The sequence below is a fragment of the Thermostilla marina genome (assembly GCF_054657455.1).
Map to the genome: position 1 here is coordinate 3,285,023 of NZ_BAAHYR010000001.1, position 230,686 is coordinate 3,515,708.

A 230,686-nucleotide genomic window follows, 5' to 3' on the forward strand; every position below is an offset into this window, starting at 1 on the left:
CCCCTATCAGAAACTCGCCTTCGAATTGATCACAGCTCCCGAGTCGTTCCGTAAGCCGCCCGAGAACGGGCCTTCACCTCGTTCTCGTCCGGGCGGGTCAAGCGGCTACGGCAGCAGTATGCCGCCCGAATACGCCCTCGAAGAAAGCGAAGAAGAATACTATCCCGAAGAGGAGGAATACGGCAGCGCACCCGGCGGTGGTTACGGGGGCAATCCGTACGGCCGTTCGCAAAACAATCGCAATCGCCCCGGCGGACCGATTACTGCAAGCGAGCTCCAACGGCTGACCTTTGAACTCGTCGCCCCGAAGGCCGATGAGAACATGCGCATGAAGTTGCTCGCTCACCTCATGCAACCGTCGACTCCGGCTTCGCATCGGGAGCTGATCGGCCCCTTCCTCTTGGCCCCCGATCCGAAGAACTTGCCGATTCATCTATCGCTCTTGGCTCAGGCGTCTCCGCAAGATCCGCTTGCCAAGCAGGTGTTACGTTATGTCACCGAGTTTAGTGCCGCAACGTTCCGAAGCATTATCGGGGCCTTCGAACGTCAAGCCGCCCTAGGCAATTTGGCCGGTCCCAGCGAAGCCGGTGGAGCCGGATCAGCCGAACCGCAAGGCGGATTGAGCTTGTCGAATTTGTTCGGCGCCGGAAGCAACGGCGGACAGCGACGTCCCGGGACCGCGCGCGGATCGCACGGTTATCCTTCGTCGGAGGAAGAGTATTACGCCCAAGAGGAAGAATACAGCAGCGAAGAAGAATACGAAGAATCTTACGGCGAGGAAGCTTACGAACAGGCCGGTTATGGAAGCTACGGCTCCGGTTCAGGACGTACCGCCACCAAGCCGAAAGCTCGTGAGTTGGAAATTCAGTCGATTCCACAGGATGTTGCGTTCTCGCTTGCGCCACGAATTTGGGGAGCACCGGCTGTAAATCTGGTTCAGGCGCGTCTTTCGAATGCCGGCACATTGGAAGCCTCGGCACCCGACATTCTGCTGGCAGGCACCTATCCCTTCGATAGCGTGCGAGCGAAATTGTTCGCCGTCATGAAGGCCAATTGGGAAGAAGGGCCCCAAGCCTTGATCGCAGAAGGCATGGGAAACGGTTTGTCACTAGAACCAGGTTTCCTGGCCTGCATCAAGAAGATGCCGCGAGAAGATCACCAGGCGGCCGTGCCGGTCCGTCCTCCGGTTCGGCGTCCCGGTGTCGGGCTACGACCACCTGTGCGTCAACCGTATCGCGGCGGGGCGCCGGGCTCCGGTGAATACGAAGGAGGCGAAGAATACTACGGTGAAGGTGAAGGTCCCGGCCCCAGCGGACGCAATTCGACGGGAGCCACGTCGCCGAAGGAAGCCTGGCAACAGGCAACCATCGCCGTAATTCGTGAGATGTGTAAAACGTGCAAAGTAGCAGCCGACTACCACGCCACGGCGTCGCCGCAGAGCACGGAACAGTTCGCGCAAGCAAGACCGTTGAACTTGCACCCGGACGCTTGGGTCACTGCCGAATATCACCTCAACTGGCCCAACGCCGAACTCAAAGAGAAACTGCCGGACATCGAATTCGACCCGATGATTCTGCACTACGTGCGGATCGAAGAAAAAAACAAGCCGATCTCGGTTCTCGGTTTTTACCGCAGACAATTTCGGAATGCCGAACAACACCCGTTGCCCGAGGGCGGTTGGCTCGAAGAGTTTCGGTTCGTCCGCGACGCACATCCGCGACTGCGGTCGATCGACATCGTATTCACTCTCGCCAAACAGCCGACGAATCCGCAAGAGGAAGTCGATATGGTTGTCGAAATCCTGTGTCTCGAAGTCCACAGCCCCGACCCGGCCGATACCGTCGAGCCCAATCAACAGGCCTTACAATAAGAGCGGACCGGATTTCTGCATCGTGAAAAACAACCTGAAGAAGCAACACCACCACAATCGATGGTGTCGGCGGTCGACGTTCGCGTGGTTGCACGAAGGCAATCACTCGCCGGTTACGTGAGTCATCGGTGTTTCGATCGGAGCGTGTCGTCGGAGATAGCGCCATAGCCGCTCGAATGATTCACGTTCTGTCTTGTCGGGCGGAATATCTTCGTGGTGTGTGTACACGACCAACGAATATACGTGCCCGATCGTCTTGAGTTCCTGTTCGATCTGCGGAAACCGGCCGCCCAAGCGGCGCGCGTATTCCTTGGGAGTTTCTCCCTGTGCCCGCGGGCAACCGTGCCCTGTTCCCCAACTTTCCAACGCAGCGAACAAGTAGGCCGCCATCCGATCACGCGAAGCGAGCAACACATCGTCGGCAAACGGATCTCCGTAGGCCGAAAACGGGGTTTGCGTCCGCCGGCGACGAGCTTCCGCCGATTCCTCCGTCGCAACATCGCCTGCCCCCTGTTTCTTGCGGGCAAAGAGCGCTGTCCACCATTCTCGCAGTACTTCGAACACTGCCGCGCGATGACGAATCACGAACCACGCGATTACCCCTAGAAAGATCAGCCAGACAAGGACACGAAAGACGCCCGTCAACTGGAAGGTAGGCATTTTCGGGAGCGGTGGGAACTTCCGCCGTTCGACCGACTTCTCCGACGGGCCGGCATCTCGGGCCGGTTCGCGCTGTTGACCTGTCGAACGTTGAGCCGATCGTCCGTTCCTCCTTTGTCGGCTTTCGTGCCGATTCGATGCTTCATTCGCGGGGAATCGATCTCCGGTGCGCGTCGACTTCGCTGCCTCTTCACGTGAGGCCGACACCGCCGATTTGGAGGATTCGCGGGCACGGTCCTTTGTGCTTTCGCGGCTCCGGTCGGCTGAATCGGCGTCGTGAGATGTGGGTGTATCGGATGCGTTGGAATCCGATCCATTCTCGCGCGAGCGCGTTTCCGCCGTTCTTGCCTCATCGCCGCCGTGGGCAGCCGGCGGCGACCGATGCCGCGAAGCGTTCCCTACCTCCTCCGGCGATCCTTCGACGTCGTGGGAACCGGCGTTTTGCTCGCGTACTTCGTCCGTCGAATCCGCATCGTGACTCGAAGTACTTTGAAAATCCTCTTCCGATCGTTCTTCGCCTTCTCCGGGTGATGCTTGCTGCCACGACTCGCCTTTTACCCCTTCCGATCCCCATCCGAAACGGTTCGCCGTCAACTCACGCGTCGTTGCGAGAATGTCACCCCCGTAGCGTATTTCTTCCGGTCGCGGAAGGATCCAAGCTCCCCCCAGCACGACGACGACGAATCCGACCGCGGTTGCCAGTCGCCGCAGCGTCACGTCGCGGGGTAATTGAAATCGGCGATACCGCAAATAAGCACGTTGCTCCAAAAGGCTTGTGGTCGCCAGCAATAGAAGGGCTGCTGCCAAGTATACGGCCAAGAACCGCAACGCCGTCGGGGATCCGCGTCCGAACGATTGTCCGATTCCGAACAACGGCACGGCGGCAATCGAAAACCACACGACGGTTCGGCCGCGACGTCCGCCGCTGCGTTTGATTGCCAGCCATTCTTCCACACGATGCAAAAAAACGCTCACAGCAATCGGCGACACTCGTTTTTCGCCGTTTTTCTCCAGCAACCCTTTTCCCTCTTGGTCGACATCGTCGTCCAGCACGACGCAATCGAACGTCAGTCGGGCGGCCGACCACCACGTTACAGCCAAGACGAGCGCATTGACCATGAACGAGAACGACATCAGCACGCCGGAGAATTGCACGAATCGTTGAAGCGCAATCCATGTCGCCACCGCCAAAGGGACAGCAAATAACGATGCGCGTTCTCTGCCTGATTCGATGGCGATTTCAGAGGTCAATACGACAGCAAACACAAATAGCCCGACGATCCAGTGCAGCCGCCCCGAGTACCTTCCTTGGTAGAAGACTTCAAGCAAGAAAAATGCCAGACTCCCGACCAAGAGCATCACGAGCCCCAGGTTGAGCAGGGTCAACATCCAATCGATCTCCGTCCGCCGAGGTCGCATGGCGAGTCACCTCCACACGTACCGCCGACACAGTGACGCGACGTCTTCCGGTGCCGTCAGCACGCGCAAATCAACCCCCGTCCGGCCGAGGTAGGCGGCGGCCCTCGCGAAAGCTTCCTCGCGATGGTTGTTGATTATCAACGTCACCGGAATTCCTCGACGATGGAGCATCTCGACCGCAACAAGGTGTTCCTCGCTGACCGTCGAAAGCAACACGACTGTGGCCGTGTTCTGCGGAATATGCTGAATCGTTTCGTGGACCAACTCTCGGAACGGCAAGCCTTCGCTCAGCTCCAACCGTGCAAGCATTTCAAGAATCCGTTGAAACTGGTCGATCCCGCGTCGAGTGGGTACAACGATCGGTGCTAAACGATCGACGCTTTCGGCCGCCTCGGCAGAGCGACGTGCCGCGAGCCGACTCGAAGGATCCGGGTCCCACCCTTCCAATCGGGCCAAGTCGACGGCGTCCCACCCGTTGCTTATGAACCCGATTTGCTCGTTCATCTGCGCCAAGGCATGGGCCAGTGAGGCCGTCATCCGAACAGCCAACTCCGGCCGTACGGGCACTTCCCCCTCCGAGAAGGTTTCTTTGTGAAAGTCGAGTAGAATCGTCGCCCCTGCAATGACGGACGGTTCGAACAGCTTGCTGTGCAGGGTGCCGGTGCGAGCCGTCGCCCGCCAATGAATTCGATTCAATGGATCTCCGGCTTGGTATTCGCGAACACCCGAAATACGTGTCGGATCTTCAAACAGCCGATGTGATAAACGCACCTCGCCCACCGGCTTGCGGGTTGCAATGTCCCATTCCTCCAACGTGACCACTCGAGGATACACAAGCAAGAAATGGGGTTCGGTCACAATGCGATAGCGCCGCTCCAGTCCGAAGGGATCGCCGACCTCGACGATCAAGGGGCCGAGTTGATAAAACCCACGTTCCAAGCATTCGACCTGGTACACTGCGGTGACCGCCCGTCCGGGGCCGATCGAGACGGCAGCCATCGGCTTTCCTGTTACCTTGAGCCGGGGCGGACGTCCGCGAATCGCCCGCACGGGCAGGATATCTTCGAGCAACGACCATGGAATCGGCAACCGCGAACGATTCACAACGCGAACGAGAACGGTAACGCGATCACCGATACTCGCCGAGTAGATGTTGCATCGCCGTTCGGCGGCCACCGACGTTGCCCAATGTCGCACGGCAATTCGGCACAGCACGGCGGTCGCCAGCAACACGTAGGTTGCAATCGCCAAGGCCGACGACTGGACCAACAGTGAGATACACCACAACACCCCGCCGAGCACAACCCAGCGGACGATCCGTTGGTCGATTATGCCCGCGTTGACGCGTCGTTGCGTTTCGTTATGCGATGTTTCTCGGACGGTCATGCACGTTTCATCTCGGCGTGCGGGCTATTCGGCGGCAAACCCGGGGGCTTCGACGACAGGAACACGCACTGCGTCGGTCACCTCCTCCAACACGCGTTCGATCGTCATCTTTCGCAAGCGGCTTTCCGGTTTCAAAATCAATCGGTGATTCAAGATTGGAAAGAGCAATCGCTTGACGTCGTCGGGCAACACGTAGTTGCGTCCGAGGATCGCCGCCAGGGCTTGAGAGGCACGAAACAATGCAATGCTCGCCCGCGGACTTCCTCCCAGCGCAAGATCCTCGTGTTCTCTCGTAGCGTTGACGATATCGACGATGTATTGCCGCACTTTTTCGTCGACGTAGACAGAGCGGATCCGTCGTTGAACCTCGACGATCTCCTGGGGCGATACGACCGGTTCGACATTTTCAATCGGATGCCGTTTCTCCAACAGCGACAACATTTGCAACTCTTCCGCAGGCGCTGGATACCCGATCGCGTATTTCATCAAGAATCGATCGCACTGCGCCTCCGGCAGCGGAAAAGTGCCTTCGTGCTCGACCGGGTTTTGTGTCGCAATCACGATGAACGGCGATTCGAGAACGTGCGTCGTTCCATCGACGGTCACTCGGCTTTCGGCCATTGCTTCCAACAATGCCGATTGTGTTCGCGGCGTCGCACGATTGATCTCGTCGGCCAACACGATTTGGGCAAAAATAGGACCGGGTCGAAATTCAAACTCGGTCGTCTTGGGATGAAACACCGAGGCCCCCGTCACATCATTGGGCAACAGATCGGGGGTGCACTGAATCCGTTTGAACGTGCACCCCGTGCTTTGCGCCAACGCGCGGGCGAGCATCGTCTTGGCGACTCCGGGTACATCTTCCAACAAGATGTGTCCTTCGGAAAACATCGCCACCAGGGCATAAACGATCTGTTGTCGCTTGCCCACGATGACCTTCTCGACGTTGGCGATGACCTTGCGGGCAATCGCGTGAACTTCGTTCATGGCTATTTTCCGATCCCGGCGGCCGAATCACGAAAAGAACGGCTCTGGGCGTCTCACGCTCCGAGAAGAGTACGGGTTCAATACGGTGAATTGCCCCTGCCGTTTGCAATTGCTTCCGGCCATGCATTCCACTCCTACCATACAAACCCGACGCGATTCTCGCGAGGCAACGCCGCAAATTGCGACTTCGCGATCCCGATGTTTAGAAGAGTAAACACGATTTATCCGATGGTGTCGACCGCCTGCGGCAACGACTCAAGCGGCCAGTGTTCTTGCCCGTCGGGCTTCGTTTCACGAACAGCGTTGGGACGACACACGACGTCGGCTCGCCGAACAAGGCTTCGGGGCACGCATACAGCCGGAGTACAAACTACCAGCACGCGACAATCTGCCGAACGGACGGCAAACCGTCGTCGCGATGGAAACAGCAATATTTCGACCTCGACACGTCGCTCGGTCGTCGACGTCGAATCGAGCAAACCGTGGCACGCAAGGCCCGCCTTCTGTAGCAGTTCGCCGACGGCCGGATACACCGACACCTCACCGGTGACCAGGACGTTCAGGTCACTGTTCCGGCGCTTCGTGAGCCCGTTCCGGCAGCACGCCAACCGGCCTCGCCGAACAAGGTAATCGATGTTCTGCCCCTGAGAGATCTTTTCCGGCGCACTTTCCACCCGCGGATGCCACAAATGGGTCGCCACGGCATCTCCGGCAATGGACCGAGGCCGCACGCCTATTCTGCGCAACCGAACGCCGAAGTCGTCATCTTCTCCTCCCCAGCCGTGAAAACTTTCGTCGAACCCGTTGACGGCCAAAAAATCGTCTCGCCAAACGCCGATATTGCCGCCCAAGACCCGCGGTTTCGTCGGATGCCGAAGCCGATAATAGAGTTCTTGTTTCCAATGATGCCGTCGCATGCGACGATTCAATTCGTCGGAAATCATCTGCAAATCACGCAGCGAGCAAATCGTTTCGCGATTGATCTCGGCCGAGATCGCTTCCGACAACCGATACGCGGGTGCAGAGAATACGTTTCCTCTTCGCCGTCGCTCGAAATGCCTCCGCACGAACCAAGGTGGAGGCACGCAATCGCCGTCCAAGAACAGCACGTACTCGGCGCGCGTGGCGGCAAAGCCTGCATTTCGGCAATACCCCGGTTGAAAACCGTCGTGCTCGTGGGTCAAGAAACGAATCGGAAACGGCATTTCCTCGGCGAGCCGCTTCACCAACTCGGGGGTTTCGTCGCGCGAACCGTCGTCCGACACAATAACCTCAAAGGTGCCCGTGAAATCTTGGCGACTCAGGCCGGCCAGCACGCAATCGAGATGTCGCGGGCGTTCATATGTCGTGACGACGATAGAAACGTCCGGGGCAACGGCAGACATCGCCAATTCCAAAAGCAACGAAACTAGAACACGAAAGAGCTACATAATCCCCCCTGACAGTGCACCACTCTTTGGGCGTAACCCTATTGTGCGAGAGAGTGGCATTCGACGTCCAGCCCGATTATCATGGGAAATGCAATCTTTCGACTCTCGTCCGCTCTACCGGTCATTCCTCAGCGGAGGGAAATGCCCGGCAGAGCACAACCCTCTTGGGGGAGAAAAATGGCGCGACGCACGGTTAGTCGGCTTGCCAAACGGGCTGAAGCCGAGGCAGCAGCCAAAAAGCAGGCCACCAAAAAGAAAGAGTCGGGCAAGAAGCTGAAGACCGTTGCAACCAAGAAAAAAGCCGCCAAGAAAAAGTCTCGCTCTACCACCGCAAAAGAGGTCCGACTCAAGGCCTATTGGGGCGTGTTCAATCAAAGCATGCAGCAAGTCGAACTCTTTGAATACGCCGAGCGCAAAAAAGCCGACAAGTGCGCGAAGGAACTCACCAAGAAAAAGGGAACTCCACACTTCGTCCAAATCGTGAAAACGGTTCTCGAAGAATAGGCAATCGACAATCCGGCTTGCGGACGCTTCCGCAACCGTTTCGAGAGAAACCACGACGTCGTGCCGACGGTAACGGCGTCATCGGGTCAAACTCGTACGCAAAACCTATCTGCCGGAACAGAAATTTCGATCCACGAAGAGGTCCATCATGACGGAACGCCTCCTGTCGATTGGTGCTTGGGGCGGCATCCTGCTGGCAAGCGTTGTCGTCGGGTGCAGCAATCAAACGTCCCCGGCCGATTCCGCGAAATCGCAAGAGACAGCCATTCCCGACAGCGCAGCCGGGCCTTTGCCTGAACTGGGGGAATATCTGCCTCCGCTGGACGAAGGACGTCTCGAAACGGCCCCGCCCGCCGATTGGATAGTACCGCCGCGAAGTAACAAATACCTCGTCCGCTACCAAGGCGATCCGGTGGCTCCGTATCCATCGATCATCTTCACCGTCGAAGAAGAATCGGAAATTGACAATGTCGATGCGACGAATATCGGGAAGTTTCTCGAAATCACCGCGAACCGCCTGAAAGCGGCAGGACGCTCGGCAACGGTCGAAGCGATCCGCTGCGGCGACCATTACGGTGCCACTTACCGCCGCCGCGCCACCGTGAAGGGTTCAAACGAAGTTCTCGAACGCCTGTTCATCGAAACAGTCGTCGACGGCAGGCGGTACATCATCGAACTCCGAACAGACATGGGCCGCTTGGATATCGACCGACTGGCCTTGCTCGCCGTCTTCAACGGTTTACGGTTCCCGCTGCACGCCGAATCGTTCGACGAAATCGACGAATCGGAAGAACCTGCTGCGGAACCGGAGTCCCCAAAACAACCGAAAAAGCCTCGTGCGAAAGATCGGCAACCGAAGAGTCCGACAAATGGTGAACCGTCGGGCAAAGCCCCGTCGGAGCAGGAGAAGCCGGCGGAACCGCCAAAGACGGCAGATGACAGCGGCACATCGGAAGAATCAAGCACGAAACCAAAACCGGCTTCCGAGGGCGAAACTCCTTCAAAGCCGGAGGCAGAAAAGCCGGCGGAACCTGTCGAAAACAACGGTGAGGAATCACCGGAGAAGCCTGAAAAGAAAGGATCCGACGACGTTCTCGACGACATCGAATCGTTGCTGAAGTGATAAGTCGCGAACCGGGTTTCGATTCCTCTGCACAGGTTCGTGGGAATCATTGCGTTCGGTGTTCTACCGTTGCGTTTTCCCCACGGGGCAACTAACGTATAGTCCCGGTGAGGGAGATTTCCCTCGCCAGGAAAAGCGGTATTGCGTTCGCCGCTTTTGTTGCGAGAGATCGAACGAAACGGTCCCGTCCGATTGCCGGATGGTGGCAGGGGATTATTGCGACGCTTATCATAAGGGCTGACAATGTGTGCCCGTGAGCATGCCGGCGGAAGTCCGTGGGCCGGACTTCCGCACCGGGCAAGCCGGCTTCGAAACCGGCAGCGCGGATAGTCGAGCCGGCGCGTTATCTTTTCCACACGTGATTGGGATTTCTGGTCTGACAACACATCTGCGGGAACAATCACTATGCACTTCGAGCCTGGTCATACCGTCGGAATCGACTTGGGAACGACCTTCTCGGCCATCGCCATTCTCGATGACGAAGGTAACCCGAAGCCGTTGCCCAACGACGACGGCGACATCGAAACGGCAAGCCTGATTCTGTTGGCTGAGAGCGGCCACGTAATCGTCGGCCCGAATCGGATGCGGGCGGCGATGGAAGACCCGGAAAACGTGATCGAGCGGATCAAGCGGTACATGGGGGCGACTGAATTCAAGCGGACGTTCGACAACCGTGAAATCACCCCCGAATTCATCTCCGCTTTGATCCTCAAGAAACTCCGTCAGGATGCAGAAAAGCAAATCGGCAAGGTCGCCAACGCGGTCATCACCGTGCCGTATTACTTCAACGATTCCCGGCGCAAGGCGACTGAGGATGCGGGGCGCATCGCAGGCTTGAACGTCATCGACATCATCAACGAACCGACTGCCGCAACGCTCACTTACGCGTGGCACCGCGGCATTCTTGGTCGGCCCGAAAGCGGCGATCACAAACCGCGAAAAGCCTTGGTGTACGACCTGGGCGGCGGAACCTTCGACGTTACGGTGGTCGAATACACACCGACTCATTTCAAGGTGCTGGCGACCGATGGTGACGTGCAGCTGGGCGGCGTCGATTGGAACGATCGTCTTTTGGACTACGTCGCCGACAACTTCAAAGAGAAACACGGCATCGATCCACGGGAATCGGCTCAAACGATCCAAATCCTGCGCAACGATTGTGATCTGGCCAAGATCGAGCTTACCGAAAAGGAAGAAACCGTCATTACCTGCCGGCACGCAGGCAAATCGCTGAACGTGCCCGTCACGCGGCAGTTGTTCGAAGAACTCACCGCAGACCTCCTTCAGCGGACGGCCGACACAACCGAACTGGTGATGGACGAAGCCGGGGTCACCGCCGACGATCTCGAAGCCATCGTGTTGGTCGGCGGCTCCACGTTGATGCCGCAGGTCCGCCGCATGCTCAAGGACCTGACCGGGCGCGAACCGTACACTGAAATCTCGCCGCATACGGCCGTGGCCCAAGGAGCCGCCATTCATGCCGCCATCTTGGAGGCCAAATATCGTGGCCCGGATTCCAAGTTGGCCGACATCATTCGACGTCGCCTGGAATTAGTCAAAGAAGAAAACGTCAACTCGCACGGCCTGGGAATCGTGGCGTTGGATCCGAAGACCAACAAGATGGTCAACCACATCATGATCCCGCGAAACAGCCGCATTCCGATCGAAGTGCGCCGTGTTTTCAAAACCAGCAAAGAGAATCAGGAACGCGTTACGGTTCAGGTTTTGGAAGGCGATGCTCCTGATCCCATGGCCTGCTCGCTGCTGGGCAAATGCCGCATTACCGACCTGCCGGACAATCTCCCCAAGGGATCGCCGGTGGAGGTCACATACGCCTTCAATGCTGCCGGTCGCGTGATTGTGACGGCTCGCGACAAGACCAGCGGCCGTGAAGCCCGAATCGAAATCGAACGCCGTGGGACCCTCAAGGACGAAGACGTCGACGCCCTCAAACGGCTGGCCGACGATTACGTGGTGGAGTAGCCGACGATGGCCAAAAAGCGGGAGATCGATGTTTATCGCGAGTGGCTGGGAATCACCGATGAAACCCGGCCGCTCGACTACTACACTTTGTTGCGATTGAAGAAATTCGAGGATGACGTCCAAGTCATCCGTCGCAATTATCGCAAACTCAACGCACACGTCCGAAAGTATGCAACCGGCGACTACGCGGACGAGTCGCAACAACTTCTCAACGAGTTGGCTCGCGCCATGCTGTGCCTGACGGACGCACAGCGCAAGCGTGAATACGACGCGACCCTCGGCCGGAAGGTCGAAGAACCCTGGCGTCGCCGCACGCTCGAAGAAATCCTCTTGGCAAACAAGGTGGCGACCCCGGAACAAATCGAGAAGGCGCGTCGCTTCGCCGACGCCGTCGGGATCGAAATGCGGGACGCCGTCGTTCAACAGAAGCTGGCGGAACCCGAAGTCGTCATGCAGGCCTACGCCGAATCGGTCGGCATGCCGTACATCGACTTGCGCGAAACCCAAATCGATACCGAGTTGATCCCCAAGATTCCGGCTCGCGTGGCCAAGCAGCATTCATGTATTCCGGTGATGATCGACGACGGACAACTTCTCGTCGCCTCGCCGAACCCGATCAATCCCGAGACGGAAGAAGAGTTGCGACTTCGCTACGATATGCCGGTGCGAAGTGTGTTATGCACGCCCGCCAGCATCAACCTGGCACTTCAGCACTACTTCTCACAGCACTCTCAGCAAGAGCAAGCGAGCCCCGCCGCATCGCACTCGACGGCTGCCTCGGCTCCGCGCGCCGCCCGGCCGACAAGCACTCTGTCGGCCGAAGAAGCCTCGAAACTCGGCATCAAGTACGGCCTGGTGGGCTTCAACTTCACCGTGATGGCCTTGATGGTCGTCCAGTACTTGCTGCACGTGCCGGGTAGTTTGGGTGAGGTTTTCGGAATGTTCGTCCGAGCCGTAATTCCGGCCGTCTTGGTCGGCGGCGGCATCTACGGCTACTATTTCTGGAAGCAATAGCCGGCACGCGGCTCTCCCTTCCCTTAGAAACAATCTCGGCCGGGCGAAGCCAGCCTCGCCCGGCCGTTTTCGTGCTGAATCGCTTCTCCCGACGAAACCGATAGATTATTCCTCTCCCGGTACGACGCTGATCACTTCGCAGTCGGGCAATGCCGCGCGAAGGCGATTTGCAGCCTCCTCCGTAACCGCCGTCCTCGTGACATGCACGGTCTTGAGCGATTTCATCGTCGCCAACGTCTCGATCGCGGCGTCGGTGATCTTGCTCCGACCGAGATGCAGGAACTCGAGGTTCGGCAGTTTCGCAAGCTCGGCAACGGCCGCATCAGAAACGACGGTGTTATCCAAGTTCAACCATTTCAATTGCGTCATCCCGGCCAACACGGGAGCAGCAGCATCGGTTACTTTCGCCGTCCACAAATTCAAACGTACCAGCGAAGGTAGTTTCGCCAGGGATTCGACGCCGGCATCGCCGATGTTCGTCTCGCTCAGATCGAGGTCCTCCAAAGCCGAAAGCCCTTCGAGTTTTGCCAAGCCGGCGTCGGTAATCGCGGTGCCACGCAGACGCAACCGTCGCAACTTCGGATGCTTCGCAATCGATTCCGCAGCCGCATCATCGATCGGAGTGCGGGTCAAAAAGAGCTCCTCGAGTCGATCCAGCCCGTCCAATGCCGCAACGCCCGCGTTGCCGACTTGTGTATCATCCAGGCCCACACTCTTTAGTGCCGTCAATTCGGCGAGTACCTCCATTCCTTTATCGGTTACGGGACAACCGGTCAGCTTGACCGCCCGCAAATACCTCGCGTCCGCCAGCATCGCCAGCTTTTCGTCGTCCAGCTTTCCGCCGGAAGCATCGACGAGAATCAACCGACCGGCATCGTCCAATCGACAAGTAACTCCCAGCTCTTCCAACTTTGTTGCGAGCTCGCGGTCGTCGACAGAAGTCGGCGATTCCTCCGCGCTTTGTTCGGCCACTTGGTCTTGCCCACCATCTTTCGGCGACGACTCCGGCGAGTTGCAAGCCGAGGCCCAAAACAACAGCGGTCCGGCCATGCCCAGCACAGCCCACGGCATTACGTATCGCGGCATTCGTAGCATGTGACCATCTCCCCCCCGTCATGGGGTCGTGCAGATTCTCAACCGAATTTTGTACTCAAAAAACCGCCCGCACGGCGGTCCGTCGGCCTATAATGGGGCGAACTCTCTGAAAATGCAACGGGCGGAATCGTATTCCGTCTGTGATCTTCGGCAGATATGTTTGGCCTGGATGTCCCATCTTCATCGTGGCAAGGAGATTACGTGATGGCGAAGTTGTCGCGTCGTAGTTTTCTGGCGGGAATATCGGCGACGGCCGCCGCCGGCATGTTCGGCTCGGGTGCCGTCGACGCTCATCCCCACAAACCGCAACTGAAAAGCGGAACAGACCTCGTCACCCTCGGTCGCTCGGGAATCAAGACCTCCGTCCTCGGTATCGGGACAGGTACCCGCGGCGGAAGCGAACAGTTCGGAATGGGCCAACAGGCGTTCACGAAGATGGTTCGCTACGCGCTCGATCGTGGCGTGCGATACATCGATACCGCCGACATGTACCGGACGCACATCTTTGTCGGCCTGGCACTGAAAGGTGTCCCGCGGGAAAACTACTTCTTGCAAACGAAAACACGAGCGAAGCACCCCGAAGTCGCCAAGGCCGACATCGATCGCTTCCGTCGCGAATTGCAGGTCGATTACATCGACTCGCTGCTCATGCACTGCATGACACAAGGTTCCTGGCCGACCGACATGCGCCCCGTGATGGACGTGCTTTACGAAGCCAAGGAAAAAGGCCGCGTGCGGGCCGTCGGTGTCTCGTGCCACGGCTGGGATCCCCTGGCAGCTTCGGTCGACGTCGATTGGTGCGATGTACAGCTCGCCCGCATCAATCCGTTCGGCATGAAAATGGACGGCGACCCCAAAGACGTCTCGGCTGTCCTCCAAAAAATGCACGACGCCGGCCGGGGCATCATCGGCATGAAAATTTATGGTGAAAGCGGCTATGAAACGCGAGAAAAGCGACTCGAGTCGCTCAAGTACGTTCTCAACCTGAAGTGCGTCGATTGCTTCACAATCGGCTTCAGCAAAACCGAACAGATCGACGAGACGTTGGAACTGATCGAAGAAGCGCTGGCCTCTTGAACGCTTTTCGACGTGCAAACAACAAAAAGAACCGAAATGGGCCGTTCCGTACCTTCCGGGACGGCTCATTGCCTTTCTTGCCGGTGTCGCTTACGACGCGAGACACATGACAAGAAAGCTCGTCTCACGCGACGCAAAATGTCCCCGTACAAAAGTGTCTTCGTTCTGCCCAATGCGGATCACCCCCGATTCGAGCGACGAAATCGTTTGCTTGTTCCGCGAGGATGATCGCGTTGATTTTTGGGTAGGGCGCGAATCGAAATATCCCCCTCTCTCCGGTTGCCCCCGTCCGATAGAGAATTTCACGACGTCTCGATTCACAACCACGATCGATCCTCAAATTCCAGTATTGACGCACCAATAAGCCAAATAGATCGAAACGCAGAAACGTCTTGCGAGCTTCCGTTTTCCAGCTTCCCATTCTCAAGGGGGAGCGCTACAATAAGTCTTCAATTCGATTGTCTTGCAAGAACCGTGCGAGGGTGATCTATTGTCGCGCGGCGGATTTCGCCGATAGCTCGATAGTCACCGATTCCTGGATGATTCGACGCTCGTGAAGCAAGCCTCGCCATTGGGCCGGAACATGCAGAAATTCCTCTTGCCGCAGTGGGTGGACCGGGCACGGCCCTTGTTCGGCCTGCTTTTGTTCGGTGCGCCCGTCTACATTTTGGGCGTTGCCTGGTTTGCCGCCGACCCCCAAACGGTCGACGTCGGTTACTCACCGGAACAACCGGTTCCGTTCAGCCATGCCCTGCACGCCGGTGAATTGGGAATGGATTGTCGCTACTGCCATACGACGGTGGAGAAAGGGGCCGCGGCGGCCATCCCCTCCACCGAAATCTGCATGAACTGCCACTCGCTCATTGCCACCGACAGCCCGAAGCTCGCTCCCATCCGCGAAAGCTTTGCCTCCGGCAAACCGGTCCCGTGGGTTCGCGTGCACAGCCTGCCTGACTTTGTTTATTTCGACCACAGTGCCCATGTCACACGAGGTGTGAGCTGCGTCGAATGTCACGATCGAGTCGACCGCATGGATCGCGTGTATCAAGCCAAAACGCTCCGGATGGGATGGTGCCTCGAGTGCCATCGTAATCCGGATTCCCATCTGCGTCCGCAGGAACATATCACCGATCTCGGCTGGTCGCCCGGCAGCGAGGAGGAAAAACTTCTCATCGGCCGCGAGATTCGTCGTAAGAACAACATCAATCCGTCAACCGATTGCTCGACATGTCATCGCTAAATCGACCTTCGACATCCGACCGTACCGGGCCTGAAGCAGCGGCATCCGTCACCGGGCGCCAAGCGCACTGGCGTACGCTTGAAGAACTCGCCGCTACTCCCGCGTTTTACGAACGGATCGCCAACGAATTTCCTCACGGCGTTGCGCCGGACGACTTTCGCACGAATGCCGTCAGTCGTCGGCGGTGGCTCCAGTTGATGGGTGCGTCGATGGCACTGGCCGGTATCGCCGGGTGTCGGTGGGAAGTTGAAGAAATCGCCCCCTTCGTCCACCGGCCGCTGGGGCGCGTGCCCGGCAAACCGGAACGCTATGCCACTGCGATACAGATGGGCAGACGGGTTCAAGGTTTGTTGGCCACTTGCTACGACGGCCGGCCGATCAAACTGGAAGGCAATCCCGAACACGGCCTCAATGCGGGCGCAACGGATCTGTTTGCCCAAGCCGCGATCCTTGAACTCTACGATCCGGATCGCAGTCGCGACGTCGTTTGTCGTGCGGATGGACGGCGCAACGTCTCGTCGTGGGAAGCATTCGATGCGGCTTGGATCAAGACGCTCTCCGCTTCCCAAGGCGCGGGCGACAATCTGGCGGTCGTATCGGGCCTCATCAATTCACCCACGCTTGCCCACCTCAAGACGCAGGTGTTGGAAGTCTTCCCCAAGGCAAAATGGGTCGAATACGAACCTTTGGAAAGCGCCGAGCCAAGCCGCGGGGTGCAGCAGGTGCTCGGCCGGCCCGGTCGGGCTGTTCTCGAAATCCCGCAAACCGCTGTTTCTCCCGTCATCTTGAGCATCGATTGCGACTTCCTGATCGAAGGTCCTGAAGCGATCGCGGTAGCAAGAGCTTATGCCGCCAATCGCACCGACACCCAAAAGGCGGGCCGTCTTTACGTAGTCGAAAGTCGTTTCACCAACACCGGGGCCGCCGCCGACCATCGGTTGGCATTGCCGGTATCGAAAATGCCCGCATTCGTGCAACTTTTGGAACACGTCGTCGCCGAGGGATCAGACGTGTTGCCGTCGGCCGCCGATTCAAATGAGGCACACTACCTGCGAGAATTCCTTGCGGCCCTGCGAGACGATGCCGATCGTTTGGTGGTCGTCGCAGGAGAGCACTTGCCTGCGGAGGTCCATGCATCCGTCGTCCGCATCAACGCGCATTTGGCCGAACACAGTTCGGTTCCACCGTTGGAACGCGCCCGCGTCGTTTACGTCGAAGATTCTGCGGCCACCGGTGGCGTCGACGCCCTCGCCGATCTCGTCGACGCGATACAGGCGGGAAAGATCGAGCATCTTCTCGTCCTGGGAGGCAACCCGGTCTACGATGCACCGGCGGATCTCAAATTTGCCGAAGCGTTCGAGAAGGTTCCGTTTTCGGCACACTTGAGTCTTTACGACAACGAAACGTCGCGTCAGAGCACATGGCATTTGCCCGAGTCGCACTTCCTCGAGGCCTGGAGCGATGCTCTTGATCCCCAAGGCATATATGTGATCGGGCAACCAACAATCGCCCCGCTTTACGCGACGCGTTCGGCGATCGAATTAATCGCACAAGGTTTGGCGAAGCTGAACGTCGTCTCGCGCGAAGAAGGCCATCCTCGAACTCTCGTTCGGCGCACTTTCGGGAAACTCGCCGGCGACACCTCCGATGTGCGTTGGCAGCAACTACTAAATAAGGGGGTTGCTTGGCTCGAAAGCCATCGTCCGAAAGCCATTTCCCCGGCAAATATCGGGATTTCGCCTTCCGGATCGCCCTCAGAATTGTTCGCCGGTCTCCTCGAAGAATCACAAGTGTATGAATTGTTGTTCACCGGTGATAGCCGCATCTACGACGGTCGCTTCGCCAACAGCGGCTGGCTGCAAGAGTTGCCCGATCCGATGACTCGCCTCACTTGGGGAAATGCAATCGTCATGGGCACGACGACAGCCGAATCCCTGGGCGTGCAAGACGGTGATGTCATTCGTATCAGCGCGGGTGAGCGAAGTGTCGAAGGACCGGCGTGTGTGTTACCCGGCGTGGCCCGTAACACGCTTGTCGTCGCTTTGGGATACGGCCGCACTGCGGCCGGCCATGTCGGCGGCGACGCGGCAGAGGATATACCGCCGGTGGGATTCGATGCGTACAAATTGCGGACTCGGCAGTCGCTCTGGCACGTCTCCAGTGTCACCGTTGAAAAGCTGGGAAAGCGAGAGCCTATGGCGTCGGTCCAGGATCACTACTTGATCGACCCTGTCGGCCGGGCCGGCCACGAACAGCGATTGGGCCAATTGGTGCGCGAAACGACGGCGGCGAAATTGCACGATAAGAAACATCCGTATCGTGCGGAAGACGTTGTCCACCATCCGCCGCTGATTTCGTTGTGGCAAGAGCATGAATATAAAGGCCACCGTTGGGGAATGTCGGTCGATTTGACCTCGTGCATCGGTTGTGGCGCCTGTGTGGTCGCCTGTCAAGCAGAAAACAACATTCCCGTCGTCGGCCCGGAACGTGTCCGACAAGGCCGTGAAATGCACTGGCTGCGGATCGACCGGTACTTCCGCGGGTCACCCGAAAACCCACAGGCTGTTCACCAGCCGGTCATGTGCCACCATTGCGAGATGGCCCCTTGTGAGCAAGTGTGCCCGGTGGCGGCCACTGTCCACAGCAGCGAAGGCCTCAACGACATGGTGTACAACCGCTGCGTGGGCACTCGTTATTGCGCGAACAACTGTCCGTACAAGGTCCGCCGATTCAATTATTTCTATTATCACAAGGACCTGGACTCCCCCGACGGCGAAGTCAAGAAGATGGCGTTCAACCCGGAGGTCACCGTCCGCAGTCGGGGTGTCATGGAAAAGTGCACGTACTGCGTCCACCGCATTCAGGCGGCCAAGATCGAGCACAAGAACCGAGGCGAAACACATATTCCCGACGGGGAAATTCAAACCGCCTGCCAGCAGGTTTGCCCGACCAAAGCGATTCGCTTCGGCGACTTGGGCGATCCCGAGTCCGAAGTGGCGCGTCGGTACTACGATCCTCGATCGTACGGCATGTTGGCCGAATTGAACGTAAAGCCGCGGACACGCTATCTCGCCCGTGTCCGAAACCCGCATCCTCGCTTGGAAGCCCTGGAAAACGCCGATCACGATGAGCACGATCACCACGGTTGACAATACGACTTCCGATCCGCGACGTCGCGCCCCGTTGGTATTGGGTGATGCCACGATGCGCAACGTGACCGAGACGGTCGCGAGGATCGCCGAACGTCCGAAAACACCTCTGGCGTGGTACATCGCGTTTGCGGTGGCGTCGAGCGCCACGGTGATGTTTTTCGGGTTGATCGGTTACCTGTTCGTAACCGGTGTCGGCGTTTGGGGAAACAACTCGCCCGAGTTCTGGGGCTTTCCGATCGTCAACTTTGTGTTCTGGGTCGGAATCGGTCACGCCGGGACGTTGATCTCAGCGATTTTGTTTCTCTTTCGCCAACATTGGCGCACGAGCATCAACCGTTTCGCCGAGGCGATGACCATCTTTGCCGTCGCTTGCGCGGGGATCTTTCCGGCGATCCACGTGGGGCGTGTATGGCTCGTCTACTGGCTGGCACCGTATCCGAACCCGATGGGGTTGTGGCCGAACTTCCGCAGCCCACTGCTGTGGGACGTGTTCGCCGTCAGCACCTATGCGACCGTGTCGTTGTTGTTTTGGTATCTTGGGATGATCCCCGATTTGGCCACATTGCGGGATCGGGCAACGACGCCCATCCGACGCCTCGCATACGGTATTTTCGCCCTTGGTTGGCGTGGTTCGGCGCGACAGTGGTATCGCTACGAACGGGCCTATTTGTTCCTGGCCGCGTTGGCAACCCCTTTGGTTCTCAGTGTGCATTCGGTGGTGAGCTTCGACTTCGCAGTCGCCCAGTTGCCCGGTTGGCACACGACGATCTTCCCGCCGTACTTCGTAGCCGGGGCCATCTTCAGCGGCTTTGCGATGGTCGTGACCCTGATGGTTCCCGCCCGCGAGTTCTTCGGCCTGAAGAACCTGGTAACAATGCGGCACTTGGACAACATGAACAAGATCATCCTGGCCACCAGCTGCATGGTCGGATACGCCTACGCCGTCGAATTTTTTACGGCGTGGTATAGCGGTAGCATTTACGAGCAATTCGTGTTCATCAACCGGGCGGCGGGGCCCTATGCCTGGGCATACTGGATCATGGTGAGCTGCAATGTGATCTTTCCGCAGTTGCTATGGTTCAAGAAGTGCCGAACCACGCCGTGGATCATGTGGATCATCGCGATTCTGGTGAACGTGGGGATGTGGTTCGAGCGATTCGTGATCATCGTAACATCGCTCAGTCGCGACTTCTTGCCGTCCAGTTGGGGTATGTTCAAGCCGACGTGGGTCGACATCCTCATGTTGTTGGGCAGTTTCGGTTTGTTTTTCACGTTATTCCTTCTGTTCTGCCGCTTCCTACCTATGGTCGCCATGGCCGAGGTGAAGGCCGTGCTCCCCGGCGCTCACCCGCACCATGAACACGGCGAGTCACATAGCGAAGCATAACCGACCATCCAATCGACGGTCTCGTAACCTTACCGCCATCGGACCTGAACGGTCGAAACGAAGCGATATGAGCGACAAACCATTGTCGGAACAAGAAACGACGGAAGTCATTGCAGGAATCGTCGCCCGATTCGACGGCCCGGCTGAATTGAAAAAAGCCGCCGTTGCCGTGCGGAAGGAAGGATTTCGGCGTTGGGATTGCCACAGTCCCTATCCCGTCCACGGATTGGAAAAAGCGATGGGCGTTCCGCGTACCATCTTGCCGTGGCTGGTGGCCGGCGCCGGTTTTACGGGAGCAGCGGCCGCGCTGCTGTTGCAATGGTGGACGAATGCCGTCGATTATCCGTACCTGATCAGCGGCAAGCCCTTTTTCAGTTTACCGGCCAACATTCCCGTCACGTTCGAGTTGATCGTCCTGTTTGCGGCGCTGACATCGTTTTTCGGGGTTCTCGGGTTGAATATGTTGCCCCACTTCACCCACCCCGTGTTCGCAGCCAAAAACTTCGTTCGCGCGACCGACGACGGGTTCTTCGTATCGGTCGAGGCGAGCGATCCGAAGTTCGATCCGGTGGCGACCGAATCGTTCTTACGATCGATCGGGGCCGTTGAAATCGAATTGTGTCGTGTGCCGACGGCCGATCGGCGATTTCCCAAGGGTTTGTATTGGGCCGTTGCCGTCCTCGCCTGCTTGGCACTGCTTCCGCCTTTGTTCGTGGCATTGGCCCGACAACACACTCCCAGCCGGCCGCAGACCAAACCGCGAATCCACATCATCAAAGACATGGACTTCCAACCGAAGTTCAAAACACAAACTCCCAACCCGCTGTTCGCCGACGGCCGTACGATGCGTCCGCCGGTGGAAGGCACGTTGCCTTTCGGTGCCCTCGATGCACTTCCCAAAGATGCCGACGGCAAGCCGATTCCCAAACCGTTGTGGGAGGATGGCCGGCTTGGAGATGATTTCGCGACGCAATTTCCGATCCCGGTCGATGAAAAACTCATGCAACGTGGACGCGAGCGGTACGACGTGTACTGTGCCACCTGTCACGGTATCACCGGCGAGGGTGCCCCCTACGACGGCATGACGTCGCGTCGCGCGCGGGAACGCGGCGAGCCGGCTTGGGTTCCTCCCGCCAATCTGACCGGTAACGCCGTCGCCTCACAACCGGTCGGCAAACTCGTAAACACCATCGCCAATGGGGTAATTCGTCAAGGCAAACACACGATGCCGGGATACGCGGCGCAGATCCCACCGGAGGATCGATGGGCGATCGTGCTCTACCTGCGGGCACTCCAACGCACCGTTCATCCCGAACCCAAGACCGATGCACAGTAATCGCCCGGAATCGTGGGCCTCATGGGACGACTCATGAACGACCATCAACAATCGAAACAAACGAAAGCGTCTGCGGGGACAACCCAGGAACCTCGCACAAACGGCCGTTTGGCCCCGCTCTTGGCGTTGGGCGGGTTGGCCGCCGTCGTCGCAGCGTTCTTCGTCGGCTTGACGTATCGCGACAACCTCGCCTACTTCTTCCACTCGTATTTGACGCAGTTCGCGTTCTTTTTGAGCCTGTCATTGGGCGGGTTGGCCTTCGTTTTGATCCAACACGTTTCTCGCGCGGGCTGGAGCGTCACGGCCAGACGGGCTGCCGAGATAACAGCGGCTAACATGCCGATTTTGGCTATCTTGTTTCTGCCGATCATCGTTCCGGTCTTGCTGGGAAGCACGTCTCTGTTTCCGTGGACCGATCCCGAACGCGTCGCCGAAAGTCATCTGCTGGAGCACAAGCAACCGTATCTCAACGTCCCGTTTTTTGCAGTGCGCGCCGTCGTTTGCCTGGCCGCGTGGTGGCTGATCGCCCGGTTTTATTTCCGTACGAGCGTCGAACAAGATCGATTGGCCGATTCGGCATTGACATCGCGAATGGAACGTTTCAGCGGTCCCGCGATTCTCGTCTTTGCAGCAACGGTCACCATTGCCGCGATTGATTGGCTGATGTCGTTGTCGCCGGAATGGTTCAGCACGATCTTCGGCTTGTACTATTTCTCCGGGGCTATCGTGGGCGGTATCGCCTTCCAAATTCTCGTTTTGTTCTTGTGGCAGCGGCGAGGGTTGATCGGCAACGAAGTGACCGTCGAACATTACCACGATCTCGGTAAGCTGCTTTTCGGGTTCGTCATCTTTTGGGGGTACATCGCATTTTCACAGTACATGCTGATCTGGTACGCCAACATCCCCGAAGAAACACAGTGGTACCTACCGCGTCAATCGGGCCCCTGGGTGTGGGTATCCCTTGCGCTACTGTTTGGACACCTGATCTTACCGTTTTTGGGGCTGCTCGCGCGAGCTCCGAAACGTATCCCTGCCGTGCTGGCGGCTTGGGCTGTTTGGCTTTTGGTATTCCACTGGCTCGATGTGTACTACCTGGTCATGCCCAGTTTGGAGTATCCGACGTTGCCGTTCGGCATTGTCGATGTGCTGTTGATTCTCGGACTCGGAGCCATTTACGTGGCGGGACTAATCCGCATTGCCTCCGGCATCGCCCCCGTACCGCAAGGTGATCCGCGAACCGAAGAGGCTTTGGCTTTCGAAAACATTTGACGCGACGAAACACCCCGTGACGAGGTTGTTTCGCGATGAAGGCAGCTAGCGATCAGCTAGCCGTACCATAAAGATGCAAAACGAGATTCGATCGACCGTATCCGATATGAATGACGAACAAAGCACAGTCCAACCTTCGACCGATCTGAACACCTCGACGATCGCCTTGCTGGGATTCGTCGGTGCGATCTTGATTTTCGCAATCATCGTCGCATTGATGGTGCTTTACTATCACGACATGCAAAAGTACGATCAGCGCAAGATGACGGCCCCGGCCGAGGAATGGTCGACCGTCAAAGCCGAACAGGAAACTCGTTTGCGTACGGCGTTGCCTCCCGGACCGGACTTACCGGACGGCCGCCTTTCGATCGAAGAAGCGATACGGAAAACGCTCGATGCCGGTGATGCCGCCGCACCGCTGGTACCGCCGCCCCCCGTGGAAACCGCGATGCCGGACGACGATGCCGCCGAAAAGCCGGCTGCGGACTCGGCCGGCGGTGATGTCCCACGAACCGCAGAGTGACGCAATGACCGGAACGCCATACCTCCGACCTGACCGAACGATCGGCTATCGCAACACGGTATTCCGCGCCGTCACGTGGATGGCGGGGGGCTTATTGTGTTGGTTTGCCGTCCAACCGGTCCTTGCGGAAAACGCACAACGAGCCGAATCGGCGCCCGATGTATTAAAAGACGTCACCGTTGTCGAGCATTTGAACGTCACGTTGCCCGGCGATCTCGAGTTTACCGACACCCACGGCCGTCGCGTGAAACTTTCGCAGTATTTCGACGGCCGGCGTCCGGTGATCCTGACGATGAACTACTCGAATTGCCCAAAGCTGTGCCATCTTCAGCTCAACGGGCTTTTCGAGGGCCTGGAAACACTGGGTTGGCAGATGGGCGATCGCTACCGGATGGTGACGGTGAGCATCAATCCGGAGGAACCGTACACACGGGCGGCCGATACGAAACAAAAGTACATCGAAACGTACAACCGGCCCGATGCTGAAGACGGCTGGGCGTTCTTGACCGGTTCTGAAGAAAACATTCGTCGGCTCGCCGACGTGATCGGTTTTGGGTACGCCTACGATCCGGTAGGAAAGCAGTACGTCCACGCTGCGGTCATCATGGTGTGTACCCCCGACGGACGCGTCTCACGCTATTTGTACGGAATTGAATACCCTGCACAAGACTTGCGTCTGGCACTGCTGGAAGCCAGCGACGGCAAGATCGGCACGACCACCGATCGGATATTGATGTTTTGCTTCCATTACGATGCATCTCGCGGAAAATACGGCTTGGCAGCCTTTCGCTTGATGCAAGCGGCGGGAGCCGCCACGGTGGTCGTTTTGGGCGCCTTCCTGGGAACGTATTGGCTTCGCGAACGGCGCAAATCGGCCCGGCAAAAGGATTCCGCAAGCGAAGGTACCGAAGGTTCTCCACCGTTTGAGGCGCCGGAAACGTTGCCGTCGACGGTATCCGAGAAAAAACCGGCAGGCGATACCGAATCGCATTGAAACCGTCGATGACACTCGCATTTTCCCGCATATGAAGGTGGCGAGGATGTGGAATTTCCCCATTGCACAAACCGGCGGCGTGTTTTGGCTTCCGCCTCCGGATTCGACGACCGCCCCACTCGTCGATTACGTTTTCAATTTCCTGTTCGGCGTCTCGATATTCTTTTTCGCGCTGATCGTGTTTTTGATGACGCTGTTCGTCATCCGGTATCGGCGCCGTCCCGGTCGCGAATCGCCGGAAAAGGCTCCGAGCCACAGCACGGCCTTGGAGATTTTCTGGTCGGTGATTCCGCTATGTATCGTCGTCTACGTTTTCGTCGTCGGCTATCGTGGATACATCGAAATGCGGGAGCCGCCCCCGAATTGCTATGAGATTCGGGTCACGGCTCAAAAATGGAAATGGTTTTTTACCTATCCGAACGGTTACGTCGACGAAAACCTGCACGTGCCGGTCGATCGGCCGATTCGGCTGGTCATGACCAGCCGTGACGTGATTCACAGCCTTTTCATCCCGGCGTTCCGCGTCAAAATGGACGCCGTCCCCGGGCGTTACACGAGCACGTGGTTCCAATCGGTCAAACCCTCGGAATACGACCTGCTGTGTGCCGAGTATTGCGGCGACGGCCACTCGGCCATGCTGGCCAAGGTGATCGTCCACAAACCCGGCGAATTCGAGAAGTGGCTGGAAGAATCGGCCAACGTCCTGAAAAACAAATCGCCGGTAGAGGCGGGAGAATACTACTACAACCGCATGGGCTGCGTTCAGTGCCACTCGATCGACGGTTCCCGCAAGGTCGGTCCCAGCTTTCTCGGCATTTGGGGGGAAACAGTTCAATTCACCGACGGCACCTCGGCCGTTGTGGACGAAAACTATGTTCGCGAGTCGATTCTCGATCCTTCGGCGAAGGTCGTCGCGGGTTACCCGGATCAAATGTCGGCCTACAAGGGAATCATCACCGAAGACCAGATCTACGTGATCATTGAATACATCAAATCACTCAAGCACGAGTAGGTCGGCACGGATTCAGTCGCTCCGCGCTCGTCCCGAAACATTTTGACGTTTACGATCCACGGCAAGAGATACACATGGCACAGGATCATTCGACAACCCAATCGTCCCAAGACAACTATTTGACGCATACCCGCGGATTTCTGTCCTGGGCGTTCACCCTCGATCATAAACGGATCGGGGTTATGTACCTGGTCGGTATTCTCGCCTCGTTGTTCCTCGGCGGCCTGTTCGCCCTGGTCATACGAACACATCTGGCCGAGCCCGCTCTCAAGTTCTCCCCCCAGGCAAGCGTGGGCGTCGAGGATAGCACGGAATCCACGCCCGGTACGGCGGACGATGCCGGTGCCGACCAAGAATCGGCGGCATCCGCTTCCGCAAGCACCTCAGATGTGACCGACAACGCGGCGGGCACGGATTCGGACGACTCCGCCCAAGCCGGCAAATCGACCGACGAAGACGCGGCGCGCGATCTATCGACGGACGTGACCGCGCCGGCGGCTGCTACGTTGGGCCAAGACCGCTCACACGAAGATGAGTATTTCATCACCGCCCGCCAGTACAACCACGTGTTCACATTGCACGGGGCCGTGATGATCTTTCTGTTCATCATCCCGGGAATTCCGGCTGCCTTGGGCAACTTTGTCATTCCCTTGATGCTCGGCGCCAAAGATGTCGCGTTCCCGCGTCTAAACCTTGCCAGCTTCCACCTGTGGGTGTTCGGCTTGATCTTTTTCGTCGTCGTTTTGGCGACCGGCGGCTTGGAAACCGGCTGGACCTTTTACACACCGTACAGCACGACGACGAATTCCGCGGTGCTGACGGCGGCGTTGGGCGCATTTATCCTGGGGTTCAGCTCAATCTTTACCGGCATCAACTTCATCACCACGATCCATACCCTGCGCCCTAAGGGAATGACGTGGTTCAAGATGCCGCTCACCTTGTGGGCGTTGTACGCCACGGCCATCATTCAGGTGTTGGCCACGCCGGTGTTGGGCATCACGCTGCTACTGGTCGGTGCCGAGAAGCTTCTGGGCCTGGGAATCTTCGATCCGGAACTCGGCGGCGATCCGATCTTGTTTCAACACTTCTTCTGGTTCTATTCACACCCCGCCGTGTACATCATGATCCTGCCCGGCATGGGCGTGATCAGCGAATTGGTGTCTACCTTCAGCCGCAAACATATTTTCGGGTACAAGTTCATCGCGTACTCGAGTGTGGCCATCGCGCTGTTGGGTTTCTTCGTTTGGGGGCACCACATGTTCACCAGCGGACAGTCGGTGCTGGCGAGCATCATTTTTAGCGCCCTGACGTTCAGTGTGTCGATTCCATCGGCAATCAAAGTATTCAACTGGTTGGCCACGATGTACAAAGGGGCGATTCACCTTGCCACCCCGATGTGCTACGCCTTGATGTTCATCTTTCTGTTCGGCATCGGCGGTCTGACGGGCTTGTTCCTGGGGACGTTGGCAACCGACGTTCATCTCCACGATACGTACTTCGTCGTCGCTCACTTTCACTATGTGATGTTCGGCGGCACGTTGGTCGCTTTCTTAGGCGGCCTGCACTACTGGTGGCCGAAAATGACCGGCAAGATGTTCAACGACACGGCCGGTCGGATCGCCGCTCTGTGCGTTTTCGTCGGAATCAACCTCACGTTCTTTCCCCAGTTTTTGTTGGGCACCCGAGGAATGCCCCGGCGCTATTACGACTACGCCGAGCTGCTGAAAACCCATCCGGAATACGCTCCGCTCAACATTATGTCGACGATCGGAGCATATTTGACGGCCATCGGCCTGCTGTTGACGCTGCTCTACCTGTTGCACTCCTTATGGAAAGGCAAGCAAGCCCCGGCCAACCCCTGGGGAAGCAACTCGCTGGAATGGCACTGCCCGTCGCCTCCGCCGCACGACAACTTTCCGAAGCCGCCGGAATTGCCTGAAGATTTCGATCCGTACGACTATTCGAAGCTCGAGTACGATCCTGCAATCGGCGGTTACGTGGAAAAGACAGGGTAATCGAGACGACACCTCGCCGACACGATTTTGAACAAATCGTCACACCTCAATCGAGTGGCCTATGATGACCGAAAGCTCATCGACTTCCGTTTGTGATGCTACCGCCGATCACGAAACGCATCCCGCGTTCCTGGCACATCATTTCGAATCGCCGCGGCAGCAATTCGAGGCCGGGAAGCTCGGAACGTGGATCTTTCTGATCAGCGAGATCCTCTTTTTCAGCGGGTTGTTTTGCGCGTACACCGTCTATCGGTCGAATCATCCCGAGATTTTCATCTATGCTCATCAGTTTCTCGACAAGAATCTCGGGGCGCTCAATACCGTGGTGCTGATCTTCAGCAGCTTCACGATGGCCTTGGCGGTTCGCTACGCGCAACTGGGAAAACAAAAAGCCTTGGTAACGTGTTTGGCGATCACCTTGGCGTGCGCATTCGTTTTCCTGGGCGTGAAGTACGTCGAATACCAGCAGAAATGGAAGCACGGCTTGCTGTGGGCGAGCCGGTACCATCCTACGGTGCACGCGGATGAAGGTCACGACGACGCTTCCGAAGGTGCCCACGCGCCCGCCTCCGACACCCCGGAAGAGAAAAGCGGTCAGACCGGTGATAACTCACCCGAAGCTGAAATGGGCGGCGACGAAGGTCCTCGGAACGCCGGTATCTTCTTCAGCATCTACTTTGTCATGACCGGGCTACACGGGCTACACGTGCTCGGCGGAATGGGCGCCATCGCGTGGTTGCTCGTGCGGGCATCCAAAGGCGTGTTCGGGCCGCAGTATTTCGGACCGGTCGACTACGTCGGCCTGTATTGGCACTTAGTCGATCTGATTTGGATCTTCCTGTTCCCCTTGCTCTACTTGATCCATTGATACCGCAGCCTCCCACCGGTGGAGTTCGATGATGATGCAACCCCAATCCCACGACGAACACGGCAACGGAATCGGCCACGTCGTTCCGCTCAAAGTGCTTGTAGGCGTGTTTTTGGCACTCCTCGTGTTGACCTTTCTCACGTTGGCTGCAACGTGGGTCGATTTGGGCGAACTGAATTTGCTCGTAGCATTGGGAATTGCCACGGCAAAAGCGGCCTTGGTCGCTCTGTTCTTCATGCATCTACGATACGACCACCCGTTCAACGCAGTGCTGTTCGTAGCAGGATTGATCTTCCTTACCGCTTTTCTGGCAATCACGACGCTCGATACGCACCAGTATCAACCCGATGTCGAGGCTGCCGTCGAAAATCCGTTGTAAACGCGTCCGGCCACACGTGCACGGTCGCTCACCATTCCGGCGAGCGACCGTGGAGTGCCTTCTCCTTCTTTCCTGCAACAACCATCAGCGTGTCAGCCGAGCAGTGAGAACTCAACTCAGCGGTCCTTTCCGACGCGCAAGATCATCCACTGCGGATACGGTAACCAGTGAAAACTCGCCTCGTCGAGTTGCTGCATGTCGTCGTCGGTTAGTTCCAGTTCGGCAGCCGCCAAGTTTTGTTTCAACTGGTCCATACGCCGGGCCCCTACAATCACCGACGTCACGCGCGGTTTCCGCAACAACCAGGCCAAAGCCACAGCGGCCATCGGAACGTCGTGTCGCCCGGCCACTTCTTCGAGCGTCGCCAAGATCGTCGCGAGGCGTTTTTCATCGACCGGCAGAAAGCCTCCCATCGGTCCGCTCAACCGCGAATCGCTCGGCGGTTCGGCGCCCGGCCGATGCTTGCCGGTGAGCAGTCCACCGGCCAGCGGACTCCACGCGAGAATCGACAAGTTCCGGTCGTCGCACATGGGAACGATCTCGGTTTCGATATCACGGTGCAACAGGTTGTACAAGCCCTGGTAAGACTGGAACGCGACATAATGGTGCTTGTCGGATATCCACAGGGCTTTCATCATGTGCCACGCGGCATAGTTGGAAGCCCCGATGTATCGCACTTTTCCCCAACGCACCAGGTCGTCGAGCGCCCGCAGCGTTTCTTCGAGCGGCGTGAGGTGGTCCCATAGATGGACTTGGTAGAGGTCGATGTAGTCCGTCTTGAGACGCCGCAGCGACGCATCGACCGAATTCAGGATATGATGTCGACTCAAGCCGACGTGATTCGGATCGCCGCTCATCCGCATGCGTACTTTGGTCGCTAAGATCACGTCCTTGCGGCGACTTCCCAAAGCTTTTCCTAACAACTCTTCGGATTGCCCGTACGCATAAACGTCGGCGGTATCGAAGAAGTTGATTCCGGCATCCAACGCGGCGTGCACCATTTCGGTCACCTCGCGTTCGCCGAGGTTTCCGACCCCCCACTGGTTGTCGCCGAAGGTCATGGTCCCCAGGCACAATTTGGAAACGTACACGCCCGTGTTACCCAATAGACGCATTTCCATGGATTCTTGCTCCTCGATCGGTCATGGCCGAATTCGGTTTCCCTCTTGACACTCCAATGTTCGTTGCTCGCGTGTTCCCCTCTTTCCGGGAGGGCATTTCGTATTGTGGCGGGACCGGTACGAGTGTCAACCGACCGCACGCCGCACGACGCCGTGCCGACGGCCGGCTCGATAACATTCGTGGACGCCGTGTTTTGCTTGACCGTCGACGATGTAAAGTGTTATATTCAGGGCACTTACCGTGCTCGGCACCTTCGAGAAATCGCATGGAGCGAAAGGCCTGTCTCAGGCAACGGAGGGTAGCCGCATGTTGGACACACTCGGAATCGTGGACGTGTGTTTCGAGTCGAACGCCGAGCTCTCGCGGGTTACGCGACAGGTAGGGGGGAAATCTGTTCTCGAATGGGTCGTCCGCCGCGCAACAGAGGCCCAGCAATTCGACGGGGTTATCGTTCTCGCCCGCAATGCTGCGCAGAAAGAACACCTAAAGCGCCATGTGCCGTTGGACGTACCGCTATACGCGGCTACCGCCGACGACGTCTTAAGCTGTTGGGCAGAAACCTTGGCCGAGTTTCCGTGCCGCGCTGCAGTCCGAATTCCGCCGTTCTCGCCGTTGATCGATCCCACACTGTTGGACCGTCTCGTCGTCGAAGCTTCCTCCCGCCGATCGGAAAAGCCCGACTACATCGGGTTCATGCTGAAATGTGGAAAACCGGCAACTTTTTCGGCCTCACCGGTCTTCGGCGAGTGGTTTCTCCCCAGGGCAATTCACAAGGCGGCACGTTCGGCGAAAGGAAAATATCGCCATGATCCCACGCTCTACATCATTTCGCGTCCCAAGCAGTTTCGGCTCGAATGGCTGCCCTGCCCGACGGAGATCGACCGCGACGACGTCCGCCTGACACTGGAGGGTGACGAGGATCGCGAACACATCGAGGTCATCTTCGATGTGCTGGGCCCCGATTGCGATTGGCATCGAATCATCGAGTTGCTCGACTGCTCGCCGAGCTTGCGCAAAAAAATGGCCCAGTTAAACCACAAGAAGGCCGCCGAGAACCTCGTTGAACGCTAGGCAAAGTTTTTCTCGGCCCACGCGTACGGCAATTCAGTGCGCCGCAGCCGGCGACGGCAGCCAACGCGTATGCACGAAATGCGTGATAACGCGCGCTCCGTCATAAAGACCAAACTGCTTGTCGACATGCCCCTCGACGAAGGCAACCTTATTCATACCGTACACGTCGGAGGAAGCCTCGTCTTGCCCCAAGACGTAACCGCCGGCCGCCCGGATCGCGCCGCAACCATCGGCACCGTCACGCCCCATTCCGGTCATAATCACGCCCAGAGTATTTCGTCCGAACACGGCAGCCGCCGACTTCATGAGCACGTCGGCCGATGGTTTGTGTCCGGAAACGGGCTCCGAGTTCGATAGTCTCACGCGGGCGGAACCGGGACGCCCTCGCACAAGCATATGGTAGGCCCCGGGTGCGATGTAGACATGATTCGGCTTGAGGACATCCCCCTCGGCCCCTTCGCGAATCGTCAATTGCGATCGCGAGTCAAGACGCCATGCCAAGGGCTTGGTAAATTGGGCGGGCATGTGCTGCACGACGAGAATCGGCGGCATCGGCGGTTTGAGGGCTTCGAACAACACGCCCAAGGCCGGCGGACCACCGGTCGAGATTCCCAACGCAATACATTTGTCGGCAAGAAGCCGCTCTGCCTCACCTGACGGGGTTGAACGAGCCGGTGTGGTCGGCGTCCCCCCCGCCCGAGCAGGCGCCGCCGTCGGTCGATTGCGACGACGTTTTCGGATTTCCAGAATTCGTCGCACATTCGACCCGGCTGCCAAACGCACTTTCCGGACCAATTCGTCGCCCAACACGCGCTCGGCCGCAGCCCCTCGATCCGGCTTGGCAACGTAGTCGACCGCACCGCGATCCAGAGCATCCATCGTGATCGTCGCGCCGGCGTGCGTCAACGAGCTGACCATGACCACCGGTGTCGGCTTTTTGGCCAGCAACTCGTCAAGCGTTTGCAACCCGTCCATGCCGGGCATTTGTATGTCGAGCGTGATCACGTCGGGCGACAATGCCAAACACGCCGCGATGGCCTTCCGTCCGTCGGCTGCCGTTCCGACAACTTCGATATCCGGTGCCTTGGCCAGGTAATCCGAGATCATCTGGCGCATGACCATCGAATCGTCGACGACCAATACCCGGATCTTCCGTCGCGTCCTCACGAGTCGACTCCTTGCGAAGCGATCAAGCAGATGACAGAGCGGCCGCTTCCGCGAGCGAATGCGGCAAGATGCTCCCGCCGGGCGATCCCCCGGCCGCCAATCTCAGGTGGGCTGATCAAGTGTAGCTTGCGGCCAAAGGTCGCATTGGCAACAATGGCATCCTTCGCATTCTCCGCGCATCCCCCCAACAGCAGGACGGAACGATTCTATCGGTCAAGCCGGGGGGAGAACGACACTCTTCGGCACGTGACACCCCACTGTCAAGGGGCTCTAGTCACGTCGTTCCGGAACCGAATCGCCCGCAAGTCGCCATATTCGCTCGCATTCACCTCGGGAGAACACCCGAATCAACGGTACCTCGTCAAGTCCGAGCGCCTTAGCGCCCGTCGCACCCAATCGTTTTTCCCAAGCGGCTCGCCCCTGAAAGAACAATACGCGGTCCAACCGACTCCACGCGCTGGGGCGATGCTGAACGACGTACCACTGAGTATCGTCCCGCATTCCCAACACCGGCTCGAAATTGAAACGCCCCCAATTGCGAAGTAGTCGCAGGTTGTCCGGCGGCGCCGCGGCGAAACCGACCGTCGCGTCGGTCGGCGTGTGGGCGTCGAGCCACTCGAATGTTCGGTCATCAAGCGAATCCCAATAATATGTCGGCTCCATCCCGCACCTCGTTGCCCCCGGCAATCCGCCGATAAGCAAGTTGTAGTGCGACAGCCACGAAGGTGCATATACGATCATCGGCACCATGCCCCCGGCAAGCATCGCCACCATGCCGAGTCGGAAGAGTCGCCGCTGCCGAAACCGTCCCGCTGTAGACCAAATTGCATCGAAGCCGACACCGGCCAGAAGTGCCGCAAAGATGAAGCTCGGCAGAAAGAGGCGAATTCCGTCGTGGGGCGGAACACCGGGAATCGCGCGAATCACGACCAATATCCCCCAATTCGCAACAAGAACGGCAATCAACTCGTTCTTGACCAGGCCCGGCAAATCTCGGCCGCTTTCGGTGGCTCTCTCGGCATACCGCCGCAACCGGCCGAACGCCCATGTGCCCCATTGCGCGACGGCCCACCCGAAACACACCAACGTGCCCGCCGGTAGGGCAATCGCCGTCCACACGAGTCCGTTATACCACGGCAACGGATAATCCAAGTTGTACAAACGCCCGAAGAACATCGTCGAAATGTTGAGTCCTCCGAGATCTCTTCGGTGTGAATTCATCCACAAGAATCGCCCAATCCCATCCATCGGCGAAAACCAAATAGGCGGATTCACGGCGACAAACACCAGCAGGGCCGTCGCCACACCGAACAAATAGCGCCCCCAAAGCTTTCTTTCGTACGTAAGTGCGACGAACGCGAACGCCGCGGGAGCCACCCACCCCGTGGCTTTACAGCTCATCGTCAGCCCCAAGAACACGCCCCAGCCACCCCATTTGATCCATTCAGGCGAGCGATGAGGAAAAGCGCACCATGCCAGCAACCAACATGCCGTCAATGGCCCGTCGAACGAAGCAAAATGGGCGTGGGCAAACATTCGCGGAAAGAGAACAATGGCCGCCGTCGCCGCACATGCGGCTCGGCTACCAAATCGTTTGTCCATTTTTCGAAACGCCCATCCGACCGCAATCGCGAAAAGCAACATCGGTCCCCAGCGCCAACGTGTCAACGGGTCGAACGTGGACGGCGCGACAAGGTGGCCGAGCGCGATGACAAGTCCGTAGAACGCAGGATGGCCCTCCCGCTGAATCGTATAAGGCCAATGTTGCAGGACGGTTTCGCGAGAAAACGCCTGAGAAAGCGGCACACCGGCGGCCACCGATCGAAGCCACGATTCGACGGCCGCGGCCCTGTCGATGGCATTTCCTTCGTCCCAGGCCATCGGCAACATGCGCGACGTAGCGATGAGCGTTCCGAAAACGGCGACCGCAACGAGCCAGGGAATCAGCTGCCGTCGAAGTGCTGCCGAAAACCGAACGCACCGGACCGTCTTTCGCTTGTCGCTTACTTCCCGGATCATGGCCCTATTATAGATCGGGCCGGATCCTCCGGGCGACGGGGGCGAGCAGAGACCGTTTCGCCTCTAGTCCGCGGCAACGGTCGTCAACTCTTCATGTACGGCCCGCACGAGCGAGGCGGTAAGCGACGTTTTTTGCTCGGCATAGCCGATCAACAACGCCAAGTCGCACAGTCGATTGATCACTCGCGGCACACCGTGTGTGAGCGAGTAAACCGTCTCGAGTGCATCATCGTCGAACGGAATTTGCGGACATCCCGCGGCCTTCAAACGATGGACGACGTACTCGCGGGTTTCTGCAGGTTGAAGAGGGCGGAGCAGACATTTCACCCCGAACAGTTGCTCCCAATGCGGGTGGCGTTCGAAAAACGGAAGCAGGGCTGGTTGTCCCACGATAAGCAGCGTAAGCGGCGGTTTCCCGTCTGCATGGAAATTCAGCAACAATCGAAGCGTGTCCCACGCGCGGAGGTCGTCGATCAAGTGGGCTTCGTCGAGCACCAGGACGGCGTGCCGCCCCTCCTTGGCGTTTTCCTGCAAGAACTCTTGAATTCGATGCACGACTTTTGCCGGTCGTGCCCCCGCCTCGTCTTCAGAGATCGCCCCCAACTCGATGGCCAAATAAGCCAAGAGTTCTTCGGCAGGCAATTGCGGAAATCCCACGTGCAACACCGGCACGGCAGGCTCTCGAAGATTCGATCGGATCAAATCGGCGATCAAGGTCTTACCCGTGCCGCCTGCGCCCGTCAACAATGCCGCCCCGTGTCGGCTTTCGACCGCATACCGTAGTTTGAGCAATGCAGCCTGATGCGAGGCACTTGGAAAATAGAAACGCCCGTCCGTGCCGTTCTCGAAGGCCTTGCAGTCGAGTTGCCAATATGCCTCGTACATGGTCAGATTCCGATCCTGGTCGCTGCGTTCAACCGGCAAGGCGTTCCACCGTGGACCGGCGGGCGAAATTCTCGATGACTCCCAAAATCGGAGGCGAAGCCTCGCCGGGCGCACTGTCGAGCGTCGTCGAAACCCGTCCCGATCGCTGCACTCGAATCACGCCGTCCACTTCCGATGTCGCTTTTTCTACGTTCGCTCGGCTACCCAAGTCCACGACGACCAAATCGTAGCGACTTCGCAACCGGTTTACTAAAGCCTCGCGCAGACGACCGGCAACTCGGCTCGTTTCACTCCGCACGGCGGGCAACAAGACGATTCGATCGGCGAGCGACTCGATCGCACAATCCGCCATCGTTTCGATCGACTCGCATCGGTTCCATCCGAAATCAGTTTTCACCCGCAATATTCCCGCCAAAGCTGCGGTTTTCGTGTCGCCGTCGATCAGTAAGACGCGACATCCCAATCGCGAGCAGCAAAAAGCAAGTGCGACCGCAATAGTCGACGCGCCGACTTTCGCCGTTTCGCCCTCGATGCCGATGACAGGCGTTTCGCCCGTTGCGTGGGCGTGCTTGACAAGCCGCCGCGCCAATCGAGACAACCCCGACTCGGCAAGACGTACGACTTCGCCCGGTCGACGAAAGCCGTCGACTTGGTAACTTGGACGCCATCGATGGGGATCGAACGTCTCCGCTTCCTCCGATCGCTCTTCGATCGCTGCCGTGTCCTTTGCCTCTGCTTGAAGGTCTTCGATGGCCTCCGCATCGTCTTCGTGCAATTCATCTTCGGCGTCGTTCGTCTCGCCGGCATCGTCACCGCGACGAGGGCTTTCCGCCCCATGGTCGACCGAAGAAGCGAGGATGTCCTTCGCGTCCGTCTCCGAATTGCAACATACCGCATCCGTTTGTGGTTCAACGGCCGGATCATCCTCGCCGTGCGCGGTACTCTTGTCGATCGGGCGACACGACCCGTCAGCCGGTTCCTGCACGTCGGTTACTTGAGGTCGACTTATCGGAGCGCCGTCGATCTCCGGCTCGGTGCCCGCGTTCTCTTTCGAAACAATCGCGTTCTCTTTCGAGGCACCGGTCATGGAACCGGCTACCGACATCGATGTCGCAAACAGCTCTTCGCATCGAGCGGCCGGCGCCACGACAAACTCGGAAACGGCCGTGTTCGGAGCGTCCTCCGTGAGCTCGCGCGGCACGTCGGCGGAAGGCTGAGACTCGGAACACGATATCTCGTCTTCTTGGGACAAGCGAATTCGCAGCGGCACGTCGGCCTTCGCCGTCTCGTCCCGATCGCTCGCTGCCGCGGGAAAGCCGCCGGCCGGAGTTTTGACATCGCTGGTTTCACCGGCGTCGGCCTCCGCATCCAACTCGAGCAACAACTCGTCGAGAGCGATCGTCCCACGGGCCGCGGCCTCCGACACACCCGATCGTTGCCGATGCATGTAGGCTTTAATAAAGGCCTGGTCGAGTGGCGTCATAGCGGTTCGTTCCCGGATAAGAGGCAGGAGTTCCTTGCTGCGAACCGGGGTAGCCGTTGTACTCGCCGCTCGGCGGATACGCCCCGGCCCCGTAACCCGCACTCGTTTGCGGCGTGTAGCCGTAGCCGCCGACAGGCGTTTGATACGCCGGTGCCGACGGAATGTACGGCGTCACACTTGCGTTCGGTGAAGACGCCCCTGTCGCCGCCGGATAAACCACTTGCGGGGTCGTCGGTTGAGCGATCGGATCGGCCGGATATCCCGTACTGGGAATCGACCGCTGCGGCGAGACTGACGCCCCGTAACTATTTCCATTGCTCGGCCGCATCCCCACCCGGTAAGCGGGCTGATCGTACGTTGCCGCGCCCGTCATCCCACTCGGCGACGACTGGGGGTAGACCGGCTGTGCTGCCGTGTCCGCACTCCAAGTTTGCGATGCGGACGCGGGCGTTTGCCCGTAGCCGCCTGTTGTCGACGGATACCCGTAACTCCCTTGCGAATACGTGACACCTTGCGGGTTGGCAACGGCCGGTCCGTTTCCGGTAGCGGGATAACTTGGCGCAATATCAGGGGCTTGCGGCGAATAGCTCGCAGGATTCTGCGCAAGCGTGGGCTGCGCCGGATAGAATCCGGCGGAAGCGTCCGTCCGCGGATATTGCACGCTCGGCTCGGGAGCGAACCCGGTGCCGGATGCGTCGGGAGCGGGATAACCCACGGGCCCCTGTCCGCCCATCGACGGATCACTCCAAGCGGCTGGGCCGCCGACAGGACTCGGAACCCGAGCTCCGACCGCCTCGTTTACCGGAGCGGGTGTCAATTCGTTCCCCGGCCCTTGAATCGCAGCGGTCGGCGGCACCGTCCCGACGCCGGAATTCTCGTTTGAGCTTCCCCACGAATTACCGGGCGGCAAGTCGTAGCCGAACATTGATTTCGTGGGACCTTGGTAACCTTCCGCAGTCGCCTCGGTGCTCTGCTGCGCGTCCCAAGCAAAGCCCAAACTTTCGGGCGATTCCGCTTGGGTAGTCGCCGGCACTTGTGCTGCCTCCGGATTCCACAAAGGCGCTTCGGGAGCATCGGGGGCAGGGTTTTCGGGCATCCACGCTTGATCGCCCTTATCGCCCTTCCAGCCGCTGGACAACGCCACCCACACAGCCAGCACGAGCACCCCACCGACGACAACCGACCCAGCGATTTTTACCCAATTCGTCGAACTACCGTTCATTTTTGCCCAGGCTCCTGTTGATTCTTCCGCCTGCAGCTCGTCTTCCGGCTCATTGAGATCCGGCAACCGGACCAAGACCCGATCACTCGATCGGTGAACCTCATCCCTCACAGTGGGGCGTTCCCGACCGACCTCGCGTTCACGACCGTCAAATTGACCCATAGGATTCCCCCTTATTTTGCGGGGATGCACACGAACCCGGGGTTTACCCCGAGACAGATGTCCCGACTGTTGCCCTCTAGATCGGCACCGGTTGTGCGAATCTTGAGGATCGTTTGGATTGGGCAAGATTTTCAGGTCAGGCAACCAAGAAAGGCACTACGTCGACAAAACCAAATTCTGCGAAACTCAGGCTTGCAGAATTGCGCAAGTACGATATATTGCAACTACGCAAACAAGCACTTCAATTCGTCAATGCAGGTACTTTGCAATGCTCAATGACCGTGAATGTGAATTGCTCGCGGGGTTTTTCTCCCTGTTTGCCAATCGCACGAGGCTGCGAATTCTCTGCGTGCTCAAAGAAAAACCTGCAACGGTATCCGAGTTGGCCGAGCAAGCGGGCGTAACGCTGCAAAACGTGTCGCAACACTTACGCCTGATGCGAGAAAAGGGGGTCGTTTCCCCTCAACGAGCCGGACAGCACGTGGTGTATCGGCTCGCCGACCCGCGCATCGTCCAAGCTGCCGCGTTGTTACGAGAAGCGGTCGCCGACCTCTTGAAAAAGCGGTACTTGGCGGTCGAAGCCGACAACGCCCCATTTTCGGACGCACCTGTTACCTAAAACGCCTTTCCCGCATCGAACGCATTGATAGCGATCCCACGCACACCGACTTTTGGGATGGACGGGTCCTCATGTTCCGCAAACCTGTTTTATGGCTGACCCCGTTGGCTGTTTCCGTGCTTGTCGGAATTGCCGGCGGCGCGTTGTACGTCACGCGTCCGCCCCGCAAGGCGCCGGCCGACGATCCTTGGACGAGAATGCCTCCCCCAAAACCGCACACCGACCACAGCAACCTAATCACCGGCGAATTGAATACCGGACCTGACGTCACCCGTAAGTGCCTGGAATGTCATCCGGACGCCGCCAAAGAGGTCATGAAAACGGAACACTGGACATGGCTCGGCGACGAAGCCGTGTTACCCGACGGTCGCGTCGTTCCGATCGGAAAGCGAAACGTGATCAACAACTTCTGTATCCACGCGCTCCCCAACATCGGCGAGTGTTCTTCGTGCCACGCCGGATACGGCTGGGAAGACGAGCATTACACGTTCGACGAGGAAACGAACGTCGATTGCCTCGTTTGCCACGACCACTCGAATACGTACGCCAAGGGTGAAGCAGGGCTTCCGTTGCCGGATGTCGATCTGGTCGCCGCGGCGAAAAGCGTGGGACGTCCGACTCGCGTGAATTGCGGCGGCTGCCATTTTTCGGGCGCGGGCGGCGACGGCGTCAAACACGGCGACCTGGATAGTTCGCTCTACGAACCGACGGAACGAATCGACGTCCATATGGGGCGTCTCGATTTCGCCTGTGTCACGTGCCATCGCACCGAGCACCACCAAATCGCCGGTTGCTCGATGTCGGTCTCAACCGGCCGACGGCCTCGCGTCGAGTGCACGGACTGCCACGCCGAGCGCCCGCACAACGACGACCGATTGGACGGTCATACGCGCAGCGTCGCCTGCCAAACGTGCCATATTCCTCGCATGGCAATCGATGTGCCGACGCAAATGTACTGGGATTGGTCACAGGCCGGTGAGGATCGCGGCATCGAAAGTCGGTTCGTCTACCTGAAGAAAAAGGGCGCCTTCGAGTACGCCCAGAACATACCGCCGGAATACTACTGGTACAACGGGCGATCCGAGCGTTACATCACCGGCCAAATGATCGACCCGAACGGGCCGGTGTATATCAACCGTCCTTTGGGCGGGCCCGACGATCCCGAGGCAAAGATTTGGCCCTTCAAGGTACACCACCAAAAGCAGCCTTACGATACCGAGAATCTGGTTTTGCTGACGCCCAAAACTTGGGGCCCTGGTGGATACTGGACGGAATTCGATTGGGACAAGGCGCTACGTTTGGGATCCGAGGTTACGGGCGTCCCCTACAGTGGACGATTCGACTTCATCGAAACGGTCATGTACTGGCCGCTGTCCCATATGGTCCAACCCAAAGAACGGGCATTGCAATGCACCGACTGCCACGGCGCCGGCGGCCGCATGGATTGGGAACGACTCGGCTTCGACGGCGATCCGGCCTTTCGAGGCGATCGTCGCCAAATGAGTTTGCTTCGCACCGGTATCCGATCGAACACCAAGTGATCCTCGGGAAATCACGATGCCCAAGACTTTGCTATCGTTCCGAATTCGACAATCGTTTTCCCAGGCGAGACGGTGCCTCGGTTCGTCGGCCTTCCTTATCGCGATGCCGGTCGCCGTGATGATTGCCTGCATGGTCGATCCATACTATGCCTCGGCCGATACGAAATCGTCGCCGCCGTCCGTCGAAAGCGAGGCGACCGTCGGGCCAACACGTCTGCATCCGCCGATCACGTTGTTGGATCGCGACGGCAATAACGTGCTCGAATCGCAGGCTCCGGTTTCTCCCATGCGTACCTGCGGTGCCTGCCACGACACGGCGTACATTTCCGATCATTGCTACCATGCTTGGTTGGGATTGGACCCAAAGTCGCTCGAAGCCGGCACCGTCTCGGGGCATTCCTGGGATGCCGGCGAAGGCGGTTGGGGGCGTTGGAATCCCTTGCTGTATCGGCAGCTTACTCTGCCGGGCGACTCCCAGCTCGACTTGGGAATCGCCGACTGGATTCGCATCTTCGGCTGGCGTCATCCCGGCGGCGGTCCGGCCGTCACAGGGTTCGGCAAGACACCATTGGATCGGGCCGACGCCGAATCGTCTCCCCCCCAGAACGGTGTCGATCCGAATCGTCAGGTGCTCGACACGTCGACCCGAAAACCGATTGCGTGGGATTGGCAAGCTTCCGGCGTCGTCGAGCTCAATTGTTTCCTTTGCCACACGAAGCATCCCGACAATGAAGCGCGGGTCGCCGAACTTGGTGCAGGCCGTTTCGCCTGGGCGGCCACGGCTACACTTGCAGGCTCCGGTGTCGTATCGCGTTCATCGGATAAGGCTCCTTGGACGGTCGATCCGTCGAAGTTGACCGAAGGCCAAGTTTCCGCCGAAACGCTCGGCCTTGGCGTCCCCCAGTCTGAAAACTGCGGTGCTTGTCACGGAAAAGTGTGGTTTAGCCGTGAACCATTGATGATCGAGCTTTCACCGCGTCAATGGTCGACTGCCACGAAGGGACAAGTGTTCTCACCGCAACGGATTTCCGAGTCGGCCGTTAACCTGAAAAACCGCGAAAAGCTGGCAAGACCTTGGGACGTCCATGCCCAAGCGATACTCGATTGCCGAAGTTGCCATTTCTCTTTGAATGATCCGGCAATGCACCGGCCGTCGCAGGATATGCGTCCAAGGCATCTGCGGTTCGACCCCCGTCGGATCACTACCGAAGAGTTTCTTCAACGCCCAAGTCACGACTTTGCGAAAGGCAGCACGGCACAAGGCCGAATTGCCTCGCACTTGACCGATACCATGCGATCCTGCCGTGATTGCCACGACGCCGCGTCGACGCACCAGTGGCTTCCCTATCGCCGTGTACACTTCGACCGATTGGCGTGTGAGGCCTGCCACATTCCGCGGACCTATGCGCCGGCCCTGGCATCGATCGATTGGACGACGATCGATGAAAAGGGCCATCCACGTATCACGTGGCGAGGTATCGAACATCCCGAAGAGGCGACAAGTTCGGTGGTTACCGGCTTCGAGCCGGTTCTCTTGCCGCGTACCGATCAAGACGGCAAAGACCGGCTGACGCCCGTCAATTTGGTTGCGGCATGGTATTGGATGACCGGCGGCGACGCCCCCCGGCCCGTGCGTCTGGCCGATCTTCAAGCCGCCGTTCGTGCCGGCGATGGCTACCATCCCGATATCCTTGCCGTGCTCGACACGAACCAAGATGGTCGGCTCGACGAAAAAGAGCGTGTCTTGGATACCGCGGCCAAGGTCGAAGCCGTTCGCAAACGTTTAGAGGCTGTCGGTATTGCCGATCCGAAGCTGGTCGGCGAGGCGGTTCCCTTCGAGCTGCACCACGGCGTCGGCCGCGCCGAAGATGCCGTCAAGGATTGTGAAAGTTGCCACCATCCGCAGTCGGCGGCTTCGCGCGTGCTTGATTTCGGTCCCGAACCGTACGGCTCCTCGATCGCCCTTTCGCCGGGCACGGGATTGGCCCCGACCGGCACATTCAAACGCCACCGGAGCACATTGACCTACCGGCCGGAGGTTGAATCGCACGGCTACTACCTGCTCGGCCACAGTTCGCAATCGACGATCGATATTGTGGGATTGCTGCTCACGGCCGCAACGTTACTTGGCGTCGCCGTTCACGCCGGTCGTCGGATCGCCCGAACCCGCACATCAGGTAAGTTTGCGCACTGAACATTTCCGCATTCAGCGAGAACCCGACCATGGCTAAGCGAGTCCTCATGTACTCGGCCTACGAACGAATCTGGCACTGGTGCCAGGCGGCGGCCATTTTGACGTTGGTCTTCACCGGCATCGCCATCCATGCGCCGCATTACCTTCCCTTTGTTCGCTTGGAATTTGCCGTCTGGATTCACAACGCGCTTGGGTTGCTGTTGGTTCTCAATGCTTTTTTGGGATTGTTCTACTACGTTACCACGGGCACGATCCGCCAATTCCTGCCGCAGCCCAACGACTTCTTGACACTCGCCGCCAAACAGGCAAGGTACTATCTCGTCGGCATCTTTCGCGGTGAACCACATCCCCTCGAAAAAACGCCGGAACACCGGTTGAATCCGCTCCAGCAGATCACTTACCTGAGCATCTTGAATGTGTTGCTGCCTTTTCAAATTGTGAGCGGCCTTCTCATGTGGGGCGCTCAATATCGCCCCGAAAGCGTTGCGGTCTTGGGTGGGCTGAGAACCGTGGCGGCAATTCACTTGGCTGGGGCATGGCTGTTCGGAGCCTTTCTGATCGCACACGTCTATCTGACCACGACCGGCCCCACGCCGACTACCTATCTGAAGGCCATGATCTTCGGATACGAAGAAACGGAAGACGAAACCGACGGTGAGCCGGCAAGCTCCGGCACGATTGCAACATGACAACTCCTCCGTGAAACACGGCACGATAACAGCGCAGGTGACTCCGATGAACCCGATCCAATCCGACTCCGAATCCCAGGTGTTCGACAAGACCCAAACGTACTGGAACCCCTACCTAGCCGGGACGGCGCTAGGCTTGGTACTCTTCGGTTCGTTCTTCGTCGCCGGATCCGGACTCGGGGCTTCCGGCGGAGTATCTCACCTCGTGGGAGCGATCGTCCAGAAGATTTCTCCGCGAGTGTGCAACGGTAATCTATACTTTGCGCCCATTTGCGGCGGCGCGGCAAACTCGCTGGATCACCGCATGGTGTGGATGGCGTTGGGGGTCATCCTCGGCGGTTTCGTATCGGGATTTGTAGCCGGCCGTTTGCGGCCGCAAACATACAAAGGACCCCGTATTGGGATCCGCACACGCTGGCTCTTTGCCTTCGCCGGAGGAAGCCTCATGGGTTGGGGCGCCGCGATGGCGCGAGGGTGCACCTCGGGACAGGCCCTTTCGGGCGGTGCCGTGCTTTCTGTCGGCAGTTGGGTCTTCATGATCATGATCTTCGTCGGCGGATACCTGCTCGCCTGGCCGATGCGCCGCCTGTGGACATAATGCCCTACCGCCCTTCGACAAAAAATCGATCGTCGAGATCGAGGAGAATCAAACGATGTTCGCCCCGCTGAATTGGACCGGACCACTCGCCACGCTCGTCATCGGGTTTCTGTTCGGTTTCGTGTTGGAACGTGCCGGATTCGGCAATTCACGAAACCTTGCCGCGCAGTTTTACCTGACCGATATGCGGGTGCTGAAGGTCATGTTCACCGCCATCGTGACGGCCATGATCCTGGTATTTGCCTGTTCGGCGATCGGGATCTTGGATTTCGACATGCTCTGGGTTCCGCCCACCCATCTCGGACCGGCAGTGGTCGGCGGACTGGCTTTGGGCTTCGGTTTTATTCTGGGCGGTTATTGTCCCGGCACCAGCCTCGTCTCGGCCGCCACGCTGAAGATCGACGGCTTGTTCTTCGCGTTGGGAGTGGCATTCGGGATTTTCGTCTTCGGTGTCACCGCTCCCGCGTACGCCGGCTTTTGGGAATTTACCGGGGCGATGGGACGTCTCACGTGGGCCGATGTCCTTCACGTCGATGCGGGCATCCTTGTCTTGGCCGTCTTCGTGATGGCAATCGGGGCGTTTGCCGCCGCCGAACTGGCGGAGCGCACGATCGGACGCAATCGCAAGCCAAGTGCCGTTCTACCGGTCTCGAAACGAACACTCACCGGCATCGTCGGCTTAGGAACCGCGATCGTCTTGACGACTGTCGTCATCGGTCAACCCGACCTCGAGCGGCGCATGACCATGATGGAACACGAACTTGCCGCAAAACTCGACTCACGGGAAGTGTTTGTCGATCCGGCCGAGGTTTACGAGCTGATGAACAACCGGCAGCTTCGTGTGCTGCTTTTGGATGTTCGCCCCGAACCCGACTACAATCTGTTCCATTTGCGCGACGCCCAGCGCATCGACGTCGACGAGTTGACCCCCGAACGTATTCGCTCGATTCCGGTGGAAGCAGTCGTCATCGTCATGTCGAATGACGAAGCCGCTGCTGTTGAAGCATGGCGACGCCTGGCGGTATTCCGCAACACGAACGCGTACGTTTTGGCGGGAGGCGTCAATCGCTGGCTCGACCTGTTCTATGCGAAAAAGGAAATCCCCGATTCGGATACGCCGCCTCAAGGAAATGACACGTTTCGCTACGCCGACGCTTTCCACCGCGATCCCACAATTACACCGGTCGCCCTGGGGGATCGCCCCGCGTTTGCCCAAGTGGACGCCAAAACTCCCACCTTGAATCGAGAGTACACCAAGAAGGTTCACTTGAAGACGACCCTGAAAGCCCCCAAAGGGGGCTGCGGCTGACCGGCTCCTGCCGCCCGCAAAGACAGAAAAACGGCGCAACCTGGGCAACCTCAAGTTGTAAACCAGCCTTGTCGTCCCGGTTCGGTTTCTTTACGATCTCGATCGGTAAACAACGACAGGGATGGTTTGCGCACGCGAGAGCCACGGTCCATGGAAGGACGAACCGCGAATCGCAGGAAGACGAGGTGCGTCCGGCTGCTGCGGCACGTCGCCCGCCGGCGAGTGCGGCGGGTACTCCGTCATCTTGCCACGATCGGCGTTCTTTTGCTTCCGATCGTTATGGCAAGCTGCGCAACACCGGTCTTTCGCGTACCTTGGAAGCCGTCGGCGCGATCGGAAAACATCGAAGAACCGTCTCCGTCCGGCGCGATCTCGAATCAAGCGATGAGCCGTCCGGACGCGGTGGATGAAGAAACGTCGGTTCCGGATGTATCACCGGGATTTGCGCCGGGCCCGTCTTCCGAGGTGTCGTCCGCCCCTGAAACTCCTTCACCGTCTCAGCCGGCCGCGGAATCGGCTGCGCCGCCCATGACGGTCGCCTCGCTTGTCGCGGAACTCGACCGAGAAGGATTGTTGGACGCCCAATCGCGGCAGCGCCTCATCGACGATCTTTCCCAGACTCCGCCGCAATTGTGGCCGCAAATCGTCGCTACGTTTCGGGCTACCTTGAGTTATCGCAAGCAACATGCGCAGCGAACGCATCAACGCGTGGAGGAAAGCTTTGCGAACCTGGAACAGGCCGGTTCTCACACAATCCCGACCGCGGTATCCGGGAACATATCCCCCGGCCCGTACGGGACGGCCGTGATCCCTGCAACGGCGGGCATTCCCTCCCCTCCGGCCGCGCCTGAAACCGGTCGTTTTCCCGGCGATTCTGAGTCGGCGTCTTCAGGACCGCCATCCTCCACGAACGTGTCGTTGCCGATATCGAACGGCAAACAGATTCCCGACGAGCGCGCCGAAAACCACAAATCGGCACCTGCAGAGGCCGACCGCGACCCTCTTGCCGACAACGACACCGCAAACGAGGTGGCCGATACGTGTTCTCTGCCCAAAGACTGGCGTGAAGCCGTCGAAGCGGCGATCAAGCACCTTCGCATGCGCATTGATGACGCTACCGACCAAGAGGAAGCTTATCGGCTGCAATTGAAACTGCGTCTTCTCGAAGCGGCCTTGGGACGTCGCGACGAATCCATGGACCCAATCGCGGGCGTCGATCCGGCGCTGCAAGACTACTGGAGCACACAGTTTTTCGTCTATTCGCTGCTTGAAAATCTATCGGTCGATGAACCGTCTGCTGCACAGTTGGCCGAAGCTCGCGACCACTTGCTTCATGCGGCAAGCCGTCTCGGAGAACGATGCGACGTCATGGTCAAAAACGTGGCATTCGTCACATCGGTACAAAGCTGGGGAGTTTATACACCGTTCGACAAGTACGAATTCGTTCCCGGCCAGAAAGTTTTGCTTTATGCCGAAGTCGAGAACTTGGAAGCCGTGGCCTCGCCGAAAGGATACCACACCGCATGGCGATGCAGCTACGAAATCTTCGACGAACAAGGGCATCGCATCGCCGACTACGAATATCCGTCGGCCGAAGAATTCTGTCGCGGTCGCCGACGCGACTTCTTCATCAGTTGCCAATTCGCCCTGCCGGAGTCGATCTCGTCGGGGAAACACACGCTTCGCTTGACCGTAGTCGACGTCAACAGTGATCGCATCGGGCACGCGTCGATCGATTTTCGGGTAAAGGGAACAGCAGCGCCCTAAACGAAGGGCCCCAAACCGCAACCGGTCGAGCTCAATTGCCTCCGGCGGCGATCAATCCCAGCGACAGCTTGCTCCGCACGAACCGTTTGGCAGTTTCGGCGTCGTCATCGAGTGTTCCCCAACTCCGCGATTTCAGCCGCTGTTCGACGGCGGAGGAAACTTCTTCCGCAGCACGTTGCGGCGTCCTGGCAAAGGCCTCGATCGGCTCGATGGGATCGTCCACCACGTCCCGGTCTGTCGCACCGGTCACGACCAACTCCGTGTCAACGGGCATCGGCAACGTCGGCGTCTCGTTGGGGGCATTTTCCTGAGCCACCGGTCGAGAGCTGTCGCCGTCCCTTTGCAACAAGGACAATATGCCGACCATCAACAAGATCCCCAAAGTCATGCCGGTAAGCACTCCTACCCAGACCGGCATCGACTCGAAACTCCATCGCTGCCGCGAACGCCGACTGACCTCCCGATAGACGGCAGCCATGATTTGCTCTTGGCGGTCTTCCGAAAAAGCCGGACGCAAATAATCGGCCTCCGTCTTCAGCCGTTCCGCCAATTCGATTTCGGCTCTACGTTCGTCGATGTTCATGGCCGTCTCAATCCTTCCTCACGCGAGAAGCGGTCGTCCGCTTGCTGCGCTGCGGCGGTGTGGGATCCAACTTTTCCAGGTACGGGACGAGTTTTCGTCGGGCGCGGAATAACGACGTCTTGACCGCCGTTTCCGACATCTCCAACACGGAGGCCACGTCCCGGATGCTCATGTCCTCGACATAAAACAGCCACAATGCCGTAAACTGATCCTCGGCCAGTACCTCGGCGGCGGTAGCCCAAAGGAATCGCCCCGAATCATCCGATTCGATGGCCCCTGAAGGATCTTCCTCCGCGGCCGGTCGCCCTTCGAATGCGGCATCGTTAGCCACCGGCCGACGCTTCCGTTGGGCGTTCAACAAAACGCGGTGCGCCAAGGTAAACAACCACGGCCGGAAGCTGCCGTCCGTCCGACACAAGTGAAGCTTTCGAAACGCCCGGACGAACGTCTCCTGTACCAAATCTTCCGCTTCGTGCCGATCTCGGGCTTTGCGTATCAAAAAGTGAAGCACCGGTACTTGGTATCGGCGCACGAGTTCCTCGAACGCCGCCATCGCGCCGTCTTGCGCGAGGGCGACCAATTCTTCATCCGTCAAGGTTCTCAACGCACGCTCGATCGGCATCGACTATCTATGTTCTCGGCGATTTTCCTTTGACCAGATATCAATCCACGTCATTTTGCCTCGTCTGCTTTCGGCGCTGCAACCTCGCCGAAGCGTTCCATGAGCAACTCGCCGACGGTTTGACGCGGCGCCCGCCACGTACCGGTCACCAAGTTTCCCGAAACCGTCACGCGTGCGAGATTCAAAAGGGCTGTAACATCGGCCTCGTCGGCAAACTGAAGCTTGCCGAGTGCGATGATGCCAACCAGCGCATCCCGCAAATCGACGGCGATACTCGCCGAGTCGAGACGAACCGTTCCCTCGACGAATACCTCTTGGCCGGACTCCCCAATCATCAAGGTCGCATGTTGGATACGGCGAATCAAAGGCGACATAAACGGAAGTCGAACGCCACCAACCTTTTCAAACCAAAGATGCACGATCGTTCCCGGAGGAACCGCAAGATTGTCGTCCGGACTTGATCGCGTCCACGACGGCGCAGCACCGGCAACAACATCCAGCACGGCTTTCACCGTATCTCGATCATGCCCAAAGACGATTCGATCATCGTCCAGGAAAACTCCATACACCCGCCGTGAGGAATTGTCGTCGTTCCAAATATGGATGGTATGCTCTCGGTAGGTCTCTGCACGGTAGTCGTCCCGCAACTGGAAAAGCGCCAACACTCGCTTTTGCTCCAACTCGACATGCGCAAGGACGGCACCGTCGTCGGGGTCGAAATTCCGCCCCAAAAACGTCACCGAGTGCAAGTCTTCGCTCAAATCGATCCCGAATAAAGTCGCCACGTTACGGATTTCTCGATGCGAGGGATCTCTTTCCCATACACGAAGAAGAACCGTGCGGGTCAACTCGGCTTCCTTCAAGGCGTCGATGTCCAAGTGCAACACCCAGCGGGTGTCATTGGGAAGATAAGAGAGATCGAGCCCCGCAGCGTTCGCTTTACCCGCACTCAGCAGCCCGCCGCACACAATGAGACACACGCCCAGAGTTCCAAGCCTCATCGCGGGCGTACGCGGCAAGTCCTCATAAACGGTTGCAGTGACGGGCATCCCAATTCCCTCAATGTTTATCAACATGCAGGTCTTTTTGTCCCGATTCGAGGCACCACTCGGCAAGCATGAAATCGGCTAATCCTCCGTCCTGCCAGAATATACACCGGCAACGGGGGTTCCGTCGCACGGCGAACCGTATCTCCCGAGTGCAGAATGGATTAACAACGAAAATCGCAGAAATTCGATAACTTTCCCGGCAGATTCGGCATCTATCCTAATGGGACAATCCCCTCCCTTCAGGGGGGCACAAAATGGTTTCCAGGCTTGCACCGGCAACTATAATGACGATTGGGAAGATCTGCCATTTGTCCCCGATGGGGTTTGGCCGTATAGTTTCTGTGGACGTGCCTTTCGGGGCACATGGGTTCTCTTCCACGGCTCAAATGGAGGTCGACATGGAACTTCGAGTCCAGACCCGTCACGTCAATCTCGACTCCGTCACCCGAGATCTTCTCGACCGCCGAATGAACTTTGCCCTGGGCCAGTTCAACGGTTGGATCCACTCGGTGGATGTGGTCTTGGAAGACGTGAATGGTCCGAAAGGAGGTGTCGACAAGCACTGCCGTGTGCTCGTCTCTCTTCGCGGCGGAAAGGTCATCAAGATCGAGGATCTCGACGCCGATCTCGTGACGGTCATCAATCGGACGGCTGATCGTGTCAGCCAGGCCGTCGGGCGCGAACTCGACCGCCGCAAACACCGCAAGGGCGGGACGCCTGCGGCCGGCCCGGTGGAGTAAACCGTCTGTCTCTGTTCCTCGTACTGTGATAGAACACGTCCGTCTCGTCGCTCTCCGGATCGGTGAGACGGACGATTTTTCATAATTCCGGGCATCGTACAGCCGAAAGCCGGCTAATCGTTTGGAACCCTGATCACGTGTGTTTCCGCTTTCCACCACCTGAAAAGCGTTATGCCCGACTTTGCATCCTCATTCGAGCCATCGTACCAAATCGAGATTGCCTCACCGCGACTGCGGTTCAGTGCGGCACATTTCATTGCGTTCGACGCTGAAACGATCGAATCCGTGCACGGGCACGATTATACCGTCGATGCCGTCATCGACACTCAACTGGGGCCATTCGGCTACGGAATCGATTTCCTAGAAGCCGAAGAGGCATTGTACCGGCTTGTGCGATCATGGGATCACAAGATTTTGTTGCCGCGAGCCGGGAATCTCATCGATGTGCATCCCTGTGATCTCGGCGTCGAGGTTCGCTTCGGTACAAAGCGCTGGCTGTTTCCTCACGAAGATGTCGTCTTGCTGCCGGTCGACAACACGACCTCCGAGCAGCTCTGCCGCCATCTGGTCGAGCAACTACTGGACACGATTGCCCCCGGCACCCGCAAGAACGTCCGATCGCTAATGATCCGAATCCGGGAATCCGGCGGCTTTGCTGCCTCGTGCACGTACACGCTGTAAGCGAATAACATCCGTGAAACCGCTCTTAGGCCCCGCCCTCAAGAAAAGCACCTGAAGAACACAAAACCAAGCTTCCCTCTCTGCCAAATATGCCTCTCGTGAGCGCGCCTACGGATCAATTCGGTTTTTCCGATCATGACGGCACTCCAGTTTACCCGAGAGCCAATTCTTGCTTTGCCGCACTCGGTCCGAGTTGCCACGCGACTGCGACAACCTAGGATTGATTGAGCGCCTGTCATATACGATGCCAACCTTTGTCGGCCGTTGTTCCATGGGTTGGTTTTCTGCTTCGCGTCGGCGGGCGCCTGCTACTAGAGTTCCCAGAATACTCCATCGACATCTGACCCACGGATCGAGGTAGCCGGATGCGGGTAGAATTCGTCAATCCGTTCATTCAATCGCTCAAGGACACGTTCGCCACGATGCTCAACTGCGAGGTGCAGCGTGGTGAGCTGAGCTTGAAGAACGGCTCGAAAGCGTCACACGAAATCAGTGGGGTGATCGGACTTACCGGCGATACGGTCGGCACGGTCGTCCTCTCCCTGTCACGAGATGTAGCCCTCAAGGCCGCCTCGACGATGCTGATGATGGAAACCACCGAGTTGGATGCCGACGTTCTTGATGCCGTCGGCGAATTGACTAACATGGTAGCCGGTGCTGCGAAGGCGCAACTAACCGAATTCAACCTCGCAGTCAGCCTCCCCAACGTGATCACAGGCACCGAGCACGACGTTCATTTTCCTTCGAACGTCACCCCCTTGGTGATCTCGTTCACGAGCCCGTGGGGGCCTTTGACGCTGGAGGTCGGCTTGGCCGACGTTCCCGTCGCCGCCGAATAAAGTCATCGCCCGCTCTGGGCCACGGAATCGCGTTGAAAGGCTCTCGTTGCCCCCCCTCTCTGCTCCCCGACCATCTAACGCAAAACCCCGGTCCTTGAGAGGGGTGTTTGTAAAAGTGCGTGTTCTGCGCAACTTTTGACGGCGCAGGCAAGCCCGGTCCAATGAGCCGAAGCACTAAAATCGGAAAAAATGCTCCCCTTCGTCGCGATTGCCGACCGAAACTAATTGTCGGGTAATAGGCGTTTTCTCGATTGCGCCAGGGGGGCCGTCGAGGGACACCACCGGCGTTTCGCGGTGTGTACCAAGAGGATCCCCTGCCCGCGTGATCACGTATTTTTGACGTTGAATGGAACACGCTTTGGAGGTCCGCACAAAGCTGAGCGCACTTCCGGCCGGTACGCAGCCCCGGCAGGCAACACACCCCAAGCAGCTTTGTTCGGGGACGGATCCTAACAGGAGGAAAGGCATGCGAGGTTTTCGATTCAGTTGGTTCATCGCGGCAGCGATTGTGTTAGGCCCGATGACGGCTTGGGCAGGCAACCAAGAGGTCGCCGAGCAAATCGCCGCGTCCCTGAAGAACAGCGGCATGCTTCAGGGATACAAGATCGGCGTTCGCTTCCAAGACGGCACGGCTTGGCTCCGCGGAACCGTCAGCGATCAGGAACAGATGAATGCCGCCGTGCGTTTGGCGTACCAGACGCCCGGTGTCGAACGTGTGATCAACGACTTGGCCGTCGTGCGACGTGACGTCGTTCAAACGACCGCCCACGAACAACCCGCTTCGAGCGAGTCTACGCTCAAGCAAGCTCAAGGGGCATTTGCTCCCGAACGCGTGAGCCGATCCAACTCGGCCGGACTGGTCGCGGGCATCCCGGCACAAAAGGTCACGACGACTCCGTCACTAATCGATCGCATTCGCGAAACCGTGACGAAACCGCTGGCCGTCAAGCATGCCGATCCGGTTCCCGCGGTTGCCGAAAAGACTCCCGCCTTGCCGACGGCGGCCGAAGAACCGGCCCTCGCGGCGCCCGAATTGAACCAGATTGTGATGACCGAAGCCCCGCAGCCTACGCCCGCTGCGCCGCGTCCGATCCCGATCGCCTACAGCCAGGCTCCGGCGGCCGCCCCGGCCCCCACGCCGGCTCCCGTCCCCGCACCGGCAGCCGCCCCTGCGCCGATCGCCGCGCAACCGCAACCTGCCGCGGGGCGTCCGTTGCCGGCCTATGTGGCCTCGGTGGGTGGAGTGACACCGGCTCGCTACGATCAGCCGCATATGCCCAACTACGCGTGGCCGAGCTACGCGGCCTATCCGAACTATGCGGGAGTTACCTATCCCAAGCAATACTCGCCGGCCGCGTGGCCCTACATCGGTCCGTTCTATCCCTATCCGCAGGTCCCGTTGGGCTGGCGGAAGGTCACCCTCGAATGGCATGACGGCTGGTGGTTCCTCGACTTCGATGACGGCTCGACGCATGGACCGTTCTCCGGATTGTTCCGTCCCCTGCGTCATCATTGACGGCCGATAAGGCAGCCGTCGGCCGTACGTGTCGTCGCTGCATCCCACCGGATCCCCAATCGGATTATTCCGGCGTATTCCGAAGCCTCCGGAGATTCGCTCTCCGGAGGTTTTTCTCTGTCGGGTGGAACCTCTCGGCTCTCGCATCGCCGACTAAACGTACCGCCACGTTTGATGGCTCCTCGTGCGCTCAATGCCGGTGCGATTCGCGCTATCGGCGAGGGCAATTCGCGGGCGTTTACAGCCCGTTCATGTAGTGTTTCCGAAACTTCCCGAGCGTTCCGAAAAACCTGCAAGTTCGTCACAGATTCACACGATAAAGAGATTAGCGTAGGGCGACGGCGCCCACGCGGCGCTCGCGACATGCAAAGCGAGGGAACGTGATCGAAAAGCCGGTTCAAGCGAAAGCAATCGCTATTCCAACCGTCGAGGATTCGTCCATGTCGAAGAGACTCTTGATCGTTGCGCTTTTGGTGGGAGCCGGGGCTTTGACGGCCGCAACCGGCTGCGGAACGGCCATGTCGCCCATAGATTGGGGTGTGGGCAATGTTCCCATTCCCGTCAGTCCTTACTTCCAAAAGCGTCTCGAAGACAAGTCGTGGGACCAGGAACGATACGCCAAGATGCCGATTCTCGGCCCGCTGGGGGAAGGCATCCCGGATGCCGCGCTGGATCCGCCTTCCGACGACGAAGTCATGCGGGCACTGGAAAAGGCTCGTCCCATCCAGGGAGGTCTTCCCTTCCTGTCCGAAGTCGAGCGCGACAACGTGCGGATCGTCGTCGAACCGATCGCCGATTTCGTCGATCCGCCCCGTGTCTATCCGCTCGTGGGACCGGCTCAGCTTCACCACTGCCGATACAAGTGCACGATCTATTTCACCGAGATCAAACGCACCGGCTGGCCGATTCCCTACACCGAGAAAAACGAAGACGCTCGCGAGGTCATCTATATCGACCACAGCCACTTGCACATGGTCGGGAATCCCGATGCGGGCAGCAACACCGGTTATTGATCCACCCCTTCTCACCGAAGCGTGACATCGTGTCGGCCCGAGGAGCGATTGGAGCGTCACCTACCTTGGGGAAATAAGCGTGTCGATCTGACATAGGCGGCACAGGGCGGAGGAGCGACACGTTCCCCAACAAGCGACGCTGCCCCGGCGGTCATCTTCACGATACCGCCGGGGCTTTTTTGCGCTTCCACAGCGTAGTTCATCGACTTCGATCACCGTCGGAAGTATAGGAAGGTGAGGCAGTCTGTGTGGGAGTGGTCAATCATTCCGCACCGGGTCCGGCAATCTGCCGATGCAGGTATTGTGCAGGGCTGTACCCGCGCGCTCGTGACGGTACGCGGTAGGGAGTCGCGACCGTCGTGTGCCGCGCCGGTGCTCACTTGTCTCCAGCTGTTTCGAATACCCACAACTGCAAGACGTGTCGGCAGGGAGGCCACCAATGCCGCGTCATAGCAAGCTGCGGGGCAATGCGCACGTGCGTCCCATTCGCTCGGCAAAAGCCCGAATGGGCGTCTGGGCGCTTATCGCGTGTTTACTCGCTCTCCTCCCCCTGTACGGCATCGCCGATCACCATGCACTTGCAGAACCGGTCCGGCTTCCGGAGGCGGCAACGACGGCCGCGCGGGTTCCTCCGCTGTCGGCCTCCGACTCGCAAGGACCCGACACATCGCCGCCACAACCATCGATTTCCGCTCGCAATCTGTGGCAGGTCGTCCGCCAAGGCGGCTTTTTCATGCTGCCGATCGCCTTTTGCTCGCTGCTTTTGGTCACGTTCACCCTGGAACGACTGGCGGCCTTACGTCGCGGACGTGTGATCCCGAAAGCGTTCGTGACTCGTTTGCTGGCCCAGATCGCCGACGATGAACTCGACCGAGACAGCGTGTTGGAACTGTGCGAAGAAAACGGAAGTCCCGCGGCTCGCGTTCTCGCAGCCGGGGCGCGACGTTGGGGGCGTCCGGCGGTCGAAGTCGAACAAGCCGTGCTCGACGAAGGAGAACGCGTGTGCAACGAGCTGCGCAAGAATCTCCGGGTATTTCACGGCGTTTCCACGATTTCGCCGCTTTTGGGATTGCTGGGAACGGTCACCGGGATGATTCGTGCGTTCAATATGGTAGCGCAAAGCGATGCGTTGGGACGTCCCGAGATGTTGGCATCGGGCATCAGCGAAGCTCTCCTGACGACCGCCGCAGGTCTGTGTGTCGCCATTCCTGCACTGGGGTTGTACTTGTATTTCGTCGGCAAAGTAGACCGCCTGATCATGGCCCTCGATGCAATGGGACAAAACCTCGTGCAGGTGGTATCGCAGGACGGCGAAGCCGCCGAAACAACGCGTCCCAAACGCAAACCGGTGAGGGATACCGTCAAACTCAAGAAGGCCGCGTAACCGTTGCTGCCGAAATGGGGAACAGCTCATGCCGCTGCGTACCAGTCGCGAAGACATGCCGACGCTGAATTTGGCACCGATGATCGACGTCGTGTTCTTGCTGTTGATCTTCTTTCTGGTCGGCACGAAGTTTTCAGAATTGGAACGCAAGATTCGCCTGCAATTGCCCGAAGTATCCCGCAACCCGGCCCTCGAACTCGCAAGTGAACGACACACCGTCGATGTGTATCGCGACGGCTCGCTTCGTCTTGACGGGCATCGAATTACCCTCGATGAACTCGAAAGCAAATTGCGCCATGCGGGAAGCGGTGCCTCCGTCATGATTCGGGCCGATCGAAGCGGAGCCTTTCAACATGTGGCCGCCACAATGAGTGCCTGCAAAGCGGCCGGCATTCGGCAACTGGGAGTTTCGGTTCAAGAGACACACGCCAAGCATTGATCCGCATTGGTCCGCCGACTCAACGCAAAACGTGATTCCACAGCGAACGACACCACGGCATGGAAGCAATCGTCGAATGGGCACACACGGCAATATGGCTGACACCCGGTCGGCTCATGCTGATCGGGTTTTGGGTGTTGATATGCGCCGCCTCGGCAGCACTCCTTTTGTCATTGCGAACCGATTTCGTTCGGTCGAAGCCGATCTATAAATACGCCGTTCTTTCGGCGGTCGCCCACATCGTGTTGATTGCATTGGCGACCACCATCGATATCGTCACGCCCGCCGCCCCCGGTCGAGACGGGGATGTCGTCTGGTTCGAATTGACCGGCGGCGACGAAACAGCGACATCACCTACAAGAGCATCCCCATCTTCGGAAACCAACACCGTCCCGTCAAAAACGGCGTCCGCCGGGCATCCGACCTCGTCCCCACCTATGCCGAGCGAGCAACACGAAACCATCACGCAAAGTTCGTTTCCTCCTCATGAAGCGACGGCCGCGGTCGTGCCGACTGTCGCTCCCACGCGGCAATCTCCACCAGAAGCAAACACCGGCAGTCCCGGCCCCATGCGGCCTCACCCTGAAATTGCAGCCGGCCTTCCCGACCCGTTGCGCGTGACGGACGTGAGCCCACATGCCGAGGCGTCGACGAAGGCGTATCCGGTGCAGCCGATCCGCGACGGCCCTTCTCTCACGGAGGCCGTTCCTCCGACTTCCGCCGGAGCCCCGGCATCGATCGACGTATTTCCTGCGATCGAAATCGTCGAACTTCCGGCCGAACCGATCGTTCGCCCGGCGGCCCGTTCGCCGACGACATCGACACCGGGAGTTCGCGTTCCCCCAATTCCAAACACCGAGTCGGCTTCCGTTCTTCCCGTCAGGCAACCGACGTCCCAAATCGGCGAATCGCGAAAAAATTCGGTGCCGGAACTCTATCGGCTTCGCTTCGATCCCGACAAACTCGCGCTCGCCGAACGATATGGTGCCGACGAGCGGACCGAACGAGCCGTGCGGCGGGCCTTGGCTTGGCTTGTCTCCCAACAAGAACCGGACGGCAGCTGGGATCCCGTACGTCACGGAGCAGGAAAAGAAACCTACACGTTGGGCAAGGATCGCAACGGCGCCGGTGCGCACGCCCGAAGCGGCATCACGGCATTGGCCTTGTTGGCGTTCCTCGGCGCAGGCCACACTCACAAGCACGACGGTCCCTACCGCTCAAACGTAGCCGCGGCCGTCGATTTTCTCGTGCGATCGCAAGCCCCCCAAGGGCATCTTGCAGGTCGGGCTCGCGTCTATGAATTCATGTATTGCCACGCGATGGCCACGCTCGCCTTGGCCGAGGCCTACGGGATGACCGGGGACCCGGCGTTGGAAGTGCCCGTCCGCCGGGCCGTAGGGTTTACCCTCTCGGCTCAAGATCCCCGCGGCGGCGGTTGGCGTTATCGGCCGGGTGATCCGGGTGATACCAGCCAATTGGGCTGGCAACTGATGTCTCTCCGCAGCGCGCGTTTGGCCGGTATTGCCGTTCCTGCCGACACGTTCACGAAAGCGGAACGATTCTTGAAGAATGTCCGTGCCGGCGGATACGGCGGATTGGCCTCGTATCGACCGGGCGAACCCGTTTCACCGGCCATGACGGCAGAGGCCCTCGTGTGCCGTCAATTGCTCGGAGAGTCGATTTCGACTGATACGTTACGGGAAGCCGATGCTTTCATCCTTCAACACCGCCCCGGAACGGGTGAGGACAACCTCTACTTCTGGTATTACGCCACCATGGCGTTGTATTACCAGCAAGGTGAAGCGTGGGCCACGTGGAATCGCGCGTTGAAGGAACATCTCTTGGCGATGCAAGCCGATGCCGGAAGTTGGCCGTCCAACACAACCTGGGGAAGCTACGGCGGAACGGTGTACAGTACGGCGACGGCCACCTTGTGTCTGGAGGTCTATTACCGATATCTGCCGATGTACGTCGCCGTCCCCGAAACAAACTCCGTCTTCCGCTGAAGCGAACTCGGCCGGCCCTTTGTCGACAACCGACAAAACAACACCGCCGACAGGTTCCGGCAGTCATTTATGTTCTGCCTCGAGATGAAACGGCACATCGACTTCAAAGCGATCCCAATTCGCCTTCATCCGCTCAAACACCGCACGATATGCCGGTTCGTCGGCCACATTGGAAAGCTCGTAAGGATCCTTCTGCCGATCGTACAGTTCCCACTCGGGTAACGTTCCGCCTAAACGGGCCGGATCGATTTGCCGAAGCAACTCGAACGCCCAAGGAAACTCTTCTTTGCGCGCGACCACCTCGTGGTAAGAGCGATTTCCCCAAGGCTTCCAGTCTCGCAAATCGGCGTTCACGTCGCGCGGACCTTCGGTCCGTGATCGATGGATCAACCGGTACCGCTCGTCGAATACGGCGACTTCGATCATTCCCCGGTCGTGCTGTTGCGCCTGATGATGAATTTCGGCAGCCAAGAACTCTCGATCTTCACAATCCCCCTTTCCTTGCAACACCGGCCACAATGAACGTCCGTGTTGCACGCGCGGCGGCTCAATTCCTGCTGCCTCCAAAATCGTCGGCATGAGATCGAGTTCCGACACGAGTGCATCGCACGCACCTACCGCGATCCCGGGCCCGGCAATCACCAGCGGCACGTGCGTTCCCGAGTCGTACAACGCCATTTTCGCCCGGTGAAATCCCGGCCCATGGTCGCCCATGAAGACGATCAGCGTCCGATCTTGCATGCCCGAATCGTTCAATGCTCTCATGACCTCGCCGGCAGCCTGATCGGCGAGTTGTACGGCGTCGAGATACTCGGCCCAATCTTTGCGGACGAGTGGTGTATCGGGCAGCCAGTCGGGAGGATCAACTTCGGCGGGGTCGACCGCGATGGGCACCCGATCGCTATCGCGAAACGGCCGATGCGGATGCGGAATGTTGTACATCAAAAACCACGGCTTGCCCTCGGCCGCCGCCTTCTGAAAGAAGGTTCTTGCCGTTTCGTAGTTTACAGGTTTCGCCCAAGAATCGAACGGAAATTTTTCGTTGGGCAACACGTGTAGCTTGTGTGTCACGCCCTGAAAGTAGCCCGCGTCGTGCAACAATTCGACAAACGTGGGATATTTGTTTCGAATGAAAAGCCGCCGGTAGAGTGGATGCTGCCTCTCGGCCGCCGTTACCGACGCAGCCGGTTTGAAATAGTTCAATGTGTTCGCGCGAACCCCGTTCGTTCGACAGTAAAGGCCGGTATAGATCGCCGCTTTCGATGCGGAACAAACCGGGTAAACGACGTGCGCATTGCGAAAGAGCATGCCTCGGCGCGCCAATTCGTCCATATGCGGGGTTGCAAGCCCCGGCGTCCCCATAATGCTCAAGTGCGGGCCTTGATCCTCCGTCAGAATGAACAAGACATTCAACGGTTCTCCAGACACACGCGAGCCGCCTGTCGACTGGGACGCCCGGACACTGCCGGTCAACGAACACGCAACCGCGAGCAATACGAGGCCCAACCTGATTGCCGTCCGCCGGTTTTGTAACGACTCCATCGTGCTCCCCTTCCGAACAGCGGCGCCGCGATCGTCGGCGTCGCCGGTTGCACTGTCACGGTTGCGAATTGCGCCGTGCCGTCGTGTCTGCCAGGCCGTTCACCAGCACCTCGCGGTAGTCGGCCCTCATCGCGCGCATCAAATCGCCACACCAAGTCCCGTATTTGGCCGAGTGAATAACCGCCGCTTGGCGAGGTGTGTCGGAAAGATCACGCCGCACGTCACGGCTTCGCCGTTCGCAATCCGAAGGCACACTTTACCGGAATCCGAACATCTCCGGACGAAGCTCCGTGCCGGCCCCCGCTCGCCGCGCATAAAAAAAGCGACGACGATTCGCCGCAAGAAGTTGGGTACCCACTCCACGCAGGCACACACACTTACGCCCTGGTTTTCTGCTCCTCTCAAAACGCCGCAACTCACTCGCCTGAAATGAGTTACAGCAAAGTGGACAGGGGCGGGATCGAACCGCCGACACCAGGATTTTCAGTCCTGTGCTCTACCAACTGAGCTACCTGTCCAGCGAAACGCGTTCGCAAACATCAGCGGAGGTTTCAAGCCCCGAGACCGGGAACACCTGCTCACCCCCACTGAAAATGGTATGATAATCCTCTCTTCGGCAGTTTGTCAAAGCCCCCTCCCGGGAAAATGAGCCCAGAAAATCGCTCGGGCGTTCCGGCCTCCGACTCATCCTGAGGAGTCGCCACGATGGAGCAGGAATTCCTTCGTCGCCTTCGAACACGTGTCGCGCCCTCGCCGCGACTTCGTGTTCCCATCGGTGATGACGCGGCCGTCCTCAACTGGTCTACCGAGAAATTGCCGGTCATCGCAGTCGATGTAATCGCCGACGGAGTCGACTTCCTGTTGGACGAATGCGATCCCCGACTGGTAGGCCGTAAAGCCCTGGCCGTCAACCTGAGTGACCTGGCGGCGATGGGAGCTGTGCCGACGGCGTGCGTCATCGGCTTATCGGTACCCAAATCGGGTGTGGGAGAGAAGCTTGACGCCGTTTATGATGGGATGCTTGCCCTTGCAGAGGAATTCGACATGGCGGTTGCCGGCGGCGACGTGGGCGTGCACGACGGACCGCTGTCGCTGGCCGTCACGGTTCTCGGTGAGGTCGAACCGGATCGGATCTTACTGAGAAGCGGCGCCCGCCCCGGTGACCGGTTGCTGGTTACCGGCTTTCTCGGGGGTAGTATCCTCGGCCGGCATTTCACGTTTCAGCCTCGAATCCGAGAAGCAAGGCAGCTCACCGAGCGGTTCCGGGTAACGGCTGCGATCGACATCAGCGACGGCTTGGCCGTCGATGCGGGACATTTGGCGGCAGAAAGCGGTTGCGGTATCGTGATCGATGAAGGCCGCATACCCGTCTCGGCCGACGCCGAACGGTTGGCGAAGCAAGACAAAAGGCCGCCCGCGGAACATGCCCTCGGCGACGGAGAAGATTTCGAGCTATTGTTTACACTGCCTCCGGCGGAAGCAGATCGCCTCATCGACGAGAATCCTTTCGATATCCCCGTAACCGTCATCGGCGAATGCGTTTCTGAACAAGGTGTGTGGTTGGCGCACGGAGACCGCCGCATTCCCATGCCCGACCACCTGGGTTACGAGCATCGCTTCGACTAGCGATTTTGCAGGTCCTGTGCTTATGCCAGATGTTGTGTCCGCACAATTCATGTCGCACAGTGAGGATGAAACGCGCGAGCTGGGCCGTCGCGTGACGGAACAACTTCCGCCCGGGGCGGTCGTGGCGCTCGTCGGCGATTTGGGTGCCGGCAAGACACGCTGGGTGCAGGGCATGGGCGAAGCGCTCGGTGTCCCGCCGGAATCGATCGTGAGTCCGACTTTCGTGTTGATTCACGAGTACGCCGGTCGAGTTCCGTTGTACCACTTCGACGTGTACCGAATCACCCCGGAAGAATTCGCCGATTTAGGGCCCGACGAATACTTCGAGGGCGACGGCATCTGTGTCATCGAATGGGCGGATCGTGTCACCGAGCAACTCCCCCCCGATCGAGTGGAGGTTTGCTTCCAAATCATCGACAACTCGACTCGCCGCTTGGTCGTTACCGGTCATGGTGAAGCCGCCGATTGGCTGTCCCCTATCCTGCAAGGAGCGTCGACAACACAGGATAGGGCAGATAGAGAATGCCGGTAGCTGTTGTCGGATGAAATGATTTTTGAAGTGTGCGCTTCCCAAATTGCACGATGGTAAAATGAAGTAGCGGGCTGGATGGCGATTTTAGGGTTGCGATTGGCGGGAATGTCGAACCCCGCGTTCGCGGCCGGGGTTCTTTGTTGTAGGAAAACGTTGCGCACCCGGAACCGATCCAACGGTATCGTTCCCGCACGACCGCGCATGCGCGTTCGGCATCCGGCAGGAGGATTTGCACGATGAGGCGGACAAATCACCCACCCAAAGGCCACCGGGCTACCTCGCTCACCGCTTTGGTAACGGTGATCTGGTTGGCAGCCGCAAGCACGGCTTTCGGCCAATTCAGCACGTCGAGCAATCTCGGCCGAAGCATTAACTCGCCGCGCGGAACGACCGGTTCCCAAATCTCGAACCTGGGGTTCGGCCAGTTCTCCGATATCTCGGAAGTCAACACGGCCGGAGACATGCTCGGCTCTTCCGACTCGGGAGGCTTCGTCGGTGCCGACAGTTCCGACACGGAAAACGTCCGCAGCATGTCCAACGGCTCTAGAAGCTCGACGACACGTTTCGGAAGTTCGTCACGATCAACGTTGTCGTCCTTCGGGCGTTCCGGATTCGGAACGAATTCTCGATCCGGCCGCAGCTCGAGCTATTCTTCGTATTCGTCCCGTTCTCGCTACGGCCGCGGTAACGGCGAACTGATCCGGTCGGCATTACGCGTCGGGTTTTCGGTCGACGGTGCGCATTCCGCGACGGCATCGGGCGAAACAGGTGTTTTGCGCGTCACGCCTCTGGCCCGGGTACCGCAGGTTCAACCAATCACCGTGCGACTGGAAGGTGACACTGCCGTACTGAGCGGTCAAGTGCCTACCGGTCACGACCGTTTGCTGGCGGAACGGTTGGTCTTATTGGAGCCGGGGATCCGGGCGGTGCGAAACGAGATACTTGTGGCGGCGGCAAATTCGCAATCGCCCGACTCGCAGGCGCCGGCCGCTCAATAGCGTTTGTCTCCCAAAACCGCCCTAGTGAATTGTCGAAGCTCGATTCGACTCCGTTCTGCTGTTGGGCCGACTGCGAAGGCTGCGAACGATCGACCGGTGTCACTCTGGGGGCTTCGGTGTTCTCGCTCGCAGTTTGCCGCAACCGCTGGTCACTGCGTTCGGCCAATCGGCGTGCGTATTCCTCCGGATCAACCTCGAGTTGACGGCTCAACGTATGGGTCAATGGAATCGTGAGCGTTTCAATGCCGCGTTTCCGTTTCTTCGATGTCGACTGCGGTGCGACAGCCGAATTTTCGGTCGAATCGTGCGGTCGTGACACGATATCGACAACCGGCTTGTCTTCATCGTCGAACGGAGCTTCGTACCCGACTTGCCGTACCGGCGAGGTTCCGGAATCCTTATCCGCGACGCCTTTCTCTTCGTCTTTCTGCTTCAGCGTGCCGGGAAGGAACACACGCGCTTGCTCGCTGACCACCGACGGCCCTTGAGGCGGAATGTATCGACAAATCAAGCTTAGTTTGTGCGAGTCGCCGAACATGTCGTCCCAAGGAATCAACAGATTGTACGACGGACCGAGCTTCGACTCGCTCAAGGTCGATTTCAGCTGTTCGGGTGTGAAGACGTATTTTCGCAACGGCACCGGCGGCGTTCCCGTTTTTTGCTGCGAATCGTCGAAGGCGTAGACCACCAAAGTGCCGGTGACCTCGATCGAACGTTCAGAATCGGCCGGGTAGAAGTACACACGACCGCCGAAGCCGCGAAGCGGCGGCGCCCCGGCACGTTCGATGATCGCGTTCGTCCAGAAAACGACCACCTCGGCCACTTCTTGATCATCGTTGGCCATCTTCCAGGGAATCGGGCGACTCATGTCGAACGTTTTACATCCCACCAACAGGCACGCCCACGCCGCCACGAAAATTGTCGTCGTCGCTTTCCACAGTTTATCGCTCATGACCGCATCCTCGATCGATCTCTCCGAATGCTTGGGGACCACGCGTGCAACGAAGCGTCGTCATTTAGCGGAACGATTCGCAACACGCAGAGGATTCAATTGCGGCCCGCGCTGTTCTCGGGAGCCGGCCGGTTCCACGTAGTAAGGCTGGTACACAACCGACGCATTGCCGTCGACGTTCGGTCCGAACGCCCCTTCTTGCGGAACCGGTTGCGGCGCCGCCTGCGGTTCTGGAAACTCCGGCGTCGGTTGCGCCGGTGCGGGAGTCGGGGCCGGCGTCTGCTGTTCGTCATCATAGAACACGCGAGTCGGAAGTTCGGTCGGAAGTTTTGCTTCGCCGCCTTCGAGATCGCCGTGCACCGAGATGACATCGGCCAGGCACCAATGCATGCGGGCGGTCTCCAACTCGCGCAGGCGTTGCAGGTCGGCCTCCGAACTGACGATGTGGGGCGTCAGAATGATCAGCAACTCGGTCTTGACGCAATCATCGGCATCGTACCGGAACAAGTGCCGAATGATCGGAATCGAATCGATTCCCGGAACGCGCCGTTGCTCTTTCTCGCCCCGTTTGGTGATCAACCCGCCGAGGATGATCGTCTGGCCGTCGGCCGCACTGACAGTGGTTTGCGCCCGCGTGGTATCGATACGCGGCGCCCGCAGAACCGTACCGTCGGCCGCCACCGAAATTGCAATGCCTTCGCTTTCCGGCCCTACGTCGGACTTTTCGGCATTGACTTCCATAATGACCTGCCCGTCGGGACTGATCCGCGGCCGAACCAACAAAATGATACCCGTGTTTTGGTACGTGATGCTGTTCGTTTGGGCGTTGCTGTTGATCGTCGTTCCCGTTACCGTGGGAACCTGTTGACCGACTTGGATGTAGGCGGCCTGATTATCCAGGGCCATCACTTGCGGTCGGCTGAGGATGTCCAATCGCCGTTGCGCCCGCAAGGCCCGCAACAGCACGTTCACCGACTCGCTCGAAGCCTGCACCACCAAGCCGCCGAACCCCAACGTGGGATCGCCGCGTCCGACACCGAAGTTCGAAATCGCCTGCGCACCGACCACATTGGACGATGCCAACGCGCTCGAACTGCTGCTGTTCCCCAAGGGGTTCATCGAGTTGAACAGGAACCCCGGCACTCCGGCGACGCTTCGATCGAACAGGATCGGATCCTGAATCCCCAGTTCGACGCCGAACTGGTCGGTGTTGCTCAACAAGACTTCGGCGATGAGCACCTGGATGAGAACCATCGGCGGGCGGGCGTCCAGTTCCTCGACCAACCGAGAAATCTCGTCGAAAAACTGTGGTGTGGCACTAACGATCAAAGCATTGTTGACCGTCTCGGGCACGATCACGACTTCTTTTTGAACCAGCTCGAACGTACTCATCAAGCCGGGCGTGAACTGGCGAATGTTCCGCTCGTTCGACAAGAATTCGTTGATCGCCTCCGCAACGTCTTCGGCCGGCGCATTCTTCAAACGGAAGACGGCCGTCTCCCGCTCCTGCACGTCGGCTTCGTCCAATCGCAGCAAGATCGCCTCCACGATCGTCAAATCACCTTCCGAACCGGTGGCGATGATGCTGTTCGTGCGCACATCGACGGCAAATCGCAGCGGAATCAGAGAACTTTCCCCTTCTTGCGCACCGGTACGGTACGCGGGTTGACTGGTCGTTGCCGTCGTCTGCCCGAACAGACTTTGCAGCATGTCCATCAAGTTGCTGGCATCGCCGTTGAGGATCGTGAACACCTTCACCTGTGATTCGGCAGCGGGCAGATCGTCCAATTCTTCGATCAAAGCCGTAATCAGCGGCATGCTGTCGGACGGTGCCGCAACGATCAACGAGTTCGTTCGCGTATCGGCGGTAATTCGCACGTCGGTGAGGATTCCCGACTCGAGCAGCTTGTTTTGGGCCGTGTCGACGGTGACCAAACGCAGCCGGGTGGAACGAATCTCGTTCGTCTGCTGACCGCCGATCGATTGCGCCCGGGCCAATTGTCCGGTCGCCGATTGACCGATGGTTCCTCTACCCAAACCGAGCTGACCACTGATCGCCTCTTGCAAGACGGGCGCCAATTCCGAAGCCAGCGAGTTCTTCAGCTTGAAGACCTTGATTTCGTTGACCGCTTCGCTGGTCGGTGTGTCGAGTTCGTTGATCATCGCCTCGATCTCAGCCATGTCGCGTGCGGCGGCATGAACGATGACCGCGTTCGACCGGTAATCCGAGGCAACCAGAATCTTCGTGCCCAGTCCGCCACGTTCTTCATAGAAGTTGGTCAAGGTTTCTTCCACGGTCGTCGACGACGCGTGTTTCAATCGGAACACACGGAACTCGGTTCCCGGATCGACCGGTTTGTCCAACTTTGCCACCAACTGAAGCACGGTACCGATCGCCTCTTTTCGGCCGACCAACAGCAAGGCGTTCGGCTTGACCAACGGTGTGAGGCTCACGTCGCCTCGTCGAGCGGCGAATACGTCGTCGTACACGTCATAGATGATCTCGGCCAAGGCTTCGCAATCGACGTGCTTCATGGGAACCACACGAATCTCCGGTTCCGTCTGCACGCTCAACTGCTCGATCTGTTGAATGATCTGCATGACCCGCTGGACGTCACGACGATTCCCGCGAACGACCAGCACGTCCAAGCCTTCCAAAAATTCAATTTCGACGGGACCGATCAGTCCGCCCTCGAGCCCTTCCGTCAGATTACCGGCCGGAGCCGCTTCTCCCTCTTCGCCGGCTTCGGGCGAGGTCTCTTCGGCTGAAGACTGAGGCACTTCGGCCTGAGCCAACAGCATGTCCACCACCGGGTTGTGCGTCCGCGCCTGTAATTGAGCACTCGGTTGTGCCGACTCGGGCCGGGCAACCTCTTGATTTGCCGAGCGAATCGCTTCGGTTGCGCGACGTGCGGTGTTGCTTTCGGTCTGCTGCAACGCGACCAACGTCATCGTATGGTTACTGGACGGAACGGGCGTGTCGAGCAGTTGAACGAGCTGCTTCGCAGTGGGCATCGCCCATTGCGGCGCGGCGATTCGCACACGGTTCGCCTGCGTGTCGATGGCCAGCCCCATCGGCTCACCGGTCGAAAGCGTAATGCGGTACGTGTGAGGCGGCGCCGAGGGATCGTTGACCGGCTCCAAGCGGTCGCCCAAGTTGTCCCGCAAAAGCTGCGCGAGTCGTTCGCCCGAGACATTCCACAACGGCACGTCCGCCACTGTGGTGTTCTTGCTTCCGGCCGAACCAACCTGATGAACCGACGTCGTCTGCGCCGGTTGCGGCACTTGCGACTGAACGGGTTCCGCGGCCGAGGCATTCAGGATTTCCGTCGCGATTACCGGATGCAAATCAGCCGGAGCAGTCACCAACAATTGGGAGGTTCGAACGTCCGACACGATGCGAACTTGCGGATTCGAGGCGAATGCCGCTTGCAACCTAGCCGCCGTGCTCGCCAAACGATCCGGCGGACAGCGATAGACTTTCAAGGAGCTGCCGGCCGCCGGAGTTGTCGCGGGTGAACGCACCGCAGGCTCCACTGCATTTTTGGGCTGGGACGCGTCGAGCGATCGAACGAGCTGCCCGGCCAACTGCTGCGATTGGGCGTCACCCGAGACAAGCACACGCCGCCCGGCGGGATCGACGACGACGTCCGTCCCCGGAGGAAGAACCTGCGTCAATATCCCCCGAATTTTCTGAAGGTCACCGTTTTGAACAGAGTATGCCTGATAGTTGCCGGTCGATTGGGCAACGGCGGGCAGATGAATCGTGGTGACGGCAACCAAACAGCCCCAGATGATCGTCCGGGCAATCCAACGAATTCGCGTGCGTCCTTGCATGGCAGTCCTGTTTCGCTTCCGGCCTTGAAAGGGATTGAGCTGTCTGTCGTGGCGCGCAGTGCGCACTTCCCACACCACCAGGTGTCCCGCACATCCGTTACAATCGGCATTCCTTGCGCAATCCTTAACTTTTAACACACATTTTTACAGTGCCGACAATAACAAACCGCAGCCCAGAAAAGATGGTGACATTAGGAGATGTCGGAAGCGCGAAAACGCGAGATTTCCACCGCCGCTGCAACCACGATCACCAAAGAACCAATCAGCACGAGAACGGCTCTTTCTCGGCTTATCAGAGTGAATCCCCCTATTTGAGCCGTAACGGCGAGCGAGTTATTCACAGCGTGACAAAGGACGGCCGGCCAGATGCTGTCGGTCTGCTCGACCAATAATCCGAGGTACACCCCCATCAAGAAAGCGAACACACCTTGCACGATGTCGAGGTGTAGCGTCCCGAACAGAAAGGCCGTCAACAAAATCGCAGGCCAAGCTCCAAACCGTTCCGACAAACGCGTTTGGACGTAGCCTCGAAAAAGAAACTCTTCGCCGAAGCCGGGTGCGACGCCGATGGTGAGCACTGCGATCAGCGCCCAGGGACCTCGAACCGAAGCGATTACCTCGCCTGCCCGTTCAAGGACGGACGACTCGGGCAGCCAATCGAGGGCCCCCAACGCCATCGCCGCCGACTGGATCGCCATAATGCCTACCAGAGCGATCAGAATCAACCGCGGTGTAGCCGCCGGGCGACCGAGTCGCAAGTGTTCCGACAGCGGAACCGGCGACCAGACCGCCGCAATCAGCGCAATAGTCGTAAACGCCCCCATTACCAACCCGGCAGCGACCAGCACGGCGGCCGGTTCCATCATGGCGTTTCGCGCAGCGTCGGCAATCCCCCGCAGATCAGCCGGAATTCGACCCGTTCGAAGCAACTCATCCCCGACTCCCCAAAGGATGAACGTGCCGACCCCGAAGACGATCTGCGCGGCCTCGGCTAGGGCAAGTGCGGCAAAGAGCGGCCAAAGCCTCGTTCGCCCCGGGAAACCGGCGGGGCGCGTTCCTGCGGACTCATCGCCCGAGTCAATTTGCGGTCGATCGGGATAACCCATCGCATGTTCCCTGGGAGCAAGAATCGCTCGATCCACAACAAAACGGCCGCTCAAACGCCACGCGACGGCTATAAGGCGTGAACGAACCCCGCCAAATCCTCCCCGAACACCGGCGTCGAAAGCACGGTCGCTTGCGATGTGATCGTGAAATCCGACACGCCGATCGGCACTCCCTCATGTGTATTCCACCATGTGACGCGATATTTCCCGGGCAACAGCGAAGGCAAACGCAACTGCACGGCGGCCGGCGCCGCCGGTCGACCACCGCGACTCCGGCTCAACCACGTCGCATCGTTGCGGACGAGCCAAAAGCGGCAAGAGCGCTTTCCGTACAGTATCAACGCGCGACCGTCGGGAGCCTCAAACGGGGTCAGTACGAAGCGTGCGTCCTCCGTGATCGGACCGGCACGATGCACGAATTCCGCCAGCGGCCGATAGTGCGAATAGGCGTCCATCCGATCCAGTCGTTCCCACCACCAAAACATCGCAGTGCCGGCCGCTCCCGACATCGCGGAGGCCCACAACGCATTGTGGAAATGCCGGAGGGAACTATCTTCGGCCATGGCGGGCGACTCGCCCCAACGGGCATCGGCCAATCCGAATTCGGCCAACAAAACCGGCTTGCCCGATGCTTCGTCGCGAACCGACTGCACACGATCGATTATCAACGACACCTCGTCGAACCCTCGCTCCGTTTCTTGAGGACGCAGATAGCGATGTTCCTCGGCGATATCAAGCGACCGGTGACGGTAGTCTTTCGGCGCCGGGCCCCACGCACTGGTTGTTCGCAAGTGCCGGTAGGGGTCGATTTCGTCCAGGTAACGCCCCAATTCGGCGTAGAACGAATCCGTCGGCAGGTTCGGGTTCATTTCGTTGAAGTATTCCCATACCGCCACGTGGCAATAAGCGCCCCAGCGTGCGACCGCGTGTCGCATGAACGCCTTGGCGTCTTCAACGGCGCGCCGATAGGTTTCGCTATCCGGATCGGACAGATCCGCCATGTACAGGTCGCGCGTCAACAGGCAAAGCTGAAGATACTGGTCGTGTCTTCGGGCCGAGTCGATCAGTCGATCCAGAAGCGCGCAATCACGTTGGTGATAGCGCCCTCGCCGCGGCTCGGGCCTTACGCCGTGCAACAACTCGACTGCCGAATGGGTTTCCCGCAACGAAATATCCGCCAAGAAAACCCGTCCGGCAGATTCCGCGAAAAGTGTCGGTGACCGCAACCACCATTGGTCATTGTCGGTTTCGATCACCCAGTCGCGGCGCACCCATTGTTTGACCGGGAGGTCCGTCTCCGCCAAGCGGTACTCGGTATTTCCCGTCGTCATGCGAATCGAACCGGCGGCCTCCATCCAAACCAAAAGCGAACACGTGTATTGCTTGTTCGGCATTACGGCAATACCGTGTGGCGGATCCAGCTTACGCCCCGCCGCACTCAATTCGACAACCCGCCGCGGCAAAAAGGCACCTTCGCCCAACGGCGGATCCTCAACCTCGGGCGGCAAATCGACGTAGGGATTCTTGCCTTCCCACGTTCGCGCCCAAGCGTTTTTGCGGCCTTCGATGCACATTGCCCAATCTTCACATCCTGCCCACACTCGCAGAAAATTCGCCCCGTTTGCCCGCAATCTCGCCAGGATCGAATCGAGGTTTCCAAGCGTCACGTATTGTGAGTGACCGATGAATGCCAAGTTTTGCCCGACACCGAAAAAGGGCGTTCCATCGTCGAAAGCAAAATGGGCGGGTCGTCGGGAATCGATCCGCAAGAATCCGCGCGATTCGGAAGGCGTGCAGACCACCTCCGCCGGCGGCGAGAATCGTTCGCCCTCGGCATCGTGCAAACGAGCACGCAGGCGATACGTACCCGGTTTTTCGGCCGCAAATCTCGCATACCACCCAGGGGCTTCGACCGGATACAGCCAGTCGCTCGAGCGCGCTCCCTGCTTCATGACGCGGTACGTAAACGGCTGCATCCAAAAGCACGGCACCTGACGCGTCGTTCCGTCGGGTGACTGAACCTCCAGATCGACTTGCACCTCACCGGGATCGAAGGGATTCGCATATCGTGTCGTCGGAATGCCGCCGATGCGAATCTGAACCGGCTCATACGCTGCAATCGAGTCTACCGGCACTTCCAAAGACAACTCGGCGGCCTTCGTCGGCGCGTGCGGCCAAAACGACAAGCACAGCATTGACGCCACTATGCCCATTCGCAGTCCGGGCAATCGTTTCATCGGTCCCATGCCTTTCCTACTTGAAACCGGGAGCCCCCTCGATCAAGGGGAACCATTTTCGTTTTCTCGGGTGTTGCGCTCGGGTACACTATATATGAAGAGGCGGGCGGAATCGCGTGCCCGATTCGCGATTCCCACCGGCCGTCGCCGCACCTTGGCATGGACGACCCGACGAAAGCCTGCGTTCTCGAGAACGTGAGCGAACGTCGCAAGAAAACGGCCCCAACCCAAAACAGGCGAAAATCGGTCCACCGGTGACCGAATCCACTTGTCTTGTCTGTTATTTTCTGGGAGAAGGGACCATGCCGGACAGCACTCATCGACCGCGCGGCATCGTCGCGGCGGCGGAGCGCGAGATGAAGCGCCATTCGCTGCTGCAGGAACTGTCGGAAACCGTCATCCGCGTCGACTCGGCGCACACCAAGAAGAGCGGGAAGAAATTGGGGCCGTTCATCACGATCTCACGCGAAGCCGCTGCCGGGGGCGAAGACGTCGCCTACATCCTCGGCGAACGACTCGGCTGGGACGTTCTCGACAAGAACGCACTCGATCTGGTGGCCGAACGCTACTGCTTGTCGCGTTCGATGCTCGACGAGGTCGACGAAGCCAAGAACAACTGGGTACACAATGCCATCGGCCCGGTGTTCGATTCGAAAGTCGTGCCGCGCGAAAAGTACATGTCGTGCTTGGAACGCATCTTCATTGCCGCCGCCCGCAAAGGCAAGGTCATCTTCGTCGGACGAGGTGCGCGGTTCGTCCTTCCCGACAACGCCGGATTGGCTGTTCGGCTGGTCGCCTCGGAGAAGTACCGCGTTCGGCGGGTACAACAAGAGAAAGGCATCTCGGAACAACAAGCCCGCAAACTCGTGCGAGAACTCGACAAAGGGCGACGAGACTTCGTCCAACATTTCTTCCGTCGCGACGTAGCCGATCCGCACTACTATGACATGGTGCTGAACATCGAAAGGCTGGGAACAGAAACGGCGGTCGAGATCATCCTCGACGCCCACCAGCGGATGTTCGGCCCGGCCGCTTAGCAGCAGGCCTTCGGCGGAATACTCGTCGCCCTCCCTCAAGGCCGTCGGCCGTGGGGGCGTTGTCGAAATCCCGTGTTCCGGCAAGAATCAATGGTTTGGTCGTTGAGGCGAAGCGGCATTTCCCGCTCGCTGCACCGACAGGAATCCGGTGTTTGCCCGAAACGAGGCCGCGCGTGACCGAATCATCAAATTTGTCGGAAGCACTACAGCGTTACGGGATTGACCTGCCCGCGCCCCAGGTCGAACTGTTGGAACGTTATTGCGCCGTTCTGTGGGAATGGAACGGCAAAATGAACCTCACGCGTCACACGACCTACGATCGATTTGCAGCAAGAGACATCGTCGACACGCTGGCGCTGGCGCGGTACCTGGAACCGAAAGAGCGGGTACTCGACGTCGGCTCGGGCGGCGGGGTTCCCGGCATCCCTTTGGCGATCGTACGGCCCGATGTCAAGGTTGCCCTTTGTGAATCGGTAGCCAAAAAGGCCGGCGCCTTGGCCGATATGGTCGAACGTCTGAACTTACCTATCCGTGTGTTCACTGCCCGCGCGGAGGAGGTCCTTCGTATCGAGCAATTCAATACGCTCACCGTCCGCGCCGTCGCCCCCCTTCCAAAACTCTTGCGGTGGCTTCGACCTCTTTGGCACACTTTCGACCGCATGTTGCTGGTGAAAGGTCCGGCATGGGTCGAAGAGCGGGGTCAGGCTCGGCACTTCGGCCTGATGCGGAACCTGGCCCTCCGCCGCCTTGAAGAGTACACCGTGCCGGAAACCGACGCCAAGAGCGTGGTCCTTCAAATCTGCCCCAACGAGCGCATGATCGACAAACGCCGCTGCCGCCTGGAAGATCGATCGCCCAAGCGTTCCCGGCCCCGAAAGCCCGCGGGCGCAAGAGCACAACGCGAAAATTCGAAAAACAAAGTCGCCAAGCGAACCGCCTCGCCTCGAAACCCCGGCTCCCGCAAAGGTCGGCGCAGCCAATGAACATGGCTCAGCTTCGCCCGTCCTTTTAGCTAGCCGCCCCCCCATATAGAGCTAGCCACCCCTCTGCATTCCCTCGAGCGGCGGCCGATCCGTCCCTTGCCGCCTCAAAACCCGGTTCACCGGGAACTTCTTGCCCCCGGCGGCGCGTATCAATTGCGGAGCTTAGAAGGCCTTTGCGCCCGCAACACCATTAGCCGACAGCGGCAACAATTTTCGAGGACGGGAAATTCATCGTCGGAATTGTACGGGTTCTTTGGTTTGTACGGGCGCAAGGCTATCAGGGAGGACAATCCCCGTAGGATACGACAAGAGAGGGGGCTGCGTTGCACTGAAGCCCGGCCTATGATGAAATGAAGAGGATAGGAAGAATAGGACGTCGCAGTAGCGAATTTAACGACCAGCACACTTTCACTATCCTCGCCAAACAACCAAGTCTTCGTTTTTTCCTTGGAATCCACCGTTTGGGTGGACTACAATGAACGTTACTCCTAGGCAATTCTGCAAGTGGAATCTTGTCTCGACACGTGTTCGGGCGGAAAGCCCTAGGCGCGGGCGCCCACACGCGTTCTCGATTTCGGAGAGTCAAATCATGACGAAAGTGCGTCCCTTCAGCGTTGCCCTATGGCTTGCTGCGACTCTGGCGTTCGGCCTCACTGCTTCGTTGCAGGCGGCCGAAATGGAAGTCTATCAGCATGTCGACGGGACGAAGTATTTTGCTCTCGAGGTTTCCCCCGACGAGCTGCCGCAGGCACAGGCATCTCGCAACATTGTCGTGCTTGTCAATACCGCGGCATCGCAAACCGGGGAATATCGCGTCCGCAGCATGGACGTGTTGAAGGCCTTTTTGGCAAAACTACCGGCCGACGTGCAAGTCCACATCCTTGCCGTCGACCTCAAGGCCGCCCCGATGACGCAGGGCTTCGTTGCAGCGGGCTCCGCCGAACTGGAAGCCGGCTTGAAAAAGCTCGAAGGCCGAGTGCCGCTCGGAGCATGCGACTTGGAAGCCGGCCTGAATGCCGTCGTGGACGCCGTCGGCGATGCGGCGAACGGCGCTTCGGTAGTCTACATCGGCGACGGTCTCAGCCGTGCGAACCTGCTGCCGCTGCCCAAAATCGGCAAGTTGGCCGATACCCTCGCCTCGAAGAAAATCTCGGTGAACAGTTTCGCCGTCGGCCCGCGACTCGACCTGCCTCTTTTGGCTTCGCTGGCAGAATTGACGGGTGGACGTGTCTTCGTCGACGAGGAAGTTCCCGCCGACGCGTTGGCCGCAAAGATCGCATCCGCAGCGCAAGCGGGCGTCCTCTGGCCGCAGTCGGCCCAATGGAACGACGCAGTTGCCGAGGTCTATCCTCAGCGTCTGCCGCCGCTGCGAACCGATCGTGAAAACATCATCGTCGGCAAACTTTCGGCCGCCGGTCCGGTCAAACTGACCGCCGTCACCAGCGACGGCAAGAACATCGCGATTGAACTTGCCCCCCCGGAACCTGTCGCCGGCAATGCGTACTTGATGCAGGTGGTCGATGCGGCCGCGCGAAGCAACGGTGTCACGGTTCCGATCGCCGGGAAAAAATGGCTGCACGAAATTGCCGAGGCCAGCGCGGTAGGGGCTTACAACCTGAGCGAACTGGCCGAACAAGCGCTGAAGGTCAACGACCTGGCTGGAGCCGAGCGGATTGCCCAAGAGGCGTTGGCTCGTGACCCGCAGAACGAAGCGGCCAAGCGAATCATTCGCCAAGTCGCTCAGATCCAAAACGGGCAAGCGGCCCCCGCCGCACCGGCGGCTCCGGCGGTCGCGCCGAAGGCCCAACCGGCCACCTCGGACGTGCCCGTCTTGAATCTCGTCGGTGAAGAACCGAACAACGGTAATTTGCCGGCCGGGGCGTTGGCCGCGGCGGTCGAGCAAGATCGTACTCTACTCGAACAAGCGATCACCAAGCAGGTACAAGCGGCGATCTCGGCTGCCCGCAATCTGATGGGCACCGATCCCGAAACCGCGATGCAAGACCTCAAGCTGGAACTAGAAGGCGTCGAGCGAGTCCCCGAGCTGAATCCCGAGGTTCGCGATCAACTCATCGAACAACTTCGCACGGCCATTCGCCAGGCCAATGTGCGGGTGGTCGAGTTGAATGAGCGCCGCCAGCGGGAAAATGAGGTTCTGGCCCAGGCGAAAGAGCGCGAATTGATTACACAGTCGCTGATGGTCAAGCAGCAAAAGCTGCGACAACTGTTGGAACGCTTCAATTCGTTGATGGAGGAAGGCCGGTATCGGTTGGCATATGAAGAAGCGGCCGCCGAGGCGCACGAACTGGCGCCGCACGAACCGGTCCCCGTCTTGGCCGACCATTTCGCACGTCACACGATGGCCTTCCAAGACGCGATGGAGTTGCGTCGTAAGCGGCAAATCGCCATCGTCGACACGTTATATCAGGTCGAGAAATCGTACATGCCTTTCCCGGACGAACCGCCGATCGTCTATCCTCCTGCCGAGGTTTGGCAAGAGCTGACGGAACGCCGAAAGGCGCGCTACGAATCCATGGACCTGATGGCAGCCAAGCCCGCCGAACGGAAAATCTTGCAGGCGCTCCGGCAACCGACCGAACTGGACTTCATCGACACGCCACTGTCGGAAGTCATCGATTACCTCAAGGATCGGCATGAGATCGAAATCCAGTTGGATACCGTCGCCCTGCAAGACGTCGGTTTGGACAGTAGCATTCCTGTGACCAAGAGCCTGCGCGGCATTTCGCTGCGGTCGGCGCTGCGGCTGTTGCTCCGCGATTTCGACCTCACCTATATGATCAAGGATGAGGTGTTGCTGATCACCACGCCCGAACGAGCCGATGAAGACATGGTCACCAAGGTGTATCCGGTGGCCGACCTGGTCGTCCAGCCCGGCCTGCTTAGTGGCGGCGGCATGGGAATGATGGGCGGCTTTGGCGGTATGGGGATGGGCGGCTACGGAGGCGGCTATGGAGGCGGCTTCGGAGGCATGGGAGGCTTCGGCGGCATGGGAGGCTTCGGAGGCATGGGCGGCTTCGGCGGCATGGGAATGTTCGACGTCCCGGCCCAGAATGGTGCCGCAGCCGGAAACAATTTCCGCGCTTTCGCCGTGGAAGACGACTTGTCGCTCGATGTCGACGGTCAGCCGCGCGAATCGAAGGTCAAGCAGCAAGACGACCTCCTTTCGCGGGTCGACGCGGTACTCTCCGGCGAGGCTTCCGACAGCGTCTCGGCGGAAGATTACTGGAACGAGTATTTTGCCGCGACCGAGGCCGACCAGGCCCAGGTGCGTGAGGCGGTTCGTCGTCTGCTTGGTGCCCGGAAGTTTGAAGAAATCATCGCCTTGATCCATGCGGCGATGCGTAACGGCCAACCGCAACCGTGGATGTACGAAGCGTTGGCACTGTCGCTGGAAGCTACCGGCGGGCCGAGCGAGGAGATTGAGCGGGCGCTCATGTCGGCGGCTGAGTTCGCCGATACGCCGTTGGACCTGCTCGTGGCAGGCATCTACCTCGAACGGCACGGCCTCGAACACCGCGCCTTGGAGGTTTACCATCAAACGGCCCGATTGTCGCCGTTGTGGCCCGAACCGTACGTGGCCGGGTTGCGTCTGGCTGAAAAGCTGAACGATCTCGAAGGCATCCGTTGGGCGACATGCGGCATCCTCAGCCAAGCGTTCTCGAAAGAGCACCAAGATATTTGGATGAAGGCGTACCGCGTGGCCAAGGCGACGCTGGACGACCTCAAGGCCCGCGGGCTCGACGACGAAGCGAAGGCCTTCGAAGCGGCCCTGGATGAAGCCGTCGCTCGCGATTGCGTGGTCAAAGTTTCGTGGCTGGGCGAGGCCGATATCGATCTGACCGTCGAAGAACCGGGCGGCACCATCTGCTCGCTCCAGAACCCCCGAACGACGTCCGGCGGTGTTCTAATCGGCGACGGCACCTTCACCGGTGAACGCCAAGGGACGAACGGCTACGAAGAGTATTATGTCGTGCCCCGCGGATTTGCCGGAACGTACCGGGTCCTGATCCGGCGGGTATGGGGCGAAATCCCGTCGGGCAAGGTAACCGTGACGGTATATCGTCACCTGTTCACTAAAGACCAGGTTGAAGAAACACGGCAAATCGAACTGAAAAACGACCGGGCCTTGGTCCAATTCGATTTGGATCGGGGACGGCTGCAAGTTCCGCTGGCCGAGCAACAGGTGGCGGCTGCCGTCGCCGGCCAAATGGCTCTGAGGCAACGCATCCTGGCCCAGCAATTGCCCGGCGAACAGGCTCCCGCGGCCGAAGTCGACACATCGTCGATGGCCTCGTTCATCCAATCGCGAGGCGGCAACTTGCCGCAAATGGCCGGGCTTTTGCCGATCGCCCACGGAGCCGTCGGATATCAACCGGAAATCACCGTTCTCCCTGAAGGTGCGATGCTGATGGCCTATGCCGTCGTCTCAGCCGATCGGCGATACGTGCGAGTGTCGCCGTCGCCGCGGTTTTCGGGCGTCGGTGAAGTGAACACGTTCAACTTCGCCAACGGTGACACCGGAACCTCTCGAGGCGGTACCGGCGGCCTCGGCTTCGGTGGACTCGGCGGATTCGGCGGCGGATTCGGCCGCGGCGGATTCGGCGGTGGATTCGGGGGCGGATTCGGGGGCGGGTTCTTCTAATCGAGCCTGACTTCGCAACGCTCCTGTCTATACGCTGCGCAAAGCAACGACTAAACGGCCTTGCGGTTATCTCCGCGAGGCCGTCCTTCTGCGCAAATTTGAAGAACGGACGCAGCATCCTCCTGTACGCTTTTCAATCACGTTGGAGCAACCATGCCGACGCCGAAAGAGCTACGCGAAACGATCATCAACGCCGGTGGACGACTCGGCGTGGTGTCGGGAGGCCAAACCGGCGTCGATCGAGCCGCCCTCGACGCGGCGATTGCTCTGGGAATTCCTCACGGGGGTTGGTGTCCCAAAGGTCGAACAGCCGAACTCGGCGAGACGATCCCGAAACGTTATCAGCTTGTCGAAACCGACGAAACCGAACACGCTGTTCGCACGCGCAAGAACATCGAAGACAGCGACGCGACCGTCGTATTCTTGGGACCGTCGTTCGGAAGCGGCACACAATTGACCATCGATCACGCGAAACGAACCAAAGGCCCCGATCGGACGTTCATTCTTGACGCTTTCGAGGTCTCCGCCTCCGAAATCGACGCGGCGGCGGAAGCAATCGCTCGCTTGAATGTTCTGGTTTTAAATGTTGCGGGTCCACGTGAAAGCATTTGCCCGGGCATCTACAATCGTGTCGAGCCGCTTGCCCGTCAACTGTTCTTACAGATCTTGGCTCGAAGCGACCGCGGTTGAGTTACAACACGCGGCCTCACTTGATCGGACACACCTTGCCACATTGATGGAGTCCTCCACCGATGCCCCAACAACGAGGGCCGCGTCTCGGCGCCCACATGTCCATCGCCGGAGGTTTCGACAAGGCCGTCGACAGGGCCGTCGAAGCCGGCTGCGATTGTTTCCAGGTGTTTACGAAGAACAACAATCAGTGGAATGCGCCGCCTCTGACGCGGGAGCAGGTGTCCCGTTTTCAACGAGCCTTGGAAGAAGCGAAGTTATCGCCCCCGATCGCCCATGACTCGTACCTGATCAATTTGGCGAGTCCCGACGACACACTTTGGCGGCGTTCCATCGACGCCATGATCGTCGAATTGCAGCGTGCCGATCGCCTGGGCATTCCCGGGCTGGTCGCGCATCCCGGTGCGTTTACAACGAGCACGGAAGAAAAAGGGATTGCGCGCATCGTCAAGGCCATCGACCACATTTTTAGGAAGACGCGGGCTGTCGCTACGTTGTTGCTGCTGGAAACGACTGCCGGCCAAGGCACCTCGATCGGCCACCGATTCGAACACCTCGCTGAAATTATCCAGGAAACGGCATTTCCCGAGCGGTTAGGCGTCTGTTTCGACACGTGCCACGTGTTCGCCGCCGGATACCCCTTGGCACCACATCGCCGGTATCTGGCGACGATGCGTGAATTCGACAAGGTCCTCGGCCTCGAACGGATTCGTGCTTTTCATCTAAACGACAGCCGTACACCGGCCGGATCGCGAGTCGACCGCCATGCGCACATCGGGCAGGGCCAAATGGGACTGGAACCGTTTGCCTCCGTCGTAAACGACCGCCGATTTCGCGGGGTTCCCATGTGTCTTGAAACTCCCAAAGGTGAACTGGACGGCGATATGGCGGATCGCGTCAATTTGCGGCAACTGCGCAATCTAATCAAGAAACGCAAATAGGCCGCCACCCGTGCCGGCTAAGGTGTCATCTGCCTTCCCAAGGTCGGTTTGTTGACCGAATTCCTTTAGTGGGCTAGAGTTACGTTAAACTGCGCAAGCGACGCCCCATCACGACTTCGGTATACGGCGATCGACGTTCTGAGCCTTGGACAGAGTTCAATGCACTGGGTGTACTTCAAGCGATATCGAATGGAAATCGCCGTGGCACAGGTGCGTCTTCCGCGCCCTCGGCTACCGCGGGGATATCGCTTCATACCGTGGCACCCCGACTTAATTGAACAACATGCTTGGGTCAAACACCTCAGTTTTCGGAATGAAATCGACGCCAACGTCTTCGCGTGTTTTCTCGAATACGATCGCTGTTTGCGACTGATGCGAGAAATCGCGTCGCGATCCGGCTTCTTACCGCAGGCGACCTGGCTGATCGCCCGCGAAGAAGATGTTGAAATCCCCCGACATGGACCGGCAGCGATCAAATACTGCGCTACGATTCAGGGAATCTTGAATGATCCCGAGTTGGGCGGCATTCAGAACGTCGGCGTGTTGCCGGAAGAACGGTGCCGAGGCCTGGGCCGCGCCCTGTTGCTTCAATCGTTACGGGGCTTTCAGGATGCCGGAGCGCGTCGTGTCTACCTTGAAGTCACCGCCGAAAACGAGGGTGCCATCCGGCTCTACCGCCGTTTGGGGTTCAAGACCACCAAGACGGTCTATCGGGTCGTCGAAGCTCGCTGCCCGCAATAGTCTCGGAAAGCCGACGCTTGCGCCGAGGCGTCGCCGTGGGCATGCCTTTTCTCCGGTTACCCCCTGCCGACAATTTTTTGCCGGTGTGCTAAGCTGAGGGTTCGTTCGTCCTTCCCAAATCGGTGATTTCGTGGACCAGGCAGCGAGAGGACAGCATCCGTGCCGGATCAGACTTTCCGCAGAGAATTCGACAACGGCCTGATCGTGTTGGGGGTGGACATGCCGTGGCTGTCGTCGGCAGCGTTTGCGATTGCCGTCCCCTGCGGCGCCGCGATGGATCCGGTGGACGGAAACGGCCTCAGCCACATGGTTTCCGAAATGGTACTCCGCGGCGCCGGCAAGTACGACAATCGCAGATTTATCACGGCCCTGGAAAACTTGGGGGTCGAATGGGACGACACGGTAGCCGCGGCACATACGTACTTCACCGGAGCCTGCGTTGCCGATCGCCTTCCACAGGCGCTGGAAATCTTTGCCGACGTGCTTCGGCGTCCGCGGTTCGATCCCGCCGAGTTGGAACCGGCCCGTGCGGGCATCTTACAGGAAATCCAAGCTGTGGAGGATGAACCGGGCGACAAGGTGATGCGAGCGCTCCGCCGTCGCTTCTTTCCGTTTCCCTGGGGGCGCCCGGCACTCGGCGAACGCGAAGTTGTCGAAAAGGCAACCCTGGATGACCTCATTACGCAATACCGCCGCAATTACCGTCCCAACGGCTGCCTGATCGGAATTGCCGGCAAGTTCGACTGGGACGACGTATGCGGCCACATCGAACGTTTACTCGGGGACTGGGAACCGCGCGGCGCTGCTATCCCCGAAGACTCTCCGGCCGAAGGTGGGATTCTGCACATTCCATACGATTCGCAGCAAACACATATTGCCGTCGCGTATCCTTCCGTACCGTACAGCCACCCTGATTACTTCCTCGCCCGCGGCGCCGTGGGAGCCTTAAGCGGCGGCATGAGCGCCCGCTTATTCACCGAGATTCGCGAAAAACGAGGTCTTTGCTACAGCGTGGGCGCTTCCTACCGGTCGTTGAAGCATGCGGCGGGCGTATTTTGCTACGCCGGCACGACCGCGGATCGCGCGCAACAAACGCTCGACGTGCTGCTGGCCGAATTGAAACGATTGGGCGAAGGCATTCTGCCCGAAGAGTTACAACGTTTGAAAGCCCGCGTCAAAAGCGGGCTTGTCATGCGGCAAGAATCGAGCAGTTCGCGGGCGGGCAATTTGGTTCACGATTACTATCACCTGGGCCATACCCGGACGTTGGACGAGCTGGCTGCACTGATCGACGGTTTGTCGCACGAAGCGATCAACGACTACCTGCGGCGTAATCCACCAAGAGATTTCACGATCGTGACCGTTGGCCCCGAACCGTTGGAGGTGTCCGGTGGAGTTCATTGAGCACACTTTAGAAAACGGCCTGCAAATCGTCGCCGAATGCAATCCCCGCGCGCACTCGTTGGCAATCGGTTTTTTCGTCCGCGCCGGTTCCCGCGACGAAAACGACGCTACTTCAGGCGTCAGCCACTTCCTCGAACACATGGTATTCAAAGGAACGCCGCGCCGAACCGCCGACGACGTCAACCGCGAGTTCGACGAACTCGGCGCGTATTACAACGCGTTCACCAGCGAAGAATTCACGGTCTATTACGCCGCCATATTGCCGGAATTCCAAACCGCCGTTCTCGATTTGTGGGCCGACATACTGCGTCCGTCGTTGCGTGAAGAGGACTTCAATACGGAAAAGGAGGTCATCCTCGAAGAAATCCATATGTACGACGACCAGCCCCCGTTTCGGGCCGACGACGAATGCCGTGCCCGCTTCTACGGCTCACATCCTTTGGCACGAAGCGTCCTCGGATCGACTGAAAGTATTCGGGCGCTGACCGTCGACGCCATGCGGGAATACTTCCACCGTCGCTATTCGCCGGGCAATATCAAGATCGTCGCGTGCGGACGCGTCGATTTCGACCTTCTGGTTACTGAAACGGAAAAACGTTGCGGTGACTGGGAACCGGTCGAAACTACGCGTGTGCTGGAAGATCCGGACACGGCTTGCGGCGAAGAACGCCTTGTAAAGCCGGCCGCCACGCAGCAATACGTGGTCCAATGGAGCAAGGCTCCGCCGAGTAGTTCCGAGCTGCGATACGCGGCACACATCGCTGCGAACATGGTGGGCGATGCGGCGGGAAGTCGCTTGTTTTGGGAATTCGTCGACACGGGCCGGGCCGAATCGGCCTCGATGGGATACCACGAGAACGAAGACACAGGCGTCTTCGCTTTGTACCTGAATTGCGATTCCGAGCGACTCGACGAAAACCTCGAACGCTGCGATGCGTTGTTGGCAAGCCTTCGCAGCGACGGCTTCGGTGAAGACGAACTCGAAAAGGCGAAGAACAAGATCGCTGCGAGAATCGTCTTGGGCAGCGAGCGGCCTCAAAACCGATTGTTCGGCGTCGGACTCGAATGGATGCTCACCGGACGCTATCACTCGGTCGAAAGCGACCTGGAGATCGTTCGGTCCATCACCTTGGACGACGTGCACCGCGTGCTGGAGGAGTATCCGCCGGACCGGCACATGCGAGTAGTCATCGGCCCGCCGAAAGCTGCCGGTGTTTCGGCCTGAGCTTGGATCCGGGCTCGCTCGCGACACAAACGCGAATCACGAGTCGGCCGATATTTTCCCGCAAATGCGAAACACCGTCGAAATGCTTGACGACGGCAAAGCGAGTCCCTTATACATGAGGACAATCGGCGCCGAAGTTGCGGAGTGCGGCATCGTTGCGACGACGGAAACGCCGCCAACGCGAAGTACCATGCCAAGAAACGGAGGATCGCCATGTCGGTACCGGGCACGATGGGCAAAATACTGATCGTCGATCTCACCAACGGCGAAATTCGCTCGGAAACGCCGCCGGACGAGGTATACCTCAATTACCTTGGGGGATACGGCTTGGGCGCCTACTATTTGTTCCGCATGCAAAAGCCCAAAGTCGATCCACTGGGGCCCGAAGCACACCTTGGGTTTTTCACGGGCCTGCTGACCGGTACCCGCGCGATCACCGGCAACCGATATTTCGTCGTCGGTAAAAGCCCTAAGACCGGAACCTGGGGCGACGCCAACTCGGGCGGAACGTTCGGCCCCAAGCTCAAAGCCGCAGGCGTCGACGGGGTGATCTTCTACGGCATCAGTCCGAAGCCGGTCTACCTGCTCATCGAAAACGGCGAAGGGAAATTGCTTCCGGCCGACGAGTGGTGGGGTAAAGACACAAACGAAACGGAAGACTTGTGCAAAGAAAAGTACGGCAAAGAGGCCGGGATTGCCTGCATCGGACCGCCGGGTGAACGCCAAGCCCTGTTGGCCTGCATCATCAATGACAAGGGGCGAGCGGCCGGTCGCAGCGGTCTCGGAGCCGTCATGGGCTCGAAGCGACTGAAGGCGGTCGTCGCCGTCGGCAACCAAGAGGTCACGATGGCCGATCCCGACGGGATGGCCGAAGCCATCAAAAAACATCGTGAGGTCATGAAGACCGTCGGGATGTTCGACGTGCTCAGTGAATACGGCACGGCCGGTATCACAGCGGGCGCCGTCGCTACCGGCGATGCACCTATCAAAAATTGGGCTGGAACCCCCAAAGATTTCCCCACGGCGAAAAAAATCAGTGACGACGCAGTCATTGCAATTCAACGGCGGAAATACGCGTGTTGGCGTTGCCCGATCGGCTGCGGCGGCGAAACCGAAGTCCCCGAAGGAAAGTATGCCGCGAAAAACCACAAGCCGGAGTACGAGACCCTCGGTACCTTCGGCACGATGACGCTCAACGACAACGTCGAGTCGATCAACAAGGCAAACGAAATCTGCAACCGCGCCGGGCTGGATACCATCAGCACCGGTTGCACGATCGCGTTCGCAATCGAATGTTTCGAACGGGGAATCTTGACGGCCGACGATACGGGCGGTCTGCAACTGACGTGGGGGAATCACGAAGCGATTGTCGAATTAACGCAACAAATTGCCGACGGCGTCGGCTTCGGCAAGGTCCTTCAAGACGGGGCCAAGGTGGGTGCCGAACGCATCGGGCGAGGCTCAGAAGAATACGCAATTCATATCGCCGGCGAAGAAGTGCCGATGCACGATCCCCGCCTGAATCCCGGCCTGGCCGCCAGCTACAAAATGGATGCCACCCCTGCACGCCACACCCAAATGAGCGCCTGGTCGGTCGAAGGACAGTTCGCCCCGCCGGGGTTGTACGACAAGAAAGTCGATCGCTACGATCCCAAGGGTAAAGGAAAAATATATCGGCTGGTCAGCAACCATTATCACACTTCGGCGTGTGCCGGCTTGTGCATGTTCGGCTGGAGCTGCCTGAGCGCCGATGCCATCTGTGATTGCTTGACGTATACGACAGGCAAACAATTCACGCTGGAAGATGTCGACCGAACCGGGTGGAGAATCGCCAGCTTGCGAATGGCCTTCAACATTCGCGAAGGGGTCCGCAATGTCGATTTCCAACTGCCGAAACGAATCATCGGTCAGCCGCCGCTCGAAGACGGCCCGCTCAAAGGCGTGACCGTCGACGTCGATACGCAGGTGCGGGAATACTTGGAGGAAATGGGCTGGGATACGACCACCGGTGTTCCCAAACCCGACACTCTGAAATCCCTCGGCCTGGAGTTCGTCTGCGAGCAACTCTCGGCCTAGGTTGGTGCCGAGCCTCAGCACAGCGAAAGCGAATGAGGGGACGGCGCGACATGTGCGTCGTTCCCTCTTTTTATGGTTCGACTGCACTATCTAATTTCCGACGGCTTGCGCTATCGCCGTTTTGCCTCGACGGCCTGACCGGCCGAACTCCCGAAGAAACGGGTCAGAAAGTGCGGATGGAGCGAAAAATCGCAGTGAATCGTGCTCCCCACGATATTTCCTGCGCCGATCCATTCATACTGAAATCCGTTTTCGCGGATCAATGATGTGCCCAAATCGATCGGTTCAAACCACCACTTGGGGTTGCGATAACCTCGGATCACTTCGCCGCGTCTGCCCAACCAAGTAGGGCGTTCGATGGTCAAAGTGATCGGCGCAGGCGGCTCCGGTTTCATCGCACGGTGCGCGGTTGCGGGCAAAATGCTCGCCCCGCTTATTCGTCGTCCGTTTTGCAACTGAACGTCTTGACAGAGCCAGGCTGCTCCCGCGCCTTCTGCGTAGATGGGCTTCCCGGCACGAACGTGGCGACGGAGGGAAGCGATAAGACAATGATTCATCGCGAGTCGCGGCAGGTAATCTTCGATGACGCCGCAACCAAAGTAAACGACGTCGGTTCCAGGCGGCAACGACTCACTCCGCAGCGGTGAGAAATCAACGATACGGGCCCCCTGACGAACCAACGAGTCCAGGGTCTGCGGATAGTAACAAAAAAAGGCCTCGTCGCAAGCAATCGCAATCGTTCGCTTCCGGCCGATCGTTCGTAACGAATCGCACGTGCCGCGCTGTTCGATCGGCGAACATCCCAAACATGTCCGCCACATCTGATGCGCATTCCAATAGGCCCAGCGCGGCGTTCGCTTGGCGGACGCCGTTCGGGCGGCACGCCCCTGAGCAGCCAGAACTCCGAGAACCGGGACGCCGAACCTCGCTTCGAGTTCCGTCACCAACTCAACCGGTACATCGGAAATGTCGGCTGCTGCAAGCAAGCCCGCTGTTTCGGCAGGAAACGGTTGTGTCGGCAGCGTGCAAAGATCGCTGATCGCGAGCGCCACGACCAAGGGCAGCCCCAATTCTCTCGCCAACGCAAGCAATGCAGGATCGACCTGCGATTTACAATCCCAATGGTTTCCAGGGCCGGGCGGCGATGACACGACGACCGCCACATCGGCTCCCTGCATACCCCGAATGATCGCTTGAACAGCCTGCTCGGCCGACATCAGCCAACGATCCAGATGCCGCGGCCTCGTTCCGGAAAACGCCGCCAGTTCTCTGAATCCGCGAAACTCCGCCCGCGTAAGAAAACACTGCGGTTGAAGACCGGCTCGCCGCAGCGAGATCAGAAAAGCACCGACAAGCTCCATGCCGCGGGTGTCGCAACCATGCACCCCCAGGGCAAGACGGGGAAACGCCGGCATACGGGAGCAAACTCCTTTCGACACCAAAACGCGACAAAAGCCCGGTCGACCGACTACAGCCTCACGTCGAGCCTACGGCCTACCGGATTCCATATGTGTCATCCGAGGCACCTTTCCGCGAATGACTACAGAAAAAATCATATTTCGCTTGATATGCCCCTGTTGCCGAATCACGTTTTCCGCTCATTTTCCATAGAAAACGCCGCGGCAGGGCAACGGCATTGTTCGCAGGGCTCTGTTCAGAGTCAAGACGCGCCGAGCAGGCGACGGACCAGCTCTCAATTATTCCGCGGATTTGAGTCGAATGACTTGACGCCCGCTTCGATCAGCCACTTCGAGAACGATCCCCCGCGTCAGATCGGCGGTTTCCAAAATCGCCAGAAAGGCGTCGACATCGGCCACACGGGTTCCCTCAGCCCGCAAGATGACCATACCCGATCGCAGCCCCGAGCGATGGGCCGGCTTGCCGCTTTCGGCGCCGATCACAACAACACCCCCGAGCGCATCGACACCCAGCGTTCGCCCTAAAGCACGGTCGTAATCGCAAATCATCAAACCAAGCTCTTTGTCGTAGTGGCGTTTGCGCGGCTTGTCGGGAGTTTCCGAGGAATCTTCATCTTCCAACCGACGAGTAAGCTCCGTCGTCTCGGGCATGATTTCCACCGAGATCGACAACGTCGATCGTTTGCCGTCACGAACGATGACTAGTTCGTGCGGTTTGGAGAGATCGGCGCGTTCAACGACCTCTTGCAAGTCGCCGGGAGCCGCCACCGGCACCCCATCAAACGAAAGAATCACATCGTCGACCAGAACTCCGGCCTTGTCGGCCGGACTCTCGCGAAATACGCGATTGACGATCACGCCCTGTCCCAAAGGCACACCCAGCAATTCGGCATCCGGCGGTGTCAGCTTGTCGATCGATACGCCGATGTAAGCTCGTCGAACCTTTCCATGTTCGAGAAGCTGCTGCATCACCCACTTCGCACGATTGATGGGGATGGCGAATCCGATTCCTTGGTACCCACCGTTGCGGGAAAAGATCGCCGTGTTGATTCCAACGACTTTCCCGTCCAAGTCGACGAGTGGTCCGCCCGAGTTTCCCGGGTTGATCGCTGCGTCGGTTTGCAGGAATCGGGCTCTTCCGACCGAGGGTAACGTGCGATCCCGTGCGCTGATGATGCCGGCACTTACGGTGCCTTCCAGCTCGAACGGACTGCCGACGGCGATGACCCAATCGCCGATATCCAATGCATCCGAATCGCCCAATTCGGCGGCGTTTTCCAAGGGAGTCTCAGGATGAAATCGTACGACGGCCAGATCGCTGTCGGGATCCGATCGCACATCGTCGGCGGGGTACACACGACCATCGGGCAGCTGGATCGTGACCGTGTCCGCATCTTCGACGACGTGGTGATTCGTGAGCACGACACCCTCCGGATCGACAATCACTCCGGAACCGAGCCCCATTTCCCGGTTTCCATCATTCGGGATCCGAGGCCCGCCGAACAAATCCGAGAGAGGATCCTTAGCTTTACGTTGTTGGCTGGTTCGCACCTGGACGACGGTCGGAATCACCGCTCTCGCGGCATTACGAAACGCTACCGAGAGGCTCTTCGCCTGAGCAACCGCCTGTTGATTCGTTGTCGTCGGCTCACCGCCACACAGCGGACTTTCGTGCAGCAAGACCATCGCCACGCCGACCACTGCGATCAATCCCCAAGAAAGCGCGCAAGCCGCGACACCACCTCGTCGGTCGTTCCGGAGGGGCAACGAAGGTTCCGTCCAGTGACGAGCCATGCCTTTTCTCCTTGTCTTCTCAAAAAAGATGTGGGCGTAACTCGATCAGCCCGGTCGCCTTTGGTTGGACAAATTCGCCGAAACCCACCAGCCGTCCAACAATTGTACACCACCGGAGGAAACCGAGGCGTAAACACCCTCGCGGGCCGCAACCGTCCTTCCCATGGAGGGAGCACCAAGGTTTGGCCATGTTGGCTTTCGCGATATACTTAAGAGAGATTTGCTGCGATTGTCGATTGTACCGAACGACGGGACTGAATCGTATCGAATGAACGCTGGAACGCACCGGGCAGATCGACGACCGCGTCGGTTTGCCCGGCCCGTTCCCGTGGAACGAGCGGGAGCAGCCGATGGACCAAACGGATGCGCGAGCCGAAATCGTTGATGAAAAGCTGGAACAATGCCAAGCGAGGATCGGATACCGTTTCACGAACCGTGAATTGCTCCTATCTGCCTTGACGCACGCGTCAGGAGCCGACTCTCGATTGGCCTCCAATGAACGACTCGAGTTCCTCGGCGATGCCGTTCTCGGGTTTACCGTGTGCGACGAACTCTATCGGCGTTTCCCGGTGGAGCTCGAAGGCGAGCTGACACGCCTCAAATCCATCGTTGTCAGTCGCAATACCTGCGCGCGCGTCAGCCGACGGCTCGGGCTGGAAGAATGCTTGATCGTCGGCAAGGGTATGAGCGGTCGAACGTCGCTGCCTTCCTCATTGTTGGCCGCCGTACTCGAGGCGATCATTGCGGCCATTTATCTCGACGCGGGCATCGAACCCGCCAGAGAGTTCATCATGCGAGCAATGGCCGACGAAATCGATGCTGCTGCGTCGAATGCAATCGGCAAGAATTTCAAATCGTTGCTGCAACAACTTGTGCAGCGGGAATACGGGACCACACCGGCATATCTGGTGCTCGACGAGAAGGGCCCCGATCACAACAAGAACTTCCAAATCGCCGCGCAAATCGGCAATCGCCGCTTTCCGGCAGCCTGGGGCAAGAACAAGAAAGAGGCCGAACAACAGGCGGCTTGCAACGCTTGGAGCATCCTCATGCAGGAACGGGGAGAAACGGTCGATCCGGCGATGAGGGAAGGTGCGCACGAACAACTCGACGGCAAATCGCCGATTCCAACGGAAAACAACGAAACACCTCCGGGAACGGACAAAAACGAAACGTGAAATTGGTCGGATCTACGCCGATCGCCGGAAGGTCGTTTCGATTCGCAAGAAAAGCGAGGAACACGATGGCACGTGCAATCGTTCTCATGTCGGGCGGATTGGATAGCATGCTCGCAGCCCGCATTCTTCAGCTCCAGGGACTCGATGTAATCGGCTTCAATTTTCGTATGCCCTTCAACGGCAGCTCCAAGGGAGCAATGCGGGCGGCGGCCGATTTGGGCGTACCTTTGATCGCTCATTACGTCGGCGACGAATACATGGAGGTCCTCCGAAATCCGAAACACGGTTACGGAAAAGGCGCCAACCCCTGCCTCGACTGCCGCTCCTATTACCTAAGTTTGGCCAAAAAGCTGATGGACCAGTACGACGCGTGCGTCGTGGCGACGGGAGAGGTTGTCGGTCAACGTCCGATGAGCCAGAAGTTTCGGGATATGGGGTTGGTTGCCGCTCAAGCGGGTCTCGAAGGCCGCTTGCTGCGTCCGCTGTCGGCAAAACGACTCCCGCCGACGATTCCCGAACAGGAAGGCATCATCGATCGGAACAAGTTGTACGACTTCAGCGGGCGAAGCCGGAAGGCACAAATCCAATTGGCAAAGGAACTCGGCCTCAAACGCATCCCCGACGCCTCGCCGGGCTGCGTTCTGACCGAAGCATCCTTCGCCCCGCGCATTCATGATCTATTTGCGCATGATCGCCATGCGACACTTTGGGACGGTGAAGTGTTGATGATCGGAAGGCACCTGCGCAAGGATCCTTCCGTCAAATACGTGGTCGGACGTGACGCCAAAGAAAACAAACGTCTAGAGATCCTATTCCGTCGCCGTCGTCGTTCCGATTGCGCGTTGATCTTGCCCGGCAATTTCATGGGACCGTACGTATTGGCGATCGGCAAGACCGACGACGATGCCCTGGCCGAAGGGGGACGATTGGCAATCCGCTTCACCAACCGCGACGTCCCCGATCCCGCGGAAGTCGACGTCGTAACCGATGAAGGAATGCGGCGGATTCAGGTCCTCGAACCGGTATTGAAAGATTGAACGAGGCGGATACCGCTCGCCCGGCGTAGAACGCGTTCGCGGCACTCGACGGCGTCCAGCGGTCGAATGCCGTGTCAAGAACAAAAGACGCGGCGGGCAGGCCGTGCGGTACCCACCCACCGCTGACGCGAAACGGTATTTTCTTCGTCGGCCTTATTCGCCGACGGCGAATACAAACCTCGGCACTCGTCAGTTCCCGCAACACGAACCGCCGCTTTGCGATTGTGCCGGCGCGTCTTTCGCGACACCGAACGACGAACCGCAGCCGCAGGTACGGACAGCCATCGGGTTGTTGAACACGAACCCACGCTTCATGAGCGAGTCGTGGTAATCAATCACGGTTCCACTGAGGTATTGCAAGTGCTCTCGCGACACTGCAATGCGAACGCCGCTCTGTTCGCAAAGTACGTCGTTCTCGGCGTCCGCCGATTCATCAAACAACAAAGAGTACTCAAACCCGCTGCAACCACCGCTGAGAATTGCTACCCGCAGCACGGTCGAATCGGGCAAATCGTTCTCTTGCATCAACCGTTTGACTTCGCCGAGAGCCTTATCTGTCAATGTGACGCTCATCGATGATCCTTGCACGCGTTTGTTACATCGAAATCCCGGAATGGGGGCGATTCGGACGAGCCTCGGCCCCTCCAACAGCATCTGATTGCTGGAATACTACGTTGCACCGGAAAAAAGTCAATTGCCACAGGAAAAACAGGCACAAATCAACAGGACCGCGATTCACGGGAAAGCGACGCGAAGCCGCACGCCGTGATTCCAAGCAGAAAGAAAAGACGACTCGGCCGGTCGAAGCTACGGCGCATGCCCGGCGATTTGTCGCAGGGCCTCGACTGCGGCGTCGATCTGTTCGTCGTCGTTGAACGGTCCGAAACTGAAACGCACCGTTCCCGTCTTCTCCGTCCCTAAAACGCGGTGAATCAACGGTGCACAATGCACCCCCGATCGGACGGCGATACGGAAGTGAGAAGCCAACAATCCGGCGACCTCGTCAGGGGTATATCCTTGGACCACGACACTCACCACCGCCGTTCGATCCACGGTATCCGTCGGCCCGACGACGGATACCCCCGAGATCGTCGCCACGCCTTCGAGGAACCGGGCCGTCAGCCGCTGTTCATGGGCCGCGATCGCGTCCAGGCCTCGCTCTAAGACGAAGTTCAATCCTGCCGCAAGGCCGGCCAATCCCGGCGCATTGAGCGTGCCCGATTCGAAGCGGTCGGGCAATTCAGAAGGCTGACGATCGTCGTCACTTTGTGTTCCCGTCCCTCCGAAACGCAAAGGCGTCACGCGGTCTTCGATTCCCGAGCGCATGTACAAGATGCCGGTTCCCAGCGGACCAAGGAGTCCCTTATGGCCGGGTGAGGCCACCATATCAACCTGCCATGCACCGACATCGATCGGCACGTGCCCGAGCGACTGCGCCGCATCGAGCAGGATGAGCAGGTCACGACCGTGGGGCAAACGTCGCAGTTTCTCGCAGATCGCCTCGATCGGCAGAATCGTGCCGGTCACGTTCGAGGCGTGATTGAGTACGACGAGCTTCGTTTCGGCCGATACGGCCTCCACTATCGACGCAACAGAAACCCGCCCCAAAGTATCACAAGGCACGCGACTGACGCGCACACCGCAGGCTTCCTCCAACCAGCGAAGCGGTCGAAGCACGCTATTGTGTTCCGTCACCGTCGTGACTACATGATCGCCCGGCCGCACGACTCCTCGAATCGCCGTATTCAATGCGTCCGTACCGTTGAAGGTAAACACGATCGATCCGTCGCCTCCGCCGATGAAATCGGTCAAATCACGACGAAGCTTTCCAATGACGGCATCGACCGGCAACCCGGCACCACGTCCCGGCGCGCCGAACTCGCGTTGTGTTCGCTCGACCGCTTGATAAACGGCTTCCGGCTTGGGAAAAGACGTTGCCGCGTTGTTCAAGTAGATGACGGCTTCGTTCATCGGCATCCTGATAGAGAATTTGGACAAGACCGTCCCGAAGGAAAGCCCTCATCCTGCGCCGTGTGCCATCAACTCGGCAATCTGTTCGATCACCGACTCGTGCGCCAAAGCCACGGCGATGTCGCCGGGCTCCAAGCGATCGTCGGCACCGGGCAAAAAAGCGTATCCTTCTCGAATGACCGCGGCGATCAAACACTGGTCGGGGAAAGGCACCGCAGCCAACACGTGTTCCGTCGCGGCCGCACCGGGAAGTACTTCCAATTCGACGATTTCGATATCGGTACCTTCCATCAGGCGCCGACGCGATACGACGACGCCCGGATTGAGGAACGCCTCGATTTCGCGGGCGACCACACGACGCGGACTGACAACGTGATCGATCCCCAGCTTGCTCAAGATTGCCCCGTAGTCCGGTCGCTCGACGATGGCCGCCACACGCTTCGCCCCCAGCTCTTTCGCTTCGACACAGGCGACAATGTTGTTTTCGTCGTCACCTGTGCAGGCCACGAAAATATCGGCGCTTCCGACCCGCTCTTCTTCGAGCGAGACCCTACGGCGTACGTCGGTGTGAACCACCGTCGCATATTCAAGGTGCGCCGCCAGAAAATCGCAACGCGCACGATCCGACTCCATGAGCACGACCGTCTGCCGGGGCCCATCCAGCAACCGAGCGAGATGAAAACCGGTTTCTCCCCCGCCCGCAATCACAATCCCAAGTTTCTGCGGCGGCTCGACCTCGAACATCGACTTGGCCCGGTCGATGTCGTCACGTTTCCCCAGAAGCGTGATGCGATCGCCGACGAGAATCTCGTCGTCGGCGGAAGCGATGAACAACTCGCCTTCGCGATAAATCGAACCGACGCGGACCCCCTTTCCCAACCGCAGGTTTTTCAACGGCACGCCGACCGCCGACGTTTCCCCCGTCACGGCCAGGTCTTGCATTTCCAGCTCACCCCGAGCGAGGTTCTCGACAGCAATCGAACTGGGGTGCCGGACCACACGCGCGAGCTCGATGGCCGAAAGCTGTTCGAGACTCACCAATCGATCGATCTTGAAATGCCGCTGGTAGTCGAATGTACTCGTATCGAGGAACACCGGCGAGTACACGCGAGCCACCGCACGCCGCGTTCCCATCGCCTTCGCCACACTGGCGGCGGTCAGATTCACTTCATCCGTATTGGTCACCGCCAAGCACAAGTCGGCATCGAATGCTCCCGCCTGAAAGAGCGTATTCGATTGTGAGGCCGAGCCGCGCAACGCGCGAACGTCCATCTCCTCATTGATTCGGTGGACGACATCGGGATCCATGTCGACGACGGTAACACTGTGCCGTCGCTCGCAAAGATTCGCGGCTATCGAAGCTCCGATCGTTCCGCCGCCCAACACCAAAATACGCATGACTTCGTCCCGTTTACGAACGATATCCGGATCACGGCACGAGCATCAATCGGCGTAACCGGACCGCCTTTCGGCTCAATCGCCCCGTGATCTTCATCTTCCCTATGGCTGTATCCGGCGATCAAACAAATCGATTCACGGCAAAGAGCAACAAGAAAATGATCAACATGAAGCCGACGATCCACACGGCCGTTCGCCACGCATGAGGCAAGATGGCCGACATCACCTCTTGCCGTGTCGCCGCATATACCAAGGCGATGGCCACCAACAGTGGGAGCAAGTACCAGTAATAACCGATCGTCATTGTGATCACTCGTCTTCTGCGATCCGAAACGCCGTTTTCCCGGTTGTGAAAAACTTCTGCCCACAATCAGGCTTCGGTCGGGGAAGCAGAACCTTCCGCCTGATTCTCGGCCTCGTCGGGCGGCGTTTCCTCGTCTCGGTTCCGATCTATCTTGCGACGCTTCTTCCGTGATTGTTTTTCCTCCGCCGGCGGAAAAGCCGGGCCGAGAAATGCGTCGAACACCACCAAGATGTTCAACAGTCCCGCCGTCATCGTGTATAGCGATCCCAACTCGAAGTAGGCATGCAATTCTTTATGGATGCGATTCAACGTCGGCGGATCGCCGTTATCGTTCCCCAGACGTGGAGGGGCCATAAATCCACCAAAAAGAGGCTGCTTGCCCTGCCGAATGCGCATGGATTGAATCAACGCCGGCATGGCGGGCAATCCTGCCCCCAACTGGCACAGGTAGGCCATCCGGGAATCACCGGGGCGAAACGAGGCATACACGACGCGGGCATACCCGACGTTCCGGCTGCTGCCCAAATAGCATCCATAGAAAAAGGTGCCCAGAATGCATACTGCGTACAGCAACGCTTTGTGCTTTCGGCCTTGATACAAGTGCCCAAGGCCCGGAACGAGCCATGCCAACACGGCAGCCGTCACCGGATCCCGCAACGACACCGTCCGTCCCAGTTCGTCCACAAACTCGTGACGCGTACTCAATTCCGTTCTCCCGTTCGGGAATCGATTGCAAACGTGTGGAAAAGTGTCGATCACCCAGTCGCGCATCCCCGCCGCGCACCAGCCCATCAACCTAGCTCACCCTCTCTGTGATTGCAACTGCTGGAGCGGGGGCGCTATCGGGATCGGGCTGTAACCTTCCCCCTATTTTGCACATCCATGAGAGAACAGGAAAGGAAAAACGGCGGCCCGCAATCACTCCCACCACATACTCAACGCAACCGTCGGACAGACAAGACGATACGACGATGGCCACGGCGACGGCCGGTCCGTCCGGCTCTCGACGAACCGGCAGAGGCTGCCGATAATTAAAGCTGGTAAATCACCAGCCGGCAGAGAATCCAAAACGCGGCAACCGGAAAACGCAGGAAAGATAGCCAACATACACAAACGAGGTGACCGACATGCCACTGTTCGAGTATCGCTGCGAAGACTGCGGACACGTGACCGAGTTTCTCGAAAAGGCCGGGAACACCGACGAGCACACTTGCGAAAAGTGCGGTTCGACGCGAATGATGAAACTTCTGTCGCTTTGTTCTGTTTCTGTTCAACAGAGCCCCGAGTGCGGCTCGGCATGCCAATTCAACAAAGAAACTGGGCGATGCGATTCCGGTGCGTGCGGAATGTTTTAACGTTCTACTCCGCGTGCTCCCGCACCGTGGCATCCGGAACGTCCGTCCGCGCCGGACATCGGCGACGAGGCTCCGCTCGTTTCCCTAGCCTCGGCGGCAGGCCTCGACAGCAGCAAAATACACCGGCAGGACCGGAGCCGCTCACTGCCGGTGTTCTCTTTTTGACAGATCGCAGCAAAAACTCTACAACGTAAGAACTCTCTTACGTCTCCACACCGACGAAAACGGGAAAAGGGAATTTGAACCGGCTGCGGGAGCACAGCAATGAAACAGTTGGATACGCGATGGAATGTATTTGTGGTGGTTCTTCTGGGCATGGCTTTGACTGTCGGTTGCCCCAAACCGCAACAAGAAGGCAACACCGCTGCGAACGAAGAAACCACGCCCGCCGCAAGTTCGCCAGAAGAAGCAACTTCTCCGGAAGCGGTCGGACCGAGTGAAACACCCGCGGAACATCTCCCCGACGCCACGACGCCCGCCGACGAGCCGGAAACCGAAATGACCGCCGACTCCTCCGGCTCGACCTCGGAAGAAGCGGCGGAAGTCGCCCCGCCCACCGTCCCCGAGGTCGTCATGGGCGAGGTCGACCGGCAAACGTGCAAGGTCTTCGTGGGCGAGGCGTTTCCGCTCGATTTCGAACTACCGCAGCTCGGCGATGCGAACGTCGCTTTGCAGTCGCTTCTGGGAAGCAAGGCCACGCTGATCGTGTTGTTCGCGACAGGAGACGATCCCGTGGCGGAGTTGCAAGCCGTGAATTTACTGGAGGACATTCAACGCGACTGCTTCGAACCGTATCACGACGCAGGATTGCAGGTGGTAGCTGTTTGTGAGAAGGCGGAGGCGGATATCGCCCAAAAACCCGTTTCCGAGGCCGGGGCGAAATACGCCGTGCTGCTGGACATCGACGGCAACTTGTTCGACGCCGTGGCAACCGAAAAGTTGCCCCGACTCTATTTGCTCGATGCCGAAGGAACCATCGTCTGGCTGGACATCGAATACTCGAACACCACGCGCACGAACCTTCAGCAGGCTCTCAAAGCCCTCTTCGCGTCGACGGCAGGAAATCCCGCAAAATGAGGAAACCAATCCGACGCGGTCGATCTCTTGAGATTTCGTCGGCTTCGCGACGCTTGAACGCAATCGGTCAAAGAATAAAACGGCTGACGTCTTCGTTATCGGCGACGTCGGCCAATTTTTCATTGACGTAATTCGCGTCGAGTTCGATACGGCCCGAAATGCAATCCGGGGTGTCGAAGCAGATATCTTCCAACAGCCGCTCCATGATCGTGTACAGGCGTCGCGCGCCGATGTTTTGCGTCGTCTGGTTCACACGATAGGCATAATCGGCGATCGCTTCGACGGCATCTTCGCGAAACTCGAGCAGCACGTTTTCCGTCTCCAAGAGTGCCCGATATTGTTTCAACAGGGAGTTCTGCGGTTCTTTGAGGATCCGAATGAAATCTTCCCGCGTCAGGTCCTCCAACTCGACGCGAATCGGAAACCGCCCCTGCAATTCCGGCATCAGATCGCTGGGATTGCTACGGTGAAATGCCCCCGCGGCAATGAACAGAATGTGATCCGTCTTGACGTACCCGTGGCGTGTTTTGACGGTCGTTCCTTCGATGATCGGCAGCAAATCGCGCTGCACGCCTTCTCGTGAGACGTCGGGACCGCGGGTCTCCTCGCGAGCGGTCACTTTATCGATTTCATCGATGAAGACGATGCCCGATTCTTCCGCCAGATGAAGTGCCTCGGACTTCACTTTTTCAAAGTCGACGAGAGCATCGCACTCTTCTTCAAGCAAGACCTTCTTCGCTTCCGCAACGGTGAGCGAGACGGTCTTCGACTTCGGCGGCATGATCCGTTCAATCACCGACTGAAAATCGGTGCTGATGTCCTCCATTCCCCCGCCGGAAAAGAAGATTCGCGGGGGCTTTTGATGTATTCGGACTTCGATGCGTCGCTGATCGAACACTCCATCGGCGAGCATCTCTCGCAGTTTTTCATACGTGCGGCTTCGCCGCTCGGGATCGGCCGTGGGCCCGTCCGCAGGCGTCGCCTCCTGTCCGGCCAAAATTCCCACCAGTCGGTCCTCCACACGGCGTTTCGCCTCATCGAGGACTTTTTCTCGCTCGCGGTCGCGAACCAACACGATGGCATTCTCGACCAGATCTCGAATCATGCTTTCGACATCGCGACCGACGTATCCCACTTCGGTATACTTCGTCGCCTCGACCTTGACGAACGGCGAGTCGGTCAAAGCGGCCAGCCGGCGAGCAATTTCGGTCTTTCCGACACCGGTCGGACCGATCATCAAGATATTCTTGGGCAAAACCTCGCGGCGCATGTCGTCATCGAGCTGTTTCCGCCGCCAGCGATTGCGAACGGCGACGGCGACGGCCCGTTTGGCTTTTTCTTGGCCCACAATGAATCGATCCAGCTCGGCGACGATTTCACGGGGCGTCAATTGGTGCACGGCAACTCCTCCACCACGATGTTCGTGTTCGTATAGATGTCGATGCCCGCGGCAATCAACAACGCTTCGCGAACGATCTCCGAAGCCGAGAGCGTTGAATGGGCCACCAGTGCTCTGGCGGCGGCGACGGCGAAGTTTCCCCCGGAGCCGATCCCCAGGATTCCGTCACCGGGCTGAACCACATCGCCGGTTCCCGTGATCAGCAAGGTATGTTCGCGATCAACGGCGATCAACATGGCCTCGAGCCGTCGCAACGCGCGATCGGTTCGCCATTCCTTGGCCAGTTCGGTCGCCGCCCGCGGCAAATTACCGGGATAGTCTTTCAGCTTGGCGTCGAATCGCTCGAAGAGCGCGAATGCGTCGGCGGTCGCCCCGGCGAATCCGGTCAATACCCGGCCGTCGGCCATTTTCCGGATCTTGACGGCATCGGCCTTCATGACGGCAGAGCCCAGCGTGACCTGTCCGTCACCGCCGATCGCAACCCGATCGCCCTTTCGGACGGTCAGAATCGTCGTACCGTGAATCTTCATTTCGAGCGACTCCCACAACCTTGCTTGCGACCGTCGAAGCGACACGTTCTTTTGGAACCCGATATGATATCATATGGAAGCCCGCAACAGCAGGACCTGCCGAAACCCTCATAATCCAGCAGAGAATACGCCGCCACGTCCGCACGAGTGACCGACGACGGCGCAGCAGCGAGTGTGCGATGTCCCGCGAACGCCGCCAAGAATTGCGATTTCACATTCCGGAGCTTCACTGCCCGAACGAAACGGCGGTGATCGAGAAGGCGCTACGGGCATGGAAAGACGACCTTGTGCTGGAACCCGACTACGTCGCCCGTGAGCTGACTATTCGGCTCGCCCCCGACACCTGCACGGAAGAAGAGTTGGCGACCGCCTTGCGAACAACGGGGTTTTCGATCATACCGCTTCGCGACGCGAACATTCCGCCGGAAACCGACGTTCGAATGGTCCCTTTGCCGCCGACGCTGGTCGCCGGAATCGTATTTCTACTCGCGGCGGTTTCCTATTACGCGGTTTTGGGCGTCCCCAGTCGGCTGATCCAGGCTTTTCTGTTGGCCGCAATTGCGACCGCGGGTATTCCGCTTTTCCGTGAAGCGTGGACGGCAATCCGATTGAAAACGCTCGATATGAACGTCTTGATGACGATTGCCGTGACCGGCGCCGTGCTTACAAAAAGCACGTGGGAGGGCGCCGTCGCCGTGGTGCTGTACGGCTTGTCTCTCTGGATCGAGGATTTCTCTCTCACGCGAGCACGGCATGCGATTACCCGACTCGTCACGCTTGTCCCGCAGGTTGCGCACCTTTGGCAATCCGACGATGACATGCGTGACGTTCCGGTCTCGGCAATCCGCCCCGGCGATCGAATACTCGTGAAGCCGGGCGAACGCATTCCTACCGACGGACGTGTTTATCGCGGCACGTCGACAGTCGACGAAGCTCCCATCACCGGGGAGAGCATGCCACAGGAAAAGAAGCCCGGCGATACCGTCTACGGCGGATCGTTGAACACAACCGGGGTGCTCGTGTTCGAGGCGACCGTTGAGCCCGAGCAATCGATTGTGTCGGGGATCCGGCGGCTGATCGATCAGGCGCGCAGCAACCGATCACGAGTCGAAACACAGATCGACCGATTCGCGGCGAGGTACACCCCGGCGGTTATCGCACTAGCGACGGCCGTCGGTGGTATCGGTGCAACTGCCTCGGTCCTAGGCTTCGGTGGTGCCGACGCCCTTCCGCCGGCCGAATGGGCCTATCGTGCGCTGGTCGTTTTGGTCGTTGCGTGTCCTTGTGCTTTGGTCATTTCGACGCCAGTAACGATCGTCGCAGGTTTGTATCGCGCCGCTGCAGCCGGCATCATCGTCAAAGGCGGCCGGTTCTTGGAGGCCGCCGCCAATCTACGAACGATCGCTTTCGACAAAACCGGTACACTCACAGAAGGCCGTCCGCGGGTCGTTGCGGTCCATCCCCGAAGGGGCGATGAAGAAGCTCTTGTGCGCGTCGCGGCCTCGCTTGAAGCCGTTAGCGACCATCCACTCGCCAAAGCCGTTACCGAGTACGCTCGTGAGCGAGCCGTGACGGTGCACGCCGTCAGTAATTGTGAAGAACTCCCGGGACAAGGCATCACGGGCTCGATCGACGATCGATCGTACTTCGTCGGAAGCCGCGATTATTGTGAATCTCGAGGTATGGGAGAACAATGCAGCAAACTGCTGGCTGAACTCGGGGAACCGGCGCACACGGCCGTTTTCATCGGCAATGACCGCGAATTGATGGGAGTCATTCTGCTTGCCGACACACCGCGTGTCGATGCAAAATCCGCCGTCGAGAACCTCACACGCTTGGGAATCGAAGCGATCATCCTCTCCGGTGATCGGCAGGCGGTCGTCGACAAGACCGCCCGCGAGCTGGGGATCGACAAAGCGCACGGCGACCTCCTTCCGGCGGACAAGATCGAAGCGATCCGGCGGCTTTCGGCTGAACAAGGCCCCGTAGCCATGGTGGGCGACGGCATCAACGACGGTCCTGCTCTAGCCGTAGCCGACGTCGGGATTGTCTTGGGCGCCACAGCAAGCGACACCGCCCTCGAGGTCGCCGACATCGCCGGGACGGGCAATCATGTTTGTCGTCTGCCTTATGTCGTTGAGCTAGGACGCCGCGTGCAAGCCCTGATCCGCCAAAATATCGCCTTGGCCCTGGGAATCAAGCTGTTCGTGTTGGCGGCTGCTCTGATCGGCTGGGCAGGCATGTGGTTGGCCGTGTTGGCCGACGTCGGCGCGTCACTGGTCGTCGTTCTCAATGGGTGTCGCATCGTTCGATTTCCCGAGCCTTCCTGCCCGGCCCAACGCGCTCTGGATTCTTAAACGCAACGCAAAACATCGAACGTGCACATGCCGATTTTTATCCTTCTTTCCGGTCGAAAGTAGCGCGGCATATGCTCGGGTTCTTTCGACCGGTACACTGAGGGAGCCTTTCAGGACTCACATTCGCAACGAATACTGTTGTGTCGTCGATCACGCGGAACGTCCCCCCTTCGACGATATCCACGCCGTCCGGCGGCTTGGGGCGGCGACAGGTCTCACGACAACAGGGGAAGGGACAGTCATGACCGGACGCGAACGTTTCTTGGCCGTCTTTCGTGGTGAAATGCCGGACCGCGTGCCTGTCACGCTGTTCATTCAAGACCAAGGCCACTTCATCGCAAAGCTGCATCCCGACTTGGATCAGTGGGACCATCTGGCCGTCCAGAAGCGGGTCGTCGATTTTCAGCGGGAAATGGGGGTCGACGTCTTCGTGCGTGTGCTGTTCGGCGTCAACGATCCGCTTTCGATTCATTTCGGCGGTTTGAACACGGCGGTGGAAACCGACACGTGGCGCGTCTGCAAGCAGGTGTCAGAGCGTGAAGGCACACGCGTCGAACATGCCGAAATCGAAACTCCCGAAGGAACACTCTCACAAGAGTTCTCTATCAACGAAGTCAAACCCGGTACGTACTTGTACTGCTGCACGAAGAAACCGATCCGTACGATCCGCGATTTGGAACTTGCCGAGAAGTACGAACCGGGAATGCCCGACGGATGGCCGGAAAAAGTTCGCGCGCACATCGCTGAGATCAAGAATTATGTCGGCGACGACGGCATCGTCGGGTCGTGGACGCCGCATGGCCCCTTCAACAACGCGTCGCTGCTGTATCCTCAAGACGAACTGTACATGCTGTTTCGCACCGATCCGCCGTTTTATGAACGGCTCATGCGGTTTGCGATGAACCGTATCCTCGACTACACGGCCGCGATCGACGCAGCAGGAGTCGACGTCCACTGCGTGGGCGGAAACGTCCCTGGCGGGTTCCTCGGAAAGGCCAATTACGACAAGTACATCCTACCCTTCGAGAAGGAATATATATCGTTCGTACAACGCAACGGCACTCCCGCGATGTATCACAACTGCGGCCAGATCATGAACTTGGTCGACAGCTACAAGGAGCTCGGTGCGCGAATCGTCGAGCCGTTTTCTCCACCTCCGCTGGGTGATTGTGCCGATCTGGCTGCCGCCAAGCGTCAGGTCGACGGGGCCTACGTAATGCTGTCGGGCATCGACCAGGTGAACGTGCTCGAAAAGGGTACCGTCGAAGACGTGCGTCGGGCGACCGAAAAGGCCATCCTCGACGGCAAGCCGGGCGGCGGCTTTATCCTGCAACCGGTCGATTTCTTGGAGTACGACACGCCGCTGGAAAATATCCGCGCCTATGTCGAAACGGCTCTCGCACTTGCCGACTATTGAGAAATCACCGCGTTCCACGGCCCCGGCAAAGCGTGCGTCTTGCCGCCGACACGTTTCGTTTTTCGTCGATGCGCCGCCCTCGCTACGGTTCGATTATTTCTTGACCGGTCGGCCGAGTTTCTCCTCGACACTGGCGACTTTGGCCTGCAAACGGCCTGATTTACCTGCCCGATAATCGATCTTGATGATACATTCGATTCGATTGCAATCCTGCGACATCCGCTCGAAACAACGACGAACGACTTCCATGACTTGATCGAATTCCCCTTCGAGCGTCGTCCCCATCGCGTGACATTGATACTCGAGCCCGCTTTGATCGATGATATCCAAGCTGCGCGCAACATACGGACTGAGACTTTCCCCCTTGTCGAGCGGATACATGCTGAACTCGAGCAAAACCATCGCTGTCCCCCGGTACACGTAAGATCCATCCGACTTGATTCAAACACGGCTCATTGTCGATTACCGACAATGCGCCGCTGCTTCGTCCCCCAATCGTATTCATCTTCGTTGCGAGAGACTACTTCTTCGGATCGAGCAACCCCATGTCGCGCATCCAAGCTTCGGCCAGCTTTGGCCAAGTCTGCGCAACGGGATGCTCGCTCGGACGCAGCCCATAGCCGTGCCCACCTTTGGTGAACACGTGCACCTCCGCCGGCACACCGGCTTTGGTCAATTCGACGAAGAACAACGCGGCCAGTGATCCCCGGGCTTTGTCGTCGGCCGTGACAGCCATGAACGCGGGCGGCGTCTCCTTGTCGATCCGAACCAACTCTCCCAATTCGGGTTTCGAATCGTCCATCTGAGGCCCAAGATAGGCGGCATAGATCGGCATGATGAAATCGGGGCGACAGCTTAGTCGGTCCGCCTCGTCAACCGGTTCGTACGTTTGCTCACGCCAATACATCCCGGTCATACAAGTCAGGTGGCCGCCCGCCGAAAACCCCAGTACGCCGACTCGATGCGGATCGATTCCCCACTCCTCGGCATGCGCCCGGGTTAGGCGAACGGCCCGCTGGGCGTCCTGCAAAGGTTCCCAGTACGGTCGGTCCGGATCACGACGCGGCACTCGATATTGCAGGACGACCGCCGTCACACCGAACGAGTTGAACCACTCGGCAATTTCGATGCCCTCTTTGTCCAAGGCCAGAATGTTGTAGCCCCCGCCCGGACAAACGATGACCGCCGCCCCGTTCGCCTTTTCGGGGGAAGGACGATAGACCGTCATCACCGGATCTTCGACAACCGTCACTCGCGAGATCTGGCTGGCGGCCTTCAGTTCGACAATCCGTTCCGGAGGCAACGGCTTGGCGTCGGCTGGTAATCCGTTCGGCCAAAGCTTCAGCGTCGGCCCCTCGGCCCAAACGGCCCCCTGCACGCAAACCAAGAGCACCAATCCGGCGCCAACGCGAGCAACGAAACGATTCATGGAAGGCTCCTCCGCTGTAAACAACATGTCGAACGTTCACGCCTCGCCTTTAGTGTGTTCCGAGCAGGGTGTCGATGCAATGATTCGCAGGCCGTGCGGAGTTGCGGCCCACCAGAATCGCCCCTCAGACTGATTAGCACAAGGCCGACCGAACCGAATTCGTTCGAGGAAGGAGTCACCTCGACATCTCGACTCGGCCGCCCTTGTATCCTCACGCAGCGAATCTGGAACCTCGCGTGCCGGAGAGGTGAAATCCTCGGGATCGATGCGGATCACAGGCGGCGGCGATACTCTCTGCCGCTAGAACACGTCGCTCCCAAATGCGCCGTTTGCGGCGATATTCCGCGACGGTATCGATGTCGTCGGTATAGTCGTCGATTTCCCGGAACAGAACGTTCTCCACTTGGTGTCGCCGCAGCGGAAAGCCGGCAACTGAGCGATACAGCTCCCAAAGTTTGCCTCGGCCGCCTCGATGCGCGTCCTCGATCGCTATACGCAGATGTTCTTCGATCCAATCGATCCGGGACCGATCGAATACCACGGCGAACATTTCACCGTGCGGGCTTTTCGTGAATCGACTCGGGCCGGAGCGACCGAAGAACCTCAAACTGCATGAGCTACTTGCAATCGTGGCAAACGCCTCGCGCGTGTAGAAGACGTCGCCCAGCAGCACCAGGGTTCTTTGGCCCCACAACGACCGCGTTTCGTACAGCGATTCAATCGTCCAACGGCGTCGCCTCGGCATGTACCAGCTTGTCGCAGGTCGAACAATGCGAGGATCGTGCGTCACTACGACCACCGGTGTGAATTCGAACTCGGTTGCCAACGCAATCGTGCGGTCGATCAACGGTACGCCGTTGCATGGCGCCAATTGCTTGGGCAAATCGGCTGTCCACCGCGTTGCCGTCCCGGCCGCAAGAATCAATACCGTCTGAGCCATAAACGCCCGTCGCCCCTTGGCCGAATCGTATTTCCACGTTCGCTGCGGGAAGCCCAACACCATTGAGGGGAACATCCCCCGTCAATAGATGCATGGTCATTAGACAAATCGCGTCGAACGGTCAAGGCCGGTATCGATGCAGCAAGATAGCTCGCCGTCGGCTGTCGACACGAGGCATCTATCTTCGGGCCTCGCGAAGCAGGTGGCCCAGTTCGGGCAGAATGAGTTCTTGGATCGCCGTCCGCACACCACCCGGAGAACCGGGCGTCGTCACGATCAGCGTCGTCCCGATCAATCCGGCCGTTGCGCGACTGAGCATCGCCGCCGGACCGATTTCCCGGAAGCTGAGCATCCGAAACAGTTCGCCGTAGCCGGGTATTTCGCGTGTAATGAGCCGCGATACCGTCTCGTAGGTGTGATCGCGACTGCCCAGTCCGGTTCCCCCCGTCAGGAAGACAGCATCGACGTCATCACGACGCACACAATCGTTGACGACCGTTTCGATCCTTGCCGGGTCGTCCGGGATGATCGTACGATCGACAACCTCGTGTCCACCTGTCCGCAAGAGCGACTCCAGAACGTCGCCCCCTTTATCGGTCTGTCGGGTGCGCGTGTCGCTGACGGTGACGACCACGCAACGTACGACGCGGGGAGCCTCTTTCCGGTGTTCTTCGGGCACACTCGTCACGCCAATTGCCTCCGATGACAAGATACGGCACCGACACCCTGTGGCGCCTCGACGAGATTTTCATTGTTGGCGGGAACCGGGCGCTCCTATACTACATCTAAGGGATGAGAAATCAAAGGCGACCTCCCTCTGCTGGAGGGGAACAACATGAATGTGCGAATTCTAGGCGTTGTCACGGCGGCGATATTCGCTTTCGGCACGGAATCGTACGAATTGTGCCTTGCCGACAGCGTCACCTTACCTACCGGCGTCGTGATCGAGGGAACTATCGAAAGCGAGGACGGCGAACCCGAAATTCGTATCCGCACCCCCGAAGGTGTCTTACTGTCTTTCGAACGCACGCAAATCGATAAGATTGAGCGGTTGCGACCGGACCAGCGAGAATACCTCTCGATACGGGAAACCACTCCTGACACCGTCGAAGGCCATCTGGAACTGGCGCAGTGGTGCGCCGAACACTATCTGACCGACGAGCGTCGCGCGGAACTGCGTCGCGTGCTCCAGCTCGATCCGGACAATGCCCGCGCTAGAGCCTTGTTGGGGTACGTCAAAACCGAAGACGGGTGGAAAACCCGCGACGAAATCATGCGAGCCCAAGGCTACGTCCGGTACAAGGGCCGTTGGATGTTACCACAGGAGGTGCAGATTCTCGAAGAACGTGAAGCACAAGACGAAAAGCGAAAGGAATGGACCAAAAAGATCCAGTTGTGGCTGACCTGGTTGGGCACGGAACGATCTCGCGTGGCCGAAGAATCGCTTCAGTCGATTCGTGATCCGGTCGCCGTCCCCCCGTTGTTGAACGCCTTGAAGAATTCACAGGATGATCACGTAAGGCTCATGCTCGTCGACGTGCTCGGCCAAATCCCTTCCGCCGAATCGCTGCGAGCCTTGGCCTTCGTCGCCATTGAAGATCCGCTGGAAGAAGCCCGATTGCGAGCAATCGAGATTCTCAAGAAGCAGCCTTCCGACGAAATCGTTGCGTTTTTCACTTCTCAGCTACGCGGAAACGAACTCACACGAGTCCATCGGGCCGCCGTGGCCTTGCGCGAGCTGGGGGATCCGTCTGCGATCCCCGCCCTGATCGACGCGTTGGTCATGACGATCAAGGTTCGCGTCCCTCAGTCGGGGGCGGGCACCTCGGCCTCCTTCGCTACCGACGGAAGCAATCGCTTGCCCGGACTGAGTTTCGGCGGAAACACCCCGAAGTATGTAAAGCAAGAAGTCATGAACCGCCCGATTCTCGAGGCCCTAGTCGATTTGAGCGGCGGTGTGAATTTTGGGTTCGACGAAGCGCGATGGCGTGCCTGGTACGCGCAGCAGCGCCGCGCCCAAGCGCAATCGGCCCTTCAGAATCGCCGCGCCGAAGCAACCGCCGAACCTGCCACGCCGTAGACCGCTCGACGATTCGACATGCGCATTGAGGATCGCACGCGACCGGCCGACTGCGTTGTCTAATCGCGTGATTTACGCCGACGGCCGAAGAAAACCTGCCGCAACCACTGGATGGGATCCCTTCCTTCGGGAATTGGGGCAAACCAACGTTCCGGAACGGTCCGCTCGGCCGTTCGATCGATGAGCGTCGGCCGAAAGATAACCAGCACGAGACTGGGCAGAAACCACGCCATGTAGATGCCGCCCTGGTAACCGTGGACAAATTGGCAACCGATCAGGATCGACGTGGTTCCCGAAAGAAGGTTACCGAAGTCTTTCTCCAGCGGCCACAGCCCCAAACTGATCACCAGCACCGCCAATGTGGCCAGAATCGGGATACGCAGGGCGGGCGCATGGTACTCCCAAAACCCGTCGAGGCCCGCAGACGAAAGCAAGCCGCGTCCGAACAACGCCGCCACCCCTTCACGAAACAACGTCCCACCGCCCCATAGCGCCCATTGCAGCAGGACCAAACACCCGAGAGCCGCAACGACGCCGAACAAAAACCGCAGCAACCCGCGTTTTCGATAAAATCCGGCCCAAAGCGGAACCAAGGCTACCGGATAAAACACGATCATCGAGGCGCCGATCAACAATCCCGAAATGACCGGCCGCCGATAGGTCGCCACAGCCCAAACGAGAAACGCCCCCGGCAAGATATGATCGAGCCGCAAGGTAAACTGAGCCGTATACGGTAAGAGCAAATACAACGCAGCGGCGGCGATCCCCCCCTGAAAATTGTCGAAATGCCACGTACCGATCACGATCAGCCCGATAACGATCGCAAAGTGCGCCAACACGGCCACCACCTTGATGCCGGTCCCCACCCCCTGCGAAGCAAACTTGGCAGCTTCCGCTCGGTCCACAAAGGCACCCGCTACCGGGACACCGGCGAACCGGTAAAACGGTAGAAAACCGGGCACACGCGGCAACGGTTCTTCTGCCGCATCCGCCTGGGGGTCACCTTCGGCAACGGCAGTTTCGGGGTCGAACCATCGGGTGGGTTCCACCTGAACGGCGCGCTCGGTAAATACACTCGCAATCAAGAAGGCAAACAATGCCAAAACGGTGAATGTGATGCCGTCGGAAGAAAGGTTCGGTGCGACCAGCGGACGGCGTCTCAACGCGGGATCGATCATCAATCGAATCAAGAAAAGGACGAGAACGCCGAACAACCACAAGTACGCTGCCGACTCGGGCCCGTGCCGTAACAACAACAATCCCGGCGCCAACGCGATCAAACCGATCAGGTCGAGATTACGGATACTGAAAAATCGATAAAACCGGAAATATATACCGATCGTCATCAACGACGAGACATACAGCCACGTCGTCGGGTCCATGCGATATTGTTCGATGAGCGTGGACATGATAGACGATCGCGTCGGTTCGATCCGCTGTGTTCAACCCCGGTCGAAAAGGCGAGGATTCGCCGTTCCATCGTCGATCTATCGACCCCAAAGGGCTCAAACTGGCCGTATTTCCCTCTGTTGATTGGAAAACCCCCTCGACCGTGGGCAAATTGTGTCGATTGCGAGGAACTCGCAGGAGTATCTTGCCTGACTTTCGAGCATATTCGCCGACGGATCCCATGCGGCTTTCGTCAATGTTCCAACCCCAACTCCGCCTTCGCCTGAGCCGCCCAGGGACTTTCCGGCGCCAAGGCAAGAAACTGTTGCCAATGGACGACGGCCTCTTCTTCTCGGCCCATGTCGGTCAGGGTTTTTGCCAGCAAGTAGTGTGCATCGGCGTAATCGGGGTGAAAGGCCAAGGCCCCACGAAAGGCTGCTGCCGCGAGTTCCAGGTCCCCCAATTCGGCGAGGACGCACCCAAGATTCGCCCGGGCCTCGACGAAATCTTCATCGATTTCGAGCGCTGCCAGGTAACGCTCGCGCGCACCGTGTAAATCGCCTAATCGATAAAGTAGTTCGGCTAAACGGAAACACAACTCGCTGTTCGGCCCGCCTGCCGCCAACGCGGCACGATACATGTCGGCCGCTTCAGCGAGTCGACCGTGATCTTCCAGATCAAGAGCCATTTCGACCAGTTCATCGACGCTCGGTTTTTGTTGCTCGACGCCCCCGACTTCGGCCAAGATCCCGGTCAGCGACACCACGTTCGGTTCCTCGTGGTTGTCCGCCGACTCCTCTTGAGCGAGCCGCTCTGCGGCCTCGAAGTCGAAGTGTTTCTGCCCCTTGGCGTCGATCAATCCTTCACCGCTTCGCAAGAGGATTTCTTTGCCTTCGACGATGATCGACAACTGCGCCAAGGAACGGGCAAGATCGGGCACGAACTTGGCCAAACCCGTCAGTTTCTTCTCGATCATCGAAGGCGACATGCCAGCGGCCAACAGTTCCGCCAGACGCCGGGCCGTCACGACCTCGCGATAGTCGAAATAGGGTAGCTTGTGGACTTCTCGAATCGGGGTAATCAAACCACGGCGATGCCATCGCCGAACCACCGAAACGGGAACGCCGATCAACTCGGCCAGCATGGCGGGTGTATACAGCTTCTGGACCTGATCCTCCTCATCGATCAGGCCCAGCCGCCGCCACAACTCCGTCTCCGTGAGGATTTCCAGGCGGCCTTCTTCAATTGCCTGAAGCGCTCGACGATCGAGGAACTCGCTCCAATCGGGCGAGTCGGTCCACGATAAATCCTGTTCCCCCAGGACCAACCAATCGATCTCACCGTCGGGCCGGTCGACGACCACTGCTCCCTTTTCGCGCAAGCGTCGCGTTGCGTCGCGCCGCGACATTCCCGCCAATCGGCCGAGAAAGGCCACGCGACGCCCTTCCACGTTCTCACATGAAGGCACGTTGGAAGCGTCCATGATCGTACGATTTCATCCGGCACCGACGCCTGACGCTCCACAGTTTACCCTAGGAAGGCAAGATTGTGGCGCAATGGCGTCGGCGGTTCATACCAGTCCCCAATGCTTGCGGAGAATCCATTCGGCCGTCATCAAGCCCACGAAAAGTACCAGCATCCACCAAGTGTCCCACAGGGGCTTTCGCGTCTCCAGGGGGACCTCCAAATCCTCTGCCGAGTCCAAAAGTCGTTTCAGCAGATCCCCTAATTCTTCAGGAGGGACGACTTCGCCGCCGGAAAGCCGGGCCAACTCTTCGAGCAAGAGAAGATCGGCTGCCGGCCGTTCCAGCTCCAAGTCCTGTTTCAACACGATGAAACGACCTTCGTCTTGGCCGAACGACCGGCCGTCCTCAAGGGCCCGAACGCGAACCGTGTAGTCTCCGGGACTATCCGTTTGCCGAATTGTCCCTTTCCACCGATCGTCGACGCGTCGCACCTCGACCGGTTCGGTCGACCCGTCCGGCCGCAGCAGCTCCACCTCGAAACGGGCCGTCTCGATCGGATTGCCCATCGGATCGTTGGCCCCGACTTCGAACGGGACGGTCTCGCCCAAGGGCACGCGGCGGCGATCGATGCGCACCCAAACCTCGTTCGTTTGCGATTCGTCCATCTGGGCCAGCCAGAGGACGGCTTGTCGCCAAAAACGCTTGTGTTCCCGGTCGAACCCGTGCATCCACCAACGCCATGTCGAATCGCCGGCGAAGCCAAGCACGCGTCCCCGCCCGTAACTTTGGGCGACGAGCAGCGGATGGTTGTCTTGATCGACGGCCAAGATCACCGCCCCCGGCTTTACGTTGGAAAACCGATTGGCACCGTCGAGCGGTGGGAGCCGCTGCCACACGGCCTCGGCCGATTGTGGTGTCGGAGCCAGCATCAGCAGGTAGTGATTGCGACCGATCAACGTGGGCGCCATACGCAACGGTCCGGGCCAGTGCAGGTCCTTGCGTATCGGTTCGTCCGGGTCTTGACGCTCGAAACGATTCATTACCACCGGCAACACCTCGGCCAAGGGAGTTTCGGCATAACCGCCGGCTCCGAAACTCTGAAAGCCCCCAAGCATCATCAAGCCTGCGCCCTTCTCCACGGCATCCCGGATCACCTCCAATTCTTCTTGTCGGAACCACGTTGAATCGACGTCGCCGATCAAGAAAACGTTGATCTCGCGGGATTTCACTTGTTCCGCAAAATCTGCGGGCCGCCCCGCCTCGTCAGGTGCCGCCAAGCGCACGTAATCAACTGCAATTTCAGGCGAGGCATCGAGCGATGCCCGCAAGAATCGCTGTTCGGGCCGTAACGATCCTTCCACATACAAGACATGGATCCCCCCCTCGAGGACCCGAACGAGCGTGCTTTGACTGTTGTTCGTCGATGCCGTTTCACTCGGATCCGGTTCAATCTCGACGGTCGCTTTCCATTCCCCCGGCGTGGTCGGTTGATATTGGAAACGAACGGGAATCCGCTGTTCGGCCTCGTCGATGGTGATCGTTTGCTCGGCAACCGGCTCCATCGTTCCCGGTTGCGTCTCGAAGAGCAACCTGACGACGGCCTGTCGGTTGGCAAAGCCGGTTGCGCGCACATGTGTCGTCACGTGCAAATAGTTGTTCACGAATACGCGGTCGTCGGCCAATATGTCTTCGACCGCCAAATCTCGCGCGTCCTCGGCCGCGCGTGTCTTGCCCAGCCGAATCGGGTAGATCCTTTGCCCCACGCTTCCCATGCGTGTTGCGATTGTTTGAGGCGGCACGTCGTTTGGAAAAATCGCGCGTTGTGCGCCGTCGCTCAACAAAATGACGCCCAACAAACGCTTGCCCGCCGCCTGCCGGTTCAATTCTTCAAGCGCCCGTCCGATTGCCGTCTGTGAGCCTTCAGGGGATTCCGGCAATCGAAGCCGGCCGTTTTCCAAGGCAACCGGCTCGACGTTCTCGGAAAACGTGTACGCCTGTACGTCGAAATTCTCGGCGAGCCGTTTCAGTTCGTTATCGGCTTCGGCCAAAATATTCGCGGCCCGTTCGTAACGCGTTGCACCGTTTAGCTCGTCGGCCACCGACATACTCTTCGAGTCGTCTACCAAAATGGCAATCGACGCCGAAATCCTACTGTAAGACGTGTAAATCAACGTCGGCCGTAGGAGCAAAACGATCAGCAACACGAACGTCATCCACCGCAATGCCACGAGGACGAATCGACGTCGTCGCGGCTCAACCTCTTGCGGCGTGACAAGCCATACAACCGCGGCCAGCGCGCAAGCGACAAGCAACGCAAGCCAAAGGCTCTCGCCGATCGGGTTGAAGACCAGTTGCGGCATCAGGGCATCCGACGATCAATTCACATCACACGCTCGCGGCAGTTGGTTGCCGGTAGAACCGATTAGCCAAAAACCATTCCGCGGCGAATACTAGCGTTATGAGCAAGACGATCCACGGCGTGAGATTCGTTCCTGCTCGTCCCTTCGTGACCTCGCGAATGAGTTGTTCTCGATTTCGAGTAGTGCGCGTCACATCCTTTCCCAGATCGGCCACCAGGTTCTTGATCTCGACACGTGTCAAGTCGGTAACCTCCGGCGGCAACTCGACGGCAAAGGCGTCACGGAACCCGGTCGTTCCGCCGGCCTCGACCCGATAACAGCCCGGATGCGAGGTTGCGGTCACGACCAAGCGTCGCTTTTCCCGATCGGGCGTCAGCTTCAAGGAAGGGGGCGGCAAATCATCCCGGAAGGGGTTCCGTGGAATCTGCAAGACGTAACCGTTGAAATGCGCAAATTGATCGGGCAAGTCGATGACGACTGTCTCCCCGGCAAGGTAATTCACACGACGCCCGGTTCCACCTGCCAGATACGCTGCCGTTTCGTTCACCAAGATGAAGAACGGCCATGCCTCACCGACCGGCAGCAGGTTCCACGGGGCCTCGTCCGGCCGATCCGAGAGCGGCGTGGTAAACACGACGACGCGCCCCTTACCCAGCCGTCGCTCCAGGATAGCCGGTCGATCGTCGTCGTACGACGCTACGACTCGCACGTCTTCCGGAATCTCATCCAACACCCAGTAACGAAACACGGGAAATTGATGCCAAGGGATCGTACCCGCGACGGACCGAAAACTTTTCAACACGGGATGTTGATAAACGCGCGGCGCCAGCATGAAAGGCGAGTCTCCCGCGCGTGCTTGCACGAGCAATCGGCCGGGCAAGACCCGTTGCGCTGCCGAACCGTGGAACGCTTCAACGGCGGAAGCACGCCTGCCCAATGCGATCGCCAAACCATGACCGCTTTCGACGTACTCGGCCAAGCGCGTCCATAGGGCGTCCTCCATGGGTGCCGGATCCAGCACGAAAACGGCATCGTACACATCGAGTTTCTCGCTTCCCAATGCACGCTGCGATACGACTTGCGTCTCGAACCGCGCACGACCGATGCGACGAAGAACCTCCGGTGCCAATGCCTGATCGAGAAAGACGGCGTAATGCTCAGGGGGATCGGGTGCCGCGATGAGCACCGACGCAGGCGGCCGAACCTCGAACGCAAACCAACGACGGTTGTCGCACGGAAGCGCGTCGTCCTCACCGATCTCGACGAACCCGACGTGCACGCCCGCATCGAACCCGCCGACGGCAAACGAGGCCCTCATCGATTCACCATTTTCGAGCGACACGGACTGCTCGCCGCGTTTTTCGTACAGAACGCCGTCTACTTCGCGTCGATCACCCGAAGCGTCCATCGCCTCACGAGGCGACGGTGCGCCGTCACCGGTCACACGTGTATCGAGTGTGTCGCTGATATACAAAGAAAGCGTGCGATTCCCCACCTCTCCTTGAGCATTCACATCCACATCGATTTGGACGGGCGTTCCCCGTGCCACAGTTTCGCTGTGCGGCGCAACCTTGGTCAAGGCCGCATTGACGGGCTCCTCAACACCGACATCGATCAGGTATACCCCTACATCGCCCAAGTCGGCGATTGTCTGCTTGAGCTTCTTGCGCGCCTGCGGCGGCCACGAGGCCCCGGCAAAATCGGTAAACACGTAGATTTCTCGACGAGTCAATTCGCTCGACCGAAGCAAGCCGGCCGCCCGTGTAAGCACATCCGTCAAAGGCGACGGCGCCGCCGTAATCGCCAAATGCTCGATTCGATGCTTCGCCGCGCCGCGATCGATCGAAAAATTCTGCGGTGACGTCTCGCTGTCGAATACGGCGATCTCACTATCGCGAGGCAATTGCCGCAACAGCCATGTTCCTTGTTCTTTCGCCGCTTCCAACCGCGTCCGGTTTTCAAAGCGATAAAGCATGCGCGGCGACGTGTCGAACACCAGCGCCGCTGCGACGGGCGCCTCACCAGAACCCGGAGCCGACCATTTCACGGTCGGTTGTGCCAGCACCAAGCCCAGCAGCACGAAGAGAAGCGTCCGCAACGCGAGCAACAAAAGGTGACGCAACCGCATACGCCGCCGGTTTTGTTGGAATCGGGATCGCACCAGAAGCAACGCCGGAAATGGAATCCGCTGCGGTTTGCGGCGCATCATCAGATGCAGCACCACCGGGACGGCGGCCAGGCCGAGTCCAATCCATGCAAAAAACGGCGTTACGAACGTCATGAGAGTCTTATTCTTACGACGTCATCCGCGCGCGCGACGACGTAGCAGAAATTCCATCAAGGCCTTGTCGAACTGCATGCTCGTATCGAGCGGAACGTAGTCGATGCCTGCGCGAAAGCATTCCCGGCGATATGTTTCTCGAAAACGGGACAGCTCCTCCAGGTAGTCGGCCCGGATCGAGGCACCGTCGACTTGAACGCGTCGCAACGTCTCCGGATCCTCGAGCTCCAGCAATCCGCGGAACGGAAAACGGACTTCGGCTTCGTCCAGAATATGAAACACGATCACATCGTGGCCCCGATGGCGCAGACGATACAATCCCTGCATCACCGCTTCGGGTTCGTTCAGCAAATCGGAAAACACCATGACCAAGCTCGCGCGGCGAAGAATGGCGGCCATCTGCGCCAGGCTGCCGGGGATGTCGGTCTCACCCTCCGGTTCCAACTTGGCCAAGACCGACAACACACTCCCTAAATGCCCCCGGCGTGATTTCGGCGGCAGGCTTTTGCGAATCTTTTCGTCGAACACCCAAAGCCCGACCGGATCCTGTTGGTGGATCATCAGGTAGCACAACGCCGCGGCCAGACAAATCGCATAATCGAATTTCGTCGACGCTTGCCGGTACGTGTAACCCATCGACCGACTGCTGTCGACCGCCAGATAGCCGGTAATGTTCGTCTCAGCTTCGAACTTCTTGACGTAATACTTGTTCGTCTTCGCGTATACCAGCCAGTCGATATCCTTGGGATCGTCGCCGGGGGTGTATTTGCGGTGTTCACTGAACTCGACCGAAAACCCTTGAAACGGGCTGGCGTGCAACCCGTGCAAAAATCCTTTCACGATGAACTGCGCGCGTAGATCCAGCCGCTTGATCTGGCGAGCGACTTCCGGCTTGAGATAACGTTCTACGGTGCTCATGGGCCGCCGAGGCAAATACGGCTTGCCGGTAATACAACCGACATAAAAGATCAACCGGCGTGGGCTTCCTTGTCGTCATACTTCGGAATGACCGGAGGCGGGACGATCTCGACCAACCGCCGAATGATGTCCTCGGTCGTCATGCCTTCCGCCTGCGCCTGAAAATTCGCGGCGATACGGTGGCGCAAAACCGGTACGGCAAGACGTTGCACATCTTCGATCGATACGGCAAACCTTCCGTCCATTGCGGCCAGCGCTTTGCCGCCTTGGATCAGGAATTGTCCGGCGCGGGGCCCCGCTCCCCAATCGACCAATTCGCGGACCAACTCGGGCGCCGAAGGATCTTTCGGACGCGTCGCCCGCACCAACGCCGCTACGTACTGCACGACGTACTTGCTCACCGCGACCGAGCCGACCAACTTCTGAATATTCAAGATCGACTTCGCCGACAAAATCTTGCGCACCTCCACGCGTTCGCTGCGCGTCGTGCGGGCAAGAATCTGCTCCTCTTCTTCGCGGGTCGGATAGTCGATCTTGATGTTGAACATGAAACGGTCCAACTGTGCCTCCGGCAGCGGATACGTTCCTTCCTGCTCGATCGGGTTTTGCGTGGCGATCGTGAAAAACGGATCGGGCAGCGGATAGGTCTTTTGCCCGACCGTCACTTCCCGTTCCTGCATCGCCTGGAGCAGCGCCGCCTGCGTCTTCGGCGGCGTGCGGTTGATCTCGTCGGCCAATAGAATGTTCGTGAAGATCGGCCCCTCGACGAAACGAAAGTATCGCTTGCCCTGGTCGTCTTCCTCCAACACGTTCGTTCCCGTGATGTCCGAGGGCATCAAGTCGGGCGTGAATTGGATCCGTTTGAAGTCGATATCCAAGATGCGGGCGAGCGTGCTCACCATCAATGTTTTGGCCAACCCCGGCACACCCTCCAGAAGGCAGTGCCCTCGCGTGAAAATCGCCGCAAACAATTGCTCGATCACCGCCGATTGGCCGACGATGACCTTTTGCAATTCCTCCTGCATCACGCGACGATGCTGAGCAAATTCCTGGAGAACGTCGCCTAAGTTGCGTGGTTTTCCGCTCAAGCTCGCACCTCTATCGATTCCGAATCGCCCACAAAACTTCGCCCGTCACCGCTTGAATACACGGATCAGTCACTTGCATTGTACGGACTTCTCACTCCCTTGCCGACACACGGTCGCGTCACAGCCGACCACCGGATCGGTGACGAAGCAGCCGACTTTGCCGATCTTGCCTGATTTTTCTGTTTTTCCTATCGGTCGGTCGCATCGGTCGGGAATGATCGAATCTCATCCCCTATCTTCGGTCAGCTTTTGGCTGACGGTTCGACGGGAATTGCCGTACAATGAGGGCGATCGGCTTGGCTCACGTCGATTACACCGGTTGGATCGTCTGGAATCGACGCAGAGTGCCTGACAAACGTGGCGTTAAAGGGATGGGCTCGCAATGCCGTACCGGAAGGTAAATGGAGTTTCGAGATCTTGCCGTGCGGCGCCGATCGCCGGCGTGGCCCTGGCGATCCTGTTTGCCGCAGCGGCGACACGGCCGGTCTTCGCGCAACCGACAGCCGAAGAATTGCCTCGTCGAATTCAGCAAGCCATCCAGGACGGCGTCGAATTCATCAAAGGAAAGCAAAACGCGAACGGTTCATGGGCCGAAATGGCCGGCCAACCTTGCGGCGTATCGGCGCTCTGCACGCTTGCGTTGTTGTACGCCGGCGTCCCACCGGACGATCCCGTTGTCCAAAAGGCACTGACCTATCTACGGAGCTACTCAGCCGAAGAAATCGATGCTACCTATTCGGTGGCGTTACAGACGATGGTTTTCTGTCGGGCGTCGCCCGAGCGGGACCGAGCCGCCATCCTCGACAACGTGCGCTGGTTCGAAAAGACACAAGTCAAAGAACCGCCCCTTGCCGGAGGCTGGTCCTATCCCGGCCTTGTTCCCGACAATTCGAACAGCCAGTTCGCTTTGCTGGCTCTTTACGAAGCCGAACGCGCCGGCGTCCCCGTTTCGGCGGAAACCTGGCAACGTGCCGAAAAGTACTGGGAGCGAATGCAGAATTCCGACGGCTCGTGGGGTTATCGGGCGGGCCAGCCCGGGACCGGCAGCATGACCTGCGCCGGTCTGGCTTCGCTCATCATCGCCCGCAAAATGGCATTGCCACCGGGCGCTCGTGTCGAAGGCGACAGGATCGATTGCTGCCGTCCTGCTGAAGCGGAAGACGATGCCGTCCGCCGCGGGTTGGCCTGGCTTGCACAACACTATTCCGTTGCGGTCAATCCCGGGGTCGGCGAAGAATGGCTCCTCTATTACCTGTACGCCCTCGAGCGTGTCGGGAGGCTCTCCGCTCTACGATTCATCGGAGAGCACGACTGGTACCGCGAAGGTTCGGCGCAACTACTGAAACTCAAAACAGGTCGCATCGGCGATGCCGGCGGCGCGTCGCTCAGCGAAGGCTGGGTCGGTCCCTCGCGGACGGTGGAACAGGATTCCCGTATCGCCACCAGCTTGGCACTGTTATTCTTGGCCAAAGGACGACGACCGATCTTGATCGCCAAGATGAAATTCGCCGCTGCGCCTACCTGGAATCGCCATCCCGCCGATCTGACCAACTTGACGGCGTTTTGCGAATCCCGATGGAAAATGGACCTCTCGTGGCAAACCGTGGATTTCCAAGCGGCAACCGTCGAGGATTTACGTCAATCTCCCGTCCTCCACTTTTGCGGCTACGATTTCCCCCCGGCCGACGATCCGCAGTCGCTTGAAATCTTGGCCCGAAAACTCAGGGCATATGTCGATCGGGGCGGATTCGTCGTCGGGGAACCGGCATGTCCCGGCGGCACGTTCGACCGCGGTTTTCGCAAGCTGCTCGAAACGGCCTTTCCCGAACCGGAGTACCGACTGAAGCTCCTGCCGCCGGAACACCCGATTTGGCGTGCAGAAGCCCCCGTTCCCCCGAAATATCTGCGTCCCATGTTGGGGATCGAATTCGGTTGTCGGACGAGCGTCGTCTACCTGCCCGACGATTCAGGACGCCCGGCGTTGTCGTGCTTGTGGGAACTGGCCGGAGTCGGACGAGAGAATTACGCGCCGGAAGTGCAAGCGCAAATCGATGCCGCGCTCGGCATCGGGGTCAACATTTTGGCGTATGCCACGGATCGAAAGCTGGAATACAAATACGCGTTCTTCCAATCGCCGTCGAGAACAACACAACAAGGCGAAATCCGTCGCAATGCCCTCGCCGTGGCGTCACTGCGACACCCGGGAGGATGTACGGTCGCGCCCCGCGCGTTGTCCAACTTGCTCGAATATGCCGAAAAGGAACTTCATCTCCGCGTGCGTGCGGTAGAAGACGAATTGGACATCACCGACCCGGCATTGTTCGACCATCATCTGGCGTTCATGCACGGCCGGAACGGCTTCCGCTTGACCGAGGCCGAACGCAAACAACTGCGCATGTTCGTCGAACGCGGCGGCACGATCTTGGGGGACGCTGTGTGTGCGAATCAAGCGTTCGCCTCGTCGTTCGCCCAGGAAATGTCCGCCATCTTTCCCGAACACCCGCTGGAACCGATTCCGCCGGACGACCCGCTGTTCTCGCCGGCCTTCGGAGGCTTCGACCTGCGGCAAGTCACCCGACGCGATCCGCAACCCGGCCGCAGCGACGAATCGGTCAACGTTCTCGAACGCAAGGTTCCGCCCGAGTTGCTGGGAATCCGAATCGGCGATCGTTGGGGCGTCATCTTTTCGCCTTACGACCTGAGCTGCGCCCTCGAGAAGCAGAACTCCGTCGAATGCCGAGGATACACGACCGATGACGCCGCACGACTCGGCCTGAATTGCATCCTTTATGCAATGCAGAAATAAACGAACCGCCGTCGGGTGCCGTCGGCGCGTTTCGCACTCCGAAAATTCCCAGCTCCGCACACGAAGGAGCATTTCACGCGGATCGACAATCGCCGACCTTCTCTTTCCGTGAAACCGACGGCGCATGAGCGGTCGTATTGTCTCGTGTCGCATGGCCCCGCGTGCCGAAATGCTGAGGAAAACGACGCGAAGCCGTCCGCCGAAGTCGTAGGCTCGACCGACTTGGCCGTTCCCGGCATGATTTGCTAAAATAGGGAACTTCATGAAGTGCCCGGACAACGTTGTTTGCGTCAATGCAGTGCGGCCGATCAGTTCTCCGCCCGACCGACTGCATTGCAACTTGCGCCTGTAGCTCAGCGGATAGAGCGGCGGTTTCCTAAACCGTAGGTCGGAGGTTCGAATCCTCTCAGGCGTACCTTTCCAGTCAACCCGCAACCCCCGCTCCCCGGCGGTTAGAACCCGTCCCGAGCGGCCAGCGCGAGGGAACGGCGACGATTGCGATCGCAACCCGCGGCGGCATCGCAAGCAACCGCCACCGGACTCCGATACGCGACCGTCAGGGAGCGGCTTCTCCTTCCTCCGATCAGCAGGCGGGCTGCCCGCGTGCGTCTATTGGCAAAATCACCGTCCGAACGAGCCCCGGGCGTAAGCCCAGGGCCCGGCGGTGGACCAGATTCTGGCAGAGGAAGAAGTTGACGGCGGCACGGCGGATTTGGTTCAATGGACCTTGACGGACCACTTGAACACGGTGTGGGACATTGCCAAGTACGATCCGGGCAGTGACATGACCACCGTGGTCAATCACCTCATCTACGACGCCTTTGGCTGGGTGAGGGCCGAGAGTAATCCGGCGGTGGACTCGCTGTTCCTCTTCACCGCCCGTCCCTTCGACCCCGACACCGGTCTTCAAAATAACCTCAACCGCTGGTACGATCCTTCCGTCGGCCGCTGGATAAGCGAGGACCCGATTGGCTTCAACGGCGGTGATGGGAATTTGTATCGGTATGTGGGGAACAATGTGCCGTGTGCTGTTGACCCGGGTGGCCTCGAAAACTTCTACGTGTGCGGTCAGCCTGTACAGCGGCAGGACTGTCAAGGCGAGATAGCACGTACCTGCGGTCTCACCCATGTTGCAATTTATGGCGACAAGAGTGGTGAAATCTACGATGGGTGGTTTGGGCCGAAGCACCCTCTTACTGGGACGGGCCTCCCGCATGGTAAGGGCGTATGGTGCAAGAGACTACACCGCGTTACAGAAATCGTTATTCCAGTGCCATCCACAGTGCCTGTACCGCCAATAGTTCACGATCTGAAGATGAAATGGGGGCCGCCAGGCGTACGAGGTAAGTCATGTCGCACTGCTACAGAAGCTGAGATCAGAGCCTGCCTGCTTGCGAAGCCCGGACGTAACAGTTAGCAGCCCGTTGTAAAACCTCTTTGCAGACTGCGGCTGATTGTAGAAAATAGTGGCACGAACCGGCAAGGAATAAGCCTCTGGGACCAAGATTCTGACGACACAATGCTCGGACGCAGAAAAAGGCTTCGACAGCCGACGCTGTTTATCCGCCGGGATGAAATTCCCGAACCGCCGGGTGCCGCGTTCTATCGCAAGCTGAACGCGCTTCTGGCGAAACACGACTTCGATCAACGAGCAGAAGCACTGTGTGCCCCGTACTATGCCCAAACCGGCCGCCCCTCGACACCGGTCGGGGTGGTAATCCGGATGCTTCTGTTCGGCTTTCTGGAGGGCATCGGTTCGCAACGCGGGATCGCCGCCCGCTGTGCCGACAGCCTCTCGGCCAGAATCTTTTTGGGCTGCGAGATCACGGAACCGACGCCGTGCCACAGCACGCTCAGCCGCACGCGGCAACGCCTGCCGCTGGAGGTCTTTTTCGAGCTGTTCGCCATGGTCGTCGAGATCGCCCGCAAAGAAGGCCTGTTGCGCGGCAAGACCTTGGGCGTCGACGCGACCTTCCTGGAAGGCAATGCGGCCTTGAAGTCACTGCAACATAAAGAGGAAAGAGAAAGCTGGAAGGAGTTTGTCCGCAAGATCTACATGGAAGAGAACCCCGAGGCTGACGAACCGACCGACGACGAGCTGCGTCGTTTCGACCGACAGCGGCAAGACAAGAGGCTTTCGAACCGGGACTGGGAATCGCCGGTCGATCCGGACGCGAGGATCGCCAAGCTGAAAGACGGCCGGACCCACATGGCCTACAAGGCGGAGCACGCGGTCGAAACCGGATCGGGGATGATCCTGGCGGCGGAGGTGTACACGGCCGACACGCCCGACACGACAAGCATCGAACAGACGCTGCAGGCGGCGGACAAGGTTGCGATCAAGGCGGACACCGAACCGGCCGAGGAGGTCGTTGCCGACAAGGGCTATCACAAGGCGGAAACGCTTTCGCAGTTGCAACACGTAAAGGGTTGGCGGACATACATTCCGGAAAAGCGTCTTCGGCACAAGCGTCGTTGGACGGACAAGCCGAGCGAGCACGAGGAAGCGTATCGCGCGAACCGCCGGCGTTGCCTGGGAGCCCGCGGGAAACGGCTTCAGCGAAAGCGTTCGGAGGTCTGCGAGCGGACGTTCGCGCACGTCTGCGATACCGGCGGTAGTCGTCGGGTATGGCTGCGGGGCCTGACGGAAGTCAGGAAATGGTACCTGGTGCCGGTGATGGGCTACAACCTGGCGGTGATCCTGCGCTTGCTGTTCGGCCTTGCCTCGCCGCGGAGCCTGACTCGCGTCCTCTGTCTTTTCTATTTTGTCATTGCGGCTATTTATCTTCACACCACGTCGCTATTCGGCCGATTGGGCCGCATAAACGGCCATTTGGCGCTTATTTGGCGATATTCGACCTGGCAAGGTCACAACGCCCATTGGTCATTATCCGCCGTCACGCCGCGTCCAAAACCGGCTTGTGCAACGGGCTGCTATGCTTGCGCGCCCGGCACTATCAACATCATTCCGGTAAGTAATGGTGGCAAGAAAGTTCGTTTCTTAAAGCAGTTAAGAGCCAGAGGGCGCAAGATGACCCGGACCAACCTGGATTCAGACTGCGAATGGGGTCTCACGAGATAGCCGGGGTGCACTATGAACGGTCGAACGCCATCTACGTTTTCAGCGGCTCCTTCCGCGACGGGATACTTGTTCCAGTGTCGTTACGCCTTGCTGGAAAGTCTACGGAGACTACGAAAGAATGAGAACTTTGCAGTTTCAGTCGAAACACTAGATGATGTGGTTTTTGAAAAATCTGGAGAGGCTGTTGACCTCCTTCAAACCAAACATCACGTTGCCAGCACTGCCGATCTTACCGATGCATCTCCTGACATATGGAAAACATTTCGGGCTTGGTGTGAGCATTTAGAGAATGGAAGCATACCCGAAGACTCAACGTTTTTTCTTATCACAACATCCTGTGCTCCTGAAGGATCTGCTGCCTACTATCTAAGAATTGGCGAATCGAGGGACGTCGTAAAAGCTATTGAGCGTCTCAACGCGACGGCCGAATCATCCACAAACAAGACCAACACTCGCGCTTACAAGGTATTTCGTAACCTTAGTGCGGAAAAGAAGCGCAATTTTCTTGAAGCCGTCATCGTGCTTGATAACGCTCCCGGTATTTCTGACCTTGACGGGCTTCTTAAAGAGGAATTGTTTCACGCAGTAGACCCACGGTTCTTGGACTCTTTTGTGAGTAGGATTGAGGGTTGGTGGTTTCGGAGAGTAATCAACCAGTTGGTGAGGAATACATCAGAGCCAATTCTCAGCGAAGAACTCTTGGCTGAAGAGGGGCGGTTGCGCGAGCAGTTTAAGCAAGACAACCTGCCAGTCGACGATGACATCATGAATGCAGCAGTGGATGCATCCGGATATCAAGACAGAACATTCGTCCATCAATTGCTGCTAATTGAAATTGGCAACCAACGCATATTTTACGCGATTCGGAACTACTTTAGGGCCTTTGAGCAGCGATCCAGATGGGTTAGAGAAGATCTGCTTTTTGTGGGAGAACTCGATCGGTACGAGGATCGCTTGGTGGAAGAATGGGAACTTTTGTTTGAATCCATGAGGGACGAGCTTGGGGATGGTGCGGCTGAGGAGGCAAAAAAGAAGGCCGCCAGAACACTGTACAAATGGGTAGAAACAAGTAGCCATCGTTCTATTCGCGCTGGTGTTACCGAACCATGTATAGCTCGTGGTACTTATCAAATCCTTGCGGACAAATTACGGGTCGGGTGGCATCCCGAGTTCCTTAAACGCCTCAAGAAGCTGCTGGAACCACAGGAGGCATGAGAATGAAACCGTGGGCCCAACGGACGGTGGAAGAAGCCAACTTACTGAATCCAGCATTCTGCTGTGTTACGCTGACTTCTGCCGTGGTGGGGTACACGGACATTGATAAAGCTGGCATGCCGTACCCTTTGTCCTTCATCATTTTGCCAATTGTTCTACACAAAGAAACCCGTGAGTCACTCCCGCGAACCATGCGGACATCCATGGGCACGTGGCTTCAGGAGAATATGTCAGCTCGCGTTCTATTCCCAGAACGAACGATCTCACTCAAGCCCTATACGCGAGAGGCCATTCTGTTTGCTCTTCTTCATGACTGGTTGTCCATTGGTACAGGGGGTAGATTACAAACGACCAAGAATAACGTGGATGTGGATCGCTTCCTCCGAAGGTTGGGCGATGAGGCAAGGGACTGCATAAAACGGGGCCGCTTCGTTGGAAAGTGGTTTGCTTCCGCTGGCTCGGTACAAACAGTAATGGCACTTTGGGGGATCCGACCATGAGTTTCCAAATACTCGACGTTGTGCTATATGGATTCAATGGCCGTCGAAGATTACTATCGCTCCGTCCTGGAGAACTAAACATTATTACCGGTGCATCGAAGACCGGGAAGACAGCTCTCATAGAAATCATCGATTACTGCCTTGGGAGCAGTGAGTGCAAGATACCGGAAGGTATTATCCGACAATCTGTTGAATGGGTGGGCCTTCGCTTGCAGGTCACGGATGGCCAGGTATTTGTTGCTCGGAGGTTACCTAGACCAGGCGCAAAGGTCTCTGCCGATATCTACTACGATATTAAGACCAAGGTTGAGATTCCTGAATCTTCATCATTAAGGCAGACTATCACTCCAAAAGCTCTCGAATTTCTCCTCTCCCAACATGCTGGCATCGGGGAGAACATTCATGAACCAGGTTTTGGGCAAACTCGTACTGCTCTAACCGCGACCATTCGCCACGCTTTATTCTTCTCGTTTCAGCAACAGAGCGAGGTAATAAGTAATAGGCATCTATTTCACAAGCAAAGCGAGCAATTTATTCCACAGGCAATCAAAGACGTATTACCATATTTCTTGGGCGCAGTTGATGAATATCACGTCGCGAGGGTAGCGGAGTTACGACAACTTCGACGTGATCTCCGAGGCTTGGAACGAAAACTGGCCGAACATGAAGGAATTCGTGGGCGAGGCATCAGTCGTGCCCAGGCACTCCTCAAAGAGGCGCAAGATATTGGCCTGTTTGATGTTAATATCGTCCCTGACACTTGGGAGCAGTGTGTTGAGGCGCTACGGCAAGTCCAAGCATCGCCAGTCGAACCGGAAGAAGAGCTTGCAAGAGAGGGAGATGCATTTGAACGCCTCCATGAAGAGCGGAATACCCTCACCGAGGAACTTCGCCAAATCAAGGATCAGCTAGCCGCTGCAAAGGCACTAGCTTCTGATCGCCAAGGTTATTCGCGTGAGGCTGGTGCCCATGTGCACAGGCTTAAAAGTATACAACTTTTTGATACTGATGAAAGTACCGTTACGCCTGTGTGCCCAGTGTGTCAGGCAAAGTTGCCTGAGGATGCTATTCCCTCTGTAGTGGATTTGGAGCGCTCGTTAAAACAAATAGAAGAACAGGTTCGGTCTGTAGAGGAACGTTCTCCGCAGATGGACCAAGTAATCCGAACACTTCAGGAACGTATGAACGATGTCAAGAGGCGGCTTCGCGAGAACAGGGAGGCTTTGGATGCTGTCCAGGCATCAAATAGGCGCCTGCAGGAGATCCGTGATCGTGCTGCGAGGCGAGCTCATATTCTAGGCAGGATTGGATTGTACTTAGAAAGTTTACCCCACCTTGAGGATAGAAGCGATCTTAACCAGGAAATCGAAGAGCTAAATCATAAGATTTCTGCACTTGAAGCGGAAGTTAGCGACGAAGTAGTTCAGGAGAGGCTAGCGTCTATTATATCCATCATGAGCCGCGATATGAGTGCGTGGGCTCAGGAACTTCAATTAGAGCATTCAGAGTATCCACTTCGGCTTGATATGAAGCGTCTTACGGTGGTGGCAGACACAAAAGATGGGCCAATTCCTATGGAACGAATGGGTAGCGGAGAGAACTGGGTTGGTTATCACTTGATCGCCCACTTTGCCTTGCACAAATGGTTTGTAAACCAGGGGCGACCAGTACCGCGCTTCCTTTTCGTTGATCAGCCGTCACAAGTGTACTTCCCAGCTGATAAAGACGTCAATGGAAGTATGGATGGAATCGAAAATGAAGACCGTGAGGCGGTCGCGCGAATGTATCGGCTATCATTAAGGCTGATTCAAGAACTGAGTCCTAACTTCCAGATGATCGTAACAGATCACGCTGACATAGCTGAGGACTGGTTCCAAAGCTGCGTCGTCGAAAGGTGGCGCAGAGGAAAAAAGCTAGTGCCACCATCTTGGGCAGAAAAAGAATGAGTGTTAAACGAAAACGTGGCTTTGTAGCAAAAGCGAAAGGAATGCTGCGTTTTGATGGGTAGCAGCCCGTTGCACAAGCCGGTTTTGGGCATCGTTTGAGGTCGAATAAGGCCCAGCGGCGGTTTGGACTGCGCGAGGCGGAATATCGCCAAACCGGCGTCACAAAGCCGAGCATGCGGCCCAATCGGCCGAATAGCGACGTGGTGTGAAGATAAACAGTCACCATGACAAAATAGAAAAGACAGAGGACGCGAGTCAGGCTCCGCGGCGAGGCAAGGCCGAACAGCAAGCGCAGGATCACCGCCAGGTTGTAGCCCATCACCCGCACCAAGTAACACTTCCCCAGTTTCGGGCCGCCTCTCCCTGAAAAGACGGTTCCTTGCCGTCACGCCGCTATTCGTTGCAATCAGCCGTGAATCGCATGGAGACGTGTAGCGGGCCGCCATGTCTGCGCGGAACTAAACCAAGATCACGAGCGGTTCACACGCCCCCTTCCCGGAACCGCGCCGTCACGTCCGGAGGTTCGGTCGTCGATGTCAAGCTGGTCGTCGCTTCGCTTTACCGCAAATTGACGTGAGCCGTCGCGGTAACCAGAATAAGGCTACGCAGCAAGGACTGGGCTCGCGTCCTTCCTTTGCATCGCGTGTCGATGTGACTTCATCTGCAAAACAAACAACAACAGGAGAGGTATCGATGACGCTGACCCGTCGTGAATTGTTGGCCGGCAGTGCGGCCATTTCTGCGCTGGCGTTGACCAGGTCGGTTTCCGCGCAACCGGCTCCGGAACCGAAACCCGGGGCCCAATTGAAATTATCGAGCCAATTGGGCGTCATCCCCGGCGGCAGCCTCGAAGAAAAGCTCGCCAAGATGAAGGCGTGGGGCTTCGATGCGGTGGAACTTCCCGGCGATGTCGCCGCCAAAGGCGAAACGTACAAGAAAGCTGCCGATAACGCAGGCTTGAAGATCAGCGCCGTGTGTTGGGGTTCGTGCGGCGGCAAGCTGGTCTCGGAAGACGAAAGCAAACGTCTCGACGGCATCAAGCAACTCAAGGAAACGTTGGCCGCAGCGGGCGAAGTCGGTTCGACCGGAGTAATCTTCGTCCCCGCTTTCAACGGACAGACGAAATTGACCAATCAAGAAATCCGAAAAGTCCTGCTCGACATCATGCCCGAGATCGGCGAATACGCCGTTCAGGTGAAGTCGCGCGTGCTCTTCGAACCGCTCAACCGGCGCGAAGCGTTCTTCCTGCGGCAGTTGGCCGACGCCGCCGCAATTTGCCGCGACATCAACAGCCCCGGTGTGTGCATGATGGGCGACTTCTACCACATGTACATCGAGGAAACCAGCGACTACGCGGCCTTCATCGCGGCCGGCGATTACCTCCACCACGTGCATCTGGCTTCCCGCACACGCAAGTTGCCGGGCCAAGACGACCGCTCGTTCATCGGCGGTTTCCGCGGGTTGAAGTTCATCGGTTATCAGGACTATTGCAGCTTCGAGTGCGGCGTTCTCGGTGATCGCGAGGTCGAAATTCCCAAGTCGATGGCCTTCTTGCGGCAACAGTGGGAACAAGCCTGACGCCGAAGCCGCCCGCTTGTTTCGGCTGATCGACAACACCCTTGTTGTCCACGAACGCGGAGATCGACGATCTCCGCGTTTTTTCGTTGGGTAGAGCTTCTTACTTCAGCCGGCCGACAACGCGGGCGATTCGATCGACGGCATCGTCGATCATGTCTTCAGACGTTTCGCGTCCGAAGCTGAATCGCACGGAACCACGAACTTCCTCTTTTGCCAATTGCATCGCGGCCAGCGTGGCCGAGGCTTCGGCGGCCCCGCTGGCACACGCCGAACCGACCGAGCAAGAGATACCGGCCAGGTCGAACGCCGCAAACAACACTTGGGCGTCCAACCCGGGAAACGCCACATTCACCGTTTGCGGCAAGCGTGGAGCGGTCTCTCCGTGCACGATCGCCGCAGGAACACGTTGTTTCAATCCGGTCTCGAATCGCTCCCGCAGCTTCGTCAGGCGGGCCTGTTCGCTCTCGAGTTCGCCCATCGCCAGCTCGAGAGCCTTTTCCATGCCCACCGCCAAAGCGACGCTTTCGGTCCCCGGCCGCAGGCCCCACTGTTGTTCACCACCGAACAATCGGGGCGTCATCGGAACATCCGCGCGAACAAGCAACGCCCCGACACCGACCGGCCCATGAAACTTGTGTGCGGCGATGCTCATTGCGTCGACCCCCAGGTCCGCAAATCGGACGGGCACCTTTCCGACCGCCTGCACTGCGTCGGTGTGGCAAGCAATTCCGTGCCGACGGCAGACCTCGGCGATTTGTCGAACAGGCTGGATCGTGCCGATCTCGTGGTTCGCGACCATCACACTGACGAGTCGCGTGTCGGGCTTGAGGAACACTTCCAACCGATCGAGATCAACGACACCTTGCGGTGTGACGCTCAAGGTATCGAAACGCCCTCCCAAATCCAGGATGTGCTCGGCAGCCCGCAAAACACTCGGATGCTCGATCGCCGAAACGACAACGTGGACGTCTCGCCACACCGCCCGCGCCGAGGCAATTCCCAACACGGCCAGGTTGTTCGACTCGGTACCACCGCTGGTAAAGATCAATCGATCCGGTTGCGTGCCGCGAACGGATCCGCCTAACAGTTCGACGATATGCTCGCGGGCCTCTTGAAGTCGGCGTTCCGCTCTTCGCCCCAACTCGTGCTGACTTGCCGGATTGCCGAATTCCGACTTCCAGCACGCAATCATCGCCTCGACCACCTCGGGCCGAATGGGTGTTGTCGCGTTGTAATCGAAATTGAGTCGTTTCATACTTTCATTATGACCTTCCGGCAGTACCCCGCCACAGGCCACCCCCGCCTCCTTCCGCATTTCCCTCCCCACCCGCAAATCGACGGCGCGCGCGTCCGATAAGGTACAGTTTCTTTAGGGAGAGAACCACAAGTTTTCCCGACAACCGCGAAACCGGCAAGACCGAAAACCGGACAGCTTATGCATCGTCGTCTTCGAGAACAAGTGGGCTTGCTCCTCCGTTGGGGCGTTGCCGTCTTGGGAACGCTGGCCGCCGCCGCTACGGCCGCTGCATTGGAGCCCGAACTCGGCATGTTTCGATTGACCATCTCAGGCACGACGATCGAGGGATCACCGCTCGCGATCGGAACCGATACGGTCTGCCTCTTGACGCGGGACGGCAAACTGTGGAATCTCCCGCGAGCGGCCGCCGACTCGTGGCAACAAGTAGGCGATCATTTTCGGCCCTACGCGCCTTCTGAATTTCGGGCGGAATTGCTTCGCGAATTGGGAAACGATTACGAGGTCAGCGGAACGACGCACTATCTCATCGCCCATCCAAGGGGCGAGGAAGACCGCTGGGCGGCGAGATTCGAAGAACTCTATCGGAACTTCGTACGCTATTTCGGCGTGCGAGGCTTCTCGCCCAAAACGCCACCCTACCCGTTGGTCGGTGTGGTATGCCGCGACCGAGACGAATTCCTCCGCGTGTCGCAGCAGAGCGGCCAAACGGTTTCCGCCAACGTGCTGGGTTATTACGATCGGCTGAGCAACCGCATCCTCATTTACGATCTTGCGGGCTCGCTCGGCGGCTCGCGTGCGGCGTCGATCAACGACGCCGTGATCCTCCACGAAGCCACCCACCAAATGGCCTTCAACACCGGCCTACACGAACGCACCGGGGAAACACCTCTCTGGCTGGCCGAGGGGCTGGCCACGATGTTCGAAGCGGAGGGGGTTCACGATTCCTCCTCGCATCCTTCTCTTTCCGACCGTATCAATCCCCGGCGACTGGCCGAGTTTCGTTCGCTTCTGCGCAAACGCCACACGGCAGATGTGATTCGTTATACGGTGGGTAGTGACGCCATCTTCCGAGATCACGTCGACCTTGCATATCCTGAAAGCTGGGCCTTGGTATTCTACTTGACCGAAAAGCACCCGCGTGAATTCGCTCGTTATCTCCGCATTACGGCTTCTCGACCGGCATTCCGAAAATACGAGACCTCCGCCCGACTACACGATTTCTCACGGTGTTTCGGCAACGACTTCGACATGCTCAATGCCCGATTCTTGCGATTTGTCGACTCATTGCCGTAGAACAGCCCCCGAGGGCGTTGCTTCGTTACCGGTGCAGAATCCCTCGAGACCTCGAACAACGGCTCAATGATTCGTCGAAGCCGCCGGTTCCTGACGCACGATGATCGGCACCACCGAGTCGTTACTCTCCGCCGAGCGCCACCGCGACCGGATCAGGGTAAACACCGAGAAGAAAACGATTCCCCACCCGAGAATGCTCGGCTCAAGCCAAAGCCACCACGCCAAGCCCAACATCGTTCCCAGAGCATGAGGAAATCGCCTCGCCAGCGAATCCAGTTGTCTTCCGAACAAGACAATCGTTGCTAGCATTACCAGCACAAGTATCCCAGCCACAACGGATGCCTGAGAGGACGCGACCAGCATTACCTCTTGTCGCACATCGCACAGAACGGGCTCGCCGCCTACGGTTCTCACAATGACGGCATCGGCGGCTCGTGCCGCCCGTTTGGCAATCGCCAAGCGTCTTGAGCATTCAGGATTGCCGGCGAACGGCAAAAGCTCGCCCCCGGAAGCTTCATCTTCTTTGGTGACTTCCTTACGCAACTCCTCAATGCGAGACGCAACTGTCCATTCCGGAAGGTTCGATGCTTTAAGCAATCGATCGCGTTCCAGTTCGTCGAGCACTTGCCGGCAATGTTGTCTCAGCTCGTCGACGTAATCTCGCTCGGCCCCCGTTTTACGCAAGACCGCCACGGCATCCGCCAGACGCGCCAAATTTGCTTCGATCACGTCGATCTCACGGCGTCCGGAAGCCGAAATCGACATGCCGGTGTCGCCGACCAGGTACACCGTAGCGGCAATCGGATCGGACAAATGAAACGACGGGACAGCGCATCGTCCCCGCACCGACAGATCCTCGGCGGCACCCGGTTTGTTTCCGTCTAGGTCTCCGCGATAGATCAAGTCGACCACGAGGAAATGACGCGGCGCAACCGACGGTATTGCCCACAAACCGTTTCCCGCGGGCACAGGTGTAACCGCCTCCCCGTTTGCCCACGCTCCCAACAAGACCACATCATGGGGCAGCTCGACCAATAGTTCGCCTTCATCGCCGGGAATCAACCGCGCCCGCGCTACTGCACGAAATCGGCTGCTTCCCTTCAAAAAGCAGGCCACCTCCATGTCGACTCCGCGTGTTACGCTGGGAACGGTCGCCTGCCATACTTCCTGCCGGGAATCCGGCGGCAATTCGTATAGAATTCCCGCAACATCGAGACGGTATCGTTTCAACTCCTCGGAGGTTAGATTTCGCCCCGCAATGTTCAGTGAGGCAAGGCGACGCGTCGTCTCGTCGGCGTTCGTTTCGACGGCGACTCGATAGGCGAGCAACCGTCCGCCCGCGGGTATCAGATTGACGAGGTCCGACAAGGCCCCCGATCCGTCTGCCACTTCGACGGCAAACCGAGCTTGCGAAATGACCGGAAACATCGGGCGTAAAACGATCGAATCAGGTTCGGGCCCCTGCTCGATCTCCCAGGATTCCGGCTCGACTTTCCAGTCGGGCTGATCTATATCGGCGGCTCGAATACCGTCAATCAGGATGGAATCCACGATTCCATCCTTGACCTCCAGGTCGAACCAGACGGTAATCCGTCCGTCCGCGTGAATCACGGCCGTCTCGGTATATTCGAACCGTGGCCGATTCTCTTCGACCCGCAAAGCCGGTCCGACCCGAGGTGATTTCGCATCCCATGCGGCAACGATACGACAATCGTTTGGAATATCGGCATCCGATATTACGAGTCTGTCTTCCGAGGCAAAATCACCGATGTGCAAGAACTGCAATCGCGCCGACGACCGACGGGCCACCGTCAATCGGTAGCCTGTGGACTCTCCGTCTTCGGCGTAAATCAGGGGGAGCTCTACCGATGCTTGCTCGTCTACATGCAAAAGACCGCGTATTTCCACGGTGTCGATGGGGGCGCCCGGAGCCCCACCGAAAACCGTCACCTTGCCGGTGTCCGATCGTGCCCAACGCAACGGACGGACAGTCTTCTCATCCTCGGTTTGAACGTCAAGGATTGTTACGTTGCTCGGTACGACAATCCGACACGAGTCCATATGATCGATCGGCTCGGAAAACCGAATCAAATAGCGATACTCGATCGCGTCGGGATCGACGATCGCCGTCAGCGATTCACGGAATTGCCGTGGCGGTGTGTACGGTGTCAGCCGGACACTCCAATGAGCCGTACTCCGCGTCAAGTCAACGACTTCATCCGGTACCGACGTCGCATCTCTCCACTCTGCAGCAAAACTCGACACGGTCAACGGCCTTGTATCTCCCGTCACCGACGACACGTGCCGAATCTCCGGCGAATAGGACACCGCCAGCCAACGGCGGGTCAGATCACCCTCGGGCAACAAGATCAACGGTACCGTCATTTGCCCAAAACCTTGGGCATCTTGCCACGCAAAAGAGGCGGCTAAATCGACTCGATCGGTCACCTCCTCCTCGAACACGAATCGTACGACACGGTTCTTGGCCGCAACATCCGCAGTCTCGATACGAACGCCCGATTGAACCGATTCCAGTAATGCCAACCGCGGATCGGTCAACACGACGAACTCAGACACCTTGCCGCGGATCACCCGTAGATTCCAGCGCACATCGACGCGAACATTCCCCGGCACAAGGTGCAACCACATTAGCTGTCGAACGTCGATCACCGGGCCTTCGGCCGCAGCTGCTTGAGTCGTACGCCACCGGATACGGAGCCGGTCGGCGTTTCCCAAACTTACAATCCACTGAAGGGCTTCTTCATCAAATTGTGCTTCACCCAGTGACGATGGAAACTCGATCACCGGCGAGTCGGAAGGAACATCCAGTGTCAGTACGGCGAAAGGCGCTCGTGGTATGGGAATATCACAATCGGTCGCGGTAATCCCTCGTTGCAACACCGGCGAAAAGACGGCATCCACACGATATGTTCCTGCTCGCGCGATGTGAAAGCGCAGTTCTCCCTCCGCTTCGGACCACTCGACCTCGAGAGGTGCACCGTCCAACAGCACTTGCTGCGGATCCAGCGGCGAGGTCGTCGAACCGGCCGCCAGGACAACGTCCGTTTCGTCCTGAGGGACATAAATCACCCATCGCGCATACACGTGATCCAGCTGATACACGTCGGGCCCCAAACCGCGACGTAACGCTCCTCGATACTCGGCACGCGTGACCAGAACTCGATTCCATTGTTGAATCGGCGGCGACGCGGCGCGGTGGAGTAGTTGATACAGTGTTTCCGGCACCTGCACTTCACCGGTCGGCTTACCGTCCGCTCCGATAGGCACGATGACCCGTTGTGCCGAATCCTTCAAGCCGCCGCCCTGCTCCGCCTGTACCGACCCGCTAGCCATCGCTGCCGTTGCCAGTAGGGCCAGAAAACTTTTCAATACGATGGACGACTTGACGCTTTCCAAATTCGCAGGCGACTGGAGATCAACCTTAACGGTTTTCGCACGCACCGCTTGCAGCCACGCAGCCCCCCACGCCGCCAAGATCCCCAACAACATCCCCGACAACGGTACAGTTGCGATGGGAGGCACGATGCACCCGACTGCTGCCGTCAACAATGCGGCAGCAATCAATACTCGCGAATGTCTTCCCAGCAACCACCAGAAAAAAGCGAACGCAAACAAGAACGCAATCCAACGTCCCGCCTGCCACGCCGCATCATCAACCACAAGAATTTCCGCCGGATCGTCCCGCATCGGCACAGGAACGATTGTCCAGCCCTGCGGCGTGCTTCCCGCATGATCCGTCACCGCATCAAACGGCTCGTAGCGTTCCGTCCCCGGCAGTCGACACCACGTGTCGACACGCACCAACTCGACTGGAAAGACACCGTCAACGCTTCCACGGAAAAGCGGCGTCTCGGCATTAACGTCGATCTCCGTAATCGGACCATCGCTGCGCAAGACCCGACCATTGACATACGGCAATCGTTCTCGCGCGGTGAGAATCGTGCGATCGTCGAGAACGATCATCACCAAGCCCGCACGGCGGAACAACCTATCGACACGGAGTAATGCTTCGCCAGCCGCCGGGGCTGCAGGCAGAGAACTCTTCCGGCCCTTCACATCGTCGATTGCCACAGGAGTCGACGCATCAATACCGTGCGAGGCCAACGCATCTACATCGATCAACACGGGCACGGCAGCGCGACCGGGCTCCGGTACACTTACGGGAAAAGTGAGCAATGCCCCCCACGTCAGCTCGCGACCGGTCGTTCCGCCCACGTTTTCCAATGTTTCAGCAGCAGCCAGCCTTCCTTCAAGCCGCGAATCGATCAATTCTGCCCAACGGCGGGCCTGTTCGAACACGAGCCGCCGATTCGACACGGGCACAGCACGCTCGGCCTGGGCGGCGTTTCCGTCACGCACTCGCGTCCACACTTCCTCCGGCAGAAACGGTTTGTGGTCTTCTTCTCGAACCAACGGCCCGAACAACCTCGGCAACCATCGCTTAGGCGGGGATCCCCAGCGGGCATACTCGTCTCGACTCAACCCTCGATATCCCGGAGGCAAGAGCACCTCCCACGTCGATTGCAACACGTCGAAAGACGGTTTAGGCGCAACCCGCCGCACGTGCGCAAATGGAATCACGGGTTTACCGAACACCCGATATTCAATTACCAAGCTCTTCTCAGGTATCGTGTCGGGTAGGTTCACCAACAACTGCGGTTCACCTTGTTGCTCGGCAATTCTCCAAACCGCAGGGGCTCCCCCCACCAAGACGCGATCGATGAACATCCGCACGTCGGAGCGCGCATCACGGCCCGCAGAGCGGGTCGTTTGTTCATCAAATTCATCGAATAAGAGCACCCCCTTCGGCAACTTCCACGTCGGCGTGGCTGGCAGGTCCTGATGCAGAAGATAGGCCAGCCGATGGTAAGCCGTTCCCGAACTGGTCACTCGTGTACGATGACGCTCTTGCCACGCCCAAAGCTTCGGCGCCGCATCTTGCATCAATCCTTGCACCTGCAAGAGCGGCTTCGTTTTGCCCTGCTTACCTGTGTCGCGGTACGAGACGACGTACCGATAGCCCGGTTCCTCAACGGGTGCCGCATCGACACGCTCCAGGCCTCGACAGACGATCCGCGGAAGAACACCGTGTTCGGCGAACACGTGAACTTGTAGCGTCTCGACGGCCGCATCGAGCACTTCGAGTATCGGCAGTGCCTCCATCGCCCCCGAAGCGCGACTGCGCAATCGAATCTCGAACGGGTCAACCGTAGGACGCGGCAATCGAACGGTTCGCACGCTTCCGGTACCGGTCAGCGTCAGCGGGGCAAATCGCGTCCGAATCGGGTCATCGGAACGATGCCACGCTAATTCGACCTTCCCCAACCGGCCCCAATCGTCGCACGCGATTTGCAACGACGCAATCGGATCTTTTGCGGTCACAGCGAAACGATATTCCAATTGCGCCCCTTGCTTTTGCAATAACCAACGAACGGTTCGCGCAACATCGAATCTTGCTGCGCGTCGTCGAAACACCAGCATCGGCAACGCCGAAGGACGCCTCGCGTCGAAAATCCATGAATGGGAATCACCGGTTCCTGTAGTCCCAGAAACCGTTCCCGATAGTTCCTCACCGTCGGCGGAAACTTCAGCTTCCGAGGTAATCGTCACTCCGGTGTCGGCTCCCGTCCAGTCCAGTTGCGACTCGAGGGAGGGCCCGCAAGCTATCTGCAGGACTCGCCGGTCCGGAGCTTTTTTAGCCAACTTCAGCGGCAGCAACACCTTCAACGGCAATACGACAGCATGCCGGTCATATCCCGATTCAGGGCCGTCTCCAGATTGTAAAACACGGATAGACGCCCTAGCCGATATCCGAAGTGTCACCGGACGACTCGGGCCCACCGGAGACGCCAAGACGATCTCCAATCGCCCCGCGTCATTTTCGCCTTCCGCCTGAAAACTCCAATCCCGAACCGTCTCGCTGTCTTCTCCGTCGACTTGTTCCACACGCCATCCCGGCTGAACGGACAGCATCAACGAAAAAGCGTTGCCGTCGGTCGCCAACACTCGCAATTGCGTCTCGGATACGACTTCCTCCTCGCCCAACGAAGCCGAGGTCGTCTCCTCGAATCGCAAAGCAACCTCCGCAAGACGGGTCGTCCACACCAACTCGGCATCGGGATCGAACAACCCAAATTCAAACATTTCGCCCGGCTGCTCGCCCGGCGAAACTCCGGCATCGAGCAATCTCGCCCCTTGATATTCGAGATCCGTCGTCGTCAAGGGACGGCGTACCAGAACGCCTGCCTCTCCCGATTCCCAGAAAGCGTTTTCCACAACCACCCGAGGCAACCGAATCTCCCGTGACCACGGTGTGACCGCCTTCACCTGAATGTTGCGAGACGTGCCGACAAGCGGTCGCGTCAATTGCAGATCAATGACCTCCCACTCGTCCTGCCCGATTCCCTGTTCGGCAGCGGATGATTCGGTTGAGGAGACCGATGTATTCTCCTCTGAATCGGTTCTGCCCACCGCGTTTTGGGATGCCGGCGTCACCTCGTCGGTCGCATGGCTCCACGAAACCTCCGCCCCGTCGACCGACACGGAAACGATTTGCAGATCCCGTTCGACACGCAATCGACAACGGTCGAGCGGCTGGTCCAACACGTCGACGGAAAAACGCAGAACCGCATCCACGCCGCGCGGCGACACGTCGTAGAGACGCTGTTCGCGAACAGCGATAGACGTTCGAGACTTCGTGCTCAACGGCGTTTTCAAAATGCGAAGAACCAACCGTCCATCGGCCGGCAAACCGATTTGGTACGAGACAGCTTCCGGGCCGCCCGATTTTCGGCGTTCTATCACGACTCCGTCATCGACAATCGGCTTGACGTCCGGCGGAAGCTCCAGGATCAACGATCCGGCTGCACACGGGGGAAATTGCAAATCGAACCGTAACGTTCCGTCCAAGTCATGCCGTCCGCGTGAAGTCCACGTAAAGTCGATTCGCCCGGAACCATCGACAAGCGTCCCCACTGTCCCGTCGTCCAGACAACCAAACGTCAGCGGCGACGTCACGTCGTCGTGACGATACGCGGCATCCAACGCGATCGTAGGATTGCCCAACGCCAAAAACGTTTCCCGCGTCCCCCAACAAGCAATCTCCCAAAAGGAGTTACGTCCCCGCAAACTCTCGCCTTCAAGACGTGCGGAGTACTCCGCGTACACGATCGCCGCCTTCGGCAGCCGGGCGAGCAACCGCGCTGCACGGCTCCGGCGGACCAATCGTTCGAACTCGTCGAGGGCAATCGGCAGATAGGGAAGGTCTTCTCGCGCCTTGTCGAGGTACTCTTCGGGCACAAGAACACGACGAAATCGGACGACGTTTTCGGTCGACGGCGCCGCTTCAAGAATGGTTCCGGGGGGCGATTTTGACGTTGTCGGCGACGTTTGCGCAAGAGTGATCGACACCTGCCATAATGCGCAAAGAAGCCACGCACAACCGAGCAGGACCGTACAACACACTCGCCTCGATTTCCAAGCCGCGTACAGCCTCATTTAGTATGCAATACTCATTCGATGCTTATCGCGAAGATGTCATCGTCAAGTCGATCGGCGGTCCCGCTCCGATCATCGTTTCTGTCGACCCTCGTTCGACGACGGCCGTTGTGTCGGGAACCATGTACACGCGTGTCCGTCGCGTCAGACCCCTCCTCAGCAGAAAGCCCAACAATACCATTCCCGCTCCTAGGCTTCCCGCTTGCGACGTCAAAAACGCCATCGCCGGCGAAAGGAAAACTAATGCCCCACAGGCAGTCGCCAATACCATCAATGTTGCGGGACGGCGCATCATCGGCACGTAGATCAACGTCAATCCGAGTAACAACACGACGAGAGAGGCACCACCAACAATCCACGTCCGTCTCAGGATCCAGACGTCCATACCCGCCGGTTGCTGCAATCCGCCGAACAGGTAGCGGCTGGCCTCGCGGTCACCCGGCGTACCGACGGCCGCACAGCCGATCCAATCGGCAAGTTCCTGTTCCGTCAACGTAGGAATGCGGCCCCAATAGCCGCGTGCCCATCCCCAACGATATTCGGGCGTCATCGTTCCGAAGTTCGTAATGATGTGCTCATCGCCGGGAATGGCAATCCGCCAATAGACACGTCGCACGTAGGCATTCGGTCCGATCTGAGGCAGCGCCAACCGTGATCGTCCCCAGCGCGATGCAGGCCGCGGTCCCGAATACCAAATTTCCAGCAAGTACGAGCGGGGTTCACCGTTTTCGGCGTGTCGCGCTGCGTGCAACGGCACCATCAACAATCCGCCTACGGAAGCTTCAACCTGCACCGGTCGGCCGTCCAGGAAAACTTGGGCCGTTTCCAGTGAGGCCTCGGAAGGCAAGCGGACTTCCAAGCTCGCCTGACGTGTCGTTATCCGGTACACGACACGGTCCTGCCGCACCGACCGATCCATCCACGTTTCGATCAAGGCCCGATCGACGATGACCGAATCGACGCCGGCGGCATCCCACAACCGAACCGAAACCTTGGCCGATGCGACCGATTCCAACGTCGTCAAGGTCGTCGTACAGATTCCGTCGGCGCCGACCTTCGACGGCAAGGTGACTTCCCAAGGTACTTCGCAAGCCGGAATGTCTATTCCGGCAGGCGAGGTGATCGTCAACGTTTGACCGGCCGGTGTCCCGTCCAGCGGACGCACAAGGTCGATCGTCCACGGCGCGGATGCACGGCGAGATGTTTCGGGTGGGGCCAAAGGATAGCGAAAAACTACTTCCATACGGCCCAGCAAGGGCTGCGACAGTGGAATCCGCCGCACCACCCAACCGGCCCTTGCCGACGGTTCGTCCGCAGCGTCCCGCAATAAGCTGACCGCCTCTCCGTTGATAGAAACGGCAAGGTCCCGTGATGCGGCCAAAGCCTCGGGCAACTCCACAGCCAGTGCTTTGTCACGCGGAACGTAAGCAATGTCGTACCGAATACGCTCCTCGACCAAGGCCTTATCGTGCGACAAATCGACCTCGGCGGCCACTTCCGTGACGATTTTCTGGCGATGGACCACGATATTCGCCGCGAAAACCGCTTGCGGACCTTCCAACCGATACGTCAATCCCGCCGGTTTGCCTTGGGACGCATTCCATGCCGCGATTCCGGACAAACGAACCAATCCTTTCACCTTGTCCGGATCGGGAGTCAATTCGATATTGTCCGCAGGCACGACCGACAAGCGTCCATCGTTGACCGCCGCATCCCGAAGCTGCGGCAAAGCTACCGTCAACTCGCCGCTGCTGTGTTCGCGATGGGCTCGGATGCTAAGTTCCAGTTCCCCGCTTGCTCGTTCCAGCAAGGGCACAGTGACCACACCGCCGCCGTCGGCCTGCACGCCTTCTGCCGCCACCAAATTGATGGGCCCCAAGTCATCCAGCACCCAGTCTCCGATCTCGATCTCGATCGACGTGGCCGGGGCGCCTCGAACGTCCAACTTCAACGTGCCGCTCAACGTGGACTGGTCGGCAGATACGTCGAGCCGGTAATCGGGAGTCACCGTAATGCGTGTCGCCCGTGGCAACACGCGAGCCGTCAAAGAATACGGTTGACCAAAATACTCGAACCCGGCGACGAGTTCCTCTTCCTGCTGCCAATTCGGTAGTTCTTCGACCTGACGCACACCTTGACTCGGCCCCCAAACCAGCAGCCGATCACCGACGACCATAACGCCGACGAATCCGGACTGGCGTATCGCTTCGGGAACTTCGAATCCGGCCAGTTCGATCCACCCGCCCGTCTCCATCAACGATTCCGTGCGTCGCGCCGCCAGCCGCACTTCCACCGGCCCGAGCGTCGGCTCCGGCAGGCGGACTTCGACAACGCGTCGTTCCGGCGTCGAAACGTCTTTGTCCGAGCCGGATTTTTCCGATACGACCTCCAAATCGTACTGCGTCGAGGTAATCGGGATCAGGTCCGCTTGTTCGGGTAACCGAACTCGAAAACGATCGAAAGGCCCTCCGTAGCTGCGGGCAATCAAGCGTGTTTCATAATCAACGGCTGTCGAGCCGACTTTAACCACCGTCTCGGCCGTCGCATCGAGCACCGGACGAGTACTTGCGGATTCTTGCTTCGGCGCCCGCCATACCAGCTCGAAGCCTTCTCCCACACCGGCCACTTCGAACGTCGTCCCTTCCTCGCCGGTCGTCGATCGCACCATCGACGATCCTTGCGTCACCGTGCCGGTTGCGTCGCGTTCAGGGACGGTCAAATGCAACGTGCTGGTCGTCGCGTTGGGCACACTCAATCGCAGACGATTCTCGTCTCCCACCCGCACAACACGCGCCCACGCCTCGATGCGCAATGTGTGCCGACTTCCCGCGTCGTCTTCGTCGTCCCCGTTCGCCCCGTCATTGCGGTAATAAAGGACGTAGCCCGTCCCTGCCGCATCCGGCAACAGTAACACCTCCCCGGGGCCCGACGACTCCGGTTCTTGTCGAACGACAATCTGATCCAAACGCAGCGGAATCCGTACCGCGGGGCTGTCGGTTACTCGAAACTCAATCGCAATCGTCAACTCGGCTCGGTCGTCGATCACTCGGCCGTCGATGTCCACGGATTCGATTGCGTACGGCGGCGGCCGATCGGCGGCTTCCACGCCATTTTTCAATTTGACCAATTCTTCGAGCTGCTCCATCGTCCACCCAAGCAACAGCTTGAGCGAACCATCTTTGTCGAGCACATAGAGAAGATCAGGTTTAGCCTCTGCGACTACCGGAAAAGCTGCCTCCGGGACGGACTCTTCGACTGATTCCGCTTCTTCTGCCGGTGACGCGGGCTCGTCTTGTGCCAAAGTTCGCACAGGAAGTTGGTCTGCCGCCTGTTCCGCGCGCACTCCCGGATACACCGAGAAAGCAACGGCAACGAATGCCAAAACAAGGCACACTCGCCGGAAATGTGCAGCAATAGGCGAAGCGACCATCAGAAAATCAACCAACCAGAAGGTCCCACAATCGCCAGATCGGGGGTGTTAAAATGGCCAAACTGCCGCGTGTTTGAAAACGGCGCAACGATGAGAAGACACACATCGTTACCATTTTACCCGGACGACCGGTCCGCACAAAGCAGCAACCCCTCTCAGACCTCGAAAAGGACGTGTTCCACGGCAATTGCAGCCCCAAGGAAGGCGCTTTGTAGCGGTTTCGCCGATTGTGCGTGTCTTTCTCGGTGCGCTTCCGTTCGTGTCGGTAGGCCAAAAAGGTTGGGCAAAAGAGGAATGTTCGGCGAGGTGTTCACCCTGTTATCGTACGGGCTGCCCCCAACTTACTTCTACAGGCGACGCTTCTCGTGTGTGAAGCCGCCGGCTGAATGACATCGCTCGCATCAGCAAGCCAGCGCGTCGCGAACAAGCTGCTGCAAATGGCCCATCAGCTCGGGGTTCGCGGCAGCCAAGTATCCCCCTTGAGCGATATCGATTGTCTCGCCGTCAGGCCCGGTGACCACTCCTCCGGCCTCTTGAATCAACAAGACACCGGCGGCAATATCCCAGATTTTCGTCGACATGGCCCACGACACGTCGAATCGCCCCGCAGCGGTATACGCCAGATTGAGCGCAGCCGAGCCGGTTCGACGCAGGGCCTGACAACGTGAAGCCGCCACACAAAAGATTTTCAAATCGGGAGAATCGGGATACGCGACGGCCGGCAAACCGAGCGCCGCCAAGGCGTTGCGCAACGACGTCACGCCGCTGGTGTGAATCGGCTTACCGTTCAAGAACGCTCCTCGACCGCGCCCGGCCAGAAAACATTCGTCGGCCATCGGATCGTAGACACCGGATACGAGCAGTTTGCCGTGCCGTTCGAGAGCCAATGCAACACTGAAGAAAGGAACCTGGTGGACGAAGTTCGTCGTCCCGTCCAACGGATCGACGATCCATCGAAACTCACTTCCCGTCTCTTTTCCCAAGGGCCGATCTCCGGCATACTCCCCTGCGTCGACGCCCGACGCCGACTCTTCACCGACAACGTCATGATCCGGAAAAGCCGAATGCAAGGTGGCAAAAACAGCCGCTTGCGAACGATAGTCTGCCTCGGTCACGAGATCGGCCGTCCCTTTTTCAGAAACCGCCGCCTTCCCTAAGCGTTCCCGAAGCACGGCGCCTCCAGCCCAAAGGGCTCTCTCACAGACCTCCATGAATGTCTGAATATCGTCGGCGTCGACGTGTTCCTTCTGTGTCATCATCGAACGTGCTCGCTCTCGCAAAATCGATTGTTCATTCTCTTGACGTCGGTGGCCCGTTTTTTCTTCAGCCGATGGTCACCCCGCACGTCGGCTCGCCTGCTTTGTCGACAATCGACAATAAAAACCGAAACGAATCAAATCGCATTCGTCGATTGATCTTTCGCGCCGTGAAGGCCGGCTACCGCCTCCCAGAACCCGGTACTGCGATAGGGGAATCTTTGATTATACCCGCTCAGGCTTAGGCGACGAGGCGCATCACTTCTCCTGTCACTGCCCAAGGTGCACGCCTCTTCCGCGCAATCCCCGGCGGCCCCACCAAATCGGGGGCAATTACGGACAAAAGTCTGGACAAATGCCGCTCGCCTGATATCATCGAATAAATGAGGAGGTGGCTGGCCTTCCGACTCAGTCGGAGGCAACGTTATTGTTCATGATTTTGTTACCCGAAGATTCGGCCTCTTCTCTGTTCCGGCCCCGCCGTTTCGCCCAGCCTGCGAGCGGCGGGGTTTTTTCGTCGACCATTCCGAGCATTCTCTGCGATTCGGCGGCCGACGGTGACAAATTTTCGACGGCCGCCGTCAGCGTAAAAACGCCCCATCTTGCTTGTTGACTCGGCAATGCCCAGAATTGCTTGAGCAATCGGCTTGCCGACGGCGAAAAGTCGAGACGATTGCGGCGGTTGTTCAGAATCGAGCGATCGGCGCAAGGCAACGTCACATCGGCACGTCGACCTCTGTTCGGGAACTAATTCGGCGGATTTGGGGAGTCTTCGATGGACGATCACGTCTGGACCGGCAGTGCCGACGATCGATTTACGCTCGAGCAAGGGATCCATCGGGTTATCGCCGACTTACGGCACCCGGAACGGGGCTTGCTGGTGTCTCACGTCGGCAAGCCGATCGAGACGTCGGCAGCGAACATGTGTCTGCACAGTCTGCACTCACCGACGGAGCTTTCACTGACCGATGCGTATTCGAGGGGGACGAGCCTGGTCGCCGCTTACGAGTCGGCGTCGCCTGCGTGGCCGGGACGAATCGAATACGCGTGCCGTGTCACACGACCGACCGGCTGGAACTTGCCCAACGAGGCATTCGTATGCCTGACGATGGTCTCGTACACGACCGATGCTCCCACATGTGCCGGTCGTGTCGATCTACGCAGTACCGTTTGCGCGGCTGCAAGTTTTCATCAGCCCACCGGAATGCAAGAGGCCGTCCTCGCCGTTTGCCGCCTCCCCCAACCGAAAGACGACGGAACATGCCCTACGATTGTGCTTCCTCCGCCCCACTTTCTCTTGTTCGATCTGCACGACGGTACCGATGCTGTGCTGCTGGGACACGTGGGAACACAGGAAATCCCTACAGAATTGACCGGCGGCCCCGTCTCGGACGACCAACCGGAAACGTGGCGTTTTCAGCTTTCGCAAACGGTTTTCTCGGAACCGGTAGAGCGCGGGGTAATTCTACGAGCCGCAGTCGCCGCGGTAATCGGCCCTCGTGAATCACTCCATCCCGCGGCGGTCGACGACCTGCGAAAACGACTGACAGAAAGGGGCGTCTCCCTCAACGAAGAGCCGCAATTGGAAGTCGAAAGTTGATTCCGGTCGAGTGATCGGCTGCCCCGGCGTCGGTCACATGCCGACTCAACGATCAAACCAGTTGCGCAACATGTGAACCGTTGCCGCTCGCCCCATACGCCCGATCGAGTGGGTTAGCGGAATCTCTTTCGGACATACCTTTACGCAATTTTGGGCGTTGCCGCAGTTCTGAATTCCTCCCTCGCCGATCAAGACATCGAGGCGTCCTCGCTTGTTCATTGCCCCGATCGGATTCGTGTTGAACAAGTCGATCTGGGCCACACCGGCGGCTCCGATGAAGGCACGACTGCACACATCGGCCTCGCGACGACGGAAGTCGTCTTCCGATTCGCCCGGCTGTCGAATCAACTCGATTTTCAAGAATTGAGGACAAGCCTCCATGCAACAACCGCAGCTCATGCATTTGCTCAACATGTACGCGAGTTCTTGCTGTTCTTGCGGCTGTCGGGGTCCCGGGCCCATGTCGAGATAACTGTCCACCGGAACCCATCCTTGAATCCGCTTGAGCATGCCGAAAATCCGCGAGCGATCAACCACGAGATCGCGGATGACCGGGAATTTCGACATCGGCTCCAAACGGATCACCTCGCCCTCGGCCAGCAACTGATCCACCAGGGCAGTACAGGCTTGGCGAACGCGTCCGTTGATGAGCATGGTGCATGCCCCGCAAATCTCCTCGAGGCAATTGCACTCCCACGCAACCGGTGCCGTCGGCTTGCCGTCGATGTCGCGTCCCATCGCGGCAATCTTTTGAAGAACGCTGATCACGTTCATGTCGCGTTCGTAGGGAACACGAAAGCGTTGCCGGTAGCCGCTTTGCTGAGGACCGTCCTGCCGTCGGACCTCAACAATGAAATCCTTAGGCATCGAACCGAGTGACGGCGATTGCTTTTCGGTAGACATGCTCAAACAACCCGCATCAAGGATCGAATCGTTTTCCTAACAAAGGCGGTGGATCTCATCCGGAATCCGCCGCAACTTGCTACTGCTTTTCCTTGCTTTCGCGTGCGGTCTGGCGTTCTTTCCACACTTCCTCGATAACTTCGGCACCGACCAGGCCGTACAATCGCGGTCGGGGCGGTATCAGCGAGGTATCGACCTCTTCGTACGAGATCTCGGGTTCGCCGTCATCATTCAGCACGGCGATGGTCGACTTGAGCCAGCGGCGGTTGTTCTCTTCGAAGCGATCACACCACGCCTCGGCTTGACGGCGGGCCTCGACCGGATCGTCGGTGTGAATCTCAGGCATCGCGAATTCGGGCTTGTAATGAGCCCCACGGCATTCATCCCGCAATCGTGCGCCTTTGAGAATCACCTTGGCCAAAGGGAACATGTCGACCAAAGCCCTGGCGAACACCACATTCTGGTTCGTCCACGTCGACGTGTCGGAGATTCCTGCCCGGCGGGCACGCTCTTCCAACTCGCAGACCGTCGCGTAGGCCGCATCCAGTTCCTCGTTGTGACGCACCACGGTCGCCGCCCGCGTCATGACTTCGCCCAGCTCGCGGTGCACCTGGTACGGATTCTCGCCTTCTCCCCCGCGTGCCAACATCTCATCGAACCGCTGCTGATGTTCTTTTTGAGCAGTTTCGTACAGCGATGAAGGCACGTCCCGATGATCACCGTTTTCGAGATTTTCGAGCAACACGCCGATACTCGGCGAGACCATCAACCCGGAGAAAATACACGACAGAAGCGAATTCGCCCCCAAACGATTCGCCCCGTGATAGTGGTAATCGCATTCACCAATCGCGTACAGTCGTGGAATGCTCGTCTGCTGATTGCGCGGTGACCCGATTTCAAGCCCTCCCTCGGCCGTCCGCTGGTAATCCGTCCACAGCCCGCCCATCGAATAATGTACGGCCGGGAAGATCTTCATCGGTTCATCCCGGGGATCGACGCCTTGAAACTTCTCGTAGATTTCCAGGATTCCGCCCAGCTTCCGATCCAACACATCACGCGGAATGTGCGACACATCGAGATACACGCACATCCGGTCTTTTTCGACACTGAGACCTTCTTTCGTGCACACATTGAAAATCTCGCGGGTCGCAATGTCGCGAGGAACGAGATTTCCGTACTTCGGATACCGCTCTTCCAAGAAGTAGTACCGGTCGCTTTCCGGGATATCCCGCGGATGCCGAGGATCTTGCGGCTTGCGAGGCACCCACACGCGGCCGCCTTCGCCGCGGGCCGATTCGCTCATCAATCGCAGCTTGTCGGCCCCCGGTACCGCCGTGGGGTGTACCTGGATGAACTCACCGTTCCCGTACTTCGCGCCGGCCTGAAACGTCCGACTGGCGGCGCTGCCGGTGCACGCCATCGACATGGTCGAACGACCGTAGACCAATCCGCACCCTCCCGAAGCGATAACGACGACATCCGCCGGAAAGGCGCGAATCTCCATACTGACGAGATCTTGGGCTACGATCCCGCAACATTCACCGCGATCGTCCAGAATCGGCGCCAAGTAATCCCAGAACTCGAATTTCTTGACCAGCCCGCCGACCTCCCAACGTCGCACCTGCTCGTCGAGCGCATACAACAGTTGCTGGCCCGTCGTCGCTCCCGCGAAAGCCGTCCGCGGATACAAGGTTCCACCGAATCGCCGTTGATCCCGAAACCCTTCCGCGGTGCGGTTGAACGTGACCCCGAGGCGGTCCATGAGATCGATGATTCGGGGGGCCCATTCGGCCATTTCTTTGACGGGCGGTTGATGCTGCAGGAAGTCGCCGCCGTAGACGGTATCGTCGAAATGCTTGTATTCCGAATCGCCGAGCTGCCGTGTCAAGCTGTTGACCGCATTGATTCCGCCTTGTGCGCAACAACTGTGCGAGCGTTTGACCGGAGTGAGACTGAACAGGTAAACCTCCAATCCCAACTCGGCCAGCTTCATCGTGGCCGAGAGCCCGGCCAATCCGCCGCCGACGACAATCACGCGATGCTTCGCCATGCTCGTGCCTTCCGACCGTTTCGTGTCGCGTTGTTTTTCTGTTTGCTACCGTCAAGAAATCGTGTTATTGAATCTGCTCCCGGGAGCAATTCCCGGATGAGAGAAGCCGTCTCTTCAGCGCAAGCGGGCCGCGTCGCGGGCGTTATTCTCATGAATTGCCGCTGCCCGGCCTTCAAGATCACTGCCCGGTTCGTGTTCACCCATCGCAAATGATGTGTCACCGGTCGGCGCCGGAGCCGCACCCAGTGGAGGAAATAGTTCGTCGCCGACCTGTTCCTGCGCGGCCGGCGAGCGACTGGGCGGCTCCGCAACGAACATCCCCACCAAAGCAGCGATCCCGATCGCCGCCATCGCAACGCCGATGATTCCGACCGGAATGTTCGCCGCGCGTTGCGCCCGCGGACCGGTCCAAATTCCCCAGGTGATTCCAAACGTCCACAATCCGTTGACGAAGTGATAAACGCAGCTCGCCACGCCTATCACGTAGATCGCCTGCACGATGATCGATGATTGAATCGCCTGCGCTGCCGTATACGCGTCGGCGGGATCGAAGCGATGCCCGCCCAACGGCTCGGCCACATGCTTCAGCCACCATTCGAATTTGAACCAACCGTGCATGTGAAAGACGTGCCAAAAAATGAAGAAGAAGGCGATCACGCCGGTCCACCGCTGCAGGGAGTAGCGCCAATTTCCCATGTAAGGATACCGGCTAAGGTTTCGCTTCCCGCGAGAGACGATCATCATGCCGACCACCGCGTGAAAGATGATCGGCAAAAAGATGAACGGCCATTCCAGCAGCATGATCGTGGTCGGGCCGAGCCGGTGGATCATACCGACCCGAAACTGAAAAATCTCGACGCCGTCGGCAATCGACGCATTCGTCGCAAGGTGGAAGACCAGGAATCCTCCGACGGGGATCACTCCCGTAAAGGAATGCCAGCGACGAAAAAAGAATTCATGACGCCCGAAAAGCGACGCTAAATCGACGTGCTGTGCCATAGCCTCATTCCAACGAGCCGCCCCCCGAGAAAGGGAGCCGGGAACAACAATGCATCATCAGAGACATCGGCTTCTCACCCACAGCCAGATGTCACCGCCGGTGAGCATAGCGAAGTATAGCCATTCTTTTGTTGTCACCGCAAGCTGTCAAAAATGTCCAGCCCCCTTCAGACGGCATTATTTTGTCTTGATTGTTCACACAATGCAGGCCGAGCCGTGCCAAGGGGCTGCCTTTTTGACAGTCCTCCCCGCAGTCATCAACACGCAGCGGGAACACCGCCATCGTCTGATCCCGCCCCTGCCGCGTTCCGGCATCTTTCCCAACCGATTGCCAAATCTGATGTTGCGACGATTTCTATGAGGACGGTAAACTAAACTTGCAACATACGGCCCCTGGCGGATTGAGAAAGGCATGTCGTTTGCACCGCCGAGGATTGGGGCCTTCACTCGCGGACCGTTCCGACTAAGTTTTTTCGGCGTGACATTTTCGGACGATGAAGCTCGCGCAACCTCGTCTCTTGATTACCGACGATGACGCCAATCTTCGAGAAACGTTGAAAACGTTGCTCGAAGAGCGCGGCTATTCTACCGTCGCAGCCGAAGACGGCGAACAGGCGATCGACATCGTCCGACGCGAGACAGTCCACATCGTCCTCCTCGACATGCACATGCCGAGGTTGACGGGCTTAGAGACGCTTCAAGAGGTCAAACGTCTCAAATCGCTTCTTCCGTGCATTTTGATGTCGGCGGAACTCGACGAGCAAATCATCGAACGCGCACGACAAATCGCGTTTGATATTTTGGCAAAGCCCTTTTCTTTCCGGCAGGTCGAAGCGACACTGCAACGCGCCTTGCAAATGTGCTATCAGTGGCCCGACATCGCGGGCAACGATCTGCCCGGTGAACACCGGTAACCCTTTCTCTGCCGGCCCGCGTTCGCAGTCCTCGACGGTGCCTGCCGGAGGCGCGTGTTCACGTCTGCGGGGCCTGAAAGCTACTCGCCGATTTGGCGGGTTTCGCCGTCATCAAATGTGCCGGACGCCGATCGCCCCTCTTGCTCGTTCCCCTCACTCTCGGGTGCATCGGCCATGGGGTCGGCATCGGTCTGCGTCTCCTGTTCGCCCGATGCTCCGGGGCGAGGCGAGGCGGCCTCGGTTCCGGGGGCAATCGTCGGTCCGGACGTCGTCTCGTCGATGATTTCCCGTAGTTCGTCTTGATCGATCACTTCTTTTTCGATCAACCGCTCGGCAATCGCTTTCAGCGTGGCAGCGCGTTTCTTGAGGATCGTCCGTACTTCCTCCAATGCCGTGCGGATGATTCGTCGGATCTCTTCGTCGATTTCGCGGGCGGTCGTTTCGCTGAAGAGGGGGGTTTGGAAACCGGGGAAGCCGTCTGCGGTGTCGGAAGCGCGGCGATACACGATCGGTCCCAATCGGCTCATCCCGAATTCGGTCACCATTCGGCGGGCGATTTCGGTAGCGCGATCCAGGTCATTGGCCGCACCCGTAGAAACGTCGTCGCAATTCATTTCCTCCGCGACCGTCCCGGCCAAAAGCACCTTGATGTTCGCTTCCAATTCTGCCTTCGTCCACAGATAGCGATCTCCCTCGGGGCGTTGGAGCGTATAGCCCAACGCCTGCAAGCCGCGGGGGATGATCGACACCTTGTGCACGGGGTCGGTGTTCGGCAGACACATCGCCAACAGGGCGTGACCGCTTTCGTGGTATGCGAGTCGCCGCTTTTCCTCTTCGCCGATGACGCGTTTTCGCTTTTCCAGGCCGGCGATGACCCGCTCGATCGCCTCCGTGAGTTCCTCCATGCCGACGGCTTCTTTGTCGTTTCGCGCTGCGAGCAATGCCGCCTCGTTGATCAAGTTGCTCAAGTCGGCCCCCACGAAACCGGGCGTCATCGCCGCCACCTTCGCCAAATCGACAGACGGGTCGAGCTTGACGTCCTTCGCATGCACTTTGAGGATCGCTTCCCTTCCCCGGATATCCGGTCGATCGACCAAGATATGTCGATCGAAGCGACCGGGACGCAACAGGGCGGGGTCGAGCGTTTCGGGCCGGTTGGTGGCCGCGATGACAATCACGCCGCTGTTGCTCGAAAAGCCGTCCATCTCGACCAAAAGGGCGTTGAGCGTCTGTTCTCGTTCGTCTTGGCCACTGACGACGCTCGGTGCCCGCATTTTCCCCAAAGCGTCCAACTCGTCGATGAACACGATGCACGGTGCCTGCTGCTGCGCCTGCTGGAACATATCGCGCACGCGGGCGGCCCCGACACCAACGAACATTTCCACGAAGTCGGAACCGGACAAGCTGAAAAACGGCACGCCGGCTTCTCCCGCGATGGCTTTGGCCAAAAGCGTCTTGCCCGTGCCCGGCGGGCCGACCAGCAACACTCCCTTGGGGATTCTGCCCCCTAATGCTTGGTACTTTTCGGGCTTTTTCAAAAATTCGACGATTTCACGAACTTCTTCGACCGCCTCATCGACACCGGCAACATCGTCGAAGGTGACGCCGATCTCCTCTTGCGCGTACATTCGGCCCCGGCTTCGTCCGAAGGCAATCGCCGAGCCCGGCCCGCCGACACGCCGCAACAGGAAGAACAACACCACCACGAACAGCCCAAGCAGCAACAATTGCGGGCCGTATTCTTCCCAGAACGAAGGCGGTTCGCCGCCGCGAACGTTCGTGAAACCGTTGTCCAAGAAGAGGTTCAACAGGGCGTTGTCATCATTGTTCAGGCCCAACCGGGCCGTCCGAAACGATACGGTTTCCGGCCCTTTCTTGCGGTCTTCCGGCGAAAGGATTTCCCGATCGACCTTGCCGACGATCTCGGTGGGGCGAATGACGATGTCCCGCAAGTTGCTGTACCGCACCCGCAGCGTGGTTTTCATTTCGGTGCGTTCGAGCTCAATCGCCGCGTCCGGATTCTGATCCGGTGCCCCTTGCTTCACCAGCCGCACCAGCTCGGAGTACGGAATCTCGTCGGAGGTCGGGGCACGCACGAAGCTAGCGATCAGCAGGCTGATCGCCAAGCCGACCAGCATGTACCATAGCAATCCCGGACCTCGCGGCGGACGGCGTTCGCGATTACGATCCTTTCCTTTGCGGGAAGGTTCTCGATCGGGACCACGCTTCGTATTGTCGGACGGACTCATTCGATCTCCGCAATGGTTCGGCATTCCCAGACGACCAAACGTCGCCCTCTCGTCAAAACACGATATCTCAGCTCAATTATGGCCCCTATCCGGCGCACGACAACGTCGCAACACTTTACTGCCCCTGTGCCTGCAATCACCGAGCAGCGAAACGGCCGTCCATCCCGCATCCCACGGTACCCTGCCGCGGCTCAGGCGATAATCATTAGTCGTCCAATAATATTTTCTCTTTTTCGTAACCCAATAAAATCAAAGCGGTTGTGACTTTGACTTCGCCGATTTTGCAACCTGTGAAGTTAAATAGGAAACATTCTTCGTCACTCGGCCCGACGTGGCGTCAGGTTTCCAACTCATCCCCGATATCCCGTTTTCTCGAAGGGGCGACAGTCCATAAGCACATGACGGTCCCATTTTTCGGACCAAAGCGGGCGGCCCCTCAACGCCACGGAATCGGCTTCGTCAACGCCGGAAATCGGCGGAAAAAGCCGATCGAATCCTTCTGACTGACCCGACTTTTCCGCACAATTGTTCTTCTCGCGCTTTTCGAGGCGTTTCCAATGAGCGTGCGTCCGATTGCCTATCGTTCAGGCGTAGGGGCGTTGCCATCGAAGTCGGGCGTGCAGCGCCGAAACAAAGCGGATTCGACAAACCGGCCGGCGAGCGATCGCGCAAACAGTGCTCAAACCGACGTTCCCGATCCCAGTCGCGCCGGGTTCATTCCCACACCGGCCTCGGTCCCGTGCAAGATTGATAAATTCGGTGAGTCACTCGATTTCCAGGTCGTCGATCCCCGCGTCCCCTGCCGCGACGCCGCGCCGCCCGGTGCGGTGTTCGCGGCTTCAGAGGATGCCTATCGCACGATCAAGTCGTAGACGCCGCAATGCCGCGTCGTAGACGGCTGCGTAGTAATTGCGGTTCGCCTCGGTCAACAGTCGGACGGCGTCGAGCACCTCGGTATTGGTTCCAGCACCTACCGCGAACCGCCGACTGGCGATGCGTACGTTTTCTTGCGCTCGATCGAGCGCTTGTTGGGCGACCGAAAACCGCGCCAATGCCTCCTTGACGGCGAGCCAGCGACTTCGCACTTCGACCTCGATCTCACGTCGTACGAACTCTCGTGTGCGGGCAAGCGCCGCCGCTTCCCGGGTGAGACCGCTCGCCCTCGCCCGGCGAACCCCGCCATCGTACGGCGCCCATTCCATCTTGAACCCCAACGCCCAAAGCCCGTTCGGATCAAGGTAGGGATTGTCGAAATAGGTAAATCCTCCGACCACATCAAATTGAGGTCGTAGAGCCGCTCGCTCCGCTTCGGCCCGGGATTCCAAAGCACGCGATCGAGCCTCGAATTGTCGCAAAATCGGGCGTCGCGAATACGCCGTTTGCAAGCAGGCATCCAGGTCGCCGGGAAGCGTCGGTGCCGGTAATTCAGCAAGGACGACCTTCGCGTCCCAAGACCGCCCCAGCAAGCGGTTGAGCCGAATCTTCGCGGTCGACACAGCGTTCTCGGCTTCAATCAACCGCTGCCTCGCGTCGGCCAACGAAACTTCCGACGCCAACAGATCGTTGCGGGCAACAAGCTGGGCCTGCACCATATTGGCCACATCGCGAACATGCGATTCCAGGGAATCGACCTCGGCTCGAGCGACTTCCAATCGACGCTGCGACAACAAAACAGCCACATAGGCTTCCGCGACTTCGAGTTTGACCGTCAACCGGAGTTCGCCTAGAGACGCTTCCACCTCTTCGATTCGAGCGCAGGCGGCTTGCTGGTCGGCTCGAATCCGTCCGCCCGTCGACAAGGGCATTTGGGAATAAACTCCGGTCAGCAGAAAGTCCGAATCGGTCAGCGTCACATCCACCGGCGGAAGCCCCGGTACTCCGATGTTCGTCACCGGTTCATCCGACAGAAACGTGTATGAAGCGTTGCCGAACACCCGCGGACGGTATTGCGCGCGTGCCGCTGCAAATCCGGCGTGCGCGGCATACAATCGCTCTTCTTCGGCCTGCAAACGGGGATCGACCGCCAGCGCGCGTACCCACGCTTCGGGCAAGGTTTCCGCCTTGCACGGCGCAACAACAAACCACATGCTCGGAGCGATCGATCCGAGCAACAGCATCCATACTGTAAAACATCCCCGGGAGGGGTTTGACATTCTGTACGTCCTGTCCCCCAAGAATGGAGCTATTCCATTTGCCACGTGCACGCACAAAAAACGAATCGGCACGAGAAGTTGCGCAAAACGAAAGTTTCACGACGACACGTTCAGACCACATCCGCCGATAAAGTTTGCCTAAAGCTGCCACACCGTCATTCCCCGGCACAGGGTTGTTGCGCGTTCCGAAGGTGTTCCCCGGTTTTACCCCTCCCTTTTTGATGGAATCACTCCCCCAAATCGACTTGCACTCGCGATGAGGACAGAGTCCAATGGGCGTAGTCGTCGGTGCGTCGACGCGTCTCAAGCTAGAGTTTAGGCGAGGGGACTCCGCCGCGCGAAATTCGAGCTTGGTTCGGCGTCCCGCCCTTTCACGGCCGGCCACACCTTCGCGAGAAAAGCGGTCCAGGTGATTGTCCGGTCACGTCCGGCTGAATGCCCTTTTTCCCGCGGAGGTGTATCATGTACACACGTTTGCCCTGTCTTCTCTCGCTCACGGTTTTCGTGCTCGGCCTCGGCTACTGTAATCATTCCTACGCCCAAGTGGGCGCGGCTGCCAAACAAGGTGACGCGCGAATCGGGAAACTGCTCGACGAAATCCAATGGAAATACGAAGTCGACAGTGACGGCGATTACAAATTGATCTTTCGCTTCGAAGACGACCGAACCCAGATCGTGTTCGTAAACTCAAACACATCGAAACTGGGACCGCTGGAGATCCGCGAAGTGTGGGCACCGAGCTTTCGAATGGGCTCTAACCCTCGCCCTGCCGACACTCAAGCTCTACTCGAAGCCAACGACAAGGTGAAGCTCGGCGCATGGCGTGTGGTCAAAGCGGGAGAGGACTATGTCGCCGTCTTTGCCGTCCAGATCGCCGCCGACGCCGATCGCGAAACACTGCGAACGGCGGTGGATGCCGCGAGCGTTACCGCCGATCAGATGGAACAGAAGTATTCCCAGGAAGACGAGTTCTGACCCCGACAAGCCACGAAACGTCATAGCTTCGGAACAAGTTCCCACACGCTCGATCACGACAAGACTTTCATTGTCGACAACGAAAAGCCCCGAAAGCCGCAGGCCGCCGGGGCTTTTGCGTGCGCCCATTCCGCTGAAGACGATGATAGAATAACTCTGGGGATAGGGTTACGAAGTCGACAAAACCGCTCACGTCGACTGGATGGGCACGAATCGAGCTCGACGTGTCGTCGGTGCCGCCGTCCTACTGCGGCGCCCCTGCCGAACAGCCACTCTGCGATTGAACTTGCAAACGACGTTATGAGGAATCTCTCCATGACCGCTCGTTCTTTGTTTTTCACCGTGGTTGCCACGGTCGGCATCGCCCAAACGTGCTTTGCTGCTCCTTGCACAGCGAGAGCAGCCGTCATCCCCGATACGGGTTGCGCCGACGCGCCGCAGTCCGACGAGTACGAAATCGAACTCCGGCAAGGGCAGCAACGCTTCCCGGTCTTCGTGTACGTCACGCGATCTCAATGGAAAACGAATCGTCATCCCGACACGGCGTGGGCATCTTTCGACTTCACCGGCAACGTGACCGTCCGCGTGCGGCGTTTGCGAGGGCAGGTGGAAACATGCCGCATCTTGCCTTCGGCGCGAAACATTAAGCCGCGAATCGCGGGAAATACCGTCGAATTCGACATCGACCGGCCGGGACAGTTCTCGGTCGAGTTCGAGAATCCCCCGAAACATCCGTTATTGGTGTTTGCGAACCCGCCGGAAACTTCACCTTGTGATCGGGCGGCTTCCGACGTTCTCTACTTCGGACCGGGTGTCCATGTGCCGGGCGATATCGAGGTTGCGACAGGGCAAACGGTGTATCTTGCCCGCGGTGCGTACGTCAAAGGCCGAATCGTCGGACGAAATGCTCACAGAGTGCAAATCCGCGGGCGTGGAATTCTCTCAGGTGAAACCTACCCGCACCGGACGGGGCACCTCATCTCCCTGAAAGGCAATTCCGACGATGTCCTCATCGAAGGGATCACGCTGGTCGCCTCGCCGCAGTTTTTCATCGTGACGGGCAATCGAAGCGTCATCCGCAACGTCAAAATGATGGGCTGGTATTTCAATACCGACGGTGTCGGCACCGGGGCAAATTCGCTCGTCGAGCAATGCTTTTTCAAGTGCAACGACGACGCCGTGAAGCTCTATTGCTCAAATATGATCGTTCGCGAATGCGTGATCTGGCAAATGGAGAACGGTGCTCCATTTCAGATCAGTTGGAATATGAACGTCGACAACCAAGGTTTTCACGTATCAAACATCGATATCATCCGCGTCGAACACGAATGGAACAACGAAAACGAAGCCGTTTTCGATTCGATTCACGGCGGTGCCGCGCATATGCGAGACTATCTGTTCGAGAACATTCGAATCGAGAACGCTCATTGGCGACTGATCAACCTGACCATTCAAAAAAACGAGTTCGCACATAGCCCCTCGTTGGGACGCATATCCGACCTCGTCTTTCGAAACATCGAAGTCACGAGTCCCATGTCCCAACCGAACACGATTCGGGGCTTCGACGCCGATCACCGAATCGAAAACGTCCTCTTCGAAAACGTGCGGGTAAACGGCGTGTGGTGGCGAGACGCGTCTTCGGCCAATCTTCAGGCCGATCCTTCGACAACGCGAAACATCCGTTTTCGCGTGACCAAATCCCAACCATAGCGGGCCGGGTATTACAAGAAGGGGCAAAGCCGTCTATTCGTCATCCGGCGGCCGACATGCCGCGACGGCGAGCGGGGTCCAGCAACCAATCTCCGATCTCGGCAAGGCTGCTCGCCCGGTAAAAAGGCCCGGAAGCGAGACGCCCGGAGACGCCTATTGCCGCCATCCCCAACCGCTGAGCCGTCTCGAGGTCGGCCCGACGCCGTGCGATGAACGCGGTTCGCGTCGGGGCGATCCCCAAGGCATTCCATGCCGCAGCAAACGCCCCTGCTTCCGGGAGGGCGAAGCCGGACTCCCGCGACAGGCATACCGCCTCGACCAAATCGAAGATGCCCGTACCCGAAAAGCGATCCAGGAACAGCTCGCGGTCGTAGACGGTGTCGGCCAGTACGACCGTTCTCAAGCTGCTGGATTTCATCCGTCTGAGCAAGGCTGCCGCTTGGGGAAACAACCGCGCCTCGGCATCCCACTGGGCCATTTGCCCCCACACGGCAGCGGTCAGCTCGCGTGCATCGCCCTCTTCAATCCCCAATGATTGCAAGAAAGCGATCAGGGCGGAAGAAAACGAACGACGGCCCGCGAAAACATCGACCTCGCCGACACCCCACAGCGTCCACAGCTCCTCTCCCATCAACTCGAAGCCGCGCTGTCGCAGTACCCTTTGTAACCAGTGGCGCCAGCTCGAGGTATCGACGAGAACATCGTTCCACGCGATGACGACACCGTCAATCGGCGGCAACATCGGCCACTCGCCCGCCGGTGCCGATTGCTCATTCGCGGCGGAACGTTGCGACTGCTGCCCGACCGAAAACGGCACGATTTCCGGAGTCTTCGATCCGTCCATGGGATTCCCTTCCCGACGAATGGCGTGGCTGCATCCCTGCTCGGCGAATCGGACGGGGGACGCAATCGGTGACCATGAGCTCCGGCGGCGTGTAGCGAACCGTTCCCACGCTGTACGGCCCCGAGAAGACCGCCACAGCGTCGACGGGCCCCATCCGTGGGAAAATGTATCCGTTTTGCGGAATTTTGCCAACGGCGACTTGCAAATCCCCCAAACCGAGTCACATCGCCCCCGCAAAGAGGCCTCCTAAGCCGCGCACCGCCTTCCTTTCCCGGGGGGCTGCCAACTTTTACAATGGGCAAATCGGTGTTTTTTCGATCGTTTTCCCCTGAATCGAGACATGATGGCCAAGGCGACCTACAAAGACGCGGGCGTAGACCTGGAACTGTACGAACAGGCGATGCAACGGTTGCCCCGGTGGATGCATCGCACGCGATGTCCTCGCGTCATCAATCTTCCCCAGGGATTCGCGGGCTTGTTTCGGCTCGACATGCCGGGCGGTCTGTTTGCCCGGCGGTACAAGAATCCAGTGCTCGTCTCGTGCACCGACGGTGTCGGCACGAAATTGAAAGTGGCGGCGTCGATGGGCAAGTTCGATACGGTCGGTATCGACCTCGTGGCAATGAGTGTCAACGACGCCCTATGCTGCGGAGCGGAACCGCTCTTCTTTCTCGACTACGTGGCCATGCCCAAGGACGATCCGGCCAAGTTGGAACAGCTCGTTCGAGGTATTTCAGAAGGCTGTCTTCAAGCCGATTGCTCCCTCCTCGGGGGCGAAACCGCCATTCTCCCCGACCTGTACGCCCCGGACGATTTCGATTTGGCCGGGTTCTGTGTCGGCGTGGTGGAGGCCGACGACATTATCAACGGTCAGGCGATCGCTCCCGACGACGTCGTGCTGGGCCTAGCCTCGTCGGGGCTCCATTCCAACGGCTATAGTCTCGCCCGCAAGGTTGTGTTCGAGATCGCCGGTCTGTCTGTAGACACCCCGATTGAAGAACTCGGCTGCACGGCCGGAGAAGCTTTGCTCGAACCGACTCGAATTTACGTCAAGCCCGTCCGCAGCGTGTTGCGACATTACCGGGTCAAGAAAGTCGTCCACGGAATCGCACATATCACCGGAGGCGGAATCGTGGACAACCTCGCCCGGATCGTTCCGTCCGGTGTGCGAGTGGAACTCCGGAGGCAAAGTTGGCCTGTCCTGCCGGTCTTTGCTTGGCTGCAGCGTCTAGGCGATATCGACGACGGCGAAATGGCCCACGTGTTCAACATGGGCATCGGAATGGTGCTGGTCGTAAGCAGCTACTACGCCGACAGCATCATCCAACAGCTGAGCAAACACGAAATCGCCGCGTTCGAGATCGGTCGCGTCGTCGAAGGCGACGGCGATATCGTGTGGACCGATTAGGCCTCACACGTTATCCGTGAGGTGAACTTGTCTTCGCCGCGCGCACTCCCGTCAAGAACCGCGAAGGCGTGTCGGACCGGCTGCTTCCAGCGCCTCGAGTAACTCTTCCTGCGTGTAGAAACCGGTGAACACGATCGGTTCGTTCGGCCTGCCCGCAGGAAAGATTGCCAATACAGGCACCTGCCGGAACCCCAACCAATCGAGGAAGGTCGTCACCTCGGGCGCCTCATCGGTCCAGTCGGCTTGCAGCAACACGATGTGGTTTTCGGCAATCTTCTCCCGAATCGGCTCGGTGTCGAGGACGGTTGCCTCGAGCGTTTTGCAGGTTGCACACCAATCGGCCGTGCAATCGACCATGACGGTATACTCACCCGGCGGCACTTCGACTTTGTCGGTCCCGGCCACGATCGTCTTGCCCTCGCGAGCAAGTTTCCAGAGCACTTCCGACTCGGCCCTTCGCGCAAAGCGTCCCTCCATGACGTCCAACAAACTACCTGGAAGCGCCGGATGGACGCGTTCCAATCCTGGGAACATCAGAATCCAGATCAATGCTACGAATGCCGCAGCCTGAAGCCAAGCACGAAGGCGGCTACTGAAGCCTGCCAGCGGTGTCTGCCGCCCGACCCACCAACAACCGGCCCAAACGGCCACCAGCAAACCGAACGTGGGCGCCAAGTACGAGAACCGCATGAAGGTGAACAGGTAGACGACCGTCCCAAGCAAAACGAATCCCATCACGCGTTCGAACGTCTCCATCCAGGCCCCGGGCTTCGGCAAAAAGCCGATCAGCTTCGGAAATGCCCCGATCAACAAATAGGGCGAGGCCATCCCCAACCCGACGCTCATGAAAATGGCGAAAATCGTTGCCGGAGGCTGGCTCACCGCCCAAGCCAGAGCCGTTCCCATGTAAGGCCCCGTACACGGGGTCGCCAAGAACGTGGTCAACACACCTTTTGCGAACGCGCCGGCGAATCCTTCTTTTCTCGCTAGTTCCGCAGCTTTCGTGCCGCCTGCAAAACCGGGAATCGGGATTTGCCAAACGCCCAAGAACGCCAAGCCCATCGCAAACACGACGGCCGCCATGACCACATTGAAGGCAGGCAGACGGAACAAGTGCCCCCACCCGAAATTGAGCATCACTGCCAGCAAAGCCAGCACAAAAAACACCGACAACAGCCCCAGCGAGTACCAAAGGTTGAGCATGAAGGCTCGGCCCCGGCTCTCGCCTGCCTGCTCGACAAAAGAAACGATCTTCAGCCCGATCACCGGTAAGACGCACGGCATGACATTGAGGATCAGTCCACCGATAAAGGCCAACGCCATCTGCCCGAGCAACCATTTGCGCTCGGAATGGATCGCCATGTTCTGCGCCATCACCTCCGGGTCGAAATCCGGGCCGACCAGTGCCCGGAACAGCGACATCCGGTACGGCTGCCAAGGCAGTTCGTCGCCGACCTCCATGGTGATTCCAGGTATCTCGAACGATGCCATTTCGGCCTCCGGCGGTTCCGGAACCGTTTCCGGCGAGACCGGAGGAGGTGGTCCCTCCTCGGTGGACGGGCGACCGGCTTCCGCCGTTTGCAATGCCGCCTCAATCACTGCCGCAGGCACCTCAGGGGGCGTGCCCACCGTCGCTCGAAATGGAAACGGCTGCGGCGGCATGCACGAATCGGCATCGCACGGCTGGGCGCGAACCGTTCCCTCGATCACCATCTGAGAAACATCCACACCCGGGGCGATCTCGAGCGCGGCAACCCACACCACCGACCCCTCGTGGGTTTCCACCGTGACGCCGGGAAATGCCGGTTCCTGTCCCACATGCGGCAAAGGATGCGACTGAAAACTGCCGGCCAACCGATAGTCGGGCGACTCCTTCAGAGTAATCCGGGTCGCTACCGGTCCGCCGGGCTGCTGCGTCGTCGAATAGATGTGCCATCCCGGTTCGATCAACGCCTGCACGAACAACAGCGCCGGACGGCCGTCTCGCGGCGGCACGATCACCCCCTTGGCCGTGACCTTTGGTGAGCCGAACCCTCCGAATCCGCCGAGTCCTCCACCGGGAACCGGCGGCGCGAACTGAGCGATCGCCTGGCTCCAACCGCACAAACACCACACGACGATCACAACGGTCAGCCATCGCGCAATATTCGGTAATCGCGGATTGAAAGCGGCAACCGCGCGGCTCCGCGAAGGACAGCCTGCTACACAACGGGTTTCCTTCGGCAACGACGTCCCTTCCGTCCGAATATGCCCTTGCTGCATCAAAGACTCCTGGAACACCTCGAAAGCCTCTTTTCCGCGTCGAAAGATGGATCACATTGAAAGAGCAATCAGCAACCTATTGTGGCGATTCACTGGCTGGTAGGCCATAGCAGTGCCCGTCGATCCGTCGTTTCCGGTCGAAGCCCACCCTCCTAGCACACACCAAGCCGGACCCCACGCCGATTATTGTCCAGACGATCCCGACGCTTGTTCGGTTACAGACTTTCCTCGGAAAACCATCCGGACTACTATGATTCGGTAACCGAATCGCCGTTGTCACCTGAACGCACGATGAGATGTTATCATGTCCCCCCTCCGACCGATCGCGACCTTCCCAACCGTCCCGCGCCTTGCCCCCGTAAGCACGACTATTGCAATAGCCTTTGTGCTCACGTTGTCCTGTTCGGCCGGTTTCTCACCTATCGAAGCAGGTGAGCGGCCTGATTCCGTCGATGTGTTTATCTCGGGGGCGGAAGGCTATTTCGCCTATCGGATACCTGCCGTCGTCACGACCGGCACGGGGACCGTACTGGCGTTCGCCGAGGGACGTAAGCACAACTTACTTGATCCCGGAGGCAAAAACCAAGACATCGACTTGGTTCTCCGTCGCAGCACCGACGGTGGGCGAACCTGGACGCCCATGCAAATCGTCGAAGATCCGGGCGAGTTGTGGTCGGCGGCCAATCCCTCTGCCGTGTTCGATCACGATACGAACCGCGTGTGGGTGTTTTACATCCGGTGCAAGCCCGGCCGCGGTAGTCACGGCGCACGTCCCGGTACGGACGACGCCTGTACGCTTGCGCGATTCAGCGACGACGACGGCGCCACATGGAGCCGGCCGATCGATTTGACTTCGGTCGCTCGCGACATGACTGACGCCGAGTGGAACATCACCGTTCCCGGCCCCGGTGGCGCAATTCAGACATCCAAGGGGCGCTTGATCGTGCCTTGCTGGCGTTTTCCGCCGTACCGCGCATTCGTGTTGTACAGCGACGATCACGGCAAGACATGGACCCGAGGAGGCGAGACACCCGGCAGTACGGCTGTCGACGAATGCCAAGTTGTCGAGCTTTCCAACGGCAAATTGCTTCTCGACGGCCGTCAACACGGCGCCCACCGGTGGCTGTTCGAAAGCGACGATGGAGGAGAACATTGGAGCGCCCCACGACCGGGCGTCACCGTCACCCCGGTGATGTGCGCCATCGAACGGCTGTCACCGACCGGTAAACGCCTCTGTTGGACGGGTCCGGAAGGGCCGGGCAGGCAGAATCTGCGAATCCTCGTCAGCGACGACGACGGCCGAACGTTTACGCGTCCGAAACGCATCTACGAAGGCCCTTCGGCGTATTCCGATTTGACGACCTTGCCCGACGGATCGATCGGCGTGCTTTGGGAACGCGGGATCGACCGGAATTACCAGTTCATCACATTTACGCGACTCCCCCCCGATTTTCTGTCTGCCGAATGAGAGACTCCGTCCGACACGGTCCATTCTCACGATGGAATCGATTCGACACTTCTCTGGACGAGCGGCCCTCGATGCCGATACAATCCAAGCGAATCGATCAAGGTCGACAATCTCGGGAGAGGGTAAGAGGCTCCGACGACCATGAAATACGTTCTCGCGGTCATCCAGCCGCCAAAGCTTCATCCGGTCCGTGATGCCTTGGAACGCATCGAGGTTCGGCGGATGACCGTGTGCGACGCCCAGGGGCTTGCCCGTCAGCGAGGCCAAACGGCTGCCTATCGCGGCCACGAATACGAGACGACGCTCTTGCGAAAAGTCGCTTTGGAAATCGTCGTAAACGACGATTTCCTCGAACGCACGATCGATACGATCTCTTCGGTAGCCCGCACCGGTACCGAGGGGGCCATCGGCGACGGCAAGATCTTCGTATTGCCCGTTTTGGAAACGATCCAAATCAGCGACGGTTCTAAAGGACCGGGAGCCGTTTGACAAGGTTACGCGACGGGCTACTCGGCCGATCGGTCGGATGAATCGGCGGCGTCGGTCGGTTTTCCCGGTGCATCGGCCTCTTTGGAAACCGGCCCTTCGTTCTCTCCATTTCCCCGCGGCGATTCTTCGTCGAAGTCGATCGGAGGCAGATCGTATACCTCTTCCTCTTCGACGACGTGCATTTCGTCGAGCTCGGCCCCGTCGACGCTGCGACGCAACAAGAAATAGATTTGCGCAGACGCCGTCCAGAAGTACGCCAGCAAATAAGCGGCCGGCAGTATTCTCAGGCAATCGGTCCAAAATCGAAGCATCGCCGGCCCTACACCGCCAGGATACGCCCCCCGATCGAAGAACACGGTTGCCAATTGGGGATCCCCCAACGCTGCAGCGTACCCCGTCATGTAAACGACCGTAGCTGCCAGATTGCCTGCTACGTACCAACCCAAGCGACTAAAGATTGCGGCTGCCAGCACGTAAAACAGCAGATGCAACGGCCGTTGAAAGACATACGAAAAGCCGCTTCCAACCGCACTGAATCCATCGCTATTGTCGATCGCAACGGCGCCCCAGACCAGCGGCCAACCGAACAGTGTCCCTACGCCCAATAGGCCTAAAACGACACCCAAGATCAGCACGACAGGCCACAAGATCCCGCCGATGACCGTTCCGACCGACCAGGTCAACAGCAATCTTCCAAAAAGCATGACGGCGACGACGATCGACGCCATGGCCAACATCGGCCCCAACGCACTTCCCACGAACTGCAACCATCGCCCCCCGATGAATCGCACGGTCGTGCCGAATCGCGCATTTTCGAGTCGTGCCATGCGAACGGCCGCCGTCCGCATCATGCATCCGCCGAAAAAGGCGAAGACGCCGATCGTCCACAGTCCGCAAAGGCCGAAGTAAGCCGCATCCCGCCACGAAAGCTGAACATATCGTGTCAGCGGCAAAATGTCGGAAACCAGCCGCCGCCCCATCCAGACGACGCCGTCCGGCCCGACCGTAACCGGAAGCCGATCCCACTGAGGTTCCGAAGGCGTTACCGCAGCGCACCATTCCCACGGACACGATGCCGTTTCGGACGGCTCGGGAACTGCGGCACGCGGCAAGGCCGTTTCCGCTGCGGTCTCGTTCGGCACGCCCAGCAACATTCCGACCAGCCAGTGCCCCAGCGTCATGAAACCGATGGCCGCGAACGCCAACAAGATCATCCGCACCGAAGCCGCGACACGCAGGCACGGCCACAGCGTCAATACGGGAAACAGCTCCGTCCATGCCACACGGCGCAAGATTCCTTCGCGTTCGCGCATGAGTCGTCTCTCCTGAAGCCCGCGTCGGCCGACACGAGCCGAAAGTTCTGAGCCGCTTCGATTCCATCCAAAAACCGCGGATGTTTTCGGCAAATATAGCGAGTTTCCGAGCTTTGGTGAAGGCAAACAAAAAAGTAAACCCGGGGACCTCGCAGCGTAATTGGAGGGCCCGGGTCTCTGCCGATGCGGCATTTGAGAACCGTTGCAGATATTCGCGCGCAACAACGGCCGCAGTTTTCTGCGGCCGTCGATGGCTACCGAGAGAGGTAAGTTCGTGACAACGTCGGTTTTCGATCTACGCAGCGGCACGTCGACGACGCAGCCACCACGTGCCCGCACCGCAAATCGCCAGGCCCAGTAATCCGGCAACGGCGGTCGGTTCCGGTGTCTCAAGGTTCACCAACACTTGATCGCCGTTGGTCAGATCGATTCGCCAACCGTCAACCTGACCAAGAAAACCGTCCGCCCAGCCCGTGGCGGTTGAAAGTTTGAAATACAAGACAGGCTCACCGGCCATCGTCGCACCGCTAGCGCGAGCGCTGTCCTGGATCAGAAACTCGCCGAACAGGGGATCGCTGTATCCACCGAAGTAGCCGGAAGACGAATCAAAAAATCGCAACTGGTTTTGTGTCCCCGCGATGCTCCATTGGTTCCATTTGCCGACCGTTTCGCTCAGGTTGTTCGCAAAATACGGCTCGCTGGTGATTCGATAGCCGTACCATCCCGAACCGGGTGAGCCGTCGAACGGCGTGGTATAGATCGTGAGGAACCAATCGACGACGTCGCTGCCGGTGTGCGGAGTCGATTTCTTGGTCCAATACGAAATATCCGCGATATCGCCGAGCTTGATGTCACTTCGCCCCAACGCGGCTGCGAGATCTTCACCGGACAAGTACAACTCGGTTACTGCTGAACCGTTGGCCCGCCAACTCCCGGAATCCCAACCGGGAGCTGCACCGCCGGGCACACCGACCGCCGGGTTCGTGTAGCCCGCAATGTCGTCCGGGTACACCGTCATGCTGACGACCGCGGCTTGTGACGGGATCGCGGCAGCAACGAGCATCAATGCCGCCGACAATACAATACATCTTTTCATGGTGCCTCCTCCTGTGGTGACGATTCGATTGGGGCAATCACGCCATCGAACAACAAAAGAAAGAATTCAGCCACGAAGGCTTTCATCGCAACAGCAAATCAACAACGTGGGGCACGTTCGACAGGCGAGCTGAAACGGAAAGGATACTTTTATCGTTTGCACGATTCACAGGGCACACAAGAGCGAACCCGGTCTATAAACAGAGAATTCTTTCCTTGCGGTGCCAGTAATTTCGAACCAGAAACCGCGCGAACGTGAAAAGGCTTTGCCGACGAAAGAAGCCCTGCCGGTCGCATCGTCAGCGATAAGGAAGTCGCGCGGCCCATCCAGCAGGACGAACCGCGCGATCGTAATAAGCCCTATGATCGTTATCAGCAATGAGCCGTCATCGCTTGCCGGGCGCGAAGCCGCTTCCCGGCGTGCTCATTTGCGCTTTGGACGGTACATGTCGGTTGCCGTACCGAAGAACACCTCTCCCGCGAACCCCAATGTTTCGCACAGCGTCGGATGCGGATGGATCGACTCGGTCACGTCGCGAATCGAAGCCCCCATCTCGATCGCAAGGACGGCCTCTCCGATCAGATCGCCTGCCCCGACCCCGACGATTCCACATCCTAAAACGCGTTCTGAAGTTGGATCGACGAGCCATTTCGTAAGCCCTTCGGTTCGTCCCACCGCCTGCGCCCGACCGCTCGCTCCCCACGGAAACACGGCGGCCTCGTATTCAATCCCTTTGGCTTTCGCCTCGGTTTCAGTGAGTCCAGCCCAGGCGATTTCCGGATCGGTGAACACGACCGCGGGAATTGCCCGCGGCTCGAACGCGACCGCGTGCCCGGCCAGACCTTCAACCGCCGTCCTGCCTTCGTGCGCCGCTTTGTGCGCCAGCATCGGTTGCCCGGCCACGTCGCCGATCGCCAAAATCGAGGGCTCGGCTGTTCTAAGCTGTGCATCGACCTTGATGAATCCATGCTGGTCGACTTCGACTTGCGTATTCTCCAGCCCCAGATTCTCGGTATTCGGACGGCGCCCGATCGAAACGAGCACGTAGTCGTACTTCTCGACGCGGCTACCGTCGGCGTCTTCGAGCGTCACCTCGATCTTCTTGTTTTTCTCCGCTAGCGACACCACCTTCGTGTTCAAGTAGATCGCCTCGAAACGCTCTTTCAGCCGCTTTGCCAACGGGCGCACGAGATCACGATCGGCCCCCGGCAACAAGCCGTCCGTCAGTTCGACCACGCTCACTTTGCTCCCTAGGGCGGCGTATACCGTCCCGAGCTCCAAACCGATGTATCCGCCGCCGACGACCAACAACCGCTTGGGCACTTCGGGCAAAGCCAGCGCACCGGTCGAATCGAGAACGCGCTCGCTACCGATCTCGAAGGCAGGAATCGCCGTGGGACGCGAGCCGGTCGCAATAATGCAGTGCTGGAACCGAAGCGTCTCGTCGTCCAACTTCGTGTCACCGATCGGCTGCAACCGCAACGTGTTTCCATCGGCAAAAGTACCGCGAGCCCGGATCACACGTACCTTGCGTTTCTTCGCCAGTTGCCCCAAGCCGCCGCTCAGCGTCGCGATCACTTTTTCTTTTCGCGCCCGAACGGCATCAAGGTCGATCTTCGGCTTGCCGTAAGCGACTCCCCAATTCGAAAGCTCCGAGGCCTCTTCCATGACCTTGGCCACGTGCAGCAGGGCCTTCGATGGAATGCACCCTCGCAGCAAGCACACACCGCCGAGTCGTCCCTCTTGATCGACGATGACGACCTCCATCCCCAAGTCAGCCGCCAAGAAGGCCGCGGCATACCCTCCCGGACCGCCGCCTAACACCACTAATTGTGCTTCCATCCTGAGCTTCCCGTTCTCTCTGTTTGTTGTGTCTTTCAAAAGGAAATTCTCGATGCCGTCGTTCGGCGTCCCCCGTTTCGATGTCATCTCACAAGCAGTAGCTTGCCGGGCGACTGGAGCCAGTCGATAACCTCGTTGAGGAACCGTGCAGCCGTAGCGCCATCGACCAGTCGATGGTCATAAGAAAGACTCAACGGCATCATGAAGCGCGGCACGACTTGGCCGTCGCGAACGACGGGCATCCAGCGGGAGCGACCGACCAACAGGATCGCGACCTCGGGATGATTCACGATCGGCGTGCTGTACGTGCCGCCCACGGCGCCCAAGTTGCTCACCGAAAACGTACCGCCGCGCAAATCTTCGAGTGTGAACTCGGTATTGCGGGCCTTGCGTGCCACCTCGGCCACGGCCGTCGCAATCTGCGGGATCGTCAAACGATCGACGTTTCGAATCACGGGCACGACCAGACCTCTCGGCGTATCGACCGCCACGCCGATGTTGACGTACTCTTTGTAGACGATTTCCTCGTTTTCGTCGTCGATCGAAGCGTTCACGGCCGGATGGTGCCGCAGTGCCAACGCCACCGCCTTCAAAATGAACGGCATCGAGGTCAACTTGAGCCCCGGGGCGATGAAATCCTTCGGCACGCTCTTGCGGATTGCCTCCAGATCGGTGACGTCGGCATCGTCGAAATTCGTGACTCGCGGAACGGTGGTCCACGACTTCACCATCTGGGCGGCGATCGTCTTGCGGATCTTGCTCATCCGATCACGGCGAACGGGTCCCCAAGCATCGGTATCGGGAACACCCGGCGGAACAACCGGGCCTGCAACCGCGACACCGGAACCCGCGCCCTGGGCGGCGGCTTGAACGTCTTCCGGGGTAATGCGGCCGTGCTTTCCGGTTCCCGTCACCGTTTGTAGGTCGATCCCCAATTCGCGAGCCAATCGGCGTGCAGCCGGTCCGGCAGGAATCGGGCCACTGCGTGCCGGTGCAACAGGCGGCGGAGTGGAAGGCGCGGATGGTCGAGCCGCTTGCGGCCGAGGCGAAGGAGGCGTCGCTTCCGCGACAGGCGGTGCCGACGGCGAGGCAGGAACATCGTCGACGGCAACAGATTCCGACAACGGCTCTTCCGCGTCTTCTTTGTCTTCTTTCGTGGAATCGGCTTCCGGCTCGACCGTCAAGATGACCTGACCGACCGATACCGTATCGCCTTTCGAAACGTGGATCTTCTCGATTTTTCCGGCGATCGGACACGGAATCTCGAGCACGGCCTTATCGGTTTCGAGCTCGATCACCCCCTGATTGCCGGTGATCGTCTCCCCTTCCGAGACGAGAACATTCACTACATCGCCCGATTCCACATTCTCCCCCAAATTAGGGAGCACAAATTCCTTCGCCATGCTACCAAAGCCCTCTTCATGGGGTGGTTACGTCGGATTCTCCACCTTGCCGACCCGGTGGAATACGCCGGCAGCGACGTTTGCCCATCACGCAGACCGGCCGGAAATCGCCATCGTATGAATTGGTATTCTAGCGCGGGGTCAAATAAAGGGACAGCCCCAATCCCATGCGACGGTGAGATCGGGGCTGCTTTCGCGTGTTCCGTACAATCAGGGCCGATTTCTCAGCGGGGACCGCGGCTTCATTTGCGCAAGTTCGCCACGCCGATCTCGCGAGCTTTCAGTTGCGGATCGGCAGGCAGCGGCAATTGCACGCGGCTCCCCGTTTCGGCCGCCTGGTAGACCGCCAAGATAATCTCGACCGAGCGTCGCCCCTCCGGCCCGTCGATCAACGGTTTTCGACCGGTTCGAATGGCGTCGATGACGTCGGCGAATTGGCGGGCGTGGCCGTGATGCCCGATCGCGGCAGGATCCGACGCCCCGCCCCCGCCGCTTTTCTTTTCGGCCATGGCTTGCTTGACGGCGGCATCCTCATCGGTTTCCTCGGCAAAGTCCCATTTGATGATGTCTTCTTCTTCCATCACGGCCGAGCCCTTCGTCCCGTGCAACTCGATGCGTTTCAAGTAGCCGGGATACGCGGCGGTGGTGGCCTCAATCACGCCGACCGCCCCGTTCTTGAACCGCAACAACGCCAAAGCGACGTCTTCCACCTCGATTCGCTCATGGGCCAACAGGGCCGTCTCGGCTTGAATCTCGACGACCTCGCCCATCAACCATGCCAATAGATCGACGCTATGAATCGACTGGTTCATCAGGGCACCGCCGCCGTCGAGCGCCCAGGTTCCACGCCACGCCCCGCTGTCATAGTATTCTTGCGTGCGCCACCACTTTACAAAGGCGTCGCCGATGGTCAGCCGCCCAAATTTGCCCGATTCGACCGCCCGCTTCAAAAGCTGACTCGATTCGTGAAAGCGGGACGGAAAGATCGTCGAAAGAACGACTCCGCTTTCGCGGCAGGCATCGATGATCGCATCGCATTTCTCGAGTGTGATTTCCAACGGTTTTTCGACGATCACATGTTTACCGGCCTTGGCTGCGGCGACGGCCGGTTCCATGTGCGCTCCGCTGGGGGTCGCGATTGTGACGACATCGACCTTCGGATCGGCGAGCATCTTCTCCAGATCGTCGTAAGGTGTGCATCCGAATTCGGCCGCCAGCTTTTCGGCCGATTCCTTGCGCACGTCGAAACAGGCGACCAGTTCCGCGTCTTCGACGTCGGCGATCGCCTTCGCGTGAAACTTGGAAATCAGGCCGCATCCCACGATTCCAAAACCGTACGCCATCGTGTGTTTTCTCCTTAATTGAAGCCCTTAGAACCGAGCGTTCTTGGATGTCGACTCGCTGTGCCGCAAACGTGCGTTCCCTCCCGTGTCGGTCTATCAATATACGGGCGTCCCCATCACGACAAAAGATCTTACTGCGAGTTGAAAACACAATTTTCGCCGATAAGACACAGCGGCCCCTCGGATCCACACGGAGGTGCCGGTTGTGTGCCAAAACGGAGACTGAAACCAAGCATTTCCCCGTCGGCTGGTCCTCAGTCTGCGCGCAATCGACAATCAACACCGGTTCGCGCTGCAACCGGCCTCGCTTGTGAAACAAAGCGAGCAAAACAGTCGAGGAACAGGTTGCTTTGTGTCCACGATACGCTGTCCGTTCCCCCTGCGGCGACCGCGGCGAACTGTCGATTCGCTCCCCCGAATATTTCGGCATTCCCCGCAAAACGCCTCGCGCCCACGACGGGGCAAATCGGCGCAACCCACTTGCAAAAAGCAACTTACAACGTTCCACGAGAATCCTCGCGAACCTGACCGGAACAGCGAACCTCCTTCTCGTGGTCCTTCCAGAAAGGGCGAGCACTGCCGAAATTTCCGGTCATATGGTAGGATTACGAAGCTAGCTTGATAAGAAATAGGGCCGCAAGTGCCGACGCATTGATTCCCAACCGGCATTAGCCCCGCGATTTCAAATCACCCAACGATCACGCGACCAACGACGAAAAGGAGTCCTATGCCGTTCTTCACGCTTCCCCACGAACTGCCGAGCGATCTGGAACATATCTTGAAAGTCGCTTCGACGGTCCACTTTTTCGACTCGACTGAAAAGATGCTCGAAAAGGCGTGCGGCACGAAGGAGAACGACTTTTTCGAGGTCGCCTACGATTTGCCGAACGGCGAGCGCGTCGTCGAAGCGACGGTCGCACGTGTCCGCAACGGAATCGTCGTGAATTATCCCGACCCGTACATGCGACGGCGAGATCCGAACTGCATGCTTATCGCCGACGACAAACCGACCGACAAACCGCGATTCCAAGAGCGTTTCGGCAAGCCTTTCGACGAGCTGCGGCAGGCGACTTTGGATTGGCTCAGCGAACAAGAGTTGGCCGTCTTTGCCTTTCGTACCGGCCGCATGGGTATGGGTGAAGATGCGACGGCGGTTTGCCCGGCCAACGCCGCGTTTTTCGCGCTCGGCTTGGCAATGCTGCAAGGGATCATTCCGTACTCCGAGGTGCCGGAGAACTTCAACCCCCGCACGATTCTGTATGTCGCCCCGCCGTTTCGGCATATCGTCTTCGGTGGCAAGCAGGCGGTCGTGCACAACAGAACGGACGACGTCCACGAAATTTTTGCATACAACTTGTATCCCGGTCCGAGCGCCAAGAAGGGCATCTACGGCTCATTGTTGCGATTGGGAATCGAGCAAGGCTGGATCACCACGCACTGCTCGGCGGTGCGGGTCATCACCCCTTACGACAACGTGACGACCTTCATGCACGAAGGCGCCAGCGGCGGGGGCAAGAGCGAAATGCTCGAGCAGCCGCACCGTATGGCCGACGGGCGCATGTTGTTGGGGCAAAACATTGTCACCGGCGAACGACGGTACGTCGAAATTCCGCGGTTGTGCGAACTAGAGCCGGTGTGTGACGACATGGCGTTGTGCCATCCGTCGATTCAGAAACCCGATACCGGCAAGCTGCGATTGACCGATGCCGAATCGGGCTGGTTCATTCGCGTCAATCATATCACCGAGTACGGCACCGATCCCACCCTGGAAAAACTCACGGCGGCGCCTCCCGAACCGTTGGTCTTCTTGAACATCGACGCACCGCCCAACGGGCGAGCCTTGATTTGGGAGCACATCGAAGACAGTCCCGGCGTGCGATGCCCCAACCCGCGAGTCATCATTCCGCGGCGTATCGTCGAACATATCGTCGATGAACCGGTCACGATCGATGTGCGCAGTTTCGGTGTGCGGACCCCTCCGTGCACGCGTCAAGATCCGACATACGGCATCATCGGCTTGATACACATTCTGCCGCCGGCTTTGGCTTGGTTGTGGCGGCTGGTTTCTCCCCGAGGCTACGCCAATCCCAGCATCGTGGATTCGAAGAAGATGAGCAGCGAGGGCGTCGGCAGTTATTGGCCGTTCGCCACCGACCAGATGTTGCCGCATGCCGATTTGTTGTTGAAACAGATCGAATCGACGCCGAAAACGCGGTATATCCTCGTTCCCAACCAGCACATCGGCGCATGGAAAGTGGGGTTCATGCCGCAGTGGCTTGCCCGCGATTACCTTGCCCGCCGCGGTTCCGCTCGCTTCAAACCCGATCAGATCGTCCCGTCACGGTGCCCGCTATTGGGATATTCGCCCCGATCGATGCGGATCGAAGGCTCCCGTGTCACATCGTGGTTTCTTCAAGTCGATACGCAACCGGAAGTCGGTGAAGACGGCTACGACCGTGGAGCAGCCGTTTTGCGAGATTTCTTCCACCAAGAACTCAAGCGGTACCTTGCCCCCGGCTTATCGGCATTGGGGCGACGAATCATCGAGTGCTGTCTCGACGACGGGGACGTTGAGGACTTTGCCGCGTTGATTCCCGCGGAATGACCCTTTCGGCCGTCACGGGCTCGGCCGGCGGAAAAAACTGAAGGGCGACTTGCAATCGCGCGCAGTCGGAGGGTACGCTCGACGTCGATTACCTTGTTTTTCGGCGCGTTGCGTGCCGCTCGATTTTCGCCCCAGCTGCGCACGAGGATAGATCATGCAATCACCCTATCGCCGTTTCGTCATGCGACGACGTCGCTTGTTGCAGGCCGGTGCTGCTGCCGCCGTTTTGCTGCCGCACCGCGGTTTGTTTGCCTCTCAATCACCGAATGAACGACCGCGATTGGGTCTTGTCGGTTGCGGAAGCCGATGGGGATGGCAGTTGGCCAACGGGCGCCCTTACGGCGTCGGCCCCGAATTTGCGAAGTTGGGCGACTACGTGGCGGTCTGTGATGTCGACAGCGTTCGGGTCGACGCCGCCAAGAAACTGGTCGAGCAGTGGAACGGCCACGTCCCCGACGGCTATTCCGACTACCGGCGCGTGCTGGAACGAGACGACATCGACATCGTTTTGGTGTTCACGCCTGATCACTGGCACGTCAAGGTCGCCGTCGAAGCAATGCTGGCAGGAAAAGACGTGTACAGCGAAAAGCCGCTCACGCTCACCATAGGCGAGGGCAAGCTCATCACAAACGTCGTGCGCAAGACAAAACGCATCCTGCAAGTCGGCACGCAACAGCGCAGCGACCGCAAATTCGTGACGGCCGTGGCCATGGCACACACCGGCCGATTGGGAACGTTGAAGCGGCTTACATGCGGCATCGGCGGCGCGCCGACGAGCCCCGAGATTCCGGCAGTCGATCCCCCTGCTACACTCGATTGGAACACCTGGCTTGGCCCGACTCCCGAAGTCCCTTATCGCTATCTCGCCGGCGCCCGCAACGAAACGGGGGCCTGGAGCAACAACCATTACGAATTTCGCTGGTGGTACCAGTTTTCGGGCGGCAAACTCACCGACTGGGGAGCCCACCATGTCGATATCGCCACGTGGGTAATGAACAAGACGAATACCGGACCGATCCTTGTCGAGCCGCTCGAGGTGGAACACCCCGTCCCGTTCAAGGATGGTCATCCCACGGTTCCCGACCGATACAACACGGCCACACGGTTCAAGATTCGCGTTCTGTACGAAGACGACACGGAGCTGTTCATCGAAAGCCACCAGCGAAACGGCGTCTTGATCGAAGGAACGAACGGCCGAATCTTCGTCAATCGCGGAAGTCTCCAGGGCGAACCGGTCGACGCATTGGCCGATGATCCGCTGCCCGAAGACGCGTTCCGTAAGGCATACAAAGACCGTGAACTCCTCGACCAAAATGCCACGTCGGCCTCGACGGCACACGTGCGAAGCTTTTTCGAGGCGGTGCGAGAGCGCAAAGAACCGATCTCCGACGTTTTCAGCCACCACAGAGCCCTGACCACGTGCCACTTGGCCGGCATCGCGGCGCGATTGAACCGTGCCGTCCGCTGGGATCCCGTCGCCGAAACGATCGTCGGCGACGACCAAGCAGCCTCTTTCCTCGATCGCGAAAAACGGAAACAATTCGAAATCGATATGGGGTGATCGTCACGGCGTTTTCTGGCAACGCCGGCCGCGCGTAGAACGGAGTCCCGTGATGGCAGCCGACAAGATTCGCCGCCGGATCGCCTGGGAAGCCGCTCGGTTGATGTACAACCGGGAAGAAACCGAGTACATCCGCGCCAAGCGCAAAGCCGCAAGGTTGCTCGGCCACGGTCATCTGCGAACCGCAAGCTTGCCCAGCAATCGAGAGATTCGCGAGCAACTCAACGCGCTTGCCCGGCAGTTCGAAGGCTCGGCCCGGATCGAACAGCTTGCCGACATGCGACGTGAAGCACTGGCGATGATGAAGACCCTTGCGGCGTTTCATCCAAAGCTGATCGGCAGCGTGCTCACCGGCCACATCCGGCGCGATTCCGACATCGACCTTCACGTGTTCTCCGACAGCGTCGACCGAGTGGCCGCGTGCCTCGATGCGGAGGGAATCCCCTACTCGATCGAGCGGAAGCGGGTCGTCAAACACGGCCAGGAACAGACCTTCACGCACATTCACGTGATCGGCCGATTTCGCTTTGAACTGACTGTCTATCCGGCCGACAAGGTCAAGTTTCCCTTTCGCTGTTCCATCACCGGCAAGCGCATGGAACGCGCCGACATCACCGCCCTCGAGGCGCTCGTCGCGCGAGAACATCCCGACGGGGCTGGGAGTGAGTCGGCTCAACTGAGTGAATGCCGTTCGGACCGCTTTCAAGTGTACGAGAGCCTCTTGCTGCCGTTGGAAAACGTGCGTGAAAGCCCCGAACATCATCCCGAAGGCGACGCGCTCTTTCACAGTCTCCAAGTTTTCGAACTTGCCCGCGAAGAACTTCCGTACGATGAGGAGTTTCTTTTGGCGGCCTTGCTGCATGATGTCGGAAAGGCGATCGACCCCGGCGACCACGTACATGCGGGCCTGGAGGCATTGGAGGGATACATCTCCGATCGTACGGCGTGGTTGATCGAGCACCACATGGAGGCCCAGTCGCTATTGAACAACACCGCAGGTGTCCGCCTGCGACGGCGGCTCAGCGAACATGCCGACTACGACGTGCTGCTCGTTTTGGCCGAATGCGACCGGCAAGGCCGTAAATGGGGAGTTCGGGTGTGCGACCTCGACGAGGCCCTGGACTATCTCCGGCAATTGGACGAGGATTTCGGGGATTCGTGGTGAAAACCGGACGGATCACGGGCCGTTCGGCGAATTACCGACTTGGCGATCGCACCGCCGATGCGTACGATAGCTTTAGAGATCTGAACGTGCGGGCTTCTTAGACAAACAACCGTCCTTTTTCATTGCGTCGGGAGGTTTTTGGTCGATGGCAATCGAACTCACACCGGTCGCGGCTTCGGAAGTCAAACGGATCCGCGAAGAACAGAAGTTGGATCCGGACATGCACCTGCGAATCGGTATCGGCGGTGGAGGCTGTTCCGGCCTTCAATACGCCTTGGGATTCGACGATCAATTCGATCCCACGATCGATGCCGCATACGAAGTCAACGGCGTCAAGATCGTCACCCGTAAGAAGTACGCCTTACACCTCGATGGAACGATCATCGACTTCCAAGACGGACCGATGGGACGGGGTTTCGCCATCAACAACCCCAATTATCCGCGCGGCGGCGGTTGTCCCGGTTGCGGCGGTCATTGATATTTCCCCAAATCGATTGACGCTATTGAGCCCAAAGCCCGGTCGGAACGTCTCCAGCCGGGCTTTTTTCTTGTCGTGGTGTTCCGACCGATTCCGCATCGACCGAATCTTTCCCTGTACGGCCAACTTGTCGAAACGAATCGGTTGAGCTATCCTACCCCCCGAATGTGTAGCGCATCTACCTGAACCGCCCTCCCGCGGTCTCTCTGCGTCTCTTTATCGAACCGAATTGTCCACCCGACGAAGGAGCCTGATTCGATGCCGCGCGTGGCCGGTGCGTTGGGATTGTTTGTGATGCTGTTCGTCGCCTGGTTGATGTCGGAACGCAGACGCCGCATGCACTGGCGGTTGATTCTGTCGGGCCTCGCCCTTCAGTTTCTGATTGCCGTCGTCTTGCTGCGCACACCGGTGGGCGAAGGGGCGTTTATCGCCGCACGCGAAGCCATCTCGAAGCTGCAAGACTTCGTCGATGCCGGCTCGTCGTTCGTTTTCGGCGAGAACTTTCGAGAACATCTGGTGGCATTTTCGGTGCTGCCGGTGATCATTTTCGTTTCGTCGGTGAGTGCCGTTCTGTTTCATTTGGGGGTGTTGCAATTCTTAGTGAAATTGCTCGCCCGCATCATGGTGTGGGTGATGGACGTCTCGGGAGCCGAGTCACTTGCAGCCGCGGGAAACATCTATCTCGGCATGACCGAAGCCCCTTTATTGATCCGCCCCTACCTGGCTTCGATGACGCGATCTGAGCTGATGGCGATGATGACCAGCGGCATGGCCACGATCGCCGGCAGCGTGATGGCTGCTTATGTGGCCATGGGAGCCGATGCCGGGCATATCTTGGCGGCGTCCTTGATGTCGGCACCGGCGTCTCTGGTAATCGCCAAGATCATGGTGCCCGAGATTGAAGAGTCGCCTACTAAAGGCACCGTCAAGATTCAAGTTCCGCGGAGCGACGTGAACATTCTCGACGCGGCATGTCGCGGTGCCTCCGACGGGTTGAAACTGGCCCTCAATGTGGCCGCCATGTTGATCGCCTTCGTAGCGATTGTGGCGATGTTGAACTGGGGACTTTCCTGCTTCGGAGACATCGGCGGCAGCCCCTTGACGTTGGAACGCATCCTTGGCTGGGTGTTCGCCCCATTCGCGTGGCTGATGGGCGTTCCCTGGCAAGACGCCAAGACCGTCGGCATGTTGCTGGGCGAACGAACCGTTCTCAACGAGTTCATCGCCTATCAGCACATGACCGGAGTACGCGAATTGGTATCGCCCCGCTCGTACACGATCGCCACTTACGCGTTGTGCGGCTTTGCGAACTTCGGTTCGATCGCCGTGATGATCGGAGGCGTGGGCAGTCTGGAACCGAAACGGCGATTCGACTTCGCCACGCTCGGCCTGCGTTCGATGATCGGCGGCACGCTGGCCTGCTACATGACGGCCACGATCGCCGGAATCTTGATCCCGTAGCCTTCTCACCGCCGACGGCAACAAGGGCGTTGCCGAAGGATACCGCCAAGGGCATCGCGATCAACTCGCCAGCACGTGCAGCAAGCGAAGCAGATCTTCGGGCACGGCATGATGCTCGGCGAAGGCTTCTTCGAAGGGAACGAGCACCATGTCGCCGTCCCGCTCACCGGTCATGCAACCGCTCTGACCATCCAAAACAGCCTCGACGGCAAAATCGCCCATCCGGCTCGCCAGAATGCGGTCGGCGGGGACGGGTGAGCCGCCGCGCTGCAGATGGCCCAGATTGATGACGCGGGTTTCAAACGGGCACCCGGCCTCTTTCAGCCGTTCGTTGAGCACGTTCGCGCCGCCCGCTTCGTCCCCTTCGGCGACGATCATCATGATCGAATGCTTCCCGCGGGCTTTGAGCTCCTTCAGGTGATCGACGATTTCGGAGATGTTCGTCTGCGTCTCGGGAATTGCAACAGCCTCGGCACCGGCAGCCAATGCCGTGTACAAACCGATGTACCCGCTGTGGCGTCCCATCACCTCGACCAGGAACAGTCGCTCATGACTTTCGGCGGTATCGCGCAGCTTGTCGACCGCCTCGACCGCCGTATGGACGGCGGTGGCGAACCCGATCGTGTAATCCGTTCCGCACAAATCGTTATCGATCGTACCGGGACATCCGACGATTTGGCCGTCCCAAATCTTGCCCAATTCGACCGCCCCGTGGAACGTACCGTCACCGCCGATGGGAATCAGGGCGTCGATGCACCGTTTGCGGAGTATCTTCACCGCTTTTTCACGCCCTTCTTCGGTGCGGAACTCCGGGCACCGACTGCTGTGCAGGATCGTGCCTCCCAGTTTGGAAAGGCCGGACACCGATCGCAACGACATCGTGAAACTTCCGTCGATGTCGCGATAGAAGTCTTCGGCCAGCAGCCCCTTGTAGCCGCGGTAGATCCCCACGACCTCGTGGCCTTTCGACACCGCCGAACGCACAACCGCCCGCAAACACGCATTCATGCCGGGCGCATCGCCGCCGCTGCAAAACACACCGATCCGCATGACTGATCCCTCGTCTAGCGCCGGAAAGCCGTCGTTGGCGATCGGCCGCTCGGCGCGACATGTAATGGAAGCCGGAAAGTCGATTCCATCGATCGACATCGGCAGGCGGCGGGTGAAACGTGGACTCCATCTTTTCACCTCGCCCAGCCGTCACCATGCGTACAACCGGCGTCCTCGTCGCAATCGCATCGGTGAATCGGATCGAATCGGTGATCACGGCGAGCGGTTTTCCCGGCCGCGCCTCACATCCGTTCGACAAGCAAGGGATTGTTCTTCATGAAGGCTTCGGCCTCGGAACGCGTGAACACACTGTCGGTGGTTCCGATCGCCCGAACGCAACTTGCTCCCATCGCACTTCCCCAACGAAGGCATCCCGCGGGATCTTCCCCCGCCAGCAATCCGGCGATAAACCCGGCGTCGAAGGCGTCGCCCGATCCGGCTCCACCGACGAAATCCACCGGATACACCCCGCACCGCAGGCGAACATCGGGGCCTACCATGATCGTCCCCTCGCCGCCCATCGTAATGACGACGTGCCCGGCTCCCAACGCACGGAACTTTTCCGCTTGGTACAACGGATCCGAGAGGCCCGTGATGAGACGTGCCTCATCATCGTTCGGCAGAAAATAATCGACATGCGGCAACACGGCCGCCAAGCGGTCCATCAGCCGCTCGCGGTCGATCAACACGACATCCAATACGGTGATGACGCCCGCCGCACGAGCCGCTTGCAGGAGTTCGACGAGATCCTCCGTCTCCAGCGACGGCATCATCAGATATCCGCCGATGTAGAAAACCTTGGCTCCGAGCACGCGAGATCGGTCCATGTGTTCCACGGAAAAAGCCGCACTGGCGCCGGGAGTGCTGATGAATCGACGATCTTGTCCTTGCACGTTGATGATCATCGTGCTCGAAGTCCCGACCTGCGGCAATCGCCGAATTGCATCGACGGCGATTCCGTGCGCATCGAGCGAGTCGATCACGAAGCTGCCGAAGACGTCGTCCCCCACACACCCGGCCACCCCGACATCCACCCCCAACTTTGCCAAATCTACCGCGACGTTTGCCGCACAACCGCCAAGCCCGAGCTGCATGCGACGCGTCGGCACCAATTCGCCTTCCTCAGGCAGATGGTCCACCGGTTCACAGGCGATGTCCGCAAACAAGATCCCCGCACACAAGCAATCCATGGCGATCATTCCCAAGAAAAATCGTTTCCAAAATGCCGCAAACCGTGGACGACACCAGCCGCGAAATTTGCGGCGCGATCTCTGAAATGTCGATAATGATTGCGATTCCTTGCCGTCGATGATATTGTCGACAAAATGACTCGCAGAATCACTGCCGATTCGCCGGGTTCGCGTGGTTCGAATATAGCTGCTTCGCACGACCACCGCCAACAAATCGAACGAAACGCAATCCCTTCGGTTCCTTCCCTCGATCCAACCGTTTCAGTTCACCTTCCGCAAACTGAGAGGCCGATCATGCACACCACTCGCCGCCGTTTCTTGGGTACCGGGCTTGCCGCCGCAGCTTCGGTAGCGGCTTTGCCGAAAGTTCCTTCGTTTGCGACTTCGCCGAATGGTCGCCTGCAAGTCGGGTTCGTCGGTGTGGCCGGGCGCGGGGCGGCGAATCTCGGCGCAATTTCGTCCGAGCCGACGGTGGACGTCGTTGCCTTGTGCGATGTCGATGCTCGAAATCTGGAGAAGGCCGCTCAAGCCCATTCGGCGGCCCAAACGTTCCGGGACTTCCGAAAGATGCTGGAAACCCTCGGCGACAAGCTGGACGCCGTCGTCGTGAGCACCCCCGACCACACGCACGCCCCGGCTGCCGCAATGGCCATGCGGATGGGCAAGCACTGCTATTGCGAAAAGCCCCTGGCGCACGAAGTCGCCGAAGCGCGACCACTCACCGAAATCGCAGTCGAAAAAGGTGTGGTCACACAAATCGGCACGCAAATTCATGCCGGCGACAACTATCGGCGAGTCGTCGAATTGGTGAAAGCAGGCACGATCGGCAAGATCGAAGAGGTCCACGTCTGGTGTGGTGCCTCGTACGGCGGCCTAACAACGCCGACCGACACACCACCCGTTCCTGAGTATTTGGACTGGGACCTGTGGCTCGGCCCGGCTCCCTATCGGCCGTATCATCCGGCATACGTGCCGTTCAAGTGGCGTTGCTGGTACGACTTCGGTAGCGGAGCACTGGGTGATTTCTTCTGCCACTACTGCGACTTGGCCTTTTGGGCGTTGGACCTCAAGTATCCGACGCGCGTGCAGGCCGACGGCCCTGAACCGCTGCCCGATTCGACTCCGAAGGAACTGACGGTCTACTACGACTTCCCCGCTCGGGGTCAACTTCCCGCCGTCAAACTCACGTGGTACGACGGCGGACGCCGTCCTCCGATCCAGAAGGAAGCCAACCTACCGAACTTCGGCGCGGGTGTCCTTTTTGTCGGTGAATCGGGGATGCTGTTGGCCGACTACGGCAATCACGTCTTGTGGCCGCAGGAAAAGTTCGCCGACTTCCAGCCGCCCGAACCGACGATTCCCAGCTCGGTCGGCCATCACCGGGAATGGGTTCAAGGATGTCTCGAAGGAACGCCCACGACGTGCCCCTTCTCGTATTCCGGCCCCTTGTCCGAAGCAGCCTTGCTCGGATTGGCCGCCTATCGAGCACAAGAAACACTCGAATGGGATGGCCCCAACATGCGGGTAGTAAACACGACCGCCGCCGATCGTTACATCCGCAAGGAGTACCGAGAAGGCTGGACATTGTAAGCGGCAAACATCGAAGCTCGCGTCAAACGCAAACAAGGCCGTATCATTTCACAGCGTTTCAATCAGCCGGCTTTTTGGATCGGCTGGTCAATTGACACGGCAGTAGCTGTTTGCCATACTGCGCTCGCAATCGTCCCCCCGCTACGTGTTCGAGAGGCGTCTCGACCACAAGGATCGGTTTTTGCACGCCCGCAGTGGCGGCGGGCCGCTTGCAAACAGCCGAAACCGTGCGGGGAGGCGTACATCTCTCGATCGCGGCGGGCTGCCGACGACAACCATCGGATCAACCGTGGGACCGGGAATGTTGAGGGGCTCTCGATCGCACGGTATGACATGTCATTGCGAAAAGCGGCTCCCGGCTTCTTCATGCAATCCGAGCCGCTCTGTGCGACGGGAAGGAGGGGATCTGCATGCCGTCGGATACTGAAGCTCTGTATCAAGCTCGTCTCAAACGCTACGTGACCGCCATGCGGAACGAAAAGCCCGACATGGTGCCTATCCGGCCTTTCGTGGCCGAGTTCACGGCCGTGCATGCCGGGTATACGATCCAAGAGGTCACACATGATTATCGCAAGGCCCTAGAGGCTGCTCGCAAGTGTGCCGCCGACTTCGATTGGGACGCGGTCGTCGGAAATATGGTCTACGTGTGGACAGGACTCGTGCAGGCGATCGGCCTGAAATATTACGCGGTGCCGGGCGTCGGAATTCCCGGCGACGTGACCTTCCAATACCTGGAACCGCCCGACGAAGAAGCCTTCATGAAGGCGGACGAATACGACGCCTTGATCGCCGACCCGACCGGGTATCTGTTCAACGTGTGGCTGCCGCGAGTCTCGACCGAGGTCGTCCCTCCCGGAGAACCGAGCACCTTCCGCAACAACCTGTCGTTTCTCAAAGGCGGCATGGCCATGCTCGATTATTTCCGCGCTCTGGGAGAACAGGGTGAACTGCTGCGAAAGGAATGCGGCACAGTATCGGCCCTGTCGGGCATCCTTAAGGCCCCGTTCGACATTTTGGCCGATAAATTGCGGGGCTATCGTGGGTTGTGCATGGACATGTTCCGCGTTCCCGACAAGGTTCTCGCCGCGTGCGACGCGCTCGTACCTCACTTGACGCACGTGGCCCTCTCGGGAGCCGACCCGAACAAGAACGTACCGATCGGGCTGTGGATGCATCGGGCATGTGTGCCCTTCATCTCGCCCGACCAGTTCGAAAAATTCTATTGGCCCTCGCTCAAAGCCATCATCCTGGAAATCTGGAACCACGGGCATCAAGTGCTGTTCTACGCCGAAGGTGACTGGACGCCGCATCTCGAACGGATGCGTGAACTCCCCGAAGGCAGCATCATCTTCCACGCCGACAGAACCGACGTCTTCGAGGCGCACCGCGTGCTGGGGGATCGCTTCTGCATCAGCGGCGGCGTACCCAACGATCTTTTGGCCTTCGGAACACCGCAAGACGTTCGCGAGTTCTGCAAGAAAGTCATCGAGGAGGTCGCCCGCGACGGCGGCTACATCATGGATGCCAGCGCCATCATGCAAAACGATACGAAGCCCGAAAACTTGCGGGCCATGACCGAAGCGACGCGGGAATACGGTGTCTATTGACCGATCCGGCCTATCGAGGTGACACCCCAAGCCGAATCTTCAGTGTCCGAAACTTGGCAAACAACGTGAAGTGGCAGGAGCCATCGACATGAGCGAAACCAATGAACGCCCAAATATCGAGCGGAAGCCCGGCGTCTGCATTCCGTGGGAGGAACGCAAAGCGGAACTTCCCCCCATCGAAAGCGATGAGCCGTTGGTCAAACGCATTTGGGAAGAGGTCGACGAGTTCGGTTACATGTACATCTGGCAGGTTCTCCTGTCGTTCTAGCGGTTGGTTGTGCCGCCGTTCGCAATGTTCGAGAGGGGAAATCGAACAGCGCGACTCGGCACCCCGGGATTCCGACCGGCGGTATCGTCTGCCGCCGGTGATCTCCGGCTTTATCCGTTCCCATGTTCTCGGAGGGGATTCGCATGAATGAGAACATCGGCCTGGCCGAAGCGCTGGCCACGTGCAACGAAACGGCCGCCATGGAGCAGTTGCGCAAGCTGCTTGATCAAGGCGTACCCGCAGTCGAGGTGCTGCAAGAATGTAATCGCGGCATGATCGAGCTGGGCAATCGTTTCAGCGACGGCGATTGTTTTCTGCCCGACTTGATGTTCGGCGGGATCATCATGAAGAACATCATGGCCGAATTGGGGCCGAAACTGGCAGCCGAAGGCGGGGAGCAAGTCACGGCCGACCGCCCCAAGGCCGTAATCGGCACGGTTCGCCACGACGTCCATGACATCGGCAAAGACATCGTCGTCATGATGCTTACCGGAGCCGGCTTCGAGGTCGTCGACTTGGGGGTCGATGTGCCGGCCGAAAAATTCGTCGAGGCCATCCAAGCACATTCACCGGTCGTCACCGGCATGAGCTTGCTCCTCACGACCTGCTTCGAATCGGTAGTGAAAACCGTCAAGGCGATTGAAGAAGCCGGGCTGCGCGACAAGACGAAGTTGATGGTCGGCGGCGCAGCAGCCACGCAGCGGCTTGCCGAAACGGCCGGCTGCGATTTTTACGGTCCAACGGCGGTCGATGCGATGCACTACGCTGCCGAAGTGGCCGGAATCAAGAAATAGCACCGGCCTCCCACCCAACGTGCCGCACCGATGGCGGAACGGTCGCCGATCCGCCGTCGGTTTGTTTCTTGACCGGCACGACGCCGCAAGCCCGTTTGACAGCACTCTCACAGCGGAGCACAATCCCAAGATAAACAAGCGGCGTCTGTCCCTTTGCGACGGATTCGTCGGACGGTCCCTTGGGGCCTGGGTCGTCGCCGGCCGGGACATGGTATTGCTTCATTCCGCCCCGATACAAGGAGGTCTCAACATGTTCACCCGTTTTTGCCTTCTCGCCGTATTTTGCCTGTTCGGCACGCAAACGGCTTGGGCACAAGCATGGGCGGAAAAAATGTTCGACCACACGAGCCACGATTTCGGCGTGGTCGCACGCGGCGAAAAGGTGGAACACGTCTTCACCTTCCGCAATCTGTACCTGGAAGATGTCCATATCGCTTCGGTGCGAACGTCGTGCGGATGCACGCAACCGCGATACACGACCGACATTGTCAAGACGTACCAAACCGGCCAAATCATCGCGACGGTCAACACCGCTCAATTCACCGGCCGCAAAGATGCCACGTTGACCGTCACCTTCGACAAGCCCTTCCCGGCCGAGGTTCAGCTCCATACCTACGTGTATATCCGTAGTGATGTCGTTTTCGAACCGGGCACGTTACAATTCGGTACGGTTCCTCAGGGAACGCGAGTGACTCGCTCCGTGCAGATCCGCTACGCCGGCAGCCCTTCGTGGCAAATCGTATCCGCCACCGCACGAGTCCCCTACCTGCAACCAAAGCTGACGCTCAAATCACGCACAGGCGGGTCGGTTCTCTACGAACTTGAAGTGACTCTCACCGAGGATGCTCCGGCCGGCTATCTCACCGGTGCGATCGATCTGGTCACCAATGATTCCAGCACAACTGCCCGCAACCTGAGCGTGCCCGTCGAAGGAATCGTCCAAGCCGATCTGGTGGTTCGGCCCTCGGAGTTGTTGCTGGGCGAATTATGTCCCGGCGAAACAGTCCGCAAAACGCTCGTCATTCAAGCCCGACAGCCGTTTTCGATCACCCAAGTTTCGACACCGCTACCGCAATTGACGATCGTCCGCCCCGAAACGGCCAAGACCGTGCAAGTGATCCCGGTCACAGTCGCCATTCCGGACGATGCGTCTGCCGGCACCGTCGAAGGCGAAATTGAAATCCACACGACACACCCTCATCACCCGATGATCCGCATTCCGGTAGTCGGCCGAATCGGCAAAGCGGCGAACCAAGCAGAAAGCTCCTAACGGCATATTGATGACAATGTCGACTCGTATATTCGCTTTCTTAGTGCGTGCACTTTGCTTTCAGACGGCAATTCTAGCGGTCGTAGGGGGATAGCATTTGCCCCAATCCCACAGCCGCGGAGGTCGTTCATGCTGCGCCGTCACGATGCGGTCTTGCTGCTTGCCGTTTGTTTCGGATTCTCGCTTATCTTGGATCGATCGCTTGCCGCTGAAACAGCCAAGCCGAACATCGTCGTCTACATCTCGGACGATCACTCGCAATTCGATTCGAGCCTGTATGGGAATCCTCATATTCCGACCCCCAACTTCGAACGACTCGCGGCCGATGGAATGACCTTCTCGATGGCGTTTGTCGCCTCACCTTCGTGCGCACCAAGTCGGGCGGCAATGCTGACAGGCCTGATGCCTGCCCGAAACGGCGCTCGGGCGAATCACACGCAACCCGGCTCAGAAATCGAAAGCTTGATCCCGCGTCTCCAGGCATGCGGGTATGAGGTGGCCGCATTCGGCAAGGTGGCTCACAGTAACCCGGCACGTTTCGGCTTCGACGTCATCCGCCCGGGCCGAACGATCACTCAACTGCGTGCCGACGTCACTGAGTTCCTGACAAATCGACGTTCGACGAAACCGCTATGCATGTTTGTCGGAACGACAAACCCGCATGTTCCGTGGGCGGCTGAATCGTCGTTCGATCCGGCCGCGGTCGACATTCCGCCGATTCACCTCGACACACCTTCGACTCGAGAACATCGTGCCGCGTACTACCAAGAAATCGAGGATCTGGACGCCTTGTTGGGCGACCTACGTCACCTGGCCGATCGTCACCTTGGAAAAAACACCCTGTTCATCCATACCAGCGACCACGGTGCGCAATGGCCGTTCGGCAAATGGAACCTGTACGACTACGGAATTCGAGTCCCCTTCATCGCCGCTTGGCCGGGCGTGATTCCCGCAGGCAGCAAGTCGCAGGCCATGATTAGCTGGATCGATATTCTCCCCACATTGATCGACATCGCCGGGGGAGACGTACCCGGAAATATCGACGGTCGGTCCTTCGCCGACGTCTTGCGAGGCAACAAAGTCGAACACCGTGACGTCATTTTCGTCACACACACCGGCGACGGTCGGATGAACATCTATCCGATTCGGGCCGTTCGCACACGTTCTTGGAAGTTGATCCACAACCTGCATCCCGAATTCGCGCACACGAACCATTCCGATCTCTTGCGCAAACCACTGGCCGGCGCCTACTGGAACGAATGGGCCGAAGCGGCAAAATCAGATCCGCAGGCACAAGAGATTCTTGATCGATATTACCGCAGAGACGAATTCGAGCTGTACCACGTATCGGAAGACAAGTGGGAGCAACACAACTTGATCGACGATCCCGCACAAACGAAACGTGTACAGCAGATGAAGAAGATGCTCGCCGATTGGATGGCGGCTCAGGGCGACAACGACTACGTTCACACGCAACCCCGACTGCTCGACAATCCACAGGATTGGCATCCCGACTACTTTACACCGCCCGCTGCACTTTCCGACGCAGCCACCAAGGCAAACCGGTAACGGGCTACTCGTCGAACGGGCTCATTGGACATTCGCCAATACTCAGTCGGCAGCTTTCACGGCATACAGAGTGCGAAGCGTTGGAACATACAGCACTCCGTTGGCGGCGGTGGGTGTCGATTGAACGCCGCTATCCAGCTCGATCTCAGCCAGGATTTTCTTTTCTTTCGATGCCTCGAAAATCCAGAAATCGCCACGGCGCGAACCCACGTACACCTTTCCGTCGGCAACCAGCGTCGATCCCCAGGCGTCGCCCCGCATTTCGTGTGTCCAGTACGGCTTGCCTGTGTCGGCATCGACGCAATGAACGAGCCGTCCGCAATCGGCCACGAACAACAAATCCCCCTGAACCGCCACCGTCGAGCAACAGTGTTTCGAAAGCGTGTAGCTCCACAGCAGGGCCGAATCGGTCACATCGCCTTCGCCGGTCGGGTCGATGCATTTCAACCAAGCCTGCTCTTTGCCCCACCAAATGTCGCCACCTCCGGTCACGTACAAACGGTTGTCGTAAAAAACGGGTGCCGAAAGAATGTTCGAGGGGCTTTCACGACGATTGCGCAAGTAGCTATGAATATCGCTCTTCGGCGCCGAAGGATCGAAATCGAACTTCCAAAGCAATTCCAGTTTCGCGGGCCGAGGCCCGTCGTAGTCTTGCGGTAAAGCACGAAACGAGTAGACGACACCGTTGCCGCCGCAAAAGAACACTTGCTTGACACCATTCACCTCGGCCATGGCCGGCGGCGACCACGTCGAATGGAACGTGTCGGGAGCGGTTTGTTCGTAATCGCGGGCAACATACTCGCCGGTCCGCTTGTCGAGTACCACCAACCCGGGCGCATCTGGGCGACGAATCGTCTTGTGCGTGTTGTCGACCCCGTTGCCTGAATTCAGATACAGGTAGTTCCCGTCGATCAAGATCGAAACGTGCGCCCCGTCGTGCGGCCACATCGGGGCCTGCGAAGGCAAATCAAACAACCACACGATATCGGCGTCGATCGGGGTGACATCGAGGGGCGGATCCCCTTCGGGGACCATGTGCCGTCCTTCATCGACAAACGGCCCGTCGTTTCCATCCGCCATACCGTCGATGTCCAAACACACGACCTCGAAGCGGTTGGTCACCACATACACATAGCCGTTCTCCACCGTCGGCGGAGAACACATACCGATCTGCGGCCAATCGAGGTAAATGTCGTTGTCCCATCGCAGCCGAGGGCAAACCAACTGCCAGCGCAATCGGCCGGTTTGCTCGTCCAGGCAAAGCAAGATGGCGCGATCTCCTTCGTGACGGGGATCGCGAGGCGAAGCGTTGTTGGCTCCGATGAAAACACAACCTTCCGCCACAATCGGCGATGAATAGTTCTTGCTGCCCAAGTCGGCCGTCCATTTGATGTTCTCACCCGTCTCAGGATTGAACGAGTCGGGCAATCCGGTTTCTTCGGATACCTGGTTGCGTGTAAACCGCCCGCCCCACTGAGGTTGGTCGGCTGCCGCAACCATCGCTGCCCAGCCGAGCAAACATACGCAACCCAGAATGTAGTGGGCCCAAATGCGGTTCTTGAGAATGCTGGTGGGCTTCATCGGGGGCCTTTCCCAAGAGCGTGGTGAACGAGGTAGGCGAGGAAAACCGGGAATCAACGTGACCGTTTCCGGACGACGGTTGTGCGGGAAATCTGTAGCAAGGTTCTCACCATCGTAGTCCTCGGATTCGGTAGACGCAACGGATCGGCACCGGCATGCTGTTCGTCTCGATGCAATGTCGAGCTTGAACCGCCGCCCTTTATCAACTCCTTCGGCGCAGTGATCAAGGCTACCGGTCCTGTGCAACAAACCCCCGCCGTTCGTCATTTCTTTCACCATCGCAATATTGTCGATTGCCTACAAAACAACACTTCTCGTTCCATTTTCAAACAAACTTTCCGGAACCCACTTGTCCCAAAACCTGTTGCGAAGCGAAAATGGACGTTACCGGCTGAGCGCAACCTCAGCCAATCATATTTGTTACGGGGTTTCATATGCCCTTCCCACCGCTTCCGTCCCACCTGCGATTGGCCCACGAAACGCCCCACGTTCGTCATTCCGTGTTGATTCGTTCGCCGATAAGGAGTTGCATCGGAATGCTCTACAATCGATTGTCGTATTTTTCCGTTCTGACTTTTGTCATCCAGTTCCTCGCCGTGCCGGTGGAAGGACACGGCCAGACGCCGGACTTCCCCAAGGTGGTCGTGCATTTGGAACCGATGACCACCCGCACGATCGGCGGAATAAGCGAACTGGATCGCAAAGTATATTTTTCTCTCTCGGATTCCGGGCGTGATTTCGACCGGCGCTGCCGCGATCCCGAACGGTACAACCATTTGGTCAACGAACTGCGCATCTCGTTTGGGCGAGATCTGGGCGTCGTCGCTCCCTTGGTGCGATACGGGAACTACGTACAAGAGGATGCTTCCCGCCCCGGATTCGTCGACCTGGAACATTTCAAACAAAAGTTGGCCAAGCGAGGGCTTTCTCAGCCAAGCGAGGTCATGCGACGCGACTTTCCGCAGGGGTTGGACGTAGCCGCCCATGGAAAGCACGGCGCGTTCCCCGACTTCATGGGCCGGCACACGACGCCTCAAGTCGACAAAGAAGCCGACGGCAAGCACAGTGACAACGTGCTGCCCGAAAACATCGAGGCCGCGGCCGAATTGTCGGCAGCAGCGTTGAAATACGCGTACACCGATTTCGCTCGCCCGCGATACTACGAGCCGATCAACGAGCCGCACTGGTCCTATTTTCTCGAAGACCATATCGCCAAGTGGCATTTGGCGACGATGGAAGCGGTCCATCGCGAGGTTCCCGGCGTTCAAGTCGGCGGGCCGTGTCTCTCCGTCGCCTACTTCTACCGCAACCAGTACAACTCGTTCAAAGGCCTTCGGCAATTCATCGACGACACAGAGTGCCGGTTGGATTTCTACTCTTTTCACGTGTACGACTACTACCGCAACCGCGACGGGAAATTCGGCGGACGCATCACCGGCGGGCTGCCTCTGGAAGGCATGTTCGATCTGGTCGAAAACTACACACACAACCGCTGGAATCGCGAGGTTCCGATCGTAATCTCCGAAACAGGCGGTTACGGTGCCGACGATTTGATCGAACAACTCGCGGAAAACTTCACCGAGCAAGGTTGGGAACGCGAGGTCAAGAAGCGGTCGCTCCATCACGCGCTGCAACTTCGCTCGTCGGTCGCCAATGTAATGGTATTCATGGATCATCCGCACGTCATCAAAAAGGCTGTGCCTTTCATTCTGCTCGAATCAATGTCGTGGGATCCCACCTATTACGCCACGTTGTATACTCCCTACGATTACAAAGACCGATCCCGCTGGGTTCCTTCGGCACTCCACCACTTTTACGAATTCTTCCGCGACGTCGAAGGGCGGCGCGTCGTATGCCGTGCCGACGATCCCGACATTCAAGTTCGGGCATTCGTGAACGACAAGACGCTTTTCTTGGTCATGAACAATCTGTCCGACGTACCGCACGACGTGCAATTCGACATGAACTACCCGATTCGTCCCCGACGATCGGTGGTGCGTCGCATGGGACAAAACGCGGACTTCACTCCTTACCTGAGAGAGGAAGCAATCGGACCGATCACGATCGCCGGCGGCGAGGCGGTGTTGATTCGAGCCGATTATCCGGCCGCCATTCCTGAACGGCATCGCGTGGACGAACGAACGTATTACGGGGATGCCGTCGTCGTGGCGGTCGAAGATTCTGCGGCCAAATTCAAGATCGCCGTCGACGATCGCGAAAACTTGGAGTACGCACAACTGCGAATCGGTCTCTGCCGCCCTCAAGGAAGCGACCACCAGGTTCGCGTTCGATTCAACGGTCGGGTCGTGCCGCTGGCGGAAGAACACTGTGCCGAACGACTGGACGACTACGGCAACGACGAATACGCCGTTTGCAAAATAGCCGCCATCCCCGTCCAATGGATCGCCGACGAGAACGTCGTCACCGTCGCGTGTCCCGACGGAAAACCGTGCGTCGTCGGCTCGGTCGTGCTACGAACGGCCGCCCTCATAAAGCAGTAGCCCTTAGGGATACCGATACGGATTCTCGTCCCGATCCAGGCATCCGACGGCTTGAATGACGGCCTTGGGATTGCGAATCGTCAGCGGCGAGGGCGACACGTAATCACGCATTCGACAACCGAACAGACTGACGGTCAGCTTCTGATCGCCTTCGACCAGCAAGAAGTCGAACGAGCGACCGATCGCCGTGACCGCGCCGTTGAGGCCGGAAAATGCCTCGACGTTGACCAACGACGTATGGCCTTGGCCGTCGATGATGATGGGGTGAATGTCTTCGACTCTCTCAGCGCAATTGGCGATGATCGATCCTTGAGCGATCTGCCAATTGCGGTTTTTCGTCGAGTCGCCCGACTTGTGAATGCCGATCGTCACACAATCGAAGTTGAAGTTGGTCAACTGGCCGTAAGTCGCCGGTCCCAAGCGAATGCCGCCGTAGGTGCCGAACGTGAAGACGTCGACCAGTTGTGCGTTGTCGGTGTGGTCGATCGAATAAGCGAACGTCTTGCGGGCAATCACGCTGTCGATCACGGCACGGCTGAAACCGCCCGCGAAAAATCGCTGGTTGGACGGATTCACATGGCAGTGCAGCAGGCGAGGGATATCGTAACAATAGTCGATCGCTACGAACCGGCCGCTGAGCGGATAACCGTAGCAATGCTCGATCGTCACCAACTCGCAGCAGTTGCCGCGCCGTGTGCGAAAATCCATGGCGAAAAACTCACCGTAGAACGTAAGCCGCGACAAGAATACGCCTTGGGCCGGTGTCTTATCCGACGCTCGGATCGTCGGCGGATAGGCTATGATCTTGGTCGGATCCGTGCGAGACTGGCGAGGATACCAAAACTGGAGTCCCTCGATTCGCGTTCCGCCTTCTACCGTGATGAAAGGCGCATCGGCGTCCTCGATTGCCAACACCGAACCTACCGGTTGCGCCTTTTCGGGATGCCGCGTTCCGCGTCCGGTCGGTCCGTTCGCTCCGACCAGCGAGACGTTTCGGCGAAGCGTCAAGCCGCTGCGGACGCGGTACGGTTCGCTCGCCGGAGGTACAAACAACATCGCTCCCCGTTCCGAAGCCCAATCGATCGCCGCTTGAAGCTTCTGGTGATTCGCTTCCGGAGTATTCTCGGGCGACACTCCGAAATCGGTCACGCTCTTTCCCCACTGCGGGGCCTCCGCTCGAACGACAGGCACCGCAGCCGTCCACGTGACAAGCAAGACGACGAATAGCAAACCGTTCAGAAAGGACGTCAAAAGCGAGAAACGGCTGAGAACCCAAACCATACGAGCTTCTCCAGGCAGGCGTGATAGTGGTGAGAGGCAAAAACGCGAAGGGATGTCCCGGCGAACCGTGGACACCCCTTCATTGTGTTTCGTCGCCCGCCGTCGAGCAATCGACACGCCTACTCGGCGTAGAACTGACGCACGCGCATGATCGCCTCGAAGCCGTCGGCAGCCAAGACATCGCGCAAACACTGCATCGCCGGATGCTCTTCATCCAACAACGCGTACTTGCGCTTGACGGAACCGATGACCATGTCCAATCCCAACGGCATTGCCATCGTCAAGAAGGCGCTCTCAAGCGGACTCTTGACGGGCGAACCGTCTTTACGTTTCGACGGCAACATCACGGTGAAGTTGCTCAAGCCTACCGAGGCATGCGATCCCGCAAGGTCGGGATCCTCATGAATCATTCGCAGCGCGTCGAGCAACCGCTTCAAATTGCCTTCCGTATCTCCTGCCAGCGGCGCGATACCGGGATCAAAGATGAAATCGTCATTGGTGATCCCGGGCACTCTTTCCCGTGCGGTCGCCGCCAAGTCTTTGGCCGCTTGATACGTTTCTTCGGCCGTGCGACAGGCGGCGGAGTCGCCGTCGACCAACCGTTCCGTAATCAACAAAATCGGCCGGAAGGGACAAACGGAATACAATTCGAACATCTCGGTGCGCAACGGCGAGATCGAATTGAGAATCGGTTTCACGCCGCCGGCGCGGTCCATGTCGTAGGCTTCGAGCCCGGCCTTCGCGATCGCCGGATCGGGCGTGTCGATCGAAAGCGGCTTGCTGGTCACCTCTTGAATCTTCCGAACCATTTCCGCCATGAATTCGGGCGAACGAGATCCGACATTCACATCGATGTAATCGGCCCCTTTCTCGTCTTGAAAGCGGGCAAGTTCCAGGATTCCGTCGATATCGCCGGCGTCGAACTTCGCCTTTGTCGACGGTACCGAATCATTGATCGTTTCGCCGATCAGCGTGAGCCCTTCGATTGCCATCGTCACACCTTTCTGAAAAGCAAAACTGGTTTACCGGCCGCGATGCGTCCTACAAATCGCGACCGGTTTCCGTTGTCGCGTCATCCTGCCGGTTCTCGCGAACATCCGGCCTTTGGTTCATGATCCGCCGTTCTTTTCCGGCTCGTCTTCCGCACGCGCCGCCCTGTCTTTGGAGGCGTGATGATCCCGGTCGAGGTAGGTGTTCGCCCAGGCCGAAGTGTACATCAGCCGCGCGTCGTAGAGAACCGGATCGCCGGTGAGCATCTCTTCTTCTTCGCCATACGCCTTGAGGCGGTCGTACACGCGAGCCCAGAAGCACGGCTTGTCGTCCAGTTCGCAAATACCGTCGTGCGACCCGCCGCATGGACCGTTTCGCGCACACTTCGAGCACCATCGTTTAGGGCACAAGTAAGCGCAGTCGGGCAAGCTGCAGTCGCCGCAATCCCGGCACCCGTACATGAAAAACTTCGAGGTCTTCTCAAGCGAGTACATTGCCTTGGCGGCGACTCCCGGCTTCTTGTCCCACCGCGCGTACAGCCGCTTCAGCAACTTCCAAAGCCCCTTGTCGCGAGTGAAAGCGATTCGGTGAACCAATCGAGAAAGTCGATACGTCCACGTGACCTCGCGACTGCGCACTGGTCGTTTTTTCGACTCGAGATACACCGGATTGATCCGATCCGACGACGACAACCCGGTTTCGGGATCGTGCTCGAAAAAGAAAAACTCATCCGGCACAGAAAACCGAATTTCCCGCAAGAAGTCGCGCCAGTCGTTCTCTCCAAATCGATCGGCGCGTTCGATGATGTCGAAGAAATCTTCGGGTTTAGCCAAACCGCCCAAATAACCGGCATTGAAGCCGAGCCCCTTGAAAACCGCCAATTGCTTAGCGGCCAATTCGCGGAAAAACTCTTTTCCTTTGTCGGGGCCGGAACCATACTTGTTGCACAGCTCCCAAAGCTCGTCGCTGACGACACACCCTGGCAGCTTACCTTGGTGAAACAGCCTCGCCACGCCCTTCGTCAGCACGTACACATTACCAACGACGGGCACGTTGCGGATCCCGCGTGCCTCGAGGAACAGTTTCACCTCGTGAAACTTGCGCATGTCGTAGCCGAGCTGGGTAATGACCCAACGCGCTCCGGCGGCGATTTTGCGCACCAACTTGAAGTATTGCGGAACAAGCTCCCGCTCCGTTCGCTTGAACGGCGAAACGGCACACCCGACATAAAAATCGGTCGGCGGCAATTTCTGCGTCTTGCCGCCGCGGCCGGGCACCTCGAGGCCGCGATTCATCTCGGAGAGGAGATAAATCAATCCCACCGAGTCGAGATCGAAGACCGGCTGCGGTGCTCCCTTGAACCCGGCAGTCGGATAGTCGCCGGTCAGGGCAAGGATGTTGCGTATTCCCTCGGCGGCCAAACGCCATGCGTAGGCTTCGAGGGCGTTTCTGTTCAAATCCTTACAGGTCAGGTGAACGACGATCCGCTCTCGCTGTTCAGGGAAGAATCCCGCCAGCCAGTCCGGCGGCAACATCGGTGTGCCGCCGGGACTGTCGGTAATCGAGATCCAACCGATCCGGTCATCTTCCAACAGCGCACGGGCGAGATCGTAGGACGGAATAGCCTGCTCGTGCTGCGGATAACCGCGTGTCGTGACGACTTCCGCCCCGATGATGAACTTTTCCCCGGCCAGTGCCCGCTCCAAGCGTCCCCCCGCTTGCTCGTGCGTCATGGCGACGGTTTACCCTGCAGAGGCCAGTTCGCCGGCCAAACGGCGTGCCAACGCCACCGCTGCGCTGGCATTGTCGCTGTATCCGTCGGCCTTGATCTGGTCGGCAAATTCTTGCGTTACGGGAGCCCCGCCCACCATCACGCGCACCTTGTCGCGCAAACCGGCTTGTTCAAGCGCCTCGATGACGGTGCTCATATTCGTCATCGTGGTCGTGAGCAGCGCCGACATCGCAACGATCGTGCCTTCTTTTTCTTTGGCCGCTTCGACGAATTTTTCGGGCGGAACATCGACGCCCAAGTCGACCACCTCGAATCCCCCGCCCTCGAGCATCGAGGCCACCAAGTTCTTTCCGATGTCGTGCAAATCGCCCTTGACGGTACCGATGACGACTCGACCGGCGGCCTTTGCGCCCGACTCGGCCAGGCGAGGTGTGAGCAACTCGAGCGCCGCCTTCATGGCGCGGGCCGCAATCAAGAGTTCGGGCACGAAGTATTCGTTGCACTCGAACTTGTTCCCGACCTCGTCCATGGCCGGAATCATGTACTTGCTCAAGAGCTCGGTCGGATCGGCACCTTCTTCGAGTGCCTGCTTGGTCACTTCCTCGGCCTTGCGGGCGTCACCCGTAAGGATCGCATCGTGAAGACCCGAGTAGTCAGCCATGTTCCCCTCCGATGATTGCAGTACGGTTACGGGCGCGTTTTGCAGTCACGGCCCCAACGATTTCCCCTCGATCCCCATACCGACTCAGAAGCGGGATACCTAGAACGCCCGCGATCGCTCCCCTACAGATTCGTTCGCGGAAGACCTCGCCCTCGGTATCCGCCGGCATCCTGTCCTCCGGGGGGACGCACCGCTGCCGAAGACGGTCAACGGAACAAGTTGAGGCAAGAGCACCGAGCGGCAGTGGGATGCCGTACGTGTTTTTAATGGTACCGTCGCACCGAAAACAATACCAGTTCCAAGAGACCGGGCGTCACACAAATCTCAATTCTGAGACAAAAATTCTCAAAATGCCTCATCCGCGGACATCCCGGAAGGCCCCCATACGTTTAACGACGGCCCAATCGTTCTTCAATCAAGGCACACAGCTCAGAAGCCACTTTTGCCTTATCGCCTGCAAGTTTAGCGATCCACGTACCCGTCGGATCGAGAACCCCGACTTCGGTGCTCACGGCGTCGATCGCCTCGGCCCGATTGACCACGATCAAATCGCAATTCTTGCGAACGAGTTTTGCCAGCGCGTGCTCGTGGAGTTTTTCCGTTTCGAGAGCAAAACCGACGATCCAACGATCCCCTTTCTCCGTCCCCAAATCGGCAAGAATGTCGGGGGTTTCAATGAGCTCGAGCTGCCATCCCCGGCCGCGTTTCGATATCTTTCGGCTCGAGTAAGTCGCCGGCCTGTAGTCGCACGGTGCTGCGGCGCCGATCATCCCGTCGCACGCGACGAACTCGCGACGTACCGCGTCGAGCATCTCATCCGTGGTCACGACCGATACCACGCGGGCATCTTCGGGATACCGGATATGGACGGGCCCGGAGACGACGACAACCTCGTGTCCTGCCTTCAAGAACGCCTCTGCCAGGGCGGCTCCCATGCGCCCGCTCGAAGCGTTCGACAGATAGCGCACCGGGTCGAGGTATTCACGAGTCGGGCCCGAGGTAATCAGCACCCGCATGGCAAGCCACCTGGTTTCACGTCACACGGATTCCCACGCGGCAATAAGCAGGCTGGAGGCGCCTCTTGCTGTGTCCTTTGTTCCTGCTCATCGAGCATCGGGCAGACGACGTCGAATTTCGTCGAGAATCCGCTCGGGCGACGCCATACGCCCTTTACCGCGTGCACCACAACTAAGATACCCTTCCTCGGGCTCGATGAGAACAAGCCCGTCGTCCTGCAATTGTCGCACGTTCCGTTGGACGGCAGGCTTGTTCCACATGTGCACGTTCATCGCGGGTGCCATGAGAATCGGGCCGTGGAAAGAAAGAATCAACGTCGACACGAGATCATCGGCGATGCCGCACGCCGCCTTGGCGAGAATGTTCGCCGTGGCCGGCGCGATGCAGAACAACTCGGCGTTGTCTGCCGGCTCGATATGCGGATGGGGCGACGGTCCGAACACATCGATGCCTACCGGTCGTCCCGTCAGGGCCTCGAACGTCTTCGGGCCGATCAAGTGCGTGGCCGATTCGGTCATCACGACCGAGACGCCGGCCCCTGCCTGCACCAGCTTGCTGACCAGTGCAGCAGTCTTGAAAGCGGCGATGCCGCCGGTCACGCCGATCAAGATCTCGCGCCCTTGCATGGTCGGCCTGACGACTACAGCGCACCGAAGTCGGGAAGATCGGTTGGTTCCTCACCCGGAACCGGCTCTTCCTGCTGTACGACTCCCTCGGTGTCGAGATAAATCTTGCCTTGGCGAATCTCTTCCAAGACAATCTTCATCTTGTCGTTGGTATTGAGTTTGACCAACGGCGGTGCACCTTTCACCAATGCGACCAGTCGCTTCTGAATCAAGGCCGACAACTTGAACCGACCGCCAACCATGTCGGTCAACGATTCGTCATTCAGCTCAGGATACATCAGACTCCGCCTCCAACTTGTCTCGTTCTTTTTCCAGGATCCGACAGACTTCCCGAACAGCCCGTTCTACGCGATCGTTGACAACCCGATACGGATATTTTTTACCGGCTTGCAATTCCTTGCGAGCCTGCTCCAACCGCCGCCGGATGGTTGTCTCGTCTTCGGTTCCTCGTCCACGCAACCGACGCTCGAGTTCGTCCCAGGAAGACGGTTCGACAAAGATCCCGATCGCCTCGGGGTATTGCCTCATGACTTCGAGTCCGCCTTGGACATCGATGACCAACAACACCCACTTTCCTTCGGCCAGGGCGTTTTCGACGGTCGACCGCAAGGTACCGTACCACGCCCCCGTTCCGAACACCTCGAAGCATTCGAGAAACTGGTCTTCTTTCCGTAATTGTTCGAACTGCTCCGGCGTAAGGAAATGATAATCGACCCCGTCTCTTTCGCCCGGCCTAGGTTTTCGCGTCGTGGCCGATACGCTTCGTACCAGCGGCACGGGAGCGACATCCCTCAGCGCATCGGTGATGGTCGTCTTCCCCACCCCCGACGGTCCTGAAAGGATCACGATCCTGCCGCGGCTCGGTTTCATTCCACGTTTTGCACCATTTCACGAATGCGTTCGACGATTGCCTTCATTTCTACGACGTGTCGGGTGATGTCGGCATTGTTCGCCTTCGAGCCGATCGTGTTGACCTCACGAACCATCTCTTGGGTCAGAAAATCAAGTTTCCGGCCGGAAACCTCTCGGCTGTGCATGTGCTTGTCAAATTGATCCAAGTGACTCTTCAGCCGAACGATTTCTTCGGAAATATCACAGCGGTCGGTAAACAACGCCAGTTCCCGCACAACGTCGCCCGGTTCGAGGGCCACATCGTGCTCCGCCAGAATGCGATTCACCCGCTCGATCAACCGTTCACGATAGTTTTCTACTACCTGCGGTGCCAACGTCTCGACTTGGGAGAGATGCTCGGCAATTCGGCGACAGTTTTCGCGCAAATCGTTCGCCATCGCCTCGCCTTCGGCCCGGCGCATTTGATCGAGTCGATCCAGAGCCTCCGACAGCGCGGGTTCGAGAAGTGCCCACAGGGCCTCACCGGTTTGGGATTCTGAAGTCGCCTCGGTCACGACACCGGGCAATGTGAGCAACGATTCCACCGTCTGCGGAGCCACAATCCGCCCCGCGTTCGCCAATTCTTGAATTCTTTGCCAGTACGCAGCCAGGACTTCTCCGTGGATTCGAAAATCATCGGGGTTCGGTTCTCGCTCAATTCGGACGGAAACTTGAACCGTTCCTCGTCGAATCCGCTCGCGGACCGCCGATTCGATCTTCGGCTCGCACGCGCCGATCGCTTCGTTCGATCGGATCGACACCTTGAGATAGCGACTGTTGATGGTGCGGGTTTCAATGCGAATCCGAAGGCCGTCGCTTTCGGCCACCGCCTCACCGAAACCTGTCATGCTCAGCAGCAATGCATCGACTCCCGTCCAAGACCACCGTCATCATTAAGACGCGTCGCCCATCGCCCCGGTCCCCGTCATCGGACGGCGCCACGGCCTCCCGTTGATTGCTCATCGACGGGAAACGATTAGGATCCACCACCCGAGTCGACATCGTGGCTCGTCGCCCCGGAGCCGGATTCCTCATTGCTGTCGGCAGAAATGCCGGGTGAATTGTCTTTCAACAGCTTCGACGAGTTGTAGTTTCGGAAGTATCCCACAGCCAGCACGCAAAGCAGGAACCACACGGCGGCCGCGCCGATCGTGATGCGGGTGAACGTGTCGCCGGCCTTCGTGCCGAAAACGCTTTGCGCTCCCATTCCGCCGAACGCGCCGGAAAGTCCCCCGCCGCGTCCTCTCTGGATGAGAATCAACCCGATCATGAAAAGCGACATGAACACCAACAGAATCAAAAACAGGTAGCTCATGGTCCATCCGATTCCGTTACGGGTGCAAGCGATCGGTTTCGACTCGCCGATTCCGCCTCACCGCCGGTACCAACTGTAGATCGGCGGGAACGTCCCCTACTCACTTATTACTCGGATACCTTCTGCCCGGCCGCAATGATCGCCTCGAACTGGTCCGCTTTCAGACTCGCGCCGCCGATCAAACCACCGTCCACATCGGGCTGCGAAAACAAGTCGGCGGCATTGTCCGGTTTGACGCTTCCGCCGTATTGGATCCGCACGGCATCGGCCACCTCGGCATTGTAGCGATCACGCAGCAACTTCCGAAGTGCATCATGCACCTCTTCGGCCTGCTGCGGCGTGGCGGTTTCGCCCGTACCGATCGCCCAAACCGGCTCATACGCAATCACACACTTGAGCATTTGCTCGGCGCTGAGTGCCGCGAACGATCCCTCGAACTGGCGGCGAATCACCTCGAGAGTCTTGTCGGCCTTGCGCTGGGCCAGCGTCTCGCCAAGGCAAACAATCGGCTGCAAACCGGCGTCCAGCGCAGCGACGACTTTTTCGTTCACGAATTCGCTGGACTCGCCCATCGCTCGCCGTTCACTATGCCCGAGAATTACCAACGAGCAGCCGATGTCCACCAGCATCGCAGGACTAATCTCGCCGGTGTACGCTCCCTTCGGTGCCGGGTAAAGGTTTTGCGCCCCAAGCGCCACTTTCGTGCCCTTGACCACACTCGCCACTGCGTCCAGGTAGACAAACGGCGGGCAAACTGCCACGTCGACCTTGTCGTACTTTTCTGCGGCAGCGACGACGCCCTCGGCCAACGCCACGGCCGAAGCGCGATCCATGTTCATCTTCCAATTCCCGGCGACGAAAATGCGACGCATGTGGAACCTCACTCCCGGATATCGTTGCGAAGTGAACTTGTTACCAAATAACTGCCCGGCCCAGATTCAATCGCGGCAAAGGGCGTGCTGAAGCCGTTCGTTGGGCGCAAACCGGCCCCGGCGCGAAAGATAACATGATGCAGCATCGCCCATAAGAACGCAAGGGGGGCAACGCACACCCCCCTGTTGAAGCGGATGAATTCAGCCACATTTGGGGCCGGCAGGATACGCCCCGAGCACTTCCAATCGCAACGTCTTCCGTCCCAGCGATTCCAAGGCGCGCCGGACGCGGAGGTCATTCTCGTGGCCTTGGAATTCGACGAAGAACAGATAGGCCCCCTTGCAATCGCGAATCGGAAACGACTCGATCCACGTCAAGTTCAGCTTGTTGCGTTTGAAGATGTTCATCGCATCGGCCAGCGCGCCGGGTTTGTGCTCGACCTGGAACATAAGGGCGGTTTTATCCCGGCCCGTTCGAGGGGGAACCTCGCCGCCGATTACAGCAAAGCGCGTGCTGTTGTTCGGATTGTCTTCAATCGCCTCTGCCAGCACATCCAATCCGTAATACTTTCCCGCCTCGACGCTGGCGATTGCCGCCGCGCCCGGCTTTTCGGCTGCCAATTGCGCTGCGGTCGTCGTGCTCGTCACCTCGATCATGCGTGCCGCAGGCACATGCTTCGCCAACCAGTTACGACACTGCGACATTGCCTGCGGTTTGCTGTAAATCTCGTGGATTTCACTGCGCGGACACCGCGCCAAAAGCGCGTGGTGAATTTCTAGATCCACTTGCCCGCAAATCCGAAGTGGGACTCGCGTGAACATCTCGAGCGTGTCCGCAATACGGCCGTCGGTCGAGTTTTCCAACGGCACGATCCCGTACGTTGCGTGCTTTCGTTGCACCTCTTCGAACACGGTGGCGATGGTGGCGACGGGCAAAAACTCGACCGAATTGCCGAATCGGCGCACCGCTGCCAAATGACTGTAACTGTATAAAGGCCCCAAGAAAGCCACCCGCAACGGCTGCACCAACGCCCGACAACCGCTCAAGAGTTCACGAAACACCGCCTGGACGGCGTCGGGATCGAGCGGCCCCCGAGCTGCCGCACGAATCTCGGAAAGCAAACGATCTTCTTCAGCTAACACGAAAGGCTGTTCTCCGGCCTCGCGGCGTTGCCGCGCCAATTTTTCGGCCACCTTTGCGCGCTCATTGAGCAACTTGACCAGTTGTTGGTCCAACGACTTGAGTTTCCGCGCCAACGTTGCGGGAGTCGCTCCACGAGAGCTGGAAGACCGTTTTGCCGCCTTCTTTTTCGCCATGGGATACGCCGTCCTGAGTGTTGCATGCCGGAGTACGGCATCTCAAGCGATGAAATCTCTTGTAGTGTGGTTGGCGATCCCCCCCCTGTCAACCAGAGTTTGACGCCGCGGCGTCCCCCATTCCGAGCCGCACCAAACCACCTTATACAGCCGTGTCCTTGCCCTCGACCCCCGCTATAGAGCCACTATCCGTCGCGGCGTCGACATTGTTCCAATATCTGACGCAATTGCGCATTTGAACCGAAGGTTTCTCGTCTTATTGCGGTCAAAGCCTCTTGGATGTTTGCACAGGGAAAATAGCGTGACTATCGTATGCGCTGTGTGGAAAAGTGCTTCCAGTCCCGGGGCCGCGGTGGCTACGCCCGGTCGCCCAACGCACGCATCACGCAATCCCGAGCCTACGGGAGCCACACGAATTGACCACGGCACCGGCCTAACGGGTCGGCCAACGTGACCTGCATAGGGAGGAAACTGATGACACGCACGCTCGGAATGTTGGCTCTGTTCGCAACCTTTGCTGCCGCAACTTCGTACGCGGCGGATCCACAATGGGTCGTTTACGAAGGCAAAAGTGGCCCCGGCGTTGGAAAACACATCGTGTTGGTGTCGGGCGACGAAGAATATCGTTCCGAAGAAGCCTTGCCGCAATTGGGCAAGATTCTCGCCAAACATCATGGGTTCCGCTGCACGGTGCTGTTTGCCATCAACCCGGAAACCGGTGAAATCGATCCGAACACGCTCGACAACATCCCGGGCCTGGAAGCTCTGGACACCGCCGACTTGATGATCATCGCAACCCGTTTCCGAAATCTGCCCGACGATCAAATGGCACACATCGACGCCTATTTGAAAGCGGGCAAACCGGTCATCGGGCTCCGAACGGCCACGCACGCGTTCAAGATTCCCGCCGACCGGAAATACCATTGCTACGATTTCCGCTCGAAAGTTCCCGGCTGGGAAGACGGCTTCGGCCGCGTTGTGCTGGGCGAAACGTGGATTGCACATCACGGCCATCATGCCGTTGAAAGTACCCGCGGACTAATCGCTCCCGGACAAGAGGACAACCCGCTGACCAATGGGTGCGAAGACATCTGGGGCCCCACCGACGTGTATCGGGTTCGCCTTCCCCTGCCCGGCGACAGCACGCCCATCATCCTGGGCCAAGTCCTCTCCGGTATGAAACCGGACGATGCTCCTGTCGAAGGCGAGAAGAACGACCCGATGATGCCGATCGCCTGGACGAAAAGTTATCAGGTCCCCGGCGGCAAAAAAGGAAAGGCCTTTACGACGACGATGGGTGCTGCGTGCGACCTGCCGAGCGAGGGAGTGCGCCGGATGATCGTCAACGGCGCCTTTTGGTGTCTGGGAATGGAGATCCCGAAACGCGCCGAGGTTGCGATCGTCGGCGAATTCCACGCGTTACCCTTCGGCATGAACAAATTCCGTAAAGGTGTGAAGCCCGCCGATCACGCAATGCACGAATAACCCTTAACTCTCGTGCAGACCGAACACTGCATGCACGCCCGAATCGCTGGTCAGCACCATCGGTTCGGGCGTTCCTTCTGGCTGACACTTTGCATTGACCACAAAATCATCTTGTGCGTGTGACAAGCGTCTAATTATACTTGAAGTTCTCGGCTAGCCATTGTCGCAGCCGTGGCGTCCTCATCCCATTGCACTTTCTCGCCGTTTCCGATTGTCCACTTTCCCGCGGCTAATCACCATGAACACGCGATTACGAATGTCGTCTTGCTCCATGTTACGCCCCTCGTTTCCACAGCTTTCTTATTTTCACTTGTTGGGCCGGGTTTTGATGTTGCTGACGCTGATTACCTTCGGGCTGATCGCCTTGCCTTCTTCCCCGGCCACGGCGCAAAGCGTTGTCGCGGCGGCCCCGAACAGCATCGACGACTTGCGTGCCATCGAACGAAAAGTCGACGCGGTACTCAAACAAGTGATGCCGGCGGTCGTTGGTGTCCGCGTCGGAGCGAGCCAGGGGAGTGCGGTAATCGTGTCGAGCGACGGGTTCGTGTTGACGGCCGGACACGTCGTCGGCAAACCGAACCAGGACGTCACTTTTATCTTTGCCGACGGGAAGACCGCCAAGGGTAAAACCTTAGGCATGAATACCGAGGTCGACGCCGGCATGATGAAGATTACCAGCGATGCACCGGAAGGCGGCTGGCCCCACGTCGAAATGGGCGACTCGGAACACTTGCCGGAAGGAGCCTGGGTCGTCGCAATGGGGCATCCGTTGGGATATACGAAGGGGCGTCCGCCGGTGGTACGACTCGGCCGCGTTCTGCGAAACCACGACACGGTGATTCGCACGGACTGCCCCTTGGTCGCAGGCGATTCTGGAGGCCCCGTGTTCGATCTCGAAGGGAAAGTCGTCGCCATCAACAGCCGTATCGCCGGATCCACGTCGATGAATTACCACGTGCCGGTGAACCTGTTCCGAAACGGTTGGGATAGGTTGGCCAAAGGCGATGTTTGGTCCGATGCCCTGCCGGGGCGGGATTCCCCTCCGGTCGAGTCGGTCGTCGAACCGATCGCGCAGGAAGGCCTGAAATGGACGGCCCAGGTGCTATGTGACGGCAAAGTCGTCGGACTAGGAACGATCGTCGGTCCCGACGGCTGGATCGCGACGAAAGCCAGTGAGCTGAAAGGGCCGGCCGTGTGCAAGTTGCCCGACGGACGCGAGTTACCGGCCGAACTCGTCGGGGTTCACGAACAATTCGACGTCGCGATGCTCAAAGTCGACGCGCGCGGCCTGCCGCCGATCCCGTGGGCCACCGACCAAGACCCGCCGCCCGGTCACTGGATCGTCTGCCCGATCTCCGATCCCGATCGGAAGGACGACCACGTCACCTTGGGCGTCGTGGGAGCGCCGCGACGTGCGATTCCGCGTCAACCCGGTATCTTGGGAATCTCCCTGCAGGACACGCAAGACGGAGCCAAAATCGCCCGCGTAGTCGACAAATCGGGCGCCGCAGATGCGGGGCTGAAAGTCGGCGACATCATCGTGGCCGTCGACGGCAAGAAGACGCCGAAGGCCGCCGACGTAGTCGCCGCAATTCGCGTCCATCGTCCCAAAGAACAGGTGAAGCTGACGATTCGCCGTGACGACAAGACCACAGACGTGACTGCGGTCTTGAAGCCGATCGAAACACCGGGAACGCAAAAACGCGAAATGCAAAACCGTTCCGGTGTGGGAATCAGCAAACGTAGCGATGGTTTTCCGGTCGTCTTACAGCACGATTCGGTCATTCCTCCGGATCAATGCGGCGGCCCGGTGTTGAATCTGGACGGCAAAGTCATCGGCATGAACATCGCCCGGGGCGGCCGAACGGAAACCTACTTGATTCCTCGCGACGTCTTGTTGGGGCTGATGTACGACCTGATGTCGGGCCGCCTCCGTCCAGCCCAAGCGTCGAAGGAAGTGCCCGCCGATTCGAAAGACGACAACGAAAAAGCCTCGGAAGAAAAGGATAAGGCGCCGCAAAAGGAACCTGAAGCGCCGAAATCGTCTCCTCCACCGAAAGCCGAACCGGCGCCGAAACCACAAGAGTCCCCGAAAGATCAGGAACAGGAGCAACGCAAGGACGCTGAGCCGGTTCCCGAAAAACAGCCCGAAAACGGGACGCCGCAAGCCCCGAATCCCGAAAAGGAGCCACCACCGAAGCCGAAACCGGCCGACAAAACCCCACAAGACAATAGCCACGAACCGGAGACCTCGCCCGAGAAAGCCGCAGAGCCGGCCGAATGATGGCCTCATCCGCTCAACTGCTGTCAACGAGAGGCAAGGGCAAGCCGAGTACAGCGCAGACGTTCAGCTCCACTTGTCGATTCGACGAACCACGTCTTCTTGTGTGAGCGACGGCCCCACCGGCAATATTACGTGGCATGCTTTTTCACTACAGCAGTCCAATATCACCTGTCGTGAATTGGGTGTCGCATACCCGTTCGGACACGGCTCGTGACCGTTGATCAGAACTTCGGCTCCCACCAGTCGGGCAAACGCATCGGCGTTTTCCTGCCGATAATCGCGCCCCCACACTAAGCGAAACACCGGACCGTGTTCCAAGAACTCGACGGCGTCGATCGGGCGTTCAAACACCGTTCGGTCGAATCCCCGGCGATCGACGTTTTCCGGAATACTGTGCGAAACAAACACACCGCCGGGCAGACGCACGGCCAGCGGACAACTCTTCAAAAAAGGAATGTACTCCTGGCGGACCTTTTCGGCAGCCGGGCCGTACACTTGCTGAACCCCCAAGCGAAACAGCAAATTGAGCATTTGCTTGTTCTTCTGAATGGGGTAGTCGATCATCTCGGCCAACTCGTGGTTGCCCAAGATGAAATGCACCCGATCAGGGTATTGGGCCTTCAACTTCGCCACATCCTCGAGCATCATGTGCGACATACACCCCCCGTTGGAAGGATATGTCGGTCCTCCGTGACAGACTTCCTGCAATACGAGATGGCGTTTGGGATGTTGATCCAGCGCCGCATGCCGCCGAATGGCATTGAAATTTCGCCGATGGCCGTGCAAATCCCCTGTAATCACCACCTCGTCGGCAAGTTCGGGGGTGAGTTCGATGACGTTACCCGACCGACCGGGCGTCGTGAAATTTGCCTCCGTAGCGGTTCTCAGCGATTGAATCACCTGCTCGATGTATTCGAACGACGCAACCATCGTCGGATTCTCGCCTTCAAGAGTTGTGTCTCAAGACCGAGAACGTTCGTCTGCCCCCGGTACCACGATTTGCCGGCAATGCTTGCAGACTCCCGCTCGCCCTGCAAGCCTATCGCAGCGGTTTTCCATTTTTCGTCGCTCCCCAATTATGCCACGGCTTCCCGATGGCGGAAAGTCGATCGCGTCCCCCTGCCACTTGCCAGGGGATGCGGTACACGGTATAGTACGAGTTTTCCGATCCGAAAAATGCAGTTCATCATCGTCGGCCGTTTCGCGCGAGCACTGTGCCTGCTGCTCGCAGCGAGACCGAAATTGCCGCGTCGCCGAGAGATACAGCGATCTACTCTTTTTCGCAGTCGAGAACGACAATGGCACAACAGAAAACCTACGTCGCAAAGCCGGGTGAGCTCGAAAAGAAGTGGTATGTCGTCGATGCCACCGACAAAGTGGTCGGTCGACTGGCGAGCGATATCGCGATGATCTTGATGGGAAAGCATCGGCCGACGTACACGCCGCACGTCGACACCGGTGATTTCGTAATCGTCACCAACGTCGAAAAGATCGCCTTCACAGGGCAGAAGTGGTCGAAGAAGATCTACACATGGTATACCGGCTATCCGGGCCTGCGATCGGAAACGGCCGCCGAACGTCGCGAAAAGCATCCCGAAAAGATTTTGATCGATGCCGTGCGGCGGATGTTGCCCAAGAACAAGCTGGCCCGCCAAATGCTCAAGAAGCTGAAGGTATACGTCGGCCCCGATCATCCGCATCAGGCGCAGCAACCTGAACCGATCGAATTGGGCATCAAGGAGAAGGGGCGCTTTCGCAAGAAGCTGGCCACCTGATTCTCCGGCGGCAGGAGCAGCCCACCTCGGACACGTTTAACCATTCGTTTGTCAGCGGACGAAGGAAATCATGGCAGAACAGGTCATCATCGAAGGTAAAGGCACGAACGACTTTCTCGGAACCGGTCGCCGGAAAGCGTCGGTCGCACGCGTGCGAATTCGTCCCGGTCAAGGACGAATCGCTATCAATCGCCGTTCGTTGGAAGACTATTTTCCGTTGAAGCTGCACCAAAACGCCGTCCTTGAACCGCTCAAGTTGACTGAACGGTTGGAGTCCGTCGATGTGATCGTCCGTGTCAACGGCGGCGGGCTGACCGGTCAGGCCGATGCGATCAAGCTGGGCATTGCGCGGGCACTCAAGAATATGGACCCCGAGCTCGAAAAGACGCTTCGTGACGCCGGATTGTTGACCCGCGATGCTCGTGTGAAAGAGCGAAAGAAATACGGTCTGCACGGTGCCCGGCGCGGAACCCAGTTCTCGAAGCGTTAGTCACGGCGTCAAGGCAAACATTCGTATCGGCTCGGCCCGCGTTTGCAGGGCCGGGCCGTTTTTTGTTGCGTAGATTCTCTAAGTCCGCTTCAACGATGCCACCGGGTTGTTCTTGTCTTGTCTGCCGGTTTTCGGTATCTCTCTGCGTCGAGAAAACCTTTCTCGCCCCCCTGTTTTCCAGGAAATATCGCAAGCATCATCATCGCGCCGAACGTCCGACTGAATTTCGTGCTCCGGCTATCCGCTTATTCATCGCCGAAACATACGTGGTCCGCCGTGGGAGCTCACACGGCGATTATGGTAAGCTGCGCGCTAGTTTGCTCGTTCGTCGGTTGCGCATCGCTGTCGGAACCACTCGGGCGTCCGCAAACGATCCATCCGACGGCGCTTCACGTCAAAACCTCGCCCGATTCAAAACTCTCCTCGGTCGAGTCGAGCGCAGTTTTGTCGCAGCGAGCCGAAGCCGGTCCGTCGCCGCAAACGATCGACGTCGGCGACTCAACCGCCAAAGAGGGCGAACTAAAACTCGGCAAACGGGACCTCTCCCAGGCCCCGAGTAATCTTTGGAAGGCCCTCAAACCGTCCAATGATCGCGATTGGTCCCCCGATCAGGCCGTTTTGCCGTGGGCGGAGTTTCACGGAAACGAGGTAACCGTCCACAACATTCGCTTTTGTAAATATCGCACGGCCGAGGACTACACCGTCGATTACTACGACGCCACGTACAATCTCGACGATCTCGAAACGATCGACCTGATCGCGATGCCTTTTTTGGCCAGCCCGACGCTTGCGCACATGATGATGAGCTTCGGTTTTCGCGACGGACGTTACCTTGGCGTGTCGGTTGAAATCCGCAAAGAAAAAGGCGAATCATACGCCCCGCTCAAGGGAATCATGCGACAATTCGAGTTGATGTACGTGGTCGGCGACGAACGCGACTTGATCCGATTGTGCACCGATCATTATCTCAACGGTGTTTACCTTTATCCGGTACTTGCGTCGAAGGAAGAGGTGCGTGCCGTGTTCGTCGACGCAATGCAACGCGTCAACAAGCTGCGCAGTCGCCCCGAGTTCTACAACACCTTCACGAACAACTGCACGACAAACATCGTCCGCCATTTCAATCGGGCCGGTTACCGACAGATTCCATACACTTACGAGGTGCTTCTGCCGGGGCTCTTTCCCGAGCTGGCCTATCGACTGGGCATGATCGACACCGAGCTGTCGTTTCCTCAAGCAAAGTTAAACGCCCGCATCAATCGCTTGGCCTACCTATACGGCGATGATGCCGACTTTTCACAAAAGATACGCATGAACTGGCCCTGCCGCCGCTAAGAAAGCATCGCGAGCGGGTAGCGCGACGTAGAGACACCCTGTCCCGTACAGTCCATTCGATAGATGGTGTCCCCTGGTGGAGAAAACAATCATGTCGCCACTCCTGTTGAGTACGTGGCACTTCGGGCGTATCGCCAACGATGCCGCGTGGCCTGTTTTATGCGACCGAAAACGCTCCCTTCTCGACGTGTTAGTGACGGCCTGCGAAGCCGTTGAAGACTCTGAAGACGTCCTCACCGTCGGGCGAGGTTACCCCGACGCCGCCGGTACGCTCTCGGTCGACGGGTGCATCATGCTTTCACCAAAGGAATGCGGAGCGGTGGCGGGCGTCACCGTTACGCCGCATCCGACGCGTCTGGCTCGCTACGTCATGGAACATTTACCGCACGTAATGCTCGTGGGGGAAGGTGCCGATCGTCTGGCAACACGACTCGGCATGAACACAGTTTCCGCCGTTCCAGAAGCCGCCTGGAAGGCGTTCGAGGCGTGGCGACAAGAACATCCGCACGAAGCTGCACTGCGCGGCGGAACAGGACCGCTCTCGCCCGATCACACGATGCCCGACGGTCACGATACCGTCGGCGTGTTGGCGTGGGACGCCGAACGTGGAATTGCGGGAGCATGCTCGACCAGCGGCCTGAAGTTCAAGTGGCCCGGTCGCGTCGGCGATTCGCCGATCATCGGCCATGGGTTGTACGTCGATCCCAATATCGGCGCTGCGATCGCCACCGGCCACGGAGAAATGATCATGCGGGTGTGCGGCTCGTTTCTGGCCGTCGAAACACTGCGACGCGGCGCGAATTGCCGCCAGGCGATCGAAACGGTTCTTGCCCGTATTGCCGAACAATGCGATCCGAAGCCGGGAGAACAAGCTGCCTTCATCGTCCTGTCGGCTTCGGGCGATTTTGCCGCCGGTGCGCTGCGTCCCGGGTTCCAAACGGCCGTCCGGACAGACACAAGAAATGAGCTACTTGCCCCCGACGTCGTTTACTTTCCCGAATAGACCTACTCACGGCTCGACGTCACAATTTGCGAACGGCAGAGTGAATCGTACACCGCCGCCGTGCCGCGCGCCATGCTTCGATCGGAATATTGATCGCGCTGCCGTTCAAACGCGGCTCGCCGCATGGATTGATAGTCGTGTTTGCCGCTCATCAACGCCTCGAGCTGTGAAACCAAGTCATCGACCGATCCCGGCTCGACCAGAAGCCCCTCACGGCCGTGCCGGACCACTTCCGGAATCCCCTCGACCTTCGACGCAACCACGGGAATGCCGGCCGCCATCGCCTCGAGCACGACCATCGGCAGCCCTTCACCGAAAAGGCTGGGCAACACGAAGACGTCCATCTCCCGAAATCGGCCGGCCACATCCGATGTAAAGCCGGTCCACTCGACGGCATCGGTGATCCCCAGGCGATCCGCCAATCCCCGCAATGAGGCCTCGTACGCCGGCGACACAAACGGTCCGACTGCCAAAAGCCGGGTATCGTGCCCCGCCAGCCGCAGCCGTTGGACGGCTTCAAGAAGAACTTCCGTTCCTTTGCGGGGACGAAACAGTGCCACCGTTCCAATCGTCCATGCTCCCGAAGGCCGTTCTCGCTGCGTCAATGCCTCTCCCGCCGGCACACCGTTCGGCACGACGACGACACGGCACCGCGACGATTCTGCCCAAGCCATGTGGTGCGCCAAGCTTTTCGACACGGTGATCACCGCCGAAGCTCGTCGCAATGCCCACCGCTCCATCGCAGCCGAAAGAAGGTTCCGAAGGCGGTGCGTCGAATCGCGCGCCGCAGGGCTGTGAACGTGGTACACCAGCGGAAGGCCCGTCTTGCGAGCGACTGCCGCGGCAATCATCAAACTGCGAGGCGTGTGCGCATGAATCAACCGATATCCCGCCGACTGAACCAAATCGACGACTGCCTTTACGGGGCGCATGTCGAAACGGTGCTTCATCGGCATCTCGAACGCCGCTGACTGCGTGTACTTGCGTCGCTTGGGAAAAAGATCGGGCCGGAGACAAACAAAATCGACGCGGTAACCGAACTCGCCCAATCGTGCCGCGAGCAAATCCTGAACACGTTCTGCGCCGGAGTAATACTCACCGTTGATGACGTGCAGGACGGACAGAACGTCGCGCTCATCCGAATGGTCGGTCGCTTCGACGCTGCGACTTGAGCCGGGCGATTCATTCAACCTTGGGAGTACCGGCGGCATCGTGAGCTCCTGATGCAACGAACGCAAGGGGTATGCGTCAATAGGCGTTTTCCTGTTTCCACACCACAAACAAGGTGCGCAGCAAGATCTTGATATCCAGCCACAAAGACCATTCCCGGATGTATCGCAAGTCGTACTCGACCCTGCGCCGCATCTTGTCGACGGTATCCGTTTCACCGCGCAATCCGTTCACTTGAGCCAACCCGGTAATTCCGGGCCGCACTTTGTGACGCAGCATGTATCCCTGGATGATCGTGCGATACTCCTCGTTGTGCACATTGGCGTGCGGTCGGGGGCCGACCAACGACATCGTGCCCTGCAACACGTTGAACAGTTGCGGCAGTTCGTCGAGGGAGGTTTTCCGCAAGAAGGCGCCGATCTTCGTTACGCGAGGATCGCCCTTGGTCGCTTGTCGCACTTGCGTGCCGTCTTCGCAAACCCGCATCGTGCGAAATTTCCACACCCAGATTTCGCGTCCGTCGAGTCCGTACCGTCGCTGGCGGAAGAACACCGGCCCCGGGGACGATAGCTTTACCAGTGCGGCGATGATCGCCATCGGCAAAGCGAACACGGCCAATGCCGCCAATGCCAACACGACGTCCAACGATCGCTTCACCAAGCCGTCGATGCCGTAGAACGGGTTTTCGTACACACTGACGACCGGCAAGCCGCCCACGTTCGTCCAACGCGAATGCAACAACTCGAAAACGAAAAAGTCCGGAACGATATACACCGAAGCGGTCGTATCACTCAGACGTTCGAGGATGTCGCGAATCCGGTTTTCCGCCCGCATTGGAAAGGTGATGTAGATCATATCCACCTGATTATTGCGGGCGTGCTCGACCAACTCGGCGATGTCACCAATCTTTCTGCCCAAGTGTTCGGGCACGGCCTCTGTTCGGGACTCGGGGCGGTCGTCGTAGTACCCCAACAGCGTCATCCCCAAATCGGGCGACTCTTCCAAGGCTTCAACCAACCGGAAGGCCAATGAGTTGATTCCCACCACGGCGTAACGGCGCGTGTTGTATCCTCTTGCACGCAAGTAGCGCAACACGTACCGAATCGCCGAACGAAACACGATCATCGCAAGCGGTGTTGCCGTAAACCACACCCACGGATAGCCGTTCGGATACCGATCGACGAAATCGAATAGATACGCGATCGTCACAAGAAACGGCAACGTGCAGATCCACGTCCACACGGCGCACAGTAATTCGCGTTCGAGCGAAATCCCCCGCCAGTTCCGGTACAGTCCGCTGATCTCGGCCACGAAGTGAAACACCAAGATCGAGGCCACACCCGAAAGCAGATAGCGTTCGTCGAACGATCCGAACACCCAGCTCGCCGCCGCCACACCGATCAACACGGCGGTACCATCCACGAACCGGTAGACAAGTTCTCGCACCGACCAGTATTGGTAAATGCGTCGCGGTGCCGGGGCCATGGCCTTCCTTCCCTCCGTCTGTCCGAAGCAGGCATCGTCATTGATGCTTTTTTTGAACCGTCAAGAAAAGGTAGCTCAAACAACAGACCGAAAGAGGTCCTTCTCAGGATGTTCATCCCATTGGATAGATTTCTGCGAAACCAGCGGGCGACCAGCCGCGTGGAATATCGGCCCACCTCCCGGCCCGGTTTTGCCCCCGAACCCGCGACACCCCCTCGATTTGGTGGATCCCTGCTGCTCTTTGGTGTGTTTATACTAGGTAACAATTGAAAGGATTGGGACGATTTGTCCGCGCGTTTCCCTACCGGTCTAAATTGCGGCCGGCGGAACCATCCTTCCTTCGATGTTTCCTGTTTCGTGGATCTGAGAGCCGCAATGTCGCCAATTCCCAACACAAGACGAATCGCCCTGAGTTTCATGGCCCATCCCGACGACGCCGAGTTTACGTGCGCCGGCACGTTGATGCGATTGGCCGAACAGGGATGGGAAATCCATATCGCTAGCCTCACTCCCGGGGACTGCGGAACGACGACCGAGACACCGTGGGACATCGCATCGCGTCGTACGCAGGAGGCGCAACGAGCCGCCGCAATTCTCGGAGCCCAATACCACTGTCTCGACGAACGCGACGGATTCGTCGTGTACGACAAACCGACGTTGCGCAAGGCAGTCGATCTGTTTCGCCGAATCGGCCCCGGGATCGTTTTCACCCACGCGCTGCGTGACTACATGATGGACCACGAAATGACGGCCGCCCTGGCCCGCGCGGCGGCGTTCCTGTTCGCCGCTCCGAATGCCTCGGCGTTTCCGGTGCCGCCCCAGGCAGCCGTCCCGTACCTGTACTACTGCGACCCGCCGGAAGGGCTCGATCCGTACGGTAAACCGATTCGACCGACCGTCGTCGTCGACATCGGCGACTACCTGGATCGCAAAGGCGAAATGCTGGCCTGTCACGCGAGCCAACGTGAATGGTTGCTGGCTCATCACGGCATCGATGAGTACATCGAGTCGATGCGGCGTCAAGCGATTGCACGGGGCCGAGAGGTCGGCGTGCAAGCAGCCGAGGCGTTTGTCCAACATCGAGGTCATGCTTTCCCGCGAGACGACTTGTTGGCCACCCTATTTCCGCCGGCCGACGACCGGTCGATAACACCACGTTCCCCAAGCGAATAACTTTTTGTGACAGACTTCGTGATGACTACGTTCCTCAACGTCGATCCGACGTTCGTAGTTCGAGCCGCGGGCATCGAAAATCGAGCGTCCCTGACCGATCGATGCTCAGAAACGTGGTTCCAAGCCACAGGGAGTCGTTTGCGCGATGGCAATACACTTTCGGTGCGAGAATTGCGGCAAGAACTACGCCGTCAAAGATTCGTTGGCGGGCCGTCGCGCCGAATGCCGATGCGGCGCCGAATTACAGATTCCCATCCCTTTCGCGGCGACAGAGGACGACGACGGCGGCGGCGAAGGTTCACCCTCGGAATCGATTCCCTTGTGGGAGGACGGCGACTCGATCGAGGCCGACGTCCTCGACCCGCGCGTCGCTGCCGCGCGTTCTCCCTCCGGCAAGGCCCGGGAAATTCCTCCATTCGAATTCGTCGTGGGCCAGGCCGAGCGAAAGAAAGCCGTAACCGCCATCGTCTACGGAAGTTTCGTTACGTTGGTGACCGCGAGCGTGCCGCTCTTGGTCGGGATGGTCATACCGTCGCCTTGCTGTGTTCTTTCTATGGGCGCGGCAACGTTGCTTTCGGTCTTGGGAGGGGTGCTACTGATCGTCGGCGGCATCCAGGTGCTAAAACAGAATTTTCTGGGCGTCAGCCTGATCGGCATGGGGGCCGCGGGAATCGCCGCCATCCCCGGCGCAAGCGCCGCGATAATGTTCTTTTGGCACCTGTTTTCGTTCGAGCTTCGAGGCATTATCCAAGCCGTGACCATGGCCGCCGTCTTTATGGGCGTTCCAATCTGGCTCGGCCTATGGGCGTACCGGCTCGAACGTCGGCGCCGAGAACATTATCGAGCATTCACCGAGCCCCCTGGAGTGGCGTAACACTTGGTCACTCTTGCGTTTTGCCAATTCAATCTTCGTATCACACCATCATGCACATGGTCCTTGATCCGGCCGGTAGTACGAACACGATCCGTTCTCGCCGGTCGGCTTCCGCGCTTTGTTGGTCGGGAATCTCCTCTAGCGAAGAAGAGGTGCATCGTGGCTAAACGACACACCAAGCAGAACACCGCACGGGCCAAGAAGGCGACACCCAAGCGCAGCAAGGCCTCTCGCTCCCGACAATCACCCAAGAAAGCCAAGGTAACGGCGCGGCTCAAAAAGGCGGCCCCGTCGAAATCGGGCACTGTACCGCGCCGGAAGAGTCAGGCCCTTTCTCCTCGCGAAAAGGAGGTCATTCGCCTGGTCAGTCTGGGATGTTCCGTCAAAGAGGCTGCGGCCATCCTGGGAATCTCCCCCAGCACGGTCGACAATCACAAGTACAGCGCAATGCACAAGTTGGGCACGAACAAACTCGCGCTTGTCACGCGACTGGCAATCAAGAAGCGGATCACCAAACTCAACGATCGGCTCACTCCCGAAGAAAAAGAACGCAGCGGCCGAGGCGAAGACGGCTGGAATTGACCCGCCGACTGCGCCGGACATCCGGTATCTGATGAATCCAGACCAGAATTTACCCCCCCCGCTGGTGGCATTGTTTTTGTTTTGACCGTTTTGTTTATCCGCTATACTTCGGTAGACGTCTCGACAACCTTGGCCGACCGGCTCGCTGCCTCGTAAAGGTGAAATCATGCCGGAAGAAACGTACGTCAACCGAATCGGGGAAACCGCCGGTGCCGTGTGGCACGCTCTCCGGGACGAAGGGGCTATGTCGATGACCGCCGTCGTAAAGGCGGTGAATCGGCCGCGAGACCTCGTCATGCAGGCCATCGGCTGGCTGGCTCGTGAGGGCAAACTGCGAATCACCGAAGAGGGACGCAGCCGCACGGTATCTCTCATCGATTAGCAATGGCCCGCGGGCAACAAAAAAGATCATGACAAGCCGTTCCGTCGACCTGTCATGATCTTCATCCTGAGAATATGGGACGCTTTGTCCCGCCCTCCCGATAGGTCTGGTACTCTTGTATCGGACGTCCCGGCTTCCTGCTTAAGCTGGATTTTCATTCCCCCCAAAATATCACTACTCTGATGGGGGGCGCGTGCCGCTAGAAGGATCGCGACTCATCGGGCCGCGGCAGTCGACGCACTCGTGCTTCGGCCGACAGCTCCAATGAGGGGAATCGAATCTTCGTCTCGATCTTCGGCGCGCTTTCCGGTCCGTTTTCAGCGGGAGTCGGACTGGGCGAAACATCATCCTGTGTCTCCGGGCGCACCGGCAGTTCTTGGGGGACGGCCTCGCACGCCGTGCATCCCTCGTGCACTCGCGGCGCGGGCACACAGCGAGGAGAAGCCGACAGGCACGGCGCACACGAACGGCACTTGCCGCAATGAGGACGCCAACAATCGGTTCGCTTCTGCGCACAATACCCGTCCCAAATGTGATCGGCACAGCTCGGTGTGTGCTCACAGCAGCCGGGCACCAACATGCTGCCGTAACCGGAAAAAGATCCCGGTGCGGCCCCTAATTGTCCGTACCAAGCATTGCCGCCGCAGGTAGGACATCCGGCCCATACTTGCCCGGCAATGAACGTCATCGCCACGGCCGTCAAAAGCAAGGAGACATTCCGCATCGTTATTCCCCCAATATGGTGGACATCCGGTGAGTTCCGTGCGCTTTCAGTGTTTGTTTTTACATCGAGTCGAATGGTGAAGTTCTCAACGCAGGCGACACGCCATCGTCGGTATCGACGTCTCGGCCCGCCGGTCCCGAAATCGATTATCGGTGGAAGCGCAATCGCTCCCGTCGACATGACTCTCACGATCGGCATGAGCGTTCTCTCCGCATAACTCGTCGGTCCCAACGAGTCGGCATCTCAAGGCTGCATCGAATTTGCTTGCCTCGACCGGATGTGCTCTTGCACAATAAACGCACCGTGAGTACCCGTCGCCCGCCGATCCACGATTCCTGGAGAACACCCATGGCCCGTCCGATCAGTAAAGTTGCCGCCGACTGGTGGGACTACACGACGCTCGACCGTGAAATCTTGCGCGACGCCGCACGTTTGACCGTCCGCCAGGTAGAACGACTCAGCCGACCAGGATTCAAGGTCGTCATGTACGACACACTGGAGGAGTTCTATTTGGCCGAAGCGCTCGAATACATCGACGCGTGGCGGCAGTCGACAGCGGACAACCCGTGCGGCATCTGCGGGCCGATCGGGCCGACCGAGCAATTGCCGTTGGTCGCTCGCCTTGTCAACGACTTGGACTTGAATGTTCGTGACGGCCATTTCTGGGGCATGGATGAATGGGTCGATGATTCGGGGACGCCGGTACCTCTCGATCATCCTTTGAGCTTCGCCCGGGCCGATCTCGAATTGTGCTTCCACCGAATCAAGAAGCGGCTTCAACTCCCAAAGGATCATCTCCACTTCCCGATCGGCGATCTGCACCCATATTCGAAGACGTTCGACGATATTCGGTGCATCGTCATGCAAGGAGGACAAGGCGACGTCAAGCACTGGGCGTTCAACGATCCGCCGAAGCGACGCGGCAAGTGGAAGGACGTACCGCCTCCGCCCGAAGAATATCGCAAACTCAAGACACGAGTGACCGATCTCCACCCGATGACGATCATGCAGAATGCCCGCACATCAGGCGGCGGACAACTGGATCTCGTCCCCACGCGCGCAGCGACCGTCGGTCCTCACGAAACGTGGAAGGCCGAAAAGGTCTCGATCTGGCAGGCCGGCATGCACGACAACCCGTTCGGCATGCGGCTGACCGCTTTGATGATTTCGAAACACATCGTCGATACGTCTGTACCGATGTCGCTTCTGGCCGATCACCCGAACGTGCAATTCAATTTCTATCGCCCCGCGCTGGCACCGGTCACGACGGAAATGCACTAAACGCCTGCTCTTGCCGGAGACGCCCTTCAACCGCCGTCGATCCGGCGGCTCTCGACAAGAAACACCCAACCGCGTCATCGAACGGAAAACCCGTCGACGACGCGGTTCGGGCGGATGCAGTCTTGTACGTCGGATTCTCGATGCGAACGTCAGAGCTTCAGGAGATCCTCAGGCCGCTCCACCGTCGGCACCACCGTCTAATCCCGGCGGCGGAACGAACGTCCGCTTCGCCAGTTCGCGATCGATGAAGAACAAGGCGGCCGGATTATCACCGATCATCTTCAACTGCTGCACGATCTCGTCGACCGAGGCTTCCTCCTCCACCTGTTCGTCGACGAACCAACGGAGAAAGCTTTCGGTAGCGGGATCGTTCTCTTCCCGGGCGATCTTCACCAGCTCATGGATGCGGCTGCTAATGTACTGCTCGTGCGCAAATGCCGCCTCGAACAAGGCCAACGGGCTGTCCCAGGTTTGCTGCGGCTTCTCGATCCCCTGAAGCTCGATCGTGCCGCGCCGCTCCATGATGTAGTTGAAGAATTTCAAGACGTGGGCGTTTTCTTCCTGCACCTGGATCATCATCCAGTGTGCCATGCCCGGCAGATTCATTGTTTGGCAATGGGCCGCCATTGAAAGGTACAAATACGAAGAAAAATACTCGGCATTGATCTGATCGTTCAACGCCTTGGCCATTCGTTCGCTAAGCATCGTTTTCTCCCATCCGGAAACCGAACCTCAGGGCAAGCACAACCGACCGACAAACGACCTTCTCTTCGGCCGCCGTCAAGGCATCCGTGAATGTAAATCATACGCTTCCCGGCCTGTGGGACAAGCCGTCCGGACGAAAGGATCACCGCCTGGAGGAGCTCGAAACGGCGGGCCGATCGCCGGGACATTTCAGCCAACGCCCCTTGGCCCAATCTTGCCGTCGCCGACAATAAAGGCCCCGCCTTCCCGCGTTTGTCGGCAACCGTTTCCTAACATTCCGTCTTGAGCCGCCCGTTTGTCCCGTTCGTTTTCAATACCCGGCGGTTGTTGTACACTCTTAGGGTGCTCCTCCGGTGGTACTCGCGTGAAGCAGTTTCCAACCGGTGATTTTTCGTGAGCTGCCGTTTCCTTTCGATGCTTCCGGGAGAGATCCTTTTCACACGAGCTTGGCCATGAAGAACGTGATTGCATTGGTATTAGGGGGCGGTCGCGGAACGCGGCTTTACCCGTTGACGAAAGTTCGCTCGAAACCTGCCGTGCCCATCGGGGGGAAATATCGCCTGATCGACGTTCCGCTCTCCAACTGCATCAACAGCGGTGTGAAGCGGGTCTATGTGCTGACGCAGTTCAATTCGGTGAGTTTGCATCGACACATCCGCGCCACGTACAACTTCGATCCGTTCAGCCGCGGATTCGTGGAGATTCTGGCCGCGCAACAAACACTCACCCGCGCCGATTGGTACCAAGGTACGGCCGACGCCGTCCGACAAAACCTGAACTATCTGAAACGTCCCGACGTCGATTACATCTTGATCCTTTCCGGCGATCAGCTTTACCGCATGGACTTTCGCGAAATGATCGAAACGCATCGGCAAGCAAAGGCCGATGTTACGATCGCGTCGGTCCCGGTCACGTCGGATGTCGCTTCGGCTTTGGGAATCATGCGGGTCGACGAATCGGGGAAAGTCGTCGGTTTTTGCGAAAAACCGCAGACGCAAGAGGCTCTCGATTCTGTTCGCGTGGATCCTGCGTGGATCGACCGCCACGGCATCGAAAGCCGCGGCCGAGACTGCCTGGCCAGCATGGGAATCTACCTGTTCAATCGAGAAGTGTTGGTCGATCTGCTTGAAAAGACCGATTACCAAGACTTCGGCAAAGAAGTATTCCCCAGCTCAATCGAATCTCACCACGTCCAGTTGCACCTGTTCGACGGCTACTGGGAAGACATCGGAACGATCCGTGCGTTTTACGAGGCCAATTTGAGCCTTGCGAGGCCCAATGGACCGTTCTCGTTAGGCACGCCCGACGCTCCCTTGTACACACGCCCGCGATTCTTGCCGCCGTCGCGCTTCGATCGAGCCACCGTCCGTGACAGCTTGATCGCCGACGGTTGCATCATCGCCGATGGTGCGGTCGTCGAAAACAGCGTGATCGGGCTTCGTTGCTTTATCGGCCCCAACTCGGTGATCCGCAATTCGATCGTCATGGGAGCCGACTACTTTGAAACCAGCGAGCGTCCCCGAACGCTCGAACTGGGAGCGCCGCCGGTCGGCATCGGCGCGAACTGCCTGATCGAAAACGCGATCATCGACAAGAACTGCCGAATCGGCACCGATGTGCGTATCGCGAATACCACGGGAACGACCGACACAGAGGAATGCGAAACGCACATGATTCGCGACGGGATCATCGTCGTCCCCAAAGACACCATCCTCCCCGACGGTTGGGCTCTCTAAAGAAACACGACCGTCGCCACCGCATGTGATGCGATCCTTGTAGCCTTGATTACAAAGCGGCCCGTTGTCGACCGTCGACAATGGGCCGTTCATCGTTTTGCTTAAGCGTACTCCGGTGATTGCAGCGTCGGTGCTATTTGAACAGCGTAAAATACGCTCCGGCCACACCGGCGACCAACAAACCGGCACTCGACAGCCATAAGCACGCGTCCCAAACGACGCTCGGTCGCAGCCGCGGGTCGCAACGTCGATAACGGAAGTAAAGTGCCGCACCGGCCAACATCGGCAACATGATCGCCTGCATAACGCCGCTGGCCAAGATGAGCTGTACAGGCCGTCGAATGAGCAGCAATGTCGCCATCGCAAACAAGGGCAAAATAATCGCATACGCACGCACCCAGGCAGCACGTGCTCGGTCCCCCATCGGTTTTCCACGAAATACCTCGACGGCATCGGCGGCCACGCGGGTGTGTCCTGCGTTCGCCGAGAAGAACGTCGAATACAAAACCGCCACAGCCCCGAACAGGAAGAACCACTTCGTCCACGCACCGAATAAGGGAACGTACATCTCGGCCAACATTTCGATCATTTCGGCTCCCGCCGGCACCAACCCTTCACGATGCAAGACGGCTGCCCCCAACAGGTAAAAAGCCAATGTCGCAAACGTGTAAATGACCATTGAGCCGAAGGCGTCGATTCGCATGATCCGCATCCAGCCGCGGGCGCGTTCGGCCCACTCGCGGCTTTCGTCTCGCGGACCGGTATATCCCGCGTAGCCCTTTTCCAAACACCAATAGGGATACGTGATCAACTCGTTGGTACCCATTCCGATGATCCCGAACGTAGCCAAAGCGGTGGCCAGCGGATTCAACTTGCCGACGGCCGGAGGCAAACGGAACGCCAATCCCGATGCGATCTCGTGCCAGCCAACGGCCCATTCCGGTTGTAGCTGGATCGCCGCCACGCAGAAAACCGTTACCACCGTGAAGGCGACGACCAAAGCCGTGCACACGTGTTGGATGAGCGCGTACCTTCCGACAACCAACAGCACAATCGTGATCAGACACAACAAACAGGCCCACACGACGTCGTCGGTCATACCGTATCCCGGCTGCCCGTAGTCGGGCCGCGGACGCCCCATTTTGCGTTGGACTTCCGAAGCGAATTCGCCACCGGAAAAGCCGGCTTCGGTGAGCGACTTTTCGATCCTAGCCTTCTCGGCGTCCCAGGCGTCTTGATCTTTCATCAATTGCACGAAGCTGCCGTCGATAGGCACGGCCATCGCCAGCGCCTGGCCGACACCGTGGGCAATGCCGCCCAACTGGGCGAGGCTGACAATGAACATCACCAGCCAATACCACAAGACCCAGTTCACGCGTAGTCGCGGGCCGGGCAGCTCGTTCAAAGCAGCCAGGGTCGGTTGTCCCGCGACGACCGCGTATCGGCCCAATTCGACCTGGACGAACACCTTGATCACGCAGCCGATCAGGATCAGCCACAACAGAGTGAAGCCCGCCTCGGCGCCGGTGCGGGTTGTGGCGATCAGCTCCCCCGACCCGACGACGGCTGCCGCGATGATCATTCCGGGACCGAGTCGACGCGCGATCCCCCAAACATCTCGCGGCGGATCTTCTTCACGACCGGAGCTGCGTCGCTCGACCAGCAGCTCGCTTCTCGTAGAACGGTACCCGTCGTCCTGCGACGTGCTTCCCATCCCAGGCCCTCGCCTTCATTCCGGCTGATGTCGTTGAAACGCCGACGCAAACGCCGTTTGCGTGTCGCCATTGTGTGTTGCCGAAGAAAGCTGTGCAACCAAATAGAAAACCGCGTGCAGAGAATCCACTCTCGGCACGCGGCGCACCTCTTGCTGTTCAGCGTCGTATAGGTCAGCGAACGACGGGACGCGAAACGGTCTTGGCGGACCAACCGTCGCTTGTAGTCGGTTTCGAAGCCACGGTCGCGGCGCTGTCCGAAGATTCTGTCGGTTCGTCCACCCGCCGATCCGTAATCGAAATGATGTGTTCCGGCGGCACGCCGAAATCAATCTCCGGGGCTTGCAACCGAGGTGTCGGTACGACACGTCCAGGCAGGGGGCTGCGGGCCTGCATGTCGAGCGGTACCTCTCCTTGGGACTCCTCGATAATGATCTCTTCCGATGCGGTTTGCTCGACCATGGCGTCGGCAGGCGCAAAGGCCGAACCGGCACGCGATCGGGAATGACCGGCTTGCGATCCGCACTGCGTACATTGCGCATGCATCTCCGTCGGTCCGGTGTAATCGTACGGCGAGGCACACATCCGGCATCCGGTCAGCCCGACGAGTGCGAGCAGTCCGCCCAATACCGCGAATGTTCGTGCGAACATACTTTCCTCTTTCAGCGTGTCAAAAAGCACGGCCGGTGGACATCTCGACAAACAGACACAATGTCTGCCGGTAGTTATGTCGGCAGTACAACCCGCACAATCCGAATATTTTTTCTACTCTGCGCGCAAATCTGCCCGCTTGGACTTTTCGACATGAAACCGGCGCTCGAACGGCATCTCCCATTTAAAACTTTGGCCAAACTGTCCAACTTGCCGCTCCCTCCGCGGGAGACTTTCAGGGGGTCCACAGACGCCCGATCACCCCTCTATCGAGGACAAAAACGGTGCTATCCGGACGAGAACATCAAGATTGCCGGCATGGCCCCCAATTTCCCCCTAAAGGGAATTTGCCCATCACGAAACGGCTGCATACAATCTGCCGACTTACAATCGGTTCCTCACCAATTCCCACGGGTCCATGACCGATCCGGCTCCGATTCGACGAAAACACGAGGCGGGCGAAGCATACCCCGCCCCCTGCCGGTAATCGTCAAGGGAGTCGGTTCACCGACCCGCAAATCCACACAGGTGGCGGTTGTTGTTCTCCCGCTTGTAAGCCGGGAATCACTTTGTTTCGTTCCGTTGATGCTACGTAAAGCAGAGGGTGTCTCCATGAAGCGTCGTCATTTCCTTGCTGCGGCCGGAGCGGCTACCGCCGGGTTCGTCGCGACCGGTTCGTCGAACGTCCGGGCCGAAGACCGTCCGGCTGAAAAGCGCTTACAGGTTTATGTGTGCGAAGAGTGCGGGGCCATCGTCGAGGTCGTCGAACCCGGCCCGCCCACGTTGGTTCATTGCGGCAAACCGATGAAGCTCTTGGAAGAGCAGACAACCGGCGAAGGTGCGGCGAAACACGTCCCCGTGATCGAGAAGATCGAGGGCGGCTACAAGGTCAAAGTCGGCTCGATTCCGCACCCCATGACCCGTACCCATTACATCGGCTGGGTCGATTTCTATGCCGACGGCCAGACCCATCGCCAGTACTTGCCTGTCGAAGGGGCCCCTGAAGCGGTATTCAAAGTCGATGCGTCCAAAGAAATCTCTGCCCGCGCGTACTGCAACCTGCACGGGCTGTGGAAAAGCGTCTGATTCGGCGACCGTCCCTTACCCCGGACGTCGGACTGAACTCGAAATATAGTGCGGACGTGAACCGTCGCGGTTCCGTCCGCTTTCTTTTTTGGGCATTCCGATAACTCAAGGCGTCTCGTTCCAGTAATCATCCCGCGCAATAATAAAGCCGATCCGCTCATTGCGAACGGATCGGCTTGGACTTTTTCTGATTCTTACGCTTCACGTCGGAGGCAACAGGGCCACTCCTCCGCCGAAAGCTGAGAATTTCTTACCGGTCACTCACAAGCGGGCTCGCAGGCCGGTTCGCAAGCGGGCTCGCAGCAAGCCTTCTTCGCGGCGCACTTCGCACGAATGCGGGCCAACAGGCCGACGCGTTCGCAGCAAGCAGGCTCGCAAGCCGGTTCACAAGCTTCTTCGACGGGTTCGCAAGCAGGCTCTTCGCAGGCCGGTTCGCAAGCGGGCTCGCAGCAAGCCTTCTTCGCGGCGCACTTCGCACGAATGCGGGCCAACAGGCCGACGCGTTCGCAGCAAGCAGGCTCGCAAGCCGGTTCGCAAGCTTCTTCGACGGGTTCGCAAGCAGGCTCTTCGCAGGCCGGTTCGCAAGCGGGCTCGCAGCAAGCCTTCTTCGCGGCGCACTTCGCACGAATGCGGGCCAACAGGCCGACGCGTTCGCAGCAAGCAGGCTCACAAGCCGGTTCGCAAGCTTCTTCGACGGGTTCGCAAGCAGGTTGCTCGCAAGCGGGAGCACAAGCCGGTTCACAGCAAGCCGACTTTCCCTTGAAAATGCCAGCGTCGGCGGCCAGCGCGACACCGAGCACCACGGCCAACGCGGCGACGCTCGAAACTACGATGCGGTTCATTCGACGTTCCTCCAAACTGATAGGGACCGTAGCGTACAATCGATCCAAACAAATAGCCGTTCGACAATCCTCTGAGACTTCCCCCCAACCGGCGGCCAACAGGCGGGAAGCCGCCTACTCGCACCACACCTCCTAAGAATCCCAGCCAGCGCCCTGTCCTAAATTGAGTAGGCCGGGAAAGGAATGCGGTTCAGGTTATCCAGAACGATAAACTAGCAAGGATAAGCCGTTTGTCAAGAGTCTGGCGGGCAAAATGGGTCATCTGTTACATATACGAAAGACTTGACGTCTTCTCGGTCGGCAGTCCACATAGACGGGATTGCGCAGTGAAACGGCCCTATGTCCGGATCGCCTCCCATCGTCACCACCTTTCTGATCGCATGCCATACAAAAAGGCATCGGCCGAAATCAACCGATGCCTACGCCCTCATATTTGTCTAGCCCCCCGAGTCGAGGGGCTCTCGATCAGCGGGTTTCCGGTGCCGATTCGCCAGTGTCCGGCGTCTGGGCTGTGCGAACGGCCCCTGTGACGCGTTGGCGTTCCGCCATCGCGCGACGTTCGATTTCCAGCGCCAATTGCTGGTATTTCCGCATGGTTTCTTCCATATCTTCGAAGTTCAACAACAAAGGCGGTTCGCCGGGGAAAACTTCAGCCGCCATTCCGGCAATACGCCAGCCTTCCGACTCTTTCCGCAGCATCCACACGATCTGGTCGGATCGCGGCTTCCCGGTGTCGTCCAAGTCGGTCCATATGCTGGCGACGCGGGCGCCGTCAGGCGGAAGGAGTTCGACTTCGCCGACTTCGTACTTGGCCGTATCGCTTCCCTTGGGGCCCAGGTTGAAGCCCATTTTGCCGATCTGTTCCCGGGCCTGACTGCTCAACAAGGCGGTCACTTTTTCGTCGTCGCCGGTCCGAATCGCCTCCATGAATTCTCGTGCGGCAGCGGCAGGACTGGTTTTCGATGTCTCGTTTGCCGCGGGGTCGGCTTGCTGACCACTCTCCGTGGGGTTTGCCGAATCCCCTTTCGAGCATCCCATCACCAAAGCCGTCAACAGCAATCCGCACACACCGAATCGTGCCAAGCGTACCATTGAATATCCTCCCTGAACACGTTTTCTGCGCTTCGTATCTCGGTTCGCGCCGTCGCCCTGGATTCTTCTGGTCGAGACGTTTTCGCCAACAGAATCGGTCACGCAGTGTCGCAATATCAGCGTGATCGGTCAAGCGAGATTTCGCCCCCATTAGGGAAGGGCAAAGACGCAACATCGCAGATCCCCCCCGAAAGTGTCAGCCTATTAATTCATCGAGCCCCCACAAAATTCGTCGGGGCGTGCGTTCCGCCGAATCGCCGACTAAAATGCAACCGCGTCGACCGGTTCTTCCTGCCTCCCCACCAAGTCTTTTTCTTTCCCATGAGAGGTCGTCGATGAATCCGCGAACCATCGTCGCGTTGATGTCTTTGCTCTGTGTGTTCGATACGGCAAGTCTCCTTGCGGACGATTTGCTGCCTATCGAGACCGTCGAGCTCGGCAACCGCCAAGAGTTCCGGGTCAACGGTCGACCGTTCATTCCGATCATGATTTGGTTGCAACCGGCCGAAAACTTTGAGACCGCGCGGCGATGCGGCATCAACACGGTCGCCGGATACTGGCCGGGATCGAGCGGAACGAAAGACGTCACCGAGTACGTCTCTCTCGTGAAAGACGCCGGGCTATACGCGGTCGTACCGTTCTCTCCCGACCTTCGAGGGAACGATCACGTGCTGGGCTACATCCATGGTGACGAACCGGACCTGCCACACCAAGTAAGCGACGCTGAAGTCATCCCTGCCGAGAACCTGCGGCTGAATCCGAAAGCGCCCTTGTGGAAACTCGTCGATGGAGTGGAGACGTCGTGGTCCGTTCTCGATCCTCTCGCAGGTGCGCGCGTGACCATTCGCCCTGCCGAGCCATCCGAAATTGTCGAAGTCGGCGTTTCACTCACGGTTTCCACCGGCCTGAGTGTCGCGAAAGAAATCGTGTGGTCCAGCGGCGGACGCGAGCTCGTGCGACAATCGTTGGCACCGAAAAAAGGCATTCAAACGGTCCGTCTGCCCAAACCCGTCCGTGTTGAAGAGTTGACCTTCGAGATTGTTCGCGTCGACGAGGGTGCCAATGTTTGGGGATCGCTGGGAGAGGTCGTCGCCAAGAACGAAGCCGGCGTGAACGTGCTCGAGTCGCCGCCGCACAACGTACCGCGTGCCGCCCCAGACAAGGTGCTCGAAGAATACCGGCGAATCAAAGAAGGCGATCCCTCGCGGCCGGTGTTCGTCACCTTCACGGGCTATTTCCATCCGCATTTCGGCAAGTGGGACGACGCGGAACGGTCGTCGCTCTATCGTGCGTATATTCAAGCGGCCGACGTGGTGGGATATGACATCTATCCCATCTACGGGTGGAACAAGCCGGAATGGATCGAGTTGGTTTACGGGGCGACCGGCATGCTTCGCGAGCTTGCGGCTCCACGGCCTGTGTACGCCTGGATCGAAACAAGCAAAGGCGGCCAATACACAGGACCGTTGGAACGCCAAAAAGAGGTCACGCCCCGGCATATCCGCGCCGAAGTGTGGATGGCACTTTGTAACGGCGCGAGGGCGATCGGCTACTTCACCCATGTGTGGCAACCCTCGTACAAGCAATTCGGGGTTCCGCCCCAAAACCAGCAAGCGTTAGCCGAAATCAACGCACAAATCACGCGACTGACCGACGCTTTGACGGCGTCGCCTTTCGTCGGCATCACGACACAAACCGAGGACGATACGCGGGTCGCCGTTCAGGCAACGGAAACGGCAAGCGTGTGGTACGTGTTCGCGGTCAATTACGACCACCGCGAACGCGCCACGACGGTTCACTTCCGATTTCCGAAATCAACGCCGTGGCACGAATCGACAACGATCACAGTCGTCGACGAAGCACGAACCATCCCGTGTCGAAACGGTGAATTCGAAGACCACTTTGGAGCATTCGACGTTCACATCTATCGGATTCCCAAACCGGCAAACTGACGAGAACACCTCGTGTCGCCGTCGGGCAACCGGGAAGTTTTCGGCTTCTCGCATGTCAAAGGGCATCGCCGGTTTGCGCAATTTGTAGTTGGTTGCGTTGCCGTTTGCGGCAGATTATCTTGCTCAAGAAGTCGTTCGTCATCGACTCGTCGAGGCGAACACCGTTTGGGGGGTTGTGGCCGAGGCGGCCTTTCCGCTCCGGCAGGATATGAACTGTGTCTTTTGCCGAAAGGTGCTTTCCATGAGTCGTTACGCGATGAGTCTTTCCCTCGTGTTTTGCCTGGTTGTCGGCGCGTCGTTACAGTCCGCCGAGCCGCCCAAGGGACATCCCGACAGCAGCGATTGGGACGATGTGTTCGCGGCGGATCTCTCCAACGCCGTTTATCCGGAAGGCGTCTGGTCATTCGACGACGGAATTCTGACCGCCACCAAAGACGAAGCCATTTGGACAAGCCGTGAATACGAGGATTTCGTGTTGGACCTCGAGTTCAAGACCGCCGAGGGTACCAACAGCGGCGTCATCGTCCATTGCAGCGACATCAAGAACTGGATTCCGAACTCGGTCGAAATCCAAATCGCCGACGACTACGCCGAAAAATGGGCGAATGCCCCGGCCACATGGCATTGCGCCGCGATCTTCGGACATCTGGCCCCGAAAAAATCGGCCGTCAAAAAGCCCGGGGAATGGAACCGGATGACGATCACCTGCAAAGGCAGCCTGATTTACGTCGTCCTCAACGGCGAACTCGTCACCATGATGGACATGCGGAAATGGACCTCGGCCAAGACGAATCCCGACGGCAGTGAGATTCCGCCGTGGCTCAACCGCCCGGTTGCCGAACTACCCCTGAAAGGCCGCATCGGCTTCCAGGGAAAACATGCCGGGGCACCGATCTACTTCCGCAATCTCAAGATCCGCGAGCTGAATTGACCCGGTTCGCGCATCTTCACAAAGATACGCCCCGACTCTCCGCTCCGAGCGAGATCGAGTCGGGGCATCGTTTCGCTCACACAGGAGGACGGTTCCCATGAAGCGACGTCGATTCTTGAAAACGGCAGTAGCCGGACTTGCCGGCGTTTCGATGCTCCGCGGGATCGGTACGGCCTGGGCGGCCGAGCCGGTCAAGCGTGTGGCCTTGATCGGTTCCGGCTGGTACGGCAAGAGCGCGCTGTTGCGGTTCATCCAGGTGGCCCCGGTCGAGGTCGTCGGGCTGTGTGATGTCGATCGCAAGATGCTCGACGATGCCGTCGAATTGGTTGCGTCGCGGCAAGAATCGGGAAAGCGTCCTCCGGCCTATCACGATTTCCGGCAAATGTTGTCCGAACAACGGCCCGAAATCGTCCTTGTTTCGACGCCCGATCACTGGCATGCCTTGGCGATGATCGAAGCGGTCAAGGCAGGCGCCGACGTCTACGAAGAAAAGCCCGTCAGCGTCGACGTCGTAGAAGGCCAGGCGATGCTGGCGGCGGCACGCAAGTATGGACGCGTCGTCCAAGTGAACACGCAACGACGAAGTACGCCGCACCTGATCGAGGCTCGCGATCGCGTGATCCGCGAAGGTTTATTGGGCAAGGTCGGGCATGTGGAGATGTATTGTTACTACCACATGCGGGCGAGGGGAAATCCGCCGAATTCACCTCCCCCGCCCCACTTGGATTGGGACATGTGGAGCGGACCGGCACCGCTGCGTCCCTACAACGAACTCATTCATCCGCGTCGTTGGCGTTCCTTCAAAGAGTACGGCAACGGCATTTTGGGTGACATGTGCATCCACATGCTCGACACCGTTCGTTGGATGCTCGATTTGAAATGGCCGAAGCGGATTTCTTCCCACGGCGGCATCTTCGTCGACAAGACGAGCATTGCCAATGTGCCCGACACGCAAACGGCCGTTTTCGAATTCGACGATCTGACGGCCGTTTGGCAACACCGCACGTGGGGGCATCCGGTCGATCCCGATTATCCGTGGGGTGCCACGCTCTACGGCGAAAAGGGAACCCTCAAGATCAGCGTTCACCGATACGACTTTCAGCCCTACGGTAACGGCACACCGCTTCACGGCGATGTGTTGTACGAGCTTGAGGAATACCCGGAAGACAAGACCGAAAAGGATTTGGAAAAGCACGTCGCCCCTGCGATGCGGCGTCATATTCGCAACTTTCTGGACAACGTCGCCAGCCGCGGTCGGCCGGTGGCTGACATCGAAGAGGGCTTCATCTCGAGTGCAAGTTGTATCTTGGCCAATCTGTCGTTGGAACTCGGGCGATCCCTGACATGGGACGCCGAACGCCAGCAGGTCGTCGGCGACGAAGAGGCAAATGCCCGGCTGGCACGTCCCTATCGCGAACCGTGGGTTCATCCCACGCCCGCGAACGTGTGATCAGGTGAATGGCCCCAAGGGAGCCAGGAAAACGCCGAAGCGGCAATCGGCCCGGTGTCATTTTCGGGACACCGGGTCGGTGCTGCATTCATCGCCTGCACATTCACCACACGTCGATCGCGGCGAATCGTTCAGCGACGGAGCCGCCGGACCGAGCGAAATCAGGCGTGTCCCCACCGCGGGACACTGCTCGCACCCCGAACAACAGACAGCCCCCGGGGTTCGCTTCGGCAGGAACAAACGCCGTACAAGATATACGCCCGCCGCAGCAACTGCCCCCATGACGATCCAATCTTGCCAGGCCGCAAACATCGCGGCACCTCCATCGTTCACGTGATGTTTTCCCGAGGTCACCCCAAAAGGGCGTCGGAAATTCGAAACGTCACCCAGGCCCCCAGATATGCCAGCAAGCTCATATACGTGAACGCGAAGATCGGCCACCGCCAACTTCCCGTCTCACGCCGGATCACCGCCAGCGTGGCAACGCACTGGGCGCACAAGGCGTAGAAAACCATGATCGAAAGGGCTACCGGCAGCGTGAATACGGGGCGATCCGTTCCTTCCCATGTCGCCGTTCGCAAGCTCTGTCGCAACGGCGAATCGTCCTCACCGTCTGCCGGCTCGCCGGTCGAGTGAAACATCACGCCGAGTGTGGCCACCACGACCTCTCGGGCGGGAAACGATGCCAAAACCGCCGTCCCGACTCGCCAATCCCACCCTACAGGACGCACGACCGGTTCGATATACCGGCCCATCCGGCCTAACCAGCTTTGCTGCTGATACGCCAAGTCGATCTCACGTTCGAGACTCGCCAACTCCGCCTCGACGGCAGTTCGCTCCGGAGCATCGAGCGACAGCGACTCGAGAGACGCCGTCAACTCGGCCCGCCGCGCGGCGAACGGAGCTTCGACCTCGGGCGGCCTCGGATAGTACAAGAGCGCCCACACGACGATGGACGTCGCAAAGATCAGGGTTCCCGCCGAACGCAGAAATACCCAACCGCGTTCCAAGACGCGCCATGCTACCGTGCCGATATCGGGCAACTTGTACGACGGTAATTCCATCACGAAGGCGGTGCTTCGCCCTCGCAACAGGGTGCGCCGCAATACAAAGGCCACACATACCGCTGCTACGATTCCCAGCAGGTACAAGGCCGTCAGCACCAATCCTTGCAGACCGATCCAACCTCCCAAGAAGCGAACGTCGGGTACGAATACTGCGATCAACAAGGCGTAAACCGGCAACCTCGCCGAACACGTCATCAACGGGGCTACCAAGATCGTCGTCAACCGGTCCCGCTCGTTTTCGATCGTTCGCGTGGCCATGATGCCCGGCACGGCGCAGGCGAAACTCGACAGCATGGGAATGAAGGCCTTGCCCGAAAGTCCCAGACGGACCATGAACCGGTCCATCAAGTACGCGGCGCGGGCAATGTATCCACAGTCCTCCAGAATCCCCAGGAACACGAACAGAATCAGAATCTGCGGCAGAAAGACGACCACCGCCCCCACTCCGCCGATTACTCCGTCGACCAATAGACTTTGCAGCGGCCCCGGGGGGACGACCGTTGTCGCCGCCTCACCGACATACCCGATGGCCGACTCGATTAGTCCGATCAACGGATCGGCCCCGGCAAATATCGCCTGGAACATCGTCGTCATCACGACGGCGAACACGAACATGCCCCACACCGGATGCGTCAACAGAGCGTCGAGCTTGTCCGAAAGGGTCGTCGGATACCGCTCGGGCACCTCGACCGCCCCGCTAATCAGTTCGCGAACACAGGCGTAACGGATTTCCGGCTCGACGCCGGGAATCCGAATCCCGGCCTTCTTGAGCCGCTCTCGCGACTCTTTCAATCGCACAAGCCATGGATCTTCGGCGTGAACACCCAACGATTGCGTCAAAAAGCCCGAAACATCCAACAAAAGCCGAACCGCCAAATACCGTTTGACGCTGGGAGACACCGCTTCGCGATGATCTTCCCCGGCGTTCTCGGTATCGGCCCCCCAGCCCCGACGATCGAGTTCCAAGACTCGCTGGAACGGCTCGGCCGCCGCCAATTCGGCCGACAGACCGGCAACCTCTTCCTCAAACGCCGCGGGGAACCGACAACAATAGGGGTTCGACGTAACGGTCCTTTCTGCCGTGCGTTCGAGCACCTCTCGCAATCGATCGATGCCACGCCGGACGTTCGCCTGCACACCGACGACCGGCACCCCCAAACGCGAAGCGAGTTTGTCGAGATCGAGTTTCACATGCTTGGATTCGGCGACGTCGAGCATATTCACGGCGACGACCACCGGCAGCCCAAGCTCGAGAACCTGCGTCACCAGGTACAGGTTGCGTTCCAGGTTTGAGGCGTCGACGATACACAACACGACGTCGACCGGATCGCAATCGCTGAAGCGGTTCAAGAGCACGTCGACGGCGACCATTTCGTCGCGGGAACGTGGGGCCAAGCTGTACAGCCCGGGAAGGTCAACCAGCTCGAACGCCTTTCCGTTCGACTCGAATCGCCCCAGTCGTTTTTCCACGGTAACGCCGGGATAATTGCCGACCCGCTGCCGAACACCGACCAGCGCCGAAAACAACGTCGATTTACCGGTGTTGGGATTGCCGATCACCGCAACCGTAAACTTCTTCTTCCCGGTCGTTACCGCCATGACGCTCCCCCGCGGGCTCCCTTTTCTTGCGGGCTCGTTCCCACGTCACCTACGCCGAGCCATAACCCGATTCGGCTCGCCCCCCAATCCACATTGAGATCCGCTTCGGTCGCCGGCCGTAGCCGACACATTTTCCAAAACCCATAATACCGAGACTCAGTATCATTAACAGGCCGAACAGATATTACTTTTCTTCCCATTGGCTCGATCGGGTGGTCCTCTGCGAAACAAACGCCGTGAAGCCTGCCGCGTGTCGAAAGAAGTACGCCTACCCGACCGATTTCGACGATCCTGCGCCCGGGCGAT

At 58.8% G+C, this 230,686-nt stretch carries 174 protein-coding genes, 2 tRNA genes and 1 pseudogene (2 of these 177 cut by a window edge); 95 read left to right on the forward strand and 82 right to left on the reverse strand.

The features are described 5' to 3' along the window. A protein-coding gene (locus tag ACYQ2I_RS12015) for a hypothetical protein (protein ID WP_460167259.1) crosses the window boundary here: on the forward strand, positions 1-1,870 show its 3' portion. It extends 821 nt beyond the left edge of the window; the window shows 1,870 of its 2,691 coding nt (coding positions 822-2,691); the start codon falls outside the window, past its left edge; the stop codon is at positions 1,868-1,870. A gap of 102 nt (positions 1,871-1,972) precedes the next feature. Here the strand turns inward: ACYQ2I_RS12015 and ACYQ2I_RS12020 are convergent, their stop codons facing one another. The 4 genes from ACYQ2I_RS12020 to ACYQ2I_RS12035 form a co-directional block, all read right to left on the reverse strand. Further along, complete coding sequence (locus ACYQ2I_RS12020) at positions 1,973-3,949, reverse strand: DUF4129 domain-containing protein (RefSeq protein ID WP_460167260.1); 1,977 nt, start codon at positions 3,947-3,949, stop codon at positions 1,973-1,975. A gap of 6 nt (positions 3,950-3,955) precedes the next feature. Continuing rightward, the gene (locus tag ACYQ2I_RS12025) at positions 3,956-5,335 is read right to left on the reverse strand and encodes a DUF58 domain-containing protein (protein WP_460167261.1); all 1,380 of its coding nucleotides are present in this window, start codon (positions 5,333-5,335) and stop codon (positions 3,956-3,958) included. 24 nt (positions 5,336-5,359) lie between these two features. After that, positions 5,360-6,322: an AAA family ATPase gene (locus tag ACYQ2I_RS12030; protein ID WP_460167262.1), complete on the reverse strand. Its 963-nt coding sequence runs from the start codon at positions 6,320-6,322 to the stop codon at positions 5,360-5,362. 221 nt (positions 6,323-6,543) lie between these two features. Then, positions 6,544-7,707 carry a glycosyltransferase gene (locus ACYQ2I_RS12035; protein ID WP_460167263.1) on the reverse strand — a complete coding sequence of 388 codons (1,164 nt, stop codon included), beginning with the start codon at positions 7,705-7,707 and terminating at the stop codon, positions 6,544-6,546. A 222-nt stretch (positions 7,708-7,929) separates the two neighbouring features. On the opposite strand from ACYQ2I_RS12035, the gene ACYQ2I_RS12040 reads away from it, so the two are divergent. From ACYQ2I_RS12040 to ACYQ2I_RS12055, 4 genes are all read left to right on the forward strand, one after another. Then, a complete protein-coding gene (locus ACYQ2I_RS12040; protein WP_460167264.1) occupies positions 7,930-8,256 on the forward strand; it encodes a hypothetical protein in 327 nt (108 codons plus the stop codon). Between the two features lie 148 nt (positions 8,257-8,404). Then, positions 8,405-9,379: a hypothetical protein gene (locus ACYQ2I_RS12045; RefSeq protein ID WP_460167265.1), complete on the forward strand. Its 975-nt coding sequence runs from the start codon at positions 8,405-8,407 to the stop codon at positions 9,377-9,379. Between the two features lie 405 nt (positions 9,380-9,784). Next, a complete protein-coding gene (locus tag ACYQ2I_RS12050; RefSeq protein WP_460167266.1) occupies positions 9,785-11,362 on the forward strand; it encodes an Hsp70 family protein in 1,578 nt (525 codons plus the stop codon). Positions 11,363-11,368: 6 nt separating this feature from the next. After that, positions 11,369-12,376 (forward strand): GspE/PulE/PilB domain-containing protein, encoded by a 1,008-nt coding sequence (locus ACYQ2I_RS12055; protein ID WP_460167267.1) that lies wholly within the window; start codon positions 11,369-11,371, stop codon positions 12,374-12,376. Between the two features lie 105 nt (positions 12,377-12,481). Here ACYQ2I_RS12055 and ACYQ2I_RS12060 read toward each other — a convergent pair whose 3' ends face one another. After that, a complete protein-coding gene (locus ACYQ2I_RS12060; protein ID WP_460167268.1) occupies positions 12,482-13,471 on the reverse strand; it encodes a leucine-rich repeat domain-containing protein in 990 nt (329 codons plus the stop codon). A 204-nt stretch (positions 13,472-13,675) separates the two neighbouring features. Between ACYQ2I_RS12060 and ACYQ2I_RS12065 the strand changes: the two genes are divergently transcribed. The 12 genes from ACYQ2I_RS12065 (at position 13,676) to ACYQ2I_RS12120 (ending at position 28,723) form a co-directional block, all read left to right on the forward strand. Continuing rightward, entirely contained in the window at positions 13,676-14,548 is an 873-nt protein-coding gene (locus ACYQ2I_RS12065; RefSeq protein ID WP_460167269.1) for an aldo/keto reductase, read from the forward strand. A gap of 553 nt (positions 14,549-15,101) precedes the next feature. Further along, positions 15,102-15,788, forward strand: a complete 687-nt coding sequence (locus tag ACYQ2I_RS12070) for a cytochrome c3 family protein (protein ID WP_460167270.1) — start codon at positions 15,102-15,104, stop codon at positions 15,786-15,788. After that, on the forward strand, positions 15,776-18,937 hold the full coding sequence (locus ACYQ2I_RS12075) for a TAT-variant-translocated molybdopterin oxidoreductase (protein ID WP_460167271.1): 3,162 nt from the start codon (positions 15,776-15,778) through the stop codon (positions 18,935-18,937). Before ACYQ2I_RS12070 ends, ACYQ2I_RS12075 begins: the two co-directional genes overlap by 13 nt. Beyond that, complete coding sequence (nrfD, locus tag ACYQ2I_RS12080; protein WP_460167272.1) at positions 18,915-20,327, forward strand: NrfD/PsrC family molybdoenzyme membrane anchor subunit; 1,413 nt, start codon at positions 18,915-18,917, stop codon at positions 20,325-20,327. Before ACYQ2I_RS12075 ends, nrfD begins: the two co-directional genes overlap by 23 nt. A 67-nt stretch (positions 20,328-20,394) precedes the next feature. After that, positions 20,395-21,663 carry a quinol:electron acceptor oxidoreductase subunit ActD gene (locus ACYQ2I_RS12085; protein WP_460167273.1) on the forward strand — a complete coding sequence of 423 codons (1,269 nt, stop codon included), beginning with the start codon at positions 20,395-20,397 and terminating at the stop codon, positions 21,661-21,663. Positions 21,664-21,684: 21 nt separating this feature from the next. Further along, complete coding sequence (locus ACYQ2I_RS12090; RefSeq protein WP_460167274.1) at positions 21,685-22,932, forward strand: quinol:cytochrome C oxidoreductase; 1,248 nt, start codon at positions 21,685-21,687, stop codon at positions 22,930-22,932. Between the two features lie 106 nt (positions 22,933-23,038). Then, a complete protein-coding gene (locus ACYQ2I_RS12095) occupies positions 23,039-23,455 on the forward strand; it encodes a hypothetical protein (RefSeq protein ID WP_460167275.1) in 417 nt (138 codons plus the stop codon). A 4-nt stretch (positions 23,456-23,459) separates the two neighbouring features. Next, positions 23,460-24,449 carry an SCO family protein gene (locus ACYQ2I_RS12100; protein WP_460167276.1) on the forward strand — a complete coding sequence of 330 codons (990 nt, stop codon included), beginning with the start codon at positions 23,460-23,462 and terminating at the stop codon, positions 24,447-24,449. Between the two features lie 46 nt (positions 24,450-24,495). Next, complete coding sequence (gene coxB, locus ACYQ2I_RS12105; RefSeq protein ID WP_460167277.1) at positions 24,496-25,461, forward strand: cytochrome c oxidase subunit II; 966 nt, start codon at positions 24,496-24,498, stop codon at positions 25,459-25,461. Positions 25,462-25,535: 74 nt separating this feature from the next. Next, positions 25,536-27,476: a cytochrome c oxidase subunit I gene (locus tag ACYQ2I_RS12110; protein ID WP_460167278.1), complete on the forward strand. Its 1,941-nt coding sequence runs from the start codon at positions 25,536-25,538 to the stop codon at positions 27,474-27,476. Between the two features lie 61 nt (positions 27,477-27,537). Then, a complete protein-coding gene (locus ACYQ2I_RS12115; protein ID WP_460167279.1) occupies positions 27,538-28,344 on the forward strand; it encodes a cytochrome c oxidase subunit 3 family protein in 807 nt (268 codons plus the stop codon). Between the two features lie 28 nt (positions 28,345-28,372). Then, the gene (locus tag ACYQ2I_RS12120) at positions 28,373-28,723 is read left to right on the forward strand and encodes a cytochrome C oxidase subunit IV family protein (protein WP_460167280.1); all 351 of its coding nucleotides are present in this window, start codon (positions 28,373-28,375) and stop codon (positions 28,721-28,723) included. 116 nt (positions 28,724-28,839) lie between these two features. Here the strand turns inward: ACYQ2I_RS12120 and ACYQ2I_RS12125 are convergent, their stop codons facing one another. Beyond that, the gene (locus ACYQ2I_RS12125; RefSeq protein WP_460167281.1) at positions 28,840-29,844 is read right to left on the reverse strand and encodes an aldo/keto reductase; all 1,005 of its coding nucleotides are present in this window, start codon (positions 29,842-29,844) and stop codon (positions 28,840-28,842) included. A gap of 307 nt (positions 29,845-30,151) precedes the next feature. Here ACYQ2I_RS12125 and ACYQ2I_RS12130 point away from each other — a divergent pair, with 307 nt between their 5' ends. Beyond that, on the forward strand, positions 30,152-30,916 hold the full coding sequence (locus ACYQ2I_RS12130) for a hypothetical protein (protein ID WP_460167282.1): 765 nt from the start codon (positions 30,152-30,154) through the stop codon (positions 30,914-30,916). 33 nt (positions 30,917-30,949) lie between these two features. On the opposite strand, the gene ACYQ2I_RS12135 is transcribed toward ACYQ2I_RS12130, so the two are convergent. The 5 genes from ACYQ2I_RS12135 to ACYQ2I_RS12155 form a co-directional block, all read right to left on the reverse strand. Next, positions 30,950-32,083: a protein-glutamate methylesterase/protein-glutamine glutaminase gene (locus ACYQ2I_RS12135; RefSeq protein ID WP_460167283.1), complete on the reverse strand. Its 1,134-nt coding sequence runs from the start codon at positions 32,081-32,083 to the stop codon at positions 30,950-30,952. Between the two features lie 270 nt (positions 32,084-32,353). Beyond that, a complete protein-coding gene (locus tag ACYQ2I_RS12140; RefSeq protein ID WP_460167284.1) occupies positions 32,354-34,102 on the reverse strand; it encodes a glycosyltransferase family 39 protein in 1,749 nt (582 codons plus the stop codon). 63 nt (positions 34,103-34,165) lie between these two features. After that, the gene (locus ACYQ2I_RS12145) at positions 34,166-35,026 is read right to left on the reverse strand and encodes an ExeA family protein (RefSeq protein ID WP_460167285.1); all 861 of its coding nucleotides are present in this window, start codon (positions 35,024-35,026) and stop codon (positions 34,166-34,168) included. Next, a complete protein-coding gene (locus ACYQ2I_RS12150) occupies positions 35,016-36,470 on the reverse strand; it encodes a tyrosine-protein kinase family protein (RefSeq protein WP_460167286.1) in 1,455 nt (484 codons plus the stop codon). The genes ACYQ2I_RS12145 and ACYQ2I_RS12150 overlap by 11 nt, the downstream gene beginning before the upstream one ends. After that, positions 36,442-37,692 (reverse strand): hypothetical protein, encoded by a 1,251-nt coding sequence (locus ACYQ2I_RS12155; protein WP_460167287.1) that lies wholly within the window; start codon positions 37,690-37,692, stop codon positions 36,442-36,444. Before ACYQ2I_RS12155 ends, ACYQ2I_RS12150 begins: the two co-directional genes overlap by 29 nt. A gap of 430 nt (positions 37,693-38,122) precedes the next feature. Here ACYQ2I_RS12155 and ACYQ2I_RS12160 point away from each other — a divergent pair, with 430 nt between their 5' ends. The 7 genes from ACYQ2I_RS12160 (at position 38,123) to ACYQ2I_RS12190 (ending at position 46,571) form a co-directional block, all read left to right on the forward strand. Beyond that, the gene (locus tag ACYQ2I_RS12160) at positions 38,123-38,473 is read left to right on the forward strand and encodes an ArsR/SmtB family transcription factor (RefSeq protein WP_460167288.1); all 351 of its coding nucleotides are present in this window, start codon (positions 38,123-38,125) and stop codon (positions 38,471-38,473) included. A gap of 71 nt (positions 38,474-38,544) precedes the next feature. Then, on the forward strand, positions 38,545-40,014 hold the full coding sequence (locus ACYQ2I_RS12165) for a tetrathionate reductase family octaheme c-type cytochrome (protein WP_460167289.1): 1,470 nt from the start codon (positions 38,545-38,547) through the stop codon (positions 40,012-40,014). A gap of 16 nt (positions 40,015-40,030) precedes the next feature. Then, a complete protein-coding gene (locus tag ACYQ2I_RS12170; RefSeq protein ID WP_460167290.1) occupies positions 40,031-42,208 on the forward strand; it encodes a hypothetical protein in 2,178 nt (725 codons plus the stop codon). Between the two features lie 29 nt (positions 42,209-42,237). Further along, positions 42,238-42,897: a cytochrome b/b6 domain-containing protein gene (locus tag ACYQ2I_RS12175; RefSeq protein ID WP_460167291.1), complete on the forward strand. Its 660-nt coding sequence runs from the start codon at positions 42,238-42,240 to the stop codon at positions 42,895-42,897. Positions 42,898-42,943: 46 nt separating this feature from the next. Next, positions 42,944-43,495: a YeeE/YedE thiosulfate transporter family protein gene (locus ACYQ2I_RS12180; protein WP_460167292.1), complete on the forward strand. Its 552-nt coding sequence runs from the start codon at positions 42,944-42,946 to the stop codon at positions 43,493-43,495. A gap of 55 nt (positions 43,496-43,550) precedes the next feature. Further along, complete coding sequence (locus ACYQ2I_RS12185) at positions 43,551-44,804, forward strand: YeeE/YedE thiosulfate transporter family protein (protein WP_460167293.1); 1,254 nt, start codon at positions 43,551-43,553, stop codon at positions 44,802-44,804. Between the two features lie 384 nt (positions 44,805-45,188). Next, on the forward strand, positions 45,189-46,571 hold the full coding sequence (locus ACYQ2I_RS12190) for a hypothetical protein (protein WP_460167294.1): 1,383 nt from the start codon (positions 45,189-45,191) through the stop codon (positions 46,569-46,571). Between the two features lie 31 nt (positions 46,572-46,602). Here the strand turns inward: ACYQ2I_RS12190 and ACYQ2I_RS12195 are convergent, their stop codons facing one another. The 3 genes from ACYQ2I_RS12195 to ACYQ2I_RS12205 are packed head-to-tail and all read right to left on the reverse strand — an operon-like array spanning position 46,603 to position 48,825. Further along, positions 46,603-47,154, reverse strand: coding sequence for a hypothetical protein (locus tag ACYQ2I_RS12195; protein WP_460167295.1), 552 nt, complete (start codon positions 47,152-47,154; stop codon positions 46,603-46,605). A gap of 7 nt (positions 47,155-47,161) precedes the next feature. Further along, entirely contained in the window at positions 47,162-47,776 is a 615-nt protein-coding gene (locus ACYQ2I_RS12200) for an RNA polymerase sigma factor (RefSeq protein WP_460167296.1), read from the reverse strand. Positions 47,777-47,826: 50 nt separating this feature from the next. After that, entirely contained in the window at positions 47,827-48,825 is a 999-nt protein-coding gene (locus ACYQ2I_RS12205) for a hypothetical protein (protein WP_460167297.1), read from the reverse strand. Positions 48,826-49,223: 398 nt separating this feature from the next. On the opposite strand from ACYQ2I_RS12205, the gene ACYQ2I_RS12210 reads away from it, so the two are divergent. The 8 genes from ACYQ2I_RS12210 (at position 49,224) to ACYQ2I_RS12245 (ending at position 57,443) form a co-directional block, all read left to right on the forward strand. Next, positions 49,224-49,565 carry an HPF/RaiA family ribosome-associated protein gene (locus ACYQ2I_RS12210; RefSeq protein WP_460167298.1) on the forward strand — a complete coding sequence of 114 codons (342 nt, stop codon included), beginning with the start codon at positions 49,224-49,226 and terminating at the stop codon, positions 49,563-49,565. Between the two features lie 171 nt (positions 49,566-49,736). Then, positions 49,737-50,246 carry a 6-pyruvoyl trahydropterin synthase family protein gene (locus ACYQ2I_RS12215; RefSeq protein ID WP_460167299.1) on the forward strand — a complete coding sequence of 170 codons (510 nt, stop codon included), beginning with the start codon at positions 49,737-49,739 and terminating at the stop codon, positions 50,244-50,246. A gap of 365 nt (positions 50,247-50,611) precedes the next feature. Further along, on the forward strand, positions 50,612-51,085 hold the full coding sequence (locus tag ACYQ2I_RS12220; protein ID WP_460167300.1) for a chemotaxis protein CheX: 474 nt from the start codon (positions 50,612-50,614) through the stop codon (positions 51,083-51,085). A gap of 466 nt (positions 51,086-51,551) precedes the next feature. Then, positions 51,552-52,601, forward strand: a complete 1,050-nt coding sequence (locus ACYQ2I_RS12225; RefSeq protein ID WP_460167301.1) for a BON domain-containing protein — start codon at positions 51,552-51,554, stop codon at positions 52,599-52,601. 440 nt (positions 52,602-53,041) lie between these two features. Next, on the forward strand, positions 53,042-53,614 hold the full coding sequence (locus tag ACYQ2I_RS12230) for a hypothetical protein (protein ID WP_460167302.1): 573 nt from the start codon (positions 53,042-53,044) through the stop codon (positions 53,612-53,614). Positions 53,615-54,053: 439 nt separating this feature from the next. Then, a complete protein-coding gene (locus ACYQ2I_RS12235; RefSeq protein WP_460167303.1) occupies positions 54,054-54,998 on the forward strand; it encodes a MotA/TolQ/ExbB proton channel family protein in 945 nt (314 codons plus the stop codon). Positions 54,999-55,026: 28 nt separating this feature from the next. Continuing rightward, positions 55,027-55,437 (forward strand): ExbD/TolR family protein, encoded by a 411-nt coding sequence (locus ACYQ2I_RS12240; RefSeq protein WP_460167304.1) that lies wholly within the window; start codon positions 55,027-55,029, stop codon positions 55,435-55,437. Positions 55,438-55,496: 59 nt separating this feature from the next. Beyond that, complete coding sequence (locus ACYQ2I_RS12245) at positions 55,497-57,443, forward strand: prenyltransferase/squalene oxidase repeat-containing protein (protein ID WP_460167305.1); 1,947 nt, start codon at positions 55,497-55,499, stop codon at positions 57,441-57,443. 63 nt (positions 57,444-57,506) lie between these two features. Here ACYQ2I_RS12245 and ACYQ2I_RS12250 read toward each other — a convergent pair whose 3' ends face one another. Further along, positions 57,507-58,985 carry a sulfatase family protein gene (locus ACYQ2I_RS12250; RefSeq protein WP_460167306.1) on the reverse strand — a complete coding sequence of 493 codons (1,479 nt, stop codon included), beginning with the start codon at positions 58,983-58,985 and terminating at the stop codon, positions 57,507-57,509. 445 nt (positions 58,986-59,430) lie between these two features. After that, positions 59,431-59,503 (reverse strand) — tRNA-Phe (locus ACYQ2I_RS12255). Between the two features lie 187 nt (positions 59,504-59,690). On the opposite strand from ACYQ2I_RS12255, the gene ACYQ2I_RS12260 reads away from it, so the two are divergent. After that, entirely contained in the window at positions 59,691-60,611 is a 921-nt protein-coding gene (locus ACYQ2I_RS12260) for a thiamine-phosphate kinase (RefSeq protein ID WP_460167307.1), read from the forward strand. Positions 60,612-60,660: 49 nt separating this feature from the next. Then, a complete protein-coding gene (tsaE, locus tag ACYQ2I_RS12265; protein ID WP_460167308.1) occupies positions 60,661-61,143 on the forward strand; it encodes a tRNA (adenosine(37)-N6)-threonylcarbamoyltransferase complex ATPase subunit type 1 TsaE in 483 nt (160 codons plus the stop codon). A gap of 250 nt (positions 61,144-61,393) precedes the next feature. Here the strand turns inward: tsaE and ACYQ2I_RS12270 are convergent, their stop codons facing one another. The 5 genes from ACYQ2I_RS12270 to ACYQ2I_RS12290 all read right to left on the reverse strand — a co-directional run bounded on the left by ACYQ2I_RS12270 (position 61,394) and on the right by ACYQ2I_RS12290 (position 70,273). Further along, a complete protein-coding gene (locus ACYQ2I_RS12270) occupies positions 61,394-61,657 on the reverse strand; it encodes a hypothetical protein (RefSeq protein WP_460167309.1) in 264 nt (87 codons plus the stop codon). Positions 61,658-62,007: 350 nt separating this feature from the next. Beyond that, the gene (locus tag ACYQ2I_RS12275; protein WP_460167310.1) at positions 62,008-63,093 is read right to left on the reverse strand and encodes a hypothetical protein; all 1,086 of its coding nucleotides are present in this window, start codon (positions 63,091-63,093) and stop codon (positions 62,008-62,010) included. Between the two features lie 60 nt (positions 63,094-63,153). Then, complete coding sequence (locus tag ACYQ2I_RS12280; protein ID WP_460167311.1) at positions 63,154-66,930, reverse strand: secretin N-terminal domain-containing protein; 3,777 nt, start codon at positions 66,928-66,930, stop codon at positions 63,154-63,156. Between the two features lie 191 nt (positions 66,931-67,121). Further along, entirely contained in the window at positions 67,122-68,036 is a 915-nt protein-coding gene (locus ACYQ2I_RS12285; RefSeq protein ID WP_460167312.1) for a CPBP family intramembrane glutamic endopeptidase, read from the reverse strand. Positions 68,037-68,104: 68 nt separating this feature from the next. Further along, positions 68,105-70,273: a glycoside hydrolase 5 family protein gene (locus ACYQ2I_RS12290; protein WP_460167313.1), complete on the reverse strand. Its 2,169-nt coding sequence runs from the start codon at positions 70,271-70,273 to the stop codon at positions 68,105-68,107. A 302-nt stretch (positions 70,274-70,575) separates the two neighbouring features. Here ACYQ2I_RS12290 and ACYQ2I_RS12295 point away from each other — a divergent pair, with 302 nt between their 5' ends. The 9 genes from ACYQ2I_RS12295 to ACYQ2I_RS12335 all read left to right on the forward strand — a co-directional run bounded on the left by ACYQ2I_RS12295 (position 70,576) and on the right by ACYQ2I_RS12335 (position 84,033). Then, the gene (locus tag ACYQ2I_RS12295; protein WP_460167314.1) at positions 70,576-71,310 is read left to right on the forward strand and encodes a cytidylate kinase-like family protein; all 735 of its coding nucleotides are present in this window, start codon (positions 70,576-70,578) and stop codon (positions 71,308-71,310) included. Positions 71,311-71,483: 173 nt separating this feature from the next. Further along, positions 71,484-72,293 (forward strand): 16S rRNA (guanine(527)-N(7))-methyltransferase RsmG, encoded by an 810-nt coding sequence (rsmG, locus tag ACYQ2I_RS12300; RefSeq protein ID WP_460167315.1) that lies wholly within the window; start codon positions 71,484-71,486, stop codon positions 72,291-72,293. A 589-nt stretch (positions 72,294-72,882) separates the two neighbouring features. Continuing rightward, on the forward strand, positions 72,883-76,956 hold the full coding sequence (locus tag ACYQ2I_RS12305; protein WP_460167316.1) for a hypothetical protein: 4,074 nt from the start codon (positions 72,883-72,885) through the stop codon (positions 76,954-76,956). A gap of 153 nt (positions 76,957-77,109) precedes the next feature. Further along, on the forward strand, positions 77,110-77,646 hold the full coding sequence (locus ACYQ2I_RS12310) for a putative molybdenum carrier protein (RefSeq protein WP_460167317.1): 537 nt from the start codon (positions 77,110-77,112) through the stop codon (positions 77,644-77,646). 62 nt (positions 77,647-77,708) lie between these two features. Continuing rightward, positions 77,709-78,587, forward strand: a complete 879-nt coding sequence (locus ACYQ2I_RS12315) for a deoxyribonuclease IV (protein WP_460167318.1) — start codon at positions 77,709-77,711, stop codon at positions 78,585-78,587. Positions 78,588-78,746: 159 nt separating this feature from the next. After that, positions 78,747-79,328, forward strand: coding sequence for a GNAT family N-acetyltransferase (locus ACYQ2I_RS12320; RefSeq protein ID WP_460167319.1), 582 nt, complete (start codon positions 78,747-78,749; stop codon positions 79,326-79,328). Positions 79,329-79,487: 159 nt separating this feature from the next. After that, positions 79,488-80,732 (forward strand): M16 family metallopeptidase, encoded by a 1,245-nt coding sequence (locus ACYQ2I_RS12325; RefSeq protein WP_460167320.1) that lies wholly within the window; start codon positions 79,488-79,490, stop codon positions 80,730-80,732. Continuing rightward, positions 80,719-81,957 (forward strand): M16 family metallopeptidase, encoded by a 1,239-nt coding sequence (locus ACYQ2I_RS12330; RefSeq protein WP_460167321.1) that lies wholly within the window; start codon positions 80,719-80,721, stop codon positions 81,955-81,957. Before ACYQ2I_RS12325 ends, ACYQ2I_RS12330 begins: the two co-directional genes overlap by 14 nt. 213 nt (positions 81,958-82,170) lie before the next feature. Then, entirely contained in the window at positions 82,171-84,033 is a 1,863-nt protein-coding gene (locus ACYQ2I_RS12335; RefSeq protein WP_460167322.1) for an aldehyde ferredoxin oxidoreductase family protein, read from the forward strand. 110 nt (positions 84,034-84,143) lie between these two features. Here ACYQ2I_RS12335 and ACYQ2I_RS12340 read toward each other — a convergent pair whose 3' ends face one another. Next, positions 84,144-85,448: a hypothetical protein gene (locus tag ACYQ2I_RS12340; protein ID WP_460167323.1), complete on the reverse strand. Its 1,305-nt coding sequence runs from the start codon at positions 85,446-85,448 to the stop codon at positions 84,144-84,146. Between the two features lie 282 nt (positions 85,449-85,730). Further along, complete coding sequence (locus tag ACYQ2I_RS12345; protein ID WP_460167324.1) at positions 85,731-87,245, reverse strand: trypsin-like peptidase domain-containing protein; 1,515 nt, start codon at positions 87,243-87,245, stop codon at positions 85,731-85,733. A 350-nt stretch (positions 87,246-87,595) separates the two neighbouring features. On the opposite strand from ACYQ2I_RS12345, the gene rnc reads away from it, so the two are divergent. After that, a complete protein-coding gene (rnc, locus tag ACYQ2I_RS12350) occupies positions 87,596-88,423 on the forward strand; it encodes a ribonuclease III (protein ID WP_460167325.1) in 828 nt (275 codons plus the stop codon). 65 nt (positions 88,424-88,488) lie between these two features. Next, positions 88,489-89,460, forward strand: a complete 972-nt coding sequence (locus tag ACYQ2I_RS12355; RefSeq protein WP_460167326.1) for a hypothetical protein — start codon at positions 88,489-88,491, stop codon at positions 89,458-89,460. A gap of 189 nt (positions 89,461-89,649) precedes the next feature. On the opposite strand, the gene ACYQ2I_RS12360 is transcribed toward ACYQ2I_RS12355, so the two are convergent. The 5 genes from ACYQ2I_RS12360 to ACYQ2I_RS12380 form a co-directional block, all read right to left on the reverse strand. Continuing rightward, the gene (locus ACYQ2I_RS12360) at positions 89,650-90,033 is read right to left on the reverse strand and encodes a HesB/IscA family protein (RefSeq protein ID WP_460167327.1); all 384 of its coding nucleotides are present in this window, start codon (positions 90,031-90,033) and stop codon (positions 89,650-89,652) included. Between the two features lie 234 nt (positions 90,034-90,267). Next, positions 90,268-91,431: an aminotransferase class V-fold PLP-dependent enzyme gene (locus ACYQ2I_RS12365; RefSeq protein WP_460167328.1), complete on the reverse strand. Its 1,164-nt coding sequence runs from the start codon at positions 91,429-91,431 to the stop codon at positions 90,268-90,270. Between the two features lie 48 nt (positions 91,432-91,479). Further along, positions 91,480-92,829: a Trk system potassium transporter TrkA gene (gene trkA, locus ACYQ2I_RS12370; protein ID WP_460167329.1), complete on the reverse strand. Its 1,350-nt coding sequence runs from the start codon at positions 92,827-92,829 to the stop codon at positions 91,480-91,482. 121 nt (positions 92,830-92,950) lie between these two features. Beyond that, positions 92,951-93,133 (reverse strand): hypothetical protein, encoded by a 183-nt coding sequence (locus tag ACYQ2I_RS12375; RefSeq protein WP_460167330.1) that lies wholly within the window; start codon positions 93,131-93,133, stop codon positions 92,951-92,953. Positions 93,134-93,199: 66 nt separating this feature from the next. Next, the gene (locus ACYQ2I_RS12380) at positions 93,200-93,838 is read right to left on the reverse strand and encodes a DUF6677 family protein (protein WP_460167331.1); all 639 of its coding nucleotides are present in this window, start codon (positions 93,836-93,838) and stop codon (positions 93,200-93,202) included. 422 nt (positions 93,839-94,260) lie between these two features. Between ACYQ2I_RS12380 and ACYQ2I_RS12385 the strand changes: the two genes are divergently transcribed. Both ACYQ2I_RS12385 and ACYQ2I_RS12390 read left to right on the forward strand, forming a co-directional pair. Then, entirely contained in the window at positions 94,261-94,488 is a 228-nt protein-coding gene (locus ACYQ2I_RS12385; RefSeq protein WP_460167332.1) for an FmdB family zinc ribbon protein, read from the forward strand. 264 nt (positions 94,489-94,752) lie between these two features. After that, positions 94,753-95,565, forward strand: coding sequence for a TlpA family protein disulfide reductase (locus ACYQ2I_RS12390; protein ID WP_460167333.1), 813 nt, complete (start codon positions 94,753-94,755; stop codon positions 95,563-95,565). 67 nt (positions 95,566-95,632) lie between these two features. Here the strand turns inward: ACYQ2I_RS12390 and hslU are convergent, their stop codons facing one another. Next, complete coding sequence (hslU, locus tag ACYQ2I_RS12395) at positions 95,633-96,964, reverse strand: ATP-dependent protease ATPase subunit HslU (RefSeq protein ID WP_460167334.1); 1,332 nt, start codon at positions 96,962-96,964, stop codon at positions 95,633-95,635. Further along, positions 96,952-97,494, reverse strand: coding sequence for an ATP-dependent protease subunit HslV (gene hslV, locus ACYQ2I_RS12400; RefSeq protein ID WP_460167335.1), 543 nt, complete (start codon positions 97,492-97,494; stop codon positions 96,952-96,954). Before hslV ends, hslU begins: the two co-directional genes overlap by 13 nt. A gap of 179 nt (positions 97,495-97,673) precedes the next feature. Between hslV and ACYQ2I_RS12405 the strand changes: the two genes are divergently transcribed. Then, positions 97,674-99,851 carry a heavy metal translocating P-type ATPase gene (locus ACYQ2I_RS12405; RefSeq protein WP_460167336.1) on the forward strand — a complete coding sequence of 726 codons (2,178 nt, stop codon included), beginning with the start codon at positions 97,674-97,676 and terminating at the stop codon, positions 99,849-99,851. A gap of 241 nt (positions 99,852-100,092) precedes the next feature. Further along, on the forward strand, positions 100,093-101,268 hold the full coding sequence (locus ACYQ2I_RS12410; RefSeq protein WP_460167337.1) for a uroporphyrinogen decarboxylase family protein: 1,176 nt from the start codon (positions 100,093-100,095) through the stop codon (positions 101,266-101,268). Positions 101,269-101,361: 93 nt separating this feature from the next. Here ACYQ2I_RS12410 and ACYQ2I_RS12415 read toward each other — a convergent pair whose 3' ends face one another. The 4 genes from ACYQ2I_RS12415 to ACYQ2I_RS12430 all read right to left on the reverse strand — a co-directional run bounded on the left by ACYQ2I_RS12415 (position 101,362) and on the right by ACYQ2I_RS12430 (position 104,325). Beyond that, positions 101,362-101,670 carry an MTH1187 family thiamine-binding protein gene (locus tag ACYQ2I_RS12415; protein WP_460167338.1) on the reverse strand — a complete coding sequence of 103 codons (309 nt, stop codon included), beginning with the start codon at positions 101,668-101,670 and terminating at the stop codon, positions 101,362-101,364. A 118-nt stretch (positions 101,671-101,788) separates the two neighbouring features. After that, positions 101,789-102,697: an alpha/beta hydrolase gene (locus ACYQ2I_RS12420; protein ID WP_460167339.1), complete on the reverse strand. Its 909-nt coding sequence runs from the start codon at positions 102,695-102,697 to the stop codon at positions 101,789-101,791. 211 nt (positions 102,698-102,908) lie between these two features. Next, complete coding sequence (locus tag ACYQ2I_RS12425; protein ID WP_460167340.1) at positions 102,909-103,700, reverse strand: NTP transferase domain-containing protein; 792 nt, start codon at positions 103,698-103,700, stop codon at positions 102,909-102,911. Between the two features lie 115 nt (positions 103,701-103,815). Next, positions 103,816-104,325, reverse strand: a complete 510-nt coding sequence (locus ACYQ2I_RS12430; protein ID WP_460167341.1) for a MogA/MoaB family molybdenum cofactor biosynthesis protein — start codon at positions 104,323-104,325, stop codon at positions 103,816-103,818. 147 nt (positions 104,326-104,472) lie between these two features. Between ACYQ2I_RS12430 and ACYQ2I_RS12435 the strand changes: the two genes are divergently transcribed. Then, positions 104,473-105,717, forward strand: coding sequence for a hypothetical protein (locus ACYQ2I_RS12435; protein ID WP_460167342.1), 1,245 nt, complete (start codon positions 104,473-104,475; stop codon positions 105,715-105,717). Between the two features lie 59 nt (positions 105,718-105,776). Here the strand turns inward: ACYQ2I_RS12435 and ACYQ2I_RS12440 are convergent, their stop codons facing one another. From ACYQ2I_RS12440 to ACYQ2I_RS12465, 6 genes are all read right to left on the reverse strand, one after another. Beyond that, the gene (locus ACYQ2I_RS12440) at positions 105,777-107,126 is read right to left on the reverse strand and encodes a hypothetical protein (RefSeq protein ID WP_460167343.1); all 1,350 of its coding nucleotides are present in this window, start codon (positions 107,124-107,126) and stop codon (positions 105,777-105,779) included. Positions 107,127-107,359: 233 nt separating this feature from the next. Continuing rightward, positions 107,360-108,589 (reverse strand): tetratricopeptide repeat protein, encoded by a 1,230-nt coding sequence (locus ACYQ2I_RS12445; RefSeq protein WP_460167344.1) that lies wholly within the window; start codon positions 108,587-108,589, stop codon positions 107,360-107,362. 87 nt (positions 108,590-108,676) lie between these two features. Then, entirely contained in the window at positions 108,677-110,932 is a 2,256-nt protein-coding gene (locus tag ACYQ2I_RS12450) for a glutamine amidotransferase (protein ID WP_460167345.1), read from the reverse strand. Between the two features lie 25 nt (positions 110,933-110,957). Continuing rightward, positions 110,958-113,213 (reverse strand): BatA domain-containing protein, encoded by a 2,256-nt coding sequence (locus ACYQ2I_RS12455; protein WP_460167346.1) that lies wholly within the window; start codon positions 113,211-113,213, stop codon positions 110,958-110,960. A 21-nt stretch (positions 113,214-113,234) separates the two neighbouring features. Continuing rightward, positions 113,235-114,131, reverse strand: coding sequence for a DUF58 domain-containing protein (locus tag ACYQ2I_RS12460; protein WP_460167347.1), 897 nt, complete (start codon positions 114,129-114,131; stop codon positions 113,235-113,237). A 50-nt stretch (positions 114,132-114,181) separates the two neighbouring features. Continuing rightward, complete coding sequence (locus ACYQ2I_RS12465; protein WP_460168415.1) at positions 114,182-115,156, reverse strand: AAA family ATPase; 975 nt, start codon at positions 115,154-115,156, stop codon at positions 114,182-114,184. Positions 115,157-115,661: 505 nt separating this feature from the next. Between ACYQ2I_RS12465 and ACYQ2I_RS12470 the strand changes: the two genes are divergently transcribed. The 8 genes from ACYQ2I_RS12470 (at position 115,662) to ACYQ2I_RS12505 (ending at position 126,346) form a co-directional block, all read left to right on the forward strand. After that, complete coding sequence (locus tag ACYQ2I_RS12470; RefSeq protein ID WP_460167348.1) at positions 115,662-118,025, forward strand: DUF4159 domain-containing protein; 2,364 nt, start codon at positions 115,662-115,664, stop codon at positions 118,023-118,025. 342 nt (positions 118,026-118,367) lie between these two features. Next, positions 118,368-118,440: transfer RNA gene (locus tag ACYQ2I_RS12475), tRNA-Arg, on the forward strand. Positions 118,441-118,689: 249 nt separating this feature from the next. Continuing rightward, positions 118,690-119,442 carry an RHS repeat-associated core domain-containing protein gene (locus ACYQ2I_RS12480; protein ID WP_460167349.1) on the forward strand — a complete coding sequence of 251 codons (753 nt, stop codon included), beginning with the start codon at positions 118,690-118,692 and terminating at the stop codon, positions 119,440-119,442. A 102-nt stretch (positions 119,443-119,544) separates the two neighbouring features. Further along, on the forward strand, positions 119,545-121,107 hold the full coding sequence (locus ACYQ2I_RS12485; RefSeq protein ID WP_460167350.1) for a transposase: 1,563 nt from the start codon (positions 119,545-119,547) through the stop codon (positions 121,105-121,107). Between the two features lie 12 nt (positions 121,108-121,119). Continuing rightward, complete coding sequence (locus ACYQ2I_RS12490) at positions 121,120-122,322, forward strand: ABC-three component system protein (protein WP_460167351.1); 1,203 nt, start codon at positions 121,120-121,122, stop codon at positions 122,320-122,322. Between the two features lie 2 nt (positions 122,323-122,324). Further along, a complete protein-coding gene (locus tag ACYQ2I_RS12495) occupies positions 122,325-122,822 on the forward strand; it encodes a three component ABC system middle component (protein WP_460167352.1) in 498 nt (165 codons plus the stop codon). Then, complete coding sequence (locus ACYQ2I_RS12500; RefSeq protein ID WP_460167353.1) at positions 122,819-124,768, forward strand: DUF3732 domain-containing protein; 1,950 nt, start codon at positions 122,819-122,821, stop codon at positions 124,766-124,768. The genes ACYQ2I_RS12495 and ACYQ2I_RS12500 overlap by 4 nt, the downstream gene beginning before the upstream one ends. Positions 124,769-125,461: 693 nt before the next feature. Continuing rightward, positions 125,462-126,346, forward strand: coding sequence for a sugar phosphate isomerase/epimerase family protein (locus ACYQ2I_RS12505; RefSeq protein WP_460167354.1), 885 nt, complete (start codon positions 125,462-125,464; stop codon positions 126,344-126,346). A 100-nt stretch (positions 126,347-126,446) separates the two neighbouring features. Here ACYQ2I_RS12505 and ACYQ2I_RS12510 read toward each other — a convergent pair whose 3' ends face one another. After that, complete coding sequence (locus ACYQ2I_RS12510) at positions 126,447-127,601, reverse strand: cysteine desulfurase family protein (RefSeq protein ID WP_460167355.1); 1,155 nt, start codon at positions 127,599-127,601, stop codon at positions 126,447-126,449. A 180-nt stretch (positions 127,602-127,781) separates the two neighbouring features. Between ACYQ2I_RS12510 and ACYQ2I_RS12515 the strand changes: the two genes are divergently transcribed. Further along, on the forward strand, positions 127,782-128,897 hold the full coding sequence (locus ACYQ2I_RS12515; RefSeq protein ID WP_460167356.1) for a DUF1570 domain-containing protein: 1,116 nt from the start codon (positions 127,782-127,784) through the stop codon (positions 128,895-128,897). 63 nt (positions 128,898-128,960) lie between these two features. Here the strand turns inward: ACYQ2I_RS12515 and ACYQ2I_RS12520 are convergent, their stop codons facing one another. The 3 genes from ACYQ2I_RS12520 to ACYQ2I_RS12530 form a co-directional block, all read right to left on the reverse strand. Then, a complete protein-coding gene (locus tag ACYQ2I_RS12520; RefSeq protein ID WP_460167357.1) occupies positions 128,961-136,217 on the reverse strand; it encodes a hypothetical protein in 7,257 nt (2,418 codons plus the stop codon). 223 nt (positions 136,218-136,440) lie between these two features. Continuing rightward, positions 136,441-139,605, reverse strand: a complete 3,165-nt coding sequence (locus ACYQ2I_RS12525; RefSeq protein WP_460167358.1) for a hypothetical protein — start codon at positions 139,603-139,605, stop codon at positions 136,441-136,443. 641 nt (positions 139,606-140,246) lie between these two features. After that, a complete protein-coding gene (locus tag ACYQ2I_RS12530; protein WP_460167359.1) occupies positions 140,247-141,104 on the reverse strand; it encodes an inositol monophosphatase family protein in 858 nt (285 codons plus the stop codon). 772 nt (positions 141,105-141,876) lie between these two features. Between ACYQ2I_RS12530 and ACYQ2I_RS12535 the strand changes: the two genes are divergently transcribed. After that, positions 141,877-142,701, forward strand: a complete 825-nt coding sequence (locus tag ACYQ2I_RS12535; RefSeq protein ID WP_460167360.1) for a hypothetical protein — start codon at positions 141,877-141,879, stop codon at positions 142,699-142,701. 45 nt (positions 142,702-142,746) lie between these two features. On the opposite strand, the gene sdhB is transcribed toward ACYQ2I_RS12535, so the two are convergent. From sdhB to ACYQ2I_RS12550, 3 genes are all read right to left on the reverse strand, one after another. Further along, the gene (gene sdhB, locus ACYQ2I_RS12540; RefSeq protein ID WP_460167361.1) at positions 142,747-143,604 is read right to left on the reverse strand and encodes a succinate dehydrogenase iron-sulfur subunit; all 858 of its coding nucleotides are present in this window, start codon (positions 143,602-143,604) and stop codon (positions 142,747-142,749) included. 79 nt (positions 143,605-143,683) lie between these two features. Beyond that, positions 143,684-145,654 (reverse strand): succinate dehydrogenase flavoprotein subunit, encoded by a 1,971-nt coding sequence (sdhA, locus tag ACYQ2I_RS12545; RefSeq protein WP_460167362.1) that lies wholly within the window; start codon positions 145,652-145,654, stop codon positions 143,684-143,686. 114 nt (positions 145,655-145,768) lie between these two features. Further along, a complete protein-coding gene (locus ACYQ2I_RS12550; RefSeq protein ID WP_460167363.1) occupies positions 145,769-146,653 on the reverse strand; it encodes a succinate dehydrogenase cytochrome b558 subunit in 885 nt (294 codons plus the stop codon). 494 nt (positions 146,654-147,147) lie between these two features. Between ACYQ2I_RS12550 and ACYQ2I_RS12555 the strand changes: the two genes are divergently transcribed. Then, positions 147,148-147,567: a response regulator gene (locus tag ACYQ2I_RS12555; protein WP_460167364.1), complete on the forward strand. Its 420-nt coding sequence runs from the start codon at positions 147,148-147,150 to the stop codon at positions 147,565-147,567. Between the two features lie 188 nt (positions 147,568-147,755). Here the strand turns inward: ACYQ2I_RS12555 and ftsH are convergent. Further along, positions 147,756-149,816, reverse strand: a pseudogene (gene ftsH, locus ACYQ2I_RS12560) (ATP-dependent zinc metalloprotease FtsH); the annotation flags it as partial. Positions 149,817-150,655: 839 nt separating this feature from the next. Further along, positions 150,656-151,903: a TolC family protein gene (locus tag ACYQ2I_RS12565; RefSeq protein ID WP_460167365.1), complete on the reverse strand. Its 1,248-nt coding sequence runs from the start codon at positions 151,901-151,903 to the stop codon at positions 150,656-150,658. Between the two features lie 528 nt (positions 151,904-152,431). On the opposite strand from ACYQ2I_RS12565, the gene ACYQ2I_RS12570 reads away from it, so the two are divergent. Further along, the gene (locus ACYQ2I_RS12570; RefSeq protein ID WP_460167366.1) at positions 152,432-152,944 is read left to right on the forward strand and encodes a YbjN domain-containing protein; all 513 of its coding nucleotides are present in this window, start codon (positions 152,432-152,434) and stop codon (positions 152,942-152,944) included. A gap of 315 nt (positions 152,945-153,259) precedes the next feature. Further along, complete coding sequence (locus ACYQ2I_RS12575; RefSeq protein WP_460167367.1) at positions 153,260-154,654, forward strand: glycoside hydrolase family protein; 1,395 nt, start codon at positions 153,260-153,262, stop codon at positions 154,652-154,654. A gap of 40 nt (positions 154,655-154,694) precedes the next feature. On the opposite strand, the gene ACYQ2I_RS12580 is transcribed toward ACYQ2I_RS12575, so the two are convergent. After that, positions 154,695-155,498, reverse strand: coding sequence for an HAD family hydrolase (locus ACYQ2I_RS12580; protein ID WP_460167368.1), 804 nt, complete (start codon positions 155,496-155,498; stop codon positions 154,695-154,697). Positions 155,499-155,841: 343 nt separating this feature from the next. On the opposite strand from ACYQ2I_RS12580, the gene purM reads away from it, so the two are divergent. Further along, a complete protein-coding gene (gene purM / locus ACYQ2I_RS12585; protein WP_460168416.1) occupies positions 155,842-156,906 on the forward strand; it encodes a phosphoribosylformylglycinamidine cyclo-ligase in 1,065 nt (354 codons plus the stop codon). A gap of 51 nt (positions 156,907-156,957) precedes the next feature. Here purM and ACYQ2I_RS12590 read toward each other — a convergent pair whose 3' ends face one another. Beyond that, a complete protein-coding gene (locus tag ACYQ2I_RS12590; RefSeq protein ID WP_460167369.1) occupies positions 156,958-159,168 on the reverse strand; it encodes a protein-disulfide reductase DsbD family protein in 2,211 nt (736 codons plus the stop codon). Between the two features lie 385 nt (positions 159,169-159,553). Here ACYQ2I_RS12590 and ACYQ2I_RS12595 point away from each other — a divergent pair, with 385 nt between their 5' ends. Continuing rightward, on the forward strand, positions 159,554-160,636 hold the full coding sequence (locus tag ACYQ2I_RS12595) for a sialidase family protein (RefSeq protein ID WP_460167370.1): 1,083 nt from the start codon (positions 159,554-159,556) through the stop codon (positions 160,634-160,636). 141 nt (positions 160,637-160,777) lie between these two features. Then, positions 160,778-161,125: a P-II family nitrogen regulator gene (locus ACYQ2I_RS12600; RefSeq protein ID WP_460167371.1), complete on the forward strand. Its 348-nt coding sequence runs from the start codon at positions 160,778-160,780 to the stop codon at positions 161,123-161,125. A 17-nt stretch (positions 161,126-161,142) separates the two neighbouring features. Here ACYQ2I_RS12600 and ACYQ2I_RS12605 read toward each other — a convergent pair whose 3' ends face one another. The 5 genes from ACYQ2I_RS12605 to ACYQ2I_RS12625 all read right to left on the reverse strand — a co-directional run bounded on the left by ACYQ2I_RS12605 (position 161,143) and on the right by ACYQ2I_RS12625 (position 168,122). Continuing rightward, complete coding sequence (locus tag ACYQ2I_RS12605; protein ID WP_460167372.1) at positions 161,143-162,438, reverse strand: hypothetical protein; 1,296 nt, start codon at positions 162,436-162,438, stop codon at positions 161,143-161,145. A gap of 295 nt (positions 162,439-162,733) precedes the next feature. Beyond that, on the reverse strand, positions 162,734-163,534 hold the full coding sequence (locus ACYQ2I_RS12610) for a PEP-CTERM sorting domain-containing protein (RefSeq protein ID WP_460167373.1): 801 nt from the start codon (positions 163,532-163,534) through the stop codon (positions 162,734-162,736). Positions 163,535-163,957: 423 nt separating this feature from the next. Next, on the reverse strand, positions 163,958-165,376 hold the full coding sequence (lpdA, locus tag ACYQ2I_RS12615; RefSeq protein WP_460167374.1) for a dihydrolipoyl dehydrogenase: 1,419 nt from the start codon (positions 165,374-165,376) through the stop codon (positions 163,958-163,960). Between the two features lie 83 nt (positions 165,377-165,459). Further along, the gene (locus tag ACYQ2I_RS12620; RefSeq protein WP_460167375.1) at positions 165,460-166,779 is read right to left on the reverse strand and encodes a 2-oxo acid dehydrogenase subunit E2; all 1,320 of its coding nucleotides are present in this window, start codon (positions 166,777-166,779) and stop codon (positions 165,460-165,462) included. Between the two features lie 242 nt (positions 166,780-167,021). Beyond that, positions 167,022-168,122: a Gfo/Idh/MocA family protein gene (locus ACYQ2I_RS12625; RefSeq protein ID WP_460167376.1), complete on the reverse strand. Its 1,101-nt coding sequence runs from the start codon at positions 168,120-168,122 to the stop codon at positions 167,022-167,024. Positions 168,123-168,849: 727 nt separating this feature from the next. Between ACYQ2I_RS12625 and ACYQ2I_RS12630 the strand changes: the two genes are divergently transcribed. The 5 genes from ACYQ2I_RS12630 (at position 168,850) to ACYQ2I_RS12650 (ending at position 175,392) form a co-directional block, all read left to right on the forward strand. Beyond that, the gene (locus ACYQ2I_RS12630) at positions 168,850-170,727 is read left to right on the forward strand and encodes a DUF4914 family protein (protein WP_460167377.1); all 1,878 of its coding nucleotides are present in this window, start codon (positions 168,850-168,852) and stop codon (positions 170,725-170,727) included. 154 nt (positions 170,728-170,881) lie between these two features. Next, entirely contained in the window at positions 170,882-172,288 is a 1,407-nt protein-coding gene (locus ACYQ2I_RS12635; RefSeq protein ID WP_460167378.1) for a Gfo/Idh/MocA family protein, read from the forward strand. Between the two features lie 52 nt (positions 172,289-172,340). Further along, positions 172,341-173,453 (forward strand): HD domain-containing protein, encoded by a 1,113-nt coding sequence (locus tag ACYQ2I_RS12640; RefSeq protein ID WP_460167379.1) that lies wholly within the window; start codon positions 172,341-172,343, stop codon positions 173,451-173,453. Between the two features lie 145 nt (positions 173,454-173,598). Further along, positions 173,599-173,931, forward strand: a complete 333-nt coding sequence (locus tag ACYQ2I_RS12645) for a HesB/IscA family protein (protein WP_460167380.1) — start codon at positions 173,599-173,601, stop codon at positions 173,929-173,931. Between the two features lie 258 nt (positions 173,932-174,189). Then, entirely contained in the window at positions 174,190-175,392 is a 1,203-nt protein-coding gene (locus ACYQ2I_RS12650) for a NupC/NupG family nucleoside CNT transporter (RefSeq protein WP_460167381.1), read from the forward strand. Positions 175,393-175,452: 60 nt separating this feature from the next. Here the strand turns inward: ACYQ2I_RS12650 and ACYQ2I_RS12655 are convergent, their stop codons facing one another. Together ACYQ2I_RS12655 and ACYQ2I_RS12660 are read right to left on the reverse strand one after the other, a co-directional pair. Continuing rightward, positions 175,453-176,442 (reverse strand): ATP-dependent 6-phosphofructokinase, encoded by a 990-nt coding sequence (locus ACYQ2I_RS12655; protein WP_460167382.1) that lies wholly within the window; start codon positions 176,440-176,442, stop codon positions 175,453-175,455. Between the two features lie 242 nt (positions 176,443-176,684). Next, on the reverse strand, positions 176,685-177,632 hold the full coding sequence (locus ACYQ2I_RS12660; RefSeq protein WP_460167383.1) for a carbohydrate kinase family protein: 948 nt from the start codon (positions 177,630-177,632) through the stop codon (positions 176,685-176,687). Positions 177,633-177,926: 294 nt separating this feature from the next. On the opposite strand from ACYQ2I_RS12660, the gene ACYQ2I_RS12665 reads away from it, so the two are divergent. The 6 genes from ACYQ2I_RS12665 to ACYQ2I_RS12690 all read left to right on the forward strand — a co-directional run bounded on the left by ACYQ2I_RS12665 (position 177,927) and on the right by ACYQ2I_RS12690 (position 184,730). Then, a complete protein-coding gene (locus ACYQ2I_RS12665; RefSeq protein WP_460167384.1) occupies positions 177,927-179,222 on the forward strand; it encodes a Gfo/Idh/MocA family protein in 1,296 nt (431 codons plus the stop codon). A 410-nt stretch (positions 179,223-179,632) separates the two neighbouring features. Further along, the gene (locus ACYQ2I_RS12670) at positions 179,633-180,829 is read left to right on the forward strand and encodes a uroporphyrinogen decarboxylase family protein (RefSeq protein ID WP_460167385.1); all 1,197 of its coding nucleotides are present in this window, start codon (positions 179,633-179,635) and stop codon (positions 180,827-180,829) included. Positions 180,830-180,917: 88 nt separating this feature from the next. Beyond that, entirely contained in the window at positions 180,918-181,097 is a 180-nt protein-coding gene (locus ACYQ2I_RS12675) for a hypothetical protein (RefSeq protein WP_460167386.1), read from the forward strand. A gap of 143 nt (positions 181,098-181,240) precedes the next feature. Beyond that, a complete protein-coding gene (locus ACYQ2I_RS12680) occupies positions 181,241-181,891 on the forward strand; it encodes a cobalamin B12-binding domain-containing protein (RefSeq protein ID WP_460167387.1) in 651 nt (216 codons plus the stop codon). Between the two features lie 250 nt (positions 181,892-182,141). Further along, entirely contained in the window at positions 182,142-183,161 is a 1,020-nt protein-coding gene (locus tag ACYQ2I_RS12685) for a DUF1573 domain-containing protein (protein WP_460167388.1), read from the forward strand. Between the two features lie 129 nt (positions 183,162-183,290). Then, a complete protein-coding gene (locus ACYQ2I_RS12690) occupies positions 183,291-184,730 on the forward strand; it encodes a sulfatase family protein (RefSeq protein WP_460167389.1) in 1,440 nt (479 codons plus the stop codon). 42 nt (positions 184,731-184,772) lie between these two features. On the opposite strand, the gene ACYQ2I_RS12695 is transcribed toward ACYQ2I_RS12690, so the two are convergent. Further along, complete coding sequence (locus ACYQ2I_RS12695; protein ID WP_460167390.1) at positions 184,773-186,311, reverse strand: outer membrane protein assembly factor BamB family protein; 1,539 nt, start codon at positions 186,309-186,311, stop codon at positions 184,773-184,775. 536 nt (positions 186,312-186,847) lie between these two features. Here ACYQ2I_RS12695 and ACYQ2I_RS12700 point away from each other — a divergent pair. Next, the gene (locus ACYQ2I_RS12700) at positions 186,848-188,812 is read left to right on the forward strand and encodes a beta-agarase (protein WP_460167391.1); all 1,965 of its coding nucleotides are present in this window, start codon (positions 186,848-186,850) and stop codon (positions 188,810-188,812) included. A gap of 3 nt (positions 188,813-188,815) precedes the next feature. On the opposite strand, the gene ACYQ2I_RS12705 is transcribed toward ACYQ2I_RS12700, so the two are convergent. From ACYQ2I_RS12705 to pheA, 12 genes are all read right to left on the reverse strand, one after another. Continuing rightward, a complete protein-coding gene (locus ACYQ2I_RS12705; protein ID WP_460167392.1) occupies positions 188,816-190,093 on the reverse strand; it encodes a hypothetical protein in 1,278 nt (425 codons plus the stop codon). Between the two features lie 119 nt (positions 190,094-190,212). Further along, complete coding sequence (locus ACYQ2I_RS12710; RefSeq protein WP_460167393.1) at positions 190,213-191,085, reverse strand: dihydropteroate synthase; 873 nt, start codon at positions 191,083-191,085, stop codon at positions 190,213-190,215. Between the two features lie 117 nt (positions 191,086-191,202). Next, positions 191,203-192,816 (reverse strand): methylenetetrahydrofolate reductase C-terminal domain-containing protein, encoded by a 1,614-nt coding sequence (locus tag ACYQ2I_RS12715; protein WP_460167394.1) that lies wholly within the window; start codon positions 192,814-192,816, stop codon positions 191,203-191,205. 9 nt (positions 192,817-192,825) lie between these two features. After that, positions 192,826-193,476, reverse strand: coding sequence for a corrinoid protein (locus ACYQ2I_RS12720; protein WP_460167395.1), 651 nt, complete (start codon positions 193,474-193,476; stop codon positions 192,826-192,828). Positions 193,477-193,865: 389 nt separating this feature from the next. Beyond that, the gene (locus tag ACYQ2I_RS12725) at positions 193,866-194,492 is read right to left on the reverse strand and encodes a phosphopantothenoylcysteine decarboxylase domain-containing protein (protein WP_460167396.1); all 627 of its coding nucleotides are present in this window, start codon (positions 194,490-194,492) and stop codon (positions 193,866-193,868) included. An 87-nt stretch (positions 194,493-194,579) separates the two neighbouring features. Beyond that, positions 194,580-195,119, reverse strand: a complete 540-nt coding sequence (locus ACYQ2I_RS12730) for a flavoprotein (RefSeq protein ID WP_460167397.1) — start codon at positions 195,117-195,119, stop codon at positions 194,580-194,582. Positions 195,120-195,133: 14 nt separating this feature from the next. Next, positions 195,134-195,397: a DNA-directed RNA polymerase subunit omega gene (locus ACYQ2I_RS12735; protein ID WP_460167398.1), complete on the reverse strand. Its 264-nt coding sequence runs from the start codon at positions 195,395-195,397 to the stop codon at positions 195,134-195,136. Continuing rightward, positions 195,387-195,989 carry a guanylate kinase gene (gene gmk, locus ACYQ2I_RS12740; RefSeq protein WP_460167399.1) on the reverse strand — a complete coding sequence of 201 codons (603 nt, stop codon included), beginning with the start codon at positions 195,987-195,989 and terminating at the stop codon, positions 195,387-195,389. Before gmk ends, ACYQ2I_RS12735 begins: the two co-directional genes overlap by 11 nt. Next, positions 195,986-196,870, reverse strand: coding sequence for a YicC/YloC family endoribonuclease (locus ACYQ2I_RS12745; RefSeq protein ID WP_460167400.1), 885 nt, complete (start codon positions 196,868-196,870; stop codon positions 195,986-195,988). The genes gmk and ACYQ2I_RS12745 overlap by 4 nt, the downstream gene beginning before the upstream one ends. 116 nt (positions 196,871-196,986) lie before the next feature. Further along, positions 196,987-197,325 (reverse strand): preprotein translocase subunit SecG, encoded by a 339-nt coding sequence (gene secG, locus ACYQ2I_RS12750; RefSeq protein ID WP_460167401.1) that lies wholly within the window; start codon positions 197,323-197,325, stop codon positions 196,987-196,989. Between the two features lie 107 nt (positions 197,326-197,432). Beyond that, the gene (tpiA, locus tag ACYQ2I_RS12755; RefSeq protein ID WP_460167402.1) at positions 197,433-198,197 is read right to left on the reverse strand and encodes a triose-phosphate isomerase; all 765 of its coding nucleotides are present in this window, start codon (positions 198,195-198,197) and stop codon (positions 197,433-197,435) included. Positions 198,198-198,398: 201 nt separating this feature from the next. Next, complete coding sequence (gene pheA, locus ACYQ2I_RS12760; protein ID WP_460167403.1) at positions 198,399-199,514, reverse strand: prephenate dehydratase; 1,116 nt, start codon at positions 199,512-199,514, stop codon at positions 198,399-198,401. Between the two features lie 474 nt (positions 199,515-199,988). On the opposite strand from pheA, the gene ACYQ2I_RS12765 reads away from it, so the two are divergent. Beyond that, positions 199,989-200,999 (forward strand): ThuA domain-containing protein, encoded by a 1,011-nt coding sequence (locus tag ACYQ2I_RS12765; RefSeq protein WP_460167404.1) that lies wholly within the window; start codon positions 199,989-199,991, stop codon positions 200,997-200,999. 271 nt (positions 201,000-201,270) lie between these two features. Beyond that, a complete protein-coding gene (locus tag ACYQ2I_RS12770) occupies positions 201,271-203,283 on the forward strand; it encodes a trypsin-like peptidase domain-containing protein (protein WP_460167405.1) in 2,013 nt (670 codons plus the stop codon). Positions 203,284-203,346: 63 nt separating this feature from the next. Here the strand turns inward: ACYQ2I_RS12770 and ACYQ2I_RS12775 are convergent, their stop codons facing one another. Further along, a complete protein-coding gene (locus ACYQ2I_RS12775) occupies positions 203,347-204,213 on the reverse strand; it encodes a metallophosphoesterase (protein ID WP_460167406.1) in 867 nt (288 codons plus the stop codon). A 368-nt stretch (positions 204,214-204,581) separates the two neighbouring features. Here ACYQ2I_RS12775 and rplM point away from each other — a divergent pair, with 368 nt between their 5' ends. The 4 genes from rplM to ACYQ2I_RS12795 all read left to right on the forward strand — a co-directional run bounded on the left by rplM (position 204,582) and on the right by ACYQ2I_RS12795 (position 207,886). After that, positions 204,582-205,058 carry a 50S ribosomal protein L13 gene (rplM, locus tag ACYQ2I_RS12780; RefSeq protein WP_460167407.1) on the forward strand — a complete coding sequence of 159 codons (477 nt, stop codon included), beginning with the start codon at positions 204,582-204,584 and terminating at the stop codon, positions 205,056-205,058. Between the two features lie 70 nt (positions 205,059-205,128). After that, positions 205,129-205,548, forward strand: a complete 420-nt coding sequence (gene rpsI / locus ACYQ2I_RS12785; protein WP_460167408.1) for a 30S ribosomal protein S9 — start codon at positions 205,129-205,131, stop codon at positions 205,546-205,548. Between the two features lie 444 nt (positions 205,549-205,992). Continuing rightward, positions 205,993-206,883, forward strand: a complete 891-nt coding sequence (locus ACYQ2I_RS12790) for a lipoprotein N-acyltransferase Lnb domain-containing protein (RefSeq protein ID WP_460167409.1) — start codon at positions 205,993-205,995, stop codon at positions 206,881-206,883. A 91-nt stretch (positions 206,884-206,974) separates the two neighbouring features. Further along, entirely contained in the window at positions 206,975-207,886 is a 912-nt protein-coding gene (locus ACYQ2I_RS12795) for an isoaspartyl peptidase/L-asparaginase (RefSeq protein ID WP_460167410.1), read from the forward strand. Between the two features lie 2 nt (positions 207,887-207,888). Here the strand turns inward: ACYQ2I_RS12795 and ACYQ2I_RS12800 are convergent, their stop codons facing one another. After that, positions 207,889-209,097: a glycosyltransferase family 4 protein gene (locus tag ACYQ2I_RS12800; protein ID WP_460167411.1), complete on the reverse strand. Its 1,209-nt coding sequence runs from the start codon at positions 209,095-209,097 to the stop codon at positions 207,889-207,891. 37 nt (positions 209,098-209,134) lie between these two features. Further along, a complete protein-coding gene (locus tag ACYQ2I_RS12805) occupies positions 209,135-210,541 on the reverse strand; it encodes an undecaprenyl-phosphate glucose phosphotransferase (RefSeq protein WP_460167412.1) in 1,407 nt (468 codons plus the stop codon). 375 nt (positions 210,542-210,916) lie between these two features. On the opposite strand from ACYQ2I_RS12805, the gene ACYQ2I_RS12810 reads away from it, so the two are divergent. The 4 genes from ACYQ2I_RS12810 (at position 210,917) to ACYQ2I_RS12825 (ending at position 213,552) form a co-directional block, all read left to right on the forward strand. Beyond that, complete coding sequence (locus tag ACYQ2I_RS12810) at positions 210,917-211,714, forward strand: PIG-L deacetylase family protein (protein WP_460167413.1); 798 nt, start codon at positions 210,917-210,919, stop codon at positions 211,712-211,714. Positions 211,715-211,859: 145 nt separating this feature from the next. Beyond that, complete coding sequence (locus ACYQ2I_RS12815) at positions 211,860-212,588, forward strand: hypothetical protein (protein ID WP_460167414.1); 729 nt, start codon at positions 211,860-211,862, stop codon at positions 212,586-212,588. Between the two features lie 159 nt (positions 212,589-212,747). Next, positions 212,748-213,170 carry a response regulator transcription factor gene (locus ACYQ2I_RS12820; protein WP_460167415.1) on the forward strand — a complete coding sequence of 141 codons (423 nt, stop codon included), beginning with the start codon at positions 212,748-212,750 and terminating at the stop codon, positions 213,168-213,170. Between the two features lie 166 nt (positions 213,171-213,336). Further along, positions 213,337-213,552: a winged helix-turn-helix domain-containing protein gene (locus tag ACYQ2I_RS12825; RefSeq protein ID WP_460167416.1), complete on the forward strand. Its 216-nt coding sequence runs from the start codon at positions 213,337-213,339 to the stop codon at positions 213,550-213,552. 199 nt (positions 213,553-213,751) lie between these two features. Here the strand turns inward: ACYQ2I_RS12825 and ACYQ2I_RS12830 are convergent, their stop codons facing one another. Continuing rightward, positions 213,752-214,276 (reverse strand): hypothetical protein, encoded by a 525-nt coding sequence (locus ACYQ2I_RS12830; protein WP_460167417.1) that lies wholly within the window; start codon positions 214,274-214,276, stop codon positions 213,752-213,754. A 348-nt stretch (positions 214,277-214,624) separates the two neighbouring features. Between ACYQ2I_RS12830 and ACYQ2I_RS12835 the strand changes: the two genes are divergently transcribed. After that, positions 214,625-215,557, forward strand: coding sequence for a sugar phosphate isomerase family (locus ACYQ2I_RS12835; protein ID WP_460167418.1), 933 nt, complete (start codon positions 214,625-214,627; stop codon positions 215,555-215,557). Between the two features lie 168 nt (positions 215,558-215,725). Here the strand turns inward: ACYQ2I_RS12835 and ACYQ2I_RS12840 are convergent, their stop codons facing one another. Continuing rightward, the gene (locus ACYQ2I_RS12840; RefSeq protein WP_460167419.1) at positions 215,726-216,262 is read right to left on the reverse strand and encodes a ferritin; all 537 of its coding nucleotides are present in this window, start codon (positions 216,260-216,262) and stop codon (positions 215,726-215,728) included. 452 nt (positions 216,263-216,714) lie between these two features. On the opposite strand from ACYQ2I_RS12840, the gene ACYQ2I_RS12845 reads away from it, so the two are divergent. After that, positions 216,715-217,998: a glucose-1-phosphate adenylyltransferase gene (locus ACYQ2I_RS12845; RefSeq protein ID WP_460167420.1), complete on the forward strand. Its 1,284-nt coding sequence runs from the start codon at positions 216,715-216,717 to the stop codon at positions 217,996-217,998. Between the two features lie 133 nt (positions 217,999-218,131). Here the strand turns inward: ACYQ2I_RS12845 and ACYQ2I_RS12850 are convergent, their stop codons facing one another. After that, the gene (locus ACYQ2I_RS12850; protein WP_460167421.1) at positions 218,132-219,712 is read right to left on the reverse strand and encodes an Nramp family divalent metal transporter; all 1,581 of its coding nucleotides are present in this window, start codon (positions 219,710-219,712) and stop codon (positions 218,132-218,134) included. Positions 219,713-219,884: 172 nt separating this feature from the next. Next, positions 219,885-220,361 (reverse strand): hypothetical protein, encoded by a 477-nt coding sequence (locus ACYQ2I_RS12855; RefSeq protein ID WP_460167422.1) that lies wholly within the window; start codon positions 220,359-220,361, stop codon positions 219,885-219,887. 612 nt (positions 220,362-220,973) lie between these two features. Here ACYQ2I_RS12855 and ACYQ2I_RS12860 point away from each other — a divergent pair. Next, positions 220,974-221,447 carry a desulfoferrodoxin gene (locus tag ACYQ2I_RS12860; RefSeq protein WP_460167423.1) on the forward strand — a complete coding sequence of 158 codons (474 nt, stop codon included), beginning with the start codon at positions 220,974-220,976 and terminating at the stop codon, positions 221,445-221,447. A 257-nt stretch (positions 221,448-221,704) separates the two neighbouring features. Here ACYQ2I_RS12860 and ACYQ2I_RS12865 read toward each other — a convergent pair whose 3' ends face one another. Both ACYQ2I_RS12865 and ACYQ2I_RS12870 read right to left on the reverse strand, forming a co-directional pair. After that, complete coding sequence (locus ACYQ2I_RS12865; RefSeq protein ID WP_460167424.1) at positions 221,705-222,289, reverse strand: keratin-like protein; 585 nt, start codon at positions 222,287-222,289, stop codon at positions 221,705-221,707. Between the two features lie 465 nt (positions 222,290-222,754). After that, entirely contained in the window at positions 222,755-223,381 is a 627-nt protein-coding gene (locus tag ACYQ2I_RS12870) for a hypothetical protein (RefSeq protein ID WP_460167425.1), read from the reverse strand. A 335-nt stretch (positions 223,382-223,716) separates the two neighbouring features. On the opposite strand from ACYQ2I_RS12870, the gene ACYQ2I_RS12875 reads away from it, so the two are divergent. The 3 genes from ACYQ2I_RS12875 (at position 223,717) to ACYQ2I_RS12885 (ending at position 227,714) form a co-directional block, all read left to right on the forward strand. Then, on the forward strand, positions 223,717-225,333 hold the full coding sequence (locus ACYQ2I_RS12875) for a hypothetical protein (RefSeq protein ID WP_460167426.1): 1,617 nt from the start codon (positions 223,717-223,719) through the stop codon (positions 225,331-225,333). A 241-nt stretch (positions 225,334-225,574) separates the two neighbouring features. Next, a complete protein-coding gene (locus ACYQ2I_RS12880) occupies positions 225,575-226,264 on the forward strand; it encodes a 3-keto-disaccharide hydrolase (RefSeq protein WP_460167427.1) in 690 nt (229 codons plus the stop codon). Positions 226,265-226,361: 97 nt separating this feature from the next. Next, a complete protein-coding gene (locus ACYQ2I_RS12885; protein ID WP_460167428.1) occupies positions 226,362-227,714 on the forward strand; it encodes a Gfo/Idh/MocA family protein in 1,353 nt (450 codons plus the stop codon). A 350-nt stretch (positions 227,715-228,064) separates the two neighbouring features. Here the strand turns inward: ACYQ2I_RS12885 and feoB are convergent, their stop codons facing one another. Both feoB and ACYQ2I_RS12895 read right to left on the reverse strand, forming a co-directional pair. Next, positions 228,065-230,380: a ferrous iron transport protein B gene (gene feoB, locus ACYQ2I_RS12890; RefSeq protein ID WP_460167429.1), complete on the reverse strand. Its 2,316-nt coding sequence runs from the start codon at positions 230,378-230,380 to the stop codon at positions 228,065-228,067. Between the two features lie 268 nt (positions 230,381-230,648). Continuing rightward, positions 230,649-230,686, reverse strand: the end of a protein-coding gene (locus tag ACYQ2I_RS12895) for a FeoA family protein (RefSeq protein WP_460167430.1). The gene runs 256 nt beyond the window's last position; only the last 38 of its 294 coding nucleotides appear in the window; its start codon lies off the right edge, out of view; the stop codon is at positions 230,649-230,651.

Coding starts and splice junctions, on each gene's coding strand:
- ACYQ2I_RS12020 (WP_460167260.1), bottom strand. CDS start 3,949: ATGCGACCTCGGCGGACGGAGATCGATTGGATGTTGACCCTGCTCAAC.
- ACYQ2I_RS12025 (WP_460167261.1), bottom strand. CDS start 5,335: ATGACCGTCCGAGAAACATCGCATAACGAAACGCAACGACGCGTCAAC.
- ACYQ2I_RS12030 (WP_460167262.1), bottom strand. CDS start 6,322: ATGAACGAAGTTCACGCGATTGCCCGCAAGGTCATCGCCAACGTCGAG.
- ACYQ2I_RS12035 (WP_460167263.1), bottom strand. CDS start 7,707: ATGTCTGCCGTTGCCCCGGACGTTTCTATCGTCGTCACGACATATGAA.
- ACYQ2I_RS12040 (WP_460167264.1), top strand. CDS start 7,930: ATGGCGCGACGCACGGTTAGTCGGCTTGCCAAACGGGCTGAAGCCGAG.
- ACYQ2I_RS12045 (WP_460167265.1), top strand. CDS start 8,405: ATGACGGAACGCCTCCTGTCGATTGGTGCTTGGGGCGGCATCCTGCTG.
- ACYQ2I_RS12050 (WP_460167266.1), top strand. CDS start 9,785: ATGCACTTCGAGCCTGGTCATACCGTCGGAATCGACTTGGGAACGACC.
- ACYQ2I_RS12055 (WP_460167267.1), top strand. CDS start 11,369: ATGGCCAAAAAGCGGGAGATCGATGTTTATCGCGAGTGGCTGGGAATC.
- ACYQ2I_RS12060 (WP_460167268.1), bottom strand. CDS start 13,471: ATGCTACGAATGCCGCGATACGTAATGCCGTGGGCTGTGCTGGGCATG.
- ACYQ2I_RS12065 (WP_460167269.1), top strand. CDS start 13,676: ATGGCGAAGTTGTCGCGTCGTAGTTTTCTGGCGGGAATATCGGCGACG.
- ACYQ2I_RS12075 (WP_460167271.1), top strand. CDS start 15,776: ATGTCATCGCTAAATCGACCTTCGACATCCGACCGTACCGGGCCTGAA.
- nrfD (WP_460167272.1), top strand. CDS start 18,915: ATGAGCACGATCACCACGGTTGACAATACGACTTCCGATCCGCGACGT.
- ACYQ2I_RS12085 (WP_460167273.1), top strand. CDS start 20,395: ATGAGCGACAAACCATTGTCGGAACAAGAAACGACGGAAGTCATTGCA.
- ACYQ2I_RS12090 (WP_460167274.1), top strand. CDS start 21,685: ATGGGACGACTCATGAACGACCATCAACAATCGAAACAAACGAAAGCG.
- ACYQ2I_RS12095 (WP_460167275.1), top strand. CDS start 23,039: ATGAATGACGAACAAAGCACAGTCCAACCTTCGACCGATCTGAACACC.
- ACYQ2I_RS12100 (WP_460167276.1), top strand. CDS start 23,460: ATGACCGGAACGCCATACCTCCGACCTGACCGAACGATCGGCTATCGC.
- coxB (WP_460167277.1), top strand. CDS start 24,496: ATGTGGAATTTCCCCATTGCACAAACCGGCGGCGTGTTTTGGCTTCCG.
- ACYQ2I_RS12110 (WP_460167278.1), top strand. CDS start 25,536: ATGGCACAGGATCATTCGACAACCCAATCGTCCCAAGACAACTATTTG.
- ACYQ2I_RS12115 (WP_460167279.1), top strand. CDS start 27,538: ATGATGACCGAAAGCTCATCGACTTCCGTTTGTGATGCTACCGCCGAT.
- ACYQ2I_RS12120 (WP_460167280.1), top strand. CDS start 28,373: ATGATGATGCAACCCCAATCCCACGACGAACACGGCAACGGAATCGGC.
- ACYQ2I_RS12125 (WP_460167281.1), bottom strand. CDS start 29,844: ATGGAAATGCGTCTATTGGGTAACACGGGCGTGTACGTTTCCAAATTG.
- ACYQ2I_RS12130 (WP_460167282.1), top strand. CDS start 30,152: ATGTTGGACACACTCGGAATCGTGGACGTGTGTTTCGAGTCGAACGCC.
- ACYQ2I_RS12140 (WP_460167284.1), bottom strand. CDS start 34,102: ATGATCCGGGAAGTAAGCGACAAGCGAAAGACGGTCCGGTGCGTTCGG.
- ACYQ2I_RS12150 (WP_460167286.1), bottom strand. CDS start 36,470: ATGACGCCACTCGACCAGGCCTTTATTAAAGCCTACATGCATCGGCAA.
- ACYQ2I_RS12155 (WP_460167287.1), bottom strand. CDS start 37,692: ATGAACGGTAGTTCGACGAATTGGGTAAAAATCGCTGGGTCGGTTGTC.
- ACYQ2I_RS12160 (WP_460167288.1), top strand. CDS start 38,123: ATGCTCAATGACCGTGAATGTGAATTGCTCGCGGGGTTTTTCTCCCTG.
- ACYQ2I_RS12165 (WP_460167289.1), top strand. CDS start 38,545: ATGTTCCGCAAACCTGTTTTATGGCTGACCCCGTTGGCTGTTTCCGTG.
- ACYQ2I_RS12170 (WP_460167290.1), top strand. CDS start 40,031: ATGCCCAAGACTTTGCTATCGTTCCGAATTCGACAATCGTTTTCCCAG.
- ACYQ2I_RS12175 (WP_460167291.1), top strand. CDS start 42,238: ATGGCTAAGCGAGTCCTCATGTACTCGGCCTACGAACGAATCTGGCAC.
- ACYQ2I_RS12180 (WP_460167292.1), top strand. CDS start 42,944: ATGAACCCGATCCAATCCGACTCCGAATCCCAGGTGTTCGACAAGACC.
- ACYQ2I_RS12185 (WP_460167293.1), top strand. CDS start 43,551: ATGTTCGCCCCGCTGAATTGGACCGGACCACTCGCCACGCTCGTCATC.
- ACYQ2I_RS12190 (WP_460167294.1), top strand. CDS start 45,189: ATGAGCCGTCCGGACGCGGTGGATGAAGAAACGTCGGTTCCGGATGTA.
- ACYQ2I_RS12195 (WP_460167295.1), bottom strand. CDS start 47,154: ATGAACATCGACGAACGTAGAGCCGAAATCGAATTGGCGGAACGGCTG.
- ACYQ2I_RS12200 (WP_460167296.1), bottom strand. CDS start 47,776: ATGCCGATCGAGCGTGCGTTGAGAACCTTGACGGATGAAGAATTGGTC.
- ACYQ2I_RS12205 (WP_460167297.1), bottom strand. CDS start 48,825: ATGCCCGTCACTGCAACCGTTTATGAGGACTTGCCGCGTACGCCCGCG.
- ACYQ2I_RS12210 (WP_460167298.1), top strand. CDS start 49,224: ATGGAACTTCGAGTCCAGACCCGTCACGTCAATCTCGACTCCGTCACC.
- ACYQ2I_RS12215 (WP_460167299.1), top strand. CDS start 49,737: ATGCCCGACTTTGCATCCTCATTCGAGCCATCGTACCAAATCGAGATT.
- ACYQ2I_RS12220 (WP_460167300.1), top strand. CDS start 50,612: ATGCGGGTAGAATTCGTCAATCCGTTCATTCAATCGCTCAAGGACACG.
- ACYQ2I_RS12225 (WP_460167301.1), top strand. CDS start 51,552: ATGCGAGGTTTTCGATTCAGTTGGTTCATCGCGGCAGCGATTGTGTTA.
- ACYQ2I_RS12230 (WP_460167302.1), top strand. CDS start 53,042: ATGTCGAAGAGACTCTTGATCGTTGCGCTTTTGGTGGGAGCCGGGGCT.
- ACYQ2I_RS12235 (WP_460167303.1), top strand. CDS start 54,054: ATGCCGCGTCATAGCAAGCTGCGGGGCAATGCGCACGTGCGTCCCATT.
- ACYQ2I_RS12240 (WP_460167304.1), top strand. CDS start 55,027: ATGCCGCTGCGTACCAGTCGCGAAGACATGCCGACGCTGAATTTGGCA.
- ACYQ2I_RS12245 (WP_460167305.1), top strand. CDS start 55,497: ATGGAAGCAATCGTCGAATGGGCACACACGGCAATATGGCTGACACCC.
- ACYQ2I_RS12250 (WP_460167306.1), bottom strand. CDS start 58,985: ATGGAGTCGTTACAAAACCGGCGGACGGCAATCAGGTTGGGCCTCGTA.
- ACYQ2I_RS12260 (WP_460167307.1), top strand. CDS start 59,691: ATGGAGCAGGAATTCCTTCGTCGCCTTCGAACACGTGTCGCGCCCTCG.
- tsaE (WP_460167308.1), top strand. CDS start 60,661: ATGTCGCACAGTGAGGATGAAACGCGCGAGCTGGGCCGTCGCGTGACG.
- ACYQ2I_RS12275 (WP_460167310.1), bottom strand. CDS start 63,093: ATGAGCGATAAACTGTGGAAAGCGACGACGACAATTTTCGTGGCGGCG.
- ACYQ2I_RS12280 (WP_460167311.1), bottom strand. CDS start 66,930: ATGCAAGGACGCACGCGAATTCGTTGGATTGCCCGGACGATCATCTGG.
- ACYQ2I_RS12285 (WP_460167312.1), bottom strand. CDS start 68,036: ATGGGTTATCCCGATCGACCGCAAATTGACTCGGGCGATGAGTCCGCA.
- ACYQ2I_RS12290 (WP_460167313.1), bottom strand. CDS start 70,273: ATGAAACGATTGCCCGGACTGCGAATGGGCATAGTGGCGTCAATGCTG.
- ACYQ2I_RS12295 (WP_460167314.1), top strand. CDS start 70,576: ATGCCGGACAGCACTCATCGACCGCGCGGCATCGTCGCGGCGGCGGAG.
- ACYQ2I_RS12305 (WP_460167316.1), top strand. CDS start 72,883: ATGACGAAAGTGCGTCCCTTCAGCGTTGCCCTATGGCTTGCTGCGACT.
- ACYQ2I_RS12310 (WP_460167317.1), top strand. CDS start 77,110: ATGCCGACGCCGAAAGAGCTACGCGAAACGATCATCAACGCCGGTGGA.
- ACYQ2I_RS12315 (WP_460167318.1), top strand. CDS start 77,709: ATGCCCCAACAACGAGGGCCGCGTCTCGGCGCCCACATGTCCATCGCC.
- ACYQ2I_RS12320 (WP_460167319.1), top strand. CDS start 78,747: ATGCACTGGGTGTACTTCAAGCGATATCGAATGGAAATCGCCGTGGCA.
- ACYQ2I_RS12335 (WP_460167322.1), top strand. CDS start 82,171: ATGTCGGTACCGGGCACGATGGGCAAAATACTGATCGTCGATCTCACC.
- ACYQ2I_RS12340 (WP_460167323.1), bottom strand. CDS start 85,448: ATGCCGGCGTTTCCCCGTCTTGCCCTGGGGGTGCATGGTTGCGACACC.
- ACYQ2I_RS12345 (WP_460167324.1), bottom strand. CDS start 87,245: ATGGCTCGTCACTGGACGGAACCTTCGTTGCCCCTCCGGAACGACCGA.
- rnc (WP_460167325.1), top strand. CDS start 87,596: ATGGACCAAACGGATGCGCGAGCCGAAATCGTTGATGAAAAGCTGGAA.
- ACYQ2I_RS12355 (WP_460167326.1), top strand. CDS start 88,489: ATGGCACGTGCAATCGTTCTCATGTCGGGCGGATTGGATAGCATGCTC.
- ACYQ2I_RS12360 (WP_460167327.1), bottom strand. CDS start 90,033: ATGAGCGTCACATTGACAGATAAGGCTCTCGGCGAAGTCAAACGGTTG.
- ACYQ2I_RS12365 (WP_460167328.1), bottom strand. CDS start 91,431: ATGAACGAAGCCGTCATCTACTTGAACAACGCGGCAACGTCTTTTCCC.
- trkA (WP_460167329.1), bottom strand. CDS start 92,829: ATGCGTATTTTGGTGTTGGGCGGCGGAACGATCGGAGCTTCGATAGCC.
- ACYQ2I_RS12375 (WP_460167330.1), bottom strand. CDS start 93,133: ATGACGATCGGTTATTACTGGTACTTGCTCCCACTGTTGGTGGCCATC.
- ACYQ2I_RS12385 (WP_460167332.1), top strand. CDS start 94,261: ATGCCACTGTTCGAGTATCGCTGCGAAGACTGCGGACACGTGACCGAG.
- ACYQ2I_RS12390 (WP_460167333.1), top strand. CDS start 94,753: ATGAAACAGTTGGATACGCGATGGAATGTATTTGTGGTGGTTCTTCTG.
- hslV (WP_460167335.1), bottom strand. CDS start 97,494: ATGAAGATTCACGGTACGACGATTCTGACCGTCCGAAAGGGCGATCGG.
- ACYQ2I_RS12405 (WP_460167336.1), top strand. CDS start 97,674: ATGTCCCGCGAACGCCGCCAAGAATTGCGATTTCACATTCCGGAGCTT.
- ACYQ2I_RS12410 (WP_460167337.1), top strand. CDS start 100,093: ATGACCGGACGCGAACGTTTCTTGGCCGTCTTTCGTGGTGAAATGCCG.
- ACYQ2I_RS12415 (WP_460167338.1), bottom strand. CDS start 101,670: ATGGTTTTGCTCGAGTTCAGCATGTATCCGCTCGACAAGGGGGAAAGT.
- ACYQ2I_RS12420 (WP_460167339.1), bottom strand. CDS start 102,697: ATGAATCGTTTCGTTGCTCGCGTTGGCGCCGGATTGGTGCTCTTGGTT.
- ACYQ2I_RS12425 (WP_460167340.1), bottom strand. CDS start 103,700: ATGGTGTTGGGCTTCCCGCAGCGAACGTGGAAATACGATTCGGCCAAG.
- ACYQ2I_RS12435 (WP_460167342.1), top strand. CDS start 104,473: ATGAATGTGCGAATTCTAGGCGTTGTCACGGCGGCGATATTCGCTTTC.
- ACYQ2I_RS12440 (WP_460167343.1), bottom strand. CDS start 107,126: ATGTCCACGCTCATCGAACAATATCGCATGGACCCGACGACGTGGCTG.
- ACYQ2I_RS12445 (WP_460167344.1), bottom strand. CDS start 108,589: ATGGACGCTTCCAACGTGCCTTCATGTGAGAACGTGGAAGGGCGTCGC.
- ACYQ2I_RS12450 (WP_460167345.1), bottom strand. CDS start 110,932: ATGCCGCAACTGGTCTTCAACCCGATCGGCGAGAGCCTTTGGCTTGCG.
- ACYQ2I_RS12455 (WP_460167346.1), bottom strand. CDS start 113,213: ATGACGTTCGTAACGCCGTTTTTTGCATGGATTGGACTCGGCCTGGCC.
- ACYQ2I_RS12460 (WP_460167347.1), bottom strand. CDS start 114,131: ATGAGCACCGTAGAACGTTATCTCAAGCCGGAAGTCGCTCGCCAGATC.
- ACYQ2I_RS12465 (WP_460168415.1), bottom strand. CDS start 115,156: ATGCAGGAGGAATTGCAAAAGGTCATCGTCGGCCAATCGGCGGTGATC.
- ACYQ2I_RS12485 (WP_460167350.1), top strand. CDS start 119,545: ATGCTCGGACGCAGAAAAAGGCTTCGACAGCCGACGCTGTTTATCCGC.
- ACYQ2I_RS12490 (WP_460167351.1), top strand. CDS start 121,120: ATGAACGGTCGAACGCCATCTACGTTTTCAGCGGCTCCTTCCGCGACG.
- ACYQ2I_RS12495 (WP_460167352.1), top strand. CDS start 122,325: ATGAAACCGTGGGCCCAACGGACGGTGGAAGAAGCCAACTTACTGAAT.
- ACYQ2I_RS12500 (WP_460167353.1), top strand. CDS start 122,819: ATGAGTTTCCAAATACTCGACGTTGTGCTATATGGATTCAATGGCCGT.
- ACYQ2I_RS12505 (WP_460167354.1), top strand. CDS start 125,462: ATGACGCTGACCCGTCGTGAATTGTTGGCCGGCAGTGCGGCCATTTCT.
- ACYQ2I_RS12510 (WP_460167355.1), bottom strand. CDS start 127,601: ATGAAACGACTCAATTTCGATTACAACGCGACAACACCCATTCGGCCC.
- ACYQ2I_RS12515 (WP_460167356.1), top strand. CDS start 127,782: ATGCATCGTCGTCTTCGAGAACAAGTGGGCTTGCTCCTCCGTTGGGGC.
- ACYQ2I_RS12530 (WP_460167359.1), bottom strand. CDS start 141,104: ATGATGACACAGAAGGAACACGTCGACGCCGACGATATTCAGACATTC.
- ACYQ2I_RS12535 (WP_460167360.1), top strand. CDS start 141,877: ATGGACGATCACGTCTGGACCGGCAGTGCCGACGATCGATTTACGCTC.
- sdhB (WP_460167361.1), bottom strand. CDS start 143,604: ATGTCTACCGAAAAGCAATCGCCGTCACTCGGTTCGATGCCTAAGGAT.
- sdhA (WP_460167362.1), bottom strand. CDS start 145,654: ATGGCGAAGCATCGCGTGATTGTCGTCGGCGGCGGATTGGCCGGGCTC.
- ACYQ2I_RS12550 (WP_460167363.1), bottom strand. CDS start 146,653: ATGGCACAGCACGTCGATTTAGCGTCGCTTTTCGGGCGTCATGAATTC.
- ACYQ2I_RS12555 (WP_460167364.1), top strand. CDS start 147,148: ATGAAGCTCGCGCAACCTCGTCTCTTGATTACCGACGATGACGCCAAT.
- ACYQ2I_RS12565 (WP_460167365.1), bottom strand. CDS start 151,903: ATGTGGTTTGTTGTTGCGCCGTGCAAGGCGGAAACCTTGCCCGAAGCG.
- ACYQ2I_RS12570 (WP_460167366.1), top strand. CDS start 152,432: ATGTACACACGTTTGCCCTGTCTTCTCTCGCTCACGGTTTTCGTGCTC.
- ACYQ2I_RS12575 (WP_460167367.1), top strand. CDS start 153,260: ATGACCGCTCGTTCTTTGTTTTTCACCGTGGTTGCCACGGTCGGCATC.
- ACYQ2I_RS12580 (WP_460167368.1), bottom strand. CDS start 155,498: ATGGACGGATCGAAGACTCCGGAAATCGTGCCGTTTTCGGTCGGGCAG.
- purM (WP_460168416.1), top strand. CDS start 155,842: ATGGCCAAGGCGACCTACAAAGACGCGGGCGTAGACCTGGAACTGTAC.
- ACYQ2I_RS12590 (WP_460167369.1), bottom strand. CDS start 159,168: ATGCAGCAAGGGCATATTCGGACGGAAGGGACGTCGTTGCCGAAGGAA.
- ACYQ2I_RS12600 (WP_460167371.1), top strand. CDS start 160,778: ATGAAATACGTTCTCGCGGTCATCCAGCCGCCAAAGCTTCATCCGGTC.
- ACYQ2I_RS12605 (WP_460167372.1), bottom strand. CDS start 162,438: ATGCGCGAACGCGAAGGAATCTTGCGCCGTGTGGCATGGACGGAGCTG.
- ACYQ2I_RS12610 (WP_460167373.1), bottom strand. CDS start 163,534: ATGAAAAGATGTATTGTATTGTCGGCGGCATTGATGCTCGTTGCTGCC.
- lpdA (WP_460167374.1), bottom strand. CDS start 165,376: ATGGAAGCACAATTAGTGGTGTTAGGCGGCGGTCCGGGAGGGTATGCC.
- ACYQ2I_RS12620 (WP_460167375.1), bottom strand. CDS start 166,779: ATGGCGAAGGAATTTGTGCTCCCTAATTTGGGGGAGAATGTGGAATCG.
- ACYQ2I_RS12625 (WP_460167376.1), bottom strand. CDS start 168,122: ATGGCGTACGGTTTTGGAATCGTGGGATGCGGCCTGATTTCCAAGTTT.
- ACYQ2I_RS12630 (WP_460167377.1), top strand. CDS start 168,850: ATGCCGTTCTTCACGCTTCCCCACGAACTGCCGAGCGATCTGGAACAT.
- ACYQ2I_RS12635 (WP_460167378.1), top strand. CDS start 170,882: ATGCAATCACCCTATCGCCGTTTCGTCATGCGACGACGTCGCTTGTTG.
- ACYQ2I_RS12640 (WP_460167379.1), top strand. CDS start 172,341: ATGGCAGCCGACAAGATTCGCCGCCGGATCGCCTGGGAAGCCGCTCGG.
- ACYQ2I_RS12645 (WP_460167380.1), top strand. CDS start 173,599: ATGGCAATCGAACTCACACCGGTCGCGGCTTCGGAAGTCAAACGGATC.
- ACYQ2I_RS12650 (WP_460167381.1), top strand. CDS start 174,190: ATGCCGCGCGTGGCCGGTGCGTTGGGATTGTTTGTGATGCTGTTCGTC.
- ACYQ2I_RS12655 (WP_460167382.1), bottom strand. CDS start 176,442: ATGCGGATCGGTGTGTTTTGCAGCGGCGGCGATGCGCCCGGCATGAAT.
- ACYQ2I_RS12660 (WP_460167383.1), bottom strand. CDS start 177,632: ATGGATTGCTTGTGTGCGGGGATCTTGTTTGCGGACATCGCCTGTGAA.
- ACYQ2I_RS12665 (WP_460167384.1), top strand. CDS start 177,927: ATGCACACCACTCGCCGCCGTTTCTTGGGTACCGGGCTTGCCGCCGCA.
- ACYQ2I_RS12670 (WP_460167385.1), top strand. CDS start 179,633: ATGCCGTCGGATACTGAAGCTCTGTATCAAGCTCGTCTCAAACGCTAC.
- ACYQ2I_RS12675 (WP_460167386.1), top strand. CDS start 180,918: ATGAGCGAAACCAATGAACGCCCAAATATCGAGCGGAAGCCCGGCGTC.
- ACYQ2I_RS12680 (WP_460167387.1), top strand. CDS start 181,241: ATGAATGAGAACATCGGCCTGGCCGAAGCGCTGGCCACGTGCAACGAA.
- ACYQ2I_RS12685 (WP_460167388.1), top strand. CDS start 182,142: ATGTTCACCCGTTTTTGCCTTCTCGCCGTATTTTGCCTGTTCGGCACG.
- ACYQ2I_RS12690 (WP_460167389.1), top strand. CDS start 183,291: ATGCTGCGCCGTCACGATGCGGTCTTGCTGCTTGCCGTTTGTTTCGGA.
- ACYQ2I_RS12695 (WP_460167390.1), bottom strand. CDS start 186,311: ATGAAGCCCACCAGCATTCTCAAGAACCGCATTTGGGCCCACTACATT.
- ACYQ2I_RS12700 (WP_460167391.1), top strand. CDS start 186,848: ATGCTCTACAATCGATTGTCGTATTTTTCCGTTCTGACTTTTGTCATC.
- ACYQ2I_RS12705 (WP_460167392.1), bottom strand. CDS start 190,093: ATGGTTTGGGTTCTCAGCCGTTTCTCGCTTTTGACGTCCTTTCTGAAC.
- ACYQ2I_RS12710 (WP_460167393.1), bottom strand. CDS start 191,085: ATGGCAATCGAAGGGCTCACGCTGATCGGCGAAACGATCAATGATTCG.
- ACYQ2I_RS12715 (WP_460167394.1), bottom strand. CDS start 192,816: ATGACGCACGAGCAAGCGGGGGGACGCTTGGAGCGGGCACTGGCCGGG.
- ACYQ2I_RS12720 (WP_460167395.1), bottom strand. CDS start 193,476: ATGGCTGACTACTCGGGTCTTCACGATGCGATCCTTACGGGTGACGCC.
- ACYQ2I_RS12725 (WP_460167396.1), bottom strand. CDS start 194,492: ATGCGGGTGCTGATTACCTCGGGCCCGACTCGTGAATACCTCGACCCG.
- ACYQ2I_RS12730 (WP_460167397.1), bottom strand. CDS start 195,119: ATGCAAGGGCGCGAGATCTTGATCGGCGTGACCGGCGGCATCGCCGCT.
- ACYQ2I_RS12735 (WP_460167398.1), bottom strand. CDS start 195,397: ATGTATCCTGAGCTGAATGACGAATCGTTGACCGACATGGTTGGCGGT.
- gmk (WP_460167399.1), bottom strand. CDS start 195,989: ATGAAACCGAGCCGCGGCAGGATCGTGATCCTTTCAGGACCGTCGGGG.
- secG (WP_460167401.1), bottom strand. CDS start 197,325: ATGAGCTACCTGTTTTTGATTCTGTTGGTGTTCATGTCGCTTTTCATG.
- tpiA (WP_460167402.1), bottom strand. CDS start 198,197: ATGCGTCGCATTTTCGTCGCCGGGAATTGGAAGATGAACATGGATCGC.
- pheA (WP_460167403.1), bottom strand. CDS start 199,514: ATGGCGAAAAAGAAGGCGGCAAAACGGTCTTCCAGCTCTCGTGGAGCG.
- ACYQ2I_RS12765 (WP_460167404.1), top strand. CDS start 199,989: ATGACACGCACGCTCGGAATGTTGGCTCTGTTCGCAACCTTTGCTGCC.
- ACYQ2I_RS12770 (WP_460167405.1), top strand. CDS start 201,271: ATGTTACGCCCCTCGTTTCCACAGCTTTCTTATTTTCACTTGTTGGGC.
- ACYQ2I_RS12775 (WP_460167406.1), bottom strand. CDS start 204,213: ATGGTTGCGTCGTTCGAATACATCGAGCAGGTGATTCAATCGCTGAGA.
- rplM (WP_460167407.1), top strand. CDS start 204,582: ATGGCACAACAGAAAACCTACGTCGCAAAGCCGGGTGAGCTCGAAAAG.
- rpsI (WP_460167408.1), top strand. CDS start 205,129: ATGGCAGAACAGGTCATCATCGAAGGTAAAGGCACGAACGACTTTCTC.
- ACYQ2I_RS12795 (WP_460167410.1), top strand. CDS start 206,975: ATGTCGCCACTCCTGTTGAGTACGTGGCACTTCGGGCGTATCGCCAAC.
- ACYQ2I_RS12800 (WP_460167411.1), bottom strand. CDS start 209,097: ATGCCGCCGGTACTCCCAAGGTTGAATGAATCGCCCGGCTCAAGTCGC.
- ACYQ2I_RS12805 (WP_460167412.1), bottom strand. CDS start 210,541: ATGGCCCCGGCACCGCGACGCATTTACCAATACTGGTCGGTGCGAGAA.
- ACYQ2I_RS12810 (WP_460167413.1), top strand. CDS start 210,917: ATGTCGCCAATTCCCAACACAAGACGAATCGCCCTGAGTTTCATGGCC.
- ACYQ2I_RS12815 (WP_460167414.1), top strand. CDS start 211,860: ATGGCAATACACTTTCGGTGCGAGAATTGCGGCAAGAACTACGCCGTC.
- ACYQ2I_RS12825 (WP_460167416.1), top strand. CDS start 213,337: ATGCCGGAAGAAACGTACGTCAACCGAATCGGGGAAACCGCCGGTGCC.
- ACYQ2I_RS12830 (WP_460167417.1), bottom strand. CDS start 214,276: ATGCGGAATGTCTCCTTGCTTTTGACGGCCGTGGCGATGACGTTCATT.
- ACYQ2I_RS12835 (WP_460167418.1), top strand. CDS start 214,625: ATGGCCCGTCCGATCAGTAAAGTTGCCGCCGACTGGTGGGACTACACG.
- ACYQ2I_RS12840 (WP_460167419.1), bottom strand. CDS start 216,262: ATGCTTAGCGAACGAATGGCCAAGGCGTTGAACGATCAGATCAATGCC.
- ACYQ2I_RS12845 (WP_460167420.1), top strand. CDS start 216,715: ATGAAGAACGTGATTGCATTGGTATTAGGGGGCGGTCGCGGAACGCGG.
- ACYQ2I_RS12850 (WP_460167421.1), bottom strand. CDS start 219,712: ATGGGAAGCACGTCGCAGGACGACGGGTACCGTTCTACGAGAAGCGAG.
- ACYQ2I_RS12855 (WP_460167422.1), bottom strand. CDS start 220,361: ATGTTCGCACGAACATTCGCGGTATTGGGCGGACTGCTCGCACTCGTC.
- ACYQ2I_RS12860 (WP_460167423.1), top strand. CDS start 220,974: ATGAAGCGTCGTCATTTCCTTGCTGCGGCCGGAGCGGCTACCGCCGGG.
- ACYQ2I_RS12865 (WP_460167424.1), bottom strand. CDS start 222,289: ATGAACCGCATCGTAGTTTCGAGCGTCGCCGCGTTGGCCGTGGTGCTC.
- ACYQ2I_RS12870 (WP_460167425.1), bottom strand. CDS start 223,381: ATGGTACGCTTGGCACGATTCGGTGTGTGCGGATTGCTGTTGACGGCT.
- ACYQ2I_RS12875 (WP_460167426.1), top strand. CDS start 223,717: ATGAATCCGCGAACCATCGTCGCGTTGATGTCTTTGCTCTGTGTGTTC.
- ACYQ2I_RS12880 (WP_460167427.1), top strand. CDS start 225,575: ATGAGTCGTTACGCGATGAGTCTTTCCCTCGTGTTTTGCCTGGTTGTC.
- ACYQ2I_RS12885 (WP_460167428.1), top strand. CDS start 226,362: ATGAAGCGACGTCGATTCTTGAAAACGGCAGTAGCCGGACTTGCCGGC.
- feoB (WP_460167429.1), bottom strand. CDS start 230,380: ATGGCGGTAACGACCGGGAAGAAGAAGTTTACGGTTGCGGTGATCGGC.